This is a genomic window from Dyadobacter sp. UC 10 (assembly GCF_008369915.1).
GTDB lineage: Bacteria > Bacteroidota > Bacteroidia > Cytophagales > Spirosomataceae > Dyadobacter.
In genome coordinates this window covers 4,391,947-4,622,632 of the sequence record NZ_VSRN01000001.1, presented here as the reverse complement: position 1 = coordinate 4,622,632, position 230,686 = coordinate 4,391,947, and the positions used below count along the sequence as shown (strand labels likewise).

The 230,686-nt window shown below is 46.7% G+C and carries 179 protein-coding genes and 1 other RNA gene (1 of these 180 cut by a window edge); 69 read left to right on the top strand and 111 right to left on the bottom strand.

The features are described from left to right. Window positions 1-1,129 carry the start of an Ig-like domain-containing protein gene (locus FXO21_RS19165; RefSeq protein ID WP_149641597.1) on the bottom strand. Its footprint begins 1,478 nt before the window's first position, so only the first 1,129 of its 2,607 coding nucleotides appear in the window; the start codon lies at window positions 1,127-1,129; its stop codon lies beyond the left edge, outside the window. 332 nt (window positions 1,130-1,461) lie between these two features. Here FXO21_RS19165 and FXO21_RS19160 point away from each other — a divergent pair, with 332 nt between their 5' ends. Continuing rightward, window positions 1,462-2,031, top strand: coding sequence for a dihydrofolate reductase family protein (locus tag FXO21_RS19160; RefSeq protein WP_149641596.1), 570 nt, complete (start codon window positions 1,462-1,464; stop codon window positions 2,029-2,031). A gap of 59 nt (window positions 2,032-2,090) precedes the next feature. Here FXO21_RS19160 and FXO21_RS19155 read toward each other — a convergent pair whose 3' ends face one another. Then, window positions 2,091-3,506 (bottom strand): TlpA family protein disulfide reductase, encoded by a 1,416-nt coding sequence (locus tag FXO21_RS19155; RefSeq protein ID WP_192579254.1) that lies wholly within the window; start codon window positions 3,504-3,506, stop codon window positions 2,091-2,093. Between the two features lie 308 nt (window positions 3,507-3,814). Here FXO21_RS19155 and FXO21_RS19150 point away from each other — a divergent pair, with 308 nt between their 5' ends. Beyond that, complete coding sequence (locus tag FXO21_RS19150; protein WP_192579253.1) at window positions 3,815-4,948, top strand: sensor histidine kinase; 1,134 nt, start codon at window positions 3,815-3,817, stop codon at window positions 4,946-4,948. Between the two features lie 9 nt (window positions 4,949-4,957). Here the strand turns inward: FXO21_RS19150 and FXO21_RS19145 are convergent, their stop codons facing one another. The 6 genes from FXO21_RS19145 to rbsK all read right to left on the bottom strand — a co-directional run bounded on the left by FXO21_RS19145 (window position 4,958) and on the right by rbsK (window position 18,433). Continuing rightward, window positions 4,958-10,204, bottom strand: coding sequence for a BspA family leucine-rich repeat surface protein (locus tag FXO21_RS19145; RefSeq protein WP_149641593.1), 5,247 nt, complete (start codon window positions 10,202-10,204; stop codon window positions 4,958-4,960). A 232-nt stretch (window positions 10,205-10,436) separates the two neighbouring features. Beyond that, on the bottom strand, window positions 10,437-11,429 hold the full coding sequence (locus tag FXO21_RS19140; RefSeq protein WP_149641592.1) for a nucleoside hydrolase: 993 nt from the start codon (window positions 11,427-11,429) through the stop codon (window positions 10,437-10,439). 69 nt (window positions 11,430-11,498) lie between these two features. Next, the gene (locus tag FXO21_RS19135; RefSeq protein WP_149641591.1) at window positions 11,499-13,232 is read right to left on the bottom strand and encodes a RagB/SusD family nutrient uptake outer membrane protein; all 1,734 of its coding nucleotides are present in this window, start codon (window positions 13,230-13,232) and stop codon (window positions 11,499-11,501) included. 30 nt (window positions 13,233-13,262) lie between these two features. Then, complete coding sequence (locus tag FXO21_RS19130) at window positions 13,263-16,346, bottom strand: SusC/RagA family TonB-linked outer membrane protein (RefSeq protein ID WP_149641590.1); 3,084 nt, start codon at window positions 16,344-16,346, stop codon at window positions 13,263-13,265. 127 nt (window positions 16,347-16,473) lie between these two features. Next, window positions 16,474-17,478 (bottom strand): GRP family sugar transporter, encoded by a 1,005-nt coding sequence (locus tag FXO21_RS19125; protein WP_149641589.1) that lies wholly within the window; start codon window positions 17,476-17,478, stop codon window positions 16,474-16,476. Window positions 17,479-17,497: 19 nt separating this feature from the next. Beyond that, complete coding sequence (rbsK, locus tag FXO21_RS19120; protein ID WP_149641588.1) at window positions 17,498-18,433, bottom strand: ribokinase; 936 nt, start codon at window positions 18,431-18,433, stop codon at window positions 17,498-17,500. Between the two features lie 215 nt (window positions 18,434-18,648). Between rbsK and FXO21_RS19115 the strand changes: the two genes are divergently transcribed. Beyond that, window positions 18,649-20,115 carry a tetratricopeptide repeat protein gene (locus FXO21_RS19115; RefSeq protein ID WP_149641587.1) on the top strand — a complete coding sequence of 489 codons (1,467 nt, stop codon included), beginning with the start codon at window positions 18,649-18,651 and terminating at the stop codon, window positions 20,113-20,115. A gap of 61 nt (window positions 20,116-20,176) precedes the next feature. Here the strand turns inward: FXO21_RS19115 and FXO21_RS19110 are convergent, their stop codons facing one another. The 5 genes from FXO21_RS19110 to FXO21_RS19090 all read right to left on the bottom strand — a co-directional run bounded on the left by FXO21_RS19110 (window position 20,177) and on the right by FXO21_RS19090 (window position 24,536). Further along, on the bottom strand, window positions 20,177-20,380 hold the full coding sequence (locus FXO21_RS19110) for a helix-turn-helix transcriptional regulator (RefSeq protein ID WP_149641586.1): 204 nt from the start codon (window positions 20,378-20,380) through the stop codon (window positions 20,177-20,179). Further along, window positions 20,377-20,691, bottom strand: a complete 315-nt coding sequence (locus FXO21_RS19105) for a hypothetical protein (protein WP_149641585.1) — start codon at window positions 20,689-20,691, stop codon at window positions 20,377-20,379. The genes FXO21_RS19110 and FXO21_RS19105 overlap by 4 nt, the downstream gene beginning before the upstream one ends. A gap of 255 nt (window positions 20,692-20,946) precedes the next feature. Beyond that, window positions 20,947-22,164, bottom strand: coding sequence for a serine hydrolase domain-containing protein (locus tag FXO21_RS19100; RefSeq protein WP_149641584.1), 1,218 nt, complete (start codon window positions 22,162-22,164; stop codon window positions 20,947-20,949). A gap of 61 nt (window positions 22,165-22,225) precedes the next feature. Next, window positions 22,226-23,233 carry a methyltransferase domain-containing protein gene (locus tag FXO21_RS19095; RefSeq protein WP_149641583.1) on the bottom strand — a complete coding sequence of 336 codons (1,008 nt, stop codon included), beginning with the start codon at window positions 23,231-23,233 and terminating at the stop codon, window positions 22,226-22,228. Window positions 23,234-23,285: 52 nt separating this feature from the next. Continuing rightward, on the bottom strand, window positions 23,286-24,536 hold the full coding sequence (locus tag FXO21_RS19090) for a styrene monooxygenase/indole monooxygenase family protein (RefSeq protein WP_149641582.1): 1,251 nt from the start codon (window positions 24,534-24,536) through the stop codon (window positions 23,286-23,288). Between the two features lie 190 nt (window positions 24,537-24,726). Here FXO21_RS19090 and FXO21_RS19085 point away from each other — a divergent pair, with 190 nt between their 5' ends. Next, window positions 24,727-30,363: a hybrid sensor histidine kinase/response regulator gene (locus FXO21_RS19085; protein ID WP_149641581.1), complete on the top strand. Its 5,637-nt coding sequence runs from the start codon at window positions 24,727-24,729 to the stop codon at window positions 30,361-30,363. Between the two features lie 7 nt (window positions 30,364-30,370). On the opposite strand, the gene FXO21_RS19080 is transcribed toward FXO21_RS19085, so the two are convergent. Then, window positions 30,371-30,700 (bottom strand): Hpt domain-containing protein, encoded by a 330-nt coding sequence (locus FXO21_RS19080; RefSeq protein ID WP_149641580.1) that lies wholly within the window; start codon window positions 30,698-30,700, stop codon window positions 30,371-30,373. Further along, entirely contained in the window at window positions 30,697-31,401 is a 705-nt protein-coding gene (locus tag FXO21_RS19075) for a response regulator transcription factor (protein ID WP_225865757.1), read from the bottom strand. Before FXO21_RS19075 ends, FXO21_RS19080 begins: the two co-directional genes overlap by 4 nt. A gap of 322 nt (window positions 31,402-31,723) precedes the next feature. Here FXO21_RS19075 and FXO21_RS19070 point away from each other — a divergent pair, with 322 nt between their 5' ends. Next, window positions 31,724-32,518, top strand: coding sequence for a hypothetical protein (locus FXO21_RS19070; RefSeq protein WP_149641579.1), 795 nt, complete (start codon window positions 31,724-31,726; stop codon window positions 32,516-32,518). 79 nt (window positions 32,519-32,597) lie between these two features. On the opposite strand, the gene FXO21_RS19065 is transcribed toward FXO21_RS19070, so the two are convergent. The 18 genes from FXO21_RS19065 to FXO21_RS18980 form a co-directional block, all read right to left on the bottom strand. Continuing rightward, a complete protein-coding gene (locus FXO21_RS19065; protein ID WP_149641578.1) occupies window positions 32,598-33,161 on the bottom strand; it encodes a YceI family protein in 564 nt (187 codons plus the stop codon). Between the two features lie 153 nt (window positions 33,162-33,314). Beyond that, window positions 33,315-33,767 (bottom strand): alpha amylase C-terminal domain-containing protein, encoded by a 453-nt coding sequence (locus FXO21_RS19060; RefSeq protein WP_149641577.1) that lies wholly within the window; start codon window positions 33,765-33,767, stop codon window positions 33,315-33,317. 60 nt (window positions 33,768-33,827) lie between these two features. Next, window positions 33,828-34,199 (bottom strand): hypothetical protein, encoded by a 372-nt coding sequence (locus FXO21_RS19055; RefSeq protein ID WP_149641576.1) that lies wholly within the window; start codon window positions 34,197-34,199, stop codon window positions 33,828-33,830. A 60-nt stretch (window positions 34,200-34,259) separates the two neighbouring features. Continuing rightward, entirely contained in the window at window positions 34,260-36,377 is a 2,118-nt protein-coding gene (locus tag FXO21_RS19050) for a PVC-type heme-binding CxxCH protein (RefSeq protein ID WP_225865756.1), read from the bottom strand. Then, window positions 36,377-37,753, bottom strand: a complete 1,377-nt coding sequence (locus FXO21_RS19045; protein WP_149641575.1) for a DegT/DnrJ/EryC1/StrS family aminotransferase — start codon at window positions 37,751-37,753, stop codon at window positions 36,377-36,379. The genes FXO21_RS19050 and FXO21_RS19045 overlap by 1 nt, the downstream gene beginning before the upstream one ends. A gap of 47 nt (window positions 37,754-37,800) precedes the next feature. Next, window positions 37,801-38,568 carry a ThuA domain-containing protein gene (locus tag FXO21_RS19040; protein ID WP_149641574.1) on the bottom strand — a complete coding sequence of 256 codons (768 nt, stop codon included), beginning with the start codon at window positions 38,566-38,568 and terminating at the stop codon, window positions 37,801-37,803. Next, window positions 38,565-39,350 (bottom strand): amidohydrolase family protein, encoded by a 786-nt coding sequence (locus tag FXO21_RS19035; protein ID WP_149641573.1) that lies wholly within the window; start codon window positions 39,348-39,350, stop codon window positions 38,565-38,567. Before FXO21_RS19035 ends, FXO21_RS19040 begins: the two co-directional genes overlap by 4 nt. Then, complete coding sequence (locus FXO21_RS19030; RefSeq protein ID WP_225865755.1) at window positions 39,340-40,266, bottom strand: amidohydrolase family protein; 927 nt, start codon at window positions 40,264-40,266, stop codon at window positions 39,340-39,342. The genes FXO21_RS19035 and FXO21_RS19030 overlap by 11 nt, the downstream gene beginning before the upstream one ends. A 78-nt stretch (window positions 40,267-40,344) precedes the next feature. Then, window positions 40,345-41,814 (bottom strand): RagB/SusD family nutrient uptake outer membrane protein, encoded by a 1,470-nt coding sequence (locus FXO21_RS19025; protein ID WP_149641572.1) that lies wholly within the window; start codon window positions 41,812-41,814, stop codon window positions 40,345-40,347. Window positions 41,815-41,832: 18 nt separating this feature from the next. Further along, on the bottom strand, window positions 41,833-45,309 hold the full coding sequence (locus tag FXO21_RS19020; RefSeq protein WP_149641571.1) for a SusC/RagA family TonB-linked outer membrane protein: 3,477 nt from the start codon (window positions 45,307-45,309) through the stop codon (window positions 41,833-41,835). A gap of 147 nt (window positions 45,310-45,456) precedes the next feature. Next, entirely contained in the window at window positions 45,457-46,428 is a 972-nt protein-coding gene (locus FXO21_RS19015; protein ID WP_149641570.1) for a FecR family protein, read from the bottom strand. A gap of 61 nt (window positions 46,429-46,489) precedes the next feature. Further along, window positions 46,490-47,122: an RNA polymerase sigma factor gene (locus FXO21_RS19010; RefSeq protein WP_149641569.1), complete on the bottom strand. Its 633-nt coding sequence runs from the start codon at window positions 47,120-47,122 to the stop codon at window positions 46,490-46,492. A gap of 199 nt (window positions 47,123-47,321) precedes the next feature. Beyond that, complete coding sequence (locus FXO21_RS19005) at window positions 47,322-48,668, bottom strand: neutral/alkaline non-lysosomal ceramidase N-terminal domain-containing protein (protein ID WP_149641568.1); 1,347 nt, start codon at window positions 48,666-48,668, stop codon at window positions 47,322-47,324. Window positions 48,669-48,825: 157 nt separating this feature from the next. Next, a complete protein-coding gene (locus FXO21_RS19000) occupies window positions 48,826-49,401 on the bottom strand; it encodes a DUF417 family protein (protein ID WP_149641567.1) in 576 nt (191 codons plus the stop codon). 63 nt (window positions 49,402-49,464) lie between these two features. Further along, window positions 49,465-50,325, bottom strand: coding sequence for a helix-turn-helix domain-containing protein (locus tag FXO21_RS18995; RefSeq protein ID WP_149641566.1), 861 nt, complete (start codon window positions 50,323-50,325; stop codon window positions 49,465-49,467). Between the two features lie 309 nt (window positions 50,326-50,634). Next, a complete protein-coding gene (locus FXO21_RS18990) occupies window positions 50,635-51,654 on the bottom strand; it encodes a bifunctional transcriptional activator/DNA repair enzyme AdaA (RefSeq protein ID WP_225865754.1) in 1,020 nt (339 codons plus the stop codon). 113 nt (window positions 51,655-51,767) lie between these two features. Next, on the bottom strand, window positions 51,768-52,124 hold the full coding sequence (locus tag FXO21_RS18985; RefSeq protein WP_149641564.1) for a DUF1801 domain-containing protein: 357 nt from the start codon (window positions 52,122-52,124) through the stop codon (window positions 51,768-51,770). Window positions 52,125-52,283: 159 nt separating this feature from the next. Next, window positions 52,284-52,859: a Crp/Fnr family transcriptional regulator gene (locus FXO21_RS18980; protein ID WP_149641563.1), complete on the bottom strand. Its 576-nt coding sequence runs from the start codon at window positions 52,857-52,859 to the stop codon at window positions 52,284-52,286. Between the two features lie 225 nt (window positions 52,860-53,084). On the opposite strand from FXO21_RS18980, the gene FXO21_RS18975 reads away from it, so the two are divergent. Genes FXO21_RS18975 through FXO21_RS18960 form a run of 4 tightly spaced genes read left to right on the top strand, consistent with a single transcriptional unit; the run spans window position 53,085 to window position 59,072 of the window. Beyond that, window positions 53,085-53,822: an ImuA family protein gene (locus FXO21_RS18975; RefSeq protein ID WP_149641562.1), complete on the top strand. Its 738-nt coding sequence runs from the start codon at window positions 53,085-53,087 to the stop codon at window positions 53,820-53,822. A 16-nt stretch (window positions 53,823-53,838) separates the two neighbouring features. Further along, window positions 53,839-55,338, top strand: coding sequence for a Y-family DNA polymerase (locus tag FXO21_RS18970; protein WP_149641561.1), 1,500 nt, complete (start codon window positions 53,839-53,841; stop codon window positions 55,336-55,338). A 14-nt stretch (window positions 55,339-55,352) separates the two neighbouring features. Then, window positions 55,353-58,583 carry an error-prone DNA polymerase gene (locus tag FXO21_RS18965; RefSeq protein WP_149641560.1) on the top strand — a complete coding sequence of 1,077 codons (3,231 nt, stop codon included), beginning with the start codon at window positions 55,353-55,355 and terminating at the stop codon, window positions 58,581-58,583. Window positions 58,584-58,595: 12 nt separating this feature from the next. Continuing rightward, window positions 58,596-59,072: a hypothetical protein gene (locus FXO21_RS18960; protein WP_149641559.1), complete on the top strand. Its 477-nt coding sequence runs from the start codon at window positions 58,596-58,598 to the stop codon at window positions 59,070-59,072. Window positions 59,073-59,094: 22 nt separating this feature from the next. Here the strand turns inward: FXO21_RS18960 and FXO21_RS18955 are convergent, their stop codons facing one another. Then, window positions 59,095-60,522 carry a glycoside hydrolase family 140 protein gene (locus tag FXO21_RS18955; RefSeq protein WP_149641558.1) on the bottom strand — a complete coding sequence of 476 codons (1,428 nt, stop codon included), beginning with the start codon at window positions 60,520-60,522 and terminating at the stop codon, window positions 59,095-59,097. Between the two features lie 414 nt (window positions 60,523-60,936). Between FXO21_RS18955 and FXO21_RS18950 the strand changes: the two genes are divergently transcribed. Genes FXO21_RS18950 through FXO21_RS18930 form a run of 5 tightly spaced genes read left to right on the top strand, consistent with a single transcriptional unit; the run spans window position 60,937 to window position 66,360 of the window. After that, window positions 60,937-62,163: an enolase C-terminal domain-like protein gene (locus FXO21_RS18950; RefSeq protein WP_149641557.1), complete on the top strand. Its 1,227-nt coding sequence runs from the start codon at window positions 60,937-60,939 to the stop codon at window positions 62,161-62,163. Window positions 62,164-62,184: 21 nt separating this feature from the next. Beyond that, window positions 62,185-62,970 (top strand): SDR family NAD(P)-dependent oxidoreductase, encoded by a 786-nt coding sequence (locus tag FXO21_RS18945; RefSeq protein ID WP_149641556.1) that lies wholly within the window; start codon window positions 62,185-62,187, stop codon window positions 62,968-62,970. A gap of 4 nt (window positions 62,971-62,974) precedes the next feature. Beyond that, entirely contained in the window at window positions 62,975-63,331 is a 357-nt protein-coding gene (locus FXO21_RS18940; RefSeq protein ID WP_149641555.1) for an L-rhamnose mutarotase, read from the top strand. Then, window positions 63,328-64,578: an L-fucose:H+ symporter permease gene (gene fucP, locus FXO21_RS18935; protein WP_149641554.1), complete on the top strand. Its 1,251-nt coding sequence runs from the start codon at window positions 63,328-63,330 to the stop codon at window positions 64,576-64,578. Before FXO21_RS18940 ends, fucP begins: the two co-directional genes overlap by 4 nt. A 36-nt stretch (window positions 64,579-64,614) precedes the next feature. Then, window positions 64,615-66,360, top strand: a complete 1,746-nt coding sequence (locus tag FXO21_RS18930) for an alpha-L-fucosidase (protein WP_149641553.1) — start codon at window positions 64,615-64,617, stop codon at window positions 66,358-66,360. 172 nt (window positions 66,361-66,532) lie between these two features. Here the strand turns inward: FXO21_RS18930 and FXO21_RS18925 are convergent, their stop codons facing one another. From FXO21_RS18925 to FXO21_RS18855, 15 genes are all read right to left on the bottom strand, one after another. Further along, complete coding sequence (locus FXO21_RS18925; RefSeq protein ID WP_149641552.1) at window positions 66,533-66,742, bottom strand: helix-turn-helix transcriptional regulator; 210 nt, start codon at window positions 66,740-66,742, stop codon at window positions 66,533-66,535. Between the two features lie 6 nt (window positions 66,743-66,748). Beyond that, window positions 66,749-67,147 carry a hypothetical protein gene (locus FXO21_RS18920; protein WP_149641551.1) on the bottom strand — a complete coding sequence of 133 codons (399 nt, stop codon included), beginning with the start codon at window positions 67,145-67,147 and terminating at the stop codon, window positions 66,749-66,751. Window positions 67,148-67,282: 135 nt separating this feature from the next. Further along, a complete protein-coding gene (locus FXO21_RS18915; RefSeq protein ID WP_149641550.1) occupies window positions 67,283-67,684 on the bottom strand; it encodes a VOC family protein in 402 nt (133 codons plus the stop codon). Window positions 67,685-67,984: 300 nt separating this feature from the next. Beyond that, the gene (locus tag FXO21_RS18910; RefSeq protein ID WP_149641549.1) at window positions 67,985-68,167 is read right to left on the bottom strand and encodes a hypothetical protein; all 183 of its coding nucleotides are present in this window, start codon (window positions 68,165-68,167) and stop codon (window positions 67,985-67,987) included. Window positions 68,168-68,522: 355 nt separating this feature from the next. After that, window positions 68,523-68,720, bottom strand: a complete 198-nt coding sequence (locus tag FXO21_RS18905) for an SGNH/GDSL hydrolase family protein (protein WP_149641548.1) — start codon at window positions 68,718-68,720, stop codon at window positions 68,523-68,525. 38 nt (window positions 68,721-68,758) lie between these two features. After that, entirely contained in the window at window positions 68,759-70,240 is a 1,482-nt protein-coding gene (locus FXO21_RS18900; RefSeq protein WP_192579252.1) for a right-handed parallel beta-helix repeat-containing protein, read from the bottom strand. A gap of 74 nt (window positions 70,241-70,314) precedes the next feature. Then, window positions 70,315-71,928, bottom strand: a complete 1,614-nt coding sequence (locus FXO21_RS18895; RefSeq protein WP_149641546.1) for a RagB/SusD family nutrient uptake outer membrane protein — start codon at window positions 71,926-71,928, stop codon at window positions 70,315-70,317. Between the two features lie 18 nt (window positions 71,929-71,946). Continuing rightward, on the bottom strand, window positions 71,947-75,438 hold the full coding sequence (locus tag FXO21_RS18890; RefSeq protein ID WP_192579251.1) for a TonB-dependent receptor: 3,492 nt from the start codon (window positions 75,436-75,438) through the stop codon (window positions 71,947-71,949). Between the two features lie 247 nt (window positions 75,439-75,685). Next, window positions 75,686-76,936 (bottom strand): FecR family protein, encoded by a 1,251-nt coding sequence (locus FXO21_RS18885; protein WP_149641544.1) that lies wholly within the window; start codon window positions 76,934-76,936, stop codon window positions 75,686-75,688. A 92-nt stretch (window positions 76,937-77,028) separates the two neighbouring features. Further along, a complete protein-coding gene (locus FXO21_RS18880; protein WP_149641543.1) occupies window positions 77,029-77,634 on the bottom strand; it encodes an RNA polymerase sigma factor in 606 nt (201 codons plus the stop codon). Window positions 77,635-77,876: 242 nt separating this feature from the next. Next, window positions 77,877-79,685, bottom strand: coding sequence for a BspA family leucine-rich repeat surface protein (locus tag FXO21_RS18875; protein ID WP_149641542.1), 1,809 nt, complete (start codon window positions 79,683-79,685; stop codon window positions 77,877-77,879). Window positions 79,686-79,784: 99 nt separating this feature from the next. After that, on the bottom strand, window positions 79,785-80,219 hold the full coding sequence (locus FXO21_RS18870; RefSeq protein ID WP_149641541.1) for a cupin domain-containing protein: 435 nt from the start codon (window positions 80,217-80,219) through the stop codon (window positions 79,785-79,787). Between the two features lie 71 nt (window positions 80,220-80,290). Further along, entirely contained in the window at window positions 80,291-80,878 is a 588-nt protein-coding gene (locus FXO21_RS18865; protein ID WP_149641540.1) for a Crp/Fnr family transcriptional regulator, read from the bottom strand. 114 nt (window positions 80,879-80,992) lie between these two features. Beyond that, window positions 80,993-83,215 carry an outer membrane beta-barrel family protein gene (locus tag FXO21_RS18860; RefSeq protein ID WP_149641539.1) on the bottom strand — a complete coding sequence of 741 codons (2,223 nt, stop codon included), beginning with the start codon at window positions 83,213-83,215 and terminating at the stop codon, window positions 80,993-80,995. A gap of 34 nt (window positions 83,216-83,249) precedes the next feature. After that, window positions 83,250-84,458, bottom strand: a complete 1,209-nt coding sequence (locus tag FXO21_RS18855; RefSeq protein ID WP_149641538.1) for a GTP-binding protein — start codon at window positions 84,456-84,458, stop codon at window positions 83,250-83,252. A gap of 479 nt (window positions 84,459-84,937) precedes the next feature. On the opposite strand from FXO21_RS18855, the gene FXO21_RS18850 reads away from it, so the two are divergent. Further along, window positions 84,938-87,703, top strand: coding sequence for a tetratricopeptide repeat protein (locus FXO21_RS18850; RefSeq protein ID WP_149641537.1), 2,766 nt, complete (start codon window positions 84,938-84,940; stop codon window positions 87,701-87,703). Here FXO21_RS18850 and FXO21_RS18845 read toward each other — a convergent pair. Together FXO21_RS18845 and FXO21_RS18840 are read right to left on the bottom strand one after the other, a co-directional pair. Next, complete coding sequence (locus FXO21_RS18845) at window positions 87,700-92,304, bottom strand: WD40 domain-containing protein (protein WP_149641536.1); 4,605 nt, start codon at window positions 92,302-92,304, stop codon at window positions 87,700-87,702. The two genes, FXO21_RS18850 and FXO21_RS18845, sit on opposite strands and share 4 nt — an antisense overlap. A gap of 343 nt (window positions 92,305-92,647) precedes the next feature. After that, window positions 92,648-93,100, bottom strand: coding sequence for a ferritin-like domain-containing protein (locus tag FXO21_RS18840; RefSeq protein WP_149641535.1), 453 nt, complete (start codon window positions 93,098-93,100; stop codon window positions 92,648-92,650). Between the two features lie 374 nt (window positions 93,101-93,474). On the opposite strand from FXO21_RS18840, the gene FXO21_RS18835 reads away from it, so the two are divergent. From FXO21_RS18835 to FXO21_RS18815, 5 genes are all read left to right on the top strand, one after another. Beyond that, window positions 93,475-96,495, top strand: a complete 3,021-nt coding sequence (locus FXO21_RS18835) for a ligand-binding sensor domain-containing protein (protein WP_149641534.1) — start codon at window positions 93,475-93,477, stop codon at window positions 96,493-96,495. Window positions 96,496-96,582: 87 nt separating this feature from the next. Continuing rightward, window positions 96,583-97,212, top strand: a complete 630-nt coding sequence (locus FXO21_RS18830) for a response regulator transcription factor (protein ID WP_149641533.1) — start codon at window positions 96,583-96,585, stop codon at window positions 97,210-97,212. Window positions 97,213-97,334: 122 nt separating this feature from the next. After that, entirely contained in the window at window positions 97,335-98,519 is a 1,185-nt protein-coding gene (locus FXO21_RS18825) for a hypothetical protein (protein WP_149641532.1), read from the top strand. A gap of 33 nt (window positions 98,520-98,552) precedes the next feature. Continuing rightward, window positions 98,553-99,665: a serine hydrolase domain-containing protein gene (locus FXO21_RS18820; RefSeq protein WP_149641531.1), complete on the top strand. Its 1,113-nt coding sequence runs from the start codon at window positions 98,553-98,555 to the stop codon at window positions 99,663-99,665. Between the two features lie 13 nt (window positions 99,666-99,678). Then, on the top strand, window positions 99,679-100,278 hold the full coding sequence (locus tag FXO21_RS18815; RefSeq protein ID WP_149641530.1) for a hypothetical protein: 600 nt from the start codon (window positions 99,679-99,681) through the stop codon (window positions 100,276-100,278). 88 nt (window positions 100,279-100,366) lie between these two features. Here FXO21_RS18815 and FXO21_RS18810 read toward each other — a convergent pair whose 3' ends face one another. Beyond that, window positions 100,367-101,746, bottom strand: a complete 1,380-nt coding sequence (locus FXO21_RS18810; RefSeq protein WP_149641529.1) for a Gfo/Idh/MocA family protein — start codon at window positions 101,744-101,746, stop codon at window positions 100,367-100,369. Window positions 101,747-102,036: 290 nt separating this feature from the next. Further along, window positions 102,037-102,624 (bottom strand): RNA polymerase sigma-70 factor, encoded by a 588-nt coding sequence (locus FXO21_RS18805; RefSeq protein ID WP_149641528.1) that lies wholly within the window; start codon window positions 102,622-102,624, stop codon window positions 102,037-102,039. A gap of 155 nt (window positions 102,625-102,779) precedes the next feature. On the opposite strand from FXO21_RS18805, the gene FXO21_RS18800 reads away from it, so the two are divergent. From FXO21_RS18800 to FXO21_RS18790, 3 genes are all read left to right on the top strand, one after another. Further along, window positions 102,780-103,751 carry a FecR family protein gene (locus FXO21_RS18800; RefSeq protein WP_149641527.1) on the top strand — a complete coding sequence of 324 codons (972 nt, stop codon included), beginning with the start codon at window positions 102,780-102,782 and terminating at the stop codon, window positions 103,749-103,751. Between the two features lie 85 nt (window positions 103,752-103,836). Continuing rightward, the gene (locus FXO21_RS18795) at window positions 103,837-107,394 is read left to right on the top strand and encodes a SusC/RagA family TonB-linked outer membrane protein (protein ID WP_149641526.1); all 3,558 of its coding nucleotides are present in this window, start codon (window positions 103,837-103,839) and stop codon (window positions 107,392-107,394) included. A 54-nt stretch (window positions 107,395-107,448) separates the two neighbouring features. Continuing rightward, window positions 107,449-108,900, top strand: a complete 1,452-nt coding sequence (locus FXO21_RS18790; RefSeq protein WP_149641525.1) for a RagB/SusD family nutrient uptake outer membrane protein — start codon at window positions 107,449-107,451, stop codon at window positions 108,898-108,900. Between the two features lie 174 nt (window positions 108,901-109,074). Here the strand turns inward: FXO21_RS18790 and FXO21_RS18785 are convergent, their stop codons facing one another. The 3 genes from FXO21_RS18785 to FXO21_RS18775 form a co-directional block, all read right to left on the bottom strand. Then, window positions 109,075-110,052 (bottom strand): glycoside hydrolase family 43 protein, encoded by a 978-nt coding sequence (locus FXO21_RS18785; protein WP_149641524.1) that lies wholly within the window; start codon window positions 110,050-110,052, stop codon window positions 109,075-109,077. A gap of 826 nt (window positions 110,053-110,878) precedes the next feature. Then, complete coding sequence (locus FXO21_RS18780) at window positions 110,879-111,163, bottom strand: hypothetical protein (protein WP_149641523.1); 285 nt, start codon at window positions 111,161-111,163, stop codon at window positions 110,879-110,881. A gap of 215 nt (window positions 111,164-111,378) precedes the next feature. Continuing rightward, window positions 111,379-111,639 (bottom strand): GlsB/YeaQ/YmgE family stress response membrane protein, encoded by a 261-nt coding sequence (locus FXO21_RS18775; protein WP_149641522.1) that lies wholly within the window; start codon window positions 111,637-111,639, stop codon window positions 111,379-111,381. A 304-nt stretch (window positions 111,640-111,943) separates the two neighbouring features. Here FXO21_RS18775 and FXO21_RS18770 point away from each other — a divergent pair, with 304 nt between their 5' ends. Together FXO21_RS18770 and FXO21_RS18765 are read left to right on the top strand one after the other, a co-directional pair. Then, window positions 111,944-112,501, top strand: a complete 558-nt coding sequence (locus FXO21_RS18770; protein ID WP_149641521.1) for a hypothetical protein — start codon at window positions 111,944-111,946, stop codon at window positions 112,499-112,501. A 1,435-nt stretch (window positions 112,502-113,936) separates the two neighbouring features. After that, on the top strand, window positions 113,937-114,272 hold the full coding sequence (locus FXO21_RS18765; protein WP_149641520.1) for a YegP family protein: 336 nt from the start codon (window positions 113,937-113,939) through the stop codon (window positions 114,270-114,272). Between the two features lie 574 nt (window positions 114,273-114,846). Here FXO21_RS18765 and FXO21_RS18760 read toward each other — a convergent pair. The 4 genes from FXO21_RS18760 to FXO21_RS18745 all read right to left on the bottom strand — a co-directional run bounded on the left by FXO21_RS18760 (window position 114,847) and on the right by FXO21_RS18745 (window position 121,032). After that, window positions 114,847-115,068 (bottom strand): hypothetical protein, encoded by a 222-nt coding sequence (locus tag FXO21_RS18760; protein ID WP_149641519.1) that lies wholly within the window; start codon window positions 115,066-115,068, stop codon window positions 114,847-114,849. A gap of 132 nt (window positions 115,069-115,200) precedes the next feature. Continuing rightward, window positions 115,201-116,769 carry a T9SS type A sorting domain-containing protein gene (locus FXO21_RS18755; RefSeq protein WP_149641518.1) on the bottom strand — a complete coding sequence of 523 codons (1,569 nt, stop codon included), beginning with the start codon at window positions 116,767-116,769 and terminating at the stop codon, window positions 115,201-115,203. 533 nt (window positions 116,770-117,302) lie between these two features. Next, the gene (locus FXO21_RS18750; protein WP_149641517.1) at window positions 117,303-118,367 is read right to left on the bottom strand and encodes a T9SS type A sorting domain-containing protein; all 1,065 of its coding nucleotides are present in this window, start codon (window positions 118,365-118,367) and stop codon (window positions 117,303-117,305) included. Window positions 118,368-118,380: 13 nt separating this feature from the next. Continuing rightward, a complete protein-coding gene (locus FXO21_RS18745; protein WP_149641516.1) occupies window positions 118,381-121,032 on the bottom strand; it encodes a beta strand repeat-containing protein in 2,652 nt (883 codons plus the stop codon). 522 nt (window positions 121,033-121,554) lie between these two features. Between FXO21_RS18745 and FXO21_RS18740 the strand changes: the two genes are divergently transcribed. Together FXO21_RS18740 and FXO21_RS18735 are read left to right on the top strand one after the other, a co-directional pair. Further along, complete coding sequence (locus tag FXO21_RS18740) at window positions 121,555-122,199, top strand: LuxR C-terminal-related transcriptional regulator (protein WP_149641515.1); 645 nt, start codon at window positions 121,555-121,557, stop codon at window positions 122,197-122,199. A gap of 4 nt (window positions 122,200-122,203) precedes the next feature. Further along, window positions 122,204-124,177 (top strand): sensor histidine kinase, encoded by a 1,974-nt coding sequence (locus tag FXO21_RS18735; protein WP_149641514.1) that lies wholly within the window; start codon window positions 122,204-122,206, stop codon window positions 124,175-124,177. Between the two features lie 226 nt (window positions 124,178-124,403). Here the strand turns inward: FXO21_RS18735 and FXO21_RS18730 are convergent, their stop codons facing one another. Next, window positions 124,404-124,742: a YciI family protein gene (locus FXO21_RS18730; protein WP_192579250.1), complete on the bottom strand. Its 339-nt coding sequence runs from the start codon at window positions 124,740-124,742 to the stop codon at window positions 124,404-124,406. Between the two features lie 1,691 nt (window positions 124,743-126,433). Next, window positions 126,434-127,066 (bottom strand): response regulator transcription factor, encoded by a 633-nt coding sequence (locus FXO21_RS18725; RefSeq protein ID WP_149641512.1) that lies wholly within the window; start codon window positions 127,064-127,066, stop codon window positions 126,434-126,436. A 343-nt stretch (window positions 127,067-127,409) separates the two neighbouring features. Here FXO21_RS18725 and FXO21_RS18720 point away from each other — a divergent pair, with 343 nt between their 5' ends. Further along, complete coding sequence (locus FXO21_RS18720; RefSeq protein ID WP_192579249.1) at window positions 127,410-128,051, top strand: response regulator transcription factor; 642 nt, start codon at window positions 127,410-127,412, stop codon at window positions 128,049-128,051. A 77-nt stretch (window positions 128,052-128,128) separates the two neighbouring features. Here the strand turns inward: FXO21_RS18720 and FXO21_RS18715 are convergent, their stop codons facing one another. Further along, window positions 128,129-128,761 (bottom strand): response regulator transcription factor, encoded by a 633-nt coding sequence (locus FXO21_RS18715; RefSeq protein WP_149641510.1) that lies wholly within the window; start codon window positions 128,759-128,761, stop codon window positions 128,129-128,131. 335 nt (window positions 128,762-129,096) lie between these two features. Here FXO21_RS18715 and FXO21_RS18710 point away from each other — a divergent pair, with 335 nt between their 5' ends. Then, a complete protein-coding gene (locus tag FXO21_RS18710; protein WP_149641509.1) occupies window positions 129,097-129,795 on the top strand; it encodes a hypothetical protein in 699 nt (232 codons plus the stop codon). Window positions 129,796-129,957: 162 nt separating this feature from the next. Here the strand turns inward: FXO21_RS18710 and FXO21_RS28795 are convergent, their stop codons facing one another. Together FXO21_RS28795 and FXO21_RS28790 are read right to left on the bottom strand one after the other, a co-directional pair. Further along, window positions 129,958-130,206 carry a hypothetical protein gene (locus FXO21_RS28795; protein WP_192579248.1) on the bottom strand — a complete coding sequence of 83 codons (249 nt, stop codon included), beginning with the start codon at window positions 130,204-130,206 and terminating at the stop codon, window positions 129,958-129,960. Between the two features lie 386 nt (window positions 130,207-130,592). After that, window positions 130,593-130,823: a hypothetical protein gene (locus FXO21_RS28790; protein WP_192579247.1), complete on the bottom strand. Its 231-nt coding sequence runs from the start codon at window positions 130,821-130,823 to the stop codon at window positions 130,593-130,595. Window positions 130,824-130,986: 163 nt separating this feature from the next. Here FXO21_RS28790 and FXO21_RS28785 point away from each other — a divergent pair, with 163 nt between their 5' ends. Beyond that, the gene (locus tag FXO21_RS28785) at window positions 130,987-131,127 is read left to right on the top strand and encodes a hypothetical protein (RefSeq protein ID WP_192579246.1); all 141 of its coding nucleotides are present in this window, start codon (window positions 130,987-130,989) and stop codon (window positions 131,125-131,127) included. A 4-nt stretch (window positions 131,128-131,131) separates the two neighbouring features. Here FXO21_RS28785 and FXO21_RS18700 read toward each other — a convergent pair whose 3' ends face one another. The 3 genes from FXO21_RS18700 to FXO21_RS18690 form a co-directional block, all read right to left on the bottom strand. Beyond that, window positions 131,132-132,160, bottom strand: a complete 1,029-nt coding sequence (locus tag FXO21_RS18700; RefSeq protein ID WP_149641508.1) for a T9SS type A sorting domain-containing protein — start codon at window positions 132,158-132,160, stop codon at window positions 131,132-131,134. A 70-nt stretch (window positions 132,161-132,230) separates the two neighbouring features. After that, a complete protein-coding gene (locus FXO21_RS18695) occupies window positions 132,231-133,202 on the bottom strand; it encodes a hypothetical protein (protein ID WP_149641507.1) in 972 nt (323 codons plus the stop codon). A gap of 129 nt (window positions 133,203-133,331) precedes the next feature. Continuing rightward, complete coding sequence (locus FXO21_RS18690; protein ID WP_149641506.1) at window positions 133,332-133,712, bottom strand: hypothetical protein; 381 nt, start codon at window positions 133,710-133,712, stop codon at window positions 133,332-133,334. A gap of 538 nt (window positions 133,713-134,250) precedes the next feature. Here FXO21_RS18690 and FXO21_RS18685 point away from each other — a divergent pair. From FXO21_RS18685 to FXO21_RS18660, 6 genes are all read left to right on the top strand, one after another. Next, on the top strand, window positions 134,251-134,565 hold the full coding sequence (locus FXO21_RS18685) for a DUF937 domain-containing protein (protein WP_149641505.1): 315 nt from the start codon (window positions 134,251-134,253) through the stop codon (window positions 134,563-134,565). A 1,062-nt stretch (window positions 134,566-135,627) separates the two neighbouring features. Then, on the top strand, window positions 135,628-135,957 hold the full coding sequence (locus FXO21_RS18680; RefSeq protein WP_149641504.1) for a hypothetical protein: 330 nt from the start codon (window positions 135,628-135,630) through the stop codon (window positions 135,955-135,957). A gap of 113 nt (window positions 135,958-136,070) precedes the next feature. Then, complete coding sequence (locus tag FXO21_RS18675; RefSeq protein ID WP_149641503.1) at window positions 136,071-139,646, top strand: PKD domain-containing protein; 3,576 nt, start codon at window positions 136,071-136,073, stop codon at window positions 139,644-139,646. 312 nt (window positions 139,647-139,958) lie between these two features. Next, a complete protein-coding gene (locus tag FXO21_RS18670) occupies window positions 139,959-140,552 on the top strand; it encodes a hypothetical protein (protein ID WP_149641502.1) in 594 nt (197 codons plus the stop codon). A gap of 251 nt (window positions 140,553-140,803) precedes the next feature. Then, window positions 140,804-141,286, top strand: coding sequence for a hypothetical protein (locus FXO21_RS18665; protein ID WP_149641501.1), 483 nt, complete (start codon window positions 140,804-140,806; stop codon window positions 141,284-141,286). A 30-nt stretch (window positions 141,287-141,316) separates the two neighbouring features. Continuing rightward, window positions 141,317-142,162 (top strand): response regulator transcription factor, encoded by an 846-nt coding sequence (locus FXO21_RS18660; protein ID WP_149641500.1) that lies wholly within the window; start codon window positions 141,317-141,319, stop codon window positions 142,160-142,162. Here FXO21_RS18660 and FXO21_RS18655 read toward each other — a convergent pair. Continuing rightward, window positions 142,155-145,337, bottom strand: a complete 3,183-nt coding sequence (locus FXO21_RS18655) for a sensor histidine kinase (protein ID WP_149641499.1) — start codon at window positions 145,335-145,337, stop codon at window positions 142,155-142,157. The genes FXO21_RS18660 and FXO21_RS18655 overlap by 8 nt on opposite strands. A gap of 395 nt (window positions 145,338-145,732) precedes the next feature. On the opposite strand from FXO21_RS18655, the gene FXO21_RS18650 reads away from it, so the two are divergent. Next, on the top strand, window positions 145,733-148,993 hold the full coding sequence (locus FXO21_RS18650; protein WP_149641498.1) for an SdrD B-like domain-containing protein: 3,261 nt from the start codon (window positions 145,733-145,735) through the stop codon (window positions 148,991-148,993). A 451-nt stretch (window positions 148,994-149,444) separates the two neighbouring features. Here the strand turns inward: FXO21_RS18650 and FXO21_RS18645 are convergent, their stop codons facing one another. The 4 genes from FXO21_RS18645 to FXO21_RS18630 form a co-directional block, all read right to left on the bottom strand. After that, window positions 149,445-149,834 carry a mechanosensitive ion channel family protein gene (locus tag FXO21_RS18645; protein ID WP_225865753.1) on the bottom strand — a complete coding sequence of 130 codons (390 nt, stop codon included), beginning with the start codon at window positions 149,832-149,834 and terminating at the stop codon, window positions 149,445-149,447. Next, window positions 149,803-153,900, bottom strand: coding sequence for a T9SS type A sorting domain-containing protein (locus FXO21_RS18640; protein WP_149641497.1), 4,098 nt, complete (start codon window positions 153,898-153,900; stop codon window positions 149,803-149,805). Before FXO21_RS18640 ends, FXO21_RS18645 begins: the two co-directional genes overlap by 32 nt. Before the next feature lie 75 nt (window positions 153,901-153,975). Next, complete coding sequence (locus tag FXO21_RS18635) at window positions 153,976-154,659, bottom strand: response regulator transcription factor (RefSeq protein WP_192579245.1); 684 nt, start codon at window positions 154,657-154,659, stop codon at window positions 153,976-153,978. 133 nt (window positions 154,660-154,792) lie between these two features. Beyond that, the gene (locus tag FXO21_RS18630) at window positions 154,793-155,443 is read right to left on the bottom strand and encodes a LuxR C-terminal-related transcriptional regulator (RefSeq protein ID WP_149641495.1); all 651 of its coding nucleotides are present in this window, start codon (window positions 155,441-155,443) and stop codon (window positions 154,793-154,795) included. A gap of 207 nt (window positions 155,444-155,650) precedes the next feature. Between FXO21_RS18630 and FXO21_RS18625 the strand changes: the two genes are divergently transcribed. The 3 genes from FXO21_RS18625 (at window position 155,651) to FXO21_RS18615 (ending at window position 159,148) form a co-directional block, all read left to right on the top strand. Further along, on the top strand, window positions 155,651-156,295 hold the full coding sequence (locus FXO21_RS18625; protein ID WP_149641494.1) for a LuxR C-terminal-related transcriptional regulator: 645 nt from the start codon (window positions 155,651-155,653) through the stop codon (window positions 156,293-156,295). A 72-nt stretch (window positions 156,296-156,367) separates the two neighbouring features. Further along, complete coding sequence (locus tag FXO21_RS18620; RefSeq protein WP_192579244.1) at window positions 156,368-158,323, top strand: sensor histidine kinase; 1,956 nt, start codon at window positions 156,368-156,370, stop codon at window positions 158,321-158,323. A gap of 405 nt (window positions 158,324-158,728) precedes the next feature. Continuing rightward, window positions 158,729-159,148 (top strand): response regulator transcription factor, encoded by a 420-nt coding sequence (locus FXO21_RS18615; protein WP_149641492.1) that lies wholly within the window; start codon window positions 158,729-158,731, stop codon window positions 159,146-159,148. A 167-nt stretch (window positions 159,149-159,315) separates the two neighbouring features. Here FXO21_RS18615 and FXO21_RS18610 read toward each other — a convergent pair whose 3' ends face one another. The 10 genes from FXO21_RS18610 to FXO21_RS18570 all read right to left on the bottom strand — a co-directional run bounded on the left by FXO21_RS18610 (window position 159,316) and on the right by FXO21_RS18570 (window position 168,194). Beyond that, window positions 159,316-159,573, bottom strand: a complete 258-nt coding sequence (locus FXO21_RS18610; RefSeq protein ID WP_149641491.1) for a hypothetical protein — start codon at window positions 159,571-159,573, stop codon at window positions 159,316-159,318. A gap of 12 nt (window positions 159,574-159,585) precedes the next feature. Then, the gene (locus FXO21_RS18605; RefSeq protein WP_149641490.1) at window positions 159,586-160,341 is read right to left on the bottom strand and encodes a hypothetical protein; all 756 of its coding nucleotides are present in this window, start codon (window positions 160,339-160,341) and stop codon (window positions 159,586-159,588) included. A 581-nt stretch (window positions 160,342-160,922) separates the two neighbouring features. Continuing rightward, the gene (locus tag FXO21_RS18600; protein ID WP_149641489.1) at window positions 160,923-161,378 is read right to left on the bottom strand and encodes a DMP19 family protein; all 456 of its coding nucleotides are present in this window, start codon (window positions 161,376-161,378) and stop codon (window positions 160,923-160,925) included. A 5-nt stretch (window positions 161,379-161,383) separates the two neighbouring features. Then, window positions 161,384-161,626 carry a hypothetical protein gene (locus tag FXO21_RS18595; protein ID WP_225865752.1) on the bottom strand — a complete coding sequence of 81 codons (243 nt, stop codon included), beginning with the start codon at window positions 161,624-161,626 and terminating at the stop codon, window positions 161,384-161,386. A gap of 12 nt (window positions 161,627-161,638) precedes the next feature. Then, a complete protein-coding gene (locus FXO21_RS28990; protein ID WP_225865751.1) occupies window positions 161,639-161,950 on the bottom strand; it encodes a hypothetical protein in 312 nt (103 codons plus the stop codon). Window positions 161,951-162,357: 407 nt separating this feature from the next. Then, on the bottom strand, window positions 162,358-163,572 hold the full coding sequence (locus FXO21_RS18590; protein WP_149641488.1) for a site-specific integrase: 1,215 nt from the start codon (window positions 163,570-163,572) through the stop codon (window positions 162,358-162,360). Between the two features lie 198 nt (window positions 163,573-163,770). Next, entirely contained in the window at window positions 163,771-164,754 is a 984-nt protein-coding gene (locus tag FXO21_RS18585; RefSeq protein WP_225865555.1) for an ISAon1 family transposase, read from the bottom strand. Further along, window positions 164,738-165,097, bottom strand: a complete 360-nt coding sequence (locus FXO21_RS18580) for an ISAon1 family transposase N-terminal region protein (RefSeq protein ID WP_149638820.1) — start codon at window positions 165,095-165,097, stop codon at window positions 164,738-164,740. The genes FXO21_RS18585 and FXO21_RS18580 overlap by 17 nt, the downstream gene beginning before the upstream one ends. A gap of 161 nt (window positions 165,098-165,258) precedes the next feature. Continuing rightward, window positions 165,259-165,630, bottom strand: a transfer-messenger RNA (tmRNA) gene (ssrA, locus tag FXO21_RS18575). Between the two features lie 251 nt (window positions 165,631-165,881). Next, window positions 165,882-168,194, bottom strand: a complete 2,313-nt coding sequence (locus tag FXO21_RS18570) for a TonB-dependent receptor (protein WP_149641487.1) — start codon at window positions 168,192-168,194, stop codon at window positions 165,882-165,884. A 173-nt stretch (window positions 168,195-168,367) separates the two neighbouring features. On the opposite strand from FXO21_RS18570, the gene FXO21_RS18565 reads away from it, so the two are divergent. The 4 genes from FXO21_RS18565 (at window position 168,368) to FXO21_RS18550 (ending at window position 172,320) form a co-directional block, all read left to right on the top strand. Then, on the top strand, window positions 168,368-168,742 hold the full coding sequence (locus FXO21_RS18565; protein WP_149641486.1) for a BlaI/MecI/CopY family transcriptional regulator: 375 nt from the start codon (window positions 168,368-168,370) through the stop codon (window positions 168,740-168,742). Window positions 168,743-168,777: 35 nt separating this feature from the next. After that, window positions 168,778-170,226, top strand: a complete 1,449-nt coding sequence (locus FXO21_RS18560; protein WP_149641485.1) for a TlpA family protein disulfide reductase — start codon at window positions 168,778-168,780, stop codon at window positions 170,224-170,226. A gap of 51 nt (window positions 170,227-170,277) precedes the next feature. Continuing rightward, entirely contained in the window at window positions 170,278-171,810 is a 1,533-nt protein-coding gene (locus FXO21_RS18555; protein ID WP_149641484.1) for a M56 family metallopeptidase, read from the top strand. A gap of 72 nt (window positions 171,811-171,882) precedes the next feature. Continuing rightward, on the top strand, window positions 171,883-172,320 hold the full coding sequence (locus FXO21_RS18550; RefSeq protein ID WP_225865750.1) for a PepSY-like domain-containing protein: 438 nt from the start codon (window positions 171,883-171,885) through the stop codon (window positions 172,318-172,320). Between the two features lie 80 nt (window positions 172,321-172,400). Here FXO21_RS18550 and FXO21_RS18545 read toward each other — a convergent pair whose 3' ends face one another. Continuing rightward, window positions 172,401-172,736 carry a HigA family addiction module antitoxin gene (locus tag FXO21_RS18545; RefSeq protein WP_149641483.1) on the bottom strand — a complete coding sequence of 112 codons (336 nt, stop codon included), beginning with the start codon at window positions 172,734-172,736 and terminating at the stop codon, window positions 172,401-172,403. Between the two features lie 12 nt (window positions 172,737-172,748). Beyond that, window positions 172,749-173,027 (bottom strand): type II toxin-antitoxin system RelE/ParE family toxin, encoded by a 279-nt coding sequence (locus FXO21_RS18540; RefSeq protein ID WP_149641482.1) that lies wholly within the window; start codon window positions 173,025-173,027, stop codon window positions 172,749-172,751. Window positions 173,028-173,136: 109 nt separating this feature from the next. On the opposite strand from FXO21_RS18540, the gene hemF reads away from it, so the two are divergent. Next, window positions 173,137-174,051, top strand: a complete 915-nt coding sequence (gene hemF / locus FXO21_RS18535; protein WP_149641481.1) for an oxygen-dependent coproporphyrinogen oxidase — start codon at window positions 173,137-173,139, stop codon at window positions 174,049-174,051. Here hemF and FXO21_RS18530 read toward each other — a convergent pair whose 3' ends face one another. After that, window positions 174,052-175,146: an o-succinylbenzoate synthase gene (locus FXO21_RS18530; RefSeq protein WP_149641480.1), complete on the bottom strand. Its 1,095-nt coding sequence runs from the start codon at window positions 175,144-175,146 to the stop codon at window positions 174,052-174,054. A gap of 69 nt (window positions 175,147-175,215) precedes the next feature. Between FXO21_RS18530 and lpxK the strand changes: the two genes are divergently transcribed. From lpxK to FXO21_RS18510, 4 genes are read left to right on the top strand one after another with little or no spacing between them, the layout of a single operon-like run. After that, entirely contained in the window at window positions 175,216-176,274 is a 1,059-nt protein-coding gene (gene lpxK, locus FXO21_RS18525; RefSeq protein ID WP_149641479.1) for a tetraacyldisaccharide 4'-kinase, read from the top strand. An 8-nt stretch (window positions 176,275-176,282) separates the two neighbouring features. Continuing rightward, a complete protein-coding gene (locus FXO21_RS18520; RefSeq protein WP_149641478.1) occupies window positions 176,283-178,280 on the top strand; it encodes a putative porin in 1,998 nt (665 codons plus the stop codon). A gap of 12 nt (window positions 178,281-178,292) precedes the next feature. Continuing rightward, the gene (gene miaE / locus FXO21_RS18515) at window positions 178,293-178,892 is read left to right on the top strand and encodes a tRNA-(ms[2]io[6]A)-hydroxylase (RefSeq protein ID WP_149641477.1); all 600 of its coding nucleotides are present in this window, start codon (window positions 178,293-178,295) and stop codon (window positions 178,890-178,892) included. A 21-nt stretch (window positions 178,893-178,913) separates the two neighbouring features. Beyond that, the gene (locus FXO21_RS18510) at window positions 178,914-181,820 is read left to right on the top strand and encodes a PD-(D/E)XK nuclease family protein (protein WP_149641476.1); all 2,907 of its coding nucleotides are present in this window, start codon (window positions 178,914-178,916) and stop codon (window positions 181,818-181,820) included. A gap of 287 nt (window positions 181,821-182,107) precedes the next feature. Here the strand turns inward: FXO21_RS18510 and FXO21_RS18505 are convergent, their stop codons facing one another. From FXO21_RS18505 to FXO21_RS18485, 5 genes are all read right to left on the bottom strand, one after another. Then, entirely contained in the window at window positions 182,108-182,584 is a 477-nt protein-coding gene (locus FXO21_RS18505; protein ID WP_149641475.1) for a hypothetical protein, read from the bottom strand. 135 nt (window positions 182,585-182,719) lie between these two features. After that, complete coding sequence (locus FXO21_RS18500) at window positions 182,720-183,673, bottom strand: threonine ammonia-lyase (protein WP_149641474.1); 954 nt, start codon at window positions 183,671-183,673, stop codon at window positions 182,720-182,722. A 77-nt stretch (window positions 183,674-183,750) separates the two neighbouring features. Continuing rightward, window positions 183,751-184,638 (bottom strand): OmpA family protein, encoded by an 888-nt coding sequence (locus FXO21_RS18495; protein ID WP_149641473.1) that lies wholly within the window; start codon window positions 184,636-184,638, stop codon window positions 183,751-183,753. A gap of 197 nt (window positions 184,639-184,835) precedes the next feature. Next, a complete protein-coding gene (locus FXO21_RS18490; RefSeq protein WP_149641472.1) occupies window positions 184,836-185,576 on the bottom strand; it encodes a GLPGLI family protein in 741 nt (246 codons plus the stop codon). Window positions 185,577-185,599: 23 nt separating this feature from the next. Next, window positions 185,600-188,440: an outer membrane beta-barrel family protein gene (locus tag FXO21_RS18485; protein WP_149641471.1), complete on the bottom strand. Its 2,841-nt coding sequence runs from the start codon at window positions 188,438-188,440 to the stop codon at window positions 185,600-185,602. Window positions 188,441-188,714: 274 nt separating this feature from the next. Here FXO21_RS18485 and FXO21_RS18480 point away from each other — a divergent pair, with 274 nt between their 5' ends. Beyond that, window positions 188,715-189,224 carry a metallophosphoesterase family protein gene (locus FXO21_RS18480; RefSeq protein WP_149641470.1) on the top strand — a complete coding sequence of 170 codons (510 nt, stop codon included), beginning with the start codon at window positions 188,715-188,717 and terminating at the stop codon, window positions 189,222-189,224. Between the two features lie 3 nt (window positions 189,225-189,227). Here FXO21_RS18480 and FXO21_RS18475 read toward each other — a convergent pair whose 3' ends face one another. From FXO21_RS18475 to FXO21_RS18465, 3 genes are read right to left on the bottom strand one after another with little or no spacing between them, the layout of a single operon-like run. Then, window positions 189,228-190,454: a M20/M25/M40 family metallo-hydrolase gene (locus tag FXO21_RS18475; protein WP_149641469.1), complete on the bottom strand. Its 1,227-nt coding sequence runs from the start codon at window positions 190,452-190,454 to the stop codon at window positions 189,228-189,230. A gap of 35 nt (window positions 190,455-190,489) precedes the next feature. Next, window positions 190,490-190,801, bottom strand: coding sequence for a MerR family transcriptional regulator (locus FXO21_RS18470; RefSeq protein WP_149641468.1), 312 nt, complete (start codon window positions 190,799-190,801; stop codon window positions 190,490-190,492). A gap of 43 nt (window positions 190,802-190,844) precedes the next feature. Then, entirely contained in the window at window positions 190,845-191,273 is a 429-nt protein-coding gene (locus tag FXO21_RS18465; RefSeq protein WP_149641467.1) for an SRPBCC family protein, read from the bottom strand. Between the two features lie 165 nt (window positions 191,274-191,438). Here FXO21_RS18465 and FXO21_RS18460 point away from each other — a divergent pair, with 165 nt between their 5' ends. After that, the gene (locus FXO21_RS18460) at window positions 191,439-192,599 is read left to right on the top strand and encodes an acyltransferase family protein (protein WP_225865749.1); all 1,161 of its coding nucleotides are present in this window, start codon (window positions 191,439-191,441) and stop codon (window positions 192,597-192,599) included. Here the strand turns inward: FXO21_RS18460 and FXO21_RS18455 are convergent, their stop codons facing one another. Beyond that, window positions 192,600-193,727: an alpha/beta hydrolase gene (locus FXO21_RS18455; RefSeq protein WP_149641466.1), complete on the bottom strand. Its 1,128-nt coding sequence runs from the start codon at window positions 193,725-193,727 to the stop codon at window positions 192,600-192,602. Between the two features lie 512 nt (window positions 193,728-194,239). On the opposite strand from FXO21_RS18455, the gene FXO21_RS18445 reads away from it, so the two are divergent. After that, on the top strand, window positions 194,240-194,461 hold the full coding sequence (locus tag FXO21_RS18445; RefSeq protein WP_149641464.1) for a hypothetical protein: 222 nt from the start codon (window positions 194,240-194,242) through the stop codon (window positions 194,459-194,461). On the opposite strand, the gene FXO21_RS18440 is transcribed toward FXO21_RS18445, so the two are convergent. Further along, window positions 194,426-194,893, bottom strand: a complete 468-nt coding sequence (locus FXO21_RS18440) for a response regulator (RefSeq protein ID WP_149641463.1) — start codon at window positions 194,891-194,893, stop codon at window positions 194,426-194,428. The two genes, FXO21_RS18445 and FXO21_RS18440, sit on opposite strands and share 36 nt — an antisense overlap. Before the next feature lie 395 nt (window positions 194,894-195,288). On the opposite strand from FXO21_RS18440, the gene FXO21_RS18435 reads away from it, so the two are divergent. The 7 genes from FXO21_RS18435 (at window position 195,289) to FXO21_RS28780 (ending at window position 202,710) form a co-directional block, all read left to right on the top strand. After that, window positions 195,289-197,559, top strand: coding sequence for an Rv1355c family protein (locus FXO21_RS18435; protein ID WP_149641462.1), 2,271 nt, complete (start codon window positions 195,289-195,291; stop codon window positions 197,557-197,559). Continuing rightward, the gene (locus FXO21_RS18430; RefSeq protein WP_149641461.1) at window positions 197,559-198,251 is read left to right on the top strand and encodes a hypothetical protein; all 693 of its coding nucleotides are present in this window, start codon (window positions 197,559-197,561) and stop codon (window positions 198,249-198,251) included. The genes FXO21_RS18435 and FXO21_RS18430 overlap by 1 nt, the downstream gene beginning before the upstream one ends. A 9-nt stretch (window positions 198,252-198,260) precedes the next feature. Next, window positions 198,261-200,423 carry a sensor histidine kinase gene (locus FXO21_RS18425; RefSeq protein ID WP_149641460.1) on the top strand — a complete coding sequence of 721 codons (2,163 nt, stop codon included), beginning with the start codon at window positions 198,261-198,263 and terminating at the stop codon, window positions 200,421-200,423. Beyond that, window positions 200,420-201,511, top strand: coding sequence for a sensor histidine kinase (locus FXO21_RS18420; protein ID WP_149641459.1), 1,092 nt, complete (start codon window positions 200,420-200,422; stop codon window positions 201,509-201,511). The genes FXO21_RS18425 and FXO21_RS18420 overlap by 4 nt, the downstream gene beginning before the upstream one ends. Window positions 201,512-201,523: 12 nt before the next feature. Beyond that, window positions 201,524-201,913, top strand: a complete 390-nt coding sequence (locus tag FXO21_RS18415; RefSeq protein WP_149641458.1) for a response regulator — start codon at window positions 201,524-201,526, stop codon at window positions 201,911-201,913. A 328-nt stretch (window positions 201,914-202,241) separates the two neighbouring features. Then, entirely contained in the window at window positions 202,242-202,430 is a 189-nt protein-coding gene (locus FXO21_RS18410; RefSeq protein WP_149641457.1) for a hypothetical protein, read from the top strand. A 130-nt stretch (window positions 202,431-202,560) separates the two neighbouring features. After that, window positions 202,561-202,710 carry a hypothetical protein gene (locus FXO21_RS28780; protein ID WP_192579243.1) on the top strand — a complete coding sequence of 50 codons (150 nt, stop codon included), beginning with the start codon at window positions 202,561-202,563 and terminating at the stop codon, window positions 202,708-202,710. Here the strand turns inward: FXO21_RS28780 and FXO21_RS18405 are convergent, their stop codons facing one another. The 4 genes from FXO21_RS18405 to FXO21_RS18390 form a co-directional block, all read right to left on the bottom strand. Then, window positions 202,711-203,412, bottom strand: a complete 702-nt coding sequence (locus FXO21_RS18405; RefSeq protein WP_149641456.1) for an L-ribulose-5-phosphate 4-epimerase — start codon at window positions 203,410-203,412, stop codon at window positions 202,711-202,713. A 6-nt stretch (window positions 203,413-203,418) separates the two neighbouring features. After that, entirely contained in the window at window positions 203,419-204,909 is a 1,491-nt protein-coding gene (araA, locus tag FXO21_RS18400) for an L-arabinose isomerase (RefSeq protein WP_149641455.1), read from the bottom strand. Between the two features lie 13 nt (window positions 204,910-204,922). Further along, entirely contained in the window at window positions 204,923-206,608 is a 1,686-nt protein-coding gene (locus FXO21_RS18395) for a ribulokinase (protein ID WP_149643541.1), read from the bottom strand. Between the two features lie 308 nt (window positions 206,609-206,916). Then, window positions 206,917-207,630 (bottom strand): NUDIX hydrolase, encoded by a 714-nt coding sequence (locus FXO21_RS18390; protein ID WP_149641454.1) that lies wholly within the window; start codon window positions 207,628-207,630, stop codon window positions 206,917-206,919. 210 nt (window positions 207,631-207,840) lie between these two features. Here FXO21_RS18390 and FXO21_RS18385 point away from each other — a divergent pair, with 210 nt between their 5' ends. The 8 genes from FXO21_RS18385 (at window position 207,841) to FXO21_RS18350 (ending at window position 218,513) form a co-directional block, all read left to right on the top strand. Then, window positions 207,841-208,425 (top strand): RNA polymerase sigma factor, encoded by a 585-nt coding sequence (locus FXO21_RS18385; RefSeq protein ID WP_225865748.1) that lies wholly within the window; start codon window positions 207,841-207,843, stop codon window positions 208,423-208,425. A gap of 71 nt (window positions 208,426-208,496) precedes the next feature. Next, window positions 208,497-209,513, top strand: a complete 1,017-nt coding sequence (locus tag FXO21_RS18380; RefSeq protein WP_149641452.1) for a FecR family protein — start codon at window positions 208,497-208,499, stop codon at window positions 209,511-209,513. Window positions 209,514-209,671: 158 nt separating this feature from the next. After that, the gene (locus FXO21_RS18375; RefSeq protein ID WP_149641451.1) at window positions 209,672-213,271 is read left to right on the top strand and encodes a TonB-dependent receptor; all 3,600 of its coding nucleotides are present in this window, start codon (window positions 209,672-209,674) and stop codon (window positions 213,269-213,271) included. A 28-nt stretch (window positions 213,272-213,299) separates the two neighbouring features. Next, window positions 213,300-215,036: a RagB/SusD family nutrient uptake outer membrane protein gene (locus FXO21_RS18370; RefSeq protein WP_149641450.1), complete on the top strand. Its 1,737-nt coding sequence runs from the start codon at window positions 213,300-213,302 to the stop codon at window positions 215,034-215,036. Window positions 215,037-215,072: 36 nt separating this feature from the next. After that, on the top strand, window positions 215,073-216,302 hold the full coding sequence (locus FXO21_RS18365; protein WP_149641449.1) for a purple acid phosphatase family protein: 1,230 nt from the start codon (window positions 215,073-215,075) through the stop codon (window positions 216,300-216,302). 162 nt (window positions 216,303-216,464) lie between these two features. Next, window positions 216,465-217,304: an endonuclease/exonuclease/phosphatase family protein gene (locus FXO21_RS18360; RefSeq protein WP_149641448.1), complete on the top strand. Its 840-nt coding sequence runs from the start codon at window positions 216,465-216,467 to the stop codon at window positions 217,302-217,304. A 97-nt stretch (window positions 217,305-217,401) separates the two neighbouring features. Then, a complete protein-coding gene (locus FXO21_RS18355; protein ID WP_192579242.1) occupies window positions 217,402-218,085 on the top strand; it encodes a hypothetical protein in 684 nt (227 codons plus the stop codon). A 119-nt stretch (window positions 218,086-218,204) separates the two neighbouring features. Further along, complete coding sequence (locus FXO21_RS18350) at window positions 218,205-218,513, top strand: hypothetical protein (protein WP_149641447.1); 309 nt, start codon at window positions 218,205-218,207, stop codon at window positions 218,511-218,513. Between the two features lie 72 nt (window positions 218,514-218,585). Here the strand turns inward: FXO21_RS18350 and FXO21_RS18345 are convergent, their stop codons facing one another. Beyond that, window positions 218,586-220,292: a GH39 family glycosyl hydrolase gene (locus tag FXO21_RS18345; protein ID WP_149641446.1), complete on the bottom strand. Its 1,707-nt coding sequence runs from the start codon at window positions 220,290-220,292 to the stop codon at window positions 218,586-218,588. Between the two features lie 197 nt (window positions 220,293-220,489). Next, window positions 220,490-221,887: a carboxylesterase family protein gene (locus FXO21_RS18340; protein ID WP_149641445.1), complete on the bottom strand. Its 1,398-nt coding sequence runs from the start codon at window positions 221,885-221,887 to the stop codon at window positions 220,490-220,492. A gap of 159 nt (window positions 221,888-222,046) precedes the next feature. Between FXO21_RS18340 and FXO21_RS18335 the strand changes: the two genes are divergently transcribed. After that, a complete protein-coding gene (locus FXO21_RS18335; protein ID WP_149641444.1) occupies window positions 222,047-222,961 on the top strand; it encodes a pirin family protein in 915 nt (304 codons plus the stop codon). 49 nt (window positions 222,962-223,010) lie between these two features. Here the strand turns inward: FXO21_RS18335 and FXO21_RS18330 are convergent, their stop codons facing one another. The 5 genes from FXO21_RS18330 to FXO21_RS18310 all read right to left on the bottom strand — a co-directional run bounded on the left by FXO21_RS18330 (window position 223,011) and on the right by FXO21_RS18310 (window position 226,870). Further along, complete coding sequence (locus FXO21_RS18330) at window positions 223,011-223,445, bottom strand: ribosomal maturation YjgA family protein (protein WP_225865747.1); 435 nt, start codon at window positions 223,443-223,445, stop codon at window positions 223,011-223,013. Between the two features lie 216 nt (window positions 223,446-223,661). Next, window positions 223,662-224,423, bottom strand: a complete 762-nt coding sequence (locus FXO21_RS18325; RefSeq protein WP_149641443.1) for a LytR/AlgR family response regulator transcription factor — start codon at window positions 224,421-224,423, stop codon at window positions 223,662-223,664. Next, complete coding sequence (locus FXO21_RS18320) at window positions 224,404-225,426, bottom strand: sensor histidine kinase (RefSeq protein ID WP_149641442.1); 1,023 nt, start codon at window positions 225,424-225,426, stop codon at window positions 224,404-224,406. The genes FXO21_RS18325 and FXO21_RS18320 overlap by 20 nt, the downstream gene beginning before the upstream one ends. 38 nt (window positions 225,427-225,464) lie before the next feature. After that, window positions 225,465-225,926, bottom strand: a complete 462-nt coding sequence (locus tag FXO21_RS18315) for a hypothetical protein (protein ID WP_149641441.1) — start codon at window positions 225,924-225,926, stop codon at window positions 225,465-225,467. 11 nt (window positions 225,927-225,937) lie between these two features. Continuing rightward, window positions 225,938-226,870 carry a heme-binding domain-containing protein gene (locus FXO21_RS18310; RefSeq protein ID WP_149641440.1) on the bottom strand — a complete coding sequence of 311 codons (933 nt, stop codon included), beginning with the start codon at window positions 226,868-226,870 and terminating at the stop codon, window positions 225,938-225,940. A 451-nt stretch (window positions 226,871-227,321) separates the two neighbouring features. Between FXO21_RS18310 and FXO21_RS18305 the strand changes: the two genes are divergently transcribed. Then, the gene (locus tag FXO21_RS18305; RefSeq protein WP_149641439.1) at window positions 227,322-227,702 is read left to right on the top strand and encodes a DoxX family protein; all 381 of its coding nucleotides are present in this window, start codon (window positions 227,322-227,324) and stop codon (window positions 227,700-227,702) included. A gap of 81 nt (window positions 227,703-227,783) precedes the next feature. Here the strand turns inward: FXO21_RS18305 and FXO21_RS18300 are convergent, their stop codons facing one another. The 4 genes from FXO21_RS18300 to FXO21_RS18285 all read right to left on the bottom strand — a co-directional run bounded on the left by FXO21_RS18300 (window position 227,784) and on the right by FXO21_RS18285 (window position 230,637). After that, window positions 227,784-228,170: a winged helix-turn-helix transcriptional regulator gene (locus FXO21_RS18300; RefSeq protein WP_149641438.1), complete on the bottom strand. Its 387-nt coding sequence runs from the start codon at window positions 228,168-228,170 to the stop codon at window positions 227,784-227,786. Between the two features lie 99 nt (window positions 228,171-228,269). After that, the gene (locus FXO21_RS18295) at window positions 228,270-229,010 is read right to left on the bottom strand and encodes an SDR family oxidoreductase (RefSeq protein WP_149641437.1); all 741 of its coding nucleotides are present in this window, start codon (window positions 229,008-229,010) and stop codon (window positions 228,270-228,272) included. Window positions 229,011-229,129: 119 nt separating this feature from the next. Further along, a complete protein-coding gene (locus FXO21_RS18290) occupies window positions 229,130-229,582 on the bottom strand; it encodes an organic hydroperoxide resistance protein (protein WP_149641436.1) in 453 nt (150 codons plus the stop codon). Window positions 229,583-229,611: 29 nt separating this feature from the next. Beyond that, a complete protein-coding gene (locus FXO21_RS18285) occupies window positions 229,612-230,637 on the bottom strand; it encodes an alpha/beta fold hydrolase (protein WP_149641435.1) in 1,026 nt (341 codons plus the stop codon). Window positions 230,638-230,686 lie beyond the last annotated feature (49 nt).

Here is a 230,686-nt window from a genome sequence, read left to right as displayed (position 1 = left end):
TTTTGATCGTTCCGCAGCTTGTATTCAGCGTGTAGGTAATGACCGAAGTCCCTGCACGCAGCATGGTGAGCAGCCCCGTTTCGTCAACAGTTACCACCTCGGTGTCAGACGAAGTCCAGACTCCGCCAGGTGTAGCAGCTGTTACGCTAAACTGGTATACCTCCGGATCCGGTGGAGCAGACGCACCGCCAATCTGTATTTCGTCAGGGCCCGAAATAGTACCCGCTGAGTAGACCGTAAATTCGGCCTCGATGGAAGTTGCACAAGTAGCGAGCTTATAACTGATTGTTGTAGTCCCTGCCGCCAAAGGTGTCACGAGGCCGGAAGCTTCGTCAATCGAGGCGACAGCAGGATTGCTGGAAGACCACGCGCCGCCTTCGGTAGAAAGCTGGGTGGAAAGTTGTTCGGTCTGAGGCTCTGTTCCGTCCAAGCAGGCTGTGAGGTTTCCTGCTATTTGATCCAGATAATTGATCGTTATATGGAAGTCGCTGACAGGATAGCAGCCGGAACTGATCGCGTATTGAATGGTGACGGCCCCTTTGGCGTGAACCGTCAGTTCGCCGGTTTGCGCATCTATTGAAGCAATGGATGGATTGGAGGAAGACCATTCCCCTGCCGACGTAGCACCGGCAACTGTATAAATAAACGGTTCGCTGCCAGGCGCAGCACATATGACAGATTCGCCGGAGATGGTGCCGGCTGTAACATATTGTACTACGGCGCCATCGGACTGAATATTTCCACATTCAGCACTGGCAATACAGTAAAAAGTACCAAATTGGTCGCTTGCAGGTGTATATGAATTTTCCGAACCAGAATACACTTCCTCATCGACGATCGTGCCATCACTGGACGTGAAATACCATGTATAAGTCACTGTTTCTTCCGAAGCCACTTCAAACACAAGCTGCTGCGGCTCCGAACCGGCGCAAATGTCCTGCAAACTAACAGGCTGACCGTTTGCAGTAATGCACTCAGGTTCGTCGGGCCTGTTTTTCAGGATTTCGGTATATGCCAACGTTCCCTCATTCGGATTAGCGTTGTTGCCGCTCGCAGATAAATCTGATGCGAAGGCCTGATAAGTTCCGAGTATTAGATATAAAAGTAAGGAGACAGTAGAGTTGTACATAGGCAGCTGATTTTGCTTGGCAGTAATTTTTTTAATATAAAATGAAAGAAAAGGATGAACGCACGCGCACTCCGGATGGTCGTAACGAGAAAGAAGGATAAAGCCTTCGGGCTTATAGGTGTTCAGAATGCGTTCAGAAGATCAGCTGATGATCGGGTAACAGTGCTATAAATATAAGAAGGAAGCGCACACCATATGTTACCATCAGTCCTTTATTTAGTCCCCGAAAAATTCCCGATACATTTTTCAAAATACCGCCCGGTATAAAACAATAATAAGGGTTAATGATCCTGATTTTTTATTTTTAACAAAACAAACAAACTGCAATTAACATGAGAAAGGTAGTTTTATTCGCACATATCTCCCTGGATGGTTTTGCCGGAGACCTGAATGGAGGCCTCGATTTTCTGTCGTATGACCAGGAGTTGCAGCAATACGCCGATGAGCTGGTCAAGACCGTCGGCGCTCCCCTGTATGGAAAGACTACTTACCAGCTGATGGAAGGTTACTGGCCTACCCTTTTAGATAAACCCAATGTCAGCAAGCACTCGCTCGACCATGCGCGATGGGTGCAGGATATTCCCAAAGTAGTTTTTTCGACGACACTGGACGAAGCGACCTGGAATAACACGACACTGATCAAAGACAATGTTGTGGAAGCTGTCCGCAAACTTAAAGAAGAGCCCGGCAAAGACCTGGCCATATTCGGCAGCCCGGGCCTTTCCAAAAGTTTCCTCAAACTGGGACTGATTGATGAGTGTAAACTGACCCTGCATCCTGTAATACTGGGCAATGGCATTAGTCTGTTCGATAACGATATAGCAAAGACCTCCCTGAAATTGTTGGAAAGTAAAACCCTCCAATCCGGCGTCGTTACACTGCATTATGAAGTGAAAAAGTAAATGAAAATGGCTTCCTGCATGCAGGAGGCCATTTTCTCTTCTTAGCCGACATTCGCAATTTACTTCGTCAAGAGGGAATTAATCTGAGCTTCCAGGCCTTGGCTTGGCCTTTCCGCATGGATGTCAGCAATCTTGTAATCCCTGTCAATCAATACATATTTAGGAAATACAGCTAAGTCGTATTTTTCGATGATAGTCTTTTCCCATTGCGGATTTGCCCACAGATTGATCGTTTTGAGACCAAAGCGTTCACTTGATTTCCTCCAAACGGCTTCGGAGGTATTCACGCAAACACTGACAATTTTTACGGGTTTGCCCCTGAATTTTTCTGTCAATGCATTTTCCCCGGGAAACTCCTCGATACAAGGCTTGCAGCCGGCAAACCAGAACGACAGTACAATTACATTTCCTTTCAAAGATCGTAACCAGGTCAGCGAATCTTTCAGGTCGGCGAGTACAAAATTGGGCGGTATTTTGCCTCTCTCCGCACGCGTGATTTTTGATTTGAAATAGGCATCTAATTCTGCTTCCCAAACGCTGTTACTAAAAATATCGTCATGTTTTTTAACATATTCCGTCGCAACTTCTCTCTTGTAATGGTTAAATGTCAGTTGAATGATAAAAGCTTTGAACAGGTCAGACGCTCCTGAGGACAATTCCTTGCTTCCCTGTTGAATCTGATAATCGATGAAGCTGGATTTTGTGCCGTTTGCGAGGTCATTCCCGTTCATTCTTTTGTTAAAAAACTCGTACAGGAAGTAATAATAGGAAGCACAACTTTTAGCAGCCTGATTATTAATTTCTAGAGAGTCTAAAAATCCATAGTATTTATGAGGGAGGCTTTCTTTGTCTTTTTGCGAATGCTGTCGCTGTAAAATGGCGTTCATGCGTTCGGTTGCATCTGCATAGCGGTTATCCCAGTATTCGTGCATCTGATACCACTTTGGCAATCTGCCGATGTTCTTTTTAAAGAATTGCAACTCTTCGAGATAAAGCGCATTCATACTGGCGCTGAATTCCTGCAGGTTAGCGGCCGTATGCACGGCATTAGCCCGCCGCATTTTAAACGATTTGCCGGCGGAGAAGTCTTTTTTCATCAGATATTCATTGATAAGCGCCAGGCTGTCGGCTGCATGGAAGGTCGTCCTGGTTATGTCTCTGAAATCCAGATTGCAGATCAGGGCGGAGCCCGGCGTTAATAATAAAGTGAGGGCCTTGCCGGAGGTTGTCAGGATCACTTTCTGCGGTAAGCTTACCGGCAGCAAATACTGCCTGCTTCCCGACCCGGAAGGGATTGTATCGCTAAGCCTGACTTCCTGATCAGGAAATATCTTAATTGTAAAAATCGACCAGACTTTGTCGCCCGGACTATTCGAATAATTGATTGTCAGATTAGCGGTTCCTTTGAAACTATACCAATTGGTGTCTTGCCCAAACAGGGTTACATGCGTGTGCAGTGAACACCATATAATCATGAAAAGAATCCTTGGGTAAGTAATCAATTTCCCGGTCATATACTAAACGGACGATCTATAATTAAATTAAATATATTTCGCGCGCTTTTAATTTTCAAGAACTCAGCTGACTTTTATACGCTGATCTATTTCCACCTAATTTTTTTGCTTTGAGTCTTTTAAAATTAATGTCCAGGTTAAGGGTGTGTTGGCAATATTTAATAGGCGACCCTGACGAACTTCCCTTACAAACCCGTGTGTATCATTTCATTTGCATCGCCACAATTGCTGTAATGATATATGTGTTGCTTTTTAGTATTGCAGCGGGCATGGCCACATACGCCCTGATCACCGCCATTTTTATTCCTTTGCAGGTTTTTCTCTTTTATCTGTCCAGGTTCAGGGGCCGTACAGTACTGTCAATGAATACCTATATCCTGGTAATACACGGGTTCTTTGTGGCCAGTTATCGTGTGAGCGCAGGCATTTCCGGCTCGACCTTACTTTCATTCTGTATCGTATTTTTTCTGGCTGTTGCCATTTTGCCCAAAAAAGAATATTTGATATTAACCCTGGTCAACTTAGGCACCGTTGCGATGCTACTGATCACCGAATACAATGACCCGGCATTTGTTCTTGTCAATTATTCCGGAAGAAAAGAGCACTTTATTGATATTGCCTCAACCTATGCCGTCACTATCATATTGATACTTGCCGGCCTGGGATATATTATTAAAAATTATACCCTCGAAAAGGAAAATGCAGAAGCAAGGGCCATTATGCTGGATGAACTCCATGAAGAAAAGGCCCGGCTGATTTCCGTAATTTCCCATGATTATCACACGCCGTTAACTGCCCTGCAACACTACCTTAAAATTCTTGATAAACATGAATTGAGTGCTGATGAACGCCAGGAATTAACCACGCAGATGCGCCAGTCCGTTGCGCATACACAAAGCCTGCTGGCCAACTTACTGGATATGACTAAAATAGATATCCGCAAAAACGACATTAATACCAAAGCGGCATTTCCTGTTCTCGAGGCAGTTAGCCAGACATTAAAAGTTTACGGTGATATAGCCCGTTCCAGTCACCAGCAAATGGATATTTTAATCCCGGAAGAACTACGGATTAATGGCGATAAGCATTTATTTAATGTCATAATCAGAAACCTGATTAATAATGCCATCAAATTTTCAGGGGATGGTGCAACGATCTGTTTCTCCTATGAACCTCAAAATGTCTTTCACGTCTTCCGTGTTACCGATAACGGTCCCGGGATTGATGAACAGCAGCAGAACGAAATTTACGAAAGTTGGCAGCACCCCGCCAGAAATGTCGCCCGTTCAGGCGCGATAGGGCTGGCTCTTTCTAAAAAGTATGCAATAGAATTAGGGGCAGACCTTTCGTTTGAGACAAATCGGGGTCAGGGAACTACCTTCTTCCTTAGGATCCCGCGATAGGCTATCCCGCTATTTCTTAACGACTTTCAGGGAAGTCCCATCACCGAATACGACAAAATAAACGCCTGCCTGCAGCGAACTACTATCCACGTACTGGCGATCTGATGAAAAAGTCCAGATTTTTAACGCGATGCCCTGCATATTGACCAGGCGCGCTGTGGTACCTGCTACTCCCGGCCCTTTGACCCAAAAACCCTGATCAGCCGGAACAGGATAGGCAAACGGAGCAGACCAAACCGGGGATTTTACGCTAATGATTTTGCTATAGCTCTGGGTTCCATCGGCTTCCTTTATAAGCAGACGGTAATAAACCATCGCCTTACTTTGCAACGGCGTATGTTTGAAAGTGTAACTGGCTTCCGGCGTCTGGGTCGCGGCTACTGTTCCCGCATGCTGGAAAGCCATACCATTTGAACTGTATTCAACCTGGTAGGCCTGGATACCCTGCTGTTCAACAACCTTCCAGTTAAGCGTGACCACGTTTTCCGTGTCGGCAGATCCCGAAAACGAAACAAGCTTTACGGGTAACGGACTGGCAACCGACCCGATAAAGAAGCCGCTGAATCCCGCCACTTCAAAACCTACTTCCCACCGTTTACTGACCTCATTCCATCTGATCTCCTGATCCTGCGGATCAATTACACTGAGGGCAGAACCCTCGTAATCCGCCGGTTTACTTCCGCCGGTGCCGTGGTATTGGAATACCCTCAGGTTACTTTTGCTGAGTTCGTCGGCAGGACCTGTTGGAAGATATCCCTCCAGTAATTCGTTATTGAAGTTTGTAAACTCTGCCTGTGTAAAATACAGGGTTACTTTCGCAGATCCGCCCGACTGTACGTTGATCTGATAATGCCTTTGAACATAAGGCGAGCCGTTATCGAAAGCAACCTCAGGGTCTATCCCGACTATGGCAGTAGCGCTTCCGCTGACCGGATTGGCGCCGGCAGGTTCTACCCTGGCGATCAGCCGGCAAGCCTGGTCGTTAACCCTGAAATCAGTTACGCCATTGATACTCTGTGTGCTCTCGTCATTGTGCAGTGCCAGCGTAGCGCTGCCTTCGGGAAGGGCCTCCTGGTACTCAAAAGCGCCGATATCCACCATAGCGTGTACCGTACGTGTCTTTCCGTCCGCGTCTTTGGCAAGTCCGTCGGGAAGCAATGTATTTTCTCCCCGGTTGATGGCCGGACTGCATGCCTGCAGGCGATAGTCACCGCTTGCATCAGGCGCAAGGTCGTCATCGGCCGGATTCACGAAGCCTGGATTAGTATGTCCGTTGATATTACCGTCTGTTCCGCCCGGCAGGCCTTGCACCAGGCTGTTATTGACCGTTGTACTGCTGCCTCCGTAACTGTTGATCCCGGTACTGTTGCCGTAGACAATAGTATTCCGTACGACTGGTGAAGCATTTAAGTTATTGAAAATCCCTCCCCCGTCATTGGCTTTATTACCGGCAATCGTACAATTGATAATGATCGGCGATGAGGCATTTCTGTTGAGTATCCCCCCGCCATTACCGATCGCGGCGTTACCGCTGACAATGCTGTTAACAAGCAAAGGCGACGACTGTTCATCGTTGAACATACCGGCAGCAAACGACGCAGCATTGTTTTGGATGCTGAGGTTGGCAAACCGAAGTTTTGATCCAAGCGCATTCCGTTTGCAGTAAATTCCCCCGCCATAGTTATGCGCAATGGTTTCTCCATTGTACGTGGTATTTCCGGCTACATCGGCATAACCGTCTCTGATGGTAAATCCGTCAACGAGAATACTGTCGGCCTCAGAAGAAATACCTGCTATCACCATCACATGATAGCTGTTATCCGCGGCAAGATCCGCATTTCCGATTGCACCGCTCAGAATGGTAGTATTGTCTGCCAGATTTCTTTCGCCGGTACCGGCGTCGTAACCTCCGTAAAACCGGAGCCCTCCGCGGCTGATATTAAAGGTAGTCTCCCGGTTTGTGCCGGTTGCTGATCCGGTTGGATAATAGGTACCCTTTGCGACCAATACAGATTCAATTTTAACGTCTGCGTTTGCAGCACTCAATGCGTGGGATACTGTTTTAAACGCCGTAGTCCAGCTGATACCGTCGTTGGCGTCATCGCCGCTTTGTGCATCCACATAGCGAATTGAATGAATAACGTCTGAAGTTTGGTTTTCAAAAGCCCCCATATCAATGGAAGGGCCAAAGGAACGGGTGTTTCCAGCCAGATCAAGGTCGTTGACCAGATCACCGCCGCCGGTCGTATAAGCATCGTTGCTCCCTGCATTGCGTGCCGGGCTTGTTTCGGTCAGGTGCAGGTAGTTTGCATCGCCTGATGTAACGGAGGCAAATCCCGGATCGAGGTCGATATTGCCGCCGCCGTCTATACCCTTGGTGTCATCCCAATTGTCGCTACCTTCCCAGTTGGCCACTAAACTATGCGAGATTACCGGCAGCTGCCCCCCCACGTTAAGGAATGATGCTTCGGCAGTGGTACTATTACCATTTGTCTCGTTTCCCCAGATAATCGTGTTGGCCAAAGAAGTCGGCGCCTGGAAACTAACCAGCCCGCCGCCCATCTGGCTGGCCGTATTGCCTGACACCGTACAGTTAGTAAGCACAACTGATTCGCACACGCCGCTGATCATCGCGCCCGCACTCATCGCAGCGTTCCCCGAAAATGTACAGTTGGCAAGCGAAACAACCGGGCACGATTCATTAATAATTCCACCTCCCTGAGGCGCAGTATTATCAATGATCCTGCTATGTCTTATGGTCACATTGGACCTGTCGTTTCGCATAGCGCCTCCACGCGAGTCGGCTGCGTTCCGCAAAAAAGTGCACCCGGCCAGCGAAAGTCCGGCCTGGATGCTGTGTATCCCTCCCCCGTCGGCTGTCGCAGAATTCTCTGTAAACTGACATCCGGTCAGAGAGGATGTCCCCCCACCATTCATCATCCCGCCCCCGTTCCGGGATGTATTCTCTGAAAAATCACACTGATTAAGTGTAAGTGTACTTCCGGCATTCGATACTCCTCCACCGGCATCGGCCGAGTTCGCCCGGAATGTACACCTGATGAGCGAAGCAGTGGCTTGCCAGTTATGCAGTCCTCCTCCCCCCTGAGACGCGGAATTTTCCAAAAATACGCATTCGGTCAAAACAGGGGCCGCCGTCCAGTTGCTAACTCCTGCTCCTTCCTCCGCTGAATTGTGATAAAAGATACATTTGTTAATCGAAGGCACCGCAGCCGGACCAACGATTTGCATTCCTCCTCCGATAGAGGCTGTATTTCGTAAAAACAGGCAATTCCCCATCACCGGAGAGGAGTTGATAATATACATTCCGCCGCCGGTTTCTTGGCTGACGGGTTCTCCGTTTATGCTAAAAATGTCAGCTCCTCCGCTGTAACCATAGCCGCCTGTAATGGTAAAACCGTCCATTTCCCCCACCCCAATTTCACCGGCCGCAATGACTACATGGCGAATATTTTCAACATGTCCTTCAAAATCATCTGCATGGTCATTCCCTGTCACGTCGCCGCTCAGCACGGTACCCTGGCCCGGGCTATTGACATCTGGCAGGATGCGCGCGTCGTCCAGGTCCTCCACACCCGCCGACGGGTCAAAACCTCCGAAAAGGCGTACGTTACGTACCAAAACGAACGCATTCTGTTGACCGCCGTCTGATGTATAGGTCCCATCCCCGCTGTGATAGGCAGGCAGATAGGTCCCTTTGGCCACATAAATGCGTAGCGGGTTCGTGTCGCTCCAGCCAGGATTACCTCCGTCCTGCTGCTCACGAGCCCATTTGAGCGCATCGGCTAGTTGCGGAACGGCATTCGACCACGAATCCCCCGCGCCGGTATAGCCGCTGGCACCTGTGTTCACGTTGATGTCTACATAAACAATATTGTTCTCATCGGGTGTAATGCCGGGTGCAGCGTTCAGGATGAGATTAAGTGTGCTTCCATTTTGTATGGAATACTCCTCCAGTATCCGTCCATCCTCCAACTCGTTCCCGTTAAAAGAAAGCCGCTGCTGCTCGGGTTGCGCTCCGCCCTTATCCTGGATCTTGTGTTTTAATTGTTGGACAGAGTCGCTTCCCTCGGCAAGGACGATAAGGGTATTCCCGTCCTCGGTTTTCACGAAGAGCATCATTGACCCGCAAGCCGGGGTATCTCCCTGGATCGTCCAACCGTACTGATCAATCAGCTTCTGGCGGGCCTCTGCCCCATTGCAAAAAGTCAGGTTACTTGCTTTTAACGTTACGCCGTTTTGCAACCCACTTTGCGCTGCCCAACCCGCCAGCGTAGCATCGTAGTTTCCAAGTGACAGCGCAGATTCGCTTAGCATTTCATGCATACTAGAAACCTTACGCACGTCCCATAAACCGAGACTCTGGTTAAATGCCCAGGCGCCAACGAACATACCTTCCATATTCTCGACCTGCGAAACATCCCATCCACCAATATCCTGATTGAAATTTCTGGCCAAACCGAACATACTGTTCATATCCTTCACCGCACCGACCTGCCAGTCCCCGATATCCTGATTGAATTTCAGTGCCCAATAGAACATAAACGACATATCGGTTACCCTGGAAACATCCCATCCACTGAGATCCTGGTCAAATACATTTGTGTCCCGGAATAATCCGGCCATATCCGTTATGCCTGAAACGTCCCAATGTCCGATCGGCGAATTGAGCGACCTGGCGCCAAAGAACATTTCCTTTAGCGAAGTAACACCGCTCAGGTCCGGAGCGTCCGTCGCATTTATCTGAAGATTATCGGCTTTAAAAAATGCCCGTTCCATAGATGTCCAGGCTATATTGCCCCATTGCTCCACGGAGAGCAATTTAACGGGCGCAGATAAAGATTCCGGCGGGTTAACTTCTGCCAGCCTTTCCAGGCCGATGCGCGGAAATTGTCCGGAAATCTCGATCTGAATGGTTTGGTTGGAAAAAAAACCTGTTACCGGCAAGGTAAAATCGCCGGTCACGCCGGTCACGCTACCGCTTGATCCGCTGCTCCCCAGGATTTCCCAGTAGACATCATAAAGGTAGTTTTCCCCCGGAATCGTCGGAATAACCAGTTGGCCGTTGGGTGTATCCATCGGAGAGGTGTATTCCCAGGTGGTGATAAAATTCCCTGGATCGCCGGGGCTCACCTGAGCCTGGGAGGCAATAGGTGCCGATAGTTGGAGCGATACACACAACAGGAATGCGCACAAATGGATCAGGCGCATGGGCAGCAAGGGTATAAGTTTTTCCATAGTGCTACAAAGTGAATACTTTTAAAGCAGCCATGGTATCCCTCTTTTGGGGGGCAACTTATCCATCGGTTACTTGTATTTCGATCAATACCAGGATGCTAATCGACTGTGCGCCTGAGAAATGCTGTTCGGTCCAAGACGCCCGGGGTTTTCATAAGTTTTCCACTGCTTCATGCAGGATGGAGCAGTGGAAAACTTATGTATGTTTGAACAATCCGGGCTTGAAAAACGATTATTTACCAGCGTGCATCATCAGCTTCTCAATCGCCTCGGTAACTTCCCCGGCGGGCCTTTTGAAGGTCATATAAGCGTGCGGACCATTGGGATCGTCGCGCCATGCATTGTTTCCCCCCTCGGGAACGTAATGCCCGCGCTGCAATCCGAAATAGGGCTCCGCCCCTTTCACGGCGAATAGTACTGCCGTTTGATCCCAGCTCTGCCTTCCCAGGCTATCGCTTTTCGAAAACGACATTGCTTTGGCATACACATCCTTAACAGGCGAATTCAGAGATGCGTTGTTAATTACTTTTAATCCGGTTACTACTTCCATCCCGATCTCAAACCCGCTGAAAACAATCTCGGTGGGCCATTGCGTAAATACTTTTTCAGACGCCACAGAATCGACATACACATTGTATTCCCGTCCTTTTGGAAAGCGGCCTGCCATGGAAACCAGTCTTTTTACTTTTTGTTTGATCAATTCCTTGCCCGAAAGTTTGGAATAGCTGTCGGCAGGAGAATCCAGTAGTGCCGACATATTTGTCAAAAACCCGACCGTAACGATCGTTACACTGGAATCCGGTTGCTCAGCAAGTACTTTTCTATACGTTTCAATGGCATCCGGCGCGTCGGCAGATGATTTGATCTTGTGCGGATATTTCCCGGCGATGAGCTCAGGCCAGCCCTGCGTGGCTTTTTCATCAGGAGCGCCCTTTCCTTTGGGCACGCCGGTGGGCAGGTCGGGACGTCCGAAATAGGTGTTAAGGATATCAATCGCCGGCACGACCAGCTCCTGTGCGTTACTGGCAATAACGGCCAATGGAACCACCTGACCGCTATCGGCCAATGCATGCAGCACGGCCATCGCGCCCACATCATCATAATCAGGGCCAATGTCTGTGTCCAGAATCACAGCCGGCAATGCTTTCTCTTTGTCATTTTCTTGGGGTGTTGCGCACGATGCTATAAAAAAGGCACTTACGGCAACCAGCAGGAGATTTTTCATAAATTATGGTTAAAGGTAAATTTTCGAACTGTTTTTAGATATGACTTTTCCTTGATTTGGCAAGAGAAACTACCAGCCGTTATTTTGCTTATAAAGCCTGTTACTTCTCTGAATCTGCTGCTCGGGAACGGGTAGATATTCATCCCGGCCTTTTGTGAAACTCGCGGAAGCCAAATGAGGTACCCGCGTTTTTTCAGTTGCAAAATATTCGCTGACGGTTTCAGCGGCAATCCCCCAGCGTACCAGATCAAAAAACCGGTAACCTTCCAATGCAAATTCCAATCTCCGCTCCCATCTCAATGCGGTGGTGGCAGTCGCCTTGTTCCAGGTAATATTTTCGCCGGGTTTGTAAACATCCATGTTGTAATTCGATATCACTTTTCCGTTCGCATACTTAAGAAGGCCGGTTGAGTTCCTGGCCCTCGTCCTGATCTGATTGATCAATGGCAGCGCCTCATTGAACCTTCCTGCTTCTATCAATGCCTCCGCCTTCCAAAGAATAACATCACTGAAACGGATCACGGTATTGTTTTTAGAACTGGACGGATAAGCGTAGGTCTGCGCGGTAGTAAGGCACGGGCAACTCAGCTGCTGCACTTCCTTCATCGCCGAATATGGCCCATAAGTGCCTGGTTCACGGGTAAATGTGGCCGTCCGGTAAATCACATTCTGCTGGTATTTGTATGGATGAGACGGAATGCCGACCGTGTGGTCGAGGCGCGGATCAATGGTGTTTTTTACAAAATCAGCCGAATCTTTCAGTGATACTATATTATAATCACTGAACAGTGGCAAACCTGTCGGTGAAGTCCGGAACGAATTGACGAGGTTTTGCGTCGGGCGGTGGAACGAGCAGCAGCCGTAGCCCGGATACATCGGATAGTTCAGCGCAGTCGACATATCGATCCGGCCAATCGGGCTGCCATCATCCTTGGATCTTTGCACCGCAAAAACCGACTCCTGTCCATTATCAAAGCTCCACAGGAAGTTTTTGGAAAAATCATCAAAAAGCCCGAATTCTCCCGAATCGATCACCTCGGTTGTCAATGCAATTACCTCATTCAAATGCTCCTGATTAATGGAAACAACCTGGTTCTGTTCGTTCTGGACATATGCCTGGAATAAGCGTACCTTAGCCAGATAAGCTTTCGCCACCGTCCGGTAAGGCCGGCCAACATCTGACTTCTGAGCGGGCAGATTGTCCACGGCAAACTTGAAATCATCGGCTATTTTCTGCCAAAGTTCAGCGTCAGTCAGCGCATCATTCGACAATTTTTCCACATCATCGGCGCTCAATTCATCGGTAACAAAAGGTATTTTTTTGAACAGAATTTTGAGCAGGAAATGGTAATGCGCCCGCAGAAACCGCATTTCGGCCAGGCGATGCGTTTTTTCTTTGAAACTGCTTTCATCCAGTGAATTCAAAACTTTGATCGCAGCATTTACCCGCTGAACACCAATGTATAATCGTGTCCACATTCGGTTGCCCGAATCCATATCCGTCCGGGTTGTCGAAAAGATTTCATACTGATGATATTCTCCTATATCCGCCGCGCCAAGCCCGCCTTTGTGGGCGTCCCCTGCCCGCACGTTTCCGTAAGGCCACATACTGGTGTAAGGTTCAAACCAGTGGTCGTTTCCGAGTGAGGCATAGGCTGCAACCGCCAGTTTTTCCGCCCCGATCGCATTCTGAAGATCATCTTCATTGGCTACTCCGCGTGGCAAAACGTCCAGAAAACTGTTGCAGCTCGCGCAAAGCAACGCCACGGCAAGTAGTAATTTATATGAAAATAGCTTGTTCATTGCTTGTAGAGTTAATGGATTACGAATGGACTACAAATTGATACTCAATCCCAAAGTGATGTTTCTGGGCCGGGGAAAACCATTTCCCGGATTTTCGGGATCTTCCGAAGTGAATGAAGAATGCTTGAAAGTAAGCAGGTTGTCCGCCGTCAGGTAAACCCGGCTGTTTTTCACAAATTTGATCGCCGGCAAGTTATAGCCCAAACTCACCTGCCGCAATTTCAGGTACGAACCGTTTTCAATAAAGTACGACGACAAACGACCTTCATTATTATTATCAACCAGCGTCACAGCCGGGATTGTCGAATCGGGATTATCGACCGACCATGCATCCAGCGTCCTTTTTCCGTAATTGATACCGGCCCAAAGCGACGAGAAATCGGTACGTCTTTTAAATACATTATTCACTTCGCGGCCAAATACACCCTGGAAAAAAGCTGTAAAATCGAAGTTTTTGTAGCTTAAATTCAGGTTCACACCATACTCATACCTCGGTGTTGAAATCCCAAGATACTTCTGGTCCAGCGTGTTGATGGTACCGTCGCCATTCAAATCCTTATACTTTAATCTTCCTATCCCTTTTCCAGGCTGAACAGCATGCTGATCTACCTCCTCCTTGGTTTTAAATATCCCGTCGGCAACATAGCCGAAAATGGAATTCATGGATCTGCCGAGAATATTCTGCTCCACATTACCAGGATACGAACTCACTACAACTGCCGGCAGGTGTTTGATCTTGTCCCGGTAATGCCCGATATTTCCCGAGATAGAGTAGTTTACTTTCGATATAACATCCTGGTAACCAAGCAACAACTCAAATCCTTTTGTTTGCATGGACGCGCCATTTACCCACCTGTTGCCCCCTTCACCGATTGCGGCAAGATATACCGGGGAGATCAGAATGTCTTTGGTGTTTTTAATAAAAAAGTCGAGCGAACCGGTGAGTTTATTGGAGAAAAGACCCAGGTCAAGCCCCGCATTCATCTGTCCGCTCTGCTCCCATTTCAGGTTATTGTTACCCGTCTGAGACTTCCTGAATCCTGATAGCAGCGAACCCGAATCTGCCCCGTAGATGTCATAGGCAGTACCATTATCCGAATTGAATGCGATCGCTGATTCTCCATAATGCGTGATATAAGTCGTGAACCGGGCAGTATTGGAGATTTCCTGGTTACCGGTGATCCCCCATGACCCGCGCAGTTTCAATTCAGAAACCGGTGTTGCCGCATTCTTCATAAAATCTTCCTGATCAATGCGCCATCCCGCCGAAAGTGACGGAAAGAAACCGAATCTGTAATTTTCTCCGAAACGCGAAGAACCATCGTAGCGCCCGGTAGCCGACAACAGGTATTTATCAGCAAATGCATAATTGATTTTACCGAAATACGAAAGCAAGCTATACCCCGAACCAGACCCGCCAACAATATGCCGCCCGCTTCCGGCATCTTCCATGAAGTAGTCAAATGTTTCGAGGGCAAAGTTTTCACGGAAACTCGAATTCTGACGGTACTGGTTCCGGATCGCCTCGGTTCCCAGCAAAACGGTCGCATTATGCTTGCCTTTTTGAAGGTTATAATCCACCGTTGCATTCAGCACCCAGTTGAAATTGTCGGAGTCCAGGTTCTGAACGGAGTTCACTAAACGTTTCTTGATCCCGGTGTCATAAATCCGCTCGATGTTCCGGTCGAGACCTTTCTGCCAGTCAATACCAAAGTTGGTTTTGAAGTTCAGATTTTTCGCCAGGACTACATCGGCATACACATTTCCAAAAACATTGAGGTTATTGCGCTGGTCCCATTTATTGATATCGAGAACCATATACGGGTTTTCATCATCGGTAAATGCGCCGGTAATCGGGCCCGAATAATTTCCTGCGTCGTCCTTCACCGGAAGGATCGGTCTCACGCTTAATGCCCTTTCGAGCGGCAGCAAGCCGCTGAACCCGTTATCCAGCACATTAGAGACAGACAGGTTCTGCCCGATTCTTATTTTCTTCTCGAAGAAATCCTGCCGGGTATTTACTCTGGCACTGAACCGTTTGTTGTCCTTCGCGTGTAACACGTACTTATCCTGATAGTACCGGAATGAGATCACAGAGCCGGTGTTTTTACTGCCTGCGGTCAGCGACAGATTATGTTCCTGGATAAATCCGGTCCGGCTGATGGCCTCAAACCAGTTGGTATTGGCTGATTTCACGCCCGGTATCAGGTACTCCGGGATTTCAATGTTATTCAAAACAGCCTTTCCATTTGCGTCGCGCGCCCAATCGTATTTAATGAACGGGATGTTATCGGGATTGCCATTGTCGTTGATCGTCGCCTGCCAATGCACCCGCGCCCGCTCCATGGTATTGAGCATTTTGGGCATGCTGAAATATTTGGAATGCGTAAAAGCCGAGGAATAATTCACCTGGAACCCTTCCGTTTTAGCCTGCTTCGTAGTGACAATAATCACCCCGTTCGAAGCCCGCGAACCGTAAATGGCCGCAGACGCCCCGTCTTTCAGCACCTGAATGGATTCTATATCGTTAGAGTTGAGGATATTAAATGCGCTCGATTTGGTCGGCACACCGTCGATGATGTACAGCGGATCGTTGTTGTTCAATGTACTCACGCCCCTGATCCGCACGGTGGCCCCGCCCGCCGGGTTGCCGTCCGTTTGAATGGATACCCCCGGTACCTGCCCCTGCAAAGCTTTTATCGGGTTGGGGTTCGGACTGTTTTTCAGCATTTTGGTATTGACAATGGATACCGCACCCGTAAGGTCCACCTTTCGCTGCGTGCCGTAGCCGGTCACCACCACCTCATCCAGCGCCCAGTTGTCGGGTATCATCCTGAAATCGACAACCGACGATTTCCCGGCTACGGCCGTCTGAGGCTGATATCCGATAAAAGAAACCTGAATGCTGGCATTTTCGGAATTGACCGTCAAATCATACTTTCCGTTCGCATCGGTTACGGTACCATTGGTACTGCCCACTTCCATCACAGTCGCGCCTATCAGAGGCTCGCTGGTTACATTGTCCGTAACGTGCCCTGTTACGGTCGTCTGGGCTTGTGCCTGCCGGATGATCAGCCAACAACATACCATTGAAAATAGAATTTTCATGCTCATATCAACAAGTAAGGTTTAATTGGGTTTAAGAATTGTTTTTCAAAAGCAAATGCATAGCAGCCGTTGCCATTGACGGCAACGTCCGCATAGTGTGTAGTTGAAGTCTTTTCTGTGAGTTCTCCTCCCGTCAGTTCCCTGAAGCAATGATAAGCCCGAGGCCGGTCACGAACAGTACCATCATCAGTTTGATCAGCAATGAAATCGTTTTATCGCCCCCTTTGAATTCTTTCCAGATGATCACGCCCCATAATGCAGCCACCATGGTTGCGCCCTGGCCCAAACCGTAGGAAATGGCCGGCCCGGCCTTTCCCGCCGCAATGAGATTGAACAGATTCCCCAAACCCCAGATACTGCCGCCGATTATCCCGATGATATGTGTACCAAAATTTCCTTTGAAATAAGCCCCGTAGCTGGTAGGCTCACCTTCCAGCGGCTTGTGCATGAGGTAGGTAATAAATGGCACATTGCTAATAAGAATGCCGGAAGCAAAAATCACAAATGCCGTGTAAGGTGTCATTTTGCCGGTCGCTGGCGAAACAAAATTGTCCAGATCCATTCCTGACGCGACGAAGGAATAAAACGTCGACATCAACACCCCGGCCACTACCGATACGATCACCCATTTGGTTACATTCTTCTTTTCGACATTTCCTGCGTAACGTTTGTATGCCGTAGCATTCAGAACAATGGCGACCGTGACAAGGAGCACACCGGTAAAAAGTAAATACGGGTCACCTTTGCTGTGCATGAGGTAATTGATCAGCACACCGATAATCAGCGCAATGCCGATACCGATCGGAAATGCGACGGCCATACCTGCATTGGCGATCGCTGCTGTAAGCAGAATATTGGCCAGGTTAAAAACCACGCCACCGATCAATGCATTGATAATATTGCCAGAATCCGCCTGCTGAATGTCGTCGATGAATCCCCTCCCCGATGTGCCGGTACTGCCCATTGTGAGCGCGCCCACCAGTGCCAGCAGGAATATCCCCACTGCATAATCCCAGTAAAAAAGCTCGAATCGCCATCGGTCCTGGACTATTTTCTGGGTATTGGCCCACGATCCCCAGCATATCATGGTGACAACGCAGAAGATCACGGCCATCGGGTAACTTTCGACAATAAACATGGTTAAGGGTAGGTTTAGATTATAGATTTGAAAGCGGGTGAATCTGATTCAGTAGTGGCAGCTGGTCAACTTCCTTTCTCAGCGGGATCGAACTTTGCGCGCCCATCCGTGTCACACTGATCGCCGCGACTTTACAGGCAAAGGATACCGCCTCGTCCAGCGGGGTACCTTCCGATATCGCCACCGCCAATGCGCCGTTGAAGCAATCGCCCGCGGCCGTGGTATCCACCGCAGTCACGGCTGGCGCCGGGATGACTTTTCCTTTGTTTTCGGTAAATAAAAATGCGCCTTTGCTGCCCAAAGTAATGATCACGTTCTGGCAGCCCCTGCCGACCAGAATTGCCGCAGCCTGTTCGGCGGTAGCATCGTTCACAACCCGGATCCCGGTCAGCAACTCGGCCTCCGTTTCATTCGGGGTAATCAAATAAAGGCATTTCAGAACGTCGTCGGAAAGGTCCTGCGCAGGTGCCGGGTTCAGGATCACTTTCACATTCTTTTCAAATGCAGCCTGTATCGTGAAAACGACCGTATCCAATGGAATTTCCAGTTGAATCAGCAGGATATCCGCAGGTGTCAGGTCGTCGAAAGCGAGAATGACTTCACTGGGCCGCAGCGAGCTGTTTGCGCCGGGAGCTACGGAAATGCAGTTTTCACCATCCGTATCCACATTGATCAGCGCGACGCCGGAAGGCAGATGCGGATCGGTCACAATGAAATCAGTCCGTATATTCTCCCTTTTAAACTGCTGCAAAGCCTGTTTGCCGAAAAGATCATTTCCGACTTTGCAAATAAAACTGACCTTACCCCCGAGTCTCGACGCACTTAAAGCCTGATTCGCTCCTTTACCGCCCGGATTCATCAGAAAATTTCCACCCATCACGGTTTCGCCGGGCATTGGCAGCTTGTCTGACTTTACCACCATATCTGTATTGGAACTTCCTACAACATAAATCATACTGAACCTGTATATCGCTTAATGAATGATTGAAAAATCCGGGGTACCAAAACCTTATGATCCAAAACTATCCGTAAATAATATCATTTTAAATCCAAAAAATAACCGATTTGGTTAATGCTATGCTGCGGCTTAGCGCTGTGTAATTTTGAACAAACAGCAGTATTCCGTCATACACGCCTTCTTTTTTATAGAACAACCAATAGTTCCGGTCAATGCTGTCTATTTCTGAATTATTTTCTCTGACTAAATCTCTTACCAAATCTGAAAAACGGTATTTCAGAATGTGCCAGAATTTCCAGGAAGGCGATAAGGGATATATGAAAATGTATGATCTTCTGGAATCTGCGGACATTTACGGCGCCGATCTGCTGAAAACCATTCAGACCGCGCTGGGCACAGCAACCGTTGAACCCGCCAGAAAACACCTGGCCAAAGTACTCACCCGCTCCCTGAGCGAATTCGACGGGGATAAAGCGGTGGAAGCTCAGTTGTGGAACCTGTATCAGAACAGTAATACGTTATATAAAAAGGGGTTGTACGCAGCGGCAATGCGATTTCTTAACAAGGGTGAAAAGCTCGCGGTTGAACATGAGAGGCATTTATTTCTTCACATGCTCAACAAAAAGAAGATCGAATATATGATGCATCAGCAGTTTATAGACTGGAACGAATCCGAGCTGGTTTTGGCCCAGGAAAAATCGAGGGATGCAATTGCTACTGAACATGCGATCCAGCAACATGCTTCACTTTACGAAATCCTGCTCTGCAGATACTGGAAAAACGGAACAATACGCAGCACACGTGAACAAACGCTCCTCAATGACCTGATCCTGGAAGAACATCTGACGATCACCAACAACAAGCACACTTCGTTTGAATCCGACCTTACACATCTTCATTTCCAGTCGGTTTTCTTTCTTGTAACCGGCGACGTGGAGGGAAGTCTGCAGATATTTTATGAGCTGGATAACCTATATCAGGCCGAGCCCAAATCATGGATCAATTCACCGCACTATTATATACAGTTTCTGAACGGGATCCTTCAGACCCTGAGACGGGTGGAGAAGTTTGACAAAATGGCCTTTTTCCTGGACAGGCTGAGGTCTTTGAACAATATTTCCGAATACCAGAATTTGCGGATACGTTACCAGGTTTTTGAACACGAGCTCCATATTCTGATCGCCAAGCAGCAGACTTCAGACATCCCGCCATTTCTCGGTTCTTTGCCGCCTGAAAATGAAAAACAGTTTCTGCTGACACCTTATCAGGACAAAGCGCAGTGGTGGTTCACCCTGGCGAGAGCCTATTTTGAAACGGGGAATTATGACAGGGCATTGCATTATATCAACCGGACCCTTCACAACAACAATGAGACGATCAACAATCTGCAATATGTAACCTACCGGATCTTGAAGCTGATGGTCCATTTTCACCTGGGGGACCACGACTATCTCAACTATGAAATGCGGTCCATTGAGCGAAAACTAAAAAAAGCCAATCAATTTTACCGGACAGAAAAGTGTGTCATAGCCCTCCTTCGAAAGGAAATTAATTTCAAATCCGTATCGGTTGTCAAGGAAGAGCTGATCAATTTAAAAAGCGACCCCTATGAACAGCATATCATTACTGAGCTGGCACTGATCCCCTGGTTCAACAAATGGTTCAGCAAATTGGCTTAGTGCAGCCCTTTGTCCTTCGAAGTCGCCTCTTTCGTGCCGCAAGTTTGGTTTCAACAAAAGATCATTCATCATGATCATCCAATTGGAAAAGAATTTCTACAGTCGTATCAAAAGCTTTCGCCATTCGTAGTGCAAGCAGAGTAGATGGTACAAATTTCCCGGTTTCGATGGAATTCAAACCTTGTCGTGAAATTCCTATTCGTGTTGCCAGCTCGGCCTGAGTCCAGTTTTTTTTGGCCCGTTCCACCTTAATTGTGTTTTTCATACGCCGTACTTTTTTCTTGAGACAAACCAGCCTATAAAATAAAAAAGCCAGCAATATCCAACCAGATGCCCATAACCAAACCACACAGGATTCGATATACCACACAAACTCAGTAAAAACAAGCTCATCAGCAACATGACCGTCAACGACAATCCGATGACAACTGCTTCAAGCTGCACCCGCTGCTTCACTTCGTCCATTTCCGTGAAAGCCTTGATGTATGAGTAATAAAAATAGCGAACGTCACAACGGGCACAATCGCTATAACTATCGATAAAGGCTGGGCAAATACCTGATTTTTCAGGAGCCATGCAGCCGGCAAGTAGGTGGCTCCGTGAATGAGAGCAAAAATCACAGAGCGCTGATTCAGGATTTTTTTAGATTGTTCCATATGTTAAATTGTTTAGACCTCCTACAAAGAGAGGTAAACATATCTTTATGTCAAGTAAACATGACATAAAGTCTACAATAATTTTCTTTCGACTCAAAAAATAAAAAAGGTCAATACCCGTGCGGACGAAGCGTCTGCACGGGTATTGACCTTTTAAACTACTTAGTAACTGATTTTAAAGACTCACAAAAGAAGCTTCATACATCTGCGCAATCACCGCAGGATTTGTAATCTGGCTGTGTGTGGAAGTGGCAAAAACGGCGACCTGTACTTTGCCAAAATCCACGATCATCGCTTCACAGTTGTTTTCTTCGCCTTTTTTCCAATGGTATATACCCTTATTACCGCTAATGCTGCCATCAAAACCAAGCAATTTCGATTTCATCAGTTTCAGGTTATCGAAGCTGATGACCTTGAACTGGGCAACCGCCGACTGCAATTTGGCAAACTGGTCTGCGCTCATATACAATCCTGAAACGCCACAATCCGACAAGTGAACTTCTTTGTTCGTACCTGGCTCGTCACCGTTTTTAGTAGGGTAACCTTTGTTGCTGAGTGACGACAGGATCGTGCCATTCTGATCCCACGCCCGCCAGTCGATTACGCTTGAATTGGATAACCCGGCCGGCTGAAATACATTGGTCCTCACAAATGCACGGAACTGCTCTCCATACTCGATGAAATTGTTATTGATCTGGTCCAGTTTATTCAATTTGCTGCTATTTCCTTGCTGAGCCAGTTTTTTAGCTTCAAGATAAGGCAGGATAATGCCCAGCAGCAGGTAATTCACGTCGTTATTCTGAAAGTCTTTCGACGTATAAATCCCTTCGTTCACATTTCCCGATACGGTCAGCGAAAGTTTCTGGAGATCATTATAGTTGATAAGCCCGGTGCGGTGTGCGAGAAGACGTTCAAAAGTAAGTGTCTTAAATTTCGTGCTGGGGTTCCAGGATTTGGGAAGATAAGGCCAGACTGCCGAGCCGAGTGACAGACCGTGTTTTTCAAGTGCCCGAATAACCGCCACTGCCGTCACATACTGCGTAACCTTCGAAATCTCCTGTTTGATGATCGCACCATGAAACTGAAATGGCGAATCGACTTTTTTACGCGCCCAGCCGTCGCCGCCATTCGTTCCGTAATATTCTACGCCATCGTTATAGATCGTGTAACCAAAACCCGCCACAAGCGGCTCCATATAAGCTTCTATTTTTCTGGCCATTTCTACCTGCTCAAACTTGGTAGGTATTCCAAACTTCGCCGACCGTGTGGAATCTGCGATTTTTTCAGTGGTGATCTGTTCCGATAAAAACGCGTCCTCCCGGCAGCCTGCCGACAATATGCCAGACAGTAAAACAAAACAGTATGCGGTTGTTCTAACAAAATGAGTTTTCATTTTTGAAATAATTAAGATTAAAAATTAACTGGTATGGATATAATTGAATGGGTAAGCAATGCTAGTTCATGCAGAGTGCCGACTGTTCGGCGGGTACCGCGCTGCGGATTTTGAGGAACAGGTTAATGCCCAGCGGTTCCTGTTCTACGGTGATGTTTGCGGGATGCACGCCCGCTTCGATTGAAAGCCGCGTGAGCTCGGCGGGGCTCCGGTGTATCAGGAACCATTCGCCAAAAATCTCCATATAACCTCTGCTGGGGTTATTTTCGGAAAAATTACCGATCAGAATTTCCCCGCCGGGTTTGAGGAATGTAAGCAATCTCTTCATGGCGAGGATAAAAATGCGATCTTCGAAATAGTCAAACAGACCTGCCGACCAGATTACATCGTATTTCTCCGCACTTGAAAACCGCAGGATGTTCTTCTGACAAAAACGAACCTGTTTTTCGAAAGGCTGACAAAGGTTACCGGCGAAAGAAATCGCATCTGAATCGATGTCCACACAGGTAGTTTGCAGCATTTCCGGATCAGTCACCTGATATAGCTCGAACAGATCCCTGGCAGGGCCGCTGGCGACATTCAGTAGATGAAGCGGCGTTTTCCTACCGGTCAGTTTAGCCAGCATTTTCGTTTTAAAAAATGCTTTCCGGTTGCGCACAGCTTCGGTTGCGGCGTGATAATGGAAGTAACGATCCCATTTCTCATAGGCGGGATGTCCGAAACTGTCGTAGGTATAGATCATGTCAATGAGCGCGAAATCGCCTGCATAACCCAACGGCTTGCGATATACGTACCCATGGATCGTGTTCGCCAGAAATTCATCATTGAAGATACTTTGCAGGAATCCGGTTTCGATTTCACCGATATGGCCGTGCTGCTTCATCCGATACAATTGCTGCATAATCTGGTCGATCACCGGATAATCGGCTTTTTCCGGCCCGCCGCTGGCTACCATTCCGCGAAGTGCGGTAATGGTATGCGATTGGATTGGAAATTCGTTTTGTGTTTGAACGGAGACATAGTCCTCCTGTTCTGCATCCGTCGGGAATGCAACGCTGAGCTTGTTCATTATAGAAAATTTAACGTTTGAGTGAATAATGACTTGGTTATTGCAGGCCTGCTTAAATCACAGGCTCTGCATTCCGGACTTTGCCGGCGAGGTATTTTTTTGCCTCTTCGGCATCGTCCAGCCAGGGGAATAATGCAGGCGGGTGGTTAAATCCGTTGACAAAATCGGAAGCAATTTCCGGGTTCTGCGTGGCTGCGCCCAGGATGTCGACTACATGCGGCTGCGCGGGTTTGAGGAAGATATCCGAGAACCGGTTCACGTATTTCGAATACTCCCAAAAACCTTCAAATGTCTCGTTCATCCATTGTACATCAAAAGGTTTGTCGCCCCGGGCAATAATGGCTTTGGCGTATGCATTGGCCATTTTGGAAGCATTGTTTCCTCCCTGACCCACGATCGGATCGTTCAGGATAACGGTATCTCCTACGCCCAGAACTGCCGCAGTCGAGTTAAGTTGAACTACTGGTTTGCGGACAACCGGCGTGAAGGACCCTTTCAGAAATGCATTATCGGCGATCACCTCGGCATTTGCAAAAGCCGGGTAACGCCACGGCATCAATGTACGGATCATTTCCTTTGCTTTTTCCAAAAGCTCGGAAGCGGTGGTTGCGTCATCAAAAACGTCCATCGGCCCGCCGGGAATACTTTCCACGAGCATGAATGCGCATTGGATATCATCTTTTTGGTAAAAAGGCGCGGTGATTATTTCTCCCCCACCCATTAACGCATCCAGGGTAATGGACGTGAATCTGGTTTTTTCAGGATGTTCGAAATCATTGATATGCAGCTGCACAAGTTTCCTCGCCGGCTTATCGTGTGTGGAGCGTTGCTCGTCTTTGGTAAACAACCTGGCGAGCGGACCTTTGCCGGATGATACCACCACCAGGTCAAACTCCGCGGTGCAGGCCAGTAAATCCGAAGGCGTGGTGTCGCTCACGATGAACTTTCCACCCAGTTTTTCAAAGAGCTTGATCCATTGGTAGAATTTCAGACGCTGATCAATGGACGCTCCCGGCTTGCTGGTGCGGGATTTAATGCCGAATGCAAAGTCACCGGCGGGTGTGCCGAAGTTGATATTGAAGCCGGTAGAATGGCAGGCAGTATCACTCCACAAATCCAGCCCGAGTTCCCGTTCCAGCTGTAATGTATCGTGAAAGAGATAAGTCGCGCCGGTGGGCGTACCGTTGAATATCTCCTCGGCAGAACGTTCCGAAATGATCGTCACGTCGTACCCGCTTTTTACCAGCCTGATCGCCAGGTGTAACCCCGACTGTCCTGCGCCCATGATTGCTATCTTTCTCATTGATCCGTGTTTTTTACATTCGTTTTGACAGTGACAAAGGTAATGCGGCGCAAATAGGCCAAATCGTAAGAAGTCCTTAAAAAGTATAAAAAAATATAAAAATCGAACACCCGCAATTTGATGATAATATACGAAAGTTACCTTTGCATACGATTGAGATACACCGATTTACATACTACGCGCCGCTGTTATGACAACCATCCAGGAATATCGGATCACAAATGAACTGCATCAGGAATTTAACAAAACGCTGGTTCGGGCGGTAGATGCTGCCACCGGGAAAACGGTGGTTTTAAAGATCACTCCGTTCCATGGCGTTCTGGATTCGGCAAGTCAGGAGTTCGATCAGGAATTTGCATTCGGTAGCTCGTACGCATTCAGCCGCATACTGAATTACAACCGGATGGTGCGTCCAGAGAATTACCTCGTACTTGAAATGGACGATTTCACAGGATGCAGCCTGCAAACATTTCTTGCCGGAAAACCGATGTCCATTCCATCTGCGCTGAGCATTGCACTGTCTTTGACGCAAACCGTGGAGGAGCTGCAATACCACGAAATCGCACACCCCGACCTCAGGCCCGCACATTTTCTGATCAATACGGAGAACTTTCAAACCCGGTTGACCGACCTGAGCGGCGCCATGCGTGCGGATCAAGTATCCGATCCTGCCAGCGGAAATACGTCACTGGCTGCATTGCAATATATGTCGCCGGAACAGAGCGGTCTCATGGATATTTTAGTAGACTTCCGATCGGATTACTACCATTTGGGCGTCATGTTTTACCAGCTTTTTACAGGCGTGCCGCCGTTTGAAACCAGCGATCCCAACGAGCTCGTCCACGCGCATATGGCACGTTCGGCTGCTTTTCCTTCTGATGTTAATCCCGCAATACCCAGGGCTGTTTCAGATATTATATTAAAACTTTTATCTAAAAAACCCTCAGAGCGTTACCAGACCACCCGGGGAATACGATGCGATCTGGCAGCTTGTCAGGCAGGTTTGCAAAAGAATACGGATGCATTAAATTTCCAGATCGGCATGCATGATATGGCCGGCCAGTTCAGCCTGGCCCCGAAGCTCTATGGCCGGGACCCGGAACTTGACATGTTACTCGAAGCTTTTGAACGTATCAGCAGCCGCAACGAAATGGTGCTGGTGTCGGGTAATTCGGGGATCGGCAAATCTTCGCTCATCCGGGAGCTGCAAAAGCGGGTGGAACCGCGAGGTGTTTTATTTGTAACAGGCAAGTTTGACCAATACTTGCAAAACATTCCTTTTGAGGCAGTTATCCAATCTTTTAAAGAGCTGGTTTGTAAAATATCCAGTGGCAACGTTACCTATTGGAAGGCTCAGATCCTGGATGCGGTAGGTCAGTTCGGGCAGATAATCACAGACGTGATTCCGGAGCTGGAACGGATTATCGGAAGTCAGCCCGCTGTGGAAGCCCTGACCCCGATTGAAGCGCAGAACCGTTTTGTAAATGTGTTTACCCGGTTTATTAATGTATTTACCAAAAAGGAACATCCGCTGGTTATTTTCCTCGACGACCTGCATTGGGCCGACGCATCGAGTCTCCGGTTCCTGAGCCGCATTACCTACTCGGTAGAAGGCTCAAACCTCCTGATTATAGGCACTTACCGCGACAATGAGTTGTCCGAAAACCACATTTTAAAAGTAACCCTGAATGATCTCGACGCGACGGCATCGAACCTCTCACAACTCACTTTATGCCCGCTCCAATCCGCCGACATTACCGAGCTGATTTCGGATACCTTTTCTTGTCCGCCAAAAATCGCCGCTCCACTGGCCGACATAGTCATTACCCGCACGCTCGGCAACCCGTTTTTTGTTTCAGAAACAATCAAAGAATTGGTCTCAAATGGCCTCGTGACCTACAATAGCCAGCGACAAAAATGGCTGTGGGACCAGGAAGAATTGACGGGTTACGCATTATCAGGCTCGTCGCAACAACTATTAACGGCGAAAATCAACAACCTGCCCGCCCCCACCCGCCAGGCGCTGATCACGGCGTCGTGCATTGGTTCAGATTTCGATCTGGTAATGCTTTCGGCACTGACAGACAAAACGCCTCAGGAAGCGATGGAAGATCTTGCGGAAGCTGTAACTGAGAACCTCGTGCGGCTGTCGTCGGAACGGGAAAATGAACATTCATTTTTGGCGAAAAAACGCTACTGCTTTGTTCATGATCAGGTTCAGCAGGCAGCATACAACCTGCTTTCAGCTGCGGCCCGGGATGAAATGCATCTGAACATCGGTTATTTTTTGCTTGAAAGATTGTCAGCCACGGAGCGGTTCGCCCAGTTGTTTGAGATCGTCAATCACATCAATCACCATGCTGCCGATTTTACGCTGTCCGGGGAACGTTACAAGATTGCAGAGCTGAATCTGGAGGCGGGCAAAAAAGCGAGATCGTCCGCCGCCTATTCGGTGGCAATGGCTTATTTCAGGATCGGGCAGGGATTGCTGATTGAGGAAGATTGGGCACACCAGTATGAACTTGCATTCAATCTGCATTTGCATTATGCCGAAAGCGCCTACCTCGCCGGCGATCCTGTAACCTGCATGGAAATTTCCGCGGGTGCATTGCATCATACCAAAAGTATGGCGCACAAAATTGAACTATATTACATTCAGATCCAGAGCCTTATATTGAACCAGGAACCCGGCGACGCGATTTCTCTCTCGTTAAAAGTATTGGAAGAGCTGGGGATCACTTTTCCTTCCAAGGCGGGAATGCTGCACATTTTGTCGGGTTACCTGAAATCCAAATGGCTCATGCGCGGCAGAAAAATTGAAGAGCTGGAAAACCTTCCGAAAATGGTCGATCCCGGCAAGCTTGCCGCCATGCGGATTTTGCAGAATATCACGGCCACGGTCTTTTCCTCCATTCCCGATCTGTATCCGGTGATGGTGCTCAAAATGGTTGAACTATCTGTCAAAGAAGGCATTGCGCCTGAATCCGCCATTACGTTTGCGACTTACGGGGCTATTGTAAATGCGATTGAAACAAATAACGAGGCTAATTACCGATATGGCAATCTTGCATTGAAACTGGCGGATAAAACCGAAAATTCGGCCGCGCGGGCGCGTACGCTGTTGATTTATAACATCGTCAACAGGTCGTCGGGGGAGCATATGAACGAGGCGCTCGAACCGCTTCGAAAGTCGTATGAAACCGGGATTGAAATGGGCGATATTGAGTATTGTGCTTATGCGTCGAGTTCGTACAGCTTTCATTTATTGCTATCGGGTAAAAACCTGCATTGGGTAAAGCACGAAATGATCCGGTACAACGAGCTACCCAGGTCTCTCTCAAAAGGGGTCATTTCCCATCATAACGAGCCGTTGATCCAGATAGTAGCGAACCTGCTGGGCGAAAACGCCGATCCGGTTGCATTAGCAGGCAGCTATTTCGATGAAGGTGACTCATTTTCCGGCATTCTGGCGCTAAAAGACAAGTCCAGGATGTTTGCCTGTTTTGCATACAAAATGATCCTGGCATATCTGTCCGGAGCATATGAAAAAGGGATTGTACATGCACGTCAAACAGGGCCATTTGCCGGAAATGTGCGCGGTACGATGTTTGAGCCGCTTTTTTCGTTCTTCTTTGGGTTAACCAATATTGCCGTTTACAAAACGAACCGGCGGGTCAGCGGATACCTGAAAGCTGCCGTGAAGCAGCGTGACAAGCTCCGGAAATTCTCCCGTCAGGTCCCGGTTAATTTTGAACACCGGTACTGTTTGCTGGAAGCCGAGCTTTATGCATTAAAGGGAAATACCCAGCAGGCATCTGATTTTTATGATAAGGCAATCAAAACCAGCCATGAAAACGGGCACATGCATGAAGCCGCGCTGGCCAATGAGCTTTGCGGAAAATACTGGTACGAAAAAGGCCTGAAGAAAATGGCACTCACGTATCTGAGAGCCGCACTGGACGGTTACAGGGAGTGGGGATGCGTTTTGAAAGAGCAACAGTTACTGGCAGATTTTCCAGAAATCGCCCAGGTTAATTTGGAACAATCCGGCAAAACGGCTTCAAAAGGAGGGGCCGGCGAAAGCATCGTATCGACCCTGGACCTGGCGACTTTAATGAAAGCTTCCACTGCCATTTCGAGCGAGGTGGTTTTTGGCAAACTGATGGAGAAACTCATGCAGTTTGCCATCGAAAATGCCGGCGCGCAATCCGGCTATTTTATCCTGGATTGGGGCGGAGAATTGTTTATTGAAGCCCGGCGATCTGTGATTGACGAATTCAGCGACATCCGAAAGTTGCGCCTGGCCGATTCTGACCAGGTTCCCGCCACGATCATCGAACACGTTTTTCATAGCAAATCCGACGTCGTTTTACACGACGCACTCGCCAGCGAGATTTTTAAAAACGATCCGGTGGTTGCCAAACGCGAGATCCGGTCGGCATTATGCATTCCTGCCCTGAACCAGGGGAAGCTCGTCGGGGTACTGTATCTTGAAAATAACCTGGCTACCGCAGTCTTCACCAATGAACGCACACAACTTCTCAAACTACTTTCAGGACAAATAGCCGTATCGATCGAGAATGCGATCCTGTATGAAAAACTGGAACAAAAAGTGGCTGTCCGGACAGCCGAGATCCAGGTTCAAAAAGAAGAAATCGAGCGGCAGAAATTATTGGTCGAGGAAAAGTCGCGGTTTAAGGAACAGTTTTTTGCCAATATGAGCCACGAGATCCGTACCCCGATGACCGCGATCCTGGGCATGTCCGAGCTGATCTTCGACACCCCGCTCAATGCAAAACAGACGGAATACGCGAAAGGGATCCGGTACTCTTCCGAAAATTTGCTGGCGATCATCAACGACATTCTGGACTATTCAAAAATCGAAGCGGGTAAATTTTCCTTTTCCAACAAGCCATTCCAGATGCGCGACCGGATGAACCGGCTCGGGTATATTTTAAAGGTCATCGCCGAGGAGAAAGGCATTCAGCTCAATATTACAGTAGAAGAAAATGTGAGTCCGCAGCTCATCGGCGACCCGATCCGGCTGCATCAGATTTTGCTCAATCTGGCAGGTAATGCAGTGAAATTCACCGATAGCGGATCGGTATCCATCCATGTCAGCGTCGTTTCGAGGGAGCGTGAAAATGAGGAGCTGCTTTTCCAGGTGATCGACACCGGTATCGGTATTGCACAGGAAAAGCTGGCGTACATTTTCGAAACATTCACCCGCATTGACGACGATCTCAACACGAAGCAATCGGGAACGGGACTGGGCCTGTTTATTGCCAAAAAACTCGTGGAGGAACAAGGCGGCAGCATGCAGGTTCATAGTGTTTTGGGAAAGGGTACCAATTTCAGTTTCAACCTGACTTTCGAAATATGCGGCGCGGGTGAAAACTTCGAGGATGGAGAAGACGATACCCAACTTGCTGGTGTGAATATTCTGCTTGTCGAAGACAACTTGTTCAATCAGGTGGTGGCGGAGGAAACGCTGAAAAAGATCATCCGCGATGTGCGGGTTACGATTGCGGATAACGGTGAAAATGCATTGAAAAAGCTGGATGAGGCCAGTTTTGATATCATTTTAATGGACGTCAAAATGCCTGTTATGGACGGTTACAAAGCTACCCAGGCGATCCGGCTGCGCGAGAAGGACAAGAACACGCCAATCCTGGCATTTACTTCGAATGCAAATCCGGCCGAAGCGCAGAAATGCCGTGATGCAGGTATGGACGACTATATTACCAAGCCCATTGAAGGTAAAAAATTGAGGTATAAAATCAGGAAGCTGCTGGAAAATACGAGACAAGCCGAACAAACCTTTTAGTGCGGAACTATTCGCTTTCTGCAAATTCGCTTTGCCAGAAATTGTCGAATTTCATTATAAAGCCGCCTATCCGGGAGGTTATTGACCCGGTTTCGCCATTGTCGACGCTTTCCTCCATTTCTCTCATTAATTCAGCAAATTCTGCCATTCCAACGTAACTAAACTGTGTTTTGAGACTATGGAGCGCGGTTGAAAGTTCTTCCCATTCCCCGCTTTCACAAAAGCCGGGCAATGCGGCAACCTGGGCAGGAACCTGCGATTTGAAAATAGAAATAAAATGGTCGACAAGTTTCTGATCACCTGACATCAGGCTTTTCAGCAAAGTCAGGTCCATCATTCCGCATTTTGTTTGAATACCAGCTTATAACCTTCGCCGTGCAGGTTGAGGATCTCGACGGAAGGATCGGCTTTCAGGAACTTCCGCAGCTTGCTCACATACACATTGAGACTGTACCCGCGGTAATGTTCTTCGTCGCCCCAAATGCCCATCATCGCCACGTCGCGCGTGAGAACTTTATTCTGATGTTCACAAAAAAGCCTCAGCAATTTGGCCTCAATGGAGGTTAGTTTGATCTTTTCACCGGTAACGGTAAGTTCTCTGAGTTCGGGGTCAAAATTGGATAGCCCCCAATGATACTGGTTGATCTGGGTCGTTTTCTGCTGCACTTTCACCCGTTTCAGAATCGCCCGGATCCGGAGATAAAGCTCTTCCATGCTGAATGGTTTAGTCAGATAATCGTCAGCTCCCAATGTCAGGCCTTTGATCTTGTCTTCTTTAAGCGATTGTCCGGTCAGAAAAATGATCGGTGTCGTTTCATTAATTTCCTTGATTTCTTCTGCCAGTGTAAATCCGTCTTTCTTCGGCATTTTGATATCTAAAACACACAAATCAAAGGAATGCAGCTTGAAAGCGTCGAGCCCGGCCTGTCCATCGTGTTTGAGCATCACTTTGCAGCCTTTCATTTCCAGATACTCTTTGGTCAGCTCACTGTACTGAACTTCGTCGTCGATCAATAACAAGCTTGGCATTTCCATCATGGTGTCGTTAAGTGCGAATGGTAACCTTTCAAAGCCGCAAAACTAGATATATATAACCGACCGGAGCAGCTTTTTTTTGTAGTACTTATTTAATGGTTTTGCTTCCAAAAATCCAGGCTGGACCAACTTCACAAATAAGCGTCCTGCCCCACATTTCATCACTTTATAAGACTGACTATCAAATCCATATAGACAAAAAACCACATTCTCATTTTTATACTTTTTTATAGTTTTTAGCATTTCTTTCGATTTGCGCAATCAGGCACCCGGTACCTTTGTCAACATCAAAAAAAAGGTTAAACAACTCAATCAAAACACATTCATGAAATCTCAATTTTCTTTTAAAACAGCCATCAAAACTGCGGGAGTATTTGCCTGCATCGCATTCATGTCCGCCTGCAACTCCGACAATGAGCCCGACACACCAGCACCGATCGTCAATTTCACAGAAGTAAAAGGAAGCGGAGACATTACCGCGCAACTAAACGCATTCCGGGCTTTGCTAGGCGACCAGCTTAACACAACTCCGGGCCAGACTGCCGGCCGCCGCGAGATCAACTGGGACGCAGTACCCGACAACCAGACCAATACCGACACCTTCCCGGGCGACTTTTTCAACAGTACCGACCCTGCGGTTGCGGCCGGCAGAAAACGCGGCGCCATTTTTTCTACTCCCGGAAAAGGATTACGGATCAGCGATAAAAATTTCAGCGACCTGGTATCAAATTACGGAGAGCAGTTCAGCGCATTCAGCCCCGCGCGAACATTCGCAGCAGTAGGAAGTAATAAAATGGATGTGACATTTAAAGTGCCTGGAACGGCTACAAATGCATTTGTGAGAGGATTTGGCGTAGTGTTGTCTGACGTTGACCAGGCAAATTCTACGACGCTTGAATTTTTTGAAGGAGAAAAGAGTCTGGGCAAATTCACAGCCCCGGTACGAAAAGATGGAAGCGGGTTTTCATTCGTAGGAGCCGTTTTCCCGGATAGCAAGGTTACCAAAGTCACCATTACTACCGGCTCGGCTGCGATCAGCAACAAATACGCTGACAATGCCCAAAACGATCTCGTCATTATGGATGACTTCTTTTACAGCGAGCCAGTGGCTGCACAATAAATCAAGTGGCACAATAAATCAATATGTCCACCACGTCGCGCTGCAAACGCAACGACGGGTGGACAATTTCTGTAATTCACTATACCTGCTTTTCAAGCTCCTGCACTGCAACCTCCTGTTTTGCAAGCTGCACATTGGCGAGGATCTTGATGTTTTCACCCAAAGCCAGTCCCCCGGTTTCAGTCAGTGCGTTGAAAGTCACATTGAAATCCTTCCGGTCGATCGTGCCGGTTACCTCAAATCCTACCTTGGTATTGCCCCAGGGATCTCTTTCAGTTCCGCCGTATTCGGCTTCCAGTTCCACTTCCTTCGTGATTCCTTTGATAGTGAGGTTGCCGGTAAGTTTATACAGATCTCCTTTGATCTTGGTAAATGAGGTGGATTTGAAAGTAAACTGAGGATATGTTTCTGTTTCAAAAAAATCCCCGTTCTTCAAATGCTCGTCGCGTCCGGGCTGGCCGGTATCCACGCTGTCTACATCGATCGTCAGCTCAATTTCTGCATTTGTAAAGTCATCGCCGTCGGTGACGGCATGACCACTAAAAGACTTGAAAGAACCGGTTACGGTTGAAATGACGAGATGTTTTACTTTAAACTGTACTTCGGAATGCAGTGGGTCGATATTCCAGGTAACTTTTGACATCAGACTAAATTTTAAATATGAATGATCGTGTTTGACAGTACAAACTTAAAGATCATTACTATTCAAAGTATAGTAGTATACATTAGGTTAGTGATAACCTTTTGTATAGTTATCAGGCCAAAACTCATCTTGATCACTGGCCTTTCGGATCAGCTAACCGTAGATTACCAATGAATCCGGTGGTATCGTCAGCCGAACGCATTTCCCGTTTCTATCTTCGACATTCAATTCTGTGGGAGTATTGTCCGGTCCGAAAAGCCGGTTCAGTTTGGAATTCGATACCTGCAAGTCATAATCAATGGTCACATATACGACGCATTGTTGTTGCCTGTGAAGATTTACTGCACATAGCAGTTCTTTCCCGTCGAGAATACGCGACCAGGCTATGACGTGGGCAGGAAGATTTTCGGCATCCTCAGGCAACATAAAGTCCGTCCCATTTTCAGAAATTGTCCGCCAGTGGCAGTCACCAAATTGCAGGGCAGGACACGCCCGAATCACGAATTGCAGGCTCTCCATGAATGACGAATCCTGCTTGTGTTCGCCCCAAAATTCCGGAATGGCAGTTTGGAAAATCGGGGCTATTGATTCGATAGTTGAATGCATAATGGGCATAGCGTTATTTCAGTACAATGCCCAAAAGCTATGCCAACGCAGACAGGCCTCCTAGACCTGCGGCGCCCAGTAGGTGCAATTTCCTTCGGGCGACACGGGCCCGGCAAAAAGCAGGCAGCCGCCGCATTCTTTTCCTTCGGCCACGGGTACCCATAATTTACAGGCATCACATTGCTTGTCGGGCGACGGGGCCAGGTTGACGTAACCCAATGCTTTCCTCTTTTCAACATCCACCGGATCCACGCCGGTCAGGTCGTCGCACGGATTTTCCTTGGGAGCCTTGGCGGCTGTGGTTTTGGCAGGTGTTTTTGTTGTTGCATTTTTACTGCTTCCGCAACTCGCCAGCAGCACCATACCCGCGCCGGTCATGCCCAGCGAGCAGCATTTTTGCAGAAAAACCCTGCGACTTTTTTTCTCAACCATACTGTTCAAATTTCAGGCCGGGTAATACTCGCCCGACCGCCCGTTTTTAATTTTATTCGATTAAATATCCAATGCCTTCCGCACCGATTCCGCCGCTTTCTTTACATGGTCCGGGGCATCGCTGCTCCATTTCTGCAAGGTTTTGCTCACACTTTTGTCAGGGGCTGATTTATTCGGCGACCTCTTGATCCCTTTTGCCAGTCCGTTCAAAGCCGCAGCCTGAAAATCCTTATCCGCATTTTCCAGCGCAGCAAGCAGCTTTGCCATTTCATTTTTCCCATTCCGCGCTCCGGCGATGTACCCGAGATCTTCCAAATATTTCAGTTTGCCCGGAGTCGGACTTTTGAAAACGTTACGGCTGCCAAGCATTTCTGTGAGCTCAGGCGATGAGCCTGGCAGTGAGCTCAGTACCGCGAGCCGGAACATCGGCTCTTCCATATTCTTTTCCGCAACCTGCGCCAATGCAGCCATCGCTTCTTTACCGTTAAATTGTCCCAGGCTCAAACAAGCCTGGTAAGCAACCTGCGGGTTTGCATCCGAGGTCAGGCGTATTACCTCGGGCAGATAGTCCGGGGATTTTTCAGCCAGTACCAGCGCGTGTTCGCGCAAACCAGGGCTCTTGTCGCTCAATGCAGCTTTTACCAGTTTCGCATCCAGCGCATTCATACCGTCCAATGCGTAAAATGCATGCAACCGGGCATTTGCGTCAGGGCTCTCGGAGACGATTTTTTGCAATGCGGGCACGACACTTTTATCCTGCTTTTCGAGCAAAAGCCGCTGCGCATTCAGCCGCCACCATTGGTTGGGATGACTTAATAATGCCACCAGTTCTTCCGGCTTTTTGCCTTCCAGATAAGGAATCGCAACACTGCGTTTCTCACCGCCTTTCGGGAAAATGCGCCAGATGCGCCCGTACTGTTCGCCATTTGCGAAATCCATGTCTTTTTTCAGATCCTCCGGGATCGACACCGGCGTTTCGATGTGCTGGCGGTACATATCCACTATGTATAAATATCCGTCAGGCCCGGAAGTGAAGTTTGCCGGCCTGAACCAACCATCTGTGGACGCCAGAAATTCCTTATCCTTTTCGCCATCGGCCCGGGTTGCGACGAATGCAGCCTGCCTCGGGACCGACTTGATCACGTCCCTGTGAACCAGGTTACCCGCTACTTCACCCGTGAAAATATTACCGTAAAATTCCTTTGGAAACCCGTCTCCGCCATAAAAAGTAGCCCCCGACGCACCCGTGAAATGGTCGCGCGCGTATTCTTTATAACCCGTTTTCATCGAATCGTACTTGGCCTGTCGACGGTCGCTCCGCTCCTGCCGCCAGTATGGGGTCGCCGATTGCTGGAACATTTCGAGCTCATGGTCCGAAATGTTGACGTCGGTGCGGTAGCTGGGCATAAAATCGTGGCGGTGCGCATAACGCCAGGCAATGGGCGACTGCTGAATGTGTAGTGTATTCTGCGTGTAAAACCGGTGCCCGGCATCATCCAGCGCCTGACCAAACTGCCCCGTCCCCGACTCCGCTTCAAAAAGTCCCAGATCCGGGCGGAACCTGAAATTCCCTCCGGCGACATTCACAGCCGGTTTTTCCGGATGCTTTTTGGAAGTGATGGTCCCGGCTTGGCCGTTATTGTTGGCATAAACCCAGTTATCAGGTCCGAAACGAAGACTGGTGATCTGGGCCTCGGAATTTCTGGCGAAAAAACCCGTGAAAAGAACTTCTCTGGTATCTGCTTTGAAATCGCCGTTGTCGTCTTTCAAATACAAAATGTCCGGCGCGGCGGTCACGATAATGCCGCCTTTCCATGGTAAAACAGAAGTCGCGCTGGGCAATGCTTCTGCAAAAACATATGATTGATCGACCTTGCCATCGCCGTTGGTGTCTTTCAAAAGCCGGATACGTCCCTTGAAATTTCCTGGTTTTGCATCGTAGGGATAATCCCCCATTTCCACCACATATATATTTCCCCGGCCGTCAAAAACCATGTCGATCGGCGAGAGTACTTCCGGTTCCACTACAAACGGCTCGATCCCGAAAGCCCCATCAAGCTGAAAAGTCGCCATTTCCTGCTCCGGTGAAAGTGCATTCGTGTAGCGTTGCGATATGCCCGGCAGGGCCGCTGCGGTCAGCATCAGAAGTGATGCAGCTTTAATGTATTTCAAATTCATCAATTGTCGAGTTTTTTAATTTGCGCTGCATTCCTATGCACTTTTTCAATCGCCCCTGCGATCGATGCCATATCTTCTTTTGTACCTAAAAGCATGTTCTGAGTGAACCATACCGCTTCCTCCGCACACAGCTTATCGTTCAGCGGGCATTTGTTTTTTTCATTAAAACTGTTGATATCCAGCATTTCTTTCGGATACATTTTCTTAAAATTCGTCGATGCAAATGTGTCTTTTATAAAAGGCTGGGTGTTCAACGGGATGTAGCCGCTGGAACAGGGAATGCCTTCCGCACGCATTGCTTTCAGGAACGCGGCTCTCGGTAAGTCTTTGAAAGCAGATTTTTCGTACCGGAATGCAAACAGGTGAAATGCGGCGCGTGTGACGTTCTTGTACATTTGATAAGGTAAAATACCCGGAATGTCTTTGATCTGCGATTTGAGAAACTCTGCATTTACATTTCGTGTCGTGGTTTCTGCATCCAGGCGTTTGAGCTGGGCAATGCCGATCGCCGCCTGGTATTCGGTAAACCGGACTTTGGTATTCTGCATGATACTGCCCGTTCCGACTACGCCGACTGCGGTTCCGTAAGGTGTACCCAGGTTGGAGTACGAAAAGCAACGGTCCATAAATGCATCGTTGTTACTCACAATCGCCCCGCCTTCGCCAATGGGGAGGTTTTTGGAATTTTGAAAACTGAAACAGCCCGCGTCCCCGATCGTACCTACTTTTTGCTTGTTAACCTCCGCCAAATGCGCCTGACAGGCATCTTCAACTACGAGTAGCTTGTGCTTTTTTGCAATCGCCATGATCGCATCCATATCCGAGGGCAGGCCCAGGATGTGCACGACCATAATCGCTTTGGTACGCGGCGTGATCTTCGCTTCAATTTTGGAGGGATCCATTTGAAAAGTCGCCGGGTCCACGTCCACAAAAACAGGCATGGCGCCATTTGACAATATCGATGAAACCGTCGAAATGAAAGTATATGGTGGGACGATCACTTCATCCCCGCCCTTGACATTCAGCTGGTTGAGCGCCACTACCAACGCATTGGTACCATTTACCACCGACAAACACCGCTTTGCCCCGACAGCCGCAGCCCATTCTTTTTCAAACTGGGTCACCACACCCGCCCGCGACCACACGCCGCTCCGGACTACTTCCAATAATTGTTTCTCGTCTGTTTCAGGATTCCAGACCGGCCATTTCGGCCATTTGACAGGATCCCAGGCTGGCTTTCCGCCGAGTATGGCTGGTCTCTGCACACTATTAATCCCAGCCGCCATTGTGATGTTCGAGGCCAGAACGGCGGTGATACCGGCAACTGAGCTTTGCTTCACAAATTCCCGCCTCGTTAATGCTTTTATTTTTTTCATTTTACTAATGTCTCAAATGATGAATTGTTTGTCGGACTTACTCCCTCCTACCGACCGGCAATTGCCCACGCAATCGCATTGACCAGCAGCGTATTGAACTGACCTTCCGAGAAATCTGCGGGGTAACCCAATGTGGTGTAGAAAACCCGGCTTTTACCTGCCATTCTTGTCCAGGCTACCGGCTGGGTTTCTTCACCTGCTTTTCCATTTAAAAGCACCACTGCTTTTTTGTCGACCAATGGAGTTACCCGGTACAAATTGCCGATGCTGTGATAACCGCCTGGCTTGAAGTTTTTCAGGATCGGGTGGTTAGTGGCTCCCGGGGCGATGGATACATCTGTACCCAGCTCCACCGGTCCGTACCCATAATTTCCGCAACCCAGGATATCCGCCACAAACTCCGGCCAGGCCGAAAAATCCTTCCCAACTTCTCCCCGCGTGGTAAATGCATGGTTGCCGGTACGGATCGCTACGAGTGGCCCGCCGTTTTTGAGATAATCTTTGAAAAGCTGCATTTGCGCATGCGGCAACGCAATTCTTCTTGAAAACAAAACCACTAGGTCCGCCTTTTTCAGAATTTCCATTCCCGGAAAACGAAATGCATTATTGGTACCTTCCCCGAGAAGAACCGTTACTTCATACTGGTCGGCAGCCCGCAGTTTTTCTGCAAAAACAGGGATTGTTTTGTGAGCTTCGTAATTAAGAGAATCCTCGCTGATCAGAAAAACGACGTGAGGTTTTTTCTTTGCCAGGGAAATATCCGCGGCGGCCAGCGTCACAAATACCAGCAGAAAACATCTGAATATTACAGTCATATTTTCAGTAAGCGTTTGATATTTTCAGACCTTAAAAGCTCTTTCGTTTTCGCATCCGCTTCGTTATCCCGCAATGACTCGACGCGCAATAATCCGGTACGATAGTCCAGTATCGGCGAATGGGTACCGAAAGCAAATTTTTCCTTCCCGAACCGGACCAGCAGGTTCCCCAGATCCGCCATATTCCGCCCGGAAGTGTCCATCACGAAATCCATGTTTTTAAAAACAGCCTGCTCCTCTGCATTGAGTGCAGTACTGTTGGCTACATTCAGGATCAGGTATTTAGCATCCGGCACAGCTTTTAGTATTGGTAAAATGTCTTTGAGCGACCATTCTTTTTCCACGTCCAGCCACGAGCTGGGGCGCGCATCGACCATTCGCAGTGAAAGTGCCACCACCATTCCCTTGTCCCGTGCCATTTTTACCAGTTCGATACAAAACGGGTTGTCCAAATCATATCCATGGTAAACAGGATGCAGCCGTATACCCTTCATGCCCAGCTTCGTGCTGCAAATTTCCAGATCATCTTTCCAGCCATTATAGATCGGGTTGATGACGGCGAAAGGGACAAAACGGTCACCAAACTGCTTGCTGGATTTGATTTCATCGTACAGTTCCTCGTTGGCGTGCTGGGTATTTTTGTAAAAAACACCATTGAGATTGCTGACCACAGACACATCGATGTCATAGGTTTTCATCCGTTCCAGAAGTCCTTTGCAGGTATTGTCTTTGAGCTGTCGAAACGGCCAGTGACCTACATATGCATTGCTATCAATCAACATGGTGACCCGACTTTTTTAAGATGTTGTTATAATTTTCAAAAAAGATCTTCTTACGCTGGACTTCCGTCAGGTTTGCGGCGATCATGCCGCCTACGCCCTGATAAAATCCATTGTCACATCCAAAAAGCAGTCTGTCCTCGCCGATATAGCGCAACGCAAAATCGATCATATTACCCTCATTATTACTTCCCGAAACATCCACATATACATTAGGCGAATCTTTGAGTGCTTTGCAGGCATCTTCCCAGTCGATACCGCCGCCGATGTGCGCAAACTGGAACATCGCTTCCGGGAACCGCTTCGCTGCGTCCACAAAATCTTCGGGTATGGAAATATTCTTGGGTTCGCGCGCATTGAATTTCACCCTCGCCTTCCCGATGGGCGAGTGCATGAGAATGATCATTTTCAGATCGATGAATTTTTCGATAATGGGATAAAAGAGCGGGTCGTTTATTTTGACGTGGTTGTAAAGCTTCATGCCGACAAAGCCCCGGTCAATGCATCGCTTTATTTCATCCAGACTTTCCTGTTTGTGGGTCGGGTTCAACGTCAGCATACCTTTCAGCCGGTCGGGAAATTCTTTCATCGCGCTGTAAATGATTTCATTACAAGCTTTGAATTCAGAAGGTAAACCTTCGCTTCCCGGCGCCATCGGCCTGGATACCATGAGCTTGTGAATCCCAAGACGGTCTGCAAAATCCACGACTTCTTTCGGGGTACCATGCCCGTGGCCCACGTGTGCGTGCGCATCTATTTTTTTATACCGCATGACCTCCTCCATCAGCGGCACTCTTTTTGGCATGGCAGGCGGGCTTTCCCCGGTTCCGGAGTAGGCACGACCGGCCAGGTGGGTGGTAGTGGCAATACCCACCGTGGAGGCCACAGTGCCAGCCATGAACTTACGTCGACTGATCATTCCAGCCATATTTAAATTGGGGTTTAAGAATGAAGGCCCGGTGAAGGCGCTCAGGATTTCACCGGGTTCCGAAATAGGTTAGTATCCGTCGTTCTGAACAAGCACACCTGCATTGGCCAGCTCGATCTGATTGTTTGGGATCGGGAAATATTTATAATTGGCTTTGGGCGCCAGGGTGACCTTCTGCGGTTCCTTGGTGACCGGATTGTAGCCCCATTCCACATTAGTGAGCACCGTCATGAAACGATTGGTACGCACGAGGTCAAACCAGCGTTCATTTTCCATCACAAATTCCAGCTGACGTTCCAGCAACAACTTGTCAGTAAAAGCCGCCGGCGTGGCAATGTCTGCCGTCGTGTAATTGAAGGTATTTCCTTTGAATGCCCGCGCGCGTACCTTATTCAACTCCGCAAGCGCCTCTGCCGGCTGGTTCAATGCATATAACACTTCTGCTCTCAGCAATAATACATCTGCATACCGCATCACCGGGATATCAAGCCCCGAAGAATTGGGCGTATGCGGCACGGCGAATTTACTGACGTACGGGTACCAGTTTTCAGGCGCTTCCGTCGGGCTTTTGGGCGATTTCCAGTACTCGGTAACGGTTGCTTTTTTACGTGAATCCTGCGGCAGGAACAGTTTCATCAGGCTCCATGAAGGAAATACATTTTCACCGCCGCTGGCAGATATGCCCGTCACGCCGAAGTATGGCAGAAAATCCGTGGAAATGGTATTTCCATTGGTGCCGCCAATGTACCGCATCGCGAATACGATCTCTTTGTTGTCTTCGGTTTCTTCTTTCCAAAGCGAAGCATAGTCGGTTTGAAGCGCGAAACCGTAGCCTGTCATCATATCCAGGTAGGTTTTTGCATTGTTCCAGTCTTTCCGGTACACATATACTTTTCCAAGCAGTCCAACCGCCGCGGCCTTACTGGCCCGGCCGCTGGCAATTTTATCTTTTAAGGGCAAAAGGTCGATGGCCGCTTTCAGGTCTTCAATAACCAGGCTGTAAATTTCTTCCTCGCTCGCCCTGCCGGTGGATTTACTTTCTTCCACAGAAAGCATGGTGGTGATCCTGGGTACGCCCCCGAACGTTCTCACCAGGTCGAAATAGAACAATGCGCGCATGAAACGAGCCTCACCAGTGAGCTGCTCTTTTTGTCCAGCCGTGTAATCAATGGGGCGATCTATGTTTGCAAGTACCGCATTGGCCCGGTAAATCCCGTTGTAAGTTTCCACCCAAAAGCCTGCAAACAGCTGGTTTTCGGATGAAAACGCCAGGGTATTCAATTCATCGAGGCCCCCGATATTGAAATAACCCGTCCGGTGAATGTTGTCGGTAGGCATTTCCAGAACCGCCCAGTCTCTTTGCTTGCGGGTTTGATAACGGTTGTATATCCCCAGTACCGCACCGTTGATATCCTGTGCTTTCTGGTAAAAGTTGACTTCCGTCAGGGTAGATTCCGGCGTCAGGTTCAGCACGCTGTCGTCACATGCAGAGAATGTAAAGGCCAGAAACAGCAGGCTTAAATATTTGTAACTTTTCATCACGATGTTTTTTAGCAATTAAAAATTGATATTCAAACCAAGTGCATAAATCCGGTTGATAGGCTCGGCACCGTTGTTGAAACCCGGCGTACTGTTGATACCGTTGATCTCCCCATTGGTAAAGCCCTCGGGATTGTATCCATGGAAGCCTTTCTTCGTAAACATCCTGGGGTTGCTGACAGACACATAAATTCTGCACGTGGTCATGCGCAGTTTCTGGGCAACGGTGGAAGGAAGTGTATATCCGAGGTTGATATTCCTGATCGCTAAGAAGGAAGCATCTTCCAGGTAAAAATCCGTATTGGAAACATAGGCCAGCTGGCTCAGCGCTGTCGCCGGCGACATGCCGTCACCCGGCTCCTGTGCCGACCACCATTGGTCTTCAATCAGCGATTTCCGCATCGCGCTCACCGTCGCTCCCTGGTAGTAAAGGTTTTCCAGGTTATACATTTTTGCACCCAGTGAAGCCTGCATGATGATGCTCATATCAAAGTTTTTCCACCTGAAATCATTCACCATACCCATAAACAGCTTCGGCTGGTAGTTGCCCAGGATCTGGCGGTCGGCGGGATCGATCTTGCCGTCTTTGTTCACGTCCTCGATCTTGGTATTCCCGGGCTTCGAGCCGACGATCACCGCAGAATTTTTCACATCTTCGTCGTCCTGCAATACACCGATCATTTTATACCCATAGTAAGAAAACATGGGCTCCCCTACCCGCAGCAGCCAGCCCATTCCACGGGTGTGCGTGTAAATCACCTCATTTACGCCACCGAGACTAACCACTTCATTTCTGTTACGCGCGAGGTTGAATGAGGTTTCCCATTTGAAGCCGCGCGTAAAATTCTTGGTGCGGATTTCCAGCTCGATGCCGCTGTTTTTGATGTCGCCTATATTGACCATGGAATTGGTAAAACCGGAGATGGCGGGTATCGATACATCGTACAGCAGATCGTTGGTTTTTTTGATATAATAATCCACACCAATGTTCAGCCGGTCCGCGAAAAGCCCCAGGTCAATGCCAAAGTTCTGGCTTGCCGTCCTTTCCCATTTCAGCTTGTCGTTGCCAAAGGAAGTCTGCGCCTGACCTTTTGTAAGTACTCCTCCCGGTGAATAGTAAGCGTCACTGATCGCTCCCAGGTAGCGAAAGTCGCCGATATTGAAATTGCCGACAACCCCGAAGCTCGCACGGAGTTTAAGGTCGCTGACAACCGGCAGCGCTTTCATGAAATTCTCTTCGGAAACCCGCCAGGCCACAGAAGCGGAAGGGAAAGATCCCCACCTGTTTTTAGGCCCGAAACGCGAACTTCCGTCAGTTCTGAATGATGCGGAAAGCAGATATTTATCTTTAAATGCATAATTGACCCTGCTGAAATAGGAAGCCAGTCCCCAGCGTGATTTGCTGGTGTAAGTCGCAGTCGGCGAAATGATGGCGTTGTTGAGTGTCTGAATGATATCATTGCTGAAACTTCCCGGCAGCACACCCATCGCGGCAATCCTGGAAGTCGCTTTTTGGTACGATGCGCCCAGCAGTGCATTGAAGCTGTGTTTATCGTTTAAAGTTTTGGAATAGCTGAGCACATTTTCGTTGATCAGGTTGAAATTCCGGGTATCCATCGCCGAGCCGGTACTGTTGTTGTTGGAGTTGGCATAGGGTGCGGAGTAGGTTTCTGCGGTATTGTAGGTAATGTTGCCGCCCGCAGAAGAGCGCAGCGTCAGCCCGTCCAGCAGGTTCAGGGAAAGGTATATCTCTCCCACATTATTAAGCCCGGAGGAAGTATTTGATGTACCTTCAAGTGTTGCCAGCGGGCTCACCTGCCCCGAAACCTGCGTTCCCCAATAGTCTAGCGGGCGCGGGTAAGTACCGTTTGGGCGCTTTTCGGGGGATACAAATGGCGCGGTTTTAACGATTGCCTCCATGGAAACCGGCGACGTGCGGCGCTGGTTAAAATTCGGGTTGAGCGACACGCCGGCATTGATCACTTTGTTAATCTTCGCATCGATATTCGCGCGAAGTGAATACGTTTTAAAATAGGTGTTGAGCAAGGTACCGCGCTCGTTTTTCACGGTACCGGATATGTAGTAATTGACCTTGTCATTCCCGCCTCTCACCGACAGGTTATAGTTCTGGATCGGCGTGGAGTTCAGTAAAATATCCTCCCATATGTAGTCCCCTTCTCCAATAACCGGGTTGACCTGAAAATTGGCTGGTCGGCGCGGATCCCCCCAAAGTGGCAGCGAAACGTCACCGCCCTGCCAGGCATAGTCCCGGTTGATGTAACGCGCGATGTAATCATGATACTCCTGCCCGCTGATCCAGTCTTTGTGGCCAATCGCCCTGCCTACACCTGCATATGCATTAAAATTAAGCTGCGCCTTTCCTTCCTTTCCCTTTTTGGTAGTCACAATAATCACCCCGCCCGAACCCCGCGAACCATAAATGGCGGCCGAGGATGCATCTTTCAGTACCTCAATGGATTCCACATCGTTCATGTTGACATTGACGAGGTCGCCTCCGGGAAAACCGTCAATGACAACCAGCGGATCGTTGCTGGCCGTGATAGAGCCTGCACCCCGGATCCGGATAATAGGCGCGGCTCCCGGCGTGCTGCGCGGGGTGGAAATATTAACTCCTGCCAGCCGCCCTACCAGCGCGGTTTCTGCCCTGCCGGCGGGTATCTGGTCCAGTATCTTGTTCTCAACCTTGGATATTGCGGCTGTAACAGAGCTTTTTTTCATCGTACCATAACCCACCACCACCAGTTCCTCGAGAGATTTCGTATCGACCTGAAGTACCACGTCCACCACATTTTTGCTGCCCGGATCAATTTCCATGGGTACGTACCCGACAAAAGAGAAAATAAGCCTTGTGTTTTCCTTGTCGAGGTATTCATCAGGAATGGTCAGGCTGTACTTGCCATCTGCACCCGTGGTAGTACCCCGTTGCGAACCTTTGATCACGATGCTCACACCCGGAAGGGGCGTTCCTCCAACATCTGTGACGCTGCCTTTTAATACTTTTTCAAAAGACTGCGGATTACCCTGCTGATTTTTGCCGACGCCCGGCAGGGGTTCATCCGGATGCAATATGACCGAATTGCTGCTCTCCGGGTCCCTGATCGTCGTGTTGCTACTTTCCGAAGGTGTGCCGGAACGGAGCGGCAGTATGGCATAACCTCCCCCTTTCAGTTTTTTATACCGCAGGTTCATGTCCGGCAATACTTTTTTCAGGATCAGTTCCAGATTTTCTTCCTCAGAAACCGGGGCGGCTACAGTCTTGTTTTCAAGCAATGATTTCTCGTAAACGAAATTGGTTTTGTACTTCTGTTCCAGTTTGCCCAGTAAAGTGATCAGGCTGTTTGCCTCCTGCCGGGTTGCCGCCTGGCTGGCGCGGGCGCTGCTGGATGCCAGAAAATCCTGTGCGGAAGCCGTCTGAATGTCGCCGGTCAGCAACGCCAGCGCAGTAATGACGAAAAAGGAAAGGTGTATTTTCATAATTTGCTCCGGGAGTAGGTGTTTTATCCAAGGTATTTGAGGGTGAAACGCGGGCTGGTTGTCTTTTTCCCGGTTTTTTTCAATTTATTTCAGATAAATTTTGCAGAAGCAGCATATCGCAGCACGAAACAAACACCAACTTAAACATCAGCGGAATATATATCCGTCTCCCGTTTTTATTAAGTCACGCTCGAGAATCGTGGAGAGGTTCTCCAGAAACTGTTCTGGGTTTTTTATGGCAAGCTTTCCCGATAACCTTTTATGCAGCAAAGAAGAATCTTCGAACTGCAGACGGATGCCATAATTGTCCTCCATCACTTCCACAATCTCCGACACCGGTTTGTCGTCCATCACCAGATAAGATTCCTTCCAGGAGTCATAATGGCCGGGTTCTACCCTTTTGGAGCGTATCCGGTTGTCTTTGCCAATAGTAGCCATATCGCCGGGCTTCATTACCCATGCCGGGCTCTTGCCCGATACCAGTTGCACTTTTCCTTCTGCAAGCACAACGCTTGTCTGCCTGCGGCGGGTATTGACATTGAATGTCGTCCCTAAAACTTCCACCTGCGTGTCCGGGGTATGCACGATGAATTTGGCCCCGTTCCTTTTTGCGATTTTAAAATACGCCTCGCCCCTGAGCCATACTTCCCGTACCTTTTTATTGGCAATATCTTCATTGATTTCTATTTCAGAACGTGCATTCAGGATCACGCTGGAACCATCTGCGAGTGTTATTTCCCGAACCTCGCCGTAAGCAGTCCGGTAGGTCAGCGCCGAATTTTGCAACGACCACCAAAAGCCAGCCGCCAGGATAAAAACGACAGATGCTGCCGCAAGATACGCCCAGTTCAGCCGCCGGTAAACGGCAGGCCGGGGCGCTTCAATATCTTTCCATATCCTTTGTTTCAGTGCCAGAAGGTTGTCTTCGCCAGGTTCGGTTTCTGCAAACTGAATGGTACGGACGCATTCCAGCGCCAATTGAAGCTCCTCCGTTTTATGCGGATGCGATGCCATAAACTCTTTCCAGAACCGGTCGGAGTCCGGTGTTGGAGAGACTGCCCATTTGATGAAATCAGCATCTTTGCAAAAATCTTCGACTGTAAAAAACGAATATCGCATCTAAATGAAAATGGTACTTTAATGTAGAAAGCTCTTGCAGGTAATTTTTCCCGGTTTTATGTCAGGTATTTGGAAAAACCATGTGAATGATAAAACTGATATACAACCATAAGGCCTCTTCCCGAAGCAACGACTTCCGGATATATTTCCTCAATGACGTCAACGCGACATTAACGGTATTGTAAACGCTCTTCATTGAAATATCCATCACTTCGGCAGCCTCCTGATAGCTAAGTCCCTTCATATAAACCAGATACAGGATTTCCTTCTGACGCTTGGGCAGCTTGTTCAGCTCTTCGAGTACCAATTGCTGCTGCCTGATCCGGGCTTGTTCTTCAATATATTGCGACTCGAAGGACTCAACTATAAATTGTGCATGATCAAATGCGTGCTCGTCCGACTCATACTTTTTTACTTTTTTCAAAGCATCCAGCAGGCGGCGGCGCAATGCGCGATACAGATAAAAGCGGATATTGTCGGTCGGCCCCAGGCTTTTTTTATGATTGTGCAGGTGCAGAAATAATTCATGCAGACAATCCTCGACCAGCTGTTTGTTCCTGACCAGGTTGAACCCGTAGCGATACAGGTCAGCCGTGAAAATCTCGTAGATTCGGGAAAATGCATCGCGATCTCCGTTCCGGAAATCGTTCCATAACATAGTGTGCTCGTCCGGAGTCAGAGAGATCTTTGTCATATAAGAGCGTTGTAAATCGTTTTACATTGAAGGAACGGGCACGTACACGTAAATTTACTTTTATATTTGGCAAAGTATCAATTTTTAAGATTTTCCTCTCATATACTGTTTAAAAAGCGACATTTTATACTGTATTTAACCAAACGAACAGCCTGCTGTGAATGTAAGTTTAAGGAAAGACAGGTGTTTATTCCGCTTGCTATTTGGGAAGCCTCACCGTTTCGTTAAGCAGGCGCACGGCTGTTTCAATGAGTATAAGTCCTGCATCGTCTGTTCCCACCGTCCCCGGCCCCATCTCGTAGCCCCCTTTGGCTTTTTCACCGGGAGGCGCCACATAATGTACACCATTACCGTTGGCATAGCCCAGTACCAGTGTATGCGGGAACGGCGAGCGCTTTCTGATGGCTACTCCCATGTCCGTGAGCGGCTCGCCGGGCAGTGTCACAATGGCCAGGGGGCCGATCGAAAATACCTGCACTTCCGCGGGAACCAGTTCGAGGCCGGTCCGTTCTTTTCCGGTTTTGTCCAGGGGGAGTGCAGCGGCAGCTTTTTTCACCCGGACCGAATCTGTGTTGAGCTGAACACTCAGATCGAAAGCCCCTTTTGCCCTGCCTGCCACGCCCAGGCCCATTTCGTTGACTGCTTCCCTTCCGCGACGCCATGGATTGATGTCACCGGCAGCTCCCTGCAGGAACAATGCATTCCCGCCTAATTGCTGCTCGATCTGCCTGATAGCCTCGGCTGGCCAGTCTGCCGATATTTCCTCCGAATAGGGATAGATTGAAACCGAATGTACCGACATATGAAACATCGATGCTATATTCTGCCCGCCGGCGTTCCTGAATGAAACGATACTCATTGTCCGGTCCATTGGTCCGTAATTACTGCCTCCGGTAATTACATCGGGGTTGTAGGCGGGGTGTTTGTAGTTGTATCCTTTGGGAGCACTGTCGCGAAGAACGCCCCACTGCGGTGTTACCGGCCGGCGATTGTTTGCAAATGCTGAAATATCTGCTTTCCCTATCCATAAGGTGGCTGGTTCAAGATGATCGTTGGCCGCTTTGGCAGCAGCTACCACGCTTTTTAGCAGCTTGTCCATCCAGCGCTTGAATGGCGGATGATTGTTCTGTGCCGGCGTAAACCGGACCGCCCACCAGGTATCATTTTCCTTGCCCCGGTAGCCAGGCTTGTAAGCGGGTGCCCAGGGAGCAGAATGGTTGTGGGTGGCTGCTACCAAAATATGATTCCCGGCGATCCCCAGCTCTTTCCCGACAGCCTTGCGTATTTCGTCAGTGGCAGATTCGCCTGCATCGACCAGATCCAGACTGACGATAGCGCTTTTCGTTAACCCATCGCTGATGACCAGCACGCGGGTGTGCAGCGGGTCGTTTACCCTGGTGTAGGGTTTGCCCGTGACCCAATTTTTAACCGCCGTTTCGGGTGTAATATCCTGAATCCCAAAACCCACTGAAAGAGGTACCTGCTGCGCTTTTGACAAGCCTGGGAACAATGGGCAAATAAAGAGACCAACAATTAAAATACGCATCAACTTTTCCATCATTTTTTGATCAATAAAACCTGTCCTGATTAATTCCCCGGACATTCAAAGCCTCCTGCACCGACAGAATTACTTTTCTTTATTCGATTATCGGGCTAATTCTCCTGTTTTATTCGTCAAAAAGTGGTTTGTATGCGGGATTAAATCAAAAAAGTTTTTCGCTCTGACGGTCCAGGTAGAACCTTGCGGTTTCGCTCATGGTGATGATCGTTCCGCCAAGTATCACCAGGTCTTTAATGACCAGCCGCCCACGTCCGGAAAGGTATGGAAATCCCCACTGCGCATCGCCCAGATTGGGCACCCAGCTTTCGGGTGTAGTTATCAGAAACGAAAGCGTACCCAGCGTCATGATGCCAATAAGCGCACTTGCCACCAGGCTAGGCAGCGGCGCAACTTTATATAGCGCAACCAAAACGGCCATCAAAACCAGAAACGTCCCCAATCCATAGGAGAAACCGTAAGTATTGTTTTCGATATGCCATTGATGGTTGGCGGCGATGAGCTCGCCTTCCTTGTTCATATGCGATTTGTAATCACCTGGATTTTCGTAGAAAAACGACATGAAGGGACTATTGGCCACAAACGGAACGATGCCATCGGCCTCGTAGGTAAAAAATTTGAGTCCTCCTATCCAGAGAAAAACTACGACGATACCAAAGCGGACAAGTTTTCTGCCCAGCTGGTCGAGATTGGCGATACTGCGAATGATTGGAGCTTTCATGATGTAATGATTTAAGCACCGAAATTACATCAGCGAGCTACCGCCAGCCATGGACGAAAAATGCTAAGGCATGGACAAATCTGCCACGATCGATATGCCGGTTTTTGTACGGAAAGTCTGTGGCGACACTTTGGTCACCTTCTTGAAAAACCGGCTGAAATAGTACTCGTCCCTGAATTTGAGCGCAAAAGCAATTTCCTTGATGCTTTGCCGGGTCAAATGCAGCCGCTTCTTGGCTTCCAGCACGATCCGTTCCTGGATCAGCTGCGAGGGGGTCTTTCTGAAATACCTGCTGCAGCGTTTGGATAGATTATTAGGCGACATGGCGAGCATTTTCGCATAGTCACCAGGCTTGTGAAGGTCCAGGAAACGCTGCTCCACCAGCTGCCGGAACAGCTCCATCTGCTCATCCTTTATCGCCGGCTCGCCTTGGTTTTCAATCAGTTTCAATTTAATGCTGCTGGATTTGGCCAGAAGCAATTGCAGGTATGCTCTTAATACAATTTCGGAAGGTGAATCCTGCCTGAATTCCTCATCAATGTCACCGAGCAGATTGGCCAGGACAAAAGCATCCCTCTCGCTGACAGGCAGGCACGGCTGTATGTAAACGTTGTTGAAAAGCAAACCATTACAGGCAACTTCCTTTCGATGGTATTCAATGCAGTAGAAATCTCCGTGAAATTGCAGCATAATTACCGGTGACGGCCTGTCCTGCTGAATGTGTATAACCTGCAAAGGAGTAGAGAATAGCAAGACAGGCCCGCTGTATTCAAAAGAGCCAAAATCAGCCTGGTACCTACCGTTCCCTTCCTGAACAAACAGGATCGAATACGCTGCGTATTGCACAGGAGTGCTCAGCTGCTCGGCATTTAAATTCATTACTCTGAGCAGGTATTCCCCATCCCTTAAAAATGTTTCCTCCATGCAGTGTTTCTCGCGCCTGACGACCGGTTCAATAAATATTTCAATCGATCCTTGCCTCCGTTGTCGTTACAAGTTACACGGCCGGCTTTCAGGGAATCCGGGGCAGAATTTACCGCAAAGGAGAAAAGAAACGAAATTATGAATGGGACGATATTAGCTCGACTCATTTGAAGAAATGGTTCTTGTAATCCCATTGATCTGTTAATTTTTCAAAAATAGGACTTTATTTTAGGGGATGACAATACGATATGGATATTGACTGAATATGGATATTTATGGCCTGTTCAATAGAAAAGAATTCCTGAAATTTTATTTGCTGGCGCTTTCCATTTCGAGCAGCCACTGTTTCCGCCATAAGCCCCCACCGTAGCCTGTCAACGTTCCGTCGCTACCGATAACCCGGTGGCAGGGAATAAGGATGGAGATTTTGTTCATACCGTTTGCGTTCGCTACTGCACGTAATGCCTCAGGCCGCGCGATCATTGCCGCTTGTTGCCGGTATGTCCGGGTTTGTCCGTAAGGGATATCGCGCAATGCGGTCCAAACCAGGTTTTGAAAATCCGATCCCGGTGTTACAAGCGGAACGGTGAAACAGCTTCGCCGCCCGTTAAAATATTCTTCGAGCTGCTGTTCCAGGATCTGAAAGTGTTCGTTCTTACCCTGGACAATGGTTGCGTTCATGGCCTTTGAAAGCAATTTAAACTCGGTTTCAAGCATTTTCCGGTCAGAGAACTCCAACAGGCAAACCCCTTCCCTGACTGCGCACGCAATCATGGTACCCAGCGGCGTTTCGATCCGTTTGAGATCTATCACCTGCTGCACCCTGCCTTTTTTGGGAGAAAAGCCGAAGATCTTTTTATACGAATCAGCAAAACCGCTCAGGGACTCAAATCCTGAATCGAATGCAGCAGAAGTTACCGGCGTACCTTGCTGGATGTTTTTGAACGCTGAATTGATCCGGTACATTCTCTGATAGGCATGGAAGCTCATTTGATGGTTTTTTATAAACCACCTTCTAATCGAATGAGGTTCGAGCCCTTTTGCTACCAGGTCCGCATCTTTAAACCTGACAGACGGGTCGCGGCTCAATTCGTTCATCAAAAGCCTGATCGGCTCGGGTGTTTGGTTCAGGTTTTCCAGGGGCTTGCAAACCTTGCAGGGCCGGTATCCTTTTTTGAATGCTTCCAGTGAAGACTTAAAGAATTCGACATTCTCTTTTTTCGGCTTGCGTGCGGTGCAGGTAGGGCGACAGAAAATGCCGGTGGTTTTGACAGCGGTATAAAAGAGCCCTTCAAACCGGCTATCTTTTTCCACTATCGCTTGATACATTCTTTCAGGTAAAAGATCCATGAGTTCTGTTTTCGTGTTGATACCCCAAAATTAGAATGCCCGCCGGGTAGGGACAACCGAAAAATTGACAACTATTTTTATTTAAAAACCCGCTAGTTTTTTTCCATCAGCTGAATCCATTCTCTGATGACTGCCTTCAAATCTTCGCGTTTGGTTTCTATGTCGGCCATATTGTTAAACCTTGCATATGCTTTTCCTTTTGGCGCCGGTTCCAGCACTGTGCGCCCTGCCAGCATTTCCCCTTGATGAAAAACAAGTACAGCCTGGTCCTTAACCCGCGGGCTGAATGTAGCAATATCACCTTTGTAATAGAAGCTGGGGCCGCCCCATTTTACCTCTTCGGTTATCGAGGGATCAACCTCCATAATCAGTTGCCGGATTGCTATCATTTCCTGCTTCATTGGATGATTGAGCCCAGCCAGAAAATCGTTTACTTTTGACGATGCCATAGTTTAAAACAGTTAATGTGACTGGCAATTGCCGGCATTGCCTGGATATATATTGAAAAGACAATTGTGAGTGCCTGCCTTCTGTCTCTCCGGCAGAGGTTGAGACAAATCTAGATGGTTGGTTTGACAAAAAAATTTACAAATGTTGAGAATCCTGAATTATTTTTCAGACGTGATCCGGCTTAATTGAGTAGCCGTTATCCCCAAATAAGAAGCGATATGATATTTTTTTAGGCGAGGGATAATGTGCCCGTGCGACAACAAAAAGTCCTTGTATCTCTTGGTTGCCGTATCTGTTCGAAAGGAAATTTCAAGCGGCTCTTTTTCGATTACCCAATGTCTTTCAAGATAGTTTATATAAAACAGTGCTAAGTCACTGTGTCTTTCTACCAGTTTTTTAAACTCGGCAAAGTCATACTCCAAAACAGCAGTTTCCTCCATAGCAACGATAGAGAAGCGGCTTGGCATCCGCGTCATTGTCGCAATAACAGACGCCGCAAGCCTGTTTTCCGGAAAAAAATATTTGATAATCATTTCCCCATCGTCCGGGAAATACGATTGATATGCCAACCCTTTGCAAATAAAGGATACTTTATCGGGGATCTGTCCTTCTTTAATCAGATACCCCCCCTTTTCATAGGTCTTTGCCCTCAGCAAGGCGCCCCATGCAGACTCCGCTGCCTGGGAAACAGGATAATACCTACGAATTTGTTGAAAAAAGAGCTCCTTACTCATAATGCTATCTCATAAACGACATTAAATGAGCCTACGCGAAATTACTTAAATCTGCTATAAGCGTCAAAGCAAAAGATAGCCAAAGATAAAGTGCTGAGGACAAGGTGATTTTTTTGCTCGAAGATATTGCTACCGAAAAAAAATTTTGCGATTGCCGCTGGATAATGTTATTATTGAAATCATATTTTTGATACTAATAATATCAAAAATGATAAATTAACGAATATGGAAACTGCATTGACTAAAAGTGAGCTGGTTGCCAGGCTGCGAAGCGATATCCTCTCTATGCAGGGTTTCCGTACAACAAACCTCGGCACAAAACAGAACGATTTCGGCCTGGGGCCGGTAATGAAGGCCTTTCCCCAGGGCGTGTTCCCGCGTGCCGGCATGCACGAGTTTATCAGCAGCTCCCCTGAGCAAATCGCGGCTACCTCGGGTTTTATGGCTGCTTTGGCTGCTAAAATGATGAAAGAGAATGGACTTTGCGTATGGGTCGGTCGTCATCGTACAGTATACCCCTTTGCGTTGAGCCAATTCGGGGTATCGCCAGACCGGGTGATCTTTGTTGACCTGAAAAAGGACAAGGACCTGTTATGGGCGATCGAGGAAGCGCTCAAATGTGATGCGCTGTCTGCCGTCGTGGGCGAGATCAAAGAATTAAACCTGACCGAATCCAGAAGATTACAGCTTACCGTCGAAGAAAGCAAGGTGACTGGCCTGTTGCACCGGGTCTCGCCCCGTCTTTCGAATCCTGTGGCCGCCGTATGCCGGTGGCGGATCAGCCCGCTTCCCGGCGTTGCTGATCAGGTGCTTCCCGGGATCGGGTATCCGCGCTGGCAAGTGACAATCGAGAAAGTACGCCACGGGGAGCCAGGAAGCTGGCCTCTGGAGTTTCGCGGTGGCAGCTTCGAGCTGATCGGCCAGCCTGCGCCGGCAGAAGAATACATATCAAGGGTTGGATAGAAAGCTTTGCGGGAAGATGAAAAGATATGTGGCTATATGGTTCCGTCACCTGCTGGTAGACCGGGTCCAGCTCCGGCAGCCGGAGCTGGCAGAAAAACCTTTCGTTCTGGCTGCCAAAGAGCGCGGCCGGATGCTGGTCAAAGCGGCGAGCCGCGATGCGCAAAAACTGGGCATAGAGACCGGCATGGTGCTCGCCGACGCGCGCGCAGTGCAGCCCGACCTGGAAGTGTTCGACTACGATCCGCTACTGGCAGAAAAGCTCCTTTTGGCCCTTGCAGAATGGACGATCCGTTATTCGCCGCTGGTAGCAGTTGATTTACCTGACGGGCTGATCCTGGACGGCACCGGCTGCCCGCACCTGTGGGGGAGCGAAACCGCCTATCTGAAAGATATCGCATCTCGGCTGAAAGCCTCAGGCTTTGACGTCAGAACGGCAATGGCTGACACGATCGGGACAGCCTGGGCGGTGTCCCGCTACTCGCGGGCCTTCCCGATCATCGCTCCTGGTGAACAGCTCGCTGCGATTTTGCAGCTGCCTCCGCGTGCACTGCGACTGGAAACAGCTGTTGTGGACAAAATGCAGAAGTTGGGCCTATACCAGATCAAAAGCTTTATCTATATGCCGCCTTCTGTGCTGCGCCGCAGGTTTGGCCAGGCTACATTGGAACAGATCGGAAAGGCCCTGGGCAATGTTCACGAGGCCTTTGAGCCGGTATGTCCTGTGGAGCCTTACCAGGAAAGGCTTTCCAGCCTGGAACCGATCCGGACTGCTACCGGTATTGAGATCGCCATACAGAAGCTGCTTGAAAAACTATGTGAAAGGCTGGTCAAAGATGGCAAAGGTCTGCGGCAGGCCGTGCTGCGATGCTACCGGATCGATGGCGAAATCCAGCAGGTACAGATCGGCACCAGCGGTCCCTCATGCAGCGCTACGCATCTGTTCAAGCTTTTCGAGCTTAAAATTTCCAGCATCGAACCCGCCCTGGGCATAGAGCTCTTTGTAATGGAAGCACCCGTTGTTGAGCATTTGGGCAATGCGCAGGAGGCCCTCTGGGATTTAAGCAGTGCGAACAAAATGACAGCGATTGCAGAGCTGCTTGACCGGCTCAGTGCCCGCACTGGCTCAGGTGTCATCCACCGCTACCTGCCTGCCCAGCACCACTGGCCGGAGCGCGCGATCACAGAGGCCGTCTCACTGACCGATCAGCCACAAACCGACTGGCGGACCGACCAGCACCGGCCGGTACAACTGCTCGCCGAGCCTGAACGGATCATTGTTACCGCCCCGGTACCGGATTACCCACCAATGCTCTTCCGCTACAAAGGCGAGATCCACCGGATCAGGAAGGCAGACGGCCCCAGCCGTATCGAGCAGGAATGGTGGATCTCAGACGGTCTTCACCGCGACTACTACTCAGTCGAAGACGAGCAGGGAGGCCGCTACTGGATCTTCCGGCTTGGGCACTATGGTGAAGATATTAATCCGGAGTGGTTCATTCACGGCTTTTTCGCATAAAACCCCTCTATGTTATGCAGTACACCGAATTACAGGTAACCACCAATTTCAGCTTTCTCCGTGGCGCCTCACATCCCGAGGAACTCGTAGACCAGGCGATCCGCTACGGCTACAAGAAAATAGCGATCACCGACCGCAACACGCTGGCAGGGATCGTGCGCGCACATTCAGCAGCGCGAGGCAACGACTTTGAGATTATCCCGGCCGCACGGCTCGATCTGATCGACGGGCCCAGCCTTTTGGCCTACCCTACTGACAAGCCCGCTTACGCCAGGCTCTCGGCCCTGCTCTCGCTGGGCAACCGGAGGACCGAGAAAGGAAAATGCGACCTCTACCGGCGTGATGTATATGAGTATGCCGAAGGGATCAAGTTTATCGCCGTTTCGCCTTTGACGCTGAATGCTTCCTTCGAATTTGAGCCCGGCTTTGAACGGGCCCTGCGCGAATACCGGTCCGAGCTGGGTACTGCGCTTTATCTTTCCGCCACCCGCTCTTATGTGGAAAGCGATATCAAAAAGTTCTTCCGCCTCTCTGAGATTTCAAAGCGGCTCCATGTGCCACTGATCGCTACCAATGACGTGCATTACCACCATCCCGAACGCCGCCAGTTGCAGGACATCGTTACCTGCGTGCGTGAGAAATGCACGATCTACAATGCGGGCTTCCGGCTGCACCAGAATGCGGAGCGATACCTGAAAGACCAGCAGGAGATGCTGAGGATCTTCCGCGGGTACCCGGATGCCATTGCACGCACGCAGGAAATCGCCGAAGCCTGCACCTTCACGCTGGATAGCCTTAAATATGTCTACCCCGAAGAGATCACCGGTGGCGAGCGTTCCCCGCTGGAAGAGCTTACTTATCTGGTCTGGAAAGGTGCCCGGGAATTTTACGGCGACTCTGTGCCCGAAAAAGTGGTGACCGCCATCGGGCATGAGCTCAAATTCGTCGCCGAGATGGACTTTGCCGCCTATTTTCTGACTGTCTATGATATTGTCCGCTTTGCGCGCGAACGCGGCATCCTATGCCAGGGACGCGGATCTGCCGCCAATTCCACGGTTTGCTTTTGTCTTGGGATCACCAGTGTTGACCCGACCAAATTTGACCTTTTGTTTGAGCGGTTCATTTCATCAGCCAGAAACGAGCCGCCTGATATAGACGTGGACTTTGAACATGAGCGACGTGAAGAAGTAATTCAGTATATCTACCAAAAGTATGGCCGGGACCGGTCAGCGATCGTGGCCACGGTCACCCAGCTGCACCAGAAAGGGGCTGTGCGCGATGTGGCCAAAGCGATGGGCATGTCTGTCGATGCGATCAATAGGCTTTCCAGCTCGATCTGGGAATTTACAGACGAATGGTTTGAAGGAAAACGTATTTCAGACGAGGGTTTTAATGCAAACGACCCGCACCTTTTAAAGGTGCTAGATCTCACGCGGCAGTTCATGGGTTTTCCGCGACAGCTCGGTCAGCATACCGGCGGGTTTGTGATCACTCAGGGCAAGATCACAGACCTTTGCCCGATCATTAATGCGAGAATGGAAGACCGGACCAATATCGAATGGAACAAAGACGATATCGATACGCTGGGCTTTCTGAAAATCGATGTCCTGGCCCTGGGCATGCTCACCTGCATCCGCAAAGGATTTGACCTTTTAAAAAACCACTATGGTAAAACCTACACCCTGGCCACTGTACCGCAGGATGACCCGGCCGTTTATGAGATGATCTCGCATGCCGATACGATCGGCGTCTTTCAGATCGAAAGCCGGGCGCAGCAGTCGATGCTGCCCAGGCTGCGGCCCAAGGATTTTTACGACCTGGTGATCGAGGTGGCTATCGTCCGGCCAGGCCCGATCCAGGGGGATATGGTGCACCCATATTTGAGAAGGCGAAACGGCGAAGAGCCGGTCGAATACCCTTCCAAAGAGCTGGAAGATATTTTAGGCCGCACGCTGGGTGTGCCCCTGTTCCAGGAGCAGGCTATGAAGATTGCGATCGTTGCGGCCGGATTCACCCCTGCCGAAGCGGATAAGCTCAGGCGTAGTATGGCGACCTTTAAGCTGAGCGGGCTTGTAACCCAGTTTGAAAAAAAGCTGATCGATGGCATGACCGGACGTGGGTATACGGAAGAGTATGCTCGCAGGATCTTCAAGCAGCTGGAAGGTTTTGGCAGTTATGGGTTTCCCGAGAGCCATGCGGCCAGCTTCGCTCTGCTGGTATATGTATCCAGCTGGATGAAATGCTACTACCCGGATGTCTTTGCGACAGCGCTATTGAACTCTCAGCCCATGGGCTTTTACCAGCCATCCCAGATTGTCATTGATGCCCAAAAGCATGGGGTGAAGGTATTTCCGGTCGACGTGAACATTTCACAGTGGGACAATACACTGGAAGAGTTAGAAGGGAAATACAGGACTATCAGGCTGGGCTTCCGTCAGGTTAAAGGGCTTTCTGAGCAGGATACCGCGGCTTTGGTAGCCGGGCGGACAGTACCTTACACAGCGATCCATTTGATCCGCGATGCAGGCGTCTCCCAGGGCGCGCTGGAAAAGCTCGCGGACGCGGATGCCTTTCGCTCGATAGGTATGGACAGGCGCCAAGCCATGTGGGAAGCCTCCGCCCTCTCCGACCGGCCGATGGGTGTTTTCAAGGGCCAGCAGTCGGCCAGCGAGTTCGAAGCGCCTGTTGAGCTGCCCAGGCTGTCGCTCTCCGAGCATGTTGTCCAGGACTATATGTCCACATCGCTTTCGCTCAAAGCGCATCCTGTCAGTTTTGTCCGGAGTGAACTTGCAGCTAAACGAGTGGTCCCGACTGCCGACCTGTCCAAATTCCGCGATGGGATGTTTGTCAGGGTGGCAGGGCTGGTACTCGTGCGTCAGCGGCCGGGTACCGCCGGCGGGGTTTGCTTTATCACCATTGAGGACGAATCCGGCGTGGCCAACCTGGTCGTCTTTCAAAGCCTTTTCGAAACGTACCGCAAGGAAATCCTGCGCTCTCGGCTATTGATGGTGGAAGGAAAGCTTCAGATCGAAGGAGAAGTGATCCATGTGGTCGTCAGAAAGTGCTTCGATATGTCGCCATTACTGCGGCAGCTTAACCAGACAGAGCAAGATCCTGATGTGCTCACACTCTCACGGGCCGATGAAAAGGATGAATATGTTTCCCAGGCGGTTAACCGTAAAACCCAGGTCAGAAAGAAGTCCGGGCAATTGGAAATGTTTCCCTCTGGCCGTAATTTCCGTTAAAGAGCTTTCAATATGACAGCCGCTTATAACCCTTTTGAAATCCTGAACCTGCCGATGATCCGCCGGCTCACCCAGCATGGCAACCACTTCATTGTTTTGCAACGCTTCAACTGGCCGGGCATCAGGGAGGGGAATGGATTTATCGCCACGCCCTACAAAGATGAAAAATCCGGTAAAGCGCACGCGGCCCGGCTGGCGGAAAAAGAAGGGAAACTGCTCACTATTTCCTCGGACCTTGAAAAGATCACTACCCTGATCAATGATCCGAGATACAGCCTATTCCTTTGCACTTTTCGTGAAAAATCATGGAGTAAGAAAATTATTAAATTGTACCAGAGAAATATGATAGCCTACATCAAAAGCTGCATGCCGGTCACCTCCAATGATGAGATTATCATTCACCTGGATCTCAAATTCGGAAGGCTGAAAGCGACTGTGCCGGCTAACGCGCCCGAGCATGAGTTTGATGTATATGAAATGATAAAATGAACATGATGTAATACGCTTCTGGTCACTTCATTTTAGCCGCCACAGGCAGGGGGTAATTTTTAGCAGCGTCATCTACAATCAATACCCAATCCAAACCTTCCCGGCCCACTGCTGGAGGAGTAAACAGCTGCTGACCGGTATTATTGAAAGAACCGGCATCTTTGCACTCGCCGGTGCGGGGATTAAACCAGTTGGCGACCACTTTTTCACCGCTAATCTTGCCCATGCTTAATGTAAAAGGCTTGCCCTGCGCGCTGTAAACAAATACATAATCTTTGCCTTGCGTGGCCTGGATTAAAGTGGTGTTGCAATCAGCTTCTGACAAAAGATTTTGATTCGGAAAGCGGTCCAGGTACGGACGCGACAGCATCAGCGTTTTTAGGTGTTTCAGTTGATTGGCTCCCGCCAAATCCAGCGATTCGTGCCACGGCTTCGGTGCAAAATTAACGGGTTTGCGGTTTGTATCGAAAAACTGCCAAACCGCATGAACCCCATAGGTATGGCCAAACGCCCCACCAAATACCGATAAATAAGCAGCCTTACGTATATCATAGGGCGTGCTGTAACCCATGTCTTTTAAATTAAAGCAGACCGGGTGCTCTTCGTAAATAGGCTCACCGTTGATCACCGGCTTAACTGGTGTAAGTTGATAATCTTCGAATACTTTATGATGCTCCATGGTTTCGCGGCAATGGCCGGTTTGCAGCATATTAAAGTCAAGCCAGGCATCCTGATGAAATTCTGTAGAAGACGAACGCCCGCCTCTGGGATGAAATGTAATCACACCTTTGTCCGCCCCACCAATACCCTCCGTTACGCCGACAGCCATCGCGCGCCAGATGGCCAGAAACTCCTGCTTTTCTACGGTGCGATCTCCGCCTAAAATCCAGATAATATTATTTTTATTTTTATAACGGTTTCCTAAGAATTGACCGTAAGTTCTGGCGTTGTCCGGGTTAAAGATGGCCGCCCCTTTGTCTCCATTGACTTTGTCACCCCAGGTTGGTAACAAACCTATATACAAACCATATTTACCGGCCAGGTCAATAATGGCGTCTACTTTTTTAAAATAATCGGGGTCGGGTTTGGCGGGATCTTTGTTTTTAAGTGGTTTAAATCCTTCCGGTGTCGGGGTATTGAGCCCATCCAATTCGGAGAGCAACACCGCCTGAATAACAGTAAAACCTTGCTCAGCCCGCTTTTTCAAATAGCGTTCCGCTTCTGTGAGGTCTAAACGGTGAAATAATTCCCAGGCTGTATCACCCAGCCAAAAGAACGGCTGGTTTTGCCCTGTGCTGGCTTCTGATACAACAAGATAGCGTTGGTTATCGCTTACGCGCAGGCTTTGTGCCCGACCTGTTTCCGGTAAAGATGCAAAAATCAGGATAGCCGGAGATGCCCTGAACAGCAAGAGATTTACCCATGAGAAGTTTTTTAGCAGATACCTCATCGTGATTCTTAGATTTTAGGGAAAGATCGGGCAATGGAAATTTTTATAAGGTATCACATTTAAATCATAAAACTGATTAGAAAAAAATCCCCATCATGAATCCACCTCAATAACCCTCCTTTTTGCAATAGATGATCCTGATTTGTCTCCGAAAGCGGGATTTTCAAAAAAAGCAAACATAGTACCATAAAAGATCAATCTGAAATCAACTTAATGCACTTACTACGTATTCATTTGTATAATTTCTATAACAGATGTGACACTCAGCGGTTCAAATACAGCAAACATTGGATATCAACGAGATAGATATTGATCCAATTCATTGAATATCAAATTTTTATAGGTCATTCCAGTTTAGCACCAACAAACGTTAATCAAAAGAAACTACTTGTAGCATATTGACATCCTCTACCCATGCGCATTACATCTATTGAAATCCGGGACCAACGATATGACCTTCCGGAAGGCGTCGGATCGGACGCCACGCACACCACACCGCAATACGCTTATGCCGTATGCTGCCTTAAAACAGACTCGCGGCTAACGGGTACCGGACTTGCTTTTACGCTCGGCGCCGGCACCGACCTGGTGTGCAAAGCCATTGAATATCTTTCAGGTCCGTTGAAAGGCCGCGAAATTGAGGAACTGATGTCGGTTTTCGGTCAGGAATACAGGCGCATGGCCGATTCCCCCTCCCTGCGCTGGCTAGGGCCACACAAAGGGGTTATCCACCTGGCTTTGGCCGCGATTGTGAATGCGTGCTATGATTTATGGGCAAAGTCGCGTGGTGTCCCGCTCTGGCAATTGTTGCTGGATCTCACCCCTGAACAACTCGTGGACACGCTTGATCTGAGTTACCTGGAAGAGGTGCTCACCAAAAAACAGGCGATCGGGCTACTGGAAGAGCATTTCTCTTCCCGCGAATCCCGCGGTTGCGTACTCAAAACCGGTTACAAGGGCTATGATACCTCGGTTGGCTGGTTTAATTATTCCGACGAAAAGATCGTCGAGAATACAAAAAAGGCGATGGACAACGGCTTTAATGCATTGAAACTAAAAGTTGGGTCCGACGACCCGGCGCGGGACCTGAGGCGTGCGGGCCTGATCCGCAACACTGCGGGCCAGGAAGCGACGATCATGGTGGATGCAAACCAGAAATGGAACCTCCCGCAGGCATTGGATATTTGCGGCCGCCTGGGCGAGATCAACCCGTTCTGGATCGAGGAGCCCACGCACCCCGACGATGTAATTGCGCACCAGGCCATCGCAAAAGCCATTGCTCCTTTTAAAGTAGCAACAGGTGAACACATCCCTAACAAAGTCATATTTAAAAATTTCCTTCAGACCGGGGCGATGGATTTCTGCCAGGTCGATGCGGTGCGTGTCGGCGGCATTTCAGAATTCCTGACGATCAGCCTGCTTTCCCGCAAAATGGGTGTTCCGGTAGTGCCGCATGTAGGCGATATGGGGCAGATCCATCAGCATCTTGTCATCTTCAACCACATCGGTATCGGGCACGAGCATTTGTTTCTCGAACATATTCCGCACTTACGTCAATATTTTGTAAATCCTGCCCAGATCTCAGGCGGATACTACCAGATACCGCAAGTACCGGGCAGCAGCAGTGATCTGAAAGAATAGGAAATTTAAAACAATCAAAAAATGGCGGTTTTACAAACTGGACAGGCACTGGAAGGCAAGGCGGTTTTTCTCACGGGAGGCGCCGCAGGCATCGGACGCGCATGCGCGGGCGCCTACTTGCGGGAGGGTGCGCGCGTTTGCGTAATGGACCGGGACCAGCCCGCATTGGAAGAATTTCAAACAGCCTTTGAGGCTAACCCGCTCATCACTTTCAGCGGCGATGTGAGTAGAGCGGCCGATGTGAAGGCGGCCATTGCACAAGCGGTGGAGGCTTTTGGGCGGTTGGACGTAATCCATAACAATGCCGGGATCGCGAGTCCGTCAAAACCACTGCATGAAACTTCGGAGGATGAATGGGACGCGCTGTTTTCGGTGAACCTGAAAAGCGTTTACCATACCACCAAATATGGTCTGAGCCATTTAAAGGAAACCAACGGCTGCATTCTGAACACCGGCAGCATGGTTGGGGAAATTGGACAGGAAAACCATGCGGCTTATGTAGCGACCAAAGGAGGTATGAATGCCCTTACCAAGGCAATGGCGCTGGATTATGCGCCTTTCGGGATACGCGTGAATGCGGTGTGCCCTGCGGGCGTGTGGACTCCGATGCTCCGGAAATGGGCCGGCGAGCAACCCGATCCTGGTCAAATCGAAAGTTATCTGGACGGCATTCACGCACTCGGTTACTGCCCGGAAGGCGATGTGATCGCGGATGTGGCCGTGTTCCTGATTTCGGATGCGGCGCGGTTCGTGACGGGATGCATGATGCCGGTGAGCGGCGGCGCGGAGCTCGGTTATAAACGATAAATACATGGCAATACAAAGAACCTGCATGGCGCTCGACCTGCAAGACGACCCGGAACTGATCGCGACTTACGAGCATTATCACCAGCCGGAACACATCTGGCGCGAAATCCCGGCAGGCATCCGGGAAGCCGGGGTGGTGGATATGCAGATATACCGGATAGGTACGCGGCTCTTTATGATCGTGGACTGCGAGGAAGGGACAGATTTGAAAACTGCGTTTGAAAAAATGGGGACGCTACCCCGCCAGGCCGAATGGGCGGCATATATGGCCGGTTTCCAGGTGAAGCTTGCAGAAGCCCTTCCAGGTGAGCATTGGGCCACAATGAAACCTGTTTTTTTACTTAATGATCATTTGAAATGAATAATATGAAGGGCGTGATAGTCCCGCTTTTGGTGGTAATGAGCCTGATGTTTATCTGGAACCTGAGCCGGAATATCAACGATATCCTCATTCCGCACCTGAAACGTGCCTGCCAGCTTACCGATTTCCAATCGTCGCTGATCCAGTCGGCTTTCTTTGGAGGGTATTTTCTGCTTGCATTGCCGGTGGGGCAGTTTATTGGCAAATATGGTTACAAGGCTGGCATGGTGACGGGCCTGCTCACGGCATCCATCGGCGCTTTTCTCTTTTTTCCTGCTGCTGATACCCGCTACTATCCGCTCTTTTTGGGTGCATTATTTATCATGGCGGCAGGCTTCACTTTCCTGGAAGTAACTGCCACTCCCTACATTTCTATCCTCGGCGCTCCGGAACGCGCATCGAGCAGGTTGAGCCTCGCTTCGGCGGTGGGGTCCATTGGTGCCACGATCGGGCCGTTTGTAGGGAGCCGCTTTCTGTTGCATGCCACGGAAGTGCCAACTACAACCGTTGCGCAATTTTCGCCCGATCAGCTCGCCAGCTACCTCAATTCAGAAGCGCAGCTTGTAAAAATGCCTTATCTGAGCCTGGCAGGGTTGTTTATCGTCATCGGATTACTGCTGATATTCATCCGTTTGCCCAAAATCGAAGAGGGAACAGGCGGTGGCACGAGCATACGATCGGTTCTCCGGTTCAGGCACACGGTCCTGGGTGCATTGGGTGTATTTTGTTACCTGGGTGCGGAAGTTGGCATTGTGAGTTTCCTGATCAGATATGCCAAATCATCGGGTATCCCCGGATTGACGGAACAGAGCGCGGCGCTTTTTATCACATTATATATGGCGCTGGTACTGGTCGGTCGCCTTGCAGGCGCATATTGGCTCCGGCGCGTTAACCCATCGCGAATGCTGGCATTCTGTGCCGCGGCAGCGATCATATTGATCGCCATTTCCATGACGACGGTCGGATATGTGTCATTATATGCGATGTCGTTTGTCGGGCTGTTCACCTCGGTCATGTATCCGATATTGTTCACGCTCAGCATCAAAGAGCTGGGCATTTACACTAAAACCGGATCCTCCCTGATCATTATGAGCATTGTCGGCGGCGCGATAGTACCACCGGTGATGGGGCTGCTTTCTGATTCATTCAGTATTAAACAGGCATTCATCGTACCGGTGTTATGCTATGTATATCTGGTTTATTACGCAAAGGCCGGGCATGTTGTAAAACAGCCGCTGGTCGCCTGACGCAGCATCTATATTTACCTATTCCCATTCATCCTTATGAAAAAAACGATCCTGTTATTACTGCTGTCCTGTTTTGGCTTCGAAGCTTTTTCTCAAAGTACCATCACCACGGCGCAACGCCTGAAATGGTGGCAGGATTCAAAAATGGGCCTTTTTATTCACTGGGGCCCGGTTTCATTGATCGGTAAGGAAATCAGCTGGTCGAGGGAAGGCTATGGTAAAGCTAAATATGACTCGCTTTACAGGCGGTTCAACCCTACGCGTTTCAATGCGAAGGAATGGGTAGCACTCGCCAAGGCTTCGGGTATGAAGTACATCGTGCTAACCGCCAAACACCACGACGGCTTTTGTCTGTTCGATACCAAAACCACCGATTACAACATCATGAACACGCCTTTTGGCCGTGATGTGTGTAAAGAACTCGCGCAGGCGGCGCACGAAGCCAATATGCCGATCTGCTGGTATTTTTCCGTCGCAGACTGGAAGGATCCTGACTGCCGTAACCCGGCCACTAATGCTGTTTTTGCCGATCGAGTGGAGGAACAGGTACGTGAGCTATTGACCAACTATGGAAAAATCGGTCTGTTATGGATTGACTTTGAAGGCGGACCGAGCCCTATCGAACCAAAAAGAGTGTACGACCTTGCCCGGAAACTGCAGCCTGGAATCATCATCAACAACCGTCTGGAACCATTCACGCCCGACGAATCGCACGCCTATATCGGCAAGTATGCCGACTATGCTACGCCCGAGGGCTTTGTGGCTGGCTATGGCAAAGTTCCCTGGGAAACCTGCACAAATATGGGCCATCAATGGGCCTGGCGTTTCAACGACCATCCGCGCAGCCTGAAAGAATCCCTTCACACGCTCTTGCGCTGCGTGGGCGGAAACGGTAACCTGCTCTTCAACATCGGCCCTGACAGTACCGGTGTTTTCCCAACCGAATTCGCCGACCGCGCCCGCGAAATGGGTGCCTGGATCGCAAAAAACGAAGCGGCGATTTATAACACGAAAGGCGGCGTTTACACCCCTGCCACGGATTATGTCAGCTCGTTCAGGGACAATAAAGTATATGTGCATATGCTGAATGCAGCCAAAAAAGAACTGGTACTACCCGCAATGCCGGCCAAAATCACTAGCGCCACGCTGATAGACGGCACCAAAGTACCTTTTACACAAACAGATCAGTCAGTCAGTCTCGCATTCCCTGCCAACCAAATCGATTCGGTTGCGACCATTGCCATCCTGACAATTGACAAGAACGCGGTCAGCATTGCCCCGATCGTTCCGTTCTCGACCACAGGGTCAATTGCTTATGCGAAAAAAGCTACGGCATCGAGCTCAGTCGGGCAGTTTTACCACGACCCGGCTGCTGCGGTTGACGATAATCCAAAAACATCCTGGAAGATCGGACGGAGAAAGGATGTCGATTTTTCCAGATTTTATGGCACGAACCTGCATTTCCTGTCCAAGGAAGTAATGGACATGTACGAACCATCGGGCTGGCTGGAAATAGACCTTGGCAAACCGCAACTGGTAGGGAAAGTGAAGCTGGGTGAGAAAAGTTACCAGAATTCCGAAGTCAGGAAATTCGAAGTGCTTTACCACGACGGCAAAAAGTGGGTATCCCTTGCAACCGGCGAAAAAATGGGCGCCTGGGAAAAGACCATAGCACCCATTAAAGCGCAGAAATTCCGCCTGGCGATTCTGGAACGTGTCGGATATTTCGAAATAACCGAATTCCAGCTATTCCCGCCGGACCCCGCTAAATCAGGTCAATGACAACCTTCGACCAGCATTGAAAATCGCCAGCGGGGATCAGCATCAGCGATTCTACATAAAATTGATTAATTGTTTAACCAGCGGCATCAGGTTGTAAATATCTTTCTGATTTCAGATAAACATACTTGTTGTTGACAAGAAAGATATCATTTAACGACCAAAACGCTGTCGCTTATACCGTCCAATCGGATTCTTCCAGCTGAAATACTTCGTCGACAGGTCGTTGCAATACATGCGCGATTTTAAAGGCAAGCAAAGCAGATGGAATAAATCTGCCTGTTTCAATTGAGTTGATGGTTTGCCTGGACACTTTTACTTTATCCGCCAAATCCGCCTGGGTTATGTTATTGCGGGCACGTTCCAATTTAATCAGGTTTTTCATTAACCGTCAATTTTTATACTTCAGGTAATGAAACAGGCCAAGAGAAAAGAGCAATATCAAGACGATAGCGTGATACGCGGGAATAGACTCATAGAGCTGCCCTGCATCAGGCTCAGGCTTGCTCAAAAAAAAGTAGTTAATCAAATGCGTTACGAACAATCCTACCGGCACAGCCCAGGTCAGCGCCTGAAACTTCAACTGATGAATGCGCTCATCATCGATTTTCTCCTTTGAGAAGAAAATGAACATAAGCCCCCAGCAGGAAAGACTGGTAAGCAAGTTGAGATCAACCAGGTCAAATTGGCGGTATTTCAAATAAAATGAGTATACTCCCCAGCAGATCAACAAGATACCTACAAACTTCATCTTGTAGGAATAGGAGAACACGCTAAATGTATCGTTCATAGTCTGTAAAGTTTATTAGTCCAAATGTAAAACAAACTTTACAAAATAAAAACCCTCTAACACATTCGTGAGATGATTACGGCAGTGCAAACTGACTATTTCGGAGAAGTAGTCCGTCAATGAATCGTTTACGGGCTAGGCTTTCAGATTTAATTGCCATGTAACGCCGAATTTATCCCCTACCCATCCAAATTTCTGACTGAATCCGTAATTATCCAGAGGCATATAAACATTCCCATTTTCAGACAGGTTATTGAATAGCTTCTCAATTTCATCTTTTGTATTACACTCGACATATAAGGAAATAGCCGGAGAAAAAGTCCACTCATGTTTAACGTAACTGTCGCTGCAAATGAATTGCGCTCCGTTCAACTCAAATTTGGCTACCATGATAGTACCCTCCTTAGCCGGCCCACCGCTCCCGTGACGGTGCAGATCGACAATTTTCGAATTATCAAATAAACTGATGTAAAAATTCATTGCTTCCTCAGCATTGTTTTCCTGGAATGTCAGAAATGTTGCGATTTGCTTTTCCATGTCGGTTTGTCTTTGAGTTGTTATCTGAATGTCTTTAAAACCAGGGTGTCAAATTGCATGACCGAGCGCTTTGATTCGGCCAAAAATAGTGTTGGCAAACAAAATTTCGATCATACTTTAGTACCAAATGTGCTGTCCATCACAGTGCGAACGTCAAAACCATTCGAATCACTTCATCACCAGTCATGATCACCCGATTGGCACAGCATTGCCACTGTCCTGTCAAAAGCTTCAGCCATTCGGAGTGCAGGCAAAGTAGACGGGACGAATTTAAGATTTTCAGAAAGCGACAGCTGACAACTATCGATTAAGTGGTCTAAACGAATTGACTGTATCGGCCTTAAAAATGATGATGTACTTTTGATTCGGGCCGATAGCATTCCAGCTGTTGGGAAGCATTGTGACGATTGTATCGCTTACAAATTCCAGATCACCCAATGTTTTTTCTGGATCTATAATATCGACAACTTCTGACTTTGGCATTCCGACTTGTATTGAGTCGGAGCGAAAGAAAAAGTACATAAATAAAACAGCCACTACAAGGAGTAGCGAAGCGGGAATTAGTTTTTTCAGCATTAGGATGAGGAGGTCGTAACTCAAATCTACTAATAGCTGATATCGTAGACAATCAGGCGCAAATAAATTTATTATTCGGTAAAAATTATCCTTCCCGGCTCGGTTCTCCTTGGTTTTTCTTGCAAACAAATCTCACCCTGCCAGGATCCAAGCAACATCCCGGAAGGAGCCGATTAGCTCGCCTAAAATTTTCTGTCGGGCGCATTTAGAAAGAAGCGCCGCGAGACGATTTGAACTTTCCAAAAGGCTGCATGTGGCATGCCTATCTGCAATTTTTCAACTTCCTGATAAAAGGAAACAAAGCATCTGCCATTTGCTGATGCTCTTTCAGGTCCTGGTGCCAGTCGCTGGCATTGGCATCAATGATCCCGAAATCAAAATGATGTACCTTTTTGTCAGTTGCAGCAAACTGAACAATAGCGCTGATAATATGATTCGCATAACAGATTATGATCATCATTCAAAAATAGCTGCATTCCGGCCCAGGTTGTTTTCCGATTATTTTTCCGTTCCCGACGGATAATTCGGCTGGTAATTGTCAATATGAATCTCAGGCGGAAAATTCTCTTTCCACCAAAAATTCTCCCTGGTCGCTCCTTTCGGAAATGCTCCTAAATAATTCCCGGCCCCGTCCTTTGCAGGCGAATTTTCTTTCAACCTGAAATCACCTTCTTCCGGATTTTGGAAAAGTGGATCCGCCAGTATTGCATGTGTGCCCGTCGTAGCGTAAACACTGTCTTTAAGCCAGGTCTGCAGGTAAATCGGAAAATCTGTTTGGTTAGTATCCTGGATCAGGTTTCGGCTGATATCGATTTGCTGCTGACTCGCCCATCTGTCGACCATCCTGCCCGTATGCCCTATTTCGAAAGGAAAGTTGCGGGAGAAGATATTATTCTGAATGCGCAGGTTTTTAAGCTTGGTAGAATACAGATAGCAGCCCCCGCTCAACCAGTACTGGGGATCGCCAGAGAAGTTCTTTCCCCAGCCATTCCGGTAAAACGTATTACTATATACGTCCATATCTTCCCGCAGATTATCCTCGCCCCATCTGGAAAAGAAAATCCCGGTAGCGCGGTTATTATAGATCAGGTTATGATGGATTTTGAGGTTCCTGGTATTCGGCCCGTCCTCCGACGAAACGGCGATGCCGGATTCACAGCCGTGCACCACATTGCTATACATTTCAATGTGCTCGAGCTGGCCGAACCAGGCGTCTATATATAATCCCTGTCGCTTGAGATCATGCACATAGTTATGATGAACTGTACCAAAAGCTGCGGTCTCCTTCACATCTATACCTTCTTTCTCGCAGTCGTAGACATGGTTCCACGCCACTTCAAAGTGGTGGGAGCCGGCGACGCTGATTGCCTCATGCGGCGCTTCGTGTCCTTTATAAGGCGTCCAGCTCATTTTCATATCGTTGGCATTGATGACGGTGTTGCCCAGGATGCGGATGTATTCGCAACGCTGCCAGGAGGCGATCCCGGGCGAGAGGCTGTTTTCGGATGTACAGTTGATCACATCGATGCACCGGCTCTCCTGGATATTAATTCCCGAACGATGCGAATTGCGCACATGTATGTTTACCAGCCGGATATAGGCAGCATGCTCGATCTGCACAAGACCATTGTTGCGCGGATAAATGCCGCTGTCTGGAATATTAATTTTTAAGCCGTCCAAAATGACTTTGGCGCCCTTTTCGCCACGGACCGTTATCCAGCTGTCGGCGCTGCCTTTAACAGATATGGTAACCGGCGCACCCAGGTTATACAAGCCGTCGAGCAAGGTCAAGGTGTTGCCAGGTTCCAGCATATCTACGCCCCTCTGGATCGAACGCAGCGGCTTGTTCCGGGTTCCGGGATTTGAATCTTTTCCCGAAGGCGAAACGAATATTTCACGAACCGGCCCCACCGTTTCTGCTGCCGAAGGATTAAAAGTAACAAATAGGAAAAAGGCAAAGAGGAGACGTAAGATAGTCATAGGAATAAATTTCAGTCCTGCTGTAAAAGTGAATGATGTGATGGATGGCGCTACGAAGAGCGCCATCCATCATATCATTCATATCCGGGATTGTTACCGGCTGCTACCATAAGCGGATTCGTGTTCATTTCCCGCTGCGGAATCGGGAATAATAGATGCCGCGGCACCTGAAATTCAAAATTGGCAGTGTCGTAATTATAGCCAAAATCGCGGGCCGTCCAGCTGGACAGATCGATAAAACCGGCTGCGTGCCAGCTCCTGAGATCAGTCCACCGGATTCCCTCTTCGGCCGCAAGTTCGACAAAGCGCTCATTCATAATGGCCTGCATTGTAATCGCTGTGCGGTTGGCGGGACTGGCTGACATCTTGCCATCTTCTGTGGAGCGCCTCGCACGGGCGCGGACATCGTTTACCTGCACAAGAGCCGCAGCAGCGTTTCCGGTTTGCAGATACGCTTCAGCAGCCAACAACTTGATATCAGCATAGCGGATCAGGCGGGTATTGTTGGTAGACGATATGCCCCAGACCTTTTCGAACCAGCATCGCCCGGGATACACATATTTCATCAGCTGGTAGCCATCAAACTTGTCCCAGGCGGGTGCCTTCACCTCCGTATTGCCGGATACATTCGTTGTAAATTTGGCGAATGTGTACTCCTTCCTGGGGTCACCCCCGTCATAGGCAGCAATCAGTTTTTTTGTCGGACCGTAAATACCTGAAACATAATTACCCCAGTGACTGGTACTGTAATGGTACATAGCGCCCATTTGCCCTGCCCCGCCTCCGAAATTATTGTCAAGCCAGGCATTATCCTGGTCCGTAGCGTGGCTGGCCTGCAGTTCGAAGAGTGACTCGGCATTGTTTTCGTGCTTGTAATCAAAGTTTTCCGCAAAATGCACCAGCTGGCGGGTTTTGATTTTTTCGAAAGCGACAATGGCTTTCTGGTAGTCCCCGGCATCAGCCTTTTTATACCTCGCACGCAGCGTATAGCATTTCACCAGAAGCCCGTAAGCACTTTCATCAAATACCCTTCCGCGTTCAGTTTCTGCTTTCCAGTAGGAAGAGGCAGGCAGCAGCGTTGCGGCCAGTTCCAGATCTTCTATGGCTTTATCCAGCATTTGAAAGTCCTGCGTAGGCGGCAATATCGCGTCGGCGATCGTGCGGATTCGCGTGTCCTGAAGAGGTGCTTTTCTGAAAAAATCCCACAAACGATGGAAAGCCCATGCGCGAAGAAAAAGTACTTCGCCTTTGTTGATATCGTTCAGCCCAACGGTGCGGTAAATGGCCTTCACGGGCTCCTCCTCAAGTTTTTCCAGCATAAAATTGCACCTGTAAATGATCTGGTATAGCCTGGTCCAGAGCATGTTCACTTCTCCGTTTGCGCTATTGAGCCCCGCGAATGCTTCCATCGCTCCGCGACCCGCGTCCTGGTGCGTAATGTCGTCGCCGGGCAACAACAGGATCTGGTGCGAGCCGCCGCCATCGTTGAGCAGCGGACCGTATAGATTATAAAATCCGGCATAGCAGGCGCCAACGCCTTCCTGCACACGGAGTTCAGATTCGAAATATTCGCTTTCCAATTCAGCCGTAGGATTGATATCCAGCCGATTAGCGCACGAGTTCAACAGCAGAAGCAGCAGCGTCGCTAAGATCGGGGCCGGGTTATAGCATTTATATTGTGTCATCATGATGTGAATCTGGTAGGGTTAAAACTTTGCCGTTAATCCGACAAAAAATGTACGTGGCACCGGGTAGTTGTCGTTTTCCGGATCAAGTCCCGTGTAGCGCGTCAGGGTAAATGCATTGGATGCTCCTGCATAGATCCGGGCTGTCTGGAAGTATTTCTTTCCCGCATTGGAACTCAGCTGAGGGATCGTGTAACCCAGCTGCACATTTTGAAGCCGCAGATAGGCCGCGCTTTCAAAGAAAAAATCGGAGCGGCGAAGGTTCTGTACCGGATCTCCAAACACCAGGCGCGGGTATGTGGCGGAGCGGTTTTCCGATGTCCAGGCCTTATAAACTTCCCGCGTCACGTTATCTCCTTCGGTAGGCATGAATGTCCCGGCTTTAATATTGTTGTATTTGACTACGTCGCCTACCCCTGTGAACTGTACATTGAAGTCGAAACTCTTATAACCGGCATTCGCATTGATCCCGTAGAAAAATCCGGGAATCGATTTACCTACGTATACCATGTCATAAGAATCGATCCGCCCGTCTGCACCCTCCGAATAAAATTCATTTTCGTTCTTGGGCGCACCCCGGCGGTCCTGAAAATAAAAGTCGCCTGCACCCACGCGAGACCGCTGGTAATTGACATCCTCATAGCGGGAGAGCCACTGCTGCGCTTCCTCATCGCTCTGAAATACCCCTCCTACCTTATATGCGCGGTGGTAAAACATAGAGTAGCCCTGCTCGACGGTTCCTCCGGAGGTCGGGATTCCCTTGTAAGTTTCCAATACCCGGTTGGCGGTCGTAGTGAGGTTAGCACCTACGCCATAGCGGAAATCGCCTAGCTGCTGCTGCCAGTTCAGGTTAAATTCAAAACCCTGGTTTTGCACTTTGGCCACATTGGCTACCGGCGTTTCAATTACACCGACACTTGAAGGAAGGTCGATGGCCTGCAATATGCCGTGGGTTTTTTTATAGTAGTATTCTGCGGAGAAGCCAAGTCCTTTCAAAAGCTGGGCGTCAAAACCAATATTGAATGTTTCTGTTCTTTCCCAGGTGAGGTCACGGTTAGGGATGCCGAAGATCGTTGCCCCCTCGTAGAACACACCGGACGAAGGACGGTCTGGCTGGTTGCTGTTTCCCATAGCGTAATGGGGATTTCTGGAAATTGCAGACAAATAAGCCATATCACGCACCTCCTGGTTGCCCAGCTGGCCCCAGCCAGCCCGCAGTTTCAGGTCGGTGAGCCAGGACACAGATTCAAGGAAAGATTCGCTTTTTAGTCGCCACGCGGCGGAGACAGAAGGGAATGTTCCCCAGCGGTTCTCAGGCGCAAAACGGGCACTCCCGTCGCGACGTACCGTCGCATCCAGATAATACTTTGATGCGTAATTGTAGCTTGCCCGGAACAGGTAACCCTGCAGCGCCCAACGCATCTGCTCGCTTCCAACAGAAGTATAAGCGCGTTCTCCACCCAGCACCCGCAGGTAGTCCTTTTTCGTTGTCATGTACTCAGTGCTGGCAAGCTTGTACATTGCATCGTATTTCTGGTCCGAGAAGTTGAACAGCAGGTCCAGGTTGTGGTTGCCGAAGGAGTTGGAGTAGTTGACCATCAGCTCCTTCATCATGTTATTATTGACCACATCACGCTCCTCATAGGAACCGACAGACTTACCGCCGCCCCTGGCACGCGGATCTCCGGCGGTGTAGTCGAACACATTAGCGTCATAGTCCGAAAACTGGTAGCGCGTAGTGACGTACCGGTCCAGGCTCACAGTCCCTTTTACGGTCAGATGTTTCAACGGGGTCAGTTCCACGTACAGGTTACCGATATTGCGCCAGGAATCATAAGAAACATCATTTGAATTCATGCGGCCGGCTTCGTTGATACGCGTACCCTGCCCGTACAATTTCTGGTTTGAATAGGTACCATCCTCCTGGATCCCGCCCACCACATTCGCATATCCATTATAGCTCGGCAGGCCAGGCGCCGCATAAACGGGCTGCCACGGAGCGCTCCGGATCACATCGAAATAGCTGTTAACACCGTCGCGTCCCGACGCATTGACAAGGCGGTAGTTGACACCAGTCTTTAGCCAATCCTTGATCTTCGAATTTAATTTAAATGAACCCGAATAGCGTTTCAGCTGGTTGACCAGGATAGTGCCTTGTGTGTTCGTGTAGCCAACCGACACGTTATAGTCGGTATTTTCACTACCTCCTGAAACCCGCACCGAATAGTCCTGCAATGCTGCATTTTTGTTCCGCACAGCATCCTGCCAGTTGTACGTTGGAGAATTACCCAGGTACCTGGCGCTGCCAGGATCAAACCGCCCCACGTTGTCTTCCGTAGGCAGCCGGTCGGGATCAGATGCGAAGACTCCCTGGACAAACGAAGTGTACTCCGGCGTATTTAGCCAGTCGAGTTTCTGCGTAAGATTCTGCACACCCAACCGGGCACTGAAATCCACCGCCATCGCGCCCTTTCGGCCAGTTTTGGTGGTGATCAGCACAACGCCGTTGGCTGCACGCACTCCATATATTGCCGCAGCGGAGGCATCTTTCAAAACTGAAATTGACTCAATGTCATTGGGGTCGATCATCGACATAATGTTGATCGGGCCGCGCACATCTCTGATCCTGGCATTTTCGTTTTCGATCCCTGCGCCCATTTCGGTTACCGGAATTCCGTCAATCACGAAAAGCGGATCAGAAACGCCCCAGGTGTTCGTCCCGCGAATACGAATCGTCGGCCGCATCATCGGATTACCGGAATTGCCTGATACCTGAACTCCGCTCATGGTACCTTGCATGGCCATTTCGGGTGTCATAGAGACCGATTTGTCAATGGTTTCCGCACTAATGCGCGATATGGCAGTGGTAACGTCTTTCGCAGAACGGGATCCGTACCCGATCACAACCACTTCGCTCAGCTCGCTGGTAGATGCGGCCATCGTCACGTCAATGATGCTCGCTGCGCCAATTTCCTTTTCCTGAGGCGAATATCCGACCATTGTAAATGCAAGCACAGCTGCTCCGTCCGGTACGGCCAGGTTGTATTTCCCATTCGCATCTGTGGCGGCGCCTACCGATGTTCCCTTGACAAGCACGGTTACCCCGGGCAAAGCGCCACCTTCCGCATCGGTTACGGTGCCGGAAATACTCCGCTCTTTGGGTGCGACCGGCTGTACTTCTGCCGGCGGGTTCGCCTGTTGTCTGCGAAGCGATTCCACTCTGGGACTTATCAAGATCGTTTTGTCCTCGATTTTGTATGTGAAGGGCTGGTTCGAAAAAAGCCTGGAAAGAAATTGTTCCAGAGGCATATCCTTCGCGGTTACCGTGACCGGCGCGCCTTTCAGAAGTTCCTTATAATTGTAAAGCACTACATATCCGCTTTGCTGCTCGATGGAGCGAAAAACATCTATGATCGAAGCACCTTTCGTGTTTAACGTGATGCTTTGTGAATAGCTGTGCGCGTGCAACTTCAGGCATGCGAGCAACAGAATACAAAATACCTTCATCATCATAAAGGTTCGCCAGGATATAGTTCTATAGGTGCACAGCCGGCCTGACAGGCCATAACTATCCAGCCTTCGTTTTTTATTCATAACTTTGAAAAACTAAGGTTTACATTTTGTGAATAATGAGATGTTCGCGATGGAGACCAGCGGTATATGGCAGGGTAGGTGGTTTCGACACTTCCCTGCTCTTTTTTTACCGTCTCTGGTTAGAGTTTAAGTAGACGTTTTGTTCATCATGAGGCTGCCGTTTAGTTTATAAATCACTGTTTTGCTTGTCAGTCGGTATGTATAATACAAGTGTGCGGTCGGGCATGATTTCGGATTGAATCCTGAAATCCTTTTCCAGGAATTCCAGGAACGTCGATAGCCGGACGCCCCTGCTCATTTTGCCTCCCAGATAACCCGCAGGTTTCGGACCTTTATAGGTCACCCTGACGTCATACCACCTTTCGATCTGTTTCATTGCTTCCTCTATATTCAATCCATGAAAGTCAAAAAGGCCATTTTTCCAGGCAACAGCAGTCGTTGGATCAACTTCTAGTACAGCTACTGTACGACCATTGTCGCCGATAATGCTTTGCTGACCTGGCTTTAATACTTTTTCATTTCTTAAATCATCATTGTCCGACCTGGCATTGACCCGCACCGAACCGGTCAGCAATGTCGTTTTGCTGAGATTTTCATTTGAATAGGCATTAATATTAAACGACGTGCCCAGGACCTTTACACGCTGCATTTCCGTATCGACGATAAATGGTTTGGCAGCATCTTTGGTGACTTCGAAGTATGCTTCTCCCCGAAGCGTAACCTCCCGCTTGCCGCCGGTGAATGCGCTGGGGTAAGTGATGGAACTCGCCGCATTCAGCCAAACCCGGCTTCCATCGGGCAAAGAGAGCTGATACTGCCCGCCATTCGGTGTGGCCAGCGTGAGAAGCTGGACATCAGAAAAATCCATTTTGCTGTTTGCACTTGAATCCATGACCTCCGTACCGTCCAGGTAACGAATACTGTTACCGGTCGAAATTCCCTGCTGACTGTCACTCAAATTGACCCTACGCCCATCGGCCAGCGTGAGTGTGGCGCGATTACTTCCAGCCATGATTTCGTCGATAGTGATACCAGCCGCAATCTCGTTTCGAGCGACATCTGTTTGCCGGAATTCTATGCCTGCCCAGAGCAACAACAGGAAGCTGGCAGCGGCAACAGCCACTTTCCACCAAACCCAGCGAATAACCGGTTTGGCATCGTTTGCCGGTTCATCATACTCCTGAGTAGATTCACGGACTTTGGTTAAAATCTCAGGATATAATTGTTCGACACGATTATCAATAAAATCAGCATGCTGCGCCTGCGCGTCATCGGCCAGCGCCTGGCGAACAATCTCGCTGAACTCCGCATCATCCAATGTGGAGAGTATGAAAAGCAGTTTGTCAAACTCCTCCCGGTTTGCCCGGTTGACGAGGTAAGCGTCCAGCAGCTTTTGTATCTCTTCTCGATTGCCCAAATCAAATTAAGTTTTCTTTTATGGGCCTATACGAGCGGTTTTCAAAAACACACTATTGAATAAAGTCAGTTTTAAAAAAAGAATACAAAAAACTAAACATCCTGGAAAACGGACATAAAAAGGATAACTGCAGAAGAATGGCTACGCGCCGATCGGTTGACGTACAATTTGATTTCTTTAATAGCCGTGACAAGCTGATTGCTCACTGTCGAAACCGAAATGCCCATCAGATCGGCCACTTCCTGATAACTTTTTTCTTCCAGTTTGCAGAAAATAAGGATCTGTCTGCGCTTGGGAGGCAACCTGTTGATTGCTTCTGCAACCAGCTGATAATCTTCCTCAGTGCTAAACTGTTCGTCTGCCTGCACATCGAAACCATTGTTACTGGCCCACAACTCCTCCTGTAAATCTTTATCACGGCTGATTTTTCGGAAAACATCAATGGCCCTGTTATCGGCCATCCTATATAAATATGTACGAAAGCCCCGCTCGGGCTCGATGCGTGCACGGTGTAACCAGAGTTTGAGAAATACGTCCTGCAGGATTTCCTCCGTAACGGCAACATCTTTCAGCAAACGCAGCAGCCGATGATAGATTGCAGGTGCGCATAACCGGTAAATGGCAGCGAATGCGGCCTCATCTCCTTCCCTCAAACCGTTTAGTAAACCAGCGTCTACTTCGGGCAACGAACCTGTCATAATTATAACTTTTTCTCAAAATTATATATTTTTTACTTTTTGGTAGCTTTTTTCGGTGAGACAGGTATGCGTGGCGCTCAGGTGTTTGACAGGGGCCAGTTAGCTTTTAAGGATTATGATAGGATAAATAGAGGTTAACGCTGGATACCAGGATAACTGGCATGTTTAAAAGTACACGATCTTAATGCAGATCGCGCAATTTCAGCACACATGTATAATTGACGGGCGGTCGGTTGGACCGACTAATCTAACGAAATCAATCTCCTGACCTCAACAAGTTTACCACTCTCGAAGCGGACAAAATTCAGTCTTGCTTTCGGCATTGTCAGTTTGATTTTATTGATACCGGGGGAGAGAAAGGCTTTTTGCGATTGCAATAATCGTCCCGAGATATCCATTGTGGAAATGAGCCACTCTGATTTCCCGGGCGCATAGATATCGATCGTAGTTGCTTCCCTGGCAGGGTTTGGATAGAATTCACCGACTGCGCCGGAACGCTCGTCATTTTGGATCGCAAGGATTTTCGAGAACTCAAAACTACCGTCTGTGTCAACCATTTTCAGCCTGTAATAAAGCTTGCCCCGGGAATCGTGATCGACAAAACGGTAGTGGCTTAACTCCGCCGTCGAGCTGGTGCCGCCTTTCACAATACCGATCGTCTCAAAGGATTTGGCATCGGCTGTGCGCTGTATTTCAAACCGGTCGAAACCGATTTCATCGGCTGTAACCCATTCAAGGTTGTTTTGATTATCTGGGGACCTGTTCCCCTCGAAAAATACCAACGAAACCGGCATAGGGCAGATGTTGATATCGCCCGAAATGGTCCACCCCTTGCCGCCTTGGGCAACGCTTTTGACGAGGTGAGCCCTGCTCTGTGAGGCAGCGCAATAATTCAGGCCAGTTGCATCCAGTTTCCTGCCTGCCGGCCCTTCCGCGCCAAAGGCTACCAGTGTTGCATCGTAATTTCCCACACTCAGCCCGCAGCGGCTGAGCATACCTTCCAGGTTTACAGACGGATGAAGTATGCCTGCCCACCGTTCCAGAGACTGGTCGAAAGACCCGGCAGCGAAAAACATTTGAAACATGGTCAAAACATTATGCACATTCCAGTCCGCAAGCGGTTGGTTAAAAGCAGTTGCGCTTAAAAACATGCTATTCATATCTCTGACATTAGACACGTTCCATAAATGAATATCCTGATTGAAATTACCAGCATTACGAAACATGTCCGACATATTTGTGACGCGGGATACGTCCCAATTCCCAATGGGCTGGTTGAATGAGGTCGCGTCGCTAAATAAATAAGACATATCTGTGACCTTGGCAGTCTGCCAGTTCCCGATTGGCTGATTGAAAGAAGATGCCAGCGTAAACAGATGGCTCATATCGGTAGCATTCGATACGTTCCAGCTTGAAATGTCTTGATTGAAAGAGCTTGCGGCGTAAAAAAGCCCCTCGAAATCTCGCACGTTTGAAACATTCCAGGTTCCGATCGGCTGATTGAACGAAGTTGCATTTTGAAACATGCCTACCATGGACGTTATCCTGGACACATCCCAGTCACCCATGTTGGCAGGGCTGTTTAGCGATTTACACTTGAAAAACATCTGGCTCAGGCTTCTTACCGAGGTTAGGTTGGGAAAGTCCGTTGCAGAAATATTCAGGTTTTCGCAGAGGGCGAACGAGGCTGACATATCGTTCCACGGCACCGTGCCCCACTGTTTAATGTCAATTAGTCGCTGACATTCTTCAAACATCGAACGAAAGGACCGGAGGGCAGCAGGTTGTATGCGCAATTCAATGAGCGCATTTGCAGGCAGGCCAGCGATCGTTACCAATGCATCCCGGAACGTGCCTGACCCGGATGCATTGCCCGGTGAGATTTCCTGCCAGGTGTAGGATACCAGGTTAACGGCCGTCGCTTTGAAGGTTATCTGCGCAGGGTCCTGGCCAGGTTTTGACATGTCCCATACGGTAATGAAATCGGATTGCCCAAAGCCGGGTACGCTGGTAAAAAGCAACAGGGCAAAAAGGTAGACTCTAGCATTCATGACGAAGGGGTTGGATATGATTCGACATAACGAAAGGATCCTGGCACGGTGGATCAGGTCCGCGCCAGGTAACGTTGAGTAAAATGGAAGATCTTGAGATTAGTTGGCTACCGGCACCAGCCCGTATTGCAGCATTACTTCTTTAAGCCTTGCCATATCCGGCGGGCCGCCTGCGCTGATGATGTCCAGGATATCTTTGAAATAATTTGACGTAAATACGCCCGGATTGGCATATGCGAGAATTTCGACGCTTTCGTCTGTCTGATTATAAAAACTGTGGACGCGCCCCCGCTTGATAAAATAGTGATCGCCCGGGCCAAGCTGCACTACCTGGTCATCGACAGACAGGGTGAGTGACCCTTTCAGACCGTACAGGGTTTCATCAAAATTTTCATGATAATGTGCAGCGGGAACCTTGGCATTGGAATGGATCACGCATTTAAACAGTGTGAACTGGCCATTGGTATCTGCGGCGTCCAGACAAAAATGTATTTCCAGCCCATTGCCCAGGTTGATTATTTCGGAAGGTTTCATAACGCAAGTTTATTGTTATGACAAAACAACACAGGGAATCCGGAGTAAAAATTGATTGTAATCAAGAAATTTTACAAATGTATGTTTCGCTTGCGGATGCGGCTCAATGTTTCCGGGGTAATGCCCAGGTAGCTCGCGATATGGTACTGGGAAAACCGGTTGATCCAATGGGGATTTTCTTTCAAAACGCGGCGGTATTTCTCGTCCGGGGTGTCGGTACTCATATTGCTCAGCAGGTTTTTGAGCCAAGCCACGGTGCGGCCGCGATTTTTAATTTGATACAACGCATAATCAGGGAAGTTCCGGGTGGCATATTCCCAACGCTCTCGGTCGAGCGTAAGCAGCTCGCAGTCTTCGAGCGCCTGCATGCTCATGGTCGACGGAACCTGGTTGATAAAGCTGTCCATTTCGCCGCCCCACCAGCCTTCTTCCGCAAAAAAGATGTTCCGCTCGATGCCTTCCGCCGTACGTTGGAATTGCCTCAAGGCGCCCTGCATAACAAATGCCAGGCTCCTGACCACGTCGCTTTCCTGAAAAAGCATCTCGTTTTTCTCTAAATGCCGTTTTTGAAAAAGCGGGATGAACTTTTCAAATTCTGTGGCAGGGAATTCATGCCGAAGGCACAGGGTCTGAAACAGGAGGTGCTGGTGAGTAGACAAGTTCTGAACATGTTGATTTGAGGTTACAAATTAACAGATCTGACCGAAAAACTCACGCTTGTTTGCTGGCGCGCCACCTAACATTACGCTCACATTAACGTTTCAAATTACAGCTCACAGCCGGTCCTGCTCTTCAATGCGACGGGACCGGCCAGATTGCAATTGCCCGCCAAAATGGTATTTGACCGAAAGCGAGACCCTCCGCGTGTCAGGAAGGTCGTCATAACGGTAGTCGGTATAGTCAGTCAGCGAGCGTCCACGGTAACGGTTTGTCCCAAGAAAATCAGTGAAGGCGACCCGGACATCCAATTTGCCTTTCATCAATGACCTTTTTAGGCCAAAATCAGTAAGGAAAATACTTTCTTTCTGATAAATACCCCAAAGCTCCCTGGACGTCCAGGTGGCTGAGAGTTCTGCATTGAAGCCTGCTGGTAATTTAAAATGCTGATTCAGCATGGCGCTCGCAGCCCATAATGCAGCTATTTCCTCAGACTCTAAAAGGGGAATCGGGTAGCTCGTATAGCTTGTGCCAGCGGTCAATTGGAGATCCCAAAATGCAAGCAAATGCAATGGAACCGAGGCGGTCAAATCAAAGCGCCTCATACTGCCCAGGTTAGCGCTTTGGCTGATGATCGCCCCCGTATTTTCTTCGATTGCCAATCTGCGGGAAAGGTAGTTACTACGCGTTGAGTAGCTGACCGAAAGTACATATCGGTCTTTTAATGTATAACCTGCCGAGTAGGTCCATGCCATTTCCGGCCGCAGGTACGGGTTTCCGGAATAGTAGAAATATTGATCATAATACCACCGCACCGGATTTAGGGTTGAATAGGCAGGACGGCTAATGCGGCGGCTTGCAGAGAAGTTGACTCTGTTGTTTTTATTGATCTCGTATTCAGCGGAAAGGGATGGGAATAGCCTGGTATATTTCCAGCTTTGATCAACCTCTTCTTCGAGCGTATAACCTCTGGCGTTTGTTGATTCAATGCGGACACCCGCCTCCCACTGTATTCTGTCAAGCTTGCCGGAAACTGATGCATAGGCAGCTGCAATCTCCTCGGTGTAGCGGAACCTGTTCGACATCGATTCGGCTTCGATGAACGCGCCGGCTGCCAATGAATCAAAACGATAATTGGCCTGGTTATGAACTTGCGCGTACTTCAAGCCGGCCTTTACAAGAAAACCAGGGAGAGGAAGGTCCAGATCTGCCTTGATTGATTTAATGCTGACCGTCCCAGGCTGATGGACTTGCAACTGCTCATCAGGCGCAACTGTCTTTCCCTGCGCGTCCAGGTATCTGGTTGTTAACTGTCCGTCGGAAAGGTTGCGGTATGAAATGTAATGCGCATCAGCGGTAAGCTTGCCCGCGCTGTCTATCAAAAACTGGTAGCCCAGGTTGGCCGCGTCATAATGGTATGGCTCTGCAAGATAGTTGGTACTTTCTACCACGCCAATGAGCTTGCTTTGTGCGTCCAACCTGCTAACGCGTGAGATTGCGTTATCTTTTACATAATCGTCAAGGTAACCGTTGTACCCGGCAGTTAACTGGTGTTTTGGCGAAAGCTGCCAGTCTATATTTACTTTATAGGTATAAAAGTTAATTTTTGTAGGCGTTTGCAGCCTGCGGTCAAGCTTAATCCGCTGTCCTTGATCCAGTACCGTATTACTGGTCCGGCTTTGCATAAAACGGTGCGGGGTATTGTAGTAAAAAGAGCCTGAGACGTTTACTTTGCTATTGCGATAACTTGCTGATACGTTTTGATTGTTCATCCAGGACCTTCCTTTGGAGATCCCAGACAAAATATCCAGGGAATAACCTACAAACACATTTTTCTTGGTCACAAAATTGATAATGCCTGCATTGCCTGCCGCGTCAAATTCAGCCCCGGGCGCAGAGATCAGCTCGATTTTAGCGATGCTTTCCCCACTCATACCTCTTAAAAGCTGAACCAGCTGCTGCCCGGAAAGATAGGTCATTTTGCCATTTATCATCACATTAATGCCACCTGCGCCTTTAAGCATTATCTGGTCATCCTGCCCGATACTCACGCCAGGCAGTTTGCGAAGCAAGTCCAGCGCGGATGACCCTGCACTCGCCGGGCTATTGCCGACATTATAGATCAGTTTTCCTCTATCAATTTCAATGGCATCTTTTCTGGCGGTAACAGTGACGGCTTTTAATTGCTGAGCAGAATCTTTCATTACAGTGCTGCTATCTTCTTTCGCCGGACTATCAATCTGCTTTTTTATGTCTTGTGCAAAAAGCGGAACTGTCAGAAAAAACAGTACTAACAACAGAAACCAGGCTGATCTTGTAAAAGTCAATGTTACCATCATATTTAATCCATAGCTGCCGTAGTCATTTTTAAACCTACAATACCGGAAATGGATCGTGAAATGCCAGACCTTTTTCCATTTGAATCATTTCTGCATTTGTGCACAAACACGCCTGCAGTTCTGACACAATCAATTGCGCATCCAGGTCTTGCCCGATCATGACCAGCTCATTCAGTCTGTCACCGAAACGTCCCCAGCGTGATTCGATCTGCGAACGGTGATCTATATATGTCTGATAACGGAGCCGCTGACTTTGTGGCATGCTTGCCCACCAAACGCCCGCAGACTCTGCCCGCACCGAGCCGCCCGCCTGGCTCCAGTTCAAAGCGTCATTTTGGCGTGAAGCAATCCAGAACAAGCCTTTGCTCCTGATCACCCCGGCTGGCCAATTTTGTGATACATAGTCCCAAAAGCGCTTTGGATGAAATGGACGCTCGTCGCGGAATACAAACGAGCTGATTCCATACGCTTCTGTTTCAGGGGTGTGGCCCCCATTTTCAACCTTATTAAGCTCCTGGATCCAACCCGCAGACTGCTCTGCTTTCTCATAGTCAAACAAACCCGTATTCAAAATGCTTTTCGGGGAAACCTTTGAAAATGAGCTTTCGATGACTTTCGCTGCCGGGTTCAAAGCTTTCATGATCGCATGAAGCTCACCAAGGTCACCCTTTGAAACCAGGTCCGTTTTATTCAAAATGATCACATCTGCAAATTCGATCTGATCGGTAAGCAAATTGACGATCGTGCGCGTATCGGTCTGATCATCATTCATTTTTCTGCTTATCACGGTATCCATCGAGCCAAAGTCCTTACCAAAGTTCAATGCGTCCACAACGGTGACCATGCAGTCAATAGTCGCCCATCTCGACAGATCGATACCATTCTCTTCGTCTGTAAAACTGAAAGTCTGCGCGATGGGCACAGGCTCGGAGATCCCGGTACTCTCTATTAATAAATAATCGAAACGGTTTTCTTTTGCCAGTTTCTGCACTTCAATCATCAGATCTTCCCGCAGCGTACAGCAAATGCAGCCATTTGACATTTCGACCAGTCGCTCCTGGGTGCGGCTTAATGTGTTTTCGTTTCTGACAAGTTGGGCATCGATATTGATCTCGCTCATGTCATTGACTATCACTGCCACTCTCAATCCGTCTTTATTATGAAGAATGTGGTTAAGCAGCGTAGTCTTTCCTGCACCAAGGAAGCCGCTTAAAACGGTTACCGGAAGTTTTTTGTAATTCATGAAGTTCTATATTTGCAACAATGTTGCAAATATAGAAAACAATCGATTAAATGCAACAATGATGCATTTATTGTTCTATGCCGCTACCTCATCCCCTGTTCCGGCAGCGTTAACCCGGTCTTCCCACATCTCTGAGCCCACACTCAAAGGCAACCCAATACGCAAGGATCATACTGATTTTCTATACAACAATCGGCGCATAGGCGTCGCCTGGCCCTGTTACCCCCGATTTTTACCACAACTGCAAGCTACCCGCAACTGCCGGGGTGATCGTTGATCTGACATCCATAACGGGCACGAAAATTATCCAATGAGGGTGTATAAATATAGCCGGATTGTATATGATTTTTGCTTCGAGATGCTGATCTTGGTACCAAAATAAAGATCCCTCACTTTGCACGTAACCTGCAAAACATTCGTCACATTCTTTGACCGAGCCGGTAAACCGATCCTTTTAACAGAACTGACATCAATCAAATATGAGTGATACCGAGAGTTTACAGAATAAATTTAATGAAGCATTGGAGTTTTTTGTGCAAGATGATGAAGCGTCATTGCTTGGCTGTCTTGCTGACATCGCTGATAGTTTTTTGTTAAACTTTAATACGGATGAATTTGAATCCATTGGAATTTATATCCGGCCTGAAAATCGCTTTCCAGCTTTAGATCCGAAAGTTGCCAAATTATTTGTCGCCGACATTGATGCCGAAATTCTGCGCCGTCTGGGTCGCAGGGAAGAATTGTTTCGGTTAATGGCTGCATTGGATGATTATCCCGACAACGAAAAGCTGAATTTTAGAGTGTCAACAATAAAAGCCTATGGAAAACTTGGTCTCACCACGCAGCTTTTTGAGACAGGAAATCCACAACAAGCGCTCCGTATGATAGATGAAGCGATAGAGCATAGATCGGATATAGCCAATCTTCATGATATAAAGGCAGCTATACTTTTGAGTATCAATCAACCGGCCTTAGCTATGGCATCGGTAGAAAAAGCAGTAAGATTAGACGATTGTGATTCTTCTATTTATCAAAATGGTGCTGCGGCATTATTTGCGATGGCATACTTTGACGAAGCAATCGAGTGGGCCGAAAAAGCTTTGCGCATTGATCCATTGAGCGGCGCCGCCTGGTATAATCTTGGCAGTTGTCTACTCATGCTTGATCAAAAGGAAAAGGCACTTGCAGCATTTAAGCGCTCCTTGCACGATGAAGAATTTAAAAGCTCGAATCCTTATGTCTATATCGCCGCTATCGAATCTTCCCGCAAGCGGTACAATGAAGCACTGCAAGCAACTTATAAGGGAGAGATCAACGGTGCTGAGATGCGCTATCTTTATTATATACAAAGCGTCATCTTTTTTTCATTGGACAACCTGGTAGAAGCTAGATCAGCGATCCTGTCCTCAATATCCCTCGAAGCTGATTACTCTCCGGCCTGGTATGTGTTAGCAAAGATTAATATGCAAGAGAACAGAAAGTTCGAGGCACAGGAGTGTTTAGATAAATTCTTTTTTCTGGGCGCGAAACACCATGAATATGAGGCTCTTCAATGTTATAAAACTGATCTGAATGCTCCTTTTTTTGTAATCGATTATTTCGAGAAAAACCCTGAATTATTATTAATAGAATCGTTTCTGAAGTGGTACAATGACTTATCGTCTCTTTATATAGAAGACATTCGCTACGCCAAATGGTTATCAGGTAAAACTAGCAGTTCGTTGCACAGCTTCGAGTGTGATCGAGAGCTAGCAATTCTGAATTTTTTTCGCGGCAACACAATAGCTGCACTAAACACACTTGATCGACTTGATCGGGAAAACGAAAATGATCTTAAAAGCCAGTACTATTTTCTCCTAGCAAAGACGAGATTAGCAATTGCTGCCGATGAACTTGAATGTATAATTGAAAATGCTGTCGACTTATCAAATAATGCATTAGAGAATGAGCTTTCTGAAGTAATAACTTTATATTATGCAGGTCACATATTTGCACTTGCGGAAAGATGGTCTGATGCTGAAAAATCTTTCGGACGTATATCTGATGACTATCTGCCCGCCCTTTATATGCAATTCTGGTGTAGTATAAGACAAAATTTATCGACTGAAAGTTTAAACAACTTACTCAATCAGCAACTCAAACCTGAAACTAATTTATTGCTGCAAAAATTGCTCGACCGGGAAGAATCCATCTGGGAACAAAATATGTCTGGCAGTATTGAAAGCTTTGTAGGCTATATCCAACCAGCAGACTGGAGCGCTGAGTCAAAGTATTGGAAGCAGCCATGGTTAAAATATCAGAATTTCATAGAGATTAGTGACCCGTTGTCTTATTTTAGTAAGGTTCTGGAAGATCTACCGGCTAGTTTAAGTCGGCAATATCAAAGGGTATTCGACGCAAATAGAAAAAGTTTGCCCGCCAAAGAAAAGCCTTATGTGGCGGCATTTGTTCTTTCAGACAGCCGGAATGATGCGGACAATTTCAGTATCCCTGTAAAGCCGTTCCAATTAACATGGGAGGAACGCGAACACCTCAAAACCGAACACTGGAAAAACATCATAGCCAATCCAAGAATCGATGTCCGAAGTGTAAAGCTTTTTAACAGTTTAGACAAAGACCAAAATCTGGCTGCATATCAGAATCATACTCTTTTTATATTAAGTAGTCAAATTGACAACAAGACAGGTACTTACCATACGGAATGTGAAAGCTACCTATCCTTCATAGACTATTTGCATTTAAGTTTCTTTATAGATGATTATACTTTTTTGACAGCAACATGTTACTTAATATTTAGGGCTTCTGCTGAATTCGGGAAAATGCGTATTGAGGCAATTGAAAGACGCTTTAATAGTCTTATGTCAGGGCGAGGAGTTATAAATAGAGTTATGCGATACTCTGGTATGGATGCTATTATTTCAGATTTCACCGAATTATCTCACGTATTAATTTCTGAAAAATTTGAAGCTATTGTTACAGATTTTGGTCCTCAGGCTGTTAAACGATATGTCAAAGAATTATTGGCGATTGAAAACGCCAAAATTGAAGATATTAACTATGAAACTTTTAGAGCCAACTTTTATCAATTCATTATAAATGAAAAGGAGCGTTTGGGCCTCCGTGAATTCTCTGAACGATATAGATTTAACCAAGATGTTCTAAAACCAAATCAAAACCCATTGTCAAATCCTTTTGGCGAGTTAGGTGGTGTCGTTGAGTTGTTCGGAGAAGCCAAATTACGTTAGTCAGATGTGCCGGATGCCAGCTTAAAGTTTAGCAGGTCGTTCGTGTCAAAAGCTGCCCCATGGTCACGCATTGTCTTAATAAATGTACCGGATACCGAGCTATTTGGGTGAAAGTCGAAAAAAATGCAACCTGACACGTAGAGGCCTGCTTTTATTTCGATGTCTTTTCCTTCCGATTCCGGTCTTATCGGTCTAATTTTAATGTGGCCCTGATTTGAAACAGATAGCAGCTGTTCACCGGCATCTGAAAAGGCTAACCGAATGATTGGGTTATTTTTTGTGAATTTATCGGCCCTGTGCCGCCAGCTATTCTCAGTTTCCGTCCAGGTACATATTTTCCCGTCCCTGCTGGCATAAAATAAATGCCGGCTGTTTGCGCTAAAGGAAATATCTGTGATTACATCGGGGAAGGCGTGAATGATTTTTTCTTCGATACCTTCGCTGATGTTCCAGATCCGAATCGTGCGATCTTCCGACCCCGTTGTTAAAGTTCCTGAATCAGTATTAAAACCAATGCTGAGAATGGTATTGGAGTGCCCCAGCAAATTCTTAATGACATTCAGTTTACCGAAATCCCAAACCTTGACGGAACAATCCCAGGAACCGGAAAAGAAGTATTTACCCGAAGCGTCGAATTGGAGACATGAGATAGCCATCTGATGCTCGTTCAATGACTTCAGGGCCAGTTCATGAGAAATATCCCACACCTTTATCGAGCGATCCTTGGATCCGGAAATAAACGACTGGCCATTCGGGTGGAACGCCAAGCAAGTAACTTCCTTCGTGTGACCGACGAATGTTGCAATAGATTTTCCCGAATGAACATCCCACAGATTAATAGTCGAGTCGGATGATCCTGAGATAAATCGGTCACCATTCGGATTAAATGCCAAACTTGTAACGTTCTCTGCGTGACCGGTGAAAGTATTTAAACAAATTCCACTATTTGAGTCCCAAAGTCTGATAGAATTGTCATAGGTACTGACCAAAAAACGCTCACCTGTCCGATCGAAAACGCAGCGGTTTATTGGACTCTCGGTTCTTTCGATTACAAAAACGCATTGTCCAGATCTGGTTTCCCATATCCTAATAGTCCGATCATTTGAAGCAGACACGAAAAATTTTCCATCCGGCGTAAATTTAACTTTTGTGACACTGCTTTGATGCGCTTTGAAAGTTTGCAAACACTGTCTGGAATTAAGATCCCACATCTTAATTGTTTTATCCGAAGAAGCAGATAGAAACGTGGATCCATCGGGGCCAAAGTCTACACAATTCACGTTTCCTGTATGTTCCTTTAAAATGTAAAGCGCGTCGGTGGAACTAGTATTCCATACGCAAACAGCATTATCTACGCCCCCTGTAATAATTTTGTCGCCGCCAGGCTGAAAGGACGCACATAACACCTCTTTCAAGTGTCCCTTTTTAGGCTGCAACCTTGCCGAGCTGGTCTTTTTCTGGACGGCTTCGACGTCAGGATTTGATCTACTCAAGTCGACCCCTTTGAATGTGTGAATATTTATGCCAGTCTCAATATCCCAAAGGTAAATTTGGCGCTCAGAGAAAGACAAAAACGAACTACCGCCCGGGTGAAAGATCTCCGCTGACGGAAAACCTTCTTTGACGACTGTCGGCGCACCGTCACCAAGTTGCCATACTTTGCCGCTAAAAATGAAGTGGCTTCCTTCAGGAGACAAAACTAAGCGAGATGCCTTTTTCAAAATTTCAACAACTTCCGGATTCAGGTATGTGTATCTACAAGAGCGGGACGTGAGATTCCAAATTTTGAACGATCCGTCCAGATAAGTAGAAAACAGAGTGTCTTCCGTAGGGTGGAAACTGATATTATAAATTCCGTATGGGTGACTGCCTTCCTGGCCAGAGTTACCCAGGGTATATAGACACTGCCCTGTAAATATGTCCCATACTTTTATGGTCCGATCCAAAGATCCCGATGCGAAAAAGCGTCCTTTGGGATGAAATGCGATATCAGTAATTTGTCCCTGGTGTTCGCTACGAATAAAACAATTCTCATTGATAAGGCTGTTTTGGAAGTTCGCGGTCTGGTAACCGTCAACAACTTTTGTTGAGCAACTTACTTTCTGGAAATTCGCTCGGGATAAATTCAGATTTGAGAAGTCGATCCCGCCAAGGTGCTGTCTGCAATCCCGCAATACGTTGACAATATTGGCTATCGTAAAACCGACGGAGTCCTCTTCAAAAATTCCCCTGTTGCTATTTAGGGCGGATAATAGAAGTGTCGAGTGGGAGAATGCCGGTTCCTCATGATAGTGTTCTCCGAGCACCTGACCCAGGAATTGTCGAATTTCATAAGGTAAAACCCGATCTCGCAGAATCGTAGTTTGAATTCCAAGCTGTCGATCGCTCGTGAGCTCGTTGAAGATATGGATTACTGAAAAAAAATCTCTGAAATTCTGATGCAGAAACTGATAGCCACTTAAATCTTTTTTTATAAATCCGATTTCCAGGCATATTGCGTCAATAATTCTGGCGAATCTGCTCGCCTGTTCTGCGAAACCTGATTTTCCTAAATCGAAGTCCAGAAAATGGGAATTGTATTTCGGATTGACTTCTAAAAAACGCTCGTTGTAAAAGTATTGACATGTCTCATCAACGATTTTCCGCATTGCACTCTCGCTTAGAATATAATGCCCCTGATATTCCATTCTGTAAGCTAAATATGGAATGAAGTGACGTATTAAAAAATCGCTGAATGAGTACTTGTATGGGAATACTTCGTAGGTTTTTGCCAGCTTTATTATTTGCGATTCAATAAAATTCCAAAGTAATTCACCGGACGTCGTAACTGACTTTTTTAAATTAAATCTAACGTCAGATTTATATTCCTCTACTATTTCACAAGTATTTGCAAAAATAGTAAGCATCATGGGTATTTGAATGAACGAGTCAATTTGCGCATTGCTGTCAAAATGTATCCCCTGCTTTTTCAGATAGCTTCTGACATTTTGATCTGTCAGCGATTGAAGGACTAACGTTTGAATATCATTTGTCCAGGTAAAATCCAGGTGGTAACGAGAGGATAGAACAAATTGGCAGGAGTGGGTTTTTTGACTAAGTGCCTGCAATTCGAGCAGAAGATGTCGTTTGTGTTCCCTCGCTACTGTTACCTCATTATAGCCATCTATCAGTAAAATGAACGCCGGATATTCTGTGCTGCTTTTTACAGTCAGAGCAGCCCAAAGGGCGTCTATCGTAGCATTATTCTTGGTTTTTACGCCCAGGTAGTGCCAGCAGATTCGGTTAACTATAAATCCTTCACGTTCCGACTCAGTAACGATATTATATTCATCAAGCCGAATAAAAATTGGAACCGGCCCTAAGTATTTTGTTTTCTTTTCAGTTGCGGAGCTTAGATAAGATTCCCAAAGATGGAGTAGCGAAATTGTCTTTCCCATGCCACCGTCGCCGATAATTAGCGTCTCTTTGTTTCTTGCTTTCCAGGCATTTTCCAAGCCATCAAGAAGGCTCGTTGTTCGTCCAAGAGAGTCTTTGACTGATATAGGCAATGCCTGGGTTTGGCTCTTCTCGACCTGAACTATGTCAGCTAAAATCTGGCCTTCGATTGCAAGGTTTCTGAATGGGCCATTTGGCCCTTTTAACTCGGTGAAGTAGTTCAACGAGCCTTTTAATAGGTGGAGATTTAATTTCTTATTCCAGTTGTCGCTCTTTTTATGTGCGATCAGAAGTCGGTCGATTTTTGAGTTCAGGAGCTTGACATCAAGGCTTACTTCCAGAATCTGCGCAGATAGCGATCGCCGGACTTCAAGGAGAATTGTTTTAAGTTTTGAAGATAAAAAATGCAGTTCATCGAGCTTTTTCAGATTCGTATAGGAGAGAATCTTTATTTCAGCAAGTTGTTTTTGTTGCAGTATCCTTCTTGCATTCTTGCAGTAGGCGGGGTTATCTTTTTTTAAGTTGCTGTGCATCTCTAACACATAGAATGGAAACCAACCAGCCCCATTAGGAGTGCCGTTTTCTATCCATTGCTTTAAATGGTCGAAAAGCGCATGTTCCTTCGGAAGCACGTATTCGGACAAAACGAGATGGGTTGTGTTCGAAGTGATTTCCTTCAGCTGCTCTGTTGAGAGGGATTTGGATAATATTTGATCCAGATATTGATTGTCCTGGGACAGGTTGTTCGAAGCGACCAGCGCATTGTGATCTAACAACGGAATTTGTTCAATTTTGCTCCGCATTCTTTTCTGGGAAGCTAGCAGATATGCCAGACAGGCTTTCTTGTCCTCTGCCCCGATATTCAAGGTTTCTATATTAGGGAGACAGGCTTCGCTAAACGCAATAAGTGCATTGAGCAAAGCCAGGCGACTGCAGCGTTCAATATCGGAATTTCTATCAATGTTGTGCGCATTTGCGATTTTATCCCGCACATGGCTATACCCTTCATGGCAAATGCTGCCTAGCACCCCACTGAATATTCCGTCGAGACTTTCAAGAGCTATTTCGGAACTATGAGCGGTTATGTCCCTTTTGTAGTACTTTATCAGACCCGAGAGTATAGATAATCCCAGGCTGGTTATTAAGGATATCGGCAATAGCGGCATGGAGAGTTTGAGATATTTACAGACAATATAAAAAAATACGTTGAGTGTCGGGGAAGTTTTGCAGCAGAAAGAAATTCAGTTGATTGGCCCGGATTGGCATTCAGATTTTCTCAAACAAAAAATCCGGAGAAGGAGGGATTTTTATGGACATAGGGTGTTTGCGACTTGCCTCATAGCAGCAGGCCTGCTACTCACCCAGGTTTAGGAGCCGATCTCGCCTTTCCATCGATACCTGTGTATATTAAAATCAACACATGGATGGTTTTCCGGCCATTTTTCAACCCGGTTTAAAACAAAAAAAGCTGCATCCCGAGAGAAGCAGCTTTGGTATTAGTCTTCAATGTTAGGCTTTGGCCGTATCCCGCAAGGCTTTGACCCTGTCATGCGCCGCATTGATGCCTTGCGCCTGGCTGCTAACAATTTCCCGTGCCTGATAAGGCAGGCCGTTGTCATTGAGCGCGTCCTGATAAGCTTTTTTAATCGCATCTTCGCCACGCTCAGCTTCTGAGAGAATACTTGCACGGTCGCTGCCGCCAAACAGCGATTTCACATCGATCCATGCCCTGTGCAAGGCTCCGCTAACACTTTTATCTTCTTCCAGATGCGGCGCAGTGCCGGCAATAGCAGAAAGTTCCTGCACGTTTTTTCGGCTTTGTTGCGCGTATTCCGCAAAAATCGCTTTCAAGTCAACATTTTCATCATTGATATCCTCAATCACTTTCTCAAAGCCAGCTACGCGGTCATTGTTAATCTCGATCAGATCCCTGATAACACCGCTTACATTTTCAGTTGCCATATTGTTCTTAGTTTGTTTGTTGACAGCTTGTACCAATATCGTGCCGGGAAATCCGATTTGAGTTCTGGCGTAAAAGAACGGCATCGGATATTACTGCCGGCGAATCCGACCGCTCGTGGCCCAGGTCGATCCCACATGTTGATCCCTTCCCGGCTAAAAGACCATTGAATGTACCAGCAGTTTGTTTTTAGCCGGTTTGAACATCCCTAACTGGTTTGTATTGACTATACGCTATCCAACGCCGGGAAATAAACGGCCACAAATGGCCAGCAAAAGACAACTGTAGACAACCCTCTATCAGACCGTAAGCTTTTCTTTATATTTTCACACATCTAAACAATTCTCGATACAGGACAGTCAACCAACTTTGTTAAATGATTTCCAGGGCCTTCCTCATTCTGCTTCTCATTCAGGCTAGCTGGGCTTGCTACGGGCAGAATTACATTTTCAACCGGTTGTCAATCGGGGAAGGCTTGCTTTCCAACCAAATCCTGTGTACCTGGCAGGACAAAACAGGTTACCTTTGGATCGGCTCACAAAGCGGCCTGCAGCGTTTTGACGGGAACAATATGCGGGTTGTCCTGCGCGAACGCGTGGACCAGATGCTGGCTGATGGGGACGGCAGGCTCTGGGTCAGGTCCGGCAGCAAAGTAGGGATATGCAATGCCGAAAATTTTTCCTTTCAAAATATAGCATACGAGGGAAATAAGGAGGTATACGGCCCTTTCAAGATCTGGCTGAGGAAAGATGATGCCGGAAAAATATTCCTGGTACATATCGGAAAGAACCATCAATACTTCGATCCGGAGAAAAATGAGTTTTCCAGGACAAATAATCCCGCCCAGCTACCCGATTCCCTTCAAATCACCGACATTGTGCCCGACCCGAAAATGGGCAGGTACTGGGTTTTGTCAAAAAATGATTTTGGTTTTTGGGACAAAAAAAGCAAAACCTATTATTCCCGGTCGCGCAATCCGCTGAATGACCCGCTACTCCGCAGCAAACAGGTCCCGCCGGTCATTTCCCGAATGCACATCGACAACAAGAACCTTTACTGGATGGTCTCAGCCGGGCCTTCCCGCACGCAGTTCCTTTGTTTTGACAGAAAGAAAGGAATTTTTACTGCCGATACGATGGGCATGAACAATCCCGACGGCAGCCACTTTTTTGAAGTATATGGCTTTGGAAATTACGAAGACTCGATCACCATTGCCTACGGACACAACTACTTCCGCGGCCATCACGGCCAATCGTTTATAGATCTGCGCTCGCCGGCCAATAATCCGTACGGTATACATTTCAATGCCATTTCCGGGATTTTTGAAGATCGGGAAGGCATTTTGTGGGTTGCTACTGACAATGGCCTGTACTACACCAGGGGAAACAAAAACCAGTATACACACATTATGTTCAGTCAGGAGAAACAATCCGGGGTGATCAGCAGCCTGCTCTCTGACAGGCAAAACCGCCTCTGGATCGGGACGTGGGGCCGGGGGACTTACCTGCTGCGCAATGAATTTAATGACCCGCAAATTGGCCCGGTCCCAGCATTAGCCCGGCTGGGTGAGGCCACCCGGCGTGTACTGTCGATTTGTGAAGACAATGCAGGAAACGTCTGGGTGGGTTTTGATCGAGGACGACTGGCACGCTACGCGCCGCAGGCCGAAACGGCCACACTATTCAATCCGAAACAATTTCAGGACAGCGACGTCCGTCAGATTGTGAAGGATACAAAAGGCACCATTTGGGTGGGCCTGGCGAATGGAAATATCTTTTCTTTTGACCCAAAACAACCCTTTGCAGAAAAGCAGCTCCTGCCAAAACAAGCACTCGGAGGGGCTGTGAGCAGGATGGTTCTGATGCCCGGCGACAAGCTTTGGGTGGCAGTAACAGGAAAGGGCCTTTACGTGATCGACACCCGGAATGCGGCGGTATTAAAAGCTATTAACATTTCAAAAACCGGATCCAGCCACATCGTGGGACTCAGGGATATCCTCGCCGTCAACGATACAATGGTGCTGGTTTGTGGGGAAAAATTAGGAGTCATCAACCCGAAAACCTACACCGCTCATTTCGACCTCATTCCGGACGGAGAATTATCCGGGACGCAATATGCCATGCAAAAGGACGCCTTTGGGAAAGTCTGGATCGGGGGCAGCAGCGGCATTTATAAACTCGATCCGCTTGCCAGGACACTCACCAAATACGCCCAGCAGGACGGTCTGCTCACCATTCATAATAACAGTTACGTACCCGAACGCAGCACCGCGCTCGCAAATGGGCGGCTGGCATTCGGCGGCAACCAGCATCTGGTCATTTTTGATCCCGGAGAGTATAAAACCGCCGTGCGCCCACCCGAAGTAACGATCACCGGTTTTCAGTTAAACAACCGGTTTTTATCCGTCGATTCGCTGCTCCGGCTCGGAACCACGCATTTGCCCTACACGCACAACAGCTTCCGAATTGATTTTGCAGCCCTCAGTTTTGCCCATCGGGAAAGGATTTTGTACGAATATAAAATGGAAGGCCTCGATGAAAACTGGTTGCAAGCCCCGGCGCGCGGACAGGTGAATTACAACTTCCTGCCACCCGGGCAATATCGTTTTCTGGTGAGAGCGAAAAATGAGCTGGGCGAATATTCTTCGAAAGTTACCCGTTTCGACTTGCGCATTCAGCCACCTTTCTGGCAAACGATCTGGTTTTATCTGCTGCTAGCCGTGGTTACCGCCTGCGTGCTTTTTTACCTGCACCGGCAGCGCGTCGAGAAATTGTTACATATCGAAAAGGTACGCAACCGCCTCGCCCGGGACCTGCACGACGACATGGGCTCCACGCTAAGTACAATTAATATCCTCAGCAACATTGCTTTACAACAAAAATCACTGGACGAAACAAAAAGCAAACAATATTTGAGCACGATCAGCCAGAGCACCCACCAGATGATGGACGCGATGGACGATATCGTGTGGAGTATCAACCCGGTGAACGACAGCATAGCCAAAATCGTAACCCGGATGAAAGAAACGGCCGGAAACATCCTCGAACCCAAGCAAATCGACTACCGCTTCGAGATCGACCCCGCGGTCCCAGAGCTGCATTTTTCGATGGAAGCGCGACGCGAGATTTTCCTGATCTTCAAGGAGGCGCTGAATAACATTGTGAAATATGCCGAATCCAGTCTCGTGGTAATTTCATTGGCAAAAAAAGGTACTCAGCTTACACTGCGCATTACGGACAATGGCGTGGGTTTCGAAATTCCGCAGGCAGGCAGTGCGGTCAGGGGAAATGGGCTGAAAAATATGCAGCTCCGCGCAGGGAATGTAAAGGGTACATTGACGGTCAGGTCGCAGCGCGGGGCGGGCACAAGCATTGAATTATTCATGCCGATCGCATAAATATGCGTTGTTCGGGAGTTGGCGGGCGATGATCTTTGCATTACCAAACGCTTCGGACCAGGAAGCAAAGCCATAACAACGAGAAATATGATACGCGTACTACTTTACGACGATGTGGAGCAATTCCGCGAAACGATGGCCCTGCTGCTCGACGGCACAGAGGAATTTGCTATTGTCGGGAAATTCGGGAACTGCGAAGATGCCGCTGCCGACGTGGCACTCCTCAAACCGGACGTGGTGCTGATGGACATTGATATGCCCGGTGCCAGCGGCATCGATGGCGTGCGGATGATCCGCAAGAGAAACCAGCAGGTCAAAATCATCATGCTCACCGTATTCGACGATAACCGTAACATTTACGATGCGATCCGCTTCGGCGCCAATGGTTATGTGTTAAAAAAAAGCAACCCCTCCGCCATTATCAGCGCGATCCGCGACGTGAACGAAGGCGGCGCGCCGATGAATTCATCTATTGCCACGCAGGTGCTTCAAATGTTTGCCGGCATGTCGCCAGGCGACGAAAACTACGGTCTTTCCGAAAAAGAAAAGGCAGTACTCAAATCGCTGGTCGACGGCAATAGCTATAAAATGGTGGCAGCTGCATTGAATATCTCCATTGACACCGTGCGGACCCACATCCGCAACATTTATGAAAAATTGCAGGTGAACTCCAAAAGCGAGGCCGTGGCCAAAGCCCTCAAAAACCGGATCGTGTAGCCTGCATACCCACTTCGTATAACCTGTTACGTTTATGCCCCCTGAAAAAAGGCAGACCGGCTTTGTTATGCCCAAAAAGTTAGTATCTGTTTTAAAAAGTCAGTTTCAAATTCATTTTAGCCATGAAAAAGTTAATCATCCTCATTACCTCCGCTTTACTGCTTTTCACCGCTTTTTCGTGTAAAAAAGATATTATCGAGCCGGATACCGACATTGAAAACCCTGTGGACACGACCGGCCAGGATGGCGGCCACACCCCGCCCGACTCCCTTGATTCCCAGGAGCCCCAGCCGCAACCGCCGTCGGACAAGCGGATCACGATCCGGCCGGTTATTAAAGTGGGGCAAATCGTGTACGACAGCATACCCGTCCAGCTGATCGTCCGCAGCTGGGATACGAAGAATGAAATGGATTACAAAATCTACTATTTACCTGGCCCCGACGACATTTATATCCCAGCCAAAGGCGCGCGTTTCCACTTCACGATCAACAAATGGGGAGGCCAGGCAGAGCGGACGTTCACGCAGGCAGAGTTGCAGGACAATGCCTCCTACACGATCGGTTTGCAGATTGAACCTAAAAAAATCAAATCCATCGTGGAGGTAAAAATTGTAGAGGGTAAAAACACGCCGCTCAGCAAAACCGATTATGAGTATGCAGCCAACGGCGACATTACCAAACGGACCATTTGGGGCAAGCGGGCGGATTTTAGCAATTATATTATGCAGACAGACTTGTTTGCCTACACCAATGGAGACATTACTTCCATTAAAAGCTACGACGAGGGTAATAAACCGGTTAAAACGCTGACCGCCCGCTACGATAACCAGCACCGCGTGGTGGCTTTGGAAGAAGTGAAAGGTTTGGAAAAAATCTCCGCAAAGGCCGGCTACTTTTTACTTGACACCTATTCCGGGAATCAGCAGGCTTACCGCATTGATGTACAGTACCATCTGGAAAATGGAAAGTATACTGACTATTATTCCCGGAAAATGGCAGCAGGACGCACGATCTACGACATTTATGCAAGTCATAACGGCGGTAATGAGGAAGGCTATTACGACTACGACAACAGCCTGAACCCCTACGCCCACCTAAGGCTACCCGAGCTGAACTTTTCCCAGCACGATATGCACAACAGGACTTTCCCAAGAAAGCATTACGGTCACGGGCGCCCGGAGTATGAACCTTACGATTACAAATACACCTATAATCCCGACGGCTATCCCAAAGAATTACTGACCAAATACCGGCACACCGGCAGTAAAATGGATGCCTATACGATGCGCACCGTTTTTACCTACTGATCTCCGCATTTCAGTTTAATATTTTTAAAAGCCATGAAAAATAAATTCCTGAGAGCCGGTAACCTGCTGGCTCTCACATTCACCGCGTTGCTTCCGCTGGCCTGCGAACGCTACGAACTTGCACCCGGCAGCACCGACGAGCTCGCCAATCAAGTCGCCGGACTGGTAGAGGCACGGACAAAAAAGCTGCCTTTTGAGGCGCCGGTTGCCTGGGCGATGGTGAGAAACGGCCAAACAGAAGCTGACTTTTTGCAGGGAAAAGAAACTCCCGAAACAGGTACGCCGGTATCAGACCGAAGCCTTTTCATTCTGGCCTCGACCACCAAACTTTTCACGAGTGTAATGGTGATGAAAGCTGTGGAGGAAGGCAAGCTGCGCCTCGCCGGCAAAGTTTCCGACTATCTTGAAAACCTCCCGGCTACCTGGCAGCCTGTAACCATCAGCCAGCTCCTCTCCCATTCCGACGGCATTCCGGATGTGCGCGAGAATGCGGGATACGCCGCATTGCCTCTCGAAACTACCGAAAATATGACCCGGGCGGGCTATCTATCCTACGCCGCTGAACTGCCGCTGCATTTTAACCCAGGTTCGCAATCGAGATACGGGCAGACTGGCTTTGTCCTCCTTTCGGTGATCCTGGAAAAGGTATACGGGAAATTGTACGAGGAAATATTGCGTACAAAAATCCTGTCGCCACTTCAAATGACTGACACGCATTTCATCACCCACCATACAGAGATCGGTATTTTCAAACCAAGGATTTTCGAGGCGGCCGATGGAGGTTTCAAGGCGGTCACACCCGATTATGTATATGCGGATTATGCTACGGCTGGCATGTGCAGCAGCCTGCGGGATATGGTCCGGTTCGTGGGTGCATTACAGACGAACCAATTATTGGATGCGCAGCGTTTGAAGCGGCTTTATACGCCGGTTAAAGGTCTGAAAGGATTTGCGCTGGGCTGGGAATACCGTTACGCAAACGGCGACTTAATGGCCGGGCACAGTGGCGGCTGGTCGGTGGTGGTGATGCACCTGCCCGAGAGCAATACCACAAGCATCTTCCTGTCCAGCGCCGCCGATGAATCGATCCTCGACGTAGGTTATCAGGTTGCCGAAAAAGTGAAACAATTCAATGATACACATTGATTTACAAAATATTATGAAATCCATTTTCACAATGCTAATCCTGGGCCTGTTGTCTGAACAAAGCATGGCCCAAGTCCAAAAACAACCCGGATTCCGCTGGTCGGTGCAGGCGGAGATCGTTACGCAAACTACGGGGACCTATGCCGAATCTTACAGAATCCCTCAGATCAGCACGCAATTTTCAGGAGGTTACGGCGGACAACTGGGTGTAGAATATCTTTATATCAACCGAAAAAGTGGCCAGATATTCCAGCAGATCATCATCCTGGGTTATGGTTCAAAAACAGAAACCGGCTGGGGTGCAGTTACTTATCTTGGTTATCGCTACCCGATTAAGCGGGCGTATGCGGGAGCAATGCTCGGTATCGGCTATTTAAACGCTGCATTTAGAAAAGGTCGGGAGTTGCAGGATGCCAACGGAGATTTTTTTTCAGAGCAATTCAAGATCGGCGGGCTAACCCCCAGTGCAGCAGTCGGCGCGGGTTATCGGATAGCAAATAGATATGATGTTTACTTGCGCTATTATCATCATTTCCAGCTGCAATCGGAGCTGAACAACGCCGCTTTTAGGTTACACCGAAATTTGAATCTTGGAATTGCAATAAAGATCTGACCTCTCAACTATCATTTCAAACAAGCCATGAAAATTGTAGATATGTGCTCATTTTCAAAAAAGATGATATCCAGAAAGTGCATCAAATTTAGAATAATCCTTTAATCTGCCAGCCTTTTCGGTAAACACGCCTTAAGTATTTGTCAGCGGCCGCGTTATTTGAAAACTTCATTTTTGATGCATTCCATTCCAGTAATTCATTAGGAGTGCGGAGGGCAACGGTGCCCAGCAAAATGGCCTCGGTCATCGGACCCGATTGCGCAAAATGAGACTCCGTCTTTTCTCCGCCAAGACAAGCATCTACAAAATGATGATAGTGATTTCTGCTTTCGAATTTTGGCATTGGTTTACCTGCAAATTTGCTTTCCGGTAAGCGAATGGGTGCATTTCCTCCATGCGGGATAAGCAGTGCACCTTCCGTGCCGACCAGCAATGCCGATTCAGCAGGATAATCTTCGACCGAGTACAATGCACGGATATTTTCGGGAGGATAAAAAGCACCATCGAACCATTCCAGCGTCAGTTCGTCTGACTCTGTGAAGTCATTTCCGGGGAAAACCCACGTGATATGATCTCCTTGGGGCCACGTATCTCCGCGTCTTTCCGGTGAGTCTTTCCAGGATTGCTGGACTTCGGCTATAACCGACTTTGGCGCCTTCAATCCCAGCCCTTTCCATACGGCATCAAAAATATGGCAACCAATGTCACCAGACCATCCTGTGCCAAAATCCTGCCATGCACGCCATTTTGCCTGGTGATAAATGCCAGGCGTGTAGTCGCGCACAGGCGCTGTTCCCAGCCAAAGATCCCAGTTCAGATTGGCAGGAGGCTGTTGTCCCTGCGCGGGCCTTGGCCCTACCAGCCGGTAAGTGTCAATGGCACCGGGGCGGTTGGAACAAAGGTATACATGTTTGATCTTACCAATTGTTTTGTCCTTAATGAGCTGAACCGCAGTTCGATCACAGGAAGTGGATGCCACCTGCGTGCCGAGCTGGGTTACAACACCCGCTTTTATAGCAATTTCTGTAAGCAGCCTTACCTCGGCCACATCGTGGCACATTGGTTTTTGGCAATACACATGTTTCCCCGCTTTAATGGCCTGATATGCTGCCGAAAAATGCGTATGATCCGGAACGGACACATTCACGGATTGTATATTATTTTTTTCCTTAACCAGCAGCTCGCGCCAGTCACTGTAAACCCGCGCATGTGGAACCAGTTCAGATGCTTTTTTAAGAATATCCGCATCCACATCACATATAGCAGTAATGTTCACATTCGGATGCTGGATGAAATTCCCAAGGTCGTGTGCACCCATTCCGCCGACGCCTATGCAGGCATGGTTCAGTTTGCCTGCCTTTAATCCGGAAGCTGGTGCTGATATTCCGAAAAGAAGCGGTGAGGTAAATGCAGCGGCAGACGTCATCAAGAAGTCCCGGCGCGATACGGATTTGATCTGGCCTTTCATCTATTTGGGTTTAGGAATAATTTGTGAGCTTCACTTTATCTTCAAAGCACTGTTATAATGAGATATACGCTACTAATCCTCAATTCCGTCGAAGTTCCATGTCGCTTGCCCGCCTGCTCTGGTAAGAAACTTTTTCTGGAACAGACGTAGCTTTTTCTTTTTTTAGGACGAGACTCAAATCGTGATGTTCAGACAAGGTTCTTTCTCGATCAATGTAAACTAGATTGAGAAAAAATTACGAGGTTTCATCTAAATTTTGGCAGGCAACCAGCGGTGCCCAAATTGCCATATTAACCCAACATCTGGCAAACATAAATTAACAAAACAAAGTCCTTCAGACGGAACCGGAGTATTCGCAGCGCTCGGGTGAGGTGATATTCGACGGCTTTGGATGAAACATTTAACCGGCCGGCGATCTCATTGAGCGACAGGTACTCCTGCCGGCTCATTCGGAAAACGGCCTGGGCGGGTTGCGGAAGTTCGTCGACGGCTTCGGCCAGCTGTGATTGGAGCTCCTGAAAGTCAAGTGTTTCGTCGGTTAGATAATTGGCTTCGGTGCTTTGACTGAGTATCTCTTCGTGCACACGCTGCCGCACCTGCTGTTTGTCGATATAATCATAAACCTGATGACGGATCGCCTTATACAGGTACGCCTGTAAAGATGAGTGAATATTGATCTGGTCCCGTTTCAGCCAAAGCCTGGTAAACAATTCCTGCACCATCTCTTCGGCCACCATCCGGTCGCGCACGTGATTGTAGGCAACCGCGTACAAAGGCGACCAATATTGCTGATAAATGCGCTTGAACATCGCCTCGCTGCCAGCTTTCAGGCCGGCTAGCAACTCATTTTGATCTGGCGATGAAGAGGGAAGCTGCATGAATTGTCGAAGTGGGTCTCCTACGAAAAAGTCTAACAATATTAAGTATTATCCTAACCAGACCGACAAACGGGGGTGACATTTTTATTTTTTTGAACGAAACAAAGATTTTTTTTCGGAGATGTTTAGGGAGTCGGTTTGGTGGACCGTCATACATGCAAACGAACAAACATTATATGCACCCGAAGCAACTACGCTACCTGATCCGCCGCTACCAAGAGGGTACCGCTACCAGTCAAGAACGCGCGCTGCTGGAACAGCATTGGAAAGATATGCTGGGTCATGAAGCGGCCGACGGTCTTTCCGAATCCCAGCGATCCGCGCAGCAGGAGGAAATTTTTAAAAACATCGTGTCGTCTGTGCAAAAACAGGAGCCTGGCGCATTCCGGGCGAGTCGGCCGCTGTTCCGCAACCGCTGGATCGCAGTCGCCGCCAGCCTGACGGGAATACTGCTCTTGCTCGCCACAGCCCGGCTCTGGTTGATGCATTCGGGACCGCTGGAATATGAAACCGCCTACGGAGAACGAAAGCACATCGTGCTGCCGGAAGGTTCGGAAGTGTGGCTCAACGGACATTCGACGCTGCGGTACACGCTGGATTCACTGGGTAGCAGGCAGGTCTGGCTCGACGGGGAAGCGCAGTTTTCGGTAAAACACACGGCCAATCATAACAAGTTTGTGGTACACATGGCCAACCAGCTGGCTGTGGAAGTGTTGGGGACCGTTTTCAATGTTGTGAACAGGCACGGAGATGTGAACGTGGTACTACGGTCGGGTGCGGTGCGGGTGGTGGATCAGTCGCACGTTTCGCCCGACGTCCTGCTCAAACCAAATGAAATGATCAGCCGCAGCCGTTCGAAACCCGTTCTCGCCAAGGCTGTGGTTCAAGCCCAGCCCCGGCTCGGCTGGAAAGATGGCGCAATGTATGTTGAAAACAAGCCTTTGGGTGAAATATTCGACTGGATTCAGGACACTTACGGCATTACTGTTCAGTGTCCGCCGGCTTTCAGGGATGAAACATTTGCCGGCACCATTCCAACGGACTCCATTGATTCCTACTTCCGAATGATTGCAAAACTCTATCAGGTAGAAGTCAGCAAGGACGGCCAAAACTACCGGATCAAATAAAAATATCCACCTGCGCTTCCGTCCCCGCCAAGGTAAAAAGCAACAGGTGGCTTTACTTAATCCAAACCCCAAATTTAGGATACCAATGAAGAAAAACTTACTGTTTTGTAGCAGCTGGCTCATTTTTAGTGCCGGAGTGCTGACACATTCTTACGCTCGCGCCCAACTGGTGGCCCATGCCCATAGAGATGTCCAGGAAGCAACCACACAGCCTGGCAAACCTGCCACGGTGGCCCTGCCTCAATTTTTGAAAAGTTTATCGACAAGATATGGGGTGGCGTTCAATTACAATTACCGGCAGATGAGCCAGAAAATGGTGGACGCCTCGATCCTCGAACGCCGGACGGACAAGCTGGAAACTCTTCTGGCCGCAGCCCTCGCGCCGCATGACCTGATTTTTGAACAATTCGAAAACAAGTCGTACATGATCTATGCCCGCCCAGCGCAGGCACCTTCGCCGGGCAACACCTCAGTGCCGGATCAAAACCAGCCGTCGCCGACAAGTATGACCGACCAGGCACCGACAATCAAAGTGGACCGGTCGGTGAGCGGAGTGGTGAAAGACGAAAAAGGCGAAGTTCTCCCCGGTGTAAGTGTAGTTGTAAAAGGCTCCCAGCGCGGTACGAGTACCAATATCGACGGCACGTATCAATTATCTGTTCCGGACGGCCCGTCGACATTGATTTTCAGCTTTGTCGGTTACGTGCCTCAGGAGAAAAACATTGAAAATGAGACAACCATCGACATTACGCTCCAAACAGACACCAAGGCACTGGAAGAAGTGGTGGTGGTAGGTTACGGTACCCAGAAAAGAGCGGACGTGACTGCGGCGATTTCCTCGGTACCAATGAGCGAGCTACGCGATATGCCCGTATCGAACGTGGCGACCGCTCTTCAGGGGAAAATACCCGGGGTGGTGGTTCAGCAAAACAGCGGAACTCCGGGCAGTACGCCCGCCATCAAAGTCCGTGGTTTCGGGTCGATCAGCGCTGGTAATGCGCCTTTGATCGTGATCGACGGCAATATTGTGAATGCCAGTATTTTCAGCAATCTGAATCCCAACGACATTGAAAGCATGGATGTGCTGAAAGATGCTTCGTCGACGGCGATATATGGATCGAAAGGTTCAAACGGGGTAATTTTGGTTACTACAAAGCAGGGAAAAAGCGGCAAGCCCAGCGTGAATCTGGACGTGTTCACTGGTTTTCAGCAGGTCAGTAAAAAACTCGACCTGATCAATTCGCAGCAGTTTGCCGAATTCGGGAAAGATGCCTCCAACAATGCTTATCTGGACAATGTGCCCGGCGCCAATATCAGCGATCCCAACAGCGCGCGCCCGACCGATTACCTGCGCTACCGCTACCCGAGAGGCGAAGTGTTTGACTGGCTCAACTTCGACGACCCGGCGAGAGTAGCGGCCCTTCCTTATACCGATTATCAGGACGAAATTTTCCGCACCGCCAAAATGAGCAGCTACCAGCTTTCAGCTTCGGGCGGAACAGATAAAGCGCGGTACAGCATCAGCGGCGGCTATTTAACGCAGGACGGCGTGATCCGCCGGTCAGCGATGGACCGGTACACCATGCGTGCCAATGTAGAGGTAAATGTGCTTCCTAATCTGAAAATCGGTTTGAATATAAACCCTTCGTACCGGGCCCAGCAAGAAGTGCGCGATGCCGGGCACTGGGCTGAAAATGCCGTGGTCAATGCCGCACTTTCGGTGATGCCGATGGTGCCGATTTATGCGGCGGATGGTTCCTATACTTCTCAAACTGCATTTGCTGCACCGTACAACTACCCGGGTATTACCAACCCGGTGGCCAATATCACGGAATACAACAGCCGTTACCTGACCACCAATTTGCTGGGCAATACCTATGCAGAACTCAAACTTTTCAAGGATTTCACCTATCGTGTCACGGGCAATGTAAACTTCACCGGCAACCGCCGCAATGCGTACCGGACATCCCGAATGCCGCTGAACCAGATTCTGCCTCCATCGGTCTCTACCGGAACCGCCTACTCTGACCAGTCGCTGAGCTGGCTTTTCAACCAGACTTTGAATTACAGCAAATCGCTTAATGACATGCATAATTTCGATGTGCTGATCGGGATGGAGTCGACTAAATTCCAGTTCCAGGACAGTCAGGGAACCGGCAGCTCCTACCCTAACGATGTTGTGGAAACACTGAACGGAAGCGCCAGCGGCACCACCACTACCGCGGTTTCATCGCGTCTTGAGAATGCATCAGAGTCTTATTTTGCGCGGGCTAATTATAATTTCAAAGGAAAATACCTTGTCAATGTATCCGTACGCCGCGATGGTTCTTCCATTTTCGGATCTGAAAATCGCTGGGGAACATTCCCTGCGGGATCGTTGGGATGGAGGATCAGTGAGGAGAATTTTGTAAAAAGCATTGCCGCCGTTTCGGAAGCAAAACTGCGCGTGAGCTATGGCTTGGCGGGGAACAATGCATTTACCAACAACTACCCCTACGTAGCAACGCTCCGCTCCGACAATTACAGCTTTAACAACTCGCTGGTCAATGGTCTTGCGCCTTCGTCGCTGGCTAACCCGCAGCTCGGCTGGGAACGCAGCCAGCAACTGGATGCCGGTATCGATCTCGGCTTGTTTGGCAACCGGGTTTTCCTGATAGTCGATTACTACCAGCGCATTACGAAAGACCTGTTGCTTTCCGTTAATGTGCCTACCGTCACAGGTTTTGGTACAGCCGTGAAAAACATTGGTAAAATGCAGAACAGGGGCTGGGAATTCGCATTGAACACCCGTAACCTGACCAAAGCGTTTGTCTGGAACACGAGTCTGAACCTTTCTTTAAACCGTAACAAGGTACTGGCACTCGGACCAACGGGCGATCCGATCCGCAGCGCGAGCGGCGTGGGCGAAACAAATATTACACAAATCGGCTCTCCGATCGGAAGCTTTTTCGGGTTCAAACAAATCGGGGTGTTCAGAGATCAGGCCGACCTCGACAGCCATCCGCATGATCCTACTTCCAGACCGGGGGACGTGAAATACGAGGATGTCAACGGCGACGGCAAAATCGACGCGAACGACAGGATGATCATCGGTAACAATCAGCCCGACTTCATTTACGGCATTACCAACATATTCACTTACAAAGGCTTTGACCTGAACATTGCCATTCAGGGATCGCAGGGCGGAGAAATCCTGAACCTGAGCCGACGGTTTTTCGAAAACCTGGAAGGAAATGCTAACCAGCTCAGCACGGTACTGACCAGATGGCGCTCGCCGCAAGACCCCGGCGACGGCGTGACGCCCCGCGCGAATGCACGTACCACGGGTAACAACAATGCCATTTCAACGCGCTGGATAGAAGACTGTTCTTACCTGCGCATTCAGAATGTCAGCCTGGGTTACCAGCTTCCGGCGGCACTGATAAGCAAGGCCAAATTGCAGCAGGTGCGGATTTATGCTTCGGCCCAAAACCTGTTCACATTTACCAAGTACCTGAACTACAACCCGGAAGTAAGTAACTATGAGTCGGCCTCAACCGCCATCACTGGGACCCCACCTCCAGGACCGCTGGCAGCCGGTGTAGACTACGGATCATATCCCCTGGCGAGAACCTTTACATTGGGTATCAACCTGGGATTCTGATCCAAAAATGCTGATGTCCCAGAAAACGGGATTTTACTAAAAACCTTGAAGACAATGAAAACAATAAGACCATACATTTTCCTGGCCGCCACTGCCCTGCTTACCTCGTGCAGTGATAGCTTCCTGGAACTCGCGCCGATCTCGACGCCCACAAGTGACAACTTTTACAAAACGGCCGACGATTTCCGGAACGCCCTGAATGGCGGGTACGCTGGTTTGCAGGCTGGCGGACTCGCAGGCAACAGCTACATATTCGGTGAAATTGCCTCTGACAACACGGTGGCCGTAGCCTCAGGATCGGTGACCGACCAGGATGAATTTGACCGGTTTTATATCCGGACAACCAACCCTTTCATCTCCGGCCGCTGGAACGACGCTTACAATGTCATCGCCAGATATAATACGATCCTCGTGAGAATCGGCGGCGTCACGATGGATGAAAACCTGAAAAACAGATACATTGCCGAAACGAAGTTTTTGCGCGCGGTGGTTTATTTTACACTCGTACAAACCTTTGGCGACGTCCCGCTGATCCTGGAACCCGTCGCCAATCCCGACGAAGGCTACTCTTTTGGGCGCGCGCCCAAGGCCGAGGTGTATGCACAAATAGAAAAAGATCTGACCGAAGCAGAGGCAGTTTTGCCGACTACCTATGCGGCCGCCGACCTCGGTCGGGCCACAAAGGGGGCTGCCAAGGCGTATCTCGGCAAGGTATACCTGACCCAGAGAAAGTTTGCGCCGGCAGCCGCGAAGCTGAAAGAGGTCATTGACCTTGGTGTGTACACGCTGCTTCCCTACTATGCCGATGTTTTCAGAGTGGCTAATAAGAACAATAAGGAATCGGTGTTTGATGTGCAGTACAAATCCGGCGGCGCGGGTGAGGGAAATTCGTGGCCAAATTCGTTCGCACCACAAAATTCAGGCAATGCGGTGATCGCTTTCGGAGGCGACGGAAATAACCAGCCTACGCTCGACATCATTAATGCATATGAAGCGGGCGACCTGCGGAAAGATGTTTCTGTGGCGGCTTCGTACACCAATGCGGCCGGGCAGGTGATTCCGGACAGGTTTATCAAAAAGTACTACGACGTGCCCGTTGCCAAGGGAGACAATGGTAATAACATTCCGCTGATCCGCTATGCCGATGTGCTGCTGATGTATGCAGAAGCGTTGAACGAAAGTGCCTATCAGGCCAATGGAGACGCATTTACATACCTGAACATGGTACGTACCCGCGCCGGACTGCCGAATAAAACGGGTGCCAACGCGCCTACGCAGCAGGCACTTCGCCTGGCGATCGAACAGGAAAGGCGCGTAGAACTTGCTTTTGAAGGACACCGCTGGTTTGACCTAGTTCGCACTAACCGCGCGATACCTGTTTTAAACAGCAAAAAGGAGCAGATCAGACTGGTGAATGAGCTCACAGAAAAGAACCTGGTGTTCCCGATCCCGCAAAGTCAGATCGACATTAACCGCGATAAGATTCAGCAGAATCCTGGTTACTGATCTCTAAATTCAAAAAGAAAGGCGGCAGATGTAACTATAAAAATGCCCGCAAAAAGTTTCCAACTTTTTGCGGGCATTTTTATAGAATATTCCCATTTCACCAGACACTGAGCTGGTGAAATTAATCCAGAAGAATGACCCACGAGTTAAATTCTATATTATGATAGCCTAGCCTCATCTATCGCTCAAGACAGGTACGATCACCTCTTTTGCTTTGACACTAAAAGAATAAACACCTGCTTTTTCGTCCCATTGTTTGACGACGGGTACAATGCGCGTCCTGCGCGGGCCTACTTTGTCAGGTGCATTGTGAATATGATATACATAATACAATTGTTTGTCCACTCCTTCAAAAAGGTCACCATGCCCTGAGCCGTTCTCCCCGACTATGGAGCGATGAATGATTGGGTTATTCTCATATTTTGCCCAGGGCCCGTAAGGCGAATCGGCCACGGCATAGCCGATCGCATAATCGATGTTCTGGAAATGGTTTGCCGAATAAAACATATAATATTTATTCTTCAGTTTTACGACGGTAGGCCCCTCCATAATGGGTGCTGATTGGTAATTAGGCGTTGCCTCCCAAGGTTCTGTCTGGTCAAAACACCTTCTCAGGGTCTGGGGTGATATCTTTCCGGTTTTGATGTCAAATTCGGCCACATACAAGTAATTGCCTTTGTCGAAGCGGACAGAATAGAGGTAATATTTACCATCGGTATCCTTGAAAATATATGAATCGATATTTTTGTCGGACCCGTCAATTGGCCCTACTTCCTTTTGCCTGTATGGCCCCAGTAACGATTTCGACTCAGCCAATGCCGTTTGTTCATCGGCCGTATAGGTAATGTAATAAGTGCCTTTGTCCTTGAATATCTGAGGTGCCCAGAAACCTTTGGTGCCGAAGGTATGGTCGCCCTCAGTAAGGATCATGCCCAACGAACCCTTTGACCTTGCAGGCACTGACCAGGTTTTTAAGTCCTTTGATTCTAAAAAAGCAAATCCCTGAGGCCCTCCGCCTTTTGACCCGGTAAGGTAGTACTTGCCTCCTTCAACGTAGATGGTCACGTCAGCAAAAAAGATCTCCTGTCTTGTCTGTGCCGATGCTTTAAGCCCGCCGAATAAAAGGATAAAATAAATAGGGATTGATTTCATTTCAGGTGTTGTCGATTTCAAAATTCCGGCCATAGATATTGAGGAAGGTAACTGCAAATTAAACTATTTCTAATGAGCAGAAAATTCCCGGAGGGGGTTGTAAAACTTCCGGGCCGGCGAGCCTCGCATGTTTCGGTTAACCTTCAATTGCCTAACCGAAAATAGAATTGTCATACTTGCTTCCATTTTTGTTTAAATCTAAAAATCACTTCCCCAAAAATCAAGATGTCCATTCCGTGTACATCTAGTCAAAATACCGTCAATTAGACGACCATAAGGGATGAATTCGGGACCGAAAATGCTCTCGGGATTCAGTCCCTAATTAGTCCGCCGGCTCTAGCTGCGAAATCTGCGGAAACAAAAAAGCCCGCAAATCAATTTTGCGGGCTTTTGGAACGTTTTGCAATTGATATTTGTGGAGATGCAGGGAGTCGAACCTCCCTCATATTTCGCTAAATATCAATAATTTACAAAAGCTTAAAGAGCCTGCTCACCGAATAGCTCACTTAATTCTGTTAGCTACATTATGTAGTAAAGTTAAGGAAATATATTGTTCCCAGCATATTTTATAATGGAAGATAACAATATCAATACGGCGTCAATCAGATGCAGCGAATCTAATAGAACCACTACATGTTACTGTTCGCTAAAGCACCCAAGTTCTATACGTTAGAAAAGGCGGCTGTCTCAAATCCAGCTGCTTTTTCTAACATATAGTTATAGGGCTGTTGTTTTTTCAGCGCAGCAAATCCTAAACGCCCCTTGCCGCTTCCGGACTATCCTCTTAATTAATTTATTTAATTACTTCCCTTTTTAAATCGCATCGTTAAATATTCCCTCTCTTCCTAATTTTGCGTTCTGACCTTTTCCGGGATCGATCTCCCCTCGGCTTTCTGGCTTGTCGCACCCCTACTATGGACTCATCAGCTTTTTGAACGGTATCACCTACCCTTTCAGCTCTCTTTTCTGCTTGTCGTGAAGATCGTTCAATCTGCCTTTCTGCAGAATCAGTTGGACGTCGGACTTCATTTTCAGCTTTTTGAGCAGTTACCTTACTTGACGAAAATAAAAATCCGCCAAGCAAAATTGTAAAAATTATTGCCTTTTTCATCGTGATCTCAGTTAGATAAAGATTGTTGAACTGCTAATTCGCATTATTTGCTTTTTGCTAAGGAGTTAAAAAAATTATATGAAGCCAATTGTTGTCGAATTGATAGTTTTAAGCTAACGGAGATTGGACAACTCATCGCAATACCGAAAATGGATCGTAGATTGGTAAATTCATCTGAGAATTGTTTGCAGAGGTATCGATTGAACCTCTTCCAATCAAGGCCTTCTGCCCTTGATTAATGCTGCTGCTCCAAGGATAACGGAGGCACCCACAAACGCAGTAAGAATCCTTGAAATAATTGATGGGAGGCCCAAAATAGTTTCCAAATCATCCCCTAATACCCAGCCGCCAACAAATCCTCCAATAATTCCAAGAATAAGCTGCATCAATAGTGAAAAAGAAAATCTGCTAAATGCCTTATCTGCCAGCCAGCCGGCTAGCGCGCCGACCAAAATAGAAATGAGTAAATTCGTCATAATTTTATGGTTACATAAGATTTCACAAACATTACAACTAAATCCGGCGGAACAACTCAAAAATCGACGTTTTGATTGTAGAATTGTATGGAGCAATTGCAATATCTTACTACAAACAGGATCTGTCCAGGCTAGAACGTTGGTCTTGCATATTTATGGCGCCTCTTACCTATTGTTGTAAAAATTAGACGAATTGAGTAGTTCAAATACTATTGATTAAATCGGAAAATATCTCTCTATTTCACAAAATTCCAATTAATCTAGTATCCTCATGCCCTCCTGGTTCTCATTAACTGTAATAGTTATGGTTTTTCTCACTACCAATACAAGAAAAGAAAAAACGAATTATGGAATTAATTCGACATTTATCACCAGTCATTATAATACAAAACAGCATGGATGTGGCCTTATACAGAATATGTTGTTATTTCAAATAAGAATCGACAAGAGCGACAATAATTTCCTTACCTTCACCAGTGATAACAACTTCAAAGTAATCTCTAAACTGGTAAGTTCCAAGGTAAAATCGGGTAGACCTGACTTATTTGAATATTCGTTAAACTTTTCCGGAAATGCCTATTTTTTTCCAAGTAAATTCAATCAGGACAGACTCAAAATTGAGAAAAATAAATCTACTCCGGTCAGAGGAAAAATTTACTACAACGAGGATAACGAGCTAATCGCTATATCTTTCTTGCTGTATGACAGCGAAGGAGATCTTAGGTATATATGCTATTCAAATAGTCTGGATTTTATAAATGACAGGACAAGCATTGCACATAAACGCCTGTATAAAATATGTAATTGGGAAAACTCCAGCCAAAAAGAGCAGATGAAGGATTGGAAAACAATTCCAAAATAATCTGTTTTCATTGTTGACTGATATTTCTGCTGCAAATCAACTCTAAATGAAGGAAAAATCGGGTTCACGTAAATCTCGACAGCACCTGTCGGGTATTTATATACTTCATTCAATTTCTTTGCTTTTAAAAGCCTTCATATTCAAGGCATCTATCAACTCATCAACCATTTCCACAGCAAGATATGCAATTTCACCGAGTGTGTCTTCCATATCTGCAAGAGCCTAAGAAGTTTCTTTTGCAAACAGTTCTCTCTTAGTCAGAGTGATACCAGGTCATTCGGATTTGTCTTCATACCTATCAATATTTGTTTTTACTAATTGACGTTTAAAGTCGCTACCCATTTCACTTTAAGAAACACTGTAATTTATCCGACGTGCCAAAGGATTTACTTCTCATGTAAACCTTAATTAGTGAAAACAGAGCAGTAGGGGCTACTCAATCCGCCCCCAAATAATCAGAAAAATATTGAAGGTAATTAAACTATCCCGGCGAACAATTCGCATTATAGACTTATAAAAATTCGAGTAAAATTTATTTCATTTATCGCAAAATATGGCATTCAATTGACACATGAATAGCCAAATTGTAAATAAATAAAAAACTATTTAAATATATTTTAAAAAGCAAGCAAATTATACTTCAAGATGGAGGGAATATTTGAATTTATCAAACATAAACTACAATTAGCGATGAAATACTACAATTCAGGCATTTTAGTTTTCTCACGCTAGCATTATTTTTGCAGTTCAAAAGTTGATTCGTTGCCGCCTGGTTGGCTCTGAATATAAAACTTATCTAATTCGACGGATTCAGAAAATGAAAAAACTAGTTCCCTGTTTCGCATACCTTATTTTGGTTGCCTCCTATTGCATGAGTCCCCGGTTTGTCGACAGTGTCTCAGATTTTGTTTTCCGGAAAGTATCTCCACAACGAGAGCTGGGGTATTACTTTGCATTAAAGGAGGTGCCTCTGTCGACGAAAAAATACATTTTCATAGCTGACCCCCTCAAGAGGGCTCATTACTTCAATGAGGGTGACACCATTCCGTTGAGCCACACTATGACTGTAAAGAAGGCAAAAGGATTTGATATGTATTTCTCTTCTACTGACTATAATATAATTGTATCGATAAAGACTGAGGAGGCGATCGATAAAAAAACAATCGAATACACCGGTAACTTATATGTGCAGCGTGACCGAAAAAAGAATCGATTTGTCGTGCATGGCTACAATTATAGGTAAAATAGGTTACTAACCTGGCGCGGCTGGGGTATGGGCAGGAAATTCCTTTCAAATAGCCAGAACCTCAGTGCTTCTACAAAAGACAAGGGTTTCGATTAAATTGAAAGCCTTGTCTTTTCTGACCACCTAACTATTTATCTTCAGATACCTCAAAATCATCGACTTTATTTCTTCAAAATATTGTGGTAGGTCATGGAAAAATTCATCATAAAGAAGCAAGCTAACGAGAAGCTAGTTTTCGAACTTCTCGCCGGTAATGACCAAGTAATTATTACCAGTGAAGAATATGAGACGAGAGTTGATTCTGAGAATGGGATTCTGTCAGTACAGACCAATTCACACCTGCATAGCCGGTACAAGCAAATGGAATCGCCAGAGGGCGAACACTTCTTTATACTAAGATCTTCAAACGATAAGGTCATTGCCATAAGCGGACTGTTTCACACGAAGATTGAGCTGTCGGTGAGAATTCAGATTGTTATGGAGATTGGAAGGTCGGAGGAGGTTGAGGATTTGGCTCTTCATTGAGACTTTCGCAAATTTCTCGCAAAACTCGAAAGCCAAATTCGAGTTTATGATTCATTGTCATTATATTAAACCCCGCTAATTCTTAGGTCAATCAATCCTCCCAGCAGAGCCGGGAGGGTGAATTAAAATCATGTCAATAAAACCTAGGTGATATTCATGACATACCTCACCGAAAATCCAGTAACGGCATGAATATTACCAGTCAAATTGACTGTTGGATACTTGCTCAATCAATTCATTAGCAGCAACGGAAACAGATCCCCTACATAACATTAACATTTATCATTCGGTTAAATCAGATTTCCAGTACGAGCGGGAGAATAAATCAAAAAAGCCATGAAAAAAACTTTACGAAATCACCTTCCCCAGGATAAGCAGGAGAGTTGAAATGACAAAAGCTTTTGCCCTTATTCAAAGTTATCCATACTCCGAAAAGTAGCGTGTAATATTTCGTAATGACAAATTATAGTATTTGGTTGATATCAGTTAGTTAAATACCACACAATACTATAAATAAAAAATGGATATTACTGACAGACCGCGTTCGACTCAAAGTGATGTTTCAACATCTGCCTTATTCCGGCATTCGATCCGCGGTGTAGGCGATGTGGAATTGATCCTCATTAAGACAGACGATACGCTTGCCAGTAATTTTCAGCTTTATCAGTGGAGGCTCTGTTGCCAAAAATAACTCATCCCCTACCTGTGGCAGTAGATATGCAGGAAGTGTTAAGGGATGCCCTAACTCTTTACCCTCAGGGAGTGCTTCAAAGATGGTGATGTTAATCTTATTCATAGATTTGAGATTTATACCTTTCGCGTAAGGTAATACACCCTACCGACAGAGCCAACAGGGTGTAGAAAGTATCTGTTACTATCATTATCCCGAAAATGTCCGCTTGAGCAGCTAAAATAGGTCGGGCACTTCTTACTTGACAAAAACCGCCCTAATGACGGGCACACTCCCTTTAATATGTAATTTTAAAATGTAACGCCCAGATGGGAAATAATCCATTCTGATTTCATTGAGTATTATTGGCGGACTAACCATTTTCAAACCAGAGGAATTGTAGACCTCAAGGTTTTCAATTTGGTCAGTTCGGTCCGCAATACGCAGCGAACTCCCGTGCTCTACTGGATTTGGATAAATTGCCAACTCGCTATCTCCAAAACTCTCAGATTTGATAGTACTGAATGCGAATGTACCATCTCGGTCTATCATTTTCAGCCGGTAATAATTTATTCCCTTGTTGGGTTCGCTGTCTGTAAATGTATATCGTATATGTACCTGGCTTTCGCCGGCAGCACCTACTCGCCCAAGATCCACCCACTTTCTGGCATCGTTACTTCTTTGCACCTCGAAGTGATCGGCGTTAAGCTCCTCTGTGGTTTTCCACGACAAATTCACAGTCTCGCCTTCCCTGGATACCAGAAACTCAGAAAGCGTGACCGGCAATATTATTGGATCTTCCAAAGATACTCCAATCATGATCGCATCACCCGCTACTATGTTCAGAGCACCGGTAGTGCCACTAGGTACAAAGTTAGCATGGGTAGACCATCGCAAAAAATTACCACAAGTCGCTGCGACAATGTCGCCATCGCCATTGGTAATTTTGCCTCCATCACCCCTCAGGTATATACGAAACGTCAAAGTTGTAATTCCAATACCTTCTGCCACGACGCTTCCAGATGCTGCCGACCTGATTATTCCATGTTCGTCAGTCGGAGTAGTGAATGGACCGAGATCCGTTGCCGCATTAGAAATTGTCGCGCCGGAAACATCAAATGCTGCATTTCCCGATAGCGAGCTGAGCGTCACTCCTGGCGTAAGTAGATCAAACTCCGTTGCGAAACCCAGGGTGTAGAACACCTCACCTTCCGTTGCGTCACAATCTTCTGTATTGTAAAAGTAATCCCCGCCCAGTCCGGTCAAGTGAATAACAGGATTACTTACTGGTTCACTGAAATTGATTGTGAGGTCAGCATAATGCACACGCGCTGTAAGGGCGAAATTCTGAACTCCAGTTGAAGAAATAAGCGCATCTGAAAAAGTCATCAACTCAATGGCCCTGTTCTGGTTGACACTGATGCCTGTCCCAGGAGTACAACTATTGCAAGCAGTGTAATTTGAATTAGAGGAGCCACTTATCGCATTCATAGCAGAATATAAATTAGTAGTCCCGACCGGGCTATTTTGGCCAACACCTAGCGCTCCAAATACAGTCCCGGGAGTCCCTGCATTTCCCTCTATGGAAGCAAACTGTTGATTCGAGAGCGAAAATGTAGTTGTTATAGCAGGGACATACGGACTCCCTGGCGATGTGTAAAAAGTAACTACTTGTGGAGAAGTACTCGGCCCTGAACCAGCCGGCCCACCAGAGCCGGCCGGGCCTAAGAACTCAATCGTTTGCGCAGAACAGATGCCGCAGAATGGTAGAACAAAAACAAAAAAGATTTTAAAATGAAAATCCAATAACCCGAATAGCTTTTTCATAATCCAAAGTTTTAGAGTGAAGTGTTCATTTTCCTACAAAATCTCAACACTACCGCATATGGATAGACACTCTTCTTTTCGGCCTACGTAGCAATAACTACGTCGCAAAAGAAGTCACGCCCCGAAATAAACTTTAAGATGCCTTAAAAGAGAGTAATGCGTCTGGCAAATTCCCAGCTTGGAGAACCATCTGCCTAAAAATGTTCAGAGAAGAAGTGAGATTAAAGACTACGAAGTGCTTTGCTATAAATTTACACCGGAAGGCGTCGCGAAAATTTTCTCCCTACAGGAGCATCAAGTAACGGACGGTAAAATATAGAAGATTTTCTACATAAAAACAAATTTTTAATCAACTAAAATAGGTCAATTAGAATAATTCACAACATTGCCCTGCCCTCATATCATTGCTAGAGTTTGCACTGGCAAATCGGCACTTCCCCTTTCATAAAAAACACCCTGTCGACCGAGTCAACAGGGTGCATAGAAGCAGTTTGCAACTCACCTAAAATAGGTGCAAACGAAGTTACGAAACACTACCTTGCAATTAAAACCTTTTGCGTTTGTACCACTCCGTCAACTGTGCTGGTATTAACCAGATAGATGCCAACCGACAACCTGCTTACATCAATACCGGCAGGGGAGATTTGGCTGGATGCATAAACCGTGCGTCCATTGCTATTATGTATTGAAATGGAGCTAACTTTCGAAGCATCTACACCTTTCAGGAACATCACATCCGCAGTGGGGTTGGGGTAGATGACTAGGTTTACCTGTTCAAATCCGACATTTTCGATCTTACTGAACGAGAACGTGGCATCGTTGTCGATCATCTTTAACCGGTAATAGTTCGTACCTGAAATTGGGGCGCTGTCGGTAAAACTGTAGTTTACTGTTACTTTACTTTCTCCGGTTGCATTAACAACCCCGATTTTCTGCCATCCCTTCGCGTCGGTGCTTCGTTCCACTTCAAAAAAATCAGCATTTGTTTCTTCCGAGGTAGCCCAGGTCAATGAAGAAGCTCTTCCTTCCTTCGTGGCGTTGAATTGTATAAGCGTAACCGGCATTGGGCCATCAACGTAAGTTCTAGAACTGGTATTATCATCGTTCGTATCATTTGTTCCGGGTCCATTCGGTGCATTGCCATTACTAGTTAGATTTACATTAAATCCATTGTTTGGATTGCTCTGCGGGGTAGCAGTGGTTGCTTTGTAAGCCATGGTAATCGTGCCTCCGCCTTCCGAGGGGAGAGGAGCAATCTGTGTTCCCGTATATGTTGCGGTCGTAGAGTTATAGGTCCACGAAAAGAAGTCCTTGCCAGAGCCTCCTACCGCGTCGGTAGGCGAACTGTAATGGGTGTTGTCATATGATCCGTTAGAAAATGAGATGATCAGAACTATCGGATCCGGATTACCATCGATATCCAAATGGGAAATATCCTGACTTCCTGTATTGAATACATCGAAGGAGAATGTTACATACGGATTAGATCCTTGAATTGGGCTTGGCGTGATGGTGGCATTTGTCACCGTCGGATTAGAGTCAGCCCATCCCGGAAAAGATAGAACGAAGAGCAGGAAGAATGAAGTAATTGTTTTCATGAATACCAGTGATTTAGTTAGCTGTATAAATTATTTGTTCGACGTCCGTATTGTTTTTGTCGTTGACTTCTCCTCCACTTGGAAAACGTATTTGGACGGTGATAGGGAGAGTTCCACTTGTGGCAGCGGGGATAAATGTGCCACTAAAGCCGATGTACCGGGAGCTACCCTTTGCAATCACCACGTTAGTGGTCCAGGTGTGGTAGAGCTGAGAGTTCGCGTACGTCCATGCAGAGTTATTTAAAGCACCGAGGGAATTGGAAGTAGCGGCCGGGTCCCAAGTGAAATTCCAAAGGTTGCTTTTTAGTATCCTTACAGTAATGATCCCCGCAGTGACAGTGGTACTATCATTGTTCAGATTAAGTATCCTGATTCTTGATGCAAAGTCAGTCGTGCCATTCATCTGGTTAGGGTTCACCGTAATGAACGGGGTCAAATCCGGCATTCCTGCAATGACGGTGGGGGCATCCACAGTGGTTACACCAAATTCAGACGTGTTACCGTTGGCATCTATGGCAATGGCAGTTATTTTATCACTAGTTGTAAAGGTTGTCCCGGCTTCAAGGCTAAATGTAGTGTTAAACGCATTGACGGTTGAAATACTACCAAGATACTGTACCCCTTCTCCGTGACTGACATTTCTGCTGCAAGTGCCATTGGTTATAGCCCCATTTTGGTCACCATCGTCCGCCACCTTATAAAACTGGATCGTTTTTGCACCGCTGATCGTCGGCCCGGCCGTGCCCTCCGCTCCATTACAAGTACTGACATAGCCGGCAACGGTCATGGTACCGCCCGAAACTGAGTAAGACGTAATCACCGGATAATCGAGTAACAAATTGGGTTGACCGCTAGTTACTACACCATCATTCAACGTAATTCCGTTGTCTGCCAGATCAATAGGCGTTCCCATGTTATTATAGAAGCTGTTTCTTGAGATACGTATGCCTGTTGATGCCCCGGTAACCCGAACGCCGTCGTTTGATCCAGGATAGACACGTGCATTGTTCGCAATGATGTTTGCCTCTAAACCATCGCTGGTACCGTCGTCGTTTGATCCGATACGAATATTTGTAGCAGCCCCAATAACGACTCCGGGACTATCGTTTCCAATTGCAGTGGTTCCGTTTGCGCCTACACCTATGTAATTTCCAGCGACAACACTATTTGACATAGTACCGTTTAAGCTAATCAACGAGACGCCCCTGCCGAAAATCGCACCGGAAATTACATTCTTCTCCTCGCTATCGAAAACATCGTCACCATCAGTACCGATAGTGATTGAGGTTGCATCTTGGGCTTGAACCCCATTCCCGGTCAACCCTCCCGCCGAGCCACCGACGCCGTTACCCAACCTTACATTGCCTGTCCTATCGACACCAATATAGTTACCGGCGATTTTAATGTTATTGTTCTGCGATGAGGAAGTTCCAATTCCGTAGATATCAATCCCTACCGATTGGTTCCCTGAAATAACGTTCCGAACCGATGCTGCCGATGCCTGATTGTGTTTCGTATCATCGAAACCGATCACAATGTGGTGACTTGCTTGCTTCACAAGGCTACCTTCCTCTTCAACCGATATCGCAATACCGGCATTAAATCCAGTCGTGATTGATTTTGTCGCATTCGGGACAGCCATGGTTCCATTTTTGTCGGTACCGACAAGGTTCCCGGCCACCCATATCCCATTGGAACTAAGAATCTCGATACCATGGCCAGAGTTTCCGGAAATGACATTGGGTTCATACATATCGGCTACTCCGTTACCATCGGACCCTATCACAACATTCTGCCCATTAATAGAGGTAATAAATACTCCATCGAAACCATTGGGGTTGGGATCCGATTTTGTGCCATTGGGGGCCGGGGTTACGCCGTCCGCAGCAATGCCAATGTAGTTTCCGGCGACTTTGATGTTGGTAAAAGAAGCTCTTCCATCGTGACTGCCGATCTGTATACCATCGCCCCCAACTGAAGTATTCGCATTGGAAAGCACGTTACCCTCGTTAGCGTCGTTCACATTGTCGCTATTTGTTCCTATAAAAATGTCTGTGATTGCAGCAGGAGACGAGTCGCCATAGCCTCCCAGAACTACCGCATCATCGCCGAGCCGCGTACTTGTACTTGCGCTCCCAGATGCGTTTGCACCAATGTAATTCCCCCAAATATGGATACTGCTCGTTCCCGGCTCTATCATGATTGCCTCAACGCCTGAGCCAGTATTAACAATAGCAAGGCCGCTAATAGACGATCCGCTAGCCCCCGGCCCGAATCGAAACAACCCATCGCTATCAACACGCCCCCCGCTGTTGGATGTGAAGTAATTACTGAGGTTTGCTCCGTTTATAGTAACCTTGATACTTCTAGCTCCAATTGGCCCGTAATCAGCCGGAGAAATATACCCATTAATCGCAACTTGACCCGTGATTCTGGGTAATAGTGACTGAATGGTAATTGTGCCATTCACTGTGAAAGTAATGACATCTGCACCCGAAGCGCCATTTGCGTTCAAAATGGCTTGCCTCAGGCTTCCGCTTCCACCATCATTTGTATTTGTGACTTGAAAAGTCGCTGCACGCGCTGTGGACACGAGTCCAGAAAAACAACACCACAAGAGAATTAGTTTGTAACGGTTTACAATATACGACGACAACTTACTCATATTTTTTTATATTTATTTAATAAAACAACATCGAGCTACCTCAGCCTATATCAACTGATCTCAGACTATTAATTACTGGGCAATCTACACCTGAAAACATCGACGAAGATTATGGAGCTGGGCCAACGAACTTGATCAGCATTAGATCCAAGTAAGAACTGATTTGACAAACGAAACACTTAACAATACCCACGGTTATTTATTTGTTTGTGTGTATATTATGTTTTGGAATTGTACAGCTTCAATGTGTCGGAGTATCGGATTTCTATTTAATTACTGCGACAGTTGTCATAACATTGAATAAAGAGTAGATTAAATACCCTCTAACTGGTTTAAACTTTCCCCTAAAATTTAGTTTCTATTACGAAGAGTTGAATGTACAAATGTCCCATATTTACCAACCCAATACAATCACTCTGAAAAGGTATTTTTATGCCTAATACTTATAATAACAAATACCTCATATGAGGTATCTTAGATTCTGATTTTATAAAATAACTTTGCAAAAAAAATAAATTTTAGATGCATAATATTGCGGAGATTCCCGTATCTGATATCCTTGTGATAGACGACCATGTTCTGGTAGCCGAAGGTTTCAAAGAGCTTTTATTAAAGATCTTACCCTCAGGTTCCAGAGTTGATGCTCTACATTCTATCGACAAGGCAAAACTGGCAATATCCGAAGGCAACTATAAATTCGTTATAACTGATCTGCTAATACCAGGGCAAGACGCTCTGGAATTCATTTCTTTTTGTAGAAATAATTTTACAAATCTTGTGATTATTGTAATTACTGGTATAACTGAGGCAAACAGCATTATAGCTTGTTTAACGGCGGGGGCTAATGGGTATCTTAGTAAAGCAATTGACCCACTTGATATTAAACTGGCACTGGAATATACGTTTGGTGGAAAGAAATTTATCAGCAACGACCTTAGCGGCAAATTGGCTGAGAGCATTTTATCGACAGAGAATACCATTCTGACCAATAAGGAGCTGGAAATAATACGATCAATTGCTTCGGGCAACAGCACCAAAGTAACTGCGGAGATGCTCTTTATCAGCCCAATTACTGTAATGACCCACAAGCGTAATATACTGCGTAAGCTTGGCCTCCATTCTGCTACAGAGATGGTCAAGTATGCATATGACAACAATTTAGTTTGAATCAATGAAAGGAGGTTATCGTTGTCGGTTATTTCAAAATATCAGATCTTTCAGATATCGCCTTACTAGAGGCCAGGGTTTGTTTTATTTGTTACTCGTTATTTCTTATTCTGAAGTCTGCGTGGGGCAACGGGCTCTTGTAACTGATCGTGATTGGACAAACATCTTATCAAAATATGCATCAAAATCAATTAGTGATACAATTTATCTAAAAGAAGTAGAAGCACTAGCAGAAGGATCATTTAAAGATCCGCAACTAAAAACAAAATTAGCAACTTATCAGAAAATAGCCTGGAGTAATAAAGACTATCAAACTTATCGTGAAAAGTATTATTATTTACTGGCTACCAATTCGTTTTTTATTCATCAAGAAGGATTTTCGATATATTATTTACAGAAACAGGAAGAGGAATTTAAAAAGACTCGCCCTTACATAAACTCACTATCAGAGCCTCGTATGCTTCTTGCAATTTACGGAAGTGATAACCAAAGTAACATTGCAAGACGCCTGGACATTTTTCGAAGTAATCTTCCATTTCTGCAATCGCTACCTGACTTGCTTTCAAAACAAGTAGTACCGTATTCTACCTGTATTAATGCCATGGCCATCCTAAACCATGCTGCTCAGATTTATGCCAATACGAATAACAGTGTGAAAGTAGTTGAAACTTTCAATCTGGCTAAAGCTATCTATGATGAAATGGAAAAAGGGGCCCGATACACTAAAGTCAGAATGCAACAATACAGGTTGCGGTTATACATGACTGAACATGCAAAGGCTAAGGTATTGCAGGATACAAAGCAAGAATCAAATTTGTTACATGCCGCTGAAACACTGGTAAGGTCTTTACAAATCGAATCACCGTCCGCTTGGTTGACAGCATTTGAAAGAGGTCTGTTAATGAAGATCATTGACTTCCATATCAAACAAAACCAGATTGACAGCAGCAAATATTATTTTAAGGTACTAAAAAATCAAGTTGACTTCTACGGAAAAAATGAGCCTGGTGATGGCACTAAGTTTTTAATTTATTCCAGCAAGATCAGTGCTAAAGTAGGAAACTACCGAACGGCCTACGATACACTGTTACGCGCATACAGAACTAATGATTCCATAATTTCTATCAAAACAGCTGACATTCACAACAATATGTATGCGCATATGGTGGCAGAGCAGCGTTCAGAAGAACTTATAAGGTCAGAAATTGAAAAGGGCAATAGGAACCTTGTCATTTTTATAGTTTCTACGATTCTTATTGGGGCTGTCGCTTCGTTCATTGTGCAACAGAAGGTCAGGGATGCAGAAATGGTAAAGCAAATAGATGATCTCAATAATGCTACCCAAATACAAATTGCTGAGCTAGAAGCGAAAGCAAACATGATCCAAAAAAAGTTGGGGATGGAACTTCATGATGAAATTTCGGGTAACCTGGTTCACATTTGTAACTATCTGGCTACTGAACTATTAAGTGAAAAAAATCCTGACAAAAGAGACCGATTACAGAAACTATCAGCTTTGGCAAAAAAAACTTATATCGATACCAGGCATAAAAGTCATGAATGGTATACGCAGGGAACGAAAGAAGAGTTAGAAGCTTTTTCCGTGAGTATTTTAAAAATAGTTTCACATGCACTAGAGGACAACAAATATGAAAAACATATAGAGATCGACAACGATTCTTTGGAAAAACTATCCTCACTTAATCGAATGCATCTTCTGCGAATAATACAGGAAGCGGTTTCCAATATCATCAAACATGCTAAGGCCAGCAAAATCAACCTTTATATTTATGAAGAAGAACGTTCTTTAACCCTTCAGATAACCGACAACGGAAGAGGCTTTGATAAAAACTCTAAGGCAAATTCAAAGGGTGTTGGCTTACAGTCAATCAGAAATAGAATAAAGGAAATGAATGGATCCTTGGATATTCTGACTTCTCACAAGGGAACCGAACTCCTTTGTATAATACCGATTTGATGTCTATATTTAGTAATGCTTGTCATCAAATCCGCGAGTAACGCCTTGTTCGATGTGTCAACCCATTGGTATGTGCCTCCAAATGGAAACCTTCACCGTCTTTCAAAGTCTCATCTATAGGCCACTTCATCTCAAAATGATGTTTCAACATCTGCCTTGTTCCGGCATCCGATCCGCAGTGTAAGCGATGACGAATTGCCCCTCCTTAAGACAGAAATATGCTAAACTACATTCCTGGAACAGGTTGAGTTTCATGTAATTCAATTCTACACTCTGCGTTCCATGCCAAATGAGGATGTCCTTGCATGAGCGATTCCGCCTCATGCATATCTGCAACCTGTAAAATGGAGAAACCGGCAATCTGACTGTGCGCACTACTGCTACCTGTGGAAGAAAGGCTTAAACCATTTGCTAGCGGTTGGCCCATATCCACAAGTCTTCCCCCACATTTTTGCGCCCAGTCCATCCAGGCTTTCATTCCTTCTACCTGTTGTTCGGCAGTGGCCCCCTCCATTTGTTTGTTGGCACCAACCGGCGCTTTGTAGAGTACAAGATACTTTTTCATTGACATTTGTTATGTTTGAATGTAAAATTTGGCCATTGCGAATAAAATCAAGCCTCCTAGATTCCAGGAGGTTGAAAGCACCACTCACTACCAGTGTTCTGAGCTCCAAAGGTATGATGAGAGAATAAAAACGTAAGTCAAACAACGGAGCGCCGCTTGTAGGATTTTATTGATATAAGTAGTATAGTGTATCCCGAACTTGATCAAATAGAAACACCGTGATACAAAACAATTCCTGGGCATGACCCAGGAACTGGATATTTAACTCAATTTACTTTAGCTGACAAAAAATCAGCCCCCCTGAAATACAAGGAGGTTGAAAGCATTACTCCTCTTTTATACTTTCTAAAACTTAAAAAATCAATTATATCAAGCGCACTGGGTACCAGTAGCAGAAGGCCCCTTCGGTTCTGACAAGCAAAAGTAAATCGAGAAGATAAACCAGAAGGTAAAAGAAGAGCCTGATTGCTATAAGATTTAGTTGACGTCTGTCATCAAAAACGGCTATCTTATTTCCCATAGCGGTAAAGTAAGCAATCTGGCGCCGATCAAAAATAAGGTGGTTTTCGTCAGTTAGCAAGGGCAGCTCTAAGCTTTTACTGCGGCTCAAATTCGATGCATTGAAAAAATCTACTTAAATAGTATATCTCTACACCCTGGCGGTATCACAAAGATGAGTCAGTAAAAGAATTACAAGGGTGGAACGAACTACAAACTATCTATCCGCTGTCTGAAAACTTCCCTCCCGGGTTCCGGGAGGGAAGTAAAAACACTCAATGCTATTTGGAAAATTACTCCCAAATTTGGAACTGGATGCTCAAATATAAAATCTACTTATCAGCACCTTTATATATAATATACTAAGCAAGTGTAATAATAGGACTAGGCTGGTAGTGAATAACTGAATAGCTCTTTACACGCAAACTGTTACAAGAGATTTCTTCCTGATACAATGTTGATAAATAAGGTGTCATCTTCTGAACAATATAGCAAGCGACAGGGCACTTATGATCTTCGACTGATCTGCAACTTTAAAGAGAATTGCTAGGTTGTCAACCGTCAGGTTGCATAAAACTTTGTCAGTCGTCTTACTTGGGTATTTGCTTGGCTTTGAAATAAGTTGTTTTTCTCGTCAAAGTTTCTATTTTATTTAGCATTCCGGTGTATTCGCAAGCGGCATTTGCCCTATCCACCTTAAACGCGCCTGATAATACCGGAATATCCGCCTTTGAAGAGCGAAAGAACCTATTTTCTCATGATTCGATCAATGTAATTGTTTTCTTGTCTTAGTGAGTTGATTGGCCATAACCCAGTCGATCAACTGATTTCGCTCAGCCAATGGATGAATTTGCATATTGAGATCAAGCTGATTAATAAAATCCCGCGAAATGTGCTTAACGTCCATAATCAAAATGGCCAATAGTCTGGGCAAAAGCCTGACGATAGCCCAAAGCTCCATAGCGAGCCCGTGATCACCTTTTGATTTCCTTCGCAATTTTCCGTAGTCTCACAGCATAGTTTTGCTGCTAATCTGACCCAAAATGTTTTCCGCTTTCAAAGAGAATTTCATAACAATTTTTTTATTGCTGAAATAACTAAATCAGGAGCTGGTCAATCAATAACAATTAAAATGCCCTTTAACGCGATTGGCAGACAGGGCTTGATCAAAACCCGGCTTCCGCATAATTAACCTATTTAAGAATATCAAATTTCCTGGCGAGATCCATTAAATTATCAACTTTCATTTTCTTTAATATCCTTGCACGATGTGTACTGACTGTCGAAATATGCACGTCGAGCATTCCGGCAATTTCGGAAACCCCTTTTCCCGACAACAATAACTGGACAATCTCCCGCTCCCGGAAAGAGAGCCGGGGTTCCGCATCATCCTGGCTCTTTCCCGAGTTAATGAACCTGGAGAGACTATCTTCTTTCATGCGCTCGCTCAAATATACTTTCCCCCGTAACAAGATTGTTTCCAGGGCAGACTTGAATTCCTGTTCTGGAGCGTCCTTGGAAATATAACCATCTGCTCCGGCTTTAATAAATGGAAGGGCGTACAGATCTTCATCATATGAGGAAAAAATAAGCACTTTCACATCAGGATGTCTTTCCTTAAAAACCTCGATCATTTTGACGCTGTTGCCGCCTGGAATACCAATATCCAGAATCGCCAGATCGCATGCTTTTTCGCCCGCCGACATAATTGCTTTTTTAAAAGTGTCAACCTCAGTTATGACTGAGTCAGGGAAATACGTATGGACAATTTGCCGGGTCCCCGACCGCATAATAGGGTGATCCTCGGCGATAAGAATATGTTTCATCAATAGCTTTGTCTGGTTCTGAACATTGTAATTAAAGTGACAATTAATAACAAATTACAAGAATATCTCCATAAATCTGAACTGTATCTTACCAGTTTTTCATTCACCTTAAAACGGGGGTAGCAATGTTACTACAACCATCATAACATTACCAGTCACCGCCTCATTCATTTGCTAACGCATTGCAGCGCGACATGAAATACATTTGCCGCCGGAAGTTTGGAACAAGCACTATACACACACCTAATTTCACTATTGCACCAATTAATAGTCAAAATGTGCTTAGTCCATCCAAATTCGCTCCGGCAAATGCATCGGCATGTGCTTTCAAATAACAAAAAGAATGATACAGATAGGGATTATTGACGCATTCCCAATTATACGGATTGGTCTGACGATTTTATTGAAGGAGGCTTATAAAGACGCCGAGATATTGGCTGCATCAAACCTGGACAGTTTTCTCTCTGAACACCGGAATATTCGGGCCAGGGCGGTGATCATCGGTATTTGCGAAAACGCCAAGGAGGACAAGCTTCTTATGATCAGGCAATTCAGGAATGAATGTCCGCAGGTCCCCCTGATGATCTATGATCATCAGTTTCAGCCCGAACTGGTGCCTTCCTATTTTATGTCTGGGGTTACCGGATACGTACTTAAACATCAAAATGAAAATCAGATGCTTACATGCCTTAACAGGATCCTGAAAGGTGAGCATTATCTAAGTCCTGAACTCACCAGCAACTTCGTTCAACGTATAGTCGAAAACGATAAAAACCCAACGCGTCATCAAAGGAGATTGACGCCTTATGAATTTGAAATTGCAGTCCGATTGTGCAGGGGCCAGAGCAGTCCGTTTATTGCAGAGAAATTGGGTCGAAAACCCACTTCGATCAGCTCCGCAAGAAAAACAATATTCCGAAAACTCAATATACACAGCATCGTCGACCTGAGAAAGGCTATCAATCTCGATCCCGAGCAGGCGTAACATTCCGCTATTTCCGCGCATAATGTTTGAAATTACCGCAAATTCAGCGATGTAAGCTGGAAGTGGTACGCACACTATTAACCCAATATGCTGTACTTACGCGATAGTTCCATCAAATTTTCTACTCCCATCTTCCTGAATATCCTTGCGCGATGGGTACTAACCGTGGAGGTGTGAAGGTCCAGCAGGCCCGCAATTTCCGACACGCCCATCCCCGAAATGAACATCTGTGCAATTTCCCGCTCCCGTACGGAAAGAGACGCCTGTGAGCTTTCCATTGCCCGTCCTGTTTTCATAAACATCCTGAAGCTTTCCTCCCGGACTGCCTCGCTCAGGTAAAGCTTTTTATTGAAAAGCGCCGATTCCACTGCAATTTTGAGCTCGTTTTCCAATGCATTCTTTGATAGGTATCCGTCTGCCCCCGCTTTCACGAACGCCAGCGCATATAAATTTTCATCATATGCCGACACCACTAATACCGGAAGGTCTGGCCACTTACTTTTAAATGTTTCGACCATTTTGACACTATTACCGCCTGGCATATCTATATCCATGATGACCAGATCGAAGTTCGATGATTCAGAAACGTAAAGCGCTTTTTTGAAATTTTCGACTTCTACGACTTCCAATTTAGAAATGAAGTTTTCAAGCGATTGCCGCAAGCCGCTCCTAAAAATGGGATGATCATCTGCAATAAGAATTCGAGCCATGTTAATTATGATTTTCACTATCAAAACACGGCGAAAAATTCAATCGGTGCAAATATATAGCCGTAGTAATTAAACGATAGGGATCATACTTATTAATAGAAATCTGACCATTTCAATTATAAATTTTATTTCAATATAAAACAGGGATTAATTGCCGACAGGTAATGTAGAAATCGAACTATAATTTCCCGGTTGATTTAGCACACCTCAGTCTTTTTAAATTAGTATTAAAGCTATTTTCATCGTAAAAAAACTAACCGGAAACCTGCGCTCCCGCTACAATTCCGTTGCCTGCCGGGCAATAACTTTACCTACCCCATCTTTGACCGGTTAGGATGACAAAAATTAAAGTTTCGATTATCGAAATACTGTTCACAATAATTTATCTCTTATCTTTTATTCCATCAGGCTATTGCGCTCCCTTGTCGGGTAACCCGGAACCTGACCGCATCGTGTGCCTGTACGGGCGCCCGCTTCATGATAACGATGTGGGCGCAGTGATGTCCGGAATCGCCGGCCGTGATTACAGTTCCAGTATCCAAACCAGTTTATTCCTCCCAGGGACATCAGTTTGGCTTTTTATTCCCTATTCCATACTCAGGAATGACAAAACCAGGAAATACCTCGTCACCGGCTACCAGGATGGAATTGACGTCTTTCAGCGAAAAGGGAAGCAATGGAAGAAAATCAAAAAGGCCGGAAAATATGCCAGTTTTCCGGCCGGTGCTTTAAAAGAACGGTATTTTGTCAAACTTTTCGACGCATTCCCTGCCGATACATCATCTGCATTTCTGGTTGTTTGCAGGAAGAACAACAATTATTTTTTCTCGGATTTACAAGCCGACCTGAAATCAGAAGCACAATTAGCTGCCTGGCACTCAGCGTTCATGGCGTCGGCGGATGCGTATCCCAAACTGACACTTCCCTTCTTCGGGATCGCATTTACGACGATTATTTTGCTGCTGGTCAAATTCTTCCTCTCCCACGACCGCGCCTACTCCTTCCATGCTGTTGGCCATATCCTGTTTCCCTAGTGTAATATTTAGTCGCTGTTAACACTTATGTAAATGACTATTGTAGTTGAATTACGAAACTCAATCACGAACACATTTAAACGCAGGTTTACTTGTTCAACGGAACACATCGTGCTAACTACTGTCAGCCAAAACGTCAGATTATCACCCGAATCATATCGCTCACTGTTCAGGAAGGGAAACGGTAACATGCCACATATCCCCGGAGTTGGTCACATGCTCGCTTCCACAGATTCCGGGGCCACCCTCCGGACGAAGGTACACTTTGAATACCAGTACACTGATCTCAGACCCTTTGACCAATACACTGCCGCATGCTGCGCCATTTCCACAATCACCGGTGATTGGTGTCTTGGAATGTAGTATTTTGGTTCTTGATGAATCGATCTGCAATTCTTCGTTTCCAGACAATTTGGCGAGGGTTAAAGAAGGGGTTTGCAATTCCAGCTTCGTTGCGAACCCGAGCTTTTTATTCGCAAAATTTGTAGTAGCTCCCAGGCCAACAAAAGACAGAACGGGATTAGCAACCTAGCGGCTAAACCGGATACGAATCTCTCCATAATAGTATCTGCATATATCCGACTTAGACGCATTGGCGAACAGCAGCGGCTTAGCGGACAAAAATACCTGCATACCAGCGTTCGTATTTAAATTAACCCCCTGCCCGGCAGGACCTTGCGGATGAGATGTAAAAATTGCTCTGTTATGGTCTGTAAAGTAATATTTTGTGTTGGCGATCAGCTCAGGTTTTACATGGTTTTTGCTGCCACCAGACGATGCCCCGAATGTCAGGCCGGTTACGTGCTGAGGAATATTGGCAAAAGATTGGTCGCTAAAACTGAAGTAACCGAAAGTGCTGGTTCCGGTTTGCGGAAGTAGATCCCCTGGTCGATGCTGCCATTGTGGTTATCAAAGAAGTGCATCGTCTGCGGAATGGAAGTCGGACCTTTGAGCACTGGCGGCTTGTAGCTGTTATTGACACCATCCTGAACCAGATCAAGTGTATTTTGTGCGAATGCCGGCTGCATAAGAGTAGAAAGGGCTAAAAACAGAACAACCGGCCGTTTCGATCGAAGAATTGAAGACAGCATCGTGTGAAAGTGTTGGGTTATTTCTGTCCTGAGGATCGGGCAAATATATAAATGATACTCCCGGTCTTAAGTAGTATATTCTACAAGCACATTGTAGCAAATGGTTGAGCGGAACAAAGTCGCCCTGCAAGTAAATGGCTTGCAGGGCGCCGGGATGAAGGGAGATCAGGATAACGGTGGCGAGATGGATCTCTCTTATTCAACCGTTTACCACATCATGGGTTATCACAGCGAAGCATAGCGCACTATCTTGCTATCATTATCCTTTGTGCTAATGCAACCCCGTCGAGTGTACGGGTACATACCAGGTATGTACCGATTGGCAACCTGCTTACATCAATCCCTGCCGGGGACATTTTGCTGGCGGCATACACTGTTTGCCCATTGTTATTATGTATTGAAATGGATTTGACTTTGGATGCATCAACACCATCCAGGAACATCACATTGGTCGCAGGATTAGGGTATATCACTAAATGTCTTTTTTCCATTTCGACGTTCCTGATCTTACTGAACGAAAAAGTGGCATCGTTGTCGACCATCTTTAACCGGTAATAGTTCGTACCCGAGAGCGGTGAGCTGTCTGCAAAGCTGTAATTGACGTTTACTTTACTTTCTCCGCTTGCGTCCACACGGCCAATTTTCTGCCATGTCTTTGCATCAGCGCTTCGCTGTACCTCGAAATGACTGGCGTTGGTTTCTTCGGTTGTCGTCCAGGCGAGGTTGACAGCCATGCCTTCTTTTGAAACAGTAAACGACTGCAGTTCTACCGGCATAACCCAGTCCAGGACATTTAGAGGCGACCCGGTGGAGTTACCGGCCGGATTTTCTGTTACAAAAGGATCAGCCCATTGTAGCGCGGTTGCTGTGGGCTGGTCATCGGAAGCATCTATTATTTTTATGGGTAACACCAACGTACGTATTGCGGTCGGTCCGGTTCCTGCCCAGTCCCCTGTGATCGAAATAACCACCGCCGAAGATCCGTCAGCTCCCTGGGTGACGGTAAATTCTGACGGGATGGTTCCTCCACCAGCATAGACTGCACCCGGGGGAAAAGCTACGTTTATAGTAAATTGGCCGGCAGTAAAAGTATGCGCAGACTTGGCAACTTGTATGGTATATGTACCCCTCTCGCTGCCGCTGGTATTATAGCCGGGATAAGGGTCCCGGTCATAGTTACCCGACTGCAGAACGATGTCTTCGCCTTGCGCAATGGCGCCATTGACAGCCATAAAAAAGCCGAACACTAAAATAATCAATCTGGAAATCTTCATTGGTTTAGCAATTAAATGTTGAATAGTATGGTACGGCCGGCAAGCTGAATTGCTTGCCTGGGTATACCAGTTACATATTGGATACCGTGACTTCTACTGAGACCGTGTTGTTCAGATTATTCGTCTCCCCTCCGGACGTATCACCGACTTCAAACTGGATATTGTATTTCCCTTTTGACACCTCGGGAGCGGCGTTAATGGTCAGATTAATTGCCTCGAAACTGGAAGTGCCATAGGCAATCGTGGTCGTAGAAGAAGCCAGAGTATAATAATTCCCACCTGCATCGTAAGCCAGGTTCCACCCTGGACTGGCATCGAGTGCAATGCTGAAATTATTGTTAGGCGGGTATATATATATCGTTATTGCCCCGGAGGCACTTGAATTTGGATCACCTACATTATATAGCTTCAGTGTAGCGCTCCTGGACAAAGCGGACGGTTTGATAAAACCTACGTCACCCATCGAAACCAACGGACGCAAATCGGGTGGACCCGCACACCCTGTCGCCGCCGCTCCGATAGAAACAGCGTTGGATGCATTAGAAGTACAGCCGTCAATGGTAGATGTTACAGCATAAGGGCCGCTGCCGGCGGGTAATCCGGAGAAAGACCCGGTTGTGCTCGTTATATTTCCGGGAGACAACGTGTAAGTAGCACCACCGATGGGGTAGTTAACCACAATACTGCCTGTAGGTTCTGCACAGGTCGGATTACTAGCTGAAATTACAGGTGCCGAAGTTGAAGGCTGTGTGTTGACGGTACCTGACTGGACCGTTCCCGAGCTGCATGTTCCATTACTTGCAGTGAGCGAATAAGGACCTGATCCTGCCGGAGCAGTTACAACAGCCCCATTCCTGGTTGCACCAGCCGGAGTAATTGTATAAGATAGCGCCGAATTGTAGTTGGTGATGGTGAATGATCCCGTTGTAGTAGTGCACGTAGGCTGCGTTACTGCGGACAGTGCAGGGCTGGAAACAACACTGCCGTAGTAGAGTAATACTGCCGCTCCATTCAGGGCACTATTTCCCTGGGTGTGTATCAATGTTATCGAGGTGAACGGGGAATCAGCATGTACTGTAAAAAAACCACCTGCCGAATTCGTACCGCTTGCATCCGAGGAACCTGAGGATGTAAATGTGGAATCGCCAAGTACACCCAGGCAATAATTTGATTACGTAACACTTGTATTCCCGCCATTCGTAGACCATGAGAACTTCTCCGGTGCTCCATAGGCAGCAACGTCATGCATTCCCCCAACCCAAAATACTACATCATTTACAGGACTTGAAAAAACGTATGAACCGCCTGTTATAGTGGCCCCGTTTCCATAAAACTGACCAACCGCCGGTGCTGGTTGGCCGCAAGTAATCGGTGTGCTGGGAGGGCTGAAAGAAGCGCTCCCGTAATACTCAATCGTAACACCATTGACCGTCGTCGGGTATGATGTGATCGGGCTGGTACAGGACTGGGCAAAGGAATTTCTGCTAAAAAGAAAGGCAGAAATGGCGATAATAATGGTTAAAAATCTAAAATACTGGAAAGTTGTTTTCATAATTCTTAATTAAACCTGTTTTTAATTGACTGCTTCGCAGGAGGGATTTTTCATTGTTTTTAATAGTACTGGGACAATACTGCATGTCCATTTTCATGAATGCATTTTAAATAGTTGGATAAAATATTTAATCGAACAGTATCAAAGTCAACACACCTCAATTAAACTACCCATCCTAATACATGTTAAGTAAATTGATCTAGTAGATTTTCGGTAGTTCATTACTCAAAATTGAGGCTATAATGCCAAATTCACATTAGGATTTCGCCTGCTAAATTGTAGTATTTGTATGATATGCAATATACTTGAACTACGCACAGCTCGTAGGTCATGGAGAAGCCATATCTATACTATACGTATAGGTCAAAAACTACATGAATACCTAAAAAAAATGGAAATCGTAAAAGAGAATATTAACCTGCATTGCCCTGCCATAGTTATCGACCTATCACTTTTGATTGATCGGACGCAATTCCTATATGAAAAGGGAATAAATAAACAGATTCTTATTAAACACTTATGCTAAACAATTTAACACATGGAAATTCTTGAAATTGCCAAAGAGTTCTTCACCAAATCTGTTATCGAAAAAATAGCCGATAAAATCGGAGAGGATGCGCCGCTCGTGCAATCGGCGATGAATGCAATCCTGCCTTCTGTTTTGGGTGGAATTATGGAAAAAGGATCTACCGCAAACGGTATCGAGCAACTCATTTCAATATTTAATAAGAATGATGAGGAATCCATACTCAAAACATTTTCGAAAGGTGCGGGTGAGACGAAACAGTTGGAACTTACTGACGAAGGTCTACAATCAAGAATGCCGGCAACTACTGTATTCTTCTGGCCTTGACTCAGATAAACTGCAAGCTCAAATTCATAGCTTGTCAATTTTCTAATTTTTCTTATCGGACTATCCGTCCTGAGTAGTAACGGCTGCACAAAGTCGTCAAGCAATTCGGGGCTCAGGAAAGGTTTGCCGCCAATGATGGATTCTATACACGTAATCAACTGATGCTCACTATGCTGCTTCAAAAGATACCCGTCTATACCGACCATAAAATAACTAAAAATCATTTCCTGGACTAAATCATAGTCGTATGCAACAATCTTTGCTGTTGGAAATGCCTTTTTAAACTTCCTTACTGAGATAAGACGGTTTTCTTTGGCATTTTCGCTGATACCCAAAATAACAACAAACGGCAGATCGCTTGCTGCATTTGCGGAAATCCTTCAAGACTACGGGATTGAAAAAGCCTGGCGTCTTCATAATGTGTATTTAGCAAGACTGATAAGCCGGTCCTCATAATTGGGAAGGGATCAATTATTCCAATTGTTAACATAACTATCGGTAGGTACTACCTTTTTTAAATTGGTACGAGTTAAGGGCCCCGATTTGCTTGAGGTGAGCTTAAACCATGCAAAAGTAGTTATGTGTTTATAGGTACAATGTCAGTCTGAATGCGAAGCCGAGAAGATATAATAGGACACTTACAGTTGTTTTATTACATATGATCAGCATGTACGGATTTCTTCTTCCCCGTTTTGCTAAACTCGACCGGACTTAATTTCATTGCAAATTTTCAAAATTCAGAACACAAATCAGTCGCGTGATACTTCCATGCATTCAGGATTCAACTTGCACGTAAGTGTTTTAATGATCTGGCACAGCGGATGAAATCAGTGTAGTAAATAAACGATAGTAGACTAAGAAATACTATCACTGCTAACGGTTTATACTATTAGCAGTAAATGATTTGATAATGATCTTGCAGTCGCTTTTAGGTTTATTAATCATTTAAAGACAGATAATTAACACTACGATTATCATCTCAAATACCTGCATTTGAGAAACGTAGAATGCTAAACCCGGAACATGACCAGCTATGCAATTATTAAACAAATCAGTTACAGAATGAAACAACTTTTTCTTTTTATTCTTATTTCGCTTTGGACGGCAACCATTTCTGTCGGGCAGAATTGTACCATCAATGCCGGCGTAAATAGTTCGATCTGTCTCGGACAGCCGGTCGTGCTGGATGGGAGCCTGGGAGGCCCTGCGGACCCGGCGTCTATAAAATGGACGTTATTGTCCCAGCCGGCCGGTGCGAATGCCACTATCAGCAATTCAAGCAGCCTGTTGACCAATGTGAATAATGTGTCCGTAATTGGCACTTACACGTTCAGGATCAATGCGATTTGCGGTGACGGCGTAGCCATCTTGATGAAGTCAGCGTTACGGTAAACCCCGTTCCACCCACACCAGCCATCACTGGTACTGCCAATTTCCCCTGCTATGCCGGGGGGCCTGTTAATTTAACCGGTACTGCTCCCGGGCCCGGAGAAACGGTTTCATGGTTGGTTATTGGAGGGGCATCCGGTACCTTCGGTAATCCGTCATCCGCAAATACCACTTTTACACCAACGTTCAACATTGACGAATGTGCAAATTCGTCTTCCATTACCATCCGCTACACGGTCCGGTCGGCAGGCGGTTGCGAGAGTACTGTCACAAGGAATTACACTTTTTCCAGGAACTACAGTCTTTATGCAACCGCTAACCCTACCCAGGTTTGCGGCACTACGACCATCTTAAAAGGAAGCTGCCCCGGCACCGGAACTGCCGCCTGGACGCAGGTCTCAGGCCCTAATACAGCCACTATCAATAACGCCAACGCAAGAACAACTGCGGCGACAGGGCTTATCGCGGGAAGTTATGTATTCAGATATACCGTTTCCGGCGGCTGCAGTCCCGGTTCGGTTGACGTCAACGTAACAGTGTCGGGTTCCTCTGCTGTAACACAGGCCAACGCAGGCAGCGACCAATATGAATGCCAGATACCTGGCGTGGTTTCCCTGGCGGGCAACAAACCAGCTGTGGGCGAAACCGGAACGTGGAGCCAGTTATCGGGCGGTACTGCTGCTACGATTGCAGATCCAAACCGATTCAATACGACTGCCAGCGGCTTGACCACAGGCGGTGCTCCCTATACGTTTCTCTATACCATTAGTAACGGCACCTGTTTCACTTCCGATTCGGTTACCATATACAAACGCCCTGAACTCACTTTGATAGGTTCGGACACCGAAGCTTGTTCAAGTAGTGGCACCGGCCAGATTACCCCTGTCGCCACCAGCACTTACACATACAACCAGCTCGATACTGCCGTTGTGAATCTTACCTTTCTTTCCGGCCCGGCAGGCGCCTTTGTCAATAGTGCCGTACGCAAGGCATCCGGTGGCGCCTCGGTTATCTCATTTCAGAGTATGACCGTCGGGCAGACCAATACGTGGAACCTTTCCAGGAGCGACCTGTATGTTCAGACCTTGAACCCCAGTTCGCAACTCTATAACCTGGACTTCCTCTTTCGTCTAAATGACAACGTAGGTGTATTCAAATTCCGGGTGAGCGTTACGACCGAATGCGGGACGGTGGAAAAAGATGTGACGATCACCAGGGGGCTAACAGGCGCAGGGGTGAATGCAGGAACGGATGTAGCGCTGCCCTGCACTGCTACCAGTGCAACATTGGCGGGTAACCTTGCCAATGGAAAAGGATTGTGGAGCGCGGTCCAGTTACCGGCTGGCGCCACCAATCCGATCACGCCCGCAAATCAGGCTTTAAGAAACCCACCTATCAACGGTCTTATTGCCGGTACCTATGTATTTCGCTACACGAACAATACGGGGCCATCCTGCAACGCTAACCAATTTGACGAAGTGAAGGTTGTCGTGTCGAACACACCACCGCCTGCCCCCAACGCCGGCGTGGATATCACCGGCTGCGCGGGAAGCGTGCAGCTCAGCGGATCGGCTGTGCCTGCTGACGCCTTTGCCAGCTGGACAGTTGTGAGCCCGGCATCTTCCGGGGTTACCTTCTCTAATCCATCGATCCCGAACCCGACAGTCAATAACCTGCAACCCAATACCTCATATACGCTGCGGTATACGCTGACCAACGGCTGTGGATCCAGCTTTGATGAAGTCACTATCACAACGAACAGCTCCGTCGGTCCGGCGAAGCCCACTATTACAAGCAGCGCACTGGCCAATTGCGGTACCATTAACAGCACACTTCCATCCAATGTGAGTATCGTATTCAACCATCCCGCTCTTGATCCTGGTACTATAGGAACCTGGACTGTGATCTCACAGCCGTCAGGTATCGCCCACACTGCCACCTCCAACAGTCCGACAAGTACGACTATCAGATTGCAGAACGTTACGCAATCCACTGTATTTTCCGTTATTTATTCGCTCAGCAGCTCGACTTGCCCGTCGGCGTCGGTTTCCGATACGGTTACAGGCTATATCAGAAAATCTACTGACGCACCGTTCAGTGCAGGGGCAAGCCAGCAAATTTGCTCTGTTAGCTCCTACCCTGTTACAGTGAGTCTGAACGGTTCGGCCAGCACGGGCCCGGTCCTTTGGAGCCAGTTGTATAGTTCCAACGGCCAGCAGGCTACCATTGCAACTCCGTCCAGTGCTAATACCAATGTGACAATCCCCTCAGACGGTATGTACCGGTTTCAATACCAAATTCAAAGTACCACTGATCCCGGTTGCCAGGGACTGTTAGGGGAAGACGTCATGCAGGTCACCACGTCGTCGCCGGGCCAGATCGCCCTTGCCGGAGATGATATTAAATTCTGCAATACTACCGGCGTCACCACATTGAACGGATCACCGGTAACCAATGGCCGCTGGGAGGTTTATCAGGTACTTAACGGAAATGCACCCGTCATCGGAACCGTGACTTCCGCTACCTCCAACCTCACATTCAACGGCTCCGGGTCAGCTATTCTGAAATGGAATTCCTACGGAAGTATCACGGAATGCGGCCCTTCGAGCTCGGACCTGCTGACTGTGACCTATACAGCCCCGGCCAATGCAGGCAGTGACCTTACGCTTTGCGATGCCTCGTCAGTCAATCTGTCGGCGGCTAATCCTTCCCCTGCGACCGGGACGTGGTCACAGACATCCGGTCCGTCCGCAAGCATACAGAACACATCCAGTCCGCAAACCCTTGTCTCCGGGCTTACAGATGGCAGTTACATCTTTCGGTATTCAGTGGACAACGGATCTGGCTGTACAACGACAGATGATGTGTCTGTGACCATTTCCGGGAATAGCGATACCGCCGTTGCGGGGGCCGATTCAGCCGCATGCAGTGGCGGGACCAACAAGATGCACCTTAACGCCAGCCCGTCATTAGCCGGATCAACCGGAAGTTGGTCGGTAATCAGGAGGCCAGCCGGCACCACTGAGGGTAATTTTTCAGACGTTCACGATCCGAAGGCGATTTATGACGGGTTGACCCACCCTGGCAAATACGTTTTTGCCTGGACTGTCAGCAACGGCATTTGTTCCAGCACGGACTACGTAGAATTTACCTCGGACAGCACGCTCTGCAGATTGCCTGTTACGCTTACCAGTTTTACAGGAAAAGGGGAGAATTCGTTGGCAACATTAAATTGGGCCACCTCTGCGGAATCCAACTTCAGCCATTTTGAAGTACAATATTCTTCCAATGCAAAAACCTTTCGGACAATTGGCCGGGTGGCCCCGGAGAGCAACTCCGGACAAGGCTATGTTTTTTCTCATGAACAGCAGGATCCGACCGGTTATTATCGTTTAAAAATGATCGATTTGGATGCGACTTATGCATACAGCAAAACTATAGCTGTCGCGGTTTCAGGGGTTGATATGGTTATTTTCTCCAACCCAACCGCGGATAGGATACAGATCAAAGGAATTAGAGGAGGAGAAGATGTATCTGTGTATGACCAGCATGGAAAACTTGTGATATCCCAAAAGAATATCCAGGCCCGGCAGAAGATCAATCTTGAAGGCTGCGCCCCGGGAGTCTATATTTTGGAAGTGGTTCGTGAGGGCGTACAAACATTTCGGGGAAAAGTGGTCAAAAGCAACTAGAACGCTGGCCTGAGTAACAAAAGCAGAGCCCTTGCATAGTCAGGGCTCTGCTTTTTTGTTTTTTAGCCTGAAAGATAAATAATGCACCAATAGTATATTTTCGACACCTGTCAATTAAATGTTTAGCCAGGTTTGGGATTCGACTACTGATGAAAGTCTTCATTAACAATAATTTCGCGGCATTCCGGTATGGGATTATCCCGTATCTGAATAGCCTGCCATCCTAAGCAAACAAATATCGCGACCTGCTGAAACGATCACAGTTTGACAGATGTGGAGGCTGGAATTCTTAGTTAAACAATTAATTACAAAATGAAAAAACAAATCGTAACCTTCACAGCTGGTTTCTGTATGCTGTACCTATCGCTTGATGCTCAATCACAGAGTTTGCCAGTGGACGGGTTGTTTGAAAAAGCACTTTCCTTAACCCAAAAAGGCGAGCATGAAGCTTCGGGAAATGCATTGGGCCTGGCTGCCATCGCTCTTGAAAAGGAAGCGGGCCCGGCTGGTAGCCCTTTGGGTTCTAAACTCCTCGGCCAGGTAAATGATCTTAAAGCTATCATTCCATTGGCTTCACAGGGTAAAATAAAGGGGGATGCATTGAGCAAGCTTGTAAACAAGGTGAAATTGCTGATTGGCATCAATCGCCTTAACAATTCGCTTTCAGGGGGCAAAAAGGGGCTGCTCGGAAACAGCTCATCCTTGCTAAATAATCTGGCGCTGGTAAAGGCGGGCAGTTCTGCATTGGGAGGAAACGTACAATCCGGAAAAGTTGAGAATTTGATCGGAAAGGCGATGAAGAGCGTTGGAAAGCTGGATAAAAAAGGATTGCTGGTTAATCTCGCTGCCGGAGCATCTAAACGAAAACTGGGCAGGCTGGTGTCGCTTGTGCAAAGCGGGCTCTAACTCCGGACTTTGACTTATTTATACGAGATTATTTATTTTCTTCGAAATTAATAACCGGCATCTTCTGTACAATGTCAGCTATTCGCTGTCTTTTTTTAAAGTCCAGTAATTGATTCTGTTAGCCATGTCAACCTCCCGGCTCTGTTGGGAGGTTGATATACAATTGCGTACCGAGAACGGCGATAGTAGGCCTTCATAATGCCTGCATATAAGCGCAGTAGTGCACATGATATCATATTCATTTTTGTTTAATGAGATTACCACTCGCTCTATTTATTGTTTTAGTCGGATTAGTTTGTTTATCGAGAAAAACTGATAGTAATAAGTCTAAACCACTCGGTTTGACAGGGACGTATACCGGCACGCGCTCATCTTCTGACGGCCAGGATACGACCTCGGTACGCATCATTTATCGGGTGAAAATTAGCGAGACAGATCATCACAGACTTATCATGTCGGTCTCGGAAGAAACCCAATTGAGAAAAAGAAAGGAGGAACCATTTGAAACAGTCGCCGCCCAACGCAGAGTCTTGAATGGAGGGGCCATTACAGGGGTCGATAGGTTTTCATTTCTCGAGGTAAGGCCATCAAATTGGGATGAGGGGCAGGAAAAGACAAAAATCGAGATTGATGGAAGGCTTTCAGGCGAAACTCTTAAACTAAATGTTAAATATGATTTTGTCGAACAAAGTCACTTTGATCACTTCTCCCTTCTACTTACCAAGGTCAGGTGAAAAACGTATCCGGCCTATTGCTTTTTTGCCATGCCGGTAGCCATTTCACTGCATAATTTTCACCTCTGCCAGAACACGTCAGGTTCCGTTATTTTCGCGCGCCGATTTTGCCTTCTTGCAAAAAGTACTGCTTTTGATTACCATCGTCTCTTGATTTTTCACTTTAATAAATCGGTAGAGAGTAAGTGGCGTGCACATGATTCTTATAGTAGTTTTGCTACAAACTTTACTTTGGCTGGCGAGATGAAAAATATTCTTATTGCTGAGGATCATCCTATTATGCGATCGGGGACAAGGCAAATTGTTCACACATACATGCCTGGCGCAGTAATTACCGAAGTAGACACCTTTAAAAAGGCACTGCTCTCAGCAAGCGAAAAGACATATGATCTTGCCATTCTGGATATCGGCATCCCTGGCGGGAATAGCGTTAAAATGATTGAAAACTTCAAAGAAAAATACCCAGCCGTGAAGGTGCTGATATTTTCTTCTTATGATGAAGATTTATACGCGCTCCCATGTATTAAAGCTGGCGCAGACGGTTATATCTCTAAGGATGCTCCCGAACAGGAATTTAAGACTGCCCTGGAAACTATTATGCTCCGAAAAAAGATTTATTTAAGTGAAAGATTAAAGGACGACAGTCTCAACAAATTTATAAATTCCAGGAAGAGCCAGGATGATGCAGCCCCCCAGCTTTCTATCCGCGAGCGTGAAATTGCGCAGTTATTATTGTCCGGAAAAGGTGTCTCAGAAATTGCCGGAATGCTGGATGTACACATTTCAACAGTGAGCACACATCGTGCAAGTATATTCAAAAAGATGCAGGTTCAAAATATAATAGACCTGGCAAAGAAGTTTGAGATTCTTAAATAGGCTTGTCAACCAACAGTTGAATTTGTGTGCCGGTCGGTCCGCTTTCTGCTTTTATGCGAATTTTGAGCATATAGGTCATTTCCTTTACAATAATTAAGCCCAAACCCATATTTTTCGGAAGGTCGTCAACTATGCCTTCATCTCGATTTTCCGCATCGGAAAGCCAACCTGCAATGTCTGCGGGCATACCCAGCGCAGTGTCGTTGATTGAGATCACGGTTGTTCCATTGTCTTGGTGGCAGCCGAGGACTATCGAATCATGCCAACTGGATTTCACGGCATTGTCCAGCAGGTTATGAATAATTATCTCCAGCATATTCCGGTTTGTGAAAACCGGCAGGTTTTCCTCTATGTCCAAAACAATCCGGGTTTCGCCAGCCGCTGCGATATCTGCAAAAAGGTCGCGCTTTTCTTTCAGGATACTTGCAATGTCGACAGGCTCATATTTAATTTCTCCCCGACTTTTCATGGTCATTTTTATGAAATTCAGTAGCTCATCGGACAATGCAAATATCTTGTCGGATGATTCATAAATACTTTTGCTTAAAAACAGCTGCGGAAAGGAAGGATAATTTGCTTCCAAATGGTCGTGTAATTTTTTGCTGTTTAGCGTGATATGTTTAAGTGGTGTCCTAAGATCATGGCTGATCACACCAATGATCTGCGTCTGACGTTTCAATTGGTCTTGTAATTTGTCGTCGGAAACTTTCAGGTCTTCGAGTGCATTAGTCAATTCCTTTGTACGCCGGGTTACTTTCTGGCTGAGTAACTGATTCTGCTTGATCAGATAATAGGTGCGCCATCTTACAAAAAAAAGAATTGTGCATACAAAGCCTAATGTTGCTAAAATAATGAACCAGGGACGAAGGTACCAGGCAACTGCTACATTGATAATTAAGTTTTTCTCTACATATTTCTTCCCAAAATTTGAAATTTTTCGGATTGTAAGCACATAGCTGCCTGATGGCATATTATAAAGGGAAATTTCACGGTCGGCGCTGACATTTTGCCACTCAGCTTTCTGCTGACCATCGCTTTTTTTAACCTGATAAAGGAATCTCAGATTATTTTTATGGCCAAAGTATGGCGTTGCTATCGAAAATGTAAGGTGTTTGAAATCAAATGGAAGGTTCAGTGTATCCCCGAAAGTCAGCTTATTACCATCCAGATTTACGTTTTGTATGATAAAGGGGGCGTCAAGAGTGGGACTATGCACTTTGGCCGGACTAAAATTAACCAGGCCTCTCAATGAAGGAAAAGATAATCTTCCATTCGCAAGCTTAACGCCACATGGTTGACATGCACCATTAAATTCATTGGTCTGAAATCCATTTCTTTTGTCGTAATACAGATACAAAAAGTTTCCAGCCTCTCCCCGCCGATAGTCAATCAGATCCTGCTTTCTTGCCTGAAATAACCCCTGATTTGTAGTGAACCAGAAATTTCCCAGGCTGTCTTCCAAAATGCAATGGGCATAATCCAGGAACCGGTTTTGATCTGATGGCATCTTGTGAATTTTGCCCTTTTCTATCAGGTAAAAACCACTTCCGTAAGTGGTAACCCATAGCCTGTTTGTGTCAGAAGCATAAATTGTTCTGATATTCAACCTTCTAAACTCCCGAACCTGAGAGATTTTATCCGATTTAAGTGAATAACGGTATAACCCGCTCACTGTTCCTATTAAAACATGCTCAGGGTCATTTTGCAGAAGCCAGGTTATTTCTTTGTCCGGAATTTTTGCTTTTACAACGATAGAATCGGATTTGCCGGGCGATTGCTCCAAATAGAATAAGGTGCCCGAACGGGATCCGATCCATATTCCTTCACGCGTATTTCCCTGATAAAATTTGACAGGTTCGTCACTGATAAACCAGGATTTAATCAGCCTTTTACCGTCGGGACTAAACTTTTCAACAAAATTCCTGGGCCCTATTTTTGCAAGCCAGAGGAACTGTTTCCTGTCCCGGAGAATCAAAAATTTACTTCTCAGGCTTTCATCCTTTGCAATTTTTTCTGCGCCGGCACCAGGTTTAGTCAGGTCGGCCGTGTAGCCTTGAGGTGTGATAATCGAGTTAAGGGAATATGGGAGATGCGCATAAAAAACATTATCCTCCGTGTCGTCACCTATCAAAAATGTTTTAAAGTACTTAGGCGTATATACAAATAACCCTTTGGTAATGCTGCCGAGGAAGATTATCTCATCTTTTTCCTGATAGTAAACGGCGGAAACATGATCCTCATTCAGGTCAATCCCCTTCATAAGGAGCCTGGTATCAAGGAGATTGTTCCGGAAACTTATTTGATAAAGATGATCATTCAGGAAAGCGAAAGTTTGATTATTGAACTGGTTATGTATTATGCTAACATTTGCGGACCTGTTAATAAAAGCCGGGTTGGATTCAATTTCACCGGTGAGCCTAATTTTCGATATGCCTTGTTCGGAGGATGGATTAAGGTAGAGTAAGTAAGAACCGTGGCCGCCAATATGATAAAATAACGAGCCATCTATATCCATGAAATTGTACACATTCAGCGCTTTCCCGAAGAATGCCGAGCTTCTTTCCTCATTCCAACGAAGCGGAGGAACGTCAAATGACATTTTGCCCGGAAACCGGAGTGTTTGTCTGACAGAATCTGCCCGACAGAACAGAATCTTCTCGTTGCGGTACATATAATAATTTGTCCCCTTTCCCTGTATGATCTGGTAATTTACTTTTTTTGCCGGAATCATATCGGGAATAACAAATTGATCTCCGGTTTGCTTCTGAATAGGAAGGAGCGTGGTCCTGTCCAGGCTTCGCACCGTGCTGTATGATGTTTCCTCAGATGCATTACCACCGTCAATCTTGATGAGCTTGCCTCCTTCGGCAATCGCATAAAAATCATCTTTTGCCGGGTTTCGTTTAAAAGTAGGAATCCGGTCACTATCCAGGTCCAGCGCCGCCCGGTTGTAGACTTTGAAATTACTGCCGTCGTACCGGACAAGCCCTCCTTCCGTTGCCAGCCAAACGAAACCCAGATAATCCACTGCGATCTTCCGAATGCTGTTTTGAGGAAGCCCATTGTCTGCCGTAAAATTTGTTGCAAAATACTCGCGCATTTCCCGGCCCTGGAACCCGGACGACAGAAGTGGGAATAAAACTAAAATGATAATGGTAAAAATTACTTGCTTCATAAATCCGTCGAAGGAGAATGATGAAATTTCTCCACCAAATGCAATTATTGTGTCCCAATTTATAAAGTACTTATTGAAATTTCAGGTTTTTTTAAAATGTATTTTCACTTCATGATCAGTAACTCTTCGACTTTTTAACAGGAGTGGCGATTGGGGAAAAATTCATAGATAATCGAGGCCAGTTCCGCTGTAAAATTCAACGTATATTAATAACCGGTATAAAATGTTCTTAGTGCAGGAATGCCTTGTCTGCACCCCGGATTTTGTAGTTAATCAACTAGTTGTGCCATACAAATACTTATGCGTCTCCGTGCGCCTCTGACAGTTGAGGGTTATGGCAAATAATAAGTTTGCGAAGGCAAAACAATTCTTTTTTTTAACCTTCATTGTATTCTATGTTCCATTTTACGCGATTTCTCACCAGGTCGCGCCGGAGTTCGATCATGATCGGACGAGGTGCGCACCCCAGATTCCCCGACACTGGTTTTGAGTTACACCAGAGATTAAATTTAGCAGTGGCGTTCCTGCTTTTTAGCATTGCTTCTTACGCACAATGCCCTTCATCGATTACTACTACCCCCGCGGTGGCAACGGCAGCGACTTGCCCTTCTTCCGGGCAAATCCTGGTGCATTCGAGCGCGGAGTCCGAGCCTTCTGCCACATACCAGATTATCTCAGGTCCAGCTTCCGGAGGTTATCAGACTACCTCCCAGAGTTCCAGCCATTTCACGGGGTTACCTGCGGGCAGTTATACGATCAGGATAACGTGCGGAACGGTGTTTGCAGACGTTACCGCTACTGTCGCTGATGAATATACGCCACTAAGTTTGACGGCGGCTGTCTCAAACGAATGCGCTATTGGCGGTGGTGGCGGAAATAACCGAAACAACGCTACCACTAATGCTGGTGCCTACATTACTGCCACTGCAAATGGCGGCATGGCACCATTGATGTATGCTTTCCTGCTGTCAGACAACGCGGCCGAACCGGATGCCAATTTCACCTACGGCACCGAAAACATTTATACTGCAACTTCATTTGGCGTCTATCAGGTAAGGGTTAAGGATGCCTGCAACAATTTTATTACACAATCTGTTGACGTCAAGCCTATTTATCCGCAGGCGAAAGTAACCCTGGCATATAACGGAGCTCAATGCAACGGAAGCCTGGCAAAGGCCAGCCTTCGGAGAGAAGATGACAATACCATTATAGATCCCACAAACTCCGCCTACGCAGTTGATATATGGTACCTCGCCGCCGGAGCCCCCTGTACGATTCCGACATCCGTTGGGCCAGATCACAGTGTAATCGTGATGAGCGAATCGGACCTGGACCTGGCATTCCCGAGCACCGCAGAAAGCGTACTGATCAGGACCGTATCTCGCTGTGGAGAGACAACCGTAGCATGTTACCCATTACAGAAACCGGAGCTGAAATCGTGGGCGCAGGTGCATGTGGGATGCTCTCCCACGGATAGTGTCAATATAGCCTTTGATATTTATGACGGCGTTTATCCGTACAATGTGACCATTCAGGGTTTTGATGCCAGTGACAACCCTGTGCCCGGAACTGACCAGTCGTTTCAATTCCATTATAGTAATACCTATACTTTCCCCAATGCACACCACTATACATATGTAGTTTCAGATGCCTGCGAAGACAGCTTGACAAGAACAATATATACACCTACACCAGCGAATGGGCCGGTAGTGACCTGGTTCGACACAAAACTGGATTGTGTGGGCGCTACAGGGACGTTTAATGTGGTGTTAGAGATTAACGGATATGTACCGAACCACGACTTCTCAAGTTTTAAGTTAGTTGATGCAGCGACCAACACATTTGTTGCCAATGCCACCGTATATACATTATACAACGGAGCGATATATTTCGAACAGATCTTCCCCGGAAGTTACAAGGTTGTGATTACACCGACCGATCCGACCTGTCCCCCCACGGAAGTTCCTGTTACCATCCCCCCGACTGAGCCCACGCTAACTTTCTCACTTGACGGCTCGGTAACACAGCTTTGCGGTGGAGCCGGTACAATAACAGCCGACCTGGACTACAATGGGACACAGGTGATTACTTATGAACTTCTCCAGGGTACGACAATAATCGCAAGTAACGCCACCGGCAGTTTCACAAACCTTGAGCCAGGAACCTACACACTGAAAGCAATCGCCGATATGTCGGACTGCGGACAGGCAAATATGGAGATTACCAAGGAGCTGATCGTTCAACCGCAGGGTTCTGCGCCGGTTGTTTTGAAAAAATTAGGCGTCAACTGCACAGGCAGCACGACAACTGGCATGGCCGTGTTCGAGTTCTCTGGTTTTGGACCTTTTCTGCTGGAAATGAAGAAGGTTACAGAGACTAATTACACAACCATAGGCACTGCTGTTCCAAACAACTACACAGCAGAAGGACTGTCGGCCGATACTGATTACGATGTCAGGATCACAGATCAGTGCGGCAAAACATCTGTTACGCAGGTGTCTATCAAACCACTCGTTGCCGTATACGTAACTAATACAGCACAGCCCTGTCTGGGTCAGCCTTATACATTGAGTGCAGAAGAGATAACCAACGCAAGTTATTCCTGGACTTTCAATGGTGGCCCGGAAATAGCAACTTCGAAGGATATCGTATTTGCATCTTATGCGGCCGCGAATAATGGCACTTACGTTTGTACAATCACCCTTGAAGATTGCATTACCAAGGTAGTTACCGTAAATCTGAACAGCATCAATTGTAATCAACCACTTGCCAAATCTGGCCTGGGGAATTATGTATGGATAGACACCAAGGATTTAGGAACTCAGAATGCGACAGAAGTAGGTGCGGCCGGAATTACTGTAACGCTATATGATTCGGACGGGGTGACAGTGCTTCTCACCACAACTACCGATGCAACGGGCTATTACAGCTTCGCGGATCTGCCAGCAGGCTCCTACATTGTAGGGTTTAGTGGTCTGCCATCAGGATATATTTTTAGTCCAATTATCGGTAGTTTAAATGATGGCTCAAATAATGATGCCGACTTCAACGGAAAAACCGTTGTAATAACACTGGCCGATAACGAATTCAATATGAATGTCGACGCCGGTATTTGGTACTCACTTCCCGTGACCCTGATTAGCTTCGAGGCGAAGGCAATGGACGAAGGCATACTTCTAAACTGGGCGACGACGACTGAAACCAACAGTGACCGTTTCGAGATCGAGCGCAGCCCGGATGGTAAAAAATGGCAGAAGATTGGAATAGTGCATTCACACGGCGAAAGCGCTAGCGTGAAACGGTACGAATTTAAAGATCGCGAGCCGTTGCAAAACCAGAACCTTTATCGCCTTCGTATGGTAGATTTCGATATGTCCTTCTCATTTAGTGGCATCAGAAGTGTAAATTACAGCTTTAAAGAAGAGGTGGGAGCATATCCGAATCCTGCAACCGAATTTCTGTACCTGAAAGGTTTTACAACCGGGAAAGTGAAAGAAATTTCAATAATCAACTCAAACGGGCAAAAAATCTTTACGTCCAGAAAGTTCAGTAATGAGGGAATCAACGTCGCTCATCTGCTTCCCGGGCTTTATATTGTAAATGTTAAAGGAACCGATAATCAATACCGGTCATTTAAGGTAATGATATCAAAATAAGGCAAATCTAACGAGGTTGCCATACGTTTGCGGGTGACAGTCCGGATTCATTCGGACTGTCACCCACAACTATTTAAAAGTCAGCATTAATGGCGTTAATACTTACGCAAATTAGATACGAGAATACAGATGATTAACAAAACAAGCAGCGCACTTACAGCGAGTGACGCAATCATCGATGATTCGGCAGAGTTGAACATTGAAAGTTGGGTTTACGTGGGTCTGACCCTCCTGTTTTGGTATGGAGAGTGCTATTTGAAAAAGTGATCCGGTTTTCCTGACGGGCAGTGCCAGTCGATGCCTCAGGTCTCATTGTTATCAATTGAACTACCTGAGGTACAGACATTAAAATTCGCTCTCCCGAAATACAGAAGAGCGAACGATTAATCTCCAGTTGTTGATTTTATTCAGCCAGGATTATATCCCGGTTCATACTCAAATTTCCAGGCCTTTATTGCTTAAGTGCTACGCTTATTTCAGCTGGTTTTGGGGCCTGAATGCCATCTGTTGCGAATTGACGGCTTATTCCTTCGTGGACATCGTAATAAGTTGCCCAATAGTTTTCGCTCAGCGTCCATACACGGACATCGAAAAAAATTGAGTTTTCGGTCAGTTTCGTTACCAGCACATCGTGTTCCGAACCCCTGAACGTGGTAGGACAGGCATCAACCACCTTCTGAACCGAATATCTTATGTTATCCGCCCCATTTTGTGACCCTGCGGCAAAGACCATATCCACCCGAATTTTGCCTTTCCCTGAAATGTTGACGATAGGAGATGTTGAAAGCGGACCGTTGGGTATAAAATATCTAGGGTGCGATCTGAATTTTCTTTTGATCATATTTACCACTCTCAGTCAGCAATTTTAGCACATAATACCCAGAAGTCAGATGATTCACCGGCAATGTCTGTTCCAAGTTGGTAACAATAAGACTCTTAGTTACAACCTTTTGCCCCAACGTGTTATAAAGTTCGATCTTGACCTGCTGTCCAATTTGACTTTGTAGGAACTTGATGTTGACAAATGATTTTACGGGGTTTGGATAAACGCTTACCTCCGTAACTGTACCCGATTTGACAAAATTGATTTTGCTATAACTAAAAGTCCCATCGTCGTCATTCATTTTTAAACGGTAGTAATTTTCACCTGGAATCGGAGTAGTATGCACAAAACTATATGCATCTTGGTTTTCACCGTCGACGACACCCACAGTGCTAAACAATCTTCCATTTAAGCTATGCATTACCTCGTAATTTTTGAATGCCACTTCATCTGCAACAGTCCAAGAGAGATTCACAACAGCCCCCTCTGACTTTGCATTGAAGGAAATTAATTTGACAGGCATTGGTGGACAGGAATCTGTGCCGGCGGTAACAGTTAAAAAGTCTGTGCTCGAACAAATACCGTTATCGATCGTCCAGGCAAAGACGTAGGTTCCGGGAGTAGTTACGCCATTGTAAATAGCCTTCGGATTATTTTGGTTAGAGAACGATCCGGCACTTGCAGCGGCAGGAAAACTCTGTACAGTCCAAGTACCTGTTGATCCGGTAGGGGCAGCGGTTGCATTCAGCCGGATTTCCTTGGATCCGGAGCTACATGATTCGAAATCAACACCCGCGTCGGCCTGTGGGTTACCCGAACTTACCGTTACCACAACATCATCCGAAGTCACGCACGAACCCGAGGGGCCCGTTACCGACCAGCGAAACGTATAGGAGCCGGATATCAATCCAGAAACAATTGTTTGATTACTTGATGCATCTCCGAAACCTGCAGTATTGGGTCCCGACACCTGAATCCACGAGCCGGTCCCTGGCGACGCGTTCTGGGCATTTAGATTCGAAGAGGTGCTCTCGCAAAGACTTTGATCGTTACCTGCCTTAGCTGGGGCAATATAAGTCACCATAACTAAGTCACTACTTGAAGGACCGCAATCAGCGTTGCTGCCAAAAGAACTCCATCGTAGCATAACTGAACCCGACTGGGTAAAGGTAATTGAAGATGTAGGCGAGTTAATATTGCTAATGGCTGGAGTGCCCCCTGAAAAGACCTGTTCTATCTGCCATTGACCTGTTCCGCTTGTCAGGGCTGTTGCATTCAGGGCACTTGTACCCGTCGGGTCGCAGAAACTGATATCATCTCCTGCCAATGCAATCGAACCTCCGGTTGATGTATTTACTTCAACGTAATCGGTCAATGGAGCACAGGACGGATCTGTACTTAAATAGGTATACTGAAATCTGTAAGTTCCATCCGCAGGAAGTGAAACAGTGGTACTGTTTGCACCCGGAGTATTAATGGTTACCGGCTGCCCGTTAGAACTATATGTCAATGACCACTCTGTGCTTAGGGCTGTGCTGGTCCCTGTTAAACTTATAGAGGCCGGATAGCTTGCTATTGAGCACAACTGTTGATCGGGACCTGCGTTCACAATATTGGTCGACTTTTTATAGAGTCGGGTAACTGTATCACACACCGATTGTGCCGCACAGGTACTCTCCGTAAGGCAATAGATAAAGCTGACAGAAGCTTCTCCAGAAAGACTTAACGTTATATTGTCTCTTCCCGAATTAACAGGCGACACGGAATAACTCGTTAACGCACTTGCAGGAGAAGCAACCACAGTCCAGCTCCCTGTCTGGGTTGCGGAAGGTGCCGTATGGTTGACCCCCACAGCAAAGGTTGAAGGGAAACTTTGATTCGAAACGCCACAGTTACTTCCTGAAACAAATGAGACCATAGGTTTAACTGGCGAAGAACTTGGCAAGGTAGTTATTGCTATATCATCTGATGAAGATCCACACCCATTGGTTAATGTATACCTAAATATATAATTCGTCCCAGGCAGCAATCCAGACACTTGTGGATTCGCAATAGTTGAGTCAGAAAACGTAACAGCAGCGCCCGTCGGCGAAACAACCGACCACGATCCAAGGGCAGTAGATGGAATTGCCGAACCATCCAAACTGATAGTTCCAGCACACAGCGTTTCATCCGTTCCCGCATTGGGGCTCGGGGGGGGCGTGGAGGAGATGACCACTTTGATATCGTCGGTCACAAGCCCGCAATTCGGCCCGGGATTATTAGCGTACCTGAATATGTAAGTGCCATTGACCAGTCCTGCCAAGGAAGGGTTGCGCAACATTTGGTTATTGCCGTTGATGGGATCCGTGGCACCGGAAGGCATCTGTACTGTTCTCCATAAACCATAATTGTTACCAGCCCCGTCAGGTATGCTTCCCGCCAAAGTGGCCGTGGTTGCAGCACATGGCAAAGCAACATCCGTACCAGCATTTACTCCAGCTGCCGGCATGTAACCCCTAGTTGCCGTTACAATAGTTTCGAAAGTACCGCATTTAGTGGTATAGGATACACGAAACTTGTAGGTACCGACATTATACAGAAAGAAGTAGTTTTCAATTGAATATAGGCCTGACTCAGGATTAGCTAGCCCCGGTACATAAAGTGGCGTACTGCCAGAGTCACCAGCAAGCATGACAGTCACCGTTCCTCCAAGAGTAACATTTACAGGTATTGGAGCATCTTCTGTACCGCTTACGACCGACCAGCCACCATCAACGCTACTTAATGGGCCGGACAGGTAAGTTATACTGGCCTGAACAGAATCAAGCTGCTTGTATCCATAAGAGCCAAAGGTTACATCCCCCACAGCATTGACTACGCCGGTTCTATGACAAATTGAATATCCGGTATTGGTGAGTTCCAGCTTAGGATAGACGTATATCGCAACGGTATCAATGCTGCTACATCCACCCGGGTTATTAATCTTATAAAGAAAATGATACGGAGCACCGCTATCAGAAAGCCCTGAAACAGTTGTATTGGCACTGTTCGGACTGCCAAAACTCACTGTTGTGCCTCCTGAAAGCATCGACCACGTTACTGTCTCTCCCACTGCGGGACTGCTGCCCGCGAGCGAAGCCATACCCGGTGAATTACAGAAATACTGATCTTGTCCAGCATTGGCGTTTGATACGCCGGACCCACCAGTTACATCCACGTTTACATCAACTGATCCAGAATTACAGCCGCCTGATAGCGTATACCTGAAGATGTAACTTCCTGGGACCAGACTGCCCACGTATGAATTTCTGGAAGACGCTGATGAGAATACTGGATCAGGCGCACCTATCGGTTTGCTTACGGTGCTCCATAATGCCGTACCAGCGCCTGGACAACTTCCTTTTAACATAGTACCTGAACCACAAACCGGAGTGGGAACCGCCGCTGCTGCCAATGGATAACTTCTAGAAAAACTATATGTGCGTGTCTCAGATCTTTCGCACCCACTCGCGTTTGATATAGTATATTTTATCGTGATTGAATAAGGAACATTTGAACATTCATCCAAGGGGAATTTCGGAGTAAATGTAGTACTCGCCGACGTAGACGATCCGAAACTACCCAGATTCCCCCCAATCGTTTCCCACGATACTGTTTCACCACCCGTTGGAGCACTGCCGGTCAGAATTATTGGTGTACCGTCATAGCACGGAAAATCAAAGGGACCGGATTGAGTTGGTATACTTGGTACAGGGTTGACAGTAATGGTTATTTCATCCTGGGTTTCGACATTATCACCGCAAGTAGCGCTGAGCCTGAAAGTATAGGCTCCGATAATGGTAGGCGTTCCCGCCGTTGTATACAGGCTGTTAGTGTTTGAAATAACAGTGCTTGCTCCGGCGGGCTGGCTAATCAGCGACCATTGGACGGTGGAAGCATTGGAAGGGCCGCCAAGACTACCATCCAGTGTGATTGGCGCTCCAAGGCAAATGCTGGCATTTACCCCTGCATTGATCGAGCAGTTTTGCGCCTCTAAATAGTTGAAGCAGGCGACTTGGAGAACAAGAAGTACCGGTAAAAAGTACTGTAAAATCTTTCGCATAAAAAGAATTTTAGTTAACAAAATGACAAACTCATACTATGAATAGTGTGTGACAAAAGTGAGGAACAGGCTGTATTAGCGGATTTGGGAAGGGTTATTAAATATTCTTAACAGCTCGACGACATTTACAATGTTCAGTTTTCGCAGGATGTCCCTTTTAATTGCGGTAACTGTACGTCTGGATTTATGAAGTAGTATGGCAATAGTTGAAGTTTTTTCCCCCTGAATAAGGTAAGAGGCCACCTCCTGCTCCCGGCGATTGAGTCCGCTATTTGCGAAGACTTCCAGTCTTAGGGGCTTTAGACCTTCATGTCCTTGTAAACTCAGCTGATGTAGAGCAGCCGATAGAAAAAGCTTGCCCTGCAGAACAGCCCTGATGCATTCCAAAATCTCCTCTTCTCCACATTGCTTCAAGAGATGTCCCCTTACCCCCTCTTGAAAGTAAGTTGATGACATACCGAGAATGTATTTTTCGCAACAGACGATCAACGGCACAAACGGAAACGCTTTTCTACATTCCTTAATACAGGAAACGTATTCAAACAGCCGATTATCATTAACCCCCAGGATGATGAGATCGGCATGAAACGTGTGAGATAGTTGCCCAAATTCTGAGACTCGAATTGCAGTCGTCAGTCTTACCCCCGGGAAATGGACACCTAGTAAAACACTCATCCCTCTCAAGGCAATTGGGAAATTGTCGATAAGTCCAATTGTCATCTTGTTAGATTCATAAATGTGTATATTCTTTTTTGACAAGGGTCCAGGTTTTGTGTGCAGCATAATAAATTGTGCAACTACAAGCCTCTATTATCATTAAAAGTATCCGAATCGTTTGGCCAGACATCCACAGTTGCTGTTACAACTTCCAAAGCATTAAATTCACTATTCATTAATTCTCAAATACCTTTAAAGAATATTTTCTGAGCGAGTCATTTAATTCTTCAATTTTTACAATATTGAGTTTTTTAAATATTCTTGATCTTGCTCTACGTACAGTCGCGACAGAAATATCCATTTTTCTAGAAATGGATGACAGCGTGTAACCACTAGCAAGTAAGTTTGCAATGTCATAGTCTCTCGATGATAACCAATTACCCCCTCCTCTTGAAATAAATGAAGTTGGATTATAGCTCGGTAAGATCATGTGCAATGCGTCCGGACATATATAAAATCGCCCCTCACTAACATTCGAGACAGATTTAACAAGCTCGTCAATGTCTGAGTGCTTCGAAAGGTAACCCTTTGCTCCAGCTTTGAAAGCCCGAATTATCCTCAAATGATTTGGGCTATCATCAAAGAGTATTACGTTAGCTGTTTTGCTTTTTTTTAATATTTTCTTAATTGTATTGCACGCTGAATTAAACAACTCTTTTGTGTTTCCGATGATAAACAAGTCAGGAGTTCTATCGATATTGATCCCTGCGAATTGTGATATATTATCCGATTCAATCATAAGGAAATCATTAAAATTATCTGCCACGAATTGTCGCAGCCCAACCCTTACAATTGGATATATATCAACAATGGCAATTAATTTCATTGATAATTATAAACTGTATATGATATTTCGATTTCACCTTGCCCAAAGGATGGATTTTGTTGATGCAAAAATCTACCTTAAACTTCATACGGGAAATAATCAGCAGTGAGCATTTTTCCCTATACAAACCGATGGGCTGTCTACTATATTTATAGTAGACAGCCAGCCGTTAATTTCCTGTACCTTTGCTAAAATTTGTTTCATTTTATGTATACCAAAGGCAACAAATCAGCAGGCCGTATAATGCTGGTTGATGATCATACTCTGTTTTTAGAGGGCTTTAGCGGGATATTGATTCAGATGCTTCCGCCCGGTACGACGGTTGATATTTTCTCAACCATCGATACCGCAAAAGCGGCTTTCAAAAAAGCCAGCTACGGTATCTTAATCACAGACTTGAATATGCCAGGACAAAATGTGATGAACTTTATCGCATTTTGCCGCCGAAACTATAAGGACCTGATCATCATGATTGTCAGTAGTTCTACGGATACAAATGCAATCAGGAACTGTTTGGCAGCAGGTGCCAATGCATATCTGAGCAAGTCTGTCAATTCGGCTGAAATCAAGCAGGCCCTTGCATATACCATGAGCGGAAAGAAATTTGTAAGCGCAGATCTTTCAGGTAAACTGGCAGATCATATTTTCTCAGGTCAAAATAAAGGACTGACAAATAAGGAGCAGGAGGTACTTATCCTCATCGGAACTGGTAAAAGGACAAAGGAAATCGCCGACATGCTTTTTATTAGCCCCGTCACAGTTATGACGCACAAAAGAAGTATCATGCAGAAGCTAGACCTTCACTCAACGGTAGAGCTTGTGAGATACGTGATTAACAACAATTTGATTTAGATGCGAAGTCCTTTAATGCGGAAACGGAGTCCTATTCCTCAAGGTTTTCTTGCAACCTACATAGACGGGACAATGCAGCTCGTCGATACTCCTTATCTTATCCATTATGCGGGGATGTTGACAAGATTTTCTTCTCTTGTTATACTCTTGGTCATTACTGGAAGATGTTTTGGACAGAACTCATGGCCCAAAGATGAGCAATGGGAAGTGATAAAAAACTTGCACGATTCAAGGAGGATTGAAGACACCGTGTATTTAGAACGCGCACAAGCCCTTACCGAGCTATCCTTTAAGAATCCTGGTCTAAAAGACAAGCTTTCCAAATATAAGAATATAGCTTGGAGCAATCAGAAATTCCAAAAATTCAGGGTCCGATACTACGCATTTCTCGCCAACCACACTGCAAGCCTACATCAGGACGGGTATACGATATACTACCTTCAAAAAATGGAGGAAGAGTTAAAAATGATAAAGCCATATATTAATTCACTAAACCAACCTAGACAGCTGCTTGCGATTTACGGCGATGGAGATTACAACAACTATGACAAACGTATAGAAATCCTCAATAACGTTATCCCTTTTTTGAAAACATTGCCGGATTCGGTTGCGAAAGGGTCATTTAATATTAATACCTGCATCAATGCCTTCATCATTTTAAAACACGCAATTGGCCTGTATGCGTTTGACAAAAATATCGGCAAAGTGCTCGAGTCCCGGGATATCGCGCGAAATCTTTTATTCAGGTTGAAAAGTCAAACGATTTCAGACAAAGGGAAATTTACCCAATGTCAACTATCATTTTACCTGATAGAATCTGACGCTGCAAAATTTCTAGGTAAAGACCAATTACGGGCAGATTATCTGAATTCAGCCTACGTCACCATCGTTTCCAACGAAAAAGTAATTGTGCCGTTTTTCAAACATGCCTTCGAGGGAATAGTATTGGGTAGGTTAATTGACTACTACATCAAGCAAAATCAAATAGACAGTGCTCAGTATTTCCTTGCACTCTATCGAGCCGCAGATGCTAAACCTAATCAACTTCAATATCTGGACGGAACAAGGGTTTTAAAATATGCAGCAAAGCTGGAAGAGGCAAAATCCAACTACAAGACTGCGTATGAAAACATTTCAAAAGCATATGCAATCAAAGACTCCGTAACCGACATCAGGATAGCCGACATCAACAATAACATGTATGCTCACCTTGTTGCCGAGCATGCCCGCGAGAAACTTATGGCCGGTCAAGTGAAAATAACACAGCGGAATTTTCTCATATTTGGCATTGCAACCGTGCTGATCGCAACAGTGATTGCATTTTCTCAGCTCTTGAAAATTAACAAAAGAAGAGCGGCGCGCCGGATTGAGAAGCTCAATGAATCAACCCAAATACAGATTGCTGAGCTTGAATCGCATGCGAATGAAATACAGAGAAAATTGGGCATGGAACTTCATGACGATATTGCTGGCAGGTTAGTTTATCTTATCAATTCCATAGATAGCCAAATGTTACATGAACGTGACAATCAGGCGAAGGTTAGACTCTCGAGGCTTTTAGAAATAGCCCAGGATACATATAACTCCACCCGTTCAAAAAGTCATGACTGGTATTTCCAGGGCTACAACAAAGACAAAACGTTGTTCTCAGACCGTGTCAGGCAAATTGTGAGCTTGGCACTTGCTGATTCCGACTATGAAAAAACGATAGAAATTGACGATGAATGCACGAAAGGTGTGCCTGTACAGACCCGCATCCAATTATTAAGGATCATTCAGGAGGCAGTCGCCAATATACTCAAACACGCTAAAGCGGATAGGGTGAAACTTTTTATCTACCAGGATGAAGGCGTAGTTGTATTACAGGTGGCTGACAATGGCCGCGGCTTTAACACCGCTAATATCGACATCGGAAAAGGATTAGGAATCGCTTCCCTACAAGCGCGTGTAACGGAAATCAATGGAACAATGGAAATTTCATCTTCCGACAAAGGCACTGAGCTTTTATTTAACGTCCCGCTGTTGTAGGTCTGCAGTTGATCAGACAGGGTGTATGATGTTTGCAATCGGTAGTATTTCCAGATTTTCATCAAATCGAATACCTTAACAACAAAACAGTTCCCGGGTAATACCTGGGAACTGGATAATTATGGTTCTATAATCATTCAAAATTAGAAACAGCCCTCCCGGATACCAGGAGGGCTGAAAAGTAAACCTTCCTCTATCAGCGAACTGATGATGAGCAACAGTATGCTCGGAAAATATTGCCGAGCGTAATACTTTAACGGATTGTATGTAATATTTGGTTGATGCTAGTAGGTTGAAAAATGGTTGAGAAGGAAATAAGGATCACACATGTGTTGCAGATTTGCATACAAAATAGTACATTTCTGTTGATAAATAGACCTAATTCAGACTACCACCGATGAACAAATGACTCACTCTGTACTCATTGCAGACGACCATCAGCTTGTGCGAAAAGGGCCTCAGCTCGTCGTAAAGGAGATACTTGGCTTTAACACCGCTATTGAGTTTGCCAAAAACGGAAGTGAGACCATAGAGAAGATCAAAACTTTGAATTTCAGTATGCTGCTAACCGATTTAAACATGCCTGAAACCGATGAGCTGGGAATTATAACCCAAGTACTCAAGCTCGACCCTAAATTAAGGATTATCGTTATTACAGTGAGGCCAGACCGTTTTTTCGCCAAAAGATTTTTCAGGGAAGGAGTAATGGCTTATATCAATAAGATGGAATCCGACAGGGTGCTGAACGTGGAGAATACGGTGCCATTGACCACCTCGTTCCGGGGTAGATTGACCACCAGTTACGATTTACGTCATCCCGCGTAACTTGCTGATGAAAAGAGAAATAGGGTGGTCAATCTAGGCCGAAATGGCCTGGTCAGTCCAAATTGAAATCAGGTGGTCAGTTTCGCCGTAATTTCCAGGTTATACAGAACTACAAGACTAAAAAAGCTTTTAATAAATAGCAAAGCCACCTAATCGGTGGCTTTGCTTTATGCAAATTCTTGTGGAATGTTTTTAAACTGTTCTTCTTTATCCCACCTTTCAGGCTTTTCCTTTGGCTCAAACCAATTTGCGCCTTCACTTATCCATTTTTCCCTGTATCGTTTTGTTGATTCTATTGTGTAATCTTCATTGCCAAACTCTACACCACAACAAGGGCAAATTTCATAAGTAGGACAATTACCGTCTTCACCCCAAGGTAAGTCGTCAATATATAGTCCGCAAACTCTGCAATTATGGTCACTCATTTCTATATTAATTTATTGCCCTAACCAATATTTCATACCGTCCGTAGGTCTAAACATAGTTCTTGGAACACCTGATGCATCGATAACACCAAATGTATTTGTTCCCGGATGATATTTTAAAATATCGCCATTGGCTCTTGTTTTCATTAAAGTTCCTGCTGGTGAATTGTGCATAAAATTCTTAGCGCCTTCTACATACTGTTTGGCATTTAAAAACTCCGGAAATTCTGCTCCGTGTTTCTTCCAATGTCCAAAAGCATTTTTTACAGAACTCAATTTACTTGTTGATGTCCAAAGACTTGTTCCCCCCTTAGCGGCTTTCCCACCTGGCAATGCATCCAAAATAATCGATGCCATTCCTAAGACAACCTGCGTATTGTCCTTTTTGACAGCCCCCTCACTTATATTGGATATCCCACCTAAAACTGGAACATATTCCACTTTGTCCATCAACTCCTCTACACCTTTTACATAGGAATCCGAAGCATTGGTGAACCTCTCTTGTCTGGAAGCATACTCTCTGGCTTCCTCTTCTGATTCCGGTTGGGCAAAAATCCCCAAATAATCAAGGATCTGTTGAACCCAGCTTTTCTCACTACTTTTTACCTCTCTGATCACTTCATGTTGCTCGGCAATCTCCTCATAGGAGGTAGAACCGCCATAGCAGCACTCTCCCTTCCATCCGGGTCGATAAACCTGATAGGATTGTTGCTGCCATACCGACAAAGAACTCGAACAGATTTTTAATTTTATTCCGTAAACAGCCAAAGCTCCGAAAAAATTTTCGGGGCTTTGGCTCTATTTGACTTACTTGTCTAATACTTCTTTTATTCTATAATCATTATACTAGACCAAGTTCTCTGAACATTGGCTCAATCGAAAAACCCTCCGTAATTTCTATTTTTTTAGAATAAATATAATTTTTTCAATATTTTTCTCATTAACAGCGAAGTCAAACTCTTCCAGTAGTCCGCTCATATACAACCGCTCATTTACAGTCATTCCCTTATATCGGTTATCCATTATCAATTGTTATTCAAGATTTTTGTACGTTAAACTCAATTAACTTAACATTCTTGGGGTTTATGATAAGCTCAGGCAATCCCCCAATGTTCCCATCTAATGGTAATTCTAAACGAGATTTTATTATGTTATTAATATTCACTTTCCCTTTTATCATAAAATCAGCAGTATTAATTGCACCGCTTGCTCCTCCAGAGGGTAATCCTGCAAGGTTTCTAAAGTTCTTTACAGATGTTGGATCAACAGTTGTCCAAGAAAAACCTTGTGCTCTTGCATCCCCACCAAAAACACGATAAACAGTTTGAGTTTCCCCCTTACTTGCTTCTCTAATAGCTTCCTAATAATGATTCGATATCCTCATCGTCATCAGTATAATAACTATTATCCAAATTATCCAAAGGCTCAAATAAATCATCTTTAGAAAATAGTTGTGGAATCTGTTTTTCTAATAACTTCTTTCTAAAAGTATCATCTTTATAATTTTTAGAATTTACAATTTTCAAAGCCTCTTGTAATAAATCAGCTTTTTTCAAAGCACCTATTGTTTCGAGTGCGTTAATAGTTTCTTTTGCAAACTGTCCATAACCATTCACAAAATATTGATGAAACCCTCCATTAAAAATCTGATTATGAAACACAACAATTAAATAACAAATTTGCAGTTGAATAGGAAGTCCAATTACATATTTATACCATTTTGTATTTGGTTCATTAACCCATTCTTCTTTAATGCCTTTAACTGCTTCGGCATATTTTTCTTCTATTAATTCTGTATAATTCATAATTATTATTTTATGAAAGCTCCCGGATACATTGTTTTATTCATTTGAATTAATTGTTGCAAGGAGCTATTAGGAACCTTTGGATAAACGCGTCTTAATTCAAAAATATCTCGTGCTAACACTTGACGTGCATTTGAAAAACTTGATGTGCCTCTTGATAAAACACCTGCACCTTGAGTGTGTCCTAGTTTGGGTACTAAAATTGATGGAGCTGCACTCGGATTATAACCTGGAATAAACTTACTCATCAATGCTTTTTGTCACACGTGATGAGCATCCAATCCTGCTTCAACCTCTCTAAGAGTATTATATGAACCTACTTCAAATACTCTACTTCCCGTCTTAGCGGCATTTACAGCCAGGCCAGCACCCCGCAAAACTTTGACTAATGCAATTTCGCTCCCAGCCAATCGTAACCCTAGCGATACACCTTCAACGCCCGCTTGCTCATGTGGAAGCAACTTAGAATCTGCATTCGACAATTTTGCTTCTTCAACGTCTGGGAGCTGCACACCATCATTGGCCATTTGTGGAGTTACAGGTCTGACCCTTCCAGTTGCATCGGCTTGCATTGGCTTTTGCGGACATTTGGGAGGACAGTCATTGCTTTTTTCTTCGGCTCTTTTTAAAAACGCCTCTCTTATAGCCTCATGTCGCTCTGCAATCTCCTCGTCGGAGGTAAACCCGCCATAAGCAGCACTCTCCCTTCCATCCGGGTCGATAAACCTGACAGCGTTGCTCGATAACCTTATTAAAGCTGCTAAGCTTTAAGCTATTCAATAATAAAGCCCGGACTTGCCGGGCTTCTACTTTTATAGTTTCAGATTTCCTTTTTCCCATTCACTCACTGTTGTCTTTGCAGTAAATGAGTGTATTCCTGTTCCTCCTGCTATTTGCTTTAATACCCGTAGGCCTTCACTAGCTTAGCTGCGCTTTTGCCGAGTTTGATTGTCAAATATTAGTCTGTATAATCAGAATTCTAAGAATATAGATTTTCTATTTTCTTCATATCCTCCCCTATTTTCTTGTCGACGATTTTAGCGTAAAGTTGAGTTGTCCTGATGTTTCGATGTCCTAGCATCTTGGAAACGCTCTCGATAGGAACACCATTTGTCAGTGTCACGGTGGTTGCAAATGTATGCCTAGCTAGGTGAAAAGTGATGTTTTTGTTTATCTCACACACGTCCGCGATCTCTTTTAAATAAGAGTTCATTTTTTGATTTGAAAGTACCGGTAAAAGCTGACCCTTCACAGAACATTGCGGATGATTTTCGTACTTCTGCAATATTTTGCGAGCTGCTGGTAATATTGGCACCCGCGATGCAGTGTCTGTTTTCTGTCTCTTTATAGTTACCCAAAGCTCGGTTCCATGCCCTTCAATAACCTCCGAACGTTGCAGCTTGAAGACGTCAACATATGATAAGCCAGTGAAGCAACAAAACACAAAAATGTCTCTTACCTGATCCAATCTCGCATTATCAAAAGCTTTCTTCATAATTTTATCGAGTTCGCTTTCTGACAATGCAGACCGATCCACCTCACGTTTGGCGAATTTGAATCCATAGAATGGATCTTTGCTTAGCCAGCCTTTTTTTACACAGCTTAACACAATCTTCTTAAAGTTCGCAAGGTATTTCATTGCAGCATTGTGCCCACATCTCCGTTGCGTTTTTAGCCAAAACTCGTACTGTGCAATGAAGTCGTAATCCAAGCTTTGAATACTTAAATCATTCAAATTGTATTTCCATTTTATAAAACTTCGAGTATGTTCCAGTGAGGTTTTATATCTAACCAAAGTCACCTTTGAATATTCCGAACCTACCAAACAAGCCATATCTCTATTATGCTTCTCGAAAATTTCCAGGATCATTTTCTTTTGTTCATTATCATTAACTAACTTATTTTTAAACAATTCTGCGGTTATAGTAATTTCCGACGCAATAAGTTTTCGATGAAGCTCATAAACCTTCGATTGGAGCACATCCAAATATGAATTTATGCTCCTTACTTCTTCCTTATTGCCCGACACCCTTCCCGCAGACGAATTCCACTTCGTAGGTTCGCATTCTCGCTTTGTAGCGATTTCCATACGTTTTCCATCTACTGTAACTCGCATATAGATTGGGAGTTTTCCTTTTAAGTAATTGCTGCGTTTTTTCAAATAGAAAAGCAGCGCGAAGCTTTTTGTTAGCATAACTTAACAATTTAAGATTGATAAAAATAAAGTTGCAGCTACTTAAAATCAAGATGTATATTCGGTGAATACCTTATTAATCAATATGCTAAACTAACTCTGGTGAGCACTTTTCAGTGTTATATTTTGCTCACCGAAACGCTCACCATATAATTGAGAATAATTGGCTCAAGACCAAAACTTGTGGAGCAACTTGGATTAAGCATATAATTGAGTAAGGCGATACAGGAAGAACTCAACGTTTCTTACCCCTCTGAACTGTGCTCTGAACGCTTTGATTTTCGCGTTGAAGGATTCGGCAGATGCGTTAGTGCTGCGGTTATCAAAGTAATTAACGATTGTCTTATAGTGGTTTTCAATCGAGCGGGCTACGGTATTGAATGACTTGAAGCCAGATTGCCGGACCTTTTCATGCCATTTGGCTAATCTGGTCAACCCATATATTTTTTCCGTTGTAGTCGTGAAGATGTTACTGAGCCCTATCGTTAGCTCGTACGCTTTTTTCAAATCGGGGAAGCGTTCAAAAAGAAGCAGGGCGCGTTCTTTTTGGCTGTCTGTCCAGGTATTGGGCTTTTTGTATAGCGCGTACCTGCTTCGAGCCAGTAGCTGTTTAATGGTGTCGCCATTAGATAATATCTCTGGATGATATTCATTCTGAGACATTTTAGCCTGCTCAATAGCATCGCTTTCCTGATCCAGGACTTCCCAGCGATGTTTGATCCGGATATCTTGGAGGGCATCAACTGCGAGTCTTTGAACATGGAAACGGTCAGTCACTCGCACCGCCCGTGGAAAGCATCGCTTGGCAATCAAGGACATACTGCCCGCCATGTCCAGGGTGATTTCTGACACTTTCTTCCGCAGTGGTTCCGGGATTTTGCGAAGTACTTCAATCACTGCTTCTGCCTTAGTTCCAGCCACTATTGCTACAATGCTGCCACGGCCACCTTTGGCAGATTTATTGGTAAGGATTGTATACAATTCGCCGTGCGAAAGACTGGTTTCGTCGATCGATAGATGAGATCCTAGGTTTTCGGGATACAAGAGCCATTTTTTTGCATGACCTCTTTGCTTCCAATCTTTAAATCCACTCTGAAAATCACGATACTGCCGTAGCAAAGCCCTACCATCAACGCCATAGAAACGACCAATGCTCCAAATATCATTAGCCCTCGTATCCACCAATTTCTTTTAAAAAATCCGCGAATTCAATAGTCATTCGCGTGCCTTCTGCTACTTCTGTCCAGTCTCTATGGACAACTTTGCCAGTCTTGGTATTGAGCCACCTACGACGTTTAATATGAAGGAATACCTTGTGGCCCCGAATTGGGAAATCCTGCAGGGTAATGGTGGGGAAATAACCTTTGGAGAGCAAGTCTGCCTTTATTGGATCAGCTTCTGGATAATTTTTCTCTTCCAAATAGACGTGATAACGTTCCTCTGACTTCTCTACATGGGTCAGTAAGTAATTCTCAATTATAAAATCCGGTAAGATTAACTCGATAAGCGGCAGGAAACTCTCCAAAACAAACTGGTTTGATTAAAAACACAAACCTAGATAAATCCTATCCGCTCCACAAGTTTTTGATTTGATCCGAATAATTGAACGTTTTGGATTAATATCAATAAACAAAAGGCCCGCAAATCGTTGATTTGCAGGCCTTTGATACTTTTTGTAACTGATACTGGTGGAGATGCGGGGAGTCGAACCCCGGTCCAGAACAGGGAAACCCTGCGCCTTCTACATGCTTATCCGTGATTAGGTTTTCGAGCTAGACAAGGTGCACGGCGGACCCGCATCAAAGCCTTAGATACTGGTGTCTCGTTGGATTTCCGTATCACTATTCCAACCAGCGCTGATTTGCGACACCCCGGAGCCCAACCATCAGCACGTAGGTTGGAGGGATGATGGCATTTGTTTAATCCTCCGGATTAAGCAGCCATGGCGTAAGTAGATTCGCCAGTTATTGTTTGAGAACATTATTTACGGGAGGTATTCTCAACTCCCGACATGCTTACACACAGACTTCCAACCCGCTGTCAATTCCAGTCACCCCCATTTTATTTAGCTGTTAGCTGTTAGCTGTTAGCTGTTAGCTGTTAGCTGTTAGCTGTTAGCGATGACAATTGGCTTTTGGTTAAAGTTCAATTGCAATGCTATTTACACATATTAACTGACGAAAGTTCGCGGCAATAGACAATTTTAACTCAAACCGCTGGCTATCAGCACAAATAAAAGGCGAAAAAATATCACTCCCCCAGCGCAGCGGCGCCCGGCTCATTCAGTCATTCACACATTCACTCATTGCTCAAAACTCCCACCGGTAACTCAGCACCGGAATCAATCCCAGCTGGTACTGCGTCACAACCTTGTCCTGACGGATGTCGAAGTACCGATAGGCTTCGTTTTTGGTGCCTGATACGTTTTGCAGGTCGAGCGCCAGTGTGCGGCTGTATTTTGTTTTACTTTTTTTCCAGTAAATTCTTAAATCCGGGCGGAAATAGTCCTTCATTTTAACCGAATAAAGTCCTGAATTGCTATAAATCGTAAATTTCAGGGTCCGGGAATATTCCTCATCGACCGGCCTGTCGCGGAAGCCGCCGATCCAGAGAATTTTAGCATTGATACCCCAGATATTCGCATCCCCTGATTTCAACTCCTTTCCCGCAGTAAGACTGAATGTGTGGCGGCCACCAAAGCGGCTGGCTCCGCGATTGCCGTTCAAATCCAGATAGGTAGCGTCATAAATCGAGCCTGATGCGAGCATATAGAAATCGTTTGTCAAAAACTTCTGAAAACTGGCTTCCAGGCCATAAGTTAACCCCTTACCCTTATTTTGAAAGTGAACCTCGGGCCTTTCCTCGATCAGATTGAGGGCCGAATATTGCGTGCCTAAATCTTCTCCCACAGGCACGTCGAACTGGTTTTGCAGATAAGCTTCCACTTTCAGACTATTGCTCTTATTGAATGTCTGCTGGTACCCCAACACAAGATGATGCGACCTCGTGGGCTTCAAATGCATATTTCGTCGGATCGTGGTCATTCCGTATGTGGCCGCATACACATTGGGAGATTGCAGCTGGCTGTGGAGACCGTAAGAAAGGCTCAGCTGTTGGTTATCAGCTACCTGCCATTTCAATGCCGCCCTCGGTTCAAGCAAAAAGCTTCCTTTTGCATCTTCTTCCCTTAACTTGCTGATCATCGCATGCAAGCCGATTTCAGTAGTCACTGCCGGGGCGATCTGGTAAGACCAGTTGACAAAAGGCTGCACTATCCAGGCATTGATCTTTTCATCAAAGAAATTGGGTGGTGTCCCAAACTGCTGGGAAGTCAGAAATATGCCCGCTTTGAGCCGTTGCTTTGCATTAAAACGGTAATTGAAGGTGGTATTGAATGAAATTTTTGAGGATGAAATCTGATCGTCGCCCAGCACTTCATCGTTCAATAATGTTTTGGGATCTACCAGAAAAGCCTTTCTGGTAGAATGCAGCCCCGACCCCGCGATAACCGTACGGATTGAAGCCCTGTTGCCGATCGGCTGATCGAACGTAAGGCCCGCCGCGCCCATTTTGCCTCTGTAAACAATATGCTGACCGTCTTTGTAAAACTCCCAGGTCGTCGTATCCTTGTCGGGCTTGAGCGTATTGTCGCTGAGTCCGCCCATCCCGAAAACCGTAAACTTCCCTCCTTTCGCCGTGGGAAAATTCAGGTTGAACGAAAGGTCCTGAAAATTAATATCTTCCCCGCCGAAACTAACGCCCATCGCACCGAGCAAACCCGTAAATGAATATCGATAATTAACGAGGTAAGAAGCTTTAGACTTCTTCGAAAACGGTCCTTCCGCTGCAACATCAAAGCCAAGCAAGCTGGCCTGAGCGGTGAATTCTGTCTGCTCGTCATTTCCTTTGCGCAGGTTCATATCCAGCACGCCGCCGTTGACATTCCCATATTGGGCCGGAAAAGGGCCCGCAAGAAAACTGGAAGTTGCCAGGAGCTGGGTACTCAGGATATTCACCCCGCCTCCTGTCGAAGTAGGCCGGTCGCTGAACGTACCGGCATTTGACAAATGATTTGGATTCACAATCTCCACACCTTCGAGCCTCCATTGCATACTATTGGGCGAATTACCCCGGATCACCAGTCCGTTCGCCTGATCATTGGCCGCAGCTACGCCTGGAAAAGACGTTGCTACGCGCGCCGGGTCCATATAAGTCGCAGCGTATCTGAACGTTTGCTCCATCGTGATCGGCTGTACGCTATTGAATGCCACCGGCCGCGCTGCTGATACGGTGGCCTCCTGCAATTGCCTGCCCGCCGGGCTTAGCTTGACCTGTATAATATTTTCTTTCCCGGATTCCAGTAAAATTTCAGGAATGTTGATGGTCTCATATCCTACATAAGTGACCGTAGCCTGGTAACGGCCCACTGCCAGTTTGTCAAAACGAAAAGTGCCGTCGGGGCCGGTAATGGTCCCTGTTTGTCCCTGAACCAGTTGCACGGTCGCCCCTACCAGCGGCGAGCCAGTATCAGCATCGCGGACCGTGCCGCGAATGGTAGAGGTGTATGTCTGAGCGAAACCTGTTGTGAAAACGAAGAAGAGTAATGGTAAAAATCTGAGCATTTCGGAACGAATCAAAAGATAGTATCTGCAAAAGTAGTCCCTGCGCGGTTACTAACTGTCCTGCTTTATACATTAAGCATCCGGCAAAATAAATTTGTAATTTTCTCAATATTTAGTTGTCTATATAAAATATTACTCTACATTTGTAGAGACTAAATACAAATGTAGACCAAATGAGCCTAAGCAAAGCCGAAGAACAAATTATGGAGCAGATCTGGCAGCATGAAAAGGTGTTCCTGAAAGACCTGATCGATGCATTACCGGAACCAAAGCCAGCTTCCACGACTGTAATCACATTGCTAAAAAGAATGCAGGACAAGGGTTTCGTCGGGTACCAGGTGTACGGGAACTCGCGGCAATATTTCGCGCTGGTTGCGAAAACCGACTACTTTTCCTCGCATGTAAATGGTTTGATCCGCAATTTTTTCAATAATTCGGCTGCGCAGTTCGGATCCTTTTTCGCCAGGGATACGAATCTCTCTACCAAAGAGCTCGAAGAATTAAGGAAAATTATTGACAGTGAAATTTCGAGAAAAAAAGACGAATAATAAGTCTGGTTCAACTTCACTAAACCTTCAATGTCATGAAAAATTTACTGTTAATTTTTCTCGTATTCGCATTTTCCTGCTCGCAAAATGACAATAAGGAAGAGAATAAGAAGACAGCCGAACAACCGGCAGCGGTTGCAAAAAAAGATAGTGTTATTACGCTTGAAATACATGCAAAGCCGGGCGATCAGTTCTTCTTCAATTATGTCGACAGGCTCTTTAATTTCAATATCCTGGAAACTCCAGAGAAATTGAAAAAGGATTCACTTTTTATTGAGACTATCATTTCGCACACGCCAGTACTACTGAAAGATATTCACTGGAAAGCTCAAAATTATATCTATCTGATTCCCGGCGAAAAATACCGGATTACCAAGGATTCTATGATTTCGCATTTCGAGCTGACCGGTGATTCGAAACGGACCTACGAACTGAACGCCTGGAAAGAACTGAAAAAACATGCGGCGAAACAGAAAAGGATAAGTGAATTTGATTTCACAGACCAGGCGAGATACCAGAAATTCAGTCGAATGGATTTCAATGCAAGGGATTCCGTTTTGAGAAGTGAATATGAAGACAATATTAGATTTCTTGACAATTACGCTTCCAAAAACAATTTCAGCAACGATCAAAAAAAGATATTAAGCAGAACCCTCTATTATCAATTCAAAGTTGCACATTTTTTCTTCAATAAAAGAAAGCCTGATCAGACAAAGAAATACCTGGACAGCAACAGGGCATTGTACAATGAATTACAGCCTGCCATGAATTGTGACAGCTGCTTTGACGATCCGGAATTCCCTTACCTGACCCAGGTTTTTGCGAAACATTACGTGGCAGATCCGGACAAGGTCGGCACAGAAAATGCCTATTCAGCGTACAGCAAAGCTTTTAGTGGCAAAACCCGCGATTACCTTTTGTACAATCTCATTAAGCTGGGCGGAATGTTTAACGATACAAAGCCCAATCCAAAACTGGCGAGGCAGTTTCAAAATGACGCGCAGGATCCGGCACTTAAAGGATATATTAAAGAAATGTATGATTTTCTTGAAAGTAAGAAATCATCGGCCGGCTATCTGGCCAACGCTGCCGGCGAAAACATTTCCTGGAAAAAATTACTGGAAAACCATCGTAACAAAGTGGTTTACGTCGACTTCTGGGCAAGCTGGTGCGGGCCTTGCCGGGCGGAAGCACCCGCATCCAAAACACTCAGAAAAAAATTCGAAGGAAAGGATGTGGTATTTTTAACCGTATCAATGGATGAAAACAGTGCCGCGTGGAAAAAGGCTTCAAAAAAAGATGGTATTGATAATCCTGAGAACTATATTCTTATCCAGCCTGCAAAATCGGATTTGAAAAAGCAATATCAGATCACCAGCATTCCCCGCTATTTTTTAATTGATAAGTCAGGAAAGGTTGTCAATTCGAATGCTTCCAGACCTTCCGACGAAGCCATTATTACAGAAATAACGAGGCTTTTATAAAAATAAAATGTCGGAAACGAGTATATGTTCCTTATCTAATCGGAAAGAAAAATGATCAGCTATCTTATTAAATCGATTCTTTGCTCGGGCATCCTGATTTTGGTTTACCAATTATTTCTGGAACGTGAAAAAATGCATGCTTTCAACCGGTATTACCTGTTATTATCAATCGCTTTTTCATTGCTAGTCCCGTTGATCTCTATTGAAATTCAGCCGGAGACAGTTATTGAACCGCTGATCACTACGGTGCCTGAAATGTTAGAGCAGACGGAACTAATGGTCGTATCCCGCGAAAAAATTGCAGACACCTCAGATCCAACCAACCCGATCAACTATTTAATGCTGCTTATTTCCCTGATCACCATGATTTTGCTGATCAGATTCGGAAAAAATATCCTGGCAATACTGAAATTAAAAAATAAATGCAGCAGGGTCAGGATACCGGACGCCAGACTGGTGCTGGTGCCTAAGGATGTCGTTACTTACACTTTTCTAAAATACATATTCGTGTCTGAAAAATCTTTTAAAAATCAGCAAGTAAGGGGCGAAATCCTTGCTCACGAGCTGGCTCACGCGCGGCAAATGCATTCGCTGGATATTATTTTTATCGAGCTGGTTCAGGCTTGCATGTGGATAAATCCTTTTCTGTTCTTCTACAAAAAAGCGATCCGACTAAATCATGAATTCCTGGCTGACGAAGCGGTTTTGAAAGAGTATTCTAATGTAAAAAATTATCAATTGCTGTTGCTGGATACTGTGCTTCACAAAGCGCAGGTCAGCCTGACGAGTAGTTTCAATTATTCCGTCACCAAAAAGCGCCTGAAGATGATGACGCGATTCAAAAATCTGAACAGGCAGTATGCCAAACAATTTGCGATTGCATTGCTCGGTTTTGTGCTCACCTTTATTTTTTCGGATAAAATATATGCGCAAATAGAGACTGGCGGTAAGCTTGTAGCCGAAGCCTTGCCGGAAATCCGAATAGCCAGGGCTACCCAGTCACCAGTTAAGCCGAAAGCTACTGAGCCCGTAAAAACGATTGTAAAGTTTTACAAAAGAAATCCGGGACCGGGGATCAGCGCGGCTGAAACTGAGGAGTTTTATGGGACTATCGAGGAATACACCACCTATGTGAAAAACAAAAAAGGCCGGACAGATCCGATAGTTAGGATGCCATCAAAATTGGAAGACAGGATGTATGTGCTTTTTAAAAAAATGAACCTTGAACAGCTCGAAATGGCAGACGATTCGGGTATCATGGTGTTTCAAATGCAGATACCTGTAAAAAAAGCGCCCGACGCTACCATGTTCGAAAACTGGAAAAAGCCTTCTGTTTTTGGCGTTTGGATCGATGGCAAAAAGGTGCCGAATATCGAGCTGGACAAATATAAACCAACGGACATTGCAGAATACTGGATGAGCAAATTGTACGGCGCGGCGCTGAAAGGAAGATCTTACAAATATCAGCTCGATCTTACCACGAATGACCGGTTTGACAAAACTTACGAAAGGCGGGTAAGCGACAGGGTAAATGTAGGCAGGGTTGGCTGGGTTGGTGAACGGCCAAAAAAATTCGGAAAATAGGCAAGACGCGTGGGGGTATCGGGATGGTGAATTGTCAGGAGTAAAAGCAATGTTTAAAATTAATTGACAAGAATGATGAAAGCGCTCTCAATTTACCTGATGATGATCCTTTTGGCTGTTTCGGGCTGTGATAACGAAAAGGTCGTTGATGAAACCAGCCTGCCTCCACTGGCAACAGAATTTATTGAAGCACATTATCCTGACGCAACCATTGCCCGCGTCGTCCGCGACCGGGACGATCTGCTGAAAAGCTATGACGTGATCCTGGATAACCAGGTTGAACTTGAGTTCGATCGTCTGGGCGAATGTTACAGTGTGGATGCACCTGGTAACGAACGGATTCCCGATAGTGTAGTGCCACTGAAAGTACTGGAATATGTTAAGACCAACTATCCTGACGAGGTGATCACAGAGTGGGAAAAGAGCAAAACCACCCAGGAAGTGAAGCTTTCAAATCGCAAAGAGCTGATTTTCAACCTGAGCGGCACTTTTTTAAGGATTGATGATTGATGTTACCGAATAGGATTATGAAAAAAAGCGGAGCTAGCTCCGCTTTTTTTGTTTGAAATCAAAATATCCGAGACCAATTGCTATGTACTACGCGCGGTATCGGACTTCGAGGCAGTCCAAAAATGAGTAATGCTGTAATTTTTTTCCTTCCTCTCTGCCTGCCTCAGATCATAATTTTGCTGCATATTCAGCCAAAGCTGAGGCGTGGTGTTGAATGCTTCTGCCAGGCGCAGGGCCATATCCGGTGTCACCGCGTGGTGGCCATTGATTAATTGCGAAAGCGTTTTGCGGGTAATTCCCAATCCTTTTGCAGCATCCGTTATAGTTAGCTCCAATGGTTCCAGATACAAATTTTTAAGCACTTCACCAGGATGTACCGGGTTTTTCATGGGTCCTTTTACATTATTTTCTGCCATAAAGAATTTGTTTTAATGATAGTCGAGATAATCGATATCTGTAACATCCTTTCCTTCAAACTTAAAAATGATTCGGTAGTTTGCACTGATCTTAACAGCCCAAAAATCTTTCAGCCCACCCGAGAGTTTGTGCAAGCCCGAACCGGGAAAATCCATATCCTCCGGAACATTTGCTGCATCTAACAACGTTAACACCAGCCCGATCCTGCCAACTTGCGAAGCGGGCAATTTAGATTTGTCTCCTTTTTGATAAAAAAGCCGGAGCGGTTTGCTGACAATGCTTTTGATCATGGGCAAATGTAACACGTTACGTAACGCGTGTCAACATTATCGTAAGCCAAAATTGTGTACCGGCATTTTACTTTTATCGTACTTTTGCCCCCTGACACAGGAACAAATCATGAAAGTAGAAGTAATCGAGTCGTTTTTTAAGGATTTGCAGGACCGCATTTGTAGTGCATTGGAGACAACAGATGGCCAGGCAAAATTTCAGGAGGATTTGTGGGAACACCATTCGGGTGGCGGCGGCAGGACGCGGCTGATCCAGAACGGAAATGTGATTGAAAAAGGCGGCGTGAACTTTTCGAGCGTGAAAGGCGAGGTACATCCCCGGCTTCGGCAGCAAATGAACCTGAACCCTGGTGACGATTTTCATTTTACAGCTACCGGCGTGTCGATTGTAATGCACCCGCACAATCCACACGTCCCGATTATCCACATGAATGTCCGCTATTTCGAGCTTAGCAATGGTACCTGCTGGTTTGGAGGTGGTATTGATCTCACGCCCCATTATGTGGTCGAAGAAGATGCGCGCCATTTTCACCAGACTTTAAAAAATGCCTGCGACAAGCACCATCCTGCGTTTTATCCTGAATTTAAAACCTGGGCAGACGATTATTTTTACATTCCGCACAGATCAGAAACGCGTGGCGTTGGCGGTATTTTCTTCGATTACCTCAAACCGGATGAAGAAGGAAAAGGGCAAAAGCTTTCGAAAGAAGCACTTTTTGCATTTGTAAAAGAGATAGGGGAAACCTTTGCGCCGGTGTACACTTCACTGATGCAAAAGCACTGTAACGATCCATTTTCCGAAGCGCAAAAACAGTGGCAATACCTGCGCCGCGGGCGTTACGTGGAGTTCAATCTGGTGTGGGACCGCGGTACCAAGTTTGGGCTGGAAACGAACGGCCGAACAGAATCGATACTTATGAGCCTACCGCCCCAGGCGAACTGGGAATATAACTTTATCCCTGAAAGTGGCTCGCAGGAAGCAGATACGCTGAAATATTTAAAGAAAGGCTTAGATTGGGCCTGATCAATGCACATTGGAAAAGTCCGGCAAATCCCAGCCTTTTTCAGCATTATAGTGCAGGTAACCCTGCCGTATTTCCAGCGGCGAAACGAAATTATTTACATACAATTGACCCGTACCCAAACCTTGCGGCAGCGGATTATCGAATGCAGCAGTGTATTGCGCAATCGCGTTCAGACCAATATTGGATTCCAATGCAGAAGTGATCCACCAGCCGATATTCAAACGATTTGCTATTTCAATCCACTCGCTGGTATGGCGAAAACCACCCAGTAAAGTAGGTTTCAAAATTATAAAAGGTGGATTGAGCTTTTTGAGGAGCGCGAATTTTTCGCGGTAATCAAATACGCCGATCAATTCCTCGTCGAGGGCGACGGGCACCGGGGAGGTCCGGCACAATTCGGCCATTAATTCGGGCTGCCCCGCTTTTACGGGTTGTTCAATGGAATGCAGATCGAAGGCAGAAAGCGCTTTCAATTTTTGAGCTGCATCTTCCGGCTTAAATGCACCATTTGCATCCACCCGCAATGTGATCTGGTCTTTGTTGTACCGGGTTCTAACGTTTGCAAGAATGCGGCATTCCTGATCGAAATCAATAGCGCCCACTTTCAGCTTGAGAGTAGTGAAGCCCTGCGCAAGCTTTTCCTCTACCTGCGCCAACATATCGTCAAAAGAGCCCATCCAAATCAGTCCGTTCATCAGCACGCCAGCCTTACCTTCCGAAAAATCGTTTTTGAATGGTTTTCGCTTCCCGCCCTTCATGATATCCAGTAACGCGCTTTCCACCCCAAAACGGACCGAAGGCAAATGCTGCGGCACCACCTGATCGAGTATAATGCCCAGGTTGAATGGAAAAACGTCGAGGTCGAGGCTGTTAAAAATGTGGCAAACGCCGCAAAGCTGCTTTTCAAAATCGGGAAGATCGTCGACACTCAGTCCCGGAAGCGGGCCGCATTCACCGTAACCGATCAAACCTGGCTGCTCCAAATCAGTTACTTGCAGGATCCAGGAAGTTTTTTGTGTAAGAATCCCCCGTGAGGTACCCGCTTCTTTACGAAAATGAAGCGTACAGGGTTTGTACACAATTTTTAACGGCATGGGAACGTGGTGTCAGGTAATATAAAGGGGCACAATATTAGGTAAAAAATATGTAATTATGCAGCTTATATGAAAGAACGTCCGTGGTTAAAAGCAGCTTTGAGCCCATTCTCGTGGGTATACGGTCTTGTCACCGATGTGCGAAATGCGCTTTACGATCAAGGCTTGCTGCATTCCAGAAAAGCTTCTCGGATCGTCATTTCTATCGGCAACCTGACCGTGGGCGGCACTGGCAAAACGCCGGTGACCGAATACCTGGCAAATAAGCTGAATGCAAACTCGGCCGTAGCGATTTTAAGCCGGGGTTATGGGCGAAAGACCAAAGGATTTCTGCTCGCAGACGACCTTTCAACCGCAGAAACGATCGGCGATGAACCGCTGCAATTCTACCAGAAATTTAAGAAAAACGCAGTACCTGTTGTGGTAAGTGAAGACCGTGCTGCCGGCGCGGCAAAGCTGGCCGAGCTTCATCCCGAAACGCAGATCATCCTGCTCGATGATGCATTTCAGCACCGCGGCATCAAACGTGATATGAATATCCTGCTCAACGATTTCAACCGCCCGTTTTACGAAGACCTCCCCTTCCCTGCCGGCCGGTTACGCGAAAACCGCAGCGGCGCAAAAAGGGCAGATGCCGTTATCGTTACCAAGTGTCCGAGCGATCCCGACCAGTCTGTCAGAACACTGATCACAGGGAAGGTCCAGCGGTACACTGGAAAAAATGTTCCGGTATTCTTTTCAAAAACTGAATATGCGGAGCCGGTTTCCTACGACGGAATGCCTGTGAAGTTAAAGAATGTTAAAATAGCCGCCGGAATTGCAGATCCGCGCCCATTCATCCGATATATTGATGCCCGCTTCAACGTTTTAGATAAAGTACTTTTCCCGGACCATTATAATTACAAGCCGGCAGACGCAGAAGAACTGATTAAGTACTTAAAAAGCGATACTTTTGTGCTGACAACTGAAAAGGATATGGTCAAATTGAAGCCGCTGGCAGAGGAGTTGGGACATGCGGGCCGGTTTGCCTACATTCCTGTAACCGTCAATTTCGGCAGCGACACCGACCGCTTCGCAGAATGGTTTGGTGCACGCATTGAGGCACTTCAAAATACGGCAGAACGATAGTTTCCTCTATGAGAATTGTTTTTTACTCCACCCTGTGGATCTTAATAGGTTTTTTAATCACACCCCGGGCTGCTGCCCAGATCAGGATGCCCGGAGGTATGCAAATGCCGGGCGGCGGAGGAGGAGGCGGCGGCACAGGTGCACGTGGCGGCGGAGGCGGCCAGGGTGGCACGCAGATTCTCGACGATAGTACTAAAAATGTCTATGGTCCGCACACTACCCTGCATTACTTTGAAAATGATATCCTCAACAACCGCGATTCGGTACGTTACCGCGTTGATACGGGCCTGACCAACTTTCACCGGTGGCTACCGATGGACAAAGCCTGGGGCAAACTGGCTGATCTGGGCAATGCAGTCACTGCAACCCGGAACCTGTTTTTTCAGCCCCGGGAAGACATCGGCGCGCAGCTTGGCTTGCGGGCCTACGATGCCTACGCGATCAAACAGGAGGAAGTAAAATATGTAGATACCCGCTCCCAGCATACCGAACTGGATTTTCTGTCGGGTGGAAAGAAAACTTCTATGGGTACGTTTGTTTACACACAAAATGTGCATTCCCGCTTCAATTTCGGCATCCGTGGCCAGCGGTTTACTTCCAACAAGCAATATGGTTTTGCGAATACGATTAACTCGGAAGCACTGCTTGGTCAGAACTGGACGCTCCTTTTGCACACCAGTTTTTTTTCCAAAAACAAAAAATACCTGATACTCGCCCACTACCGGCACATGAACCAGAAAGTGCGCGAGCAGGGCGGGATCATTCCTAATGTGGTCGATGAGGTTGAAGAAAAATATTCCTATGACGGCGCCGCCAAAATCAGCGATGATGCCAACTCCTGGGAGCGTCGCCACGTATTTCATTTGTACCAGCAATACCGCCTGGTAAGCGGGTTTCAGCTTTTCCAGCAGGCCGATTTTCAAAGTACGATCAACCGCTTCACAGACCTGGACCTCGAAAGGGGGCTGGAAAGAGGCGCTTATCCCGCTTTTCGTTTCGATTCGACCAAGACACGCCAGGACATCTATTACAAGCTGTTCGACAATAAGGTAGGTATCAAAGGGTATTACTCAGGATTCAATTATCGTGCATACATTCGGCAGCGGTTTTATGGAATGCGCAGCGCAAGTCAGCCGGGAAACGACATTGGCAATATTTACACAACGTATCGCACCGGCCTTCGCTTCGATAATATCATCGGCGCATGGGCTGGTTACTATCTCAAAGATTCGGCCAATTACCTGACCGCCGAAGCGGACCTGAACCTTGCCAAAAACGTCGAATACCGGCTTAAAGGTGAGCTGAATACAAGATGGGGCAAAGCCGGGTTTCAAAGCATTCAAACTGCGCCGGATTTGATGGTGGAACGGTATCTGAGCAATCATTTCGAGTGGCGCAATAATTTTGACCCGACGAAAGTCCAGACCATATATGCCTCGCTGCCACTCAAAACCAAGAAAATCGAGTTTGTACCCGAAATTCAGATCCACCAGATCAACGACTTTATTTATTACGATACAGCCGCAGTTCCGCAACAGCTCAACGCGGGTTTCAGGCTGCTGCGAGTCGGTTTCAATTCCGGCATTCACCTGAAAAGGTGGAATTTTGCGGCAATGAGCTATCTAACTTTGAACGACAATACAGACGTCCTGCGCGTCCCAACTGTATTTGCGAGCGGCGAGGTCACTTTTGACTTTGTATATGCCAAAGTGCTGTTCATTCAATTGGGTTTGTCGGCGCGATATCGTTCCTCCTATCTTGCTGACGCCTATATGCCTGTGACACAGCAATTTCATTTGCAAAACACCGACCGGCTTGACCAGAATGTGGTTGTCGATGCTTTTGCGAACGTCCGCATAAAAAGGGTTCGACTGTTTTTTAAAATGGCCTATCTGAACCAGGGAGGTAATTTTGATCTTTTCCCGAAAGGCTATTTTATTACTCCGGAATACCTTGGCCTGGCACGTGCCTTTTCATTTGGAATCAACTGGCCGTTGTTTGACTAAACCGTTACTGCTGTGGCAACTTCACTTACAACCCTTGGACTTGAACTGCCTACCGACCCGCGGTGGACCGACATTGCGCAAATGCAGATCGGTGACATACTGATCGATCACGCATATTGCGAACAAAAGGCCGCTTCGAGCTGTATTTCCCTGATCGTTCACTATCCGGAAAAGGCAAAAATGGTGGAGACTCTTACCCCGATCGTCGCTGAGGAGTGGGGCCATTTTCAAAGGGTTTTAAAAGAATTAAAGAAAAGAAACATCCCGCTCGGCAGGCAGCGAAAAGATGAATACGTAGGCCAGCTGATGCAGCTCGTCCGAAATAAAGGCGACCATGAAAAAGCATTCCTCGACCGTCTGCTGATTTGCGGGCTGATTGAGGCGAGAAGCTGTGAACGTTTCAAGCTACTCTCCGAATCGCTGGAAGATGAGTCGCTGCAAAAATTTTACCGCGAACTGATGATTTCGGAGGCGGGACATTACCGGACTTTCATTGAACTGGCCGAAAACTACCGGCCGCAGGCAGAGGTAAGGCAGCGCTGGAAGGAGTTACTGCGCGCTGAGGCCGAAATTATGAAGTCACTTACACCACGCGGCGACCGCATTCATTAAGCCGCAATCATTCAAATACTTATGCAATCCTTTCTGAATCTCGTTGCAAAGAGAATATTAAACAATCACGCTACGCTGGAAAGGGTTCAGATCGTCGTGCCGACGCGCAGGGCGGCATTCTTTTTAATGCAGGAGCTGGCAATCGAAACCCCGGAGCCGATGATGAGCCCTTCCATCATTGCGGTTGACGATTTCGTTGAGAGCATGTGTACGCTGGAAATTTCGGATCCGGTACATTTGCTTTTCGACCTCTATGAGACTTTCCGTGAAATCGATCCCGAAGTGCAGTTTGAGAGATTTATGGGCTGGGCGGCTGTCCTGCTTAACGATCTAGACAAAATTGATCAGTACCTGGTAAAAACGGATTTCCTGTTCGACTATTTATCTGAGGCGCATGCAATTGAAAGATGGCAGGCGAACATGCCGGAAGGAAAATCGCTCCAAAGTGAAGGCGGACATAAACAGTACTTTTCACTTTTTCAAAATATAAAAACCCTTTATCAACTCTTCCGCGCCAGGCTTGAAAACAAAGGGAAAGCCTATCGCGGCATGGCGTACCGGCAACTAGCGGAAGATGTGCCCGGACTGCTGCTGAAACGCTCCGATTATGAGAAGATATACTTTGCAGGATTTAATGCATTTACAGAGTCGGAGCGGGTAATCGTGACTGCGCTGGTAAAGGCTGAAAAAGCGGAGGTATTCTGGGACAGCGACCGGTATTATATGTCGGAAAACACACATGTAGAGGCAGGGAAAAGCCTGCGTGACTACCGGAAAAGCGGCTCTTTCGGTTCATGGAACTGGACAAGCGATGATTTGCTATCGACCCGGAAAAACATTACGGTTTACGGCGTACCCAATGCCACGCTTCAAACGAAGATTGCAGGGCGCATTTACGAGCTGATGAAAGCAGAAACCGACGCAGCGCAGGTTCCTACTGCAATTGTGCTGGCCGACGAAAATCTGCTGATGCCAATGCTCTATTCGCTCGATGAAGAAGTGCGCGATCTGAACGTTACCATGGGACTTTCCATGCGAAACTCGCTGCTGTACACGCTGATAGACAGCATTTTTGACTTACAGCAAAATGTGGTTGAATTTAAAAGCAAGGCTGGAAAAACGATCAGGATACCCAAGTTCGGCCATAAGTCAATCGATAAAGTCCTTAACCATCCCTTTATCCGGCATTACGAATATGTGGCTTTACAACCATTGTCCGACGGGCAGACGATCATTCAACGGACTTTATATGAAATAACCAGCGGCAACCAGGTTTTTCTTGATTCGGAGCAATTGCTGAAACTGGGAGAGGACCATCCGCTTTTCCGGGTTCTGTTCACGCATTGGCAGAAAAACAACCCGAACCAGGTAATTCAAACATTTTATCAGCTCATCGAGCTGCTGCGGGATGTTTATAAAGATTACAAAAACGCGCTGGAAACGGAGTATCTGTATCTTTTTTATACACTGCTGAAGCAATTCGAGCAGACCATTGATGAGAAAACGGAGCTGATCACGCTGCGGACTTTGCGCTCATTTATGTTCGAACTGATCCGCCAGACGCGTATTCCTTTCAGCGGGGAGCCTGTCAGCAATTTGCAGATCATGGGAATGCTCGAAACGCGGGCGCTGGACTTTGAGCGGATTATTATCCTGTCAATGAATGAAGGGACAATACCTCAGTCAAAGCGCCAGCATTCGCTGATTCCTTTCGATGCGGCCCAGGCAGTAGGCTTGCCTACACATTTACATCAGGAAGCGGTCATGTCCTACCATTTTTACCGTTTGCTCCAACGTGCCAGCGAAATCCATTTACTATATACCAGCACCAACGACGCGCCAGGCGGTGGTGAGAAAAGCCGGTTTATCCAGCAGCTGGAATTTGAGCTTGCCAGGTATAATCCGAAGATCAGCATTTCGCATAAACAGGTCGTCTTTGGCTCGCAGCAACAGCAGGAACTGGAAGAATCCGTCCGGAAAGATGAAGCTTTACTACTGGCAATCCGGGGTTACCTGGCCGACAAGGGCATTTATCCGACACATTTGAATGAGTTTATCCGCTGTCCGATGCAGTTTTACCTCAAACATATCGTAGGTGTAAAGGAAAAAGAGGAAGTGGAGGAAGAACTGGGCATGGATAAAATCGGCACCTGGCTGCACGCATCGCTGGAACGCACGGACCTAGAATTTTTCCTGCACGATACCGACCCTACTGAAGAACAAATCAGGGCGATACTCCGGGAAGAGTTCGACAGGCTGTTTAGAGGTTATGTTACCGATTTGGGATTAAACAGGATTTACTATCAGATCGGAGAACAGCAAATCCTTGTCTTTCTCCAACATCAAATGCAACTGAGGCCACGCAGAAGAATACTTGCGGCTGAGCAAAAAGTCAGCACCAAAATCCAGCTGGTTTTGCAGGGTTCATACACACCTGTTCGGCTTGGCGGGAAAATAGACCGGATTGAGCTTGATGAAGAAGGCCGCAAGTTGTACGTGATGGACTACAAAACAGGCAGCGTAGAAGTAGCCGGAAAACAAAAACTGGCCGATCCCGAGCGGCGCGAGGAGGTGCTGAAAACTGATCCCGACCGAAAAATGGGCTACGTGAGGCAGCTATGGATGTACGAATACCTGATGTACAAAAAGATGAGTGATGAAAATGGGCTGAGACTAAGGGATACTGTTTATAACTATGGGGACTTTGCTGTAAAATCAGGTTTCTATTCCTTCCGCGATCCGAAGAATCAGGTGTCAAATCCAATGGAACTGACCGACGAACTGGCTCCGGCAGATTTCATTCAAAAGTCGGAAAACATACTTACTGACATCCTGAATGTAATGCTTGACCCGGATATCCCCTTCCGTAAAACCGACGATCTGACTGTCTGTACTTACTGCGATTTCACAGGTATATGCGGCCGTTAAGATTTAAAGATTACCGGTAAATATTGCAACCAAAACACTGACAATGTGGTCTTTTCTTCAAAACAGACTGACATGATCGTAGTTGCAAAATTGACCCTCGCTTTATTATGGTTTGCCGCTTTTTTGATGACCTGCCTGGTAATGACTGTCGCATTTCCGGTAATAGTCGCCTTTGAAATATTCCAAAACGTTCCAAAAGCCGCTTCTTTATGACGGTGCGGATTTAGCCATGAACTGAAAAAGGCGGTTGATATATTCAACCGCCTTTTCTTTTATTACAATTCCCTTTATTGCTTCTTGAATTCGAGATATTCTTCGATCGCATTGTTGGTGCTGGCATCCGTCAGTTTCAGCGTAATATTTATCTGGGTAACCCCGGCCGAGTTGACTACTCTCGTGCCGGTTCCCTGCACTTTTTGCCTGAGTGGCTTTCCATTGCTTTGTTCCACGTCGACCGTTTCGTCCAGCTCAATCAAATCTTTACCAGTCGTTTTAACATTGATCAGCTTATAGGTCTGAAGCAATGAGACTGTGCTTCCGGCCGCTGCTATTTCAGTGTCTTTCGTAAAAACGATATTGAGCTGGTTCTTTGCATTTTGGGTCACCACCCAATTAAAATCAGTTTTTGCCGGAGGTATCACTGTTGTTGTGGCATAGGTTCCTGCAAAATCGGCGGCGAAATCAGTTTCTGGCTCCACATTTTCCTTTTTATCTTTACAAGCGCCCATTAAAACAACCAGGCAACAAAAAATCAGCTTTTTCATACTTCAATGTTAGGTGTAAATAATTACCAGTTTCTAAGTTCAACAAATATGATTATTTTCTCTATAACGGTGTTTAGGCCCGAACCGCATACTATTCTTTATGAAAATTCCGGTTTTCGCGGATTCTACTGATAATCAGAATGGCAGTTTCCCCAAATGAGCATTACCGCCGGTCAGTATAACACCGATTTTCTTTCCCTTAAAGTCTTCTTTATTCCTGATTATAGCTGCCAGCGGCACGGCTCCGGAAGGTTCAACAACGATTTTCATCCGTTCCCACAAAAACCGCATCGCAGCGATGATCTCCTCGTCGGACACCAGCAATACATCTGTCACATATTCCTTGATAATCGGGAACGTTTTGTCTCCCAGGTAAGTCAGCAATCCATCGGCTATCGTTTTAACATAAGGCGCCTTTTCGATTTTATCACTTTTGAAAGACAGTATGGCATCAGCTGCGCCCTCTGGTTCTGCTGCGTACACCCTGGTACCGTGTGAAAAATAGCTTGCTGAGAGAGCAGTTCCACTGATCAGTCCCCCGCCCCCCACCGGTGCGATGATCAGGTCGAGCGTATCCTTTGTATCCTCGATGAGCTCTTTGGCAGCAGTGGCCTGCCCGGCAATCACTTCGTAATTGTTGAACGGATGGATAAATGTAGCGCCCGTGTGAGCCACAATCTGATCCACCGCCTCCTGCCTTGCTTCCGGTGTATTTACACAAAAAGTGATTTCGGCACCGTATTCTTCCACGGCCCTGATCTTGACGAGAGGCGAATTCTCGGGCATTACAATGTAAGCCTTCGCACCTACCCTCGACGCTGCAAATGCAATTGCCTGCGCATGGTTGCCGGAGGAGTGCGTAGCGACCCCATTCACCAGCTTATCAGCCGGTAGTGAAAGGATCGCGTTCAATCCGCCCCTTGCTTTGAAAGCACCGATCTTCTGAAAATTTTCACACTTGAAGAACAACTCCGCGCCACAAAGCCGATTGAAAAACTGCGATGTCATCACCGGCGTGCGATGAATGAACGGAGCGACTAGTTTATGCGCCGCTTCAATGGTTTCCCGGGTAGGTACAGTGCCTGACATAGAGATTTATTGGTCTATTTATGACGAAAAAAGCCCGCCGGAATAATCCTGCGGGCTGACAATTATTGGCTGGAATCCTATTTACCCGCGTTTGGAGTATAAAGATTAAAGAACTGATCCAACTTAGGAGTAATGATGATTTCTGTACGACGGTTCAGGCTGCGGTTAGGAGCAGAATCATTTGCCACTTTGGGTAAATATTCGCCACGGCCACCAGCGATCATACGCACAGGCTCAACTCCGTATTTCTTCTGCAAAGTACGTGCAACAGCCGTAGCACGCAGTACGCTCAAATCCCAGTTATCGGCTACCTTGTCAGTAGCGATAGGTACATTATCCGTGTGACCTTCGATCAGGATTTCGATTTCTTTGTAGTCATTCAGGATCTTAGCTACTTTGCTCAACACGCTCTCAGCTTGTGAGTTGATTACCGAGCTTCCTGAACGGAAAAGCATTTTGTCGGAAAGTGAAACGTACACTACGCCTTTTTTCACTTCGATCTGAACATCTTCGTCGCTGACATCCGCCAATGAACGTTTCAGGTTAAGCACCAGCGCCATATTCAGCGAGTCTTTTTTCTGGATGCTTGAATTAAGGTCCCTGATCTGGGTACCCTGCGCGTCCATCATAGCAAGGGATTTCTTGATACTTTCAGAACCTTCTTTGCTGATCACGGAAAGGTCAGACATACGGTCCAGCAGGTTATTGTTGTTCTTTTTCAGGAATTCGATCTGATCTTCCAGCTCCTTCATTTTTGCATTTTTGCTGGTCAACTCGTCATTTTTTGCCTTCAAATCATTATTTAAACCAGCAGTTCTGCTGTCACAATCATTCAGGTCAGCTCTCGCTTTGTCTAGTTGAATCTGGATTTCATTAGCCTGCTTCTGTGCTGTAAGAAGCTTCTTTTTACTTGCGCACGAACCAAGTACAAAGAGCATAGCAACTGCTAAAAGCGTATTTTTCATAATGAACAAGGGTTGTTAATTTAATTTAAACACTGTTAAGTAAAACATATACAACTACACTGACAATAAAAATATCGAGCCAGAAAGCTTCGGGATGCGTTTTCAAAGCGCAAAGGTACGTAAAAAGGGGAAATTGTGTTTTACAATTTCCCCTTTTTACCAGTTGCTTAGCAAATATTAACAATTCTAATCTCCTTCTAATACCTGACGGCCCAATATGGATTTCTCCGGGATTTGATACTGTCTCGAAAATGGGTTGCCATCATTTTTTCATACTCGGAGGTAGTAATCTTCTTACCCTTCATTTTCTTCGGAAGGGCCAGCTCTTCTCCCAGTGGCTTTTTCTCAACTTTGATCGCCGTCAGCGTCATTTCGCCGTCGTTGACCTCCACTTCCAGGATCAGGCCAGGTAGTCCGTAGTAACGTTCGGGGCCGGCACCGTATGCAAGGTCATTCGCAAACCAGGCAGTGATCTTTTGGCCTTTGACCGTATCTTCCGAAACCGCCATCATACACATATAACCGCTGATCTCTTTGATTTTATTCATGATCTTCCATTTGGGTGCAGCGAGCGAATCGTCGATGATCAGTAACTTACCGGCAAACTCCTCCGCTTCCAATTTCCGCCCTTTGTCAAAATCCCTGAAAACGAGGTATTCGCTCTTCCTTCCCCTGTAACCTCCGTCAGCCTCCTGTTCCAGCTCCGCATATTTGCTTTGTGAAGCGGTTGCAAAAAGTTGTCCCTTTACTTTCCAGCCCTCGTCATGGACACCCCAAGAATTTTTCATCCGGCTCTTTTCTTCCTCTGAAAGGAATGTCAGCTTTTCATACACTTTCGACCAGAAGAAGGTCCGCTCATACGTAACCGCCACTCCGTCAGATTGTGCCAGGGCTGGCAAGGCAGATATCAGGAGGAAAATGGCTAATAATTTTTTCATATAAATAAGCAATTGATAGTTGACTAAAATCCAAAACCTTTCCGGCGGACCGAGTGCGCCACACCGCGCATATTGTACGTAAAGCTCAGCATAAAGTACCTCGCCAGCGTACGTACCTGCTCCTGCGACACAAAGTTCTGGTAAGCCGATTGTGAAATACCCCGGTTTCTGTTGAAAACGTCAAATGCTGACAATCTGATCTCGCCTTTTTTACTTTTCAGCATTGTTTTGAAAACAGATACATTCAGGATCGGCATTTTTTGATCAAAACCAAAGCGGTCATTTACATAAGAATTGTAAGAAAAGCGGCTGTTAAAGTATATATCCTTTGGCAATTTGAAGTTCATTTCAGCCCCGTAATTGGTATTAATGATCTTCTGGTTCTGTCCAGAACTGATCGAATACCTGGTATCTGTAATGTTCCAGTTTGCATTGGTATAGATCGTAAATTTGTCACTTGGGGTAAAGTCAAGCCTCGCGCCCCAGTTGTAGCCATTGTTTTTCGTTTCATTCAGCTCGCCATTGATGTTGGTCAGGTTGTATCCACGGTTGTAAGATGCATTGATGTTCAAATTGCTTTTGGTCTTCACGATCGGGAAACCGTAGTTACCGTACAAATTGAAATTCTTACCTCCGCTAATATTTGTCGCCATCGTCGTCGTCACCAGATTTTCATCAACCGTCTGGCTGTAAATCACCTGATTATCATAGTAGTTGTAATAGGCGCCGAAGAACATTTGAATAAAGCTGCCTGGGTTGAAGTAGTTGTATCCCAGGTTCATAGAATGGTTGACTGTTGGCACGAGGTTCGGATTACCTACCCGGATATAAAGCGGGTTACTATTATCAACAATCGGTTGCAGGTCGCGGATGTTGGGCTCCGAAACCGATACATTATACCCTCCATACAAATATCTGTTTCGTTTAAGGTCGAAATTAAGGGAGACGTTCGGGACAACGTTGAAGAACTTGCGGTCAATGTTTGTTTTCACGGCGTCGTTCTGGTCAACCGAAAATTTACCGTCCAGGTGAATCTGCTGGGCACCTACCCCGACTGCAATATTGAGTCCATTGTGTGAATACCTGACAGAAGTACCCAGACGGTTGTAAGTGGAAATATTCTTGTAATACCGGCTTAGGTTGTTGTTTCTCACCCGGCCGCTCTCATTAATATCGAACACATCCCGGTCCACATCGTCGCTTTTCAAGCTGTAATTATAAAAGGATTCCATCACAAACTTCTTTGCAAAAGGCTCTATAAACAGCAGGCTTCCCTTGATCTGGTTGCGCAAACTTTTGGTATTGTTCGTTTGGTTGATATTCAGAATACTGTCGGGCTCCGTTTCTGATGTCCTGAAAAACCGGTTAGTAGACTTTTGGTCGATCGTTCCATTCGAGTTGTTCACGTTGTATGCCAGACTGGCGGCGAAATTCCTGCCTTTTTTCTTGAATTTGTGCCTAAAGATCGCCGTGTTTCCCAATGCAAAAGAATTGAAATCGGAAAAATTACGCTGGTCGCTGGTGTTGGACAGCTGCGTCGTGTCCTGCGCCCCCCGGAAAAACTCCTGGTGACTGAAATAGTCCGCTGTCCCGCTTCCGATACGCATATTTGATAAAATGATCAGCGTATTCAGAGAGTCGATCGTTTTTTCAAATCTCAAACTACCTCTGTGATTTTCGTTGAAATTCAAACGACCATTGGTATCCACTTTGGTGAATGCAGAATTCGTAAGGAAGTTGGTTTGTCTTGAAGTAGCATCCAGGTCCTGCGTCGTTTGGTTGTAATAATAGCTGGTATTGAATTTGGTTTTCTTGGTATCGAAATTATAGTTTGCTCCACCGGCCCAGTTCTTATTGAAACCGCGATTTTGTGCCCCTCTCCCCGCCTGGATCGTCAGGCTTTCCTCGTCATCCCCGCCAAACGAAATGTACCTCATCCCGCCGCCGAAGCCAAAATCACCGTCATCGCCCCAGTTGAACGACTGGCTGCCTTTGAAATCCTGGTAATCGTCCCACGACATTCCACCCTGGTTGGTGTTATTTCCAAGACCAATCACCGAAAACTGGTTCTTCTCATTAAACCGGTTATAATTGATTTTTCCTTCAAGCCGCTTGTCAGTGCCTGCCGCAAGTGTAGCTTTCCCGAAACCTCCTTTTTTATGGCTGTCTTTTAATTGCAGGTTCAGCGTTTTTTCATGTTTCCCATCATCAACGCCAGTAATTCTGGATTGCTCAGTTTTTTCATTAAATACCTGCACTTTGGAAATCGCTTCGGCAGGTAAATTTTTGGTTGCAGCCTTGGTATCATCACCAAAAAACCGCTTACCGTCTACCGTTACACGTTTTACAGTTTCTCCCTGCGCTTTGATAGTACCATCCTGATCAACCTGCAAGCCCGGAAGCCGACGAATCAGGTCTTCGACCGAGGCGCCCGGCTGCACTTTAAATGCTTTCGGATCGTATTCAATGGTATCGCCCCGGATACTTAGCGGCGCGCGAAATGCCTTAATTACGACTTCGTACAACACCGAGTCCATGACGGCCAGCTTGATCTTACCGAGATCGGTCACATCGCCATCTTTCGGATTAATCACTTCCTGATGAGGCAGATACCCTACATAAGTAACCTTGATCAGGTAGTTGGCCCGTTTAACATTTTTAAATTCGAATGCACCGTCCTTACCTGTTCTCGCAAAGTTGACGAGCGTAGAATCTTTCGGTGTAAGCAACATCACTGTCGACTCAGGAAGCGGGACACCCGAGGTATCGACCGTGCTTCCTTTTAACGTAAATCGTCCCGAGGTTTGCGCGCGCGCAACCGTTAAAGTGAGACACAAAAAGGCCAGGAGTAGGATTTTTTTCAAGGCTGCGCTAAAAGGTTAGTAAGAGAGTTTGTAACTGATGAATTACATTAAGTGCAATAATATGCAAACGAAAATTACTTTACAACTACAAATTTAGTTTTGACTCAAAACTATACGTAAATAAGAAAAATTTAACTTTAATTAATTTTTGTGACACAATATCTACAAATTATTTATATATAAGTTACTTTAACTTAATAAAAATTTCACAAAAGATTCCGGGAAGTATTTTCAATGTCCATATTTGTAATTCAATTTAGTAGTAAACATCATAATGAAGCGTATCGGCTTGCTATCGGACACACACAGTTATCTGGATGAAAGGATTTTCAATCATTTTGCCAATTGTGATGAAGTATGGCACGCCGGGGATATCGGCTCGGTCGAGATCATCGACAAGCTGGAAGCATTCAAGCCGACACGACTTGTGTTTGGAAATATCGACAACAACGAGGTACGCGCCCGGACCACCGAGCACCAGCATTTTGACCTGGAAGGATTTCGGGTGTGGATTACCCATATCGGCGGTGCGCCCCCGCGATACAACCCCCTGGTGCTGCCGACATTAAAATCGTCTTTGCCAGATATATTTATATGCGGTCACTCACACATTCTCAGGGTGATCCGGGACGCGAAGTTGAACAATATGCTTTATATCAATCCGGGAGCGGCGGGAAAGGAGGGTTTTCATAAAATCCGTACTGTATTGCGGTTCAATATGCACGACGGACTGATCAGCCAGATGGAAGCGATTGAGTTGGGAAAACGGGGAGCGATTATGTAATTTTCAAAAGGTCACTTTAACCTTTTTCGTCTCCTTTCCGCGCATAAATTCCGCATCTACCTGCTGGCCTTTTTCGTGTTTCCCCAATATCTCCATGTAGTCGTAAATGGTACCTATTTCTTCTCCTGCGAGTTTAATGATCACATCCCCAGACAAAATTCCCGCTTTTTCAGCTGGCCGGCCTTTTGAAACCCCGTCAATTTTCAGTCCTTTCCCGGTGTAGCTGTAATCGGGCATGACGCCGAGCGTGACTTTAAAATTACTGGTAGTCGCCCCTGAATGCGGATTGCCGGCAGTGACGAATTCCGGTTCCGTTGTTTCATTATCAAGCTGGGTAAGCAGGCCGGCAATGAGCGAAAGGATCCTTGCCTCTCCTTCATAATTGATCTTATCCGGATCATCAGAGATCTTGTGATAGTCGCCGTGCCCTCCTGTGAAAAACTGGACGACGGGAATGTTTTTAAGATAAAAAGAGGTATGGTCAGAAGCACCCACGCCGGAAGAGTCTATGGTGTACTTCAGATTCTGCTTTTTAGCAAGATCAGGGATAAGTTTCCCCCACACCGGGCTTGTCCCCCAGCCTGAAACGATAATCCCCCTGGAATCATCCAGCCGGCCGATCATGTCCATATTGATCATACCGGATATGGAATTAAGTGGGATAGTAGGTTTTTCTGTGAAATGTTTCGATCCGATCAGCCCTAACTCTTCGCCCGAAAAAGCGATAAACAGGTAATTGTGCCTCTCTTTTACATTGTTCTCAGCGAAGTATTTTGCCAGCTCCATAACCCCCGTGGTTCCCGAAGCATTATCATCGGCTCCGTTATGGATCTTGTTCTTACTGTCGGGAGACAGCGAGCTCCCCTGGAAACCTTTACCGAGGTGATCGTAATGGGCACCTACCACAATGGTTTTTTCAGCCCCGTTATCCAGCAACGCCACTACATTCCTGCCCGTCATCAAATGCGCTTTGCCGTCGATTGCGAATGAAACTTCGAATGGCTGGAAGTAGCTGTCTGAGCTCCCGGCGGGTTTCAGGTTCAGGTTTTTAAAATAGTCTGCTATATAGTTCGCCGCCCGTACTTCCCCCAGGCTGGCAGTACCACGGCCTTCCAGGTCGTCGGAAGCCAGGAAATTAATATGCTGGCGGAGCGATGCTGTTTGAAAGGTTTGTGCGGAGGCGCAGAAACTGATAGCAGCAAGGAATGCCAGGGAAAGTATATATTTCATCGGATATCGGATCTTGGAGAGGTATAAATTACAGCCTACAGATTCTCTTTCAGCTCTGTCAGAAATTTCCGCACACGCATCAGTCGCTGGATCATCAGTTCCGACTCTTCCTTTCTGCGCAGCTGTTCCCGCGTGCCTTTAATGGTCCGCCCCTGCTTGTCGCGCTGGTGCATGATCTTTTTGATGATCTCAATATCTCTTTCGGTATACCTGCGTCTGTTCCTGGCGTCCCGCTTGGGATCCAGCTGGGGAAACTTTTTCTCCCAGAACCGCAGCGTCGGGGCTTCCACCTGAAGCATTTCCGCTACCTCATTGATGTCGTAATAAAGTTTTGTCCTGGATTCCATGATATTCTGAAGCGAGTATTACAAATATAATTACCACACTACATTACATCCTGTTTTCCGCTAAACTTTTGATTTTTTCCAGTGCCGTTCCCGCAAATTCCACTGAGGAGTCATAGTAGTTTTGTCCCTCTGTCAAAGCGGAAAAATCGCCGATTTCCAATGTCAGCAGCGTTCCCTCGTTCTCCGCAGTAAGGTGATAAGTGTAGGCAATATCATAGTCTGCAGGTGGCTGCTCCCATTTGAATGCATACAGTTTAAGTACCAGTTTCTCATGCGGTTCACAGACTGTGACCGTCAGGCGCGAAAATCCTGTCCATTCTATTACCCTGCCCACTTCGAGGTAGTAATCGCCAAAATCCTGCGGTAAATCCTCCCACTGCCTGATATACTTCGGAGCCACAAGGACTTCCCAGACTTTGGCAACGGGCGCGCCTATCCATATTTCCTGCTTTACAATTAATGCTTTACTCATTTATGTCGGATTAAGACGTGACTGTTTGGGATCGGTAAAAATTGTGCCCGGCCGGTTTCCTGTATTTATTTCTCAAAAATGTCTCCGTTTCAAAATAAATTAATCCATTTTTGGTTCGCAATATACGCGCATACCGGCCGAACCGAAAAAGTAACTTTCCAGAATATGATGAATGAAGAGTCGACACTGACCCGCAACCGGACTGACTCCAAAATTGACAGCATCCAGGTACTCAGGGCGATAGCGGCACTCATTGTTACTGTATACCATTCCAAAGATGTTGTCGCGAAAAACGAACCTTTCAAACAGGAAATCGACTTTTTGTTCAACTCAGGTCCGGCCGGTGTAGCATTGTTTTTCGTCATCAGCGGCTTTATTATGGTTTACATCACCCAAAATACGCCGTCTTCGCCGCGAGAAATCTACCAGTTTATGGTCAAACGGTTTATCCGCATCTGGCCCACTTACGCTTTCATGACCCTGTGGTTTTACTATATTCACCACGGAATTTCTGGTGATTCGAAATCGCTTACAGACCTGATATTGAGCCTTCTATTTATCCCGATCGCACATACCGACGCACCATTTTACGGTTATGCGACATTGTCGGTGGGATGGAGCCTTAACTACGAGATCTACTTTTATCTGCTGATCGCTATTTCGCTGTTTTTTGGAAAAAATCGCTGGCTGGTATTTTCCCTGATGATCGCTGTTACGCTCGTCGGCATTCCCGTGCTCGCCGGGTATTTCACGCTGAAGCCTGATCAGGCGCCGGATTTTGGAGCTGGTTATCTCAATATGATCACCAATCCAATTATCTGGAACTTCGTATATGGTGTCGTCATCGGGCTTATTTACATTCACCCCGGTGCGCATGCGTTCCTGTCCTCCTTGTTCTCTAAAAAAGGTCTCACTTCGGCGGTTGTATTGCTCGTGATCTGGCAATATCTGTCAGGCTTTTTTGGCGGCTTAGGCCCCCTTCAATGGGGTTTCGGGGCTTGTGCGCTTTTCTTTGCGATCATCTTTCACGAGTCAGCCACGAAATCTTACTTCCCTGCCTGGCTGGTCAGAAAAGGAGATATGTCGTTTTCGATTTATCTGATCCACATGCCCGTTTTGGTGATTATCCCGATATTCTTTGCCAAGCTCGGTTATCCGGTCTTCGGTTCGGGTACGGCAATGCTTTTCCTTTCAGTATCGGTGACTCTGATACTCTCAGGCCTGTCGTATCAATATCTGGAACTGAAATTCTCTTCTTACCTGAAATCCTTTTTTCCTCTGATGGAAAGCAGAAAGAAACGGGAACAGGTCCAGGCTGGCGCCTGATCATTTAATCTCAATATCCTCGATCGTCTTGAAATTTTCGTTCACGATCTGATGCCGGTTATCAGCCCAGAGCCGCTTCATAAATTGTGCATAGCGGCTGGTGACATATTGTTCTGTGTAGCTGAGGTGATGCCCCTTTTCAGGCTGGTAATTCAATTCGAAAGGCACTTTCAATTTCCTTAGCTGATCAGAAACAGGCTTGGCGCCTTCGGAACTAAGATAGAACGGGCATGAAAGAAAAGTCCCCCGTACATAAGGAAGCACATTATCGCCTGTCCTTTGAAAAAAGACTGTCGGTTTTGCATTTGCAGCCGTAATGTAGCTGCTTTTGAATACGCCGTAACCCAGATAGGAAAGTAGCGCACGGACCCGGTACGGTGCGCCATTTGGATGAGGATCAAGCGGGCCCAGGGTTTTTACGATACCAGGCAGCAACGCTTCAAAATCCGCTTCCTTCATATAAAGTAAAGCAGATATGGTGATCGCTCCCGCGCTGCTGCCCGCCAGCACCATCTGTGAAGGGTCAATCGACAGTTCCTCTGCCTTTCCCGCAAAATAATGGAGCGCTACATAAGTATCCTGAACAGCCCTGTACACAGCCTGTACCACTTCCCTGTTGTTTCCCCCGCAGGCATTTTGCTCGCTTCCGCCATTGAAACCCAGCCTGTAATTGATAGCCGCCGCCGCATAGCCTTTCCTCGCCAGCCATTTGGCCTTACCCATTTCATTTTCCAGCGAGCCAAACAGGAATGCACCTTCATGTACCATCAAAACAAATGGCCTGTGCTGCATGGTATCTTTCGCGGGCGCGATGAAGCGGTAATCCATTGTAATCGGCCTGCCGATGAAATCATTGGCTTTATAGTATACCCCGGTCTGCTCCGCCAACTGCGCCTCGGTGAATATATCAACTGTTCCGAAACGTTTGGAAAAGGCAAGCACAGAATCGATATTTCGAATAGGGAGCGTGTCAATGTCAGTTGTATCCGGCCGCCAGATAATAGAAGTGTCAATAGTATTTGTATCCCCCGGCTCAGGCAAGGGTCTTACGAATGACGGGCCGCCGCAGTTTGTGAACAGCCAGGCGATCGTGGTGAAGGCACTCCAGAAATAAATTTTTCTCAACATTGACCTTCGATACCTTTACCTTCTAATTGAAAATTTTCAGTAAAAACCAAAAAAGGCATTTGTGCGACTAGCTGGCACCATGCCTTTTCTTGAATGAACACAATAATCTTTAAACCGTTGCAACGTCCTGTTTTTTCCCGGCATGCTTTTAGATTTTGTAGAGTCAGTTTCCCGATCCTACCGACATTGGTGGTAAAAATACCCTTCTATTTTGTTTTTTTCTGCACATTACGCTGCTTTTTTTCCTTTCAGCTTTTTCCTTCCAGCTGCTTCGCGTACGAAGTGAAGAAAACGAATAATACTACTCCTGAGATAACGCCGATTGCTATGATTCTTTTCATGATTAGAACTGGTTTGTCCTTCCGGATACCGCTATCGGATAAATTCCGACGCGCATTAATATCCCTAAAAAAGAATACCAGCAGCAATTACTGGCTTATTTGAAAGGCAGGATTTACGCGTCTGGTACGGTTTTAGTCAAGGCAAGACCAAACACGCTAATTTATAAGGAGATGGATATTATCATTTTTTTTAAGGCAATCGGGAATCTGCTGTTTACAGCGATCCTGTTTTTTGCGATTCTGGTCACGTCGGCGTTCTCAGTACTAACCTATCTGCTGAAAGGTATGGCGCCTGCCTTTGTCAATTTCAAAACACTTTTGCAAACCAGAGGAGAGCATCGCAGCGGCTTTCTGCAGCTAGGAAAGAAGATTTTGCCTCAGAAGAAATTCTAGCTGGCCGTTTACATCGAGCAGTTTTTCGATCAGTTCTTTATTTTCTTCCCGGAGGTGAAATATCTCGTAAGCATTTTTAATGATAATGCGTAACTGCTGCTCGTCCCAGGGTTTGTTGAGGTAATAATAAATATGTCCCTTATTGACAGCATCGATCACCGCCGTGATATCCGTGTAGCCCGTCAGCAGGATCCTGACCGGATCTGAATATTCTTTCAGTACCTCGATCAGAAAGTCCACCCCAGTCATTTCAGGCATCCGCTGATCCGTAATGATCACATGTACTACGTTATGTTTTAAAAGCTCCAGCCCTTCCCTGCCCGAAGTGGCGATCAGTATATTGAAGTCTCTTCTGAAAGCGGCCTTGAAAGAGTTGAGATTATTAATCTCATCATCAACATACAGCACGCTTATCTTGCCTTTGGTTTCCATTGTCGAATCTAAACTTTGAGGTGGTCTTGTTGTGCCTGCAAATATCGCAAGCTCTTTCCGATTATATAAAGATAATTCTACATTATTGAATACAATCCCCAACAGGATTGAACTACAAAAGCAAGAGCAAATGTGCTGAGCGAAACAGTATTACAGGGTCTTTTGCCAGATATTTTAGAAACCTGCATTCAAATATTTTTAACACCACCAATCTGATGGTAGTTTTACAAAAATAATTTCAGCAATTTGTAACTGTTTATGCAACTATTGCCAATACATTTTTTTATTGGTGAGATAGAGCAGACAAATGACACATACTAAGATCAGCAACATTTTTGAGATATTTAAAACAAGGAAAATGACTTTGCCCAGAGGCGCCCTCCGAAAATCACGACATGCACGCTGAGACGACCCTAAATACAATTTACCGGCCGGTATTAATCCCAAAAGAGCAATATGCTGCCAGGCAAGGTTCACACTCATTGACAAATGAATACAGTCATGCGCTCATTCTGGATCTATTCGCCACCCAGTACAAGGAACTGATCAAAGTCAGAACCCCCCGTGAACGTCTGTCAGATCAGCAACTTGATGACCTATATACGCAATGGATTTCCGAGAAAAACGCTGATCTGGAAGGATGCTGGGTGTATTATCCCTGGTCAAACCGGCTTTTACATATTCTGGACCAAGACGAGTTCATTGAGCTGCGTACAGCACGAAACCGCCATAAGATCACATTACAGGAGCAGAATAAGCTTTCGCAATGTAAGATCGGGATCATCGGATTATCTGTCGGCCATGCCATCGCGATGACACTGGCAACTGAACGGGCGGCCGGTTCGCTCCGCCTTGCCGACCTGGATACCCTGGAGCTTAGTAACCTGAACAGGATCAAAACAGGTATTCACAATACTGGCCTCAATAAGAGCGTGATCACTGCACGGGAAATCGCCGAAATCGACCCTTATCTGGACATTGAATGCTTTACCGAAGGCATTACTACCGACAATCTGCATGATTTTCTGACCAGAAACGGCAAACTTAACCTGCTGATCGACGAGTGCGATGATTTTGAAATAAAATTGAGATGCCGTGATGCTGCCCGGCCACTTGGCATTCCCGTGGTAATGGAAACCAGCGACAGGGGCTTGCTTGATGTGGAAAGGTTTGACAGAGAACCCAAAAGATCGATATTGCACGGTTTGCTTGACGATATTCCGCAAGAAAGATTACAGAACATCTCGCCTGCGGACCGGGTCGGGCTGGTCATGCGAATCAGCGATGTGGCCAAAGTTTCGCCACGGGGACGCGCTTCGTTGCTTGAAGTTGGCCAGTCAATCAGCACATGGCCGCAGCTGGCGAGTGCAGTGACCCTCGGTGGCGGTGTGGTAGCAGATGTTTCCCGGAGGATCCTTCTCGGCCAGTTTACAGATTCAGGCAGGTATTACGTGGATCTGGAACAGATTGTTTCCAACAGTTCGCGGACTCACGACATAAATGTTAATAGTAATATTACCACTAATGAATTTGATGTGGGGCGGGCAATCAATGCCGTGTATTCGCTCCCAGAAATACCAGTCGCCGTCTATCTTCCAAAAGATCACATCGAATCAATTGTCGAAGCCGGCTCCCACGCGCCTTCTTTTGGTAATACGCAGCCGTGGAAATGGATTTATTGCAACGGACGCCTGCACCTTTTTCATGGCAACAGCCGTTCACTTCCCTTTTTTGAATTTAAGGATATTGTAACACATTTCGCACTTGGTGCGGCGTTTCAAAATGTGGTGATCAAAAGTGCGGAACTGGGTTATCATGCGTCTGCTCAGATCTTTCCGGCTAACCATGCTCCCGATTTGATTGCTACAATCGAATTTTCCCCACTGGCTGAAAACAGAGATGAACCTTCACTGGCACCGTTGATCCCGTTACGTGCAACTGATCGAACTGCCGGAATGCCATATAAACTCACCGATACCGATCTGGATTTCCTGCGGCATGCCGCTCCCGGTGTAAATGCCCGGATTGACTTTATTCAAGAACCCGCCTCCATTAATGTGATCGCACAAATTGTGGGGGCGTGCGATCTCCTGGCTATGTTACATGAGCAGGGACATACTGACTTTTTTGAAAACACAATCAACTGGCGTTCGGGAACAGATGAGCAAATTGAAAATGGCATCGAGCTTGTAAGGGTCGCCAGAGACCCGGTGCACGCTATGGCCCTGTCCATTTTGAAGGATAAGAAGATCGCCGGTATTCTTCAGGACATCGATGGAGGTAATTTACTGGCCGGACAGATTGCCCGGACGATCGCGGCATCAGCGTGCATTGCGGCAATTTCGGTTTCTCCGGACGGTAACCCCTTTGACGCAGGGAGAATTGTGCAGAATCTGTGGCTGCGTGCCAATAAGCTCGGGCTTTCTGCTGAAATCCTTTATTCTCCGGTTATCCTGTTTGAGCGAATGGAAAGCGGGGACGGGCTCAATGCTATTGAAAAAGACAAAATTCAACGTCTGTCCACTCTTTTCAAAAGCATTATAAAGCGACCTGCAGGATCAGGCCCTGTTTTTCTTTTGAGAATACACAAATCTTCAACAATAGCTACTAAAACAAATCGCCTGGCATTAGATAAAATATTGTTTGTTGTAAATGACGAAATTTGATGGTAGCCAAAATACGCGCTTTTAAATCTACCGAGGATACTGAAGCCTGCCTCAGGTACATTGACGAGCACAGAAAAGTTCTTGAAGCATACGGGGTAAAACAAGTAACTTCCGCAAACCACGACTGGCTCAATGATGAGAATACCTTTGTAATCCTGGTGGAATCGGAAGACGGTGAAAAAATTTACGGTGGTACAAGACTTCAGGTTCGGCAGGAAACACGCAAAATGCCAATGGAGCTTGCTATCGCAAAAAAAGATGAGCGCATTGCCAGCTATGTTGACGAACTCAAACACGAGAAAATCGCGGAGCTGTGCGGGGCCTTTAACAGCAAGGAAGTTGCAGGTTATGGCATAGGAAGTGTTTTTTTGGGCCGGGTCGGCATTGCACTCACTACGGGGCTCGGCATTAAAAAATTGCTGGCATTGTGTTCACCGCCCACCCTGCGGCAATGTCTCAGGATCGGTTTCGAGGTGATCAGGACCCTGGGAAACAATGGCGCATTCTATTATCCCAAAGAAGGTCTCATTGCAACGGCCATCATTGTGAGTGACCTGGAACAATTGCCCCTTGCACATGAAGAAGAATTAAAGCATATTAAACGTTTAAGAAACAGTCCCGTGCAGTTTGCGGTAGAACAGGGCCCGAAAGGTGAAATAGCGCTGCATTATGATCTGAACATCAAAATTTGAAGTGTAAAAATGGGGAGACTGCTACTTGTACTTTTACTGATAGTATTCGCAGGAAAGAGTTCCGCTGGCACAGTTGACTATGTAAATGGTTCGCTGATCATCGGAAAACATATCGAAATCTATGAAGACAAGGCAGACACCCTAACCCTGCCCGAGATCCGGAGGGTACAGGGCTTTCAAAAAAGTACAGATGAAGTCCCCAACATCGGGTTAAGTCAGTCTACTTTCTGGATCCGCTTTTCTATCCGAAACAAATCAGCTTCGGATATGCTGTACCTTGAGCTGGCACACCCCTCGATCCATTCCTGTGAGCTGTACGAAATCAGCGGCGACAATGTCCGTACAGAGACTTACGATGTTACCGACCCTTTCAGTAAACGGCGCATCAAACACCAGAATCTCGTCTTTCGTCTCGCTTTGGGGCCTGATCAGGAGCGTTCTTATTATCTTAAAGTAAAAGGTTCGAACCAGGTTATTCTGCCGCTGCTTGTCCGTGACCGGGAAGTTTTCTTTGAAACTGCCCAGCTCGGCGAGACGATCAATGGAATTTTCTGTGGTATCATCGTAGTAATGGTACTTTACAACATATTTATCTATTTCTCCACCAGAGATAGAAGTTACCTGTTCTATGTGCTGTACGTTCTGTCGATCGGACTGGCCCAAACAACGCTTTCGGGTTATGCATTCAAATATCTCTGGCCAAATGCGCCGAATTTCAACGCTGTTGCGGCCATTTACTTTTCAGGCGTTGCTGGTGTTTCAGTCATGTACTTTCTTAAGAACTTTCTGCAGCTGAAAGAAAACTGGCCCCGCGCGACCATCGTTGCCCCTATCGTTGTCGTGCTTTATTCTATTTCCACGGTACTGAATATGACCGGAAATGAGCTCCTAAGTTTCCGTGTGGTTGATTTCACAGGCGCTTTCGGGGCGCTCTGCTGTCTGGTGATCAGCATTAAGCTTTCACTCGCAAACTACCGGCCTGCCAAGCTTTTCCTTTTGGGCTGGTCTATCTTCTTACTTGGGCTTTTCCTGTTGATCCTGCGCAATGTGAACGTGCTGCCGTACAATGTGTACACCACCTACACGATGCAGTTCGGTTCTATTATCGAGGTTGTATTGCTGTCTATAGCACTCGCAGACAAGATCAATATTTTTAAGAGAGAGAGGGAAGAATCACAGGCACAGGCGCTCCGGATCTCTATGGAAAACGAAAAGATCATCATGGAGCAGAATGTGTTCCTGGAAAAGAGCGTCAACGAGCGTACAGCCGAACTTCGGTTTGCCAACGAGGATCTGAACCTGGCCCTGACCCGCCTCAAAGACGCACAAACACAGCTGATCGATTCTGAGAAAATGGCTTCCCTGGGTCAGCTCACCGCCGGAATTGCGCATGAGATCAACAACCCGATCAACTTTGTGAGCTCCAATATCAAACCGCTGAGGCGGGATATAGATGATATACTGGAAATTTTGGATTCCTATGAAAATATCCAAAAGGTTGGATCTATTGAGGATTTGCAAATTAAAATGAGCGAAATTGAACAGTTGAAAGAAGAACTTGATCTTGACTACATTAAAACTGAACTAGACACGCTTTTAAAGGGTATGGAAGATGGCGCCAGCAGGACAGTAGAAATTGTTAAAGGGCTCAAAATCTTCTCGCGGATCGACGAATTGGACCTCAATATTGTCAATATCAATGAGGGGATCGAGTCGACTTTGATTATCCTGAATTATCAGATGGGCAATTCGATACAGCTCGTCAAAAATCTGGGAAATTTACCAAGCATCGAATGTTATGCGGGCAAGCTGAACCAGGTTTTTATGAATATACTGACCAATTCCATCTACGCTTTGCTCAAAGACAAACAGGAAGGCAAAACACCTACGATATGGGTTAAAACCTGGCTGAGCGATCCTGAGAATATTTCGATCTCCATGCGTGACAACGGGCCAGGAATGACATCAGAAGTAAAAGCCAAAATATTTGAACCGTTTTTCACAACCAAACAGGTAGGCGACGGAACCGGCCTCGGCCTTTCCATAGTCTTCAAAATCATAGAAGCCCATAGCGGCACTATCCAGGTAAATACCGAAATAGGCCAGGGAACAGAATTTTTAATTACACTTCCAGTTAAACGAAAAGTACGCCCAATCCCTGATTTTCAATGAATGAGAAACCGATAACGATTCTTTATATCGACGACGAGGAGCACAATCTGCATTCGTTTAAGGCTTCCTTCAGAAAGCAGTACGACATCACTATCACGCCGTCTGTAGTCGAGGCAGAAGAAATATTGGAGAAAAAGGATTTTTGCATTATTCTCGCAGATCAGCGGATGCCTGTGATGTCTGGTGTACAATTTTTTGAAAAAATCAGAATGAAATTCCCGAAGCCGATCCGTATCCTGATCACCGGACATACTGATATAGGTGCGGCGATCGACGCGATCAATAAGGGAGAAGTGTTCAGGTTTATCGATAAGCCCTGGGATTACAAATATGTCGAAACAGCCATTTCCAATGCATACGATATTTACAAAACAAGGGAAGATCTCAAGCAGCGCAACAGCGAGCTGCAGAAGGCAAATGAGGAGCTGGACAAGTTCGTATATAGCGCTTCGCACGATCTTCGGGCACCGTTAATGTCGGTCCTGGGTATCGTAAACCTGGCTTTGCTTGAAGAAGATGTTAAATCGCAGAATGAATACCTCGAATTGATCAGGCAGTCGGTTAAGAAACTCGATACCTTTATCATTAATATAATCGATTATTACAAAAACGCACGCGGCGTGCCGGTTGTGACGGATATCAGTTTTGAAGAACTGGTGACCGAGGTGCAGGCTACTATTAAGTACCTTCCCGAATATGGTAACCTCAAAATGACCACGGACATCGATCAGTCGGGCAATTTTCAATCTGACGTGATGAAGCTCAGGATTATTTTTAACAACTTGATTAACAACGCGATTAAATTCCAGGACAAGTCCAAGCCAGAGCCCTACGTGCACCTGACCGTGCGCTCGACTCCTGCCGCGGTCAAAATCATTGTTGCCGATAACGGCTCGGGAATAAAGGAATCGGATCAGGATAAGATATTCCGGATGTTTTATCGGGCGGGCGCGACCAATAGTGGTTCAGGCATCGGACTTTATATCGTGCATGAAGCTATCTCCAAGCTCGGAGGTGATATCAGTGTAAGTTCTCAGGTCGGACAGGGCAGCATTTTTGAAATAAATATTCCCTCCATAAAAAAATAAAACCGGTCTCGCATGAAGCCTCTTCTAAACTTCTGTTTGATAGATGACAGCGCATTCGATCTTTTCATTTATGAAAAGTTGCTTATCAAGAGCGGGATTACCGATTCTGTCAAAACTTTCAACTCGGCCAGGGATGCGCTAAAACACCTGGTGACTGAGGGGGCCGGACTTCCTGAGACGATCATCCTGCTCGATCTGCAAATGCCTGATATGAATGGTTTCGAGTTTATTGACGAGTTTGCTAACCTCCCCGACTATCTGAAAGACAAAATCAGGATATTTATGCTTTCTTCAACAATCGATACCCGCGATATTGAAAAAGCAAAAGCCAGCCCGCATATCATAGATCTTCTCCCCAAACCACTGGAAGTTAATTTTTTAAAAAGCAGGCTTGGACTTTGAATTTTCAAACTGCATGATGTTCCCTCACCAACGCCACCAGTCAGGCACAATGTTTGTTCAGTAAAACGTAACGAACGCAGATTTTGACTTTCGCGCGGGTTCAAACACCGGGCCAATCCGCCCCTATACCCAATTTGCCCTATTTTGTAACAATCGGAGACCTTCGAGATAACCCATGAAGTGTCAGAGCAGCATTGCGTTCGTTATTTATGTAATTAAAAAAATTTAAAATATAATTTTTAATATATTTTAAAAGAAGCCAGGCAATCGGGAACATCTTTATAGAAGTACGCTCTACTATACAATAATCTTAACATCCAACCTTTCGATGAAAACCGATAGCAAAACCCTGTCAGAAATTTTAAAGTTGCATGCTGAGTACGTTAAGGAAGTGGAGTTCAGCGGCATTAAGCCATTATCAATGGAAATTTACAAAACCAATTCGCACAATTTCGTCCGCTGGATCAAGGACGAATTCAATCCAGGCAGCAAATTGCGTAAGGAAGCGATCGGTTAAGATTTTGAATACTCAACGTTTAAGAAAAAAATCGCTGCCGGATGTCTCAACATCCGGCAGTTTTTTTATAGGTGATAGTTTGTTAAGTTTGACTACCAGTTTATCTCAACAGTAATTCACAATAGTAAATATGTTTTTTGCCCTGTATAATATGCTCAAAGGCCGGTTTACGAAAGAGGCGATTGAAGAAGCCAAGGCCAACGAAAAGGGAATGTCGAGACAAGAGGCGCTGCAGCAAATGCGCAAGATTGCCAGTCAGCGGGTAGAAAAGAAAAAATAATCACTCCTGCCCATAATAGGCATTTTTCCCGTGCTTTCTGAAATAATGCTTATCGATCAGGCTTTGCTTGATCGTACCGGCCAGCGGATTAATTTGTAAGGTCAGGTAAGCCATCCTGGCAATTTCTTCCAGTACCACCGAGTTATAAATGGCTTTCGCTGGATCTTTGCCCCACGTAAAAGGCCCGTGGCAGGCTACCAACACCATCTCCACTTCTTCATAGCTTAATTGCTGCGCTGCAAAAAGGTCCAGTATCTGATTGCCGGTTTCCAACTCATAATTCCCCTGGATCATTTCGTCGGACATGACCTCTGTTACGGGAATTGCAGCCGTCAAATGATCTGCGTGGGTAGTCCCCAGGTTCGGGATCGGCCGGATTGCCTGAGCCCAGGCAACCGCGTAAGTCGAATGCGTGTGACAAACGCCACCGATAGACGGGAAGTTTTTATATAGCAGGGTATGTGTTTTAGTGTCCGAGGATGGCCGCATTGTCCCCTCGATCACCTTATTATCAAGATCAACAATAACAATATCCGCTGGCCTCAGCCGGTGATAGGGAATGCCACTCGGCTTGATTGCGACAACTCCCTCCGCGCGGTCAATCCCGCTCACATTACCAAATGTAACAATGGCCAGCTCCTCTCTGGGAATTTCCATATTGGCCTCGTAAACCTGCTCTTTCAGGTAAGTATATTTAGACATAGTCAGTTACTTGTAAAATCCTTCACTCCAGCGCAATTCATTTTTAAGCTGCCTCAATGTTGTGTTTTTGTCAATCACAACCAACTCCACACCCGCCATTTCAGCGAAAGTTTCGATGTGGTCAGTCGTCAGGTTCTGGCTGTAAACCGTATGATGTGCCCCGCCGGCATAGATCCAGGCGGCACAGCCGGTTTGCATATCGGGCTGCGGCTTCCACAAAGCCCTGGCCACCGGCAGTTTCGGCAGCTGTTCTGTGATTTCCACAGCATCTACCTCATTTACGATAATCCGAAAACGATTGCCCAAATCTACCAGAGAGACGTTCAATGCGGGCCCCGCCGGTGCATTAAAAACCAGCCTGACAGGATCTTCCTTCCCGCCTATTCCCAATGCATGGATTTCGCAGGAAAGTTTCCCGGCTGCAATGCTGGGACAAATTTCGAGCATGTGCGAACCAAGCACCAGGCTGTTCTGCGGATCAAAATGATAGGTATAATCCTCCATAAAAGAATTCCCGCCGTCGAGCCCGCTTGCCATCACTTTTAGCGCGCGCACCATTGCCGAAGTTTTCCAGTCGCCCTCGCCTGCATATCCGTAACCGGCCGCCATCATCCGCTGCGACCCGATCCCCGGCAGCTGCTTCATTCCGTGCAGGTCTTCAAATGTATTGGTATATCCCTTGAAATTCCCGTCTTGCAGGAAGTACTGCATTCCGAGTTCAATGCGTGCGGCGTCACGGAGCGACGAATGCCGCGCGGCCCCGTTCTTCAATGAACCTGCCAGTTCATAAACTGCATTATATTCCTCCACCAGCCTGTCTATTTCCGCCTCAGAAACCTGATCAATCACCTGCACCAGATCGCCCACCGCGTGCGTATTGACGGAAAATCCGAAAGTCATTTCCGCTGCAACCTTGTCACCGTCTGTCACCGCCACCTGGCGCATATTATCGCCAAATCTGACAAATTTGGCGCCCTGCATATCGTGACGTGCCGCAGCTACACGGGCCCATTTTCCCAGGTCTTCCAAAACCTGCGTTTGATGCCAGTGTCCCACCACTACCTTTCTGTTCAACCGCATTCTGGTCATCATAAAACCAAACTCCCGGTCGCCATGCGCAGACTGGTTCAGGTTCATAAAATCCATGTCGATATTTCCCCAGGGAATATCCCGGTTGTATTGGGTATGCAAATGCAGCAACGGTTTTTGCAGGATCTGCAAGCCTCTGATCCACATTTTAGCAGGTGAAAAAGTATGCATCCAGGCAATAATACCGATACAGTTTTGCTTGCTATTCGCTTCCTGGATAACCCCGAAAATCTCTTCCGACGACTTTACGACGGGCTTAAAAACCACGCGAACAGGTATTTGTGGTGACTGGTCAAATGAAGCGGCGATCGCCTGTGAATGTTCGTCCACCTGTCGCAGCGTTTCTTCTCCGTATAAATGCTGGCTTCCGGTAATGAACCAGATCTCAAACTGTTTTAAATCAAGCATGGGGTTATGGGTATTAAAATTGATCAGAAACGGCATCAATAGCCGCCGTCTGCGTTTTTTTCAGGAATTGATTTTCTATAAATGCACCGGAATCCTGGTATTTTTTGTAAAGTGCCTGGTAAACTTCCGCTTGCTTCTCCCTCGGCTGGTAGATTGCATCAAAGCCGGAACTCATTGCCTGTTGCGCCTCCGGCAATGTTGTATAGATGCCTGAGGCCACCGCGGCAAACATCGCAGCACCGAGCGCACAGGCCTGTTCAGAAGCAGCCACTTTGATCGGCATATTCAATACGTCGGCTAGCGTTTGCATCACGAATGCTGATTTTTTTGCTACGCCGCCGATCGCGATCACTTCGTGGATCGGCACCCCCTCACTTCTGAAACGCTCTACAATGCTCTTGGATCCGAAAGCGGTAGATTCCACCAGCGCCTTAAAAATTCTCGGACTATCACTCGCCAGGTTAAGACCGAAAATGCCGCCTTTGAGCGTGTGTTTCGCATCAGGCGTCCTACGCCCGTTCAGCCAGTCTATTGCGATGATGTCGGTTTCGGTGACGGGTAACTTCCCGGCTTGCTCGGCAAGATGCGGTATCAGTTTTGCAGAAAGCTCCCTGGCGGCATCCTCGCCGAGCAATGCTCTTACTGGCTCAGTAACCAGCTTTCCAAACCAGGCGTAAATATCGCCAAAAGCAGACTGTCCGGCCTCCATTCCCAGCATACCGGGAATAATAGAGCCGTCGACCTGGCCGCAGATCCCTTTGATCAGCAGATGCCCCGCTTCTTCGTTTGGCGCGACCAGCATATCGCAGGTTGACGTACCGATCACTTTACACAGGGAATAGGGTTCGATTAGTGCTCCGACAGCGCCCATATGTGCGTCGAATGCACCTACTCCAATCATCGTATCTGCCGGTACCCCGAATTTTTTGGCCCATTTTTCTGAAATCCTGCCCATTGGTCTGTCGGACGTTTCCGTGGTATCAAACAACCGGTCACGCAGACCGTCGAGCAGCGGGTCGAGGCTTTTCAGGAAATCATTGGAAGGTAAACCGTCGAAATCCTGGTGCCACAGCGCCTTGTGCCCTGCCGCGCACCGCGACCTTTTTAATTTCAACGGGTCGGTAACGCCGGTTAGTTCGGCAGAAACCCAGTCACAATGCTCCACCCATGAAAATGCCTTATCCCGCACTTCGGGATCAACGCGAAGCGTACGCAATATCTTGGCCCAAAACCATTCAGAGGAATAAATACCGCCAACAAACCTGATATAGTTTTCTGGCCAGGTTTGGGCCAGCCGGTTAATTTCCTCAGCCTCGGCATTAGCTGTGTGATCTTTCCAGAGAATAAACATCCCGTTCGCGTTTTCGGCCATTTCAGGCAGGAGTGCCAGCGGGGTTCCGTTCCTGTCCACAGCAACCGGCGTGGAACCTGTTGTATCCACCGAAATTCCGCGGATGTGGTTTCTGGCCTCTGCGGGTGCATTATCCAGTGCCTTCACGACGGCCTTTTCCATACTTTCCAGGTAGTCGAGCGGATGTTGCCTGAACTGCGACTGTGCTGCGTCGCAGTATTTGCCCTGTTTCCATCTTTCATATTCCTGCACCGCCGTGCCCTCCTGCCCGCCCGTGCGTGCATTTACCACCAGCGCACGGACCGAATCGGTACCGAAATCAATTCCAATTACATAATCTTGTTTCATATCAAAGCTCAGGATGTAGTCTGCCGGGTTATACGGCATTATTTAACTTATCGGCTAACAAATATAAATAAATTTGTTTCTAGTGTACAATTGACACAATTAATTAATGAATTTTGAATGACTGAATGATTGAATGACTGAATAGTTACGGTACTTTGAATTTTTTGATAAATAGGAAGGCCAAAAGAATACGCAGCCATTCACTCACTCACTCACTCACTCACTCACTCACTCACTCACTCACTCACTCATTCATTCACTCACTCACTCACTCATTCATTCATTCATTCATTCATTCATTCAATCATTCAATCATTAACTCCCTGCTTCATCGAATCAGGCATGAAGTTCCAGAAGGAATGGAATTTGGCTTTGTACTTTTCGGTATCCAGTTTATAGAGCATAGCCTTTTTCGTCGCACCGTTGCTGTTTTTGTCACCGGTATCAATGAGCAGCCCGGTAGAAAGCAGTTTCCTGCTGAAATTGCGCCGGTCGATCGGGATATTGTAAATGGCTTCATATAATTTCTGAAGCTGCGGTATTGTGAAACGTTCGGGTAGCAGCTCGAAGCCAATCGGATGAAGCGCTGCTTTGTATTTCAAATGCTCTATTGCGCGGGTCACCATTTCCTCGTGGTCAAAAATGAGCTTTGGGCGCGCGTCCAGGGCCAACCAGGATGCATTATGGTTTCTGACCGACTCCGAATCGTGTTCATCTATCTTTATCAAAGCAAAAAAAACGACTGATACCGTCCGTTCACCCGGGTCACGCCGCGCTTTCCCGAATGTTTCGAGTTGCTCTACATAAATATCCTTCAGGCCGGTGAGGTTAAACAGGATCCTGGCGGCACCGTCAGACAAATCCTCTTCTTCATTCACAAACCCGCCCATCAAAGACCATTTCCCCTTTTCGGGCTCGAAATTCCTTTTTACGAGTAAAAGTTTGATTTCCCTGCCATCGAAACCAAAAATGATACAGTCAATAGCTACCAGAATGCGTGCTGCCTGCGGATAATTTTTCATTCATCTATACTTGTGGAGAGTTCTGCCCGTGAGGCATTTGGACAATATTTTTATTTAATAATACTTCGAAATGATTTTGAAACAGTGTTAATTTTCTATTAAGAAAGTAAAAAAAAGAAAGAGATTACTTAATCTGCTCAAAGAGCCCTGAACAAATTTAATTGCGAATTTTGTAAACCTTAAAGTCAGATTTCACAGGCCATCTTCATTATGAACTACATTTACGCGAACTGTTCCGATGAAAATATCCTTGCGCTGATCCGTGAGCAGCACGATGAGCTGGCATTTGAAACGCTTTACAACCGTTACTTCAAATCGCTGTTCAACTATGCTTACAGCAAGGTCAATGATCAGTTTTCGGCCCAGGAGATTGTCCAGGAACTGTTTGTGAACCTTTGGCAGCAACGTGAAAACATGCATGCAGAATGCTGCCGGTCGCTCCTTTTTACCATTGCCAAAAGACAAATTATCTCCTTTTACCGAAAAGAAGCCACCCGCCGCCGCCATTACGACCAATGGACGATCCAGCGCCCTGAACACGAAGAAACCGCCGACCAAACCGCGCTGGTTTCCGATCTAGAACACCGCTATCAGACTGGATTACACCTGCTGCCCCCAAAATGCCAGGAGGTTTTTGTCCTGAGCCGGCAGGGCTTTGCCAACAGGCAGATCGCCGAACAGCTATTAATCTCGGAAAAGACCGTTGAGCAGCATATTACCAAGGCGCTGCGCGTACTGAGAGCACATCTGAAGGAGCATATCATTTATGCTTTTATACTGTCCCTGATTTTTTAAAAAAAATCTGCTGACCTACTAAGGGTTGGCTCCCCGGCGCGCGACTTCCTGTTATAACCACCCATAGGAAGATGAAGCCGCCATTCCCGCCTGCCCTACTTCAGAAATATTTATCGGGCCAATGCACCGAAGAGGAAAAGGTGCAGGTGGAAGCCTGGTACGACTCGATGCAGGGGGAAACCGCATTTCTCGATCAACTGCCCGAAACGGACGTGGCAGGGATTCAGGAAAATACGTTTTTGGGAATAAAGAACCAGCTGGGCTTTGAAGAAAATAAGCCGGAACAAACCATTAACTGGCGCTGGCTCACCAGTATTGCGGCCTCTGTGCTGATCGCGGCGGGCGTTTATTTTCTATATCATATTAAAAACCAGTCGAAAGAGCAGATCATTGCGCAAAGGCATGTGCGGAAAGAAGCCGTCGCGCTGGTTACATTCCGGAACGAGGCGAAACGCATTGTTATCCACCGCCTTCCCGATCGCAGCTCCGTGGCGATGCACCCGGATGCGATCATCACCTATCCCCAAAAATTCGATTCTGCTCAGCGGGCTGTGACGTTTTCAGGAGAGGGCTTTTTCGATATTCAGAAAGACCCTTCGAGACCATTTCTGATCGAAAGCGGCGAGCTGGTGATCCGTGTACTGGGTACCAGTTTCAATGTAAAAGCACCGGTGAGCAGAAAGGTAGTCCAGGTAGACGTGGTGACCGGCAGCGTGCAGGTATCTGCGCGTGGCAAGGTAGGGAATCCGCAGCAGGTAACCCTTAAACCGAAAGAGCAGGCATTGTTCGAAGCGGGCTCAGGGAAACTTACGGCCAGGGCGATTGCGCCGCAGATCAGAAAACCAATTTACGAACCGGTAACTATTGTGTTTGAAGAAACCCCAATGAACACGGTGACCGAGCAGCTGGAAAAACGATTTAATGTCAATATTTCTTTGTCAAACCCCGGCCTGGCCCATTGCAGCGTCACCGCCAACTTTGAATCACAGCCTCTGAGCAGCATTCTTGAAATGCTCTGTACCACCTTAGAGGCCAGTTATTCATTAAGTGGCGAGACGATTACGATCAGCGGGGCACCCTGTGAATAACCCAGACTATTAACCATGAAGATCCAGTCAGTACCGCCATAAGAAAGACCGGAGGTGTACCACCACCCCCGGCCCGAAAACGGAATCCCTTTTAATCGTACCACCGATCAAAAGGACGCTTTTATCCAACAGTGCCTAACCATCAGACAATCAAAATTATGCAAAAATCAGTACGTAACAAGCCGGTTAACTGGCGAAAAATCATGCGCATTGGACTGCTTCAATGGATTATCGTCACCCTGCTCGCAGGTGGCAGCTATGCGAAGGAAACTTCCGCCCAATCTGTTCTGAGCAAGGATATGACGCTGAGCCTGAAAAACGTGTCGCTTAAAGAAGCATTGGAGCAGATTCAGGAACAGGTGAATACACGCTTCGTTTACAGCAGCAGGGTTTCTGTCAAAGAGGAGGTTAGCATCCATGTTAAAAACCAGAAGCTTTCCAGAGTCCTCGACCAGCTGCTTTCACCGAGAGGAATTGATTACAAATTGATCAACAACCAGATCGTGCTGGCCAAGACCAAAGTCAGCAAAGAGGAGTCTTTCATTATCGATATGGAAGAGAAGCTCAATAACTACGTCAACCCGGTCGATATAACCATCAAAGGAACTGTAAGTTCCAATGACGGGCAGGGTACCTTACCCGGCGTGAGTGTGGTACTGAAGGGAACTACGCAGGGAACGACGACAGACGGTGACGGAAAATTCACCATCGTCGTGCCCAATACGGAGGCAGTGCTGGTTTTCAGCTTTGTGGGATATATCTCGCAGGAGGTTCGGGTAGGAAGCCGATCGGAAGTCAATGTTTCACTCGAAACCGACAACAAGGCGCTTTCAGAGGTGGTTGTAGTGGGTTACGGAACGCAAAAGAGGGTAAACCTGACCGGCGCCGTCAGTACCGTACAGGCCAAAGATCTTGAAAACAGGCCTTTGAACAATATGTCGCAAATCCTGCAAGGTATGGTGCCTAACCTGAACATTACCTTCAGCACCGGACAGCCGGGATCGGGCGGTAACCTGAACGTGCGCGGGGAAACTTCCATTAACGGCGGCGGCCCGCTGGTATTGATCGACGGTATCCCGGGAGATATCAACCGGATCAATCCGGGAGATGTGGAGTCTGTTTCGGTATTGAAAGATGCGGCTGCTTCCGCGATATATGGGGCCCGTGGCGCTTTCGGGGTGATTCTGGTCACTACCAAAACTGCAAAAAGCGGCAAAACGAGCGTTTCTTACAGCAACAATTTCGGCTGGTCGAAACCGACCGTCAGCACCGACTTCATGACAAACGGATATGAGCATACCATGCTGAACGACGAAGCTTTCAAACGTGCAACCGGTAATACTTACACCAGGTATTCAGACGAAGATTATGCCGAGCTGGAAGCCAGAAGGTATGATAAAACTGAAAATCCGGCGCGACCCTGGACTGTCGTGAAGAATGTGAACGGAAAAGACATTTATAACTACTACGGAAACTACGACTGGTGGAATACGATCTTCGATATGACCCAGCCGACAATGCAGCATAACCTTAACCTTTCGGGTGGAACGGACAAAATCAATTATTTCCTGTCCGGTTCAGCTTTTCAAAAGGACGGGATTATGCGTATCAATAAGGATCGTTTTAACTCCTACACGCTGCGTACAAAAGTCAATGCGCAGCTGACCCCGTGGCTCAAAGTCAGTAACAATACCCAGTATTTTGATTCCAGATACAAATATCCTGGGCGCGAAGGCGGTGCAAATGCAAACTTTGTGGCGATCACCGTGCATGCAATGCCGGCTTATGCACCCCGGAACCCGGATGGTACAGCCACCTATAATACGCTGAAAAATAACTATTCAATTGGAGACGGCCTTTTTGCCAATCTGCTGGATGGCGTTGCGGGAGGTGAAAAGAAAGTCCATGAGCTGACGACGATCAACACAGTCACGATGGATTTTACCAAAAACTGGAACCTGGTAGCGAACCACTCCTACTCGTTTTACATCGCCGATGACTGGTACCGGTCGGCCGTTGCTCAGTACTCGGTCCAGCCGGGCATACTGACGGACGTACCAAACTATAATACCGACCAGCTGAAAAAAACTTTCTGGTTTGACCCGATGAATGTGACCAACGTTTATACGTCCTACAACCAATCAATAGGTAAGCATTACATTGGCGGAACGCTCGGGATGAATTACGAGACTAAAAAGCATCAGCGGCTATTCGGTGCCAGAAAAAACCTGCTTTCCGAAAATCTGAATGACCTGAACCTGGGTACCGGCGAACAGCTGGTAGAAGGAGATTCCTACCAGTACTCCCTTTTCGGCGCGTTTTTCAGGGTTAATTATGACTATATGGGCAAATACCTGCTCGAAGTGAATGGTCGCTATGACGGTACTTCACGATTTGGCGAGGGACGGCGTTACGGTTTCTTCCCATCGGTTTCGGCAGGTTGGAGGATCAGTGAAGAGAAATTTTTCGATCCGATCAAAGGCGCGGTTAATAATCTTAAAATCAGAGCGTCCTACGGAACATTGGGCAACCAGCTTCCTGCCAATAACAACTCGGCAAGCTATTACCCTTACATTTCCACCATGCCGACAGCACTTTCAAGTTGGATGACAAATGGACAAAAGCTGAATTACGTCAATAACCCCAACCCGATTTCGGCTAATCTGACCTGGGAAAAAGCGACGACCTCCAATATTGGTCTGGACGCTGATTTTATCAAAAGCAAGCTGAACCTGTCTTTTGACGCCTATATCCGGAAAACGACCGATATGCTGATCCCTGGCCAGGTACTGCCTGCGGTATACGGCGCAACCGTGCCTACCCAGAATGCAGGAGACCTGGAAACCCGCGGTTTCGAGCTGGCGCTTAGCTGGAGGGACCAGTTTAAGCTGGCCGGAAAGCCATTTTCTTATAATGCTTCATTTATATTATCCGACTACAAAGCGAAGATTACGAAATATGATAACCCGAACAAGATCCTTTCCAGCCGCTATGAAGGCCAGACGATCGGTGAAATGTGGGGCTATTCGATCGACGGATTCTTCAAAACCGATGAAGAAGCGAAGGCTTATCCTATTGACCAGACCATCGTGAACAAGCAGCGTTTGAGCGCACCGGGCGATTGGAGCCGGTTGCAGGCAGGGGATTTAAAATTCATAGATGTGAATGGCGACGGGAAAATATCGGAAGGCGCCAATACCCTTGCCGATCACGGTGACCTAAAAATCATCGGAAATACCAGCCCAAGATTCCGCTACGGTATCAATCTGGGCGCTTCATGGGGTGGTTTCGACATTTCGGCGCTGGCGCAGGGTATCATCCGTAAAAACTGGTACCCGGGTAACAATGCAGACAAATTCTGGGGGCCTTATTCGCGACCTTACTATTCATTCATTCCAAGGGAATTTGAAAAAGATGTGTGGACACCCGAAAACCAGGACGCTTATTTCCCTATTCTGCGCGGCTACACGGCGTTGAACGGTGGCGGCGACCTGAATGCAAGGAACGACCGGTACATTCAGAATGTAGGTTATCTGCGGTTAAAAAATGTAGTGATCGGTTATACAATCCCTGCCAAGCTTACCACGAAGGTCCGCATTCCGAATGCAAGGATTTACGTAAGCGGCGAAAACCTGCTGACCTACACACCGCTGCGCAGCAAATACATTGACCCGGAACAATTCGACGGGGACGGCACAAACGGAAGAACCTATCCTCTTTCCAAAACCGTCTCTGCTGGTTTGAGCATTAATTTCTAATCCGGTTGTTCCAAAACATTCAAATACTATGAAAAAGCTAATCACCATATTATTTCTGGGCATTGGGCTTGCATCCTGCGATCTGAACAGACTGCCGCTTGACGCTATTGACCCGGAAACATTTTTCAAAACCGAAAATGACCTGCTGCTTTATACCAATTCCTTTTACAACATGCTTCCCGGCGCGGAAGATGTTTATAACGAGGATGTCGACAATGTTGTAAAAAACAGTTTGCGCGAGGAATTGCAGGGTACCCGCATTGTTCCGACGAGCGGAGGCGGGTGGTCGTGGAATAATCTGAGGAATATCAATTACTTCCTGGCAAATTCAAATAAGTGCCCGGACAAGAATGCAGTGGCCAAATACAATGGCGTTGCAAGATTTTTCAGGGCCTATTTCTATTTTCAAATGGTCAAGCGATTCGGCGATGTGCCCTGGTATTCCAGCACGATTGAAGTGGAAGATGAGGAAATGCTTACGAAAGCACGCGATCCGCGCACACTGGTAATGGACTCGGTAATGGCCGACCTTGATTACGCCACGCTTGCACTCGGCGCCACGACCACCAGGCAGGTGAATACCATCACAAAATGGACTGTACTCGCATTGAAATCGCGTGTTGGACTTTATGAAGGCACTTTCAGAAAATACCACACGGAATTCAGCCTGCCCGATGCAGACAAATTTCTGGACGCAAGCATTGCCGCCTCGGATGACCTGATGAAAAACAGCGGCTATACCATTTACAAAGCCACGCCGGAGACCGCCTATTTGAAGCTCTTTTCGGCCGATAATGCGATTGCTGACGAGGTTATTTTGGCGAGGGATTTCAGTGATGAGTTGCAGGTTTACCATAATCTCAACTATTACACGATGACGGCTTCTTACGGTAAACCGGGATTGGAAAAAAAGCTGGTAAACAGTTATCTGATGAAGGATGGGACACCATTTACCAACGTCAAAGGCTACGAAACCATGCAGTATTACGATGAAGTCCAGAATCGTGATCCCCGTCTTTCCCAAACGATCCGCACCCCGGGATACACCCGCATTGGTGAAACCACTCAGCTCGTCCCTGAGTTTGGTGCTACGGTAACTGGTTACCAGCTGATCAAATTCGTTTCCGAGCCAAAGTGGGATACATTCAACAAGGATATCACCGACATGCCGATTTTCAGGTACGCCGAGGTGCTGCTGAACTATGCCGAAGCAAAGGCTGAGAAGGGGACCCTGACCCAGGAAGACCTCGAAATGTCGACCAAATTAACACGCGACCGCGTGGGCATGCCGAACATTAATATACTGAATGCCAATAGTAAACCGGATCCATACCAGGCCCAGATGTATACCAATCTGACGGGCAAAAATGCAGGCGTATTATTGGAAATCCGCCGCGAAAGAAGGATTGAAATGGTGATGGAAAACTTTCTGCGCTGGGATGATATCATCCGCTGGAAAGAAGGCCAGCTGCTGACGCGCCAATTCAAAGGCATGTATTTCCCCGGCCCCGGCAACTACGACCTTGATAAAAACGGCAAGGTGGACCTGGTTATTTACGAAGGTACCAAGCCCACCGTCCCGGGCGCGCAGCTGCTTAAACTGGGTAGTGAGATCTCACTCGAGAACGGAAATAAAGGTGGTAATATCGTTGTCAACAGCCATATTAAAAAGAAATTCGACGAAACGAGAGACTATCTTTACCCGATCCCCAGACAAGAACGTTTGCTGAACACCAGCCTCACGCAAAATCCTAACTGGGAGTAATAACAGTACAATTCTATTCCTAACCCTTGCCATTTTATGCTTTCAGACAGAAGGTCTTTTCTTGAAAAAATGTCTCAGATCGGGGCGCTGAGCCTCCTGCCGCTTACTGCCTCACAAGCTGCTGCCGAAACCCTGGCAGAAACTGCGGTTGATGATAAAAATCACTTCGTAGCCGGTCCTTATCTTCAAAACCTGGGGACCGATGAGGTGACCATTATGTGGATTACCCATAAAAATTGTTTCAGCTGGGTTGAATACGGCGCCGGCACCTATACCAGCATGCGGGAGTTTGGGTACACAAATGGGCTAATCGAGGCGAATAACCGGATCAATAAAGTTACCATTAAGAATCTCAAACCCGGTACTGACCACAAGTACAAGCTGGTTTCAACCGAAATAACGGGCTATAAAGGATCCCGCGTGGAGTTTGGTGAAAGTATTTCCAGTCCGCTTTACGGTTTCAAAACGCCTGCCGAAAATGAAGACGAATTTAAAATGGTTGTTTTCAACGATATTCACGACAGACCGCAGATCATTCCGCAACTGCTCTACCGGCACGGTTACACAGGCAACAAGCGCGATTATGATTTTGTGGTTTTTAATGGAGATTGTTTCGACTGGGTTACCGAAGAAACCCAGATGATCGACCATCTGATCAAACCCTGCGTGGATATTTTTGCAACTGAATTTCCATTTATACTCACCCAGGGCAATCACGAATGCCGCGGCAGCTTTTCACGGCATATTCCGTCGTACTATGCTTATCCTGAAAACAAATATTATTATGCCTTCACAAGAGGTCCGGTGCGGTTTGTAGTACTGGATTCCGGTGAGGACAAAGCGGATGATGCAGTGGATTACGGCGGACTGATCGCCTTCGACCGCTACCGGGAAACGCAGCGAACTTGGCTTGAAAAAGAGGTAGAATCACCGGAATTCAAGAAAGCAGATTTTCGGATTGTATTGATCCATATATCGCCTTATCATTCGGGAGACTGGCACGGTACGCTGCATTGCCGCAAGGTTTTCGGGCCGGTTTTGAACAAAGCAAAAATCGATTTGCAGATCTCGGGCCACACGCACCGCTACATGACCCACGAGCCCGATGCGGACCACAACTTTCCGATCGTGATCGGCGGCGGGCCATTGGAAGGAAAGCGAACATTGATCAAATTGCATGCGACCAGAAAACAACTGGATTTGAAAATGGTCCGTGACGACGGTGAGGTAGTCGGGAAAATGCTGATCCCGCGAAAAGGGAAATAGCGATCGGTTAACAGGAGGTCGCCGCCGTCGCCAAAAGGAAAACAGCGCGAAAAACGGTCCGGCCCCAGCGGGGCCTCCTGTTTGTAAAATATCAATATATGTTAATTTTGGCCCCCGGTGCTTCCTCCATTTACGAGTACTTTTTTAACAAATTATAACCCAATGAAAAAACTCAATTGCCTGCTTTTCCTCTTTTTGACTTTGTCAACGCTTTCTTTTGCGCAAAAGAACACGATCAATGTGGCGTCTTATAATCTCCGTTATAACACTGCCAACGATGGTGTAAATGCCTGGCCCAACCGGAAAGAGAATGTAAAAGGGCTTATTCAATTTCACGAATTCGACATTTTTGGCGTGCAGGAAGCATTGGTCGGTCAATTAAGGGATGTTGCCGAGCTGAAAGAATTTACTTTTATCGGCAAAGGCCGGGATGATGGAAAGGAAGGCGGAGAACATTCCGCTATTTTCTACAAAAAAGATCGGTTCAAGCTATTGCAATCGGGTGATTTCTGGCTGAGCGAAACGCCCGACAAGCCGGGTAAAGGCTGGGACGCAACCTGCTGCAACCGGATCTGTTCCTGGGGCAAATTTCAGGACCTGGCTTCAAAAAAAGAGTTCTTTTTCTTCAATGTACACTTTGACCACCAGGGTGTAGAAGCGCGCAAGGAGTCGGGTAAACTGATGGTAAAAAAAATTAATGAGATCGCAGGAAAGGCAACTACATTCCTGACCGGAGATTTTAACTCGACTCCGGAAACTGAGCAGATCAAGGCGATCCAGGGTATTTTGAACGACACCCACGAGGTAACCAAACAACCGCCGTACGGTCCGGAGGGAACATTTAACAGCTTCAAATTCGACGCCCCCATGGACAAGCGTATCGACTACATTTTTGTTAGCAAAAATATAGACGTTTTGAAGTACGGGGTCTTGACCGACGCGAAAGAGCAACGCTACCCTTCTGACCACCAGCCGGTTGTCATCAAGGCACTCATTAAATAAGTTTTAGAAAAAATATCCATTTGATCAGGTTGGGCATAGGGAAAGACTATGCCCAATTTATTTTCGTTAATTTCGAGAAATGCGAAGCCCGGATTAAATGATAAAATTCTCCCTCCTGCTCATCGGTATTGCCCTTTTTGCTTCGGTCGCGCTGGCTCAGAATGTAAAAATCAGCATCGATTCACCGCCTGCATTGAATGACAGGAAAGCCATTTTACTTACCCGGGAGAAAGGCTTTGCAGCGATCGTACATTCCATCCAGCTGGGGTTTGACACGACGCATCTTAAGATGGACCCCAATTTACTCCCCGATCTCTACCAACTACAGGTTTCCAAACTGAAAGGCTCCCTCACTTTTTTCTTTGAATCCGGCACACGGATCAGGCTCGACACAGCCAATGTGGCCCGATCAGCAGTCACGCATTCACGGAGTAATACAGAATGGCAGCAGTTTACCGACAGTATTCAAAAACCTTCCGATATCCGCGCAAATGCCTACCTGGTCCAGGAAGCAAGGATGCGCAGGAAGAACCTGCCGGACAGTGTCAACTACTGGATCGCGTGCCAGAACCAGGAAAGAGAAGCGCTCCTGGCCAAAACTGCTTCATTTATCCGCACAAATCCACAGTCCTACGTAAGCCTTTACCTGCTGAAAATCAATTGGTATGCGTTCAAGAACATGGGCTTGCTTGAGCAACTCGACAGCTCCCTTTCCAAACACCGCAACTATCTGCTATTAAAGGCAAACAAGCATGAAATTACAGGTGCCAGGCAGAAGTAAGATGAGTCAATGTTTTTTTGTAGAATTAATTTGTTTTCAAACGCTACTGTTGGTATGTTTTTTGGTAGCCGATGGATACATAGTATAACTGTATATACTTCTCAATAAACTTTGAAATCATGAAACGGGAAAACGAAAAGCAACCGGTCATTTCATTAAGTGATGAGAGTTTTAAGCATTACTTGATTCACCGGTACGGCGAACATTCAGGGAATTACTCCTGGGAAAATGCCAGGAGGGAATGGTCTGAACCAATTCCTTCTGAAACTCTGATACAACTGTACAACCGCGCCAAGAAGGACATCGAGAACTCAGGTGGCAGAATAGTGGGTTATGAAGTTGTCGACGATGTACTGATCAGCCACGAAGTTGTCAATTCGCGCTGGCCGGAGAACTGGATGTGGGTACTTCAATTTAATAATGATTGAGGGATAGCTTAATCCGAAACGAACACTTCTACCAATCAGAAAAAGGTCACTGGCAGTGACCTTTTTCTATTGTTACCATTCTATTGTCAAAAGTGAAACCGCCTGCCTGGGCAGTGCTAAGCGCACGGTAGTCTTCCCATTTTGACTTTCGACTGCCGGTGCTTTCTCCATTTTTTCAAGCTTTCCGGCTTTTTCCAACGCTGCTATCTGCGTTTTGTCCGGGCTTTGCGGAGAACCCATTTTCTTCCAGGCTTCATACGAATTACTATGTTCGCGGTCGATCCTGTATTCTGTGATTTTAATCTTTTTTGAATTCAAACTATTCAGTATCAGTTTAACCGGCTCTGCCACTCCCTGCAGATCGTCGTCGTGATAGTTCCACAGCATTACAGCGGCGCTGTTCCCGTCTTTCGAAGCCAGCGCTCCTATTTCTGTCTGCTCGCCGCGGATGCTTGAATCGAGCACCATTTGAAGCGGGTACATGCGGCTGCTTTTCACTTCTACTCTGCTGCCACTCATTTTACCAAACATCCTGAATACATTCAGTACCGGCTTATCTACGCCATTTGTCGCCAGATCGCGAAAACCATAAAACCAGGGCTGGTTTTCAAATTCAAACGACCAGGAAACCGCACCGAGAAAATTGATCTGGTACTCATCTGCCAATGCATATTTCCGGGCAAAAGTGGCGGCGGTGTAACTGGAATACATCGTTCCGTTCCGGTATGCATTGGAGGGATTGGTAGCCATTCCGCAAGCAGCGCAGCCCTCCGGGTCGGATTCGCCTACGATGAGCGGCAGGTTTTTAAATTGAGGATAAGCCAGCACTGATTTGAAGCCCGTCTGAATATCACGCAGCTGCGGCGACATATTCATCCTGACAACACCGTTGATGAGCTTGGGAGAGCCTTTCGCATGAAAAAGAACCGCGTCTAGCGGGGCGCCCTTTTTACCTGTAACATAATTGGTACCTTCTGCACAATGCAGCAGAAATGCTTCCAGCCATTTTTTACCGCCGGGCGAAGATGTGCCCGCAATGTTCAACCCGCCGATCCTCGCCGTAGGCAATGCCCTTTTTACAGCGTCGGCCGAATAGTCGTACAATTTAAAAAATTCCTCCATCGTGCCTTTCCAGTAACCATTCGGTTCATTCCAAACTTCCCAGTACCAGCTTTCCACTTCTTTCTGACCGTAGCGCTCTACGCTGTGTTTTACCCAATTATACACCAGATCCGCCCATTTCTGGTAGTCTTTCGGCGGATATGCCCAGCCGGTCATGATCTTATTGTAAGGATCGCCGGGTTTCCAGTCGTGCTGATATGGTTCCGGATTGACGGACAATGCTTTTGGCATAAACCCAATCTGCGCCAGCGGTTTCATCCCTCTTTGTACATAGGTATCAAATATGCTGTCAACAATCGCCCAATTGTACACGGGCTTCCCGTTTTCGTCTTCGGTGTAGGCGTTGGTCGAGCCCCATTTCAGCGCGGCGGTACCATCTCCTGTGCACAAAAGGCAGTGCGCGCGAACATACACAGGCACAGGACTTAGGTCAGCAATTTCCGAAAGGAGTTTCTTACCCTCTTTCATGTAAGTATAATTCGGCTCATCGTATCCAAACCACGCCCATACAGGTTTCATCGGCCCGACTGTCTTGCCGAAATCCACTTCAACTACGGCCGGCTTCTCCGCACTTTTATCCTGTGCGAATGCACTGGCACTGACTACGGCAGCCACAAAAGCCGTGATTATTCCTGTCTTCCAAAAGAGGTTTTTCATTGCGCATTTATAATAAAAATGGTCCTCATACAAACAAAACGACTCCCACAGCCTCGAACAGACCATAAAGGGTTTCGGTGAAGGTTAATACTGCTTTTATTGGGGGAAAGGGAGGAAAGGAGGAAGGAGGAAAGGAGGAAGGAGGCCCGTAGGGTGTGACGGGGGTAGCTTCCTACGTCAATTCCAGTGATTGAGGTTCAATCTTTCCTTTTTTGCATAAAAAGCCAATCCCAGATACCCGGCGTGTCAGCTACCTGCTTACCGATATAATGGTCAGCGCCCGGAAATTCGGTGTAGCGCGGCTTACTGCCTGCTTTACGGAGCGCATTCACCATTTTTCTTGAATAACTTACCGGGACCAGCTCGTCATTAGTCCCGTGAAAAGCCCAGATGCTTACATCCGCCATGTTTTGGGCCAACTCTTCCTCGCCTCCGCCACAGACTGGGATAGCAGCCGCGAACATACCAGGATGATTTCCAATGAAATGCCACGATCCGTAGCCGCCGCCTGACTCACCGAGTACATATCGTCGCAGTGTATCAATGTTATATTGTTTTTCGAGAGAAGCCATTAATTCCATGACAGCAGCATCTACCTCGGGGTCCATCCAGCCTGCTCCTACTTCACATTGCGGTACCAGCAGGAAAGCGGGGTGATTTCTGCGGTTGTCATAATTCGCCAGCACAGGCGCATAGGAGCCCTGTACCTGTGCCGCATTGTCCCGCCCGTGCACTCCGCCATGGTGCAGGCAGAGCACAATGGGATATTTTCGGGTGGAATCATAGTCAAGCGGTTTCATCAGACGGTAAGGTAACTTTTCACCATCACGACTTACAAAAAGATGCGGTTCAAAACGTTCTGCAAGCGTGCGCTCTGTTGCTGAAACGTTCCGTACAGGTAAAGGAGCACTGCTTTCCATATAAAAATCGGTACCCTGGGAGACCGAAAACCAGCTTAATACAACCAGAATGAACACAAAACTACTCATCGATAACCGGGACAGACTGCCGGAACTTTTGTCCGCTTTTGCCTGCCCAATGAAATGCATGATCCATAACCCTGTTACCGCGACCATCAGCCAGCTAAGCACGAAACCAGCCTGCGAAAGCACCGCCTTCATTTGGAAATCGGCAAAGACTGTGTACCAGGTCAATAATGCGATTTGTGCTGTATGGACGCAAATCGACGTGATGCCAATCCATTTCAGCCAAAAATGCGCGCGGCTTTTGGAAACAACCAAACTTAACCCTAGTAGTAAATTCGCTGCGGACACAGCGCAGTAAGAATAGTAATACCAGCGTTCCAGGTTTTGATTAATAAGAATCTCATACACAACGGCCGTGTGCACCGATAGCGAGATGATACAAAGCCAACCCGCCCGGAAAGGCCAGATGTATTGGCGACCATAGCAATAAAGCAGCTGGATCACGACGGCAAGTGCCTGCGTGACGGATACCAGGATAAAATAGGGCACGAACGAATCCAGGGTATAAATGCTTCGCCCACCAGCCGTTAGCATCGCCGTTATCAAAATTTCCTGCAAAATCAGAATAACAAAAAGGAAGATTGCGAAATAGTAAAACTGCCTTGGCATGTGGGTAGAAACGTTTTTTCTAAACTTATAGAAAACTTATCAGTAAGTTGTTTCAGGAATTGTTAAAGTAATTTAAAGCAGGTCAGAGCTGTACGTCGCCGGTATGGTGAAACCGGACAGAGGAGATTATAAAACACTGTCAAACGCCTTTTCATTATTATGCTTGATATCATTATTGAATCCAGAAAAGCCGAAATAGTCCCGGGTTTTGAAGTGAAACGCATCCTGCCCTTTCAGCTCCGCAGAATGGTAGGGCCGTTTATTTTTATGGATCACGGCGGTCCGGTGAGTATACCTACGCCTTCGGCGACAAATCTGGATGTACTGCCACACCCGCACATTGGCTTGTCTACGGTCAGTTATTTGTTCAGCGGAAAAGTAATGCACAGGGACAGCCTTGGGGTAGAGCAGGTTATCAGGCCGGGCGAAGTAAACTGGATGACGGCCGGCAAAGGCATAGCCCACAGCGAACGCTTTGAAGACCCGGCTATACTGGCGGGGGGCGAACTTGAAATGATTCAGACCTGGGTAGCGCTACCCGAAAGAGACGAAGAATCCGACCCTTCCTTTCAAAACTATACACCGGAACAGCTGCCTATATTCACCGACACGGGAATCTGGATGCGGCTAATTGCTGGCAGTGCCTATGGATTGACAAACGAGGTCAACACCAGCTCCCCCATGTTTTATCTCCATGTTGTATTAAATGAAGGTGCAAGATTCGGCCTGCCGCACGGACATAGTGAAAGAGGTGCGTACATCGTCAGAGGCAGTGTGGAAATCGGCGGCGTCACTTATACCGCCGGGAAACTACTGGTGTTTACAAAAGGCGTGGATCCCGTCATCATCGCAAAGGAAAATACAACACTGATGATGCTGGGCGGCGAGCATTTGGGCGACCGTTACATTTGGTGGAACTTCGTATCCAGCCGAAAGGAAAGGATCGAACAGGCGAAAGAAGACTGGAAACAGGGACGAATTATTTTGCCTCCAACGGATAATGAAGAGTTTGTGCCGCTTCCGAAGGATAATTCCAGACCGGCAGGCGGCCCCCCTCCAAATGCTTTGTCTTAGGGTACTGATAGATTCAACTTAAAAGAAGATAAAGTACCTCGTGCCGATTTCAGCTGCGTTTTGTAACACGACCAACAACAAAAGTCTCGGCAATCAAGCCTAGTCCTACTCCCACACTATAACAAAGCAAATCGCTCCAAACGAATGTAAAACCGAGTATCAATGCTCCCAGCGGCATATTCCGGATCGCATCGATCCAGGGCGCATGGTATAGCTGGCTGATCTCAATGCAAACGGAAAATGCAAGTGCTGCCGCAGCCACCTGCCACGTCGACCATTTACGAAAAACAAAAGCAAAGCCAAAAAACACCATCATCGCCCATAACACATCACCCACATACAGCCTAATAAATGCATGATGCCCGAGCAGGCGCCGCGACAAAAAACCAGTGAGCATCACACCAGCTGTAAGTAACCCGTAAAGCATCCGGTTCCTGAGCGAAACCGGCGAAGAAGAATTGTTGTGTATCAATATGTAAATCAAAAAAGGACTATGTCCAACAGCCTTCCCGTCACTAAACTTTCGCGCCCATCTTCCCGAAGTCTTCCCAAAACACCTTCACATTAAAAAGCGCCGACTTTTCGGCCATATCAAACTCAATATCCGAATGACAAACTTGAAAGTCAAGATGAGAACTATTTTCCTGACGTTGGGAAAATGGTCACTTCCACATTAAAATATCAACCGAGGCAATTCAAATCACCGATTCTCCATCCAACCAAGAAACGATGGCGCTTTCTCCTTGTTGATCAGCAATTGATCGGGTGTTTCTATGACCAGCTTAACATACAGTTTCCGCATAAAATAATGCTCGATTTCCTTAATCGCAGAAAAGTTGACCAGATACTGCCGGTTTACCCGGAAAAATTGCTTCTGACTCACCGAAGCCGCGATCTGATCGAGGGATTGGCTCAGTGAAAATTCCTGTCCGTCGAAACACATGATCATTGAAGTCTCGTTCCGGATGTAGAAAAAGGCGATCTGCGCGGTTTGGACCGTCGTGTACTTCTGATGTTTAAAAACCAGAAAACTGGTTTTATCGGCTTGCGGGGCCATTCTGTTTAATAGTTCGCTCAGGTCGGGAATTGCTTTTTGCTGGAAGAAGTTTTTCAGGTCATCAACTTTGCCGAGCGCACCTGCGATGTCTTCTTTTGAGAATGGTTTCAGCACATAATCAACACCATTCCGCTTGAAAGCTTCCAGTGAATATTCATCAAAAGCGGTACAAAAAACGACCGGACAAGTGATCTCCACCGATTTAAAAATTTCAAAACTCAGCCCATCGGCCAGCTGAATGTCCATGAAAATCAGGTCTGGCTGCAGTTCCGCCGAAAGCGCCTCAACCGCTTCTTCCACACTCTGATATGGACCGGTGATTTTGGCCAGCGGACGTAGTTCGCGGAGGATATTTTCGAGGGACCTGGCTGTTTTCAGCTCATCCTCAATGATTACGATGTTCATAAATAATGGGAAGTCTAACCTGAAATAGGTTTTGGCTGTCAGTAACCTCCACCTTTTTATTTAGTAAATGACTGTATTTGAGCTCAATGTTTTTCAATCCCACGCCCAGCGAATCTTCCTGGTTTTTTCTAAGCTGAACCTGGTTTTCAACAACAATGCTTTCACCCTCCACGAAAATGCGGATCTGTAAAGGCCGGTTTAGGGATACAATGTTGTGTTTGAGACAGTTTTCGACCAGTAATTGCAATGTAAACGGAGGGATTAATGTGTCTAAAACTGCGTCATCAAGCTTGTTTTGAAAAATAAACCCATCCTCAAACCTGGCCTTCTGCAAAAAAAGATAAGCATTCAGGATCTCCATTTCTTCTTTCAAAGAAATCAGATCCAGCTTGCGGCTTTCCAGCGTATAGCGGTAAAAGTTGGCGAGTTTTAATATAAAATCCACCGACTGCTGATCGCCTGTTTCGACCATCGCTTTGAGCGTATTCAAGCTATTGAACAGAAAATGAGGGTTTACCTGCTGCTTCAGAAGATCATATTGCGCACTGAGATTATCATTTCGAAACCGCTCCAATTCCATGCTGACATGCTGGTTTTCATAGTTTTGTTGCAGCATATTGAGGAACATATAAAATACCAGGTTGATCAGAATACCACGAACTTCCACCATCAGCATCGCGGGACCAAAATCAATGTGAGAAAGGATAAGCTGCTGAATGTAAGCCAGCGCAAGCATAATGACAAGACCAAATGCCAGTGAATTGAGCAATTTGGCATACGATATTTGCTGTCCCTGCGCCCGGTTGCTTTTTCGCGAAAGCATGTAAATATTGAAGTACCACATAATCACCGCAAACGCAGCCGTAATGCCCGCATTTACGGCTGCCTCCAAAGGCACAAACTGGTGCGAGGCCAGCTGCGGCACCGAGGAAAGCAAACCGATCACGATGGAGCTCGTCCAGATGATGGTATCAGAAACTTTCAATGTTGATGGTGTTACCATTTTAAAATCGGTAGGATCGGGTATGCGATTTCGGGTTACTAAGGAAAAATGGCCGCGCGCTGACCGGTGATAAAGCTGACCCGCTGGCTCTTTTCAGGTTGCCGGTCACCGGGTTTAAAGCTTTTACCAGTCTCGAAGTCATAGTCAAAAGTAGGTTCCGAATTGTTTCCTTGTACTACTTTCACTGTTTCGATGGAATAAATCTCGCCATTCATATGGGTGCCGTACCATTGCGGCATTGGTTTTTGCTTCCAGGTAACCAATGTATACTGTGCGCCAATGTCTGGTTTGGACAGCGAACCGGAAGCACTTTGCAGCGCAGGATCATTTCCGTAAAGCACCGCAATCGTGCCTCTCTTGTTATTAATGATGGATTTGATCACCCGCTGGTTGCCGGCATCATACAGGTATTCCGGGGCAAGGTGCGCGGTGTTGCGGTCGTCGCAGGACAGCGTTAAAAGTGCCAGCGAAATGATAGATAGTGAAATTGTCGCCTTCATTCTGGTAAAATTTATTTGGTCGGGATGTTGAATACAAAGTCATTCTCAGGGGATAACAGTCGATGACAGTTGATGCAAGTTTGCTCGAAAAGGATGGTTTTGCCTGCCGGTTTCAGTGCGAGACCATCGAATTTGGCAAATCCCCAGCCTTCTGTTGCGCTGTACTTCTTGCTGTCCTTCACCATAAACTGCGCATTTTGAAAGTTGCCTGGCAGCACATTACCTTCGGCATCCTCCACCTGTTTTCCCCAAACAACCTTCACGATCCGCGCGCCGTCGGGAAACGGAAGCCGGCGATTTTGAATGGCCTTCACCATGATGTCGTTTCCGTAAACGATCCGCGTGCTCCCGCCGTCGAATTTGTCAGTCAGGCTGATAATCTTCCAGTTTTTGTAATCCGCAGAATATGGAATGCCATTTAAGGAAACCGGCGTTTTCCCGGTTGTAACTTTTCGAATTGAAGAAGTTTGTGCCACGATCCGGGCTGTATCGACCTTGTTCCTCCCTGGAAGTGTGTTCACATATTGTTTCAAAACTGCCAGTTCGGATGCGGATACTTTGCTGCCGGAATGCGCGAGCTGGTAACGTTTCAAAGGCATTTTTTTCTGTTCGATCGCATTCACCATTTCCCAGAGCAACAATTCCTGCACAGCCGGCGGATTCTTGTCCCATTCCGAAAAATTAAACCGCGAACGCGCTTCCTCCATGTCGTGCGCTACCAGGAAAGACGCCGGGGCAATTTTATCAAACCATTCCACCTTCGATTCATTGGAATGACAATCATAACACGCCCGCTCCAATATCTGCTTCACCTCCACTGGAACCACGATCTCACTGGTCACAGGCGGATTTTCAATGGAAGGAGAAATGATTTGCAATCCCACAAAGATCACTATTACCATGATCGCCGCGCCTCTGTAAAATGTTAACCCTGGCTGTTTCATTTTTCAATTAATTGTCTGATTACCAAAGCTCAAAAATATAGTAAGGCCTCCCCGGTTTTCAGAGAAAAAGCCTTCGTTTAGACAAACTTCACCTCGAACCAGACAATACCGAAGTTGAATATTCAGTCATCGCACCGGCGACCCGGTCAGTCATTCGGTCATTCAGTCATCGCACCGGCGACCCGGTCGGTCATTCAGTCATTCAGTCGGTCATCGCACCGGCGACCCGGTCAGTCATTCGGTCATTCAGTCATTCGGTCATTCAGTCATTCGGTCATTCAGTCATTCGGTCAGTCATCGCACCGGCGACCCGGTCAGTCATTCCACCGGCAACCTGGTCAGTCATTCATTGTCTAACTCGCCCTCCTAATCGTCCGGTTCGGGGTGATTCTGCTAATGCTGCGCCTGGAAACACCACAATTTTGCCTCAGAACTTAAAGACAAAACGATCATGAAAACTTCAAAAATTATCTATTGGACTGGCGCAGCATTGACTTCACTATGGTTTGGCGCAAGCGGCTTTTTCGAACTGACTAGAAACCCGCTGGTGTGGGAGATCACGCAGCAACTCGGCTATCCTGCCCATTTCATTTACCTTCTGGGCGTAGCCAAACTTTCCGGTGTGGCCGTGCTGCTGATTCCAAACCGATTATTAAGATTGAAAGAATGGGTTTTCGCAGGTATATTCTTTGATATTACCTTTGCCTTCTTCTCTAAGCTGGCCGTCCTCGGATTGCCCGCTACCCTTGACGCTGTCATCGCATTTGTAATGGTAACAGTAACTTACATAATGTTCAGAAAGCTTTATCCCGCCATGTACACGAAGATTTAGTTAATAACAAAAGCAGAAAGTCAGGTTAAACCGATCGATTTCTTTGTCAAAGCACGAAGCAATTGATTGGTTTTTTTGCATTTATTCGGTTTGACTTTTCATTACTTTTTCACGGTGCTGCTTGCCCCAGCTGATCATTTCCAGAATAATCCCGCCAAAGGACATACAGTAATCCGTTTCCGTATATTCAACAAGCACCGGCGTGTCCGGGGTTACCGTACGTTTGATCAGCTGATTGGCCTCCATATCCTTCAACTCCCGCGACAACATCCGGGTTGTAATGCCGGGTATGCTCCTCTGAATATCCCGGAAACGCCTGTTTCCGTTGCATATTGAGTTGATAATCAACAGCCTCCATTTCCCGCCGATGACGTACATAGTATCCTGCAATGCCTGAACTTCCTGCTTCTGGTTTCTCGGATCGGACAGGATTTCTCCCGCCATCCTGATCTGCTCGTCTCTTGTCATGTTGCTGTTTAGGTTGCTGATCGTTACGCTGAACATGCGAAAAGCACAGGCGGTTCACGCCTGCGCTTGCTTTAAGGGTTGCTAAGTTAAGCCAAATGGTCAAAGACTCATTCCGCCATCCATTACGATTTCTGCACCTGTAATGAAGCTCGAAGCGTCTCCCGAGAAATAGGTTACCATTTTAGCAACATCATCCGCACTTCCGATTCTTTTCAGTGGGATACGTTCAATCATCCAGTCGTCCAACGCCAGTCGGGCTGCCGGATCCAAGCCCATTTTGTTCAAAATTTCAGTTTGCGTGGGCCCGGGACTGATCGCATTTACCCGGATCTTCCGCGGTGCCAGTTCAATCGCCGCAATTTTCATGACTGCATTCAAGGCTGCTTTACTGGAAGTGTACATCGACGAATTGGCTCCGTTCATACTCGCAACATTCGACGACAAAAACACGACCGAAGCACCATCGTTCAGAATGGGAATGAATCTGCTGAGTGTAAAATAGGCACCTTTGAAATTCACATCAATCACATAATCGAAATCAAGCTCTGTCGCTGTTTCAATCGCGGCGCCGCCTAAAACGCCTGCATTGATGAACAAAATATCCAGCTTGCCAAACTGCTCACTCACCTGCTTTACCAGCGTTTCAATGTCAGCTACCTGTCCCTGATCACTTACCAAACCGGTCACGCCAAGCTCAGTTGCTGCCTCCCGGATTACATTTTCGCGCCGGCCTGTAATGATCACATCCGCTCCCTGCGCTTTCAATTCTTTTGCAGCTGCATAACCGATGCCGCTATTTCCGCCTGTTACCAGGGCTTTTTTTCCTATTAATGTTTCCATTGTCTCCTGAATGATTTTTGACAAAGGTAAGCAGCAATTGGTATCAATATTATACCAGTATACTGTATGATACCAATCTGCTATTTACCTGTCAGTATTTTATGCTGCAACAGCTGACGTTAAATCGCGACCGTGATCTCCACATTCATGTTCCCTTTGGTCGCCTTCGAATACGGACAGGTCTGATGCGCGGCCTGTACAACCTTAGCCGCGTCATCTGGCGACAGACCTGGAAGATTGACCTGCAATCTTGCCTGCAATGCGTAACCTGCCTCGCCGGTCGCCAGGTCTACTTCCGTGTCCACCGACGTTTCCGCAGGAAGCTTGATTTTAAAAGTTGATGCATTGATTTGCATAGCTCCCAGAAAACAGGCGGACCAGCCTGCGGCAAATAATTGTTCGGGGTTAGTACCCTGCCCCGAAGTGCCTGGTGAGGAAAGATTAATGTCCAGACGTCCATCTGAGCTTTTTGCTGCACCTTCACGGCCGCCGGTCACGTGTACTTTTCCGGTGTATAAAACTTTATTGACTGGTGCAGCGGCTTTGGCTGCAAAAACGATTTGATTTTCCATTGTACTGCTATTTAAAAGTTGTTTTGAAATTATTGATCAATCCATCCTGCCACTTCCACAATTGCATTGGCAAATGCTTGCGGAGCCTCCTGCGGTAAATTATGGCCGATGCCGCTGATGGTATGATGTGCGTATCTGCCTTTGAAACGGGCCGCGTAAGTGCTGGGATCAGGATGTGGCGCGCCATTTGAATCGCCTTCCAGGGTAATAGCCGGTACCGTGATCGGCGGAAATTTTGCCAGCTTCGCTTCCAGTTCGTCATATTGAGCTTCGCCTTTCGAAAGGCCCAGCCGCCATCGGTAATTGTCTGTGACGATCTTGCTGTGATCCGGATTTTTAAAGGAAGCTGCAGAACGGTCATAAGTATACTTACTGAATTTCCAGGTCGGCGAAGCGGTTTCCCAGATCAGTTTATTGAATTCGTAAGTATTGGCTTCATAGCCGGCAACGCCACGTTCGGTAGCAAAGTAATATTGATACCACCACGATTGCTCGGCTTTGGGTTTTAAGGGTGCCTTGTTTCCTTGCTGACTTCCGATCAGATAACCGCTTACTGATACGAGCCCTTTCACCCTGGCCGGCCACAATGCAACCATAATATCGGCAGTACGTGCTCCCCAGTCGAAGCCACCCACAATTGCTCCTTTCACTTTCAATGCATCCATAAACGCAATCATATCCACGGCAAGCGCTGACTGCTGACCGTTTCGGGGTGTCTCCTCAGAAAGGAATGTCGTAGTTCCGAAACCTCTCAGGTAAGGGATCAAAACCCGAAATCCCTTTGCGGCCAGAATTCCCGACACTTCCTGATAACTGTAAATATCATACGGCCAACCATGTATGAGCAGGACGGGCTGGCCATTTGCTGGACCGGCCTCCACATAACCCACATCCAGCAGGCCGGCTTTAATCTGCTTTATATGGCCAAAAGTTTCTTCGCCCCGGTTGCCCGCCGTGCTTACTGGTTCAATTGATGATTGAGCATGCACTGACGCAATTCCATAAAGTTGGAGTGCAATAAGTAAGAGGCTTTTAAATATGATCTGTGTCTTCATGATCTGACGGTTTATAAATGATCTGATGACTCAAACCTACAAGCTCACA

Excerpts from the sequence above, each read along its gene's own strand:
- FXO21_RS18475 (WP_149641469.1), bottom strand. The coding sequence starts at position 190,454 with ATGAAATATATACTTTCCCTGGCATTCCTTGCTGCTATCAGTTTCTGC.
- FXO21_RS18365 (WP_149641449.1), top strand. The coding sequence starts at position 215,073 with ATGCTTTCAGACAGAAGGTCTTTTCTTGAAAAAATGTCTCAGATCGGG.
- FXO21_RS18990 (WP_225865754.1), bottom strand. The coding sequence starts at position 51,654 with ATGTATCAAGCGATAGTGGAAAAAGATAGCCGGTTTGAAGGGCTCTTT.
- FXO21_RS19070 (WP_149641579.1), top strand. The coding sequence starts at position 31,724 with ATGAAATCTCAATTTTCTTTTAAAACAGCCATCAAAACTGCGGGAGTA.
- FXO21_RS19050 (WP_225865756.1), bottom strand. The coding sequence starts at position 36,377 with ATGAATTTGAAATACATTAAAGCTGCATCACTTCTGATGCTGACCGCA.
- FXO21_RS18370 (WP_149641450.1), top strand. The coding sequence starts at position 213,300 with ATGAAAAAGCTAATCACCATATTATTTCTGGGCATTGGGCTTGCATCC.
- FXO21_RS18490 (WP_149641472.1), bottom strand. The coding sequence starts at position 185,576 with ATGAAAAAATTATTAGCCATTTTCCTCCTGATATCTGCCTTGCCAGCC.
- FXO21_RS18960 (WP_149641559.1), top strand. The coding sequence starts at position 58,596 with ATGACAGCCGCTTATAACCCTTTTGAAATCCTGAACCTGCCGATGATC.
- FXO21_RS18945 (WP_149641556.1), top strand. The coding sequence starts at position 62,185 with ATGGCGGTTTTACAAACTGGACAGGCACTGGAAGGCAAGGCGGTTTTT.
- FXO21_RS18765 (WP_149641520.1), top strand. The coding sequence starts at position 113,937 with ATGGAAAAATTCATCATAAAGAAGCAAGCTAACGAGAAGCTAGTTTTC.
- FXO21_RS18835 (WP_149641534.1), top strand. The coding sequence starts at position 93,475 with ATGATTTCCAGGGCCTTCCTCATTCTGCTTCTCATTCAGGCTAGCTGG.
- FXO21_RS19140 (WP_149641592.1), bottom strand. The coding sequence starts at position 11,429 with ATGAAAAATCTCCTGCTGGTTGCCGTAAGTGCCTTTTTTATAGCATCG.
- FXO21_RS18560 (WP_149641485.1), top strand. The coding sequence starts at position 168,778 with ATGAAAAATTTACTGTTAATTTTTCTCGTATTCGCATTTTCCTGCTCG.
- FXO21_RS18800 (WP_149641527.1), top strand. The coding sequence starts at position 102,780 with ATGCAAACGAACAAACATTATATGCACCCGAAGCAACTACGCTACCTG.
- FXO21_RS19090 (WP_149641582.1), bottom strand. The coding sequence starts at position 24,536 with ATGAGAAAGATAGCAATCATGGGCGCAGGACAGTCGGGGTTACACCTG.
- FXO21_RS18930 (WP_149641553.1), top strand. The coding sequence starts at position 64,615 with ATGAAAAAAACGATCCTGTTATTACTGCTGTCCTGTTTTGGCTTCGAA.
- FXO21_RS18810 (WP_149641529.1), bottom strand. The coding sequence starts at position 101,746 with ATGAAAGGCCAGATCAAATCCGTATCGCGCCGGGACTTCTTGATGACG.
- FXO21_RS18980 (WP_149641563.1), bottom strand. The coding sequence starts at position 52,859 with ATGAGTAAGGAGCTCTTTTTTCAACAAATTCGTAGGTATTATCCTGTT.
- FXO21_RS18650 (WP_149641498.1), top strand. The coding sequence starts at position 145,733 with ATGTTCCATTTTACGCGATTTCTCACCAGGTCGCGCCGGAGTTCGATC.
- FXO21_RS18590 (WP_149641488.1), bottom strand. The coding sequence starts at position 163,572 with ATGCTAACAAAAAGCTTCGCGCTGCTTTTCTATTTGAAAAAACGCAGC.
- FXO21_RS19110 (WP_149641586.1), bottom strand. The coding sequence starts at position 20,380 with ATGAAAAACACAATTAAGGTGGAACGGGCCAAAAAAAACTGGACTCAG.
- FXO21_RS19145 (WP_149641593.1), bottom strand. The coding sequence starts at position 10,204 with ATGGAAAAACTTATACCCTTGCTGCCCATGCGCCTGATCCATTTGTGC.
- FXO21_RS19085 (WP_149641581.1), top strand. The coding sequence starts at position 24,727 with ATGACAACCATCCAGGAATATCGGATCACAAATGAACTGCATCAGGAA.
- FXO21_RS18870 (WP_149641541.1), bottom strand. The coding sequence starts at position 80,219 with ATGAAACCTTCCGAAATAATCAACCTGGGCAATGGGCTGGAAATACAT.
- FXO21_RS18755 (WP_149641518.1), bottom strand. The coding sequence starts at position 116,769 with ATGAAAAAGCTATTCGGGTTATTGGATTTTCATTTTAAAATCTTTTTT.
- FXO21_RS18715 (WP_149641510.1), bottom strand. The coding sequence starts at position 128,761 with ATGGCTCGAATTCTTATTGCAGATGATCATCCCATTTTTAGGAGCGGC.
- FXO21_RS19035 (WP_149641573.1), bottom strand. The coding sequence starts at position 39,350 with ATGTTGATTGATAGCAATGCATATGTAGGTCACTGGCCGTTTCGACAG.
- FXO21_RS18480 (WP_149641470.1), top strand. The coding sequence starts at position 188,715 with ATGAAGCGTATCGGCTTGCTATCGGACACACACAGTTATCTGGATGAA.
- FXO21_RS18625 (WP_149641494.1), top strand. The coding sequence starts at position 155,651 with ATGTATACCAAAGGCAACAAATCAGCAGGCCGTATAATGCTGGTTGAT.
- FXO21_RS18550 (WP_225865750.1), top strand. The coding sequence starts at position 171,883 with ATGATGAAAGCGCTCTCAATTTACCTGATGATGATCCTTTTGGCTGTT.
- FXO21_RS19065 (WP_149641578.1), bottom strand. The coding sequence starts at position 33,161 with ATGTCAAAAGTTACCTGGAATATCGACCCACTGCATTCCGAAGTACAG.
- FXO21_RS19125 (WP_149641589.1), bottom strand. The coding sequence starts at position 17,478 with ATGTTTATTGTCGAAAGTTACCCGATGGCCGTGATCTTCTGCGTTGTC.
- FXO21_RS28785 (WP_192579246.1), top strand. The coding sequence starts at position 130,987 with ATGGTTGAGCGGAACAAAGTCGCCCTGCAAGTAAATGGCTTGCAGGGC.
- FXO21_RS18830 (WP_149641533.1), top strand. The coding sequence starts at position 96,583 with ATGATACGCGTACTACTTTACGACGATGTGGAGCAATTCCGCGAAACG.
- FXO21_RS19055 (WP_149641576.1), bottom strand. The coding sequence starts at position 34,199 with ATGGTTGAGAAAAAAAGTCGCAGGGTTTTTCTGCAAAAATGCTGCTCG.
- FXO21_RS18385 (WP_225865748.1), top strand. The coding sequence starts at position 207,841 with ATGAACTACATTTACGCGAACTGTTCCGATGAAAATATCCTTGCGCTG.
- araA (WP_149641455.1), bottom strand. The coding sequence starts at position 204,909 with ATGCTTGATTTAAAACAGTTTGAGATCTGGTTCATTACCGGAAGCCAG.
- FXO21_RS18710 (WP_149641509.1), top strand. The coding sequence starts at position 129,097 with ATGACAAAAATTAAAGTTTCGATTATCGAAATACTGTTCACAATAATT.
- FXO21_RS18700 (WP_149641508.1), bottom strand. The coding sequence starts at position 132,160 with ATGAAGATTTCCAGATTGATTATTTTAGTGTTCGGCTTTTTTATGGCT.
- FXO21_RS28780 (WP_192579243.1), top strand. The coding sequence starts at position 202,561 with ATGTTTTTTGCCCTGTATAATATGCTCAAAGGCCGGTTTACGAAAGAG.
- FXO21_RS18975 (WP_149641562.1), top strand. The coding sequence starts at position 53,085 with ATGGAAACTGCATTGACTAAAAGTGAGCTGGTTGCCAGGCTGCGAAGC.
- FXO21_RS18895 (WP_149641546.1), bottom strand. The coding sequence starts at position 71,928 with ATGATGACACAATATAAATGCTATAACCCGGCCCCGATCTTAGCGACG.
- FXO21_RS18495 (WP_149641473.1), bottom strand. The coding sequence starts at position 184,638 with ATGAAAAATACGCTTTTAGCAGTTGCTATGCTCTTTGTACTTGGTTCG.
- FXO21_RS18455 (WP_149641466.1), bottom strand. The coding sequence starts at position 193,727 with ATGTTGAGAAAAATTTATTTCTGGAGTGCCTTCACCACGATCGCCTGG.
- fucP (WP_149641554.1), top strand. The coding sequence starts at position 63,328 with ATGAATAATATGAAGGGCGTGATAGTCCCGCTTTTGGTGGTAATGAGC.
- FXO21_RS18735 (WP_149641514.1), top strand. The coding sequence starts at position 122,204 with ATGAAAGGAGGTTATCGTTGTCGGTTATTTCAAAATATCAGATCTTTC.
- FXO21_RS19100 (WP_149641584.1), bottom strand. The coding sequence starts at position 22,164 with ATGAAAACTCATTTTGTTAGAACAACCGCATACTGTTTTGTTTTACTG.
- FXO21_RS18880 (WP_149641543.1), bottom strand. The coding sequence starts at position 77,634 with ATGACAGGTTCGTTGCCCGAAGTAGACGCTGGTTTACTAAACGGTTTG.
- FXO21_RS18970 (WP_149641561.1), top strand. The coding sequence starts at position 53,839 with ATGAAAAGATATGTGGCTATATGGTTCCGTCACCTGCTGGTAGACCGG.
- FXO21_RS18855 (WP_149641538.1), bottom strand. The coding sequence starts at position 84,458 with ATGAATTACAAAAAACTTCCGGTAACCGTTTTAAGCGGCTTCCTTGGT.
- FXO21_RS18655 (WP_149641499.1), bottom strand. The coding sequence starts at position 145,337 with ATGAAGCAAGTAATTTTTACCATTATCATTTTAGTTTTATTCCCACTT.
- FXO21_RS28790 (WP_192579247.1), bottom strand. The coding sequence starts at position 130,823 with ATGCAGCCGGCATTCGCACAAAATACACTTGATCTGGTTCAGGATGGT.
- FXO21_RS19130 (WP_149641590.1), bottom strand. The coding sequence starts at position 16,346 with ATGAGCATGAAAATTCTATTTTCAATGGTATGTTGTTGGCTGATCATC.
- FXO21_RS18555 (WP_149641484.1), top strand. The coding sequence starts at position 170,278 with ATGATCAGCTATCTTATTAAATCGATTCTTTGCTCGGGCATCCTGATT.
- FXO21_RS18890 (WP_192579251.1), bottom strand. The coding sequence starts at position 75,438 with ATGATGATGAAGGTATTTTGTATTCTGTTGCTCGCATGCCTGAAGTTG.
- FXO21_RS18310 (WP_149641440.1), bottom strand. The coding sequence starts at position 226,870 with ATGAAACAGCCAGGGTTAACATTTTACAGAGGCGCGGCGATCATGGTA.
- FXO21_RS19075 (WP_225865757.1), bottom strand. The coding sequence starts at position 31,401 with ATGATGGAAATGCCAAGCTTGTTATTGATCGACGACGAAGTTCAGTAC.
- FXO21_RS18905 (WP_149641548.1), bottom strand. The coding sequence starts at position 68,720 with ATGATGATCATAATCTGTTATGCGAATCATATTATCAGCGCTATTGTT.
- FXO21_RS18445 (WP_149641464.1), top strand. The coding sequence starts at position 194,240 with ATGGATATTATCATTTTTTTTAAGGCAATCGGGAATCTGCTGTTTACA.
- FXO21_RS18940 (WP_149641555.1), top strand. The coding sequence starts at position 62,975 with ATGGCAATACAAAGAACCTGCATGGCGCTCGACCTGCAAGACGACCCG.
- FXO21_RS18860 (WP_149641539.1), bottom strand. The coding sequence starts at position 83,215 with ATGATGGTAACATTGACTTTTACAAGATCAGCCTGGTTTCTGTTGTTA.
- FXO21_RS18665 (WP_149641501.1), top strand. The coding sequence starts at position 140,804 with ATGAGATTACCACTCGCTCTATTTATTGTTTTAGTCGGATTAGTTTGT.
- FXO21_RS18660 (WP_149641500.1), top strand. The coding sequence starts at position 141,317 with ATGCCGGTAGCCATTTCACTGCATAATTTTCACCTCTGCCAGAACACG.
- FXO21_RS18335 (WP_149641444.1), top strand. The coding sequence starts at position 222,047 with ATGCTTGATATCATTATTGAATCCAGAAAAGCCGAAATAGTCCCGGGT.
- FXO21_RS18415 (WP_149641458.1), top strand. The coding sequence starts at position 201,524 with ATGAAGCCTCTTCTAAACTTCTGTTTGATAGATGACAGCGCATTCGAT.
- FXO21_RS18740 (WP_149641515.1), top strand. The coding sequence starts at position 121,555 with ATGCATAATATTGCGGAGATTCCCGTATCTGATATCCTTGTGATAGAC.
- FXO21_RS18315 (WP_149641441.1), bottom strand. The coding sequence starts at position 225,926 with ATGAAGGCGACAATTTCACTATCTATCATTTCGCTGGCACTTTTAACG.
- FXO21_RS18875 (WP_149641542.1), bottom strand. The coding sequence starts at position 79,685 with ATGAATGCTAGAGTCTACCTTTTTGCCCTGTTGCTTTTTACCAGCGTA.
- FXO21_RS18320 (WP_149641442.1), bottom strand. The coding sequence starts at position 225,426 with ATGGTAACACCATCAACATTGAAAGTTTCTGATACCATCATCTGGACG.
- FXO21_RS18355 (WP_192579242.1), top strand. The coding sequence starts at position 217,402 with ATGATAAAATTCTCCCTCCTGCTCATCGGTATTGCCCTTTTTGCTTCG.
- FXO21_RS19155 (WP_192579254.1), bottom strand. The coding sequence starts at position 3,506 with ATGATTATATGGTGTTCACTGCACACGCATGTAACCCTGTTTGGGCAA.
- FXO21_RS18345 (WP_149641446.1), bottom strand. The coding sequence starts at position 220,292 with ATGAAAAACCTCTTTTGGAAGACAGGAATAATCACGGCTTTTGTGGCT.
- FXO21_RS18520 (WP_149641478.1), top strand. The coding sequence starts at position 176,283 with ATGAGAATTGTTTTTTACTCCACCCTGTGGATCTTAATAGGTTTTTTA.
- FXO21_RS18690 (WP_149641506.1), bottom strand. The coding sequence starts at position 133,712 with ATGAAAACAACTTTCCAGTATTTTAGATTTTTAACCATTATTATCGCC.
- FXO21_RS18425 (WP_149641460.1), top strand. The coding sequence starts at position 198,261 with ATGGGGAGACTGCTACTTGTACTTTTACTGATAGTATTCGCAGGAAAG.
- rbsK (WP_149641588.1), bottom strand. The coding sequence starts at position 18,433 with ATGATTTATGTTGTAGGAAGTTCCAATACAGATATGGTGGTAAAGTCA.
- FXO21_RS18785 (WP_149641524.1), bottom strand. The coding sequence starts at position 110,052 with ATGAAATCAATCCCTATTTATTTTATCCTTTTATTCGGCGGGCTTAAA.
- FXO21_RS18565 (WP_149641486.1), top strand. The coding sequence starts at position 168,368 with ATGAGCCTAAGCAAAGCCGAAGAACAAATTATGGAGCAGATCTGGCAG.
- hemF (WP_149641481.1), top strand. The coding sequence starts at position 173,137 with ATGAAAGTAGAAGTAATCGAGTCGTTTTTTAAGGATTTGCAGGACCGC.
- FXO21_RS18780 (WP_149641523.1), bottom strand. The coding sequence starts at position 111,163 with ATGAAAAAGGCAATAATTTTTACAATTTTGCTTGGCGGATTTTTATTT.
- FXO21_RS18540 (WP_149641482.1), bottom strand. The coding sequence starts at position 173,027 with ATGATCAAAAGCATTGTCAGCAAACCGCTCCGGCTTTTTTATCAAAAA.
- FXO21_RS19060 (WP_149641577.1), bottom strand. The coding sequence starts at position 33,767 with ATGCATTCAACTATCGAATCAATAGCCCCGATTTTCCAAACTGCCATT.
- FXO21_RS19045 (WP_149641575.1), bottom strand. The coding sequence starts at position 37,753 with ATGAAAAAAATAAAAGCATTAACGAGGCGGGAATTTGTGAAGCAAAGC.
- FXO21_RS18745 (WP_149641516.1), bottom strand. The coding sequence starts at position 121,032 with ATGAGTAAGTTGTCGTCGTATATTGTAAACCGTTACAAACTAATTCTC.
- FXO21_RS18775 (WP_149641522.1), bottom strand. The coding sequence starts at position 111,639 with ATGACGAATTTACTCATTTCTATTTTGGTCGGCGCGCTAGCCGGCTGG.
- FXO21_RS18900 (WP_192579252.1), bottom strand. The coding sequence starts at position 70,240 with ATGACTATCTTACGTCTCCTCTTTGCCTTTTTCCTATTTGTTACTTTT.
- FXO21_RS18545 (WP_149641483.1), bottom strand. The coding sequence starts at position 172,736 with ATGGCAGAAAATAATGTAAAAGGACCCATGAAAAACCCGGTACATCCT.
- FXO21_RS18995 (WP_149641566.1), bottom strand. The coding sequence starts at position 50,325 with ATGGAGGAAACATTTTTAAGGGATGGGGAATACCTGCTCAGAGTAATG.
- FXO21_RS18820 (WP_149641531.1), top strand. The coding sequence starts at position 98,553 with ATGAAAAATAAATTCCTGAGAGCCGGTAACCTGCTGGCTCTCACATTC.
- FXO21_RS19005 (WP_149641568.1), bottom strand. The coding sequence starts at position 48,668 with ATGCGTATTTTAATTGTTGGTCTCTTTATTTGCCCATTGTTCCCAGGC.
- FXO21_RS18290 (WP_149641436.1), bottom strand. The coding sequence starts at position 229,582 with ATGGAAAATCAAATCGTTTTTGCAGCCAAAGCCGCTGCACCAGTCAAT.
- FXO21_RS18595 (WP_225865752.1), bottom strand. The coding sequence starts at position 161,626 with ATGAGTAAGTTTATTCCAGGTTATAATCCGAGTGCAGCTCCATCAATT.
- FXO21_RS18530 (WP_149641480.1), bottom strand. The coding sequence starts at position 175,146 with ATGCCGTTAAAAATTGTGTACAAACCCTGTACGCTTCATTTTCGTAAA.
- FXO21_RS18615 (WP_149641492.1), top strand. The coding sequence starts at position 158,729 with ATGACTCACTCTGTACTCATTGCAGACGACCATCAGCTTGTGCGAAAA.
- FXO21_RS18610 (WP_149641491.1), bottom strand. The coding sequence starts at position 159,573 with ATGAGTGACCATAATTGCAGAGTTTGCGGACTATATATTGACGACTTA.
- FXO21_RS19115 (WP_149641587.1), top strand. The coding sequence starts at position 18,649 with ATGCTGTCTATTTCTGAATTATTTTCTCTGACTAAATCTCTTACCAAA.
- FXO21_RS18850 (WP_149641537.1), top strand. The coding sequence starts at position 84,938 with ATGAGTGATACCGAGAGTTTACAGAATAAATTTAATGAAGCATTGGAG.
- FXO21_RS18840 (WP_149641535.1), bottom strand. The coding sequence starts at position 93,100 with ATGGCAACTGAAAATGTAAGCGGTGTTATCAGGGATCTGATCGAGATT.
- FXO21_RS18795 (WP_149641526.1), top strand. The coding sequence starts at position 103,837 with ATGAAGAAAAACTTACTGTTTTGTAGCAGCTGGCTCATTTTTAGTGCC.
- FXO21_RS18460 (WP_225865749.1), top strand. The coding sequence starts at position 191,439 with ATGATGAATGAAGAGTCGACACTGACCCGCAACCGGACTGACTCCAAA.
- FXO21_RS18350 (WP_149641447.1), top strand. The coding sequence starts at position 218,205 with ATGAAACGGGAAAACGAAAAGCAACCGGTCATTTCATTAAGTGATGAG.
- FXO21_RS18760 (WP_149641519.1), bottom strand. The coding sequence starts at position 115,068 with ATGAATAAGATTAACATCACCATCTTTGAAGCACTCCCTGAGGGTAAA.
- FXO21_RS18390 (WP_149641454.1), bottom strand. The coding sequence starts at position 207,630 with ATGAAAAATTATCCGCAGGCAGCACGCATTCTGGTAGCTATTGACTGT.
- FXO21_RS19030 (WP_225865755.1), bottom strand. The coding sequence starts at position 40,266 with ATGATCAGTCGACGTAAGTTCATGGCTGGCACTGTGGCCTCCACGGTG.
- FXO21_RS18915 (WP_149641550.1), bottom strand. The coding sequence starts at position 67,684 with ATGGAAAAGCAAATCGCAACATTTCTGACATTCCAGGAAAACAATGCT.
- FXO21_RS18685 (WP_149641505.1), top strand. The coding sequence starts at position 134,251 with ATGGAAATTCTTGAAATTGCCAAAGAGTTCTTCACCAAATCTGTTATC.
- FXO21_RS18380 (WP_149641452.1), top strand. The coding sequence starts at position 208,497 with ATGAAGCCGCCATTCCCGCCTGCCCTACTTCAGAAATATTTATCGGGC.
- FXO21_RS18805 (WP_149641528.1), bottom strand. The coding sequence starts at position 102,624 with ATGCAGCTTCCCTCTTCATCGCCAGATCAAAATGAGTTGCTAGCCGGC.
- FXO21_RS18440 (WP_149641463.1), bottom strand. The coding sequence starts at position 194,893 with ATGGAAACCAAAGGCAAGATAAGCGTGCTGTATGTTGATGATGAGATT.
- FXO21_RS18985 (WP_149641564.1), bottom strand. The coding sequence starts at position 52,124 with ATGGCATCGTCAAAAGTAAACGATTTTCTGGCTGGGCTCAATCATCCA.
- FXO21_RS18925 (WP_149641552.1), bottom strand. The coding sequence starts at position 66,742 with ATGAAAAACCTGATTAAATTGGAACGTGCCCGCAATAACATAACCCAG.
- FXO21_RS18640 (WP_149641497.1), bottom strand. The coding sequence starts at position 153,900 with ATGCGAAAGATTTTACAGTACTTTTTACCGGTACTTCTTGTTCTCCAA.
- FXO21_RS18465 (WP_149641467.1), bottom strand. The coding sequence starts at position 191,273 with ATGAGTAAAGCATTAATTGTAAAGCAGGAAATATGGATAGGCGCGCCC.
- FXO21_RS18395 (WP_149643541.1), bottom strand. The coding sequence starts at position 206,608 with ATGAAACAAGATTATGTAATTGGAATTGATTTCGGTACCGATTCGGTC.
- FXO21_RS19000 (WP_149641567.1), bottom strand. The coding sequence starts at position 49,401 with ATGAAAGCTCCAATCATTCGCAGTATCGCCAATCTCGACCAGCTGGGC.
- FXO21_RS18920 (WP_149641551.1), bottom strand. The coding sequence starts at position 67,147 with ATGAACGATACATTTAGCGTGTTCTCCTATTCCTACAAGATGAAGTTT.
- FXO21_RS19020 (WP_149641571.1), bottom strand. The coding sequence starts at position 45,309 with ATGAAAATACACCTTTCCTTTTTCGTCATTACTGCGCTGGCGTTGCTG.
- FXO21_RS18910 (WP_149641549.1), bottom strand. The coding sequence starts at position 68,167 with ATGCCAAAGTCAGAAGTTGTCGATATTATAGATCCAGAAAAAACATTG.
- FXO21_RS18570 (WP_149641487.1), bottom strand. The coding sequence starts at position 168,194 with ATGCTCAGATTTTTACCATTACTCTTCTTCGTTTTCACAACAGGTTTC.
- FXO21_RS18500 (WP_149641474.1), bottom strand. The coding sequence starts at position 183,673 with ATGTCAGGCACTGTACCTACCCGGGAAACCATTGAAGCGGCGCATAAA.
- FXO21_RS19105 (WP_149641585.1), bottom strand. The coding sequence starts at position 20,691 with ATGGCTCCTGAAAAATCAGGTATTTGCCCAGCCTTTATCGATAGTTAT.
- FXO21_RS28990 (WP_225865751.1), bottom strand. The coding sequence starts at position 161,950 with ATGCAAGCCGATGCAACTGGAAGGGTCAGACCTGTAACTCCACAAATG.
- FXO21_RS19150 (WP_192579253.1), top strand. The coding sequence starts at position 3,815 with ATGGCCACATACGCCCTGATCACCGCCATTTTTATTCCTTTGCAGGTT.
- FXO21_RS18950 (WP_149641557.1), top strand. The coding sequence starts at position 60,937 with ATGCGCATTACATCTATTGAAATCCGGGACCAACGATATGACCTTCCG.
- FXO21_RS18670 (WP_149641502.1), top strand. The coding sequence starts at position 139,959 with ATGAAAAAACAAATCGTAACCTTCACAGCTGGTTTCTGTATGCTGTAC.
- FXO21_RS18470 (WP_149641468.1), bottom strand. The coding sequence starts at position 190,801 with ATGGAATCCAGGACAAAACTTTATTACGACATCAATGAGGTAGCGGAA.
- FXO21_RS18730 (WP_192579250.1), bottom strand. The coding sequence starts at position 124,742 with ATGAAAAAGTATCTTGTACTCTACAAAGCGCCGGTTGGTGCCAACAAA.
- FXO21_RS18505 (WP_149641475.1), bottom strand. The coding sequence starts at position 182,584 with ATGAAAAAGCTGATTTTTTGTTGCCTGGTTGTTTTAATGGGCGCTTGT.
- FXO21_RS19080 (WP_149641580.1), bottom strand. The coding sequence starts at position 30,700 with ATGATGGACCTGACTTTGCTGAAAAGCCTGATGTCAGGTGATCAGAAA.
- FXO21_RS19015 (WP_149641570.1), bottom strand. The coding sequence starts at position 46,428 with ATGCGATATTCGTTTTTTACAGTCGAAGATTTTTGCAAAGATGCTGAT.
- FXO21_RS18410 (WP_149641457.1), top strand. The coding sequence starts at position 202,242 with ATGAAAACCGATAGCAAAACCCTGTCAGAAATTTTAAAGTTGCATGCT.
- FXO21_RS19025 (WP_149641572.1), bottom strand. The coding sequence starts at position 41,814 with ATGAAAAGTTACAAATATTTAAGCCTGCTGTTTCTGGCCTTTACATTC.
- FXO21_RS18360 (WP_149641448.1), top strand. The coding sequence starts at position 216,465 with ATGAAAAAACTCAATTGCCTGCTTTTCCTCTTTTTGACTTTGTCAACG.
- FXO21_RS18770 (WP_149641521.1), top strand. The coding sequence starts at position 111,944 with ATGGTTTTTCTCACTACCAATACAAGAAAAGAAAAAACGAATTATGGA.
- FXO21_RS18845 (WP_149641536.1), bottom strand. The coding sequence starts at position 92,304 with ATGCCGCTATTGCCGATATCCTTAATAACCAGCCTGGGATTATCTATA.
- FXO21_RS18630 (WP_149641495.1), bottom strand. The coding sequence starts at position 155,443 with ATGAAATTAATTGCCATTGTTGATATATATCCAATTGTAAGGGTTGGG.
- FXO21_RS18405 (WP_149641456.1), bottom strand. The coding sequence starts at position 203,412 with ATGTCTAAATATACTTACCTGAAAGAGCAGGTTTACGAGGCCAATATG.
- FXO21_RS18965 (WP_149641560.1), top strand. The coding sequence starts at position 55,353 with ATGCAGTACACCGAATTACAGGTAACCACCAATTTCAGCTTTCTCCGT.
- FXO21_RS18325 (WP_149641443.1), bottom strand. The coding sequence starts at position 224,423 with ATGAACATCGTAATCATTGAGGATGAGCTGAAAACAGCCAGGTCCCTC.
- FXO21_RS18680 (WP_149641504.1), top strand. The coding sequence starts at position 135,628 with ATGAAACAACTTTTTCTTTTTATTCTTATTTCGCTTTGGACGGCAACC.
- FXO21_RS18645 (WP_225865753.1), bottom strand. The coding sequence starts at position 149,834 with ATGATCAAAAGAAAATTCAGATCGCACCCTAGATATTTTATACCCAAC.
- FXO21_RS18435 (WP_149641462.1), top strand. The coding sequence starts at position 195,289 with ATGCACGCTGAGACGACCCTAAATACAATTTACCGGCCGGTATTAATC.
- FXO21_RS18750 (WP_149641517.1), bottom strand. The coding sequence starts at position 118,367 with ATGAAAACAATTACTTCATTCTTCCTGCTCTTCGTTCTATCTTTTCCG.
- FXO21_RS19095 (WP_149641583.1), bottom strand. The coding sequence starts at position 23,233 with ATGAACAAGCTCAGCGTTGCATTCCCGACGGATGCAGAACAGGAGGAC.
- FXO21_RS19010 (WP_149641569.1), bottom strand. The coding sequence starts at position 47,122 with ATGACAAAGATCTCTCTGACTCCGGACGAGCACACTATGTTATGGAAC.
- FXO21_RS18955 (WP_149641558.1), bottom strand. The coding sequence starts at position 60,522 with ATGAGGTATCTGCTAAAAAACTTCTCATGGGTAAATCTCTTGCTGTTC.
- FXO21_RS18300 (WP_149641438.1), bottom strand. The coding sequence starts at position 228,170 with ATGACAAGAGACGAGCAGATCAGGATGGCGGGAGAAATCCTGTCCGAT.
- FXO21_RS19040 (WP_149641574.1), bottom strand. The coding sequence starts at position 38,568 with ATGACTGTAATATTCAGATGTTTTCTGCTGGTATTTGTGACGCTGGCC.
- FXO21_RS18600 (WP_149641489.1), bottom strand. The coding sequence starts at position 161,378 with ATGAATTATACAGAATTAATAGAAGAAAAATATGCCGAAGCAGTTAAA.
- FXO21_RS18430 (WP_149641461.1), top strand. The coding sequence starts at position 197,559 with ATGGTAGCCAAAATACGCGCTTTTAAATCTACCGAGGATACTGAAGCC.
- FXO21_RS18510 (WP_149641476.1), top strand. The coding sequence starts at position 178,914 with ATGCAATCCTTTCTGAATCTCGTTGCAAAGAGAATATTAAACAATCAC.
- FXO21_RS18285 (WP_149641435.1), bottom strand. The coding sequence starts at position 230,637 with ATGAAGACACAGATCATATTTAAAAGCCTCTTACTTATTGCACTCCAA.
- FXO21_RS18340 (WP_149641445.1), bottom strand. The coding sequence starts at position 221,887 with ATGCCAAGGCAGTTTTACTATTTCGCAATCTTCCTTTTTGTTATTCTG.
- FXO21_RS18825 (WP_149641532.1), top strand. The coding sequence starts at position 97,335 with ATGAAAAAGTTAATCATCCTCATTACCTCCGCTTTACTGCTTTTCACC.
- FXO21_RS18725 (WP_149641512.1), bottom strand. The coding sequence starts at position 127,066 with ATGAAACATATTCTTATCGCCGAGGATCACCCTATTATGCGGTCGGGG.
- FXO21_RS18720 (WP_192579249.1), top strand. The coding sequence starts at position 127,410 with ATGATACAGATAGGGATTATTGACGCATTCCCAATTATACGGATTGGT.
- FXO21_RS18420 (WP_149641459.1), top strand. The coding sequence starts at position 200,420 with ATGAATGAGAAACCGATAACGATTCTTTATATCGACGACGAGGAGCAC.
- FXO21_RS18305 (WP_149641439.1), top strand. The coding sequence starts at position 227,322 with ATGAAAACTTCAAAAATTATCTATTGGACTGGCGCAGCATTGACTTCA.
- lpxK (WP_149641479.1), top strand. The coding sequence starts at position 175,216 with ATGAAAGAACGTCCGTGGTTAAAAGCAGCTTTGAGCCCATTCTCGTGG.
- FXO21_RS19135 (WP_149641591.1), bottom strand. The coding sequence starts at position 13,232 with ATGAACAAGCTATTTTCATATAAATTACTACTTGCCGTGGCGTTGCTT.
- FXO21_RS18375 (WP_149641451.1), top strand. The coding sequence starts at position 209,672 with ATGCAAAAATCAGTACGTAACAAGCCGGTTAACTGGCGAAAAATCATG.
- FXO21_RS18295 (WP_149641437.1), bottom strand. The coding sequence starts at position 229,010 with ATGGAAACATTAATAGGAAAAAAAGCCCTGGTAACAGGCGGAAATAGC.
- FXO21_RS18815 (WP_149641530.1), top strand. The coding sequence starts at position 99,679 with ATGAAATCCATTTTCACAATGCTAATCCTGGGCCTGTTGTCTGAACAA.
- FXO21_RS18620 (WP_192579244.1), top strand. The coding sequence starts at position 156,368 with ATGCAGCTCGTCGATACTCCTTATCTTATCCATTATGCGGGGATGTTG.
- FXO21_RS19160 (WP_149641596.1), top strand. The coding sequence starts at position 1,462 with ATGAGAAAGGTAGTTTTATTCGCACATATCTCCCTGGATGGTTTTGCC.
- FXO21_RS18790 (WP_149641525.1), top strand. The coding sequence starts at position 107,449 with ATGAAAACAATAAGACCATACATTTTCCTGGCCGCCACTGCCCTGCTT.